Here is a 230,686-nt window from a genome sequence, read left to right as displayed (position 1 = left end):
AAGGCTTCCAACCATTCTACATGACGCCGTCCACTGCCAATTTCAAGCAAGGAGCCGGTAATATTACGCACCATATGGTGTAAGAAGGCATTAGCTTGAATCTCCAGCACCACATAATCCCCAAATCGGTGCAGGGCTACATGCGTAACATTACGAAACGGCGACTTAGACTGGCAGATAGCGGCACGGAAGGCGCTGAAATCATGCTCGCCCAGCAAACATTGTGCGGCGCTATTCATGCGCGCTACATCCAGTTGGCTATGGTAGTGGGTTACACCCTGGCGTAAAATGCCGGAGCGCAATGGATGGTTATAGATAACGTAACGATAACGTCTGGCGGTGGCAGAAAAACGTGCGTGAAAGTCATCCGGTACTTGGGTTGCCCATTTAACCGCAATATCATCTGGCAACGCGGCATTCATTCCCAGCGTCCAGGCACGCATGGCGCGTGGATTATCTACATCAAAATGCACTACCTGTCCGGTCGCATGCACGCCAGCATCAGTGCGGCCGGCACAGGCCAGTTCAATGGGTTGATCAGCAATACGGCTTAAGGCGGTTTCCAGTTCCTGCTGAACGCTATTAACTTCCCGTTGGCGCTGCCAACCGTAGTATTTGGAACCGTCGTATTCAATGCCCAGGGCAATCCGCATGCCGCTACTCCACCATGAAAAGTGGCCGGAGTATATCAGGAATATACCAGGCGGTTAAAACCTCTCAATCATCAAAGGATCAGGCTAATGCCTGCAGAATGTTCTGGGCTTCACGTTGCAGCTCATCGCTGCCTTTATCGATAACCTGTTGCAGCAATTCAATGGCTGAGTCTTTATCATCCATTTCCAAATAGGCGCGGGCTAGGTCAAGCTTGGCACTCATACCGCTGTCTTCGTCCACATCAACCCGGTCTTCATCATCTTTGACACTGGCGTACTGGTCGAGATCCACATCCAGGTTCAGGGCTTTTTCGCTTTGCGGCTCTTCTTCAGCCTCGACACTCTCACTTAGCAGCGCATCGATATCCAGAAAATCGTCTTCGGATTCCGCCAGGGGTTTTGGCGGTTCAGGATCCTGCAGATGCTCATTCAGCAGGGCTTCCAAATCCAGCTCTTGTTCCTCGTCAGCAGCGCTGCTATCTGCAACCTCCTGCTGCTCGGCTTCTTCGGCCGCATCCGCAGACTCAATGGACTCCAGCATTTCATCGAAATCAGAAGACTCCAGCTCATCCAATAACTGCTCATCTTCCTGGACAGGCGCAGCATCCGGGCGCTTTTTACCTTCCAGCCAATCTCCCAGCGCCGGCAACTCATCCAGCTCTTTGGCTAATTCATCAGAAGACAACGACTCATCCGCCATGTCGGCCAGTGCCTGCTCAAGGGCATCATCGTCGAGAATCTCATCTAAACCGGGTTCATCAGCCTGTGTCGTCGGATCATCAATTTCATCTGAATCTTGCGGCTGCGCATCAGCAACACTCTCCGGCTCGACGGGTGAGTCTTCCTGTTCGAAGGCTTCCAGTGCTTGCTCAAATTCTGCCAGTTCATTTTCAAGCGGGTCAGGTTGCTCATGGGCAAAATCTTCGGACAGCATAGCGTCCAGTTCTTCAGCCTGCTCCGAAGACAAGGCTACGTCATCAGTTGTCAGTTCATTTTGCGGTTCAATGTCGTCTGGCTCTGGCTCTGGCTCTGCAACAACAGACAGTAGCTCATCAGCCTCGTCCATCTGCACGTATTGTTCATCGGCTAGCGGCTGCTCGGCTTCCAGTTCATTTAACAGTTCATCTGACAGGTCATCCATTTCCGATGACGGCTGCGCTTGCAGTTCAGGTTCTGCTTCGTCGGGTTCATCGGAGAGTAACTGTTGCTCTCCTTGTTCAAGCTCAGCAAGCAGCTCATCGGCCAAATCATCTTGCAGATTATCGGCTTGCTCCAACTCCATCAGCAGTTCATCGGTTAAATCATCCAGTTGCTTACCCTGACTGGCGATTTCATGATCCAACTGCTCAATTAACTCATCACTCAGTGACTCATTCTTGCTGAACTCATCCAGGTCGAAACCGTCGTCATCCGCCTGTGGCGTTTGCGCCATTGGCTCATCCAGCAGCTCGTCGATGCTTATCTCTGGCTTTTCATCAGTTTTGCTTGAGGCTAATTGTTCTTCTAAGGCGGCGTCCCAGTCATCTTCAACAGATTCAGCGGCCGGCGGCGTTTTCACATCTTCCACTACGGAGAGATCGATGGACTGCCCGTCATCCAGATCACTCACTTCATCGAGCAGCTCCTGCTCCTCACCAAACAAATCATCCAGCTCACTTTGGTCAAGCAGGCCACCACCAACGTCCGGCTCAGGCTGTCTGACTTTTTCTTCAGGTACCAGCATCTCATCCGCGAGCTCCTGGAAGTCATCAAACTCTTCGCCTAAGGCTGCATCCAACGACTCTTCCAACTCGTCGGTAAGCACATCATCAAGCAGCTCTTCACCAAATAGATCTTCGTCATTGTCTTCCTGCTCCAGCTCACCGGACAGTTCATCGGCCAGGGCATCCGACAGGTCGTCCATGGGACTGTCTTCGATAACAGGCTCAGGGGCGGGAGCTTGGGTTACAACAGGTTCGGGTTGGCTGGCTTGATTGCGACGGCGTAACCAAAAGGCTAATCCGCCAAGCAGCAACAGGGCCGGCACCATGGTTGCGCCAATCAAGGTTGCGGGGTTGTTCAACCAGCTTTGCTGACGCTCGGCTTCCTGTTGGGTTTTGATTTCGCGGGAAAAATCCACCAGTTCATTTTGCTGGGCTAGTAATGAAGAAAGCTGTGTTTTGTCCTGCTCCTGGCTTTGACGTAAGGCTTCGATATCTTCATTGACTTTGTCCAGGCGTTTCAGCACCTGATTATTTTCATCCAGCAAGGCCTGCACTGAATCAATAGAGGCGGCAATTTGTTGCCTCAGGCTGTCGAATTGTTGGCGGTTTTCCTGATCGATATTGCTAAGCTTTGCCTCGATGGCCTGACGAGTTTCTGCCAGTTCATCGGTACTGGCAGCATTCTTGGGGGTAACCAGGCTGCTTCCGGGCTGCGGTTCGGAACTACTGCCACTGTTATCGGTGCCTGGCTTCTTCAGTGCCAGTTCATCAAGGTCGGCTTTTTGCTTAGCCAACGCCGCATCAATACGGGCGATATACTGCTCGCTGGGCAAGCGCAGCATGGCACCGTCTACCATTAAATTCAGATTTTGCTTTTCAAAGGCGTTGGGGTTGAGTTCGTAAATGGCCACCATGACCTGATACAAAGTCAGCGATTTATTCTGACGATAACGCTGGGCAATACGCCACAAGGTATCTTCTGAGGTAATAGGACCGTAAACAACACCGGAGTATTCACGGGTAGCGTTCTTTGGGCCTTTAATTTCAACAGACTGAGCGTGGCTGGTCAGCGACAGGGTAACGGAGAAAAAACTTGCTAAACAAAGCATCAGCAACTGTCGTATTCTCATATTTGTCCTTCGCCGCCCCAACAAATCACCCGCACAGCTCGTACTTAGCGCAGATTTAATAGTTATCACTTTTTATAAGTAACCCGCCGGATTACTACCACTCTACAATGCATCAAGAAAAATACAGCAAGTTGCATTCCAACACGAACTATAAACCAGATACTAACCCTGATCCATAAAGCCAACTACTCCATATCGGCCGTATTTAAGCTATTTTAAATACAAAAAAGCCCGGAACAGGGTTCCAGGCCTTTTTTATTCAGACTACCGGCAATTACATGTAATCGCGGATCAGCACTTCAGCAATCTGCACACTGTTAGTCGCGGCACCCTTACGTACATTATCAGATACCACCCACAGGTTCAGACCGTTGGGATGAGTGTAATCTTTACGAATACGTCCGACGAATACCTCGTCTTTACCACTGGCATTGCCAACCTGGGTTGGGAAGTCTTCACGCTCACGCATCAACGTAATACCAGGCGCATCGGCTAACAGCTCTTTGACTGCTTCAGCATCAATAGGCTGGTGAGTTTCTATATGAACGGCTTCACCATGACCATAAAAAACCGGCACACGTACAGCAGTGGCATTCACCATAATGCTGTCATCACCCATGATTTTCTGCGTTTCCCAGTGCATCTTCATTTCTTCTTTGGTGTAGTCATTGTCCATGAATACATCAATCTGCGGAATCACGTTAAAGGCGATTTGGCGGCTGAAGGCTTTTGGCGTTACTTCACGGCCGGACAGCAAGTCTGCGGTTTGTCTGGCCAACTCTTCCATCGCTGATTTACCTGCACCACTGACCGACTGGTAGGTGCAAACATTGATACGACTGATACCAAAAGCATCATGAATGGGCTTCAGGGCCACCAACATCTGAATGGTTGAACAGTTTGGATTGGCAATAATATTACGATTGCGGAAATCTGCCAGCACATGGGCATTCACTTCCGGTACCACCAACGGAATGTCAGGCTCGTAGCGGAACTGTGAGGTATTGTCGATAACCACACAACCGGCCTCTGCGGCAATGGGAGCGAACTTTGCAGACACACTGCCACCGGCTGAGAAGAAACCCAACTGCACCTGTGACCAATCAAAGGTGTCGGCGTCCAGAACTGTCACGTCTTTACCCTTGAAACTCACCGTACCACCAGCAGAGCGAGAGCTGGCCAGTGGGTAAAGTTTGTTAACCGGGAAATCCCGCTGTTCAAGGATTTCGATCATATGCTGGCCTACCAGGCCGGTAGCACCTAAAACGGCAACATCAAAGGCTCGTGACATTTTCTGTTTAATCTCCTTAGTTGAGGTCAAGCCTGACGATCAGCGGTGCTGATCAAAGAGTATCCGGCTTTGGACTAAAGCCGAGCCCGCAGATTGCCTTTTTCACCGCAGAATTTCCAGCACTAACTTGCAATGCAGCAAATTCTCTTCGAATAGCATAGTGCCTGCGGATATATTCAAAGCCGCCCGGCTTGTTTACCAGGGTTCTGAACTGCTGATCATCGCGACGAATGTCGTACACGCTAAGCACCATATTCGCCACATGTTGCTGCTCCAGACTAGCAAGCGATACAGGAGCAAACTCAGATGCAGGCAGAACCGAGTTCAGCGACAGTTCACAAGGTAAATCAAACAGCTCAGCCACCTGTTGATAAAGCATCCAGGTGCCTCTGGCCTTACCTTCCAGGGTATGGCCGGCAATATGGGCGCTGGTCAGCGCGACATAAGGCAATAGCTCGGTCAGAATATCAGGCTCGTTTTCCCACACGTCCAGTACAGTCGTAAATTGTCTGCCTTGTTGATACAAACTAAGTAGCGCCTGATTATCCAGCACTTCACCCCGGCAGGCGTTGATCAGCACTTGCTGGTCAGTCAGCGCATTTAAACGGTGTTTATCAAACAGCAAACGGGTGGGATGCGCTCCATCCTCCACCAGCGGCACATGCAAACTGATAATATCGCAGGCCATAATGGCATCGATATCGACCATCGGCCGCTTATCGCCCTGGGCCTGCAGCGGCGGGTCGCACAACAGGGTGTTAACCCCAATGGCCTTTAGTTTAGCGTCCAACTGGCTGCCTACATGCCCGGCACCCACTATACCCACCTGCTTGTCTTTAAGTTGCCAGCCTTGCTGCTGTGCCAAAACAAACAAGCTACTTATCACATATTCGGCCACCGCAATGGCATTGCAACCTGCAGCAGAACCATAGGCAATACCGCGCGCTTCTAGCGCAGCAAGGTCCATATGATTAGTGCCGGCTGTGGCCGTACCTACGTATTTTAAATTTGGGCAGTGACTAAGCAGCCTCTCATCCACTTTGGTCGTAGAACGCACCAGCAGGATATCGGCATTAGTCAGGCTTTGCGGATCCAGATTACGGCCGCTAAAGAAATGTAACTCTCCCCACCCGGCAAAATACTCGCGGGCGTACAACAGGGAATCTTCACAATAGATATGCATGGGCAAAACAGGCGGACGACAAAGTCCGCTATTTTGCCCACTTATGCTTGAATTACCAGTCCGATCTGAGGGTTCAGGCCGCCTGGGAGGCTGGATTTTTCGGTTTAGTGCGACGACGACGGCGACGATTCGGCTCGCCGCTCGGGCGCTCACTGCCCTGTTGTCTGGGTTTTTCGCCCAAACGACGACGAGGTGGGCGCGCTTGTGGTTTTTCCTTTGGCTCAGGCACAGCGTTAGGATCTGGCTCAAACCCCTGAATTACCACTTTAGGCAGCTCCCGTTTAATCAGTTTTTCAATGTCCCGCAGCAGTTTGTTTTCATCCACGCTCACCAAGGATACCGCTTCGCCAACATTGCCAGCGCGACCAGTACGACCAATGCGATGCACATAATCTTCCGGTACATTAGGCAGCTCGAAGTTAACCACATGTGGCAACTGATCGATATCCAGGCCACGGGCGGCAATGTCAGTGGCCACCAGCACTCTTACCTTACCGGATTTAAAATCAGCCAGCGCCTTAGTACGCGCGCCCTGGCTTTTATTGCCATGAATAGCCGCCGCAGTAAGGCCGTCTTTTTCCAACTGCTGAGCCAGACGGTTAGCACCATGCTTAGTGCGGGTAAACACCAGCACCTGCTTCCAATTATTGGAGCCAATCAGGTAAGAAAGTAACTGGCGTTTCTTATCTTTATCTACCGGGTGGATAGTCTGGGCAACCGCCTCGGATGCGGTATTACGTCTGGCCACTTCCACCAACACAGGTTGGTCTAATAGGCCATCAGCCAGAGCCTTGATCTCATCAGAGAAGGTAGCTGAAAACAGTAGGTTCTGGCGCTTGGCGGGCAGTAATTTCAGTACCCGGCGGATATCGTGAATAAAACCCATATCCAGCATACGGTCCGCTTCATCTAATACCAGAATTTCCAATTTAGACAGATCCACATTGCGTTGATTAGCATGATCCAACAAACGTCCAGGGGTGGCTACCAAGATATCCACACCACGTTTTAGCGCCGCGGTTTGCGGGTTAATGTTCACCCCACCAAAGATCACTGCACTGCTCAGTGGCAGATATTTACCGTAATCAGCGACACTGTCGCCCACCTGTGCCGCCAGTTCACGGGTTGGCGTTAAAACCAATGCGCGCACCGGTTTTGCCCCCTGCGCGGGGCGCAATGCACTTAAACGTTGTAATAAAGGTAAGGTGAAACCGGCGGTCTTCCCCGTACCGGTTTGTGCCGCCCCCATCACATCGCGGCCATCCAGGATCACCGGAATGGCCTGCGCCTGAATAGGGGTTGGCTGGCTGTAACCTTGTTCGGAAACAGCACGAAGCAGTTCGGCCGACAGGCCAAGCTCGTCAAATGAATTCAAAATTGTACTCCGTAACCGGCCTACTCAGTGCAAAGGCACTGACACGGTCTTAGGCGGGAAAAATAATAGCGTCTGGGGAATTTGGGTTGGGATTCGCTAGACAGGCACCGACCGACGGATGCCAAAAAAGAGGTGCAGACTATAACAGCACAGAGGAAAAATGTCCATGCGATGCCACGCAATATAATGTTGAGCTGGAAATAAAAAGGCAGCTAAATGCTGCCTTTTTCTGACTTAATTAGTCTTATTTCTGGTAGCGACGCAGCACCAGCGTGGCATTAGTACCACCAAAACCGAAACTGTTGGACATCACAGTATTCAGTTGTGCCTGACGTGGCTCGGTAACGATATCTAGACCAGCCGCCTTTTCGTCCAGATTCTCAACGTTAACCGATGGCGCGATAAAGCCGTTTTCCAGCATCAGTAAGCTGTAAATGGCTTCATGTACACCTGCCGCACCCAATGCGTGCCCCGTCATGGCCTTAGTCGCGCTGATAGCCGGGGACCTGCCGCCGAACACCTGCTGAATGGCTTCCAGTTCCTTCACATCACCAACCGGCGTGGAGGTACCGTGGGTATTCAGATAGTCAATCTTCTCTTCGATACCGTGCATGGCTTGTTGCATACAACGCACCGCGCCTTCACCCGACGGCGCCACCATGTCGTAGCCATCAGAAGTGGCACCATAACCGATGATTTCAGCGTAGATCTTGGCACCGCGATTCAGCGCATGCTCCAGCTCTTCCACAACAACCATACCGCCACCACCTGAGATAACAAAACCATCACGGTCTGCATCATAGGTACGAGATGCCTTATCCGGCGTTTCGTTATATTTGGTCGATAGCGCGCCCATGGCGTCAAACTGCATGGCCAGTGTCCAATCCACTTCTTCACCGCCGCCAGCAAATACGATGTCCTGCTTGCCTAGCTGAATTTGTTCAAGCGCATGGCCAATACAGTGAGCACTGGTCGCACAGGCTGAAGAAATGGTGTAGTTAATACCTTTAATCTTAAAAGGGGTGGCCAGACAGGCTGACACTGTGCTGCTCATGGTGCGAGGCACCATATAAGGACCTACCCGCTTAACACCTTTCTCGCGCAGGATATCCGCGGCTTCCACCTGATTTTTAGATGATGCACCACCGGAACCGGCCACCAGGCCGGTACGCACATTCGACACCTGCTCTTCGCTCAGGCCGGCATCTTCAATGGCCTGCTGCATAGCGATATAGGCATAGGCGGCCGCTTCGCCCATAAAACGCAAGGCCTTACGATCGATATGCTCGCTGACATCCAGCTCGATATTGCCCCACACCTGGCTGCGCAGGCCCATATCGACGAATTGCTGGGAGTGGCGGATGCCGCTCTTGCCCTGCTGCAGGGATTCCAGTACTTGCTGCTTATTGTTACCTATGCTGGACACCACGCCCAGACCGGTAATCACGGCTCTTCTCATTTTGATACCTTCACTTGAAAAAGTGTCCTTATGGTAATGATTTTCTCGACATAACTGGTCTGCTCTTTGTGACGTACAAACAGCGTATTTGTTCCGTTCCATCGGTGGCCTGTAGACAATAGTCTAAGAACACAAATCAGGCCTGACACCTTTTTACTGCCAACTGGCTATAGCGTAGAATATCGCCCTTAGCGAGCTGATAAAAGACCCTGCATGGCCATCGAAACCGCCCAAATCCATTTTAACCAACAAGGTACCCCGGTTGCCGAGGCCTTTGACGATGTATATTTTTCCAATGCCGATGGCCTGGCCGAAACCCATTACGTATTTTTGCACAACAATCAGTTACCTGCTCGTTGGCATAATGCAATGTCCCGGCACTTTACCATTGCCGAAACCGGTTTTGGCACAGGTCTTAATTTTCTTGCCAGTTTTGCTGCCTTTGCAGATTTTCGCCGCCAGCAACCCCAGTCCCCCCTTAACCGACTGTATTTTATCTCCACCGAAAAGTTTCCTTTAAGCCGAGAAGATTTGGCCCGCGCCCTCGCCCACTGGCCGCAGTTGGACGCGTACAGCCAGCAGTTAATCCAAGCATATCCTTATCTGACCGGTGGCTGTCACCGCCTTTGCTTTGCCGTGCCTGGCGGCGAAGTGGTGCTGGATTTATGGCTCGGCGACTTGCATGACTTGCTACCGCAGTGGCATCGCCCGGAACAAGGCTTAGTCGATGCCTGGTTTCTGGATGGCTTTGCCCCCAGCAAAAACCCTGACATGTGGACAGATGCCCTATTTACTCAGATGGCCAGTCTAGCCCGTCCGGATTGCACTTTTGCGACCTTTACTGCGGCCGGCTTTGTCAAACGCGGCCTGCAACAAGCCGGTTTTCAGGTGGAAAAACGCAAAGGCTTTGGCCATAAGCGCGATATGTTGGCCGGCCACCTGGCAGCCCCGCATCAAGCCGCCACTCAGGCGCCCTGGTTTCAACGACGCGCCAACCCGGCTAAAACTATTGCAATAGTTGGCGGCGGCCTGGCAGCAGCAACCTTGAGTTATGCCCTATGTCGGCGTGGATATGAAGTTAATCTGTACAGCCAAGGGATAGCTGATGGCGCGTCTGGTAATCGCCAGGGCGGTTTCTATCCGCAGCTACACGTGGATGACAATCTAGCCAGCCGCCTGCTCGCACAGGCTTTTGATTTTGCCAGGCGTGAATATCAGCCTTTATTAACACCTCATCAGGTTCCTCATGATTTTTGTGGTGTGCTGCAAATCGCCTTCACACCGGCTTTGCAGGAAAAACAGCAAAAGTTAGCGGCCAAAGGCCATTGGCCAACAGACTTAATCACGTCGCTGGATGCCCAGCAAGCCACCGACCTGGCCGGTATAGCCATTCCTTATCCCGCACTGCATATGGCAGGCGGCGGCTGGATTAACCCTCAGGCACTGACCCAGGCATTATTGGCCGCCTGTGGAAAAGCGCTGAATGTACAAAAAGCTAAGAAACTGCAAGAGCTGCACTATGATGTCGACGCCAAGCGCTGGCAATTAAGATGGCAGGACGGTGGCGAGGATCTTCATCCGGTCGTGGTGATGGCAACAGGGGCTGAGACAGTGAATTTACCACTGTTTGATGCACTGCCCCTTCGCCCAGTGCGAGGCCAGGTAGAACATATTCCCAGTCAAGCTGCCATTGCTTCACTTAAAACCGTGCTTTGTCACAAAGGTTATATGACGCCAGTCTTCGAGGGTCGACATGCGCTGGGGTCCACTTACGTAAAAATGGATATGAGTTGTGAGCATCGTGAAAGCGAAGCCGAACAAAACATCAACACCCATCGTCAGGCCATGAGTGACTGTGATTGGACACAAAACCTAAAGACCGATGGCCAGGGGCGCGCTTCTATCCGTTTAGGTTTGCCGGATCATTTACCTATGATGGGCGCTATGCCCGATGTCGCCAGGCAAAAGCAGGACTATGCCGACCTTTATTTGGGTAAAAAGGATATCACCTACCCGCAGGCATGCGATTTGCCGGGTTTATATCTCTTTGTTGGCCTTGGCTCCCGCGGACTTTGCAGCGCGCCGCTTCTGGCCGAGACCCTTGCCAGTCAGCTTGCCGGCGAGCCGCTGCCGCTGGACAACAGTTTACTGGCCGCACTTAGCCCCAACCGCTTTGTGATTCGCGACCGTCAGCGTAAGCCAGTTACCAACAACCAATAGATTGCCACAACAACTCACCACAAAAAACACAGAGGGCACGAAGGGGTTAGAAAGCTGTAGCGCCAGATCATTTCATTTCTTTGTGGTTTTTCTAACTCGGCGTTGTTCCTGCACCAGGTCATAAAACGACGACTAGCCTTAGCCCCCCACAAATCTAGCCTGCTGTATTTTTTCACTTTTTTGTCGTCTATGACTATCAAGGCCGGATCTTCAACGTTATATTGGTGAAAACGGATGCACAGGAAGTGCAGCGCGTGTTTGTGTTGTCACGTGGCCAATTTGCTATCAATTCAGACCTGCCCAGATGGAGATCCCGATGCTTGACAAGAATCAGCGTTTTATCAGCCGACTCACCCGCGACACCTATGCCTTGATCCTCGCTGGCGGCAAAGGCTCTCGCTTACATGAACTGACCGAATGGCGGGCCAAGCCCTCGGTGTATTTCGGCGGCAAGTTCCGCATTATCGACTTTCCGCTGTCCAACTGCCTGAACTCAGGTATCAAGAAAATCGGCGTAGCCACCCAATACAAAGCCCACTCGCTGATCCAGCATCTGGTGCGCGGCTGGTCAAATCTGAATGTCAATATGGGTGAGTTTGTTGATGTGCTACCAGCCTCTCAGCGCACCTCAGAAGCCTGGTACAAAGGCACCGCCGACGCGATTTTCCAGAATATCGACATCATCCGCTCTGTGGCCCCTAAATACGTGCTAGTGCTATCCGGCGACCATATCTACAAAATGGATTACGGCGAAATGCTCGCCTACCACGTGGAGTCCGGCGCCGATATGACGGTATCCTGCATTGAGGTACCCATTGAGGAAGCAGCCGGTGCTTATGGCGTCATGACGGTAGACGAAGACTGGCGCATTCGTAAATTCGATGAAAAGCCAGCCAACCCCACGCCACTGCCAAGCGATGCAAATCTTACTTTGGCCTCTATGGGCAACTATGTGTTCAACACCGAGTTTCTGTTTGATCAGTTGGTCAAAGACGCCGACAACGACAGCTCCGAGCATGACTTTGGCAAAAATATCATTCCGTCTTTGATCGAAAGTTGTAAGGTCTACGCCTTCCCATTTCGTAATCAGGATACCGGCGAGCGCGCCTACTGGCGTGACGTAGGTACCCTGGATGCATTCTGGGAAGCCAATATGGAGTTAATTTCGGTGGTTCCTGAGCTGAATCTTTACGATGACAGATGGCCGATTATGACCTATCAGGTGCAGCAGCCCCCGGCCAAATTCGTATTGGAAGATGGCGATCGGGTAGGCATGGCCACCAACTCTATGGTTTCCGGCGGCTGCGTGATTTCTGGTGCCCGTATTCGCGGTTCACTGCTGTTTTCCGAAGTAACAGTCAGCGATTATTCGAAAGTGGAAGACTCAGTGATATTGCCCAGCGTGCATATCGGCAAGCACTGCCATATCCGCAAAGCCATTATTGATCGCGGCGTGGATATTCCCGACGGCACACAAATCGGCATCAACAAGGACGACGATCTGGCCCGCGGTTTTCGCGTCACCAGCAAAGGCGTGACGCTGGTCACAGCCGCCATGCTCGGCCAGCAGTTGAAGTGTTCAATCTAAGTGGTTAACTGCCTTGTGTCAGCAATTGCTGCCACAGGGCCAATACTTGCTGCTGGTCGGCAGGGTCGAGTTCGTTGTTGGCAAAGGCATCGTTTAGGCTCTGCTGCATAGCCGTATCAAGGTTTGCCAGACAGTAATTTGCCTGGGTCAGGGCTTTGGCTACCACCAGGGAAAAATGCCCGCTTAAGTAGCTGGAAACAAACAGTTCGTGATCACTGCCCTGCACCACGGCCTGATCAAAAGCATTTTCAGTGGTATCAATAAATTGGTTAAACGCCTGCTCTGACATAACTTCGGTTTCCTCTGGAAATAGGGCTTAATCGGGTGACGCCACGGGGTAAAGCACTTCATCGTGAAAGCCGGTGATCACGGGGATAAGGCCACTTAATTGCTTATCCAGCTCGGCATCGCCGGTATCGGCAACCAGCGGTCTGCCTCCCAGGGCTTTTAACTTGCTCTTGGTGGCCACCAAAAAAATATTGTCGCGGCCAATAGCGCGAATCAGCTTGGGGCTAAGCTGCTGGTTACCGCGGCCGAAAATATGCCCCTGACCACCAATTAAAGTAATCACCAGTTTAACCTCGTGCCCATCAATGGCATCCAGCAGTTGGCTGGCGGTTAAATCGCTGGCCACAAGCTGCTGGTGCTGGACCAGATCCACACCCAGCAAGGTATTGTCCAATCCCAGCTCCGCCATTATCGCAGCGACTGTGGAGCCTGAGCCCATTACAAATAACTGGTCGTCCATTTGTTCAATCACATGGGCGGCAATGTCTTCCAGCACCAGCTCATCAGACTCCTTGCCGCCCATTTTCACCGCCTGCACATAACGCAGTTCACTGGGAATACGCATCTCGCCATAGCGGCGGGCACGCACTGTGCCGTCACGAAAGGCTGACTCATCAATGTCCATCACATCGGCTTCCAGCAAACTGACCAGCTCGCCCTGTACCAGCATTTCCACCAGCCGCCCGGCCGCTTTTGGGGTAACACAATACACCCCGGAGTGAATTTTACAGCCTGCCGGAATACCCAGCACAGGTACTTTGTCTTCCACCGCACTGCAAATATTGCGCGCCGTGCCATCGCCACCGGCAAACAGCAGCAGGTCGACCTGTTCGGTTAGCATGGCTTTGGCGGCATTTTCGGTATCTTCGGCTTCTGACTGAGCAGGACTTTGGTAAATCACCTGGGTGCTAAAGCCCATCTCACGGCACAAGTCTTCGCCCATGGGCCCGGATGCAGTAACTATCTGCAGTTGCTGTTGATAAGGCAGCAGTAGTGTCAGGGCCTGACGGGTGCGCTCAGGGGCAAGTTGCACCGCCCCCATGGCCAGAGCCTGTTCACGAATAGCCTTGCCGTCACTGCCTTTTAATGCCAAGGCACCGCCAATACCGGCGTAAGGGTTGATAATCAGTCCAAGCTTAAAGGACATAGGCGGGCTCCAGGGTAAAATTGGCCGGGCTTAAGATAGGCGTGGCATAAAACTGCTGCAAGCACTGCATAAACTGTCTGGCCCTGGGGGGGAAACCATTGGCCAGATAACTTAAGGCCTGGGCCTGCACGGCGCGGCTAAAGGCGGCGCGATCCGGTTCAACGCCGTTAAGGTTATCCGTACTGACGCGAAAGGCTTTACCTGCCGCTGCGCACAACCCCCATTCAATGGCCTGGGGTTTTATCTCCACTTTTTCAAATTCGGCTTGCTGCACCGCATCCCGGCCATCCGGGCAATACCAGTAACCATAATCTTCCAGCTCGCGGCGCTTGGCGCCGGCCAGACACCAATGGGCAATCTCATGCAGGGCACTGGCATAGTAGCCATGGGCGAAAATTACCTGATGATAAGGGGTCTGTGCATTGGCCGGCAGGTATAAGGGCTCGTGCTCACCGCGCACCAGACGGGTGTTGAAACTGGCGGCAAACTGGCCGTTAAACAGGGTAATTAAATCTTCTACCTGATGCATGTCTGACACAAGTAAGCCCTACAACCACAAAACGGCGCGGATTGTATCATTGCCAAGAGCTGTACCCAAGTTGTCGGCATGGGCAAATCAAGCAATGCAGCCAAGGCGGGGATCACCGCCTTGGCTAACATCTTAAAAGGTCACACTAAAACCTATCGAGGGGCGCATACCAAAGTCGTCTTCATCCTCTTTAAGGATAAGATCTGAAGTGGAATTGATCTTACGGTAGTCCAGATCAATATGGCTGATGTTTTCGGTACCGAGGATATTCATCACTTCCAGCACCAGCTTGGCATCCAGACCGAAGAAATCGGTCTTACGCTCAAAGCGTACATCCAGGCGACTGTATGTATCAAAGCGCTCGGAAAACGGCTCGCCGTAAATGGGCAGGAAACGTCCGTCAAAATCCGGATTTTCACGTACCCCCACAATTGGCGTATAGGCCTGACCGCTGCGGGCGGTGAAATTAAAACCACCATTCCAGCGCTCATTAATCTGATAATTAAAGACCGCATTCACCACCAAAGGCGTATCGGCATAATAATCGCGGGTCACATCAGCGCGTAGGTCGGTACGTTCACTTTTGCCATAGCTTACCGAAAACCAACCATACCAGCGGTCGGTACGATTTTTATTGACCATCAGGTCCACACCGTAGGCTCGGCCCTCTACCTCATTGCTGTAAAGCTTGTCTGCATCACCGTAGCCACTGAGTCCCAACGGCAGCTTGTCCATGGTCTTATAGTAAGTCTCTACTGACCAGCTCCACTCATCAGCTAAGTCCTGTTCATAGCCAATACTGGTATGCATGGCAGTTTGCGAGTTCAGCTCTGGGTTACCAATGTCTTCTACCAGATATTCAATATCCTGCAGACGATTGTAGCGACCCGCCTTGAAGTTAATACGGTTGCTATCATTTAACTGATAGCGCAGAGCCAGGCGAGGGTTGATAAAGTTTTCGTCAGTCAAATCGTTACGGTGCCACTGCACACCAAGCTCCGATTGCAACGCATCGTTGATTTGCCAGATATGTGACGCCGCAAGCATCTGACTGGTGTAATCCACCTTGTGCTTATCGGTGATGCGCTCACCTTTATTCAAGTCGCAGTCCGGGTCAAGCTCAGTACAGTTGTACAGGAACATGTCGTAGTCAAAGACCACCTGGTGGTCAAAATAACCGGCATCAAACAACAGGTGATGTTTTTCATTGAGCCGATAATTCAGGCGTCCCTTGAGAGACAGTTGCTTGTTTTCCACATCCTGGAAAAAGCCGTCTGTGCCGGTAGCCTGTTTACCGTATTCCAGGCGCTCATCCCCCGCTAACGAGCCGATACCCAACTTGAATTGATAATTCTGGGCAAAGTGATCCCAAATCAGGCTTTGGCTGTTAAAGCCGCGTTTAAATTTGGCATCTCCCTGATACTCAGGATTTTTCAGCGAAAATTCAGCCAGTTGACTGAAATTGGCCGCGGCGCTGTCGTTGGCGCCAGTAAAGGAAAAACTAAACTGGTTGTTGCCATTGGGCTCCCACACCAGTTTACCTTGGTAGTCATTGTCATCCGGCGCGTCATTAATGATTACCCCGGTTTTCTCGCCGTCTTCATCCTCAATTTCTTCGCCCTCGGAAAAGAAAAACGGCAACATGCTCTTTCGTGCCGACAGATAAAACGCCAGGTTGTCGGTAATGGCCCCTTCCATAAACACCCCAGCATTAAACAAGCTGAAATCCAGCGTCGTTTTTACGGGTTGGTATTTAGGATTACGTAAGGCCACATCAAACACCGCGCCTGTTACGTTGGCGTAACTGGTACCATAGGCTGCAGAATAAAGCTGAAAATCCTGCAGCAGGTACTTGTTAAAAATAGAGTTGCCAAAGTCATGGAAAATATAACCCGCGGGCATAAAGTCCACTTCAAAGCTGTTATCGCTGGGTGAGGAGCCGCGCACTGCCGGTGACGACATGGAGCCACCCGCGGCCACCACGCCCGGCAAGGCAAATACCGCTTGCAGCGGATCGCCCAAGGCACCAGGCATGGCGACAAGCTTTTCACTACTTTCGGTAATTTCAGACAAGATACTGCTGCGCTTGTGGACAACTTCGATTTTTTCCAGTGGCTCCTGTGCCCCCAAGCCCTGACTGACGAAGACGGTCAGCGCAATGACCGACAGTTTAAAAGGTAAATTCTGCATGGCATGTTCCTGCTAATGAATGTGCAGGTAACAGCATAAGTAGTGCATCGTCAGGAAGCTGTGAGAGGTCTGTGGAGAGTTGTAGGGCTTTGTATAAAACTGTAGTTCAGCGCACTGGCTCGGATGCACATTCCAGGTGGCGTGATGGGATAAGCAGAATAACCACTAGCGACACCCCCACCACCATAGCGGCAGCTAAAAACGCCTGTGTGGCACCCTGCCCTTGCTGCCACAACAAGCCCGCGCCAAAGTTACCCAGCGCACCGCCAAGGCCACCTGCCAGACTGACATACAGAGCCTGCCCGCGACTTTGATAACGACGGCCAAAGTAGCGATGAATAAACTGAATAGCGGTCGCGTGGGTTAAACCAAAGCTGGCGGCATGAATACATTGGGTGGCAATCAGCACCCAGGGCAGATGAGCAAAGTTCGCCAGTAGCGTCCATCTGAGCACTGTTAACGCCAGGCTGATAAGTAGCATCCATTTGATGCCAAAAAGCTGAATTAACCTGCCGGCCTTCAAAAAAATCAGGATTTCGGCTAATACCCCAAGGGACAGCAACAGGCCGGTTTGCATACCGCTGTACCCCAGGTCTTTCATAAACAGGGTAAAGAAGCTGTTATAGGGGCCAAACCCTACCTGCAATAAGCATAACGCCAAAATAAAGCCGAGAAATACCGGGCTTTTTAACTTGCTCCAGATAGAGCCAGTATGCGGCGAGTTATCCGGCAGTTGCTCAGGCTCTCGTAAACGGGTGCTGACCAGTAACAAAGCGGCCAGTAACGCCAGGCAGATGACCAGCAAGACTTCGGTGCCAAACCAGTCAATTAACCGTCCGGCACTGATGGTCAGCAAAATAAAGCCCAGACTGCCCCACAGGCGAATACGGCTGTATTTGTGTGCATCACCCGCCACAGAATTGAGGGTAATAACCTCCATCTGCGGCATAATGGCGGTCCAGAACATCATGATCAGACCAAAACACAAGGTCAGGCCCCAAAAACCGTCAGCAACAAAAATCACAAAGAAGCTGGCCAGCGCCAGGGCCGCACCAATTTGCAAAATACCTAAACTTTTGCCGCTGCGATCGGCCAGATTAGCCCAGAGATTCGGGCCGAGAATACGGGTCAGGGTGATAAGCGCCAACAACTGGCCGATCTCTACCGAGTTGAGGCCGCGTCCATCCAGAAACATAGCCAGATACGGGGTTAATACCCCCAACTGGCCGAAATATAAAAGGTAAGCCAGGGCCAGCCAAATCAGCGGGCCACGGCCAATAGGGCTGGGATTACTCAGACAGATTTCCCGGCAGTACAGGTGTTTGTGAGCAAACGTCGGCGTTTTGCCCGCGGTGACGCAGGAAATGATCCATCAGCACCAACGCCAGCATGGCTTCGGCAATAGGCACCGCACGAATACCCACACAAGGGTCGTGACGGCCCTTAGTGATAATCTCGGCGGACTGCCCGTTAATATCCACGGTTTCGCCCGGCACACTGATACTGGAGGTAGGCTTAAGGGCCAGATGCACCAGAATATCCTGGCCACTGGAAATTCCGCCCAGAATGCCGCCGGCACTATTGCTGGTAAAGCCTTGAGGTGTCATGGCATCGCGATGCTCAGAGCCTTTTTGCTCAACCACAGCGAAACCATCACCAATTTCCACGCCTTTGACTGCATTGATGCCCATCATGGCGTGAGCAATGTCGGCGTCCAAACGGTCAAATACCGGCTCGCCCAGGCCAACCGGCACATGGCGGGCCACCACCGAGACTTTAGCGCCAATGGAATCCCCTGATTTTTTCAGGTCGCGCATATATTCATCCAGCGCATCCAGCTTGGCGGCATCGGCACAGAAAAACGGGTTGTCATTGGTAATAGATAGATCTACCGGCGCCAGTTCAATGGGCCCGAGTTGCGACAGATAGCCGGTAATCTCAATGCCCAATTTATCTTTCAGATATTTTTTGGCGATGGCACCGGCTGCCACACGAATAGCCGTTTCACGAGCACTGGAACGGCCACCACCGCGGTAATCGCGCAGGCCGTATTTTTGCTGGTAGGTATAATCTGCATGGCCGGGACGGAAGATATCTTTAATATTGGAATAGTCTTTGGACCGCTGATCGGTGTTTTCAATCAACAAGCCGATGGACGTACCTGTGGTTTTGCCTTCAAACACGCCAGATAAAATCTTCACCACATCGTCTTCCCGACGGGCCGTGGTATAGCGAGAGGTACCGGGTTTGCGTCTGTCCAGATCGATTTGCAGATCCGCTTCGCTTAGTTCCAGTCCGGGGGGACAACCGTCTACCACACCGCCAAGGGCAATACCGTGGCTCTCGCCAAAAGTGGTAACGGTAAAGAGTCTTCCAAAATGATTTCCAGCCATAGTGTTGCTTTATTCTCTATTCTGCTTGTTGATTCCAATAGGCGACCAGATCGGCACGGCTGATGGCAAATACGCCCAGACCACCCTGCTCAAAGTCCAGCCAGCTTAACGGCAACTCGGGGTATTGTTGTTCCATGTGCACCATGGAATTACCCACTTCCACAAACAACCAGCCGCGCTCGGTCAGATGTCGGGGTGCCTCTTTTAGTAATGTGTGTACCAGATCCAGGCCGTCTTCACCGGCGGCCAGACCCAGCTCGGGTTCATGATGAAACTCGTCGGGCAGATCCGCCATATCTTCTGCATCCACATAAGGGGGATTGGCAATAATCAGGTCGTAACGTTGCCCGCCGAGATTGGTATAAAGATCAGACTGGATAGGGAAAACCCGCTCACCCAGGCCATGCTCCTGAATGTTTATGTCAGCGACCTGCAGCGCATCCGGGCTGATATCCACCGCATCCACCTGAGCGTCGGGCCAGGTGTACGCCGCCGCAATGGCAATACAGGCGCTGCCGGTGCACATATCCAGTACAGTATCAGGTTCATAATCCAGCCAGGGGGTGAAATGGTTCACCAGCATTTCGGCAAAGGGCGAGCGCGGCACTAATACCCGCTCGTCCACATAAAAGGGAAGCCCACAAAACCAGGCCTGATTAGTCAGATAAGCCAGCGGAATACGCTCTTCAACACGGCGCTGCACCAGTTCGACGATCTGCTGCTTCTCGCTTTGGGTAAGACGCGCATTGTACAAGGCGGCAGGATCCTGCTGAGGTAAATGCAACACCTGCAATACCAGGCACACCGCTTCATCCCAGGCATTGTCGGTACCATGGCCGAAATACAGGCCAGCTTCATTGAAGCGGCTCATGGCCCAGCGCATCATATCCAGCAGACTGTGGAGGTCGGTAACGGCATCTGGCCATTTGAGCTTATCTGTCATGAATTAATATCCGAATAAAAACCGCGGCTATTATGCCAGTTGCCAGCCCTTGTGCCGACTGTAAATCGGCCACCAGGCAAAAAAACCTGCCTATCCGGCGCTATGCCGATTTAGGCGAGCTTGTTATTATGCCGACTGAATTGACCGAGCACTGACCCCATGAGTAAGAAAAACGACCTGAATGATGAGGAATTGTCACTGTTTCACAGTGAAATCAAGGGCGTCAGACGTATTCAGCAAGACAAAATACCCCCCCAGCCCCCCGCCAGCAAGTTTAAAACCGCAGAGCTTAGATCAAAGCGAACTAACCAGCAGGAGCAACGAGAAGCCCGTCAGGCTGCAGCCAGTTTTGCTTTTTCTGATGGCTTTGAAGCCTGGTTTGACCCAAACCAGCCGCTGAAATACGTAAAGCCCGGCAGCGACAGCCATGAAGTGAAACGACTAAGACGCGGCGATTATCCGCCAGATTTGATTCTGGATCTGCATGGCTTGAAACGAGACGATGCCAAACTGGAAATTGCCGCACTGCTGCATACCGCTATCAGGCAGCATTGTTCCTGCGTGTGTATAGTGCATGGCATAGGTGAGCATATCTTGAAAAAATCTGTGCCAAACTGGCTGGTACAACACCCCGACGTATTGGCCTTTCATCAGGCACCACTGGAATGGGGCGGCAATGGTGCACTGTTGGTTCTACTTAACATTGGCTGATCTTTGTATGTAAGCTTCGCAACTAATATCACCTTTGCCTGCATCAACTTAGCTAACGTACCAATATCTTTAATAAAACTCAGACAGCTGGCTAATCAGAATCATATACTTCCCCCGCTCCGCCGTTAAGTCATAGCATTAGTCATGCACCACTTGTGTTGTTTATTGCTCAGCCTGTTGAATTGGCGGGATGGCTATATCCACTTCAAATGGCGAAGCGGGTAGGCCCTCCTGGTTGTATAAGTTCGCATCTTGAGGGTTGTCCTGCCACCCGTAGCGCACTTTTGCGGGGTCTTTTACCTGCTTTGACCATACTCTTACACGGTGCCCTTCAATCCTGGCCTGAGCAACAGCGAATTTGCCATCCTTGCCGGCCAAGGTGAAACCCGTCAAACTCTCCCCAAACGCCGTCAACCCACTACCGACTTCGGTAAAGGATATTAAGACACTGCTATCATCAGTGCTAAGCTTGTCGAAAAGCGGACCGGAATATACGAGATTTCGTTCACCATAAGCCAGATATCTGGCCGCCAGCGCCATACGCTGTCCAAGGCGCTTTTTTTCCAGGGGATGAATGTCGTTCCATTCCCCCAAATCAAAGCTCACCGCCATGGCGATATTTTTCAGCTTCAAGCTTTCCAATTGTTGCTGACGTAATGCAGCCCAGTTACTTTGCACTGGTTCTCCATGGTAGGGATTCAAGGCAGACAATTGCACAAATATGATCGGCAGTTCTGGCTGTTGCCATTGTTGCCTCCAGTCCCTGACCATTGCATTAAACATCTTTGAATAGTTTTCAGGAGCGTCCGTATTAGACTCACCCTGATACCAAATCACACCTTTTATAGAGAACCTGGTTGCAGGAGCCAACATCCCATTGAACAAACCAAGTGGTTTCCAAGCAATAAACTCGGAATGCGCCAAGGCTGGCATAGCAGTGCCTATCCGGTAATGCCACTCGCCACTTAAATCAATATTCTCTCCAGCCAACCTCAATTCGTAAGGTTTATCCGGCACAAATCCGCCGTGTCCCCGATGGCTGAGCACTCTCACAACCAGACTATTCTCACCCGACCTGAGGACTTCCTCTGGAACCCTGTAAATTCTCGGGGGGTATTGGTAAGTGGTATTGCCAACCAATTCACCATTGATATAGGTTTGGTCCGCATCCGTGATGCTGCCCAGTCTCAAAATCGCAGTCTGTGCGGCCTGGTTATCATTTAGGTAGAAACGTTTTCGCAACCACAAAACACCATTTTGAAAAGGCTCGCCCTGCTCATACCAATAACCAGGCATATAAATAGGTTGCCAGTCTTCATCCTTGCCATCTTTTACGTACCAAGGAGGGACGCTTTGCATACCTTTGTCCTGTGCATCAGCATCCTTGTGCCACTGCTGCTCACGCTTTTTATTGCGCAATTCCACCTCCTTTATACTTTCCGGATGGCGGAAATGATGAGCAATAGACAAGTGTTCGGGGAAACTAGCTAAGGCCTGTTCACTCATCCAACTTTGAACAGGTGAACCACCATAACTACTGTTTATGATGCCAATTGGCACATCTAACTTATCTAAGAGAGCTTCTGCAAAAAAATATGCCACCGCCGAGAAATTTTGAATATTCTCTGGGTTTGCTGCTTGCCAAGCTACCTGAGAATAATCTTCATGAGGGCGATGAAAATCGTAGGCTTTCGGCACCAGAAATTGACGTATTAGGGGGAATTTTTTGCGCGTTCCCAGCTCCGGATACTTTTCCAGCACGCGCCGGATAGGCAATTCCATATTTGATTGACCTGATGCAAGCCATACATCGCCGAAGTAAATGTCCTGAACACGAAGACGCTCAGAGCGACCATGAATCTGCAACTCATGAGGCCCACCGGCTCCGTTAGCCGGTATTTGAATGGACCATTGCCCCTGAGCATTCGCTTGCCCTTTAAAGTGCTTATGATTAAGTGTCACTGTGATTATTTCGTTGGGGGCAGCCCACCCCCAGAGAGTTAACGGCTTATCACGTTGAAGTACCGCTCCGTCAGACAGTAGCATGGGTAATTTCAGCGTGGCGTAGGAAATTGGACTCCAGAATAAAAGTGTCAAAATGACAAAGAAATGCCTTTTGCTCAATGTTATCTCCCTGTTTAGCAAAGTTATTTACCCAGATGATTTGCCAGTAAGGAAATAATGCGAGAGCGTTGAGGATGCAGCAACCCTAGGCTACAGGATTGGCAGATTTCATTAGTTTGATAAGTGATTCCATAATCATCACGCAGCAGAAACACAGCCTAGAAACAACAAAGAGTGTCGTATTTCAACCGAAAATCATTCGCCACAACCAGCTTTTATCCAAATCTTCCTGACAGCTTTTCAACTGCCCGGCATAGCGCAGGGAGCGCTCCTTCACCCGGCTTGCGACTTTCTTTAACCAGGCTTTTTGATTGTAGGATTTACGCTTATAGCCGCCCCACCCTTCGTGGTAATTCAGGTACTGGGCATAGGCATCCCACTTGGATACCCCGTTGATTTTATGACTTTTACTGATAAACCAGCCCATAAAGTCCATGGCATCATCAAAATCTTCACGGGATGCCCAGCCATTACCGGTTTCCCGTACATAATCCTGCCAAGTGGGAGTTTTGGCCTGAGAGTAACCATAAGCCGAGCTCACACGGCCCCAAGGGATCAAGCCAAAAAACACATAATCACGGGGTGGCAGGGCATCATGGCGAAACGAGCTTTCCTGATACATCATGGCCATTGGCACATGAATAGGTACACCCCACTTTTCCTTCATATCGCTGGCGGCGTCATACCAATCGCGTTTTTCATAAAAAATTTCACAGAGGTTGCTACTGTCTTTAGGCGGACTGGTAGCGCAGCCCCCTAACAGCAAGGGTAGACAGCAACAAACAGGCAGTAAAAATTTTTTTTGCATCAGGCTGAACTTCTTTGCACTAATCGACTCTGAATGTATGTGTGTTTGAGTGTGTCCCTAGAAATTAGTTGCCTGGCCTTAGCGCCAGGCTTTTTTTTACCACAACCTTGCTCAAGCACAACTTTTGTCGGCCTGAGCAAAGTAGTCACGTAGAAACTCATCAAAAGACTGGATGTCGGCCTGCTCAGCGTCTTGCTGAGCTTTTAATGACGCCAGCGCCATTTGTTCCAGTTCCTGCTCGGTATGGTAACTGTACTGATGTTGCAACAAACGCTGCTTGTACTGTTCGGCCATTTGTAAGGCGTAAGCCCCTGTGCCCTCACCTGTACTCTGCAAGTGATGAAGAATACGCGCCGATGGGGTCAGTTCAGGATGATGAATCTTCTCCAGTTCATGCGCTACTGAGCTTTGATAAGCACTCCCGCCGTGAACCTGATCCAAAATTTTGGCCACCTCAGTTATGCCGGCAAGCAGCTCAGTTGCCCACTGCTGAAGTGCCACAGACTGGCCTTCTTTTTGTAGTTGCAGTCCAGGCTTGCGCCCTTCAATTACCACGGCACGCAAATTCTTCTCGGTTTCGCTGAAGTCTGCCGCGTTCATTTCGGCACTTGGGAAAATTGCGCAATAGACCAAGAAGGCTTCCAGGAAATAAAACTGCTCCAGTGAAATTCCCACTTCACTGAAGGGGTTCACATCCAGCGCCCGCACTTCGATATAGCTGACGCCTCGCGCCGCCAGTGCATCGGTTGGCTTTTCCAGTTTCTGGGTTGGCTGCTTGGGCCGGATGGGTGAATAGAGTTCGTTCTCAATTTGCAGCACATTGGCATTCAATTGCTGGTACTGACCATCCTTTTTACCGGCAAACTTGGCAAATTCAGCCGAGGGTGTATTAATCGCTTGGCGTAGTGAACGCACATAGTTGTCCAGCTCGTTGTAACACACATTCAGACCAGACTGCGCTTTGTTGGTATAGCCCAGATCACTCATACGCAAAGAGGTAGCGTATGGCAAAAAATAAGCTCCACTTGGTAAGCGCTCAAAAGGCAGGCTGGACTGTTTGCCTTGGATAAAGGAACCACAAAGGGCCGGAGACGCGCCATACAAATAGGGGATTAGCCAACAAAAGCGGCGATAATTTCTAATCTGCGCGAAATATGCAGCCGATACCGCATTTTGATCTGCACTCCCTGCATTCGTTGCGGGTAGCCACTTATCCCAGAATGCCTGCGGCAGTGAAAAATTAAAATGCACACCAGCAATTGCCTGCATCATGCTGCCATAGCGATTTTTCAAACCCACCCGATACAAGGTTTTCATCTTGCCGACATTAGAGGTGCCGTACTGGGCAATAGGAATGCTGTCTTCACTTTCAATGTAGCAAGGCATGCTCATCGGCCACAGGCGCTCGTCACCCATTTTGGCCAGCACAAACTTATGAATGTCACGCAATTGCGCCAGTGCCTGACGAGGATCCTGATGAGGTATAGTGATGAACTCAAGCAAAGCTTCGGAAAAATCCGTGGTAATGTGTTCATGGCAAAGCGCTGAGCCCAAGGGTTTTGGGTGAGCGGTTTGCGCAATGCTGCCGTTACCATTAATTCTCAGCGTTTCCCGCTCAATTCCACGCATTACACCTTTGAGGGTGTTGGCTACCTCAGGGGCGGCCAAAGTAGAAAGTCGCTGGACAAAAGTCGATGTAGTCTGCTGCAAAATCGATCCTAATCTGGATACAAGACCCCATAGATGGGTAGTATTAAACTAATTTCAAGCGTTGCCAACCGAGCATTTTTGCAAAGCCGTTGCCTAACACCAAAAACACAGGTTACAACCCGACCGGTCTGTCATAACAAATATTTCATTTTCGTCAGGAAATTCTACAGTAATTACGCCATTTATCTTATCCATCAGAAATTTCCTGTTACCATTAGTTTTACGCAAGCCTTGCCTGCTGGCATCTAAGCACTTTAACTGAAGTTGGCTTGCAAGAAACACACAGGAGACCCCATGACGCCGTATCTGGATACGGACTTTGCGTTAAAACAAGTAGGTGGTGATCAGGCATTGTTGGAAAACATGTTTAAGCGTTTTATCCAGCAATACGGGCAGGCGCATACCGACACCCAAGCGTTAATGGCCAGTCATAATTGGCAGGATGCCAGACAACTGGTGCACAGCATTAAAGGGGTAGCAGGAAATCTCGGTATGACCCCTTTGTATCTGGCAGCAACCGATCTGGAACAGCTACTCAAGCAGGGCGATCCAGGTGCTGAACGCTATTTGCCCGCCTTTGTGCAAGCCTTGGATAATACGCTCATTCAACTTGCTGGGTTAAACTCAACGCCCAGCCCAAATACGCAGTCACAACCTAATCAGTTGCAGGACGCCAACGCCTATGAGGCCTTGTTGGCTAGTTTAAAACGCAATGAGTTTGTGTCTCCCAGCCATCTTGAACAGTGGCTGAATGCCTTGGCGCTTGACTCAGAATCCCATAGCAAACTGCGCGATCTTATTTGTGATCTGGAGTACGCTCAGGCCATCCAGTTGTTAGAACAAGCTCGGGACGCTTCCTGACCATTACCTTACGCCATTTTATGATCTCTGAAGTACTGTATGAACACGACGATTTTCTGGTAATCGACAAACCAGCCGGTATTGGTATGCACCAGGAAGCTGAACAACCAGGTATAGTTACCCTGCTCAGCCAGCAGCTAGGCGGTCAGCCACTGTGGCCGGTACATAGACTGGACAAGGTTACATCTGGCGCGTTGTTGCTGGCGAAAAATGCCGAAGCAGCGGCCCTCTTATCTGGCCAGTTTGCCGAGCGCCAGGTAGAGAAATTTTACCTGGCGCTGTCTGATAAAAAGCCCAACAAAAAACAAGGGGCGGTGATTGGCGATATGCAAAAAGCCCGCCGCGGGCAATGGAAACTCCTGCCCAGCACACTGTCACCCGCCATCAGCCAGTTTTTCAGTAGTGGGCTGGGTAATGGCCTGCGACTTTTTATTATCAAGCCCCGCACGGGTAAAACCCATCAAATCAGAGTGATGCTAAAAAGCCTGGGCAGCGCCAACTTGGGTGACTCGTTGTATGCTGGCACGCCGTCAGACCGAACCTATCTTCACGCCTTTGCTTTGCAGTTTGAGTATCGAGGTCAGCAACATCAGATAGTCAGTGTCCCCCGATACGGCCAGTATTTTACTGAGGCAAGATGTCAGCAGGCACTGCAGGACTTACTATCCCCCTGGCAATTGCCCTGGCCGCACTTAAACCTAAAACGGACAGCCTTATGAGCAAACCACGTTACCGCTGGCAACGCCGTGTTCGCCACCCTTGGGTATTTGCCCTGATGCTGGCGTCACTGGTGATTTTTTGCGTCATGCTGTGGTTGCCCACCCAATACCTGCTGGTCGACGGCAGCAATGACAAGCAGCATCATATCGGCTTCTTTTTTGGACTGACCTTACTTTGTTGGTTCAGTCTTCGCTATCATCCCGCCTGGCAACTATGCATGCTGCTATTGTTCGCCGTCCTGTCTGAACTATCCCAGCACTGGGTGCCCCATCGTCATAGCAGTTGGGACGATTTACAGGCAAACCTATCGGGCATTGCACTAGGCTATGTGCTGCTGATACTAATTAAGTTGGGCAAAAAATTTCTGAGTAAGGGCTCATGAATATTGTTATTGTCGGCCAAGGCGCCATAGGTAGTGCACTGGCAGCCCGCTGCGAAATCCAAGGCCTGGCATACAAGGTAATGGGTAGAACATCGACCTTACAGTGTATTGAATGGATTGCATATCAGGGTGAGCGGTTGGCATTTTTGCCAGAATCCCTTGAGCCTCATGAGCTTAAAGGGAATGAACTTATTATTCTGCCTCTTAAGGCCTATCAGATTCTGCCAGCCGTAACAGCCCTTAAGCCATATCTGACTGAGCAGACAATGCTGCTATTGCATAACGGTATGGGCACACAAAGTGAGGTCGAAGCTCTGCTCCCGGATCTACCGCTGGCCCTTGGCATCACCAGAATGGCCGTGCTTAAACAAGACACTCAGGTCACCGAAACCGGATTAGGGGGTTCGGACTTAGGCTGGGCATTAGCGCCTGCCAACAAGGCTAATCGTGAGCAGGCAGAACATCTGCTTTCAAGCATATTGGCCCCTTGCCAGTGGCATACCCAAATTGCTCCGCTACAGTGGGCCAAGCTTGCCGTGAATGCCGTAATAAACCCGCTTACCGCACTGCACAATATTTCCAACGGAGAGCTGGCCCAGCCGCAGTATCAGGCACAAATCCAAGCCCTGAATGAGGAAATAGCGACACTAATGCAAGGCCTTAACATTCCTGGTGCACAAGATATTCCATCGCGACTCGCTCAGGTGATCAACGCTACCGCGGCCAATTTCTCGTCCATGCATCAGGATGTTCTCCACGGCCGTCCGACAGAAATTGACTATATCAATGGCTATCTGCTCAAAGAAGCTGAGCGACTGGGCTTAGCACTTCCCCATCATTTGGCCCTGTGGCAGAAGATTCACGCACGTCAGGCCTGACGTTGTTGCAACGCAAACTGCCGGCGATATCGGCTTGGCGTTACCCCCAGGCTTTTTTCAAAGTGCAAACGCAGCGACAAGGCGGTGGCAAAACCGCACTGTTGGGCGATAAGTTCAATCGCCAGTTCAGAGCATTCTAACCAGTAACGGGCGCGCTCCAACTGTGCGTTTAACAGCCATTGCTTGGCCGTTAAGCCAAAACTCTGGGTAAATTTTCTATCGAAAGTTCGCCTGCTCATATGACAGTGTTCGGCCAGCCTATCCACCGTCAGCCCATCAGCCAGGTGCTGAATGGCCCATTCCAAGGTTTTACCCAACTCATCGCGACGCTTTGGCACGGGTAACTCAATAAACTGCTGCTGGTCGCCATCTCTATGCCCAGGTACCACTAAACGTCGGGCGGTGCGGTTGGCCTGCTCAACGCCAAAGTCTTCCCGAATCAGCTGAATGGATAAATCCAGACAGGCCGCGCTACCGGCCGAGGTATGGATATTTCCGTCCTGTACGTATAGTCGGTTAATTTGCAAATTAACCTTGGGAAAACGTCTGGCAAAGGCATCCGCATATTTCCAGTGTGTGGTTGCCACTTTTCCGTCCAGCACACCAGCCGCCGCCAATACAAAAGCACCTGAGCAAAATGACACCAGACGTCGGTTCAGGCTTGCCGCTTCGCGCAAAGCACTCAGCAATGGCGCTGGAGCTTGGGCATCAATATGTCTCCAGCCCGGCATCAAAATGGTGTCATAACCGGGTAAGTCATCAACCCGGCCATCCACTTCCAACCTACCTCCGCCTTGCAATTGAATTACCGGGGTGTCGGTGGCCACCACTTGAGTGTGGTACCAATCACTGCGCCCCCGCCCATGAGAGGCGAAAATCTCGACCGCCGCGCCATACTCAAGCATGGAGAGACCGTCGTAGACACAAATGGCAACACGATGTGGCTTTTTATTAGTCATGGCTGAAAAATAACTATTTTTGTTAAACAGGCCAATGTTAGCAGTATAAGCAATCTGATGAAATGTTCCCGTCCTCGACAGGCAGGACTTTTAACAGGAGATAAGGATGAAAACATCAGAAGTTATGCGTGTTGAACCCGCCAAACCCGAAGCTGCACAGCAACATTTCGCCGCCAAGCTTAGCTTTGAAACCGATTGTGCCGACGTGTTTGAAGCCTTAGAGCAAGGTCATCATGATTTTGTGCTGCTGGATGTCAGAGGGCCGAATGCCTATGCGAAAGCCCATGTACCTGGCGCACTCAATCTGCCCCGCGCACAGATCACCGCAAGTGTGCTGCAAAGCCTCGGCCAAGGTAAGGCCTTTGTGGTGTATTGCGCGGGCCCGCACTGCAATGGAGCCGATAAGGCTGCTGAGTTTATCGCCAGGTTGGGATTCAAAGTCAAAATCATGATTGGCGGTATCGAAGGCTGGCGGGATGAAAAGCTTGCATTCGCTAGCTTGTAAGGTGGTGAATGTTCGGCCCCCCACCCTAACAGAGCTGCCAGCACTGCTTAATCTGATGCGGCAGCTGGCCGACTTTGAAGACTATCTGGATGACTTCAGCGTCACTGTTGATGACCTGCGAGAGCGTATGCTAAGCGAAAATCCGCAGTGTTATTGTCTTGTGGTCAGTGGCAGTGAAGGGGATTTACTAGGGTATGCGGTGTGGTTACTGGTGCCTTTTACCTATGATTTAACCCCCAATGCCATGCTAAAAGAACTGTATCTGGTGCCACAAGCCAGAGGTCAGGGACTAGGTAGACACTTATTCAAGGCCGTTCAGGAACAGGTCTATCAACAAGGTTGCCGACGGTTACTGTGGAATGTGCTAAACGGCAATCAGGCTGCCCAAGGCTTTTATCAACGCTTGGGTGGACATCCAGAGGAGAAATGGCAAGCCTGGCAAAAAATATTGTCAGCCTGAAAGGCAACAGGCGGCCAACTGGCCGCCTGCTTTAATCCGGACTAAAGGTTGGTTACCTGCTAAGCGGCCGATACACTTTAACGTTCTGATAGCCCTGTTCATGTAATAGCATCGCCTGCATACGGCTCATCACACCGCGGGCACAGTACAGGTAATATTCCTGATTTTGGTCCAGGTCGCCAAATTGACTGGCAAGGCGGAAAAATGGCAGGGTCTTAACCTCATGGCCTTCTACCGTCAGAGGGCTGTCTTCTTCTTCCTCGGGGCTGCGGATATCCAATACTACGGCGCCACTTGGCAAGGCATCACTGGCATCAATTTGCGGAACTTCCTGCTCTGCTTCCTGTGCCATGCGGCGAATATCCAGCACATGGGACGCTCTTACCACATTGGCAATCAAATCGGCATCCAGCTTAGCTTCCTGCTCCTCCACTTCGCTGAGTATGGCTCTAACCGTGGGCTTTTTAGAAATCACCCCGCAATACTCGGGCATACTTTTAGCGAAATCCTCGGTACCAATCTGGCGCGCCTGGTTGATGATGTCTGACTTGTCCCAGCAAATAAGCGGACGCAACACCAGCTTTTCGGTGGCCCGGTCAATCACTGCCAGATTCGACAGAGTCTGGCTGGATACCTGGCCTAGGGCTTCGCCGGTTACCAGGGTGGAGATATCCAAATTGTCGGCCACAATACTGGCAGCGCGCAGCATCATACGTTTGAGCACCACGCCCATCAGGCCGTTATCTACCCGCTCCAGAATTTGCGCCACCACTGGCTCAAAGTCCACGCCGATAAACTTAACCCTATGCGACGAGCTATATTGCTTCCACAAATAACAAGCGACCTGCTTAACACCAATCTCATGCTGGCGTCCGCCCAGATTAAAAAAGCAGTAATGGGTGCGGGCGCCGCGTCGAATCATCTGATAGCTGGCCACGCCAGAGTCAAAACCACCAGAGATCAAAGACACCACATCTTCCTGGGTTGGCAGCGGCATGCCGCCCAAGCATTTAAATCTGTCATCAATAATCAGTAGATGCTCTTTATCGATTTCCAGCTCCACTATTACATCAGGCTTGGTCAGGTTAACCCCGCCGGTGTCACAGTGCTGGTTAAGACCGCCGCCCACATAACGGGCCACATCCACCGAGCTGAACTCGTGTTTGCCACGACGTTTTACTCGCACCGCGAAACTCTTGCCCGCCAGTTTGTCATGCCAGACGGCTTTGACTTGCTGATAAATGTCATCGAGATCCTGATATTCGCTGTGGCGTACCTGCAAACACTGCTCAATACCGGGAATACGCTTGAGCTGATCCACCACTTGCGCTTCTTGCTCCGGGGTTTCAGTTCTGGCTTCCATCACCAGTTTGTCCCATTTATTCCATACCGCCACCTTGAACTCATAGGGCTTAAAAATATTACGCACATTGGATTCAAGGATCTTGGTAAAGCGGCGGCGCACCGAGTCACTCTTAATCGAGATTTCCGGGTGCAGCTTGAGAATAAATTTCATCGCGGGGTACAACCTAGGGCAAAAGTGCGCGGAGTATAGCAAAGAAGGGGCGGAATTTATAAGCGTGAAGATTTACATTGAGCAGACAGGTTATCAGTATCCCAGCCAATCATCAGGCGTCTTTGAGCGCTCTTGCCAAAGTTCTCTGTACCAGTTCGTGTAAAGGCGGTTGCTGATCAATTTCCACGGCCTCGAACAATTCGATGCCCAGATGTTTTGCTAGCATGGTGCGGAACTGCCAATAGCTTTGTGGCCTTTCCTGGTCTTTATGCAACCTCAATGCATGCACATATTCCTGGCGACACAAGCTTTCCCGAACCTGTTTGATGGAGGCAAAAAGATCAACCGCGTGTCTGTCACCTGTCTCGTCATATACCACAATGACACTTTCTGACGTGGCCAAAAAATCTGCCTCTTTACTGCCAAATACCTGATTGAACAGGCCGACTAGCAAGCCACAGCGAAATGAGCAGGCTGGCTGCCATACTTGTGCGGTGTACCCTTGATGACGCAAAGTTTGCAGAATCAGGGCTTCAAGTCTGGTCAACTCTGCTTGGGTGATGGATGTCAAAATGGCGAGCTTGCGAGGCTCTGACCCGAAGCCTAACGCCTTGCCTGGCAAAATCTTTTTTTGCTGTTCGCTACTTTGCGCCTTCATCACACAACACCTTGCGGTATTCGTTCCCTTGTCCTTCCAGCATAGCTCGCCAATGTGAAACTAGTTGTCTTGCGGCTCCACTATGGATATGGGTTTCGACTCTTTGGGTGAGCCCTGGTTAATGGCAATTTCCACCCGACGGTTACGGCTGCGTCCTTCAGCGGTATTATTGGCTGCCAGCGGTCGATTATCTGCCATACCTACCACTGTCATGCGAGATTCATCGAAACCTTCTGCGCCACGCATGGCTTCGGCCACGGCCACAGCGCGCTGTGCAGACAGATCCCAGTTAGACCGATACAGTTCATTGGATATATTCTGATTGTCTGAGTGACCGGATACTTCAATCTTTCCGGGGATATCTACCAGCAAGCTACCAATTTTACGCAGCACAGGGACAAACTGCGGCTGCAGGAAGGCCGAACCTGCGGAAAACGCCCCGTTTTCACGAATTCGGATGGTAATTTGCTGACCAAGAGACTCCATTTCTATTGCGCCATCAAGGATTTGGCGTTCCATTTGCTGGGCAATCTTTTTCACCAACTCGTTGGTTTGCTCCTGGCTGGCGGCCTGCGAGGAACTGCTGGCCGTTTCCTGAGCCGTCTGCTGAGACTTACCGCCACGCTGGGTGCCCCGCTGCTTCTGTCGACCACCGGCGGAATCTTCATCACCGGCCTGGAACTCCAGCATTTGCTGCGTCATTTCTATGGTCTGCTGTTGAATGTTCTCAATCGGCGTTGGGTCAGGTCGTCCAGGCCTGAACTCCATAGCAATTACGCTTGTCCCTTTGGGAATATCTTTCACTTCGATTTTGTTTTGCACACCAAAAGCAAACTTCATGGAGCCGGCAATCTGCTTAAATTTCAGCACATCCATTTCGGAAAACGCCAACAACAAAACAAAGAAGCACATCAACAGAGACATAAGGTCGGCAAAAGTGGCCATCCATGCCGGCAGGCCGGATGGGCATTTGGGACATTCCTGCTCGTCAGACATCAAGCCTACTCCTCGGTATCGCCGGTGGCTCGCTTGTTGGCAGCCAGATAATTTTTCAGTAAGGCTTCAATCACTCTGGGGTTTTGACCATCAGCAATACCCAAAATTCCATCCAGCACCAAGCTTTGGTTAAGCTTTTCCTGACCGGAACGGTTACCCAGCTTCTGGGCAATAGGCAAGGCAATAACGTTGGCAAAAAATGCGCCGTACAAGGTGGTTAACAAGGCAACCGCCATAGCCGGACCGATAGCTTTAGGGTCATCCATGTTGGACAACATGGCCACCAGGCCGATCAGCGTACCGATCATGCCCATGGCTGGGGCGATATCCCCAATGCTTTTAAATATAGATGCGCCGAACTCATGGCGTTCGGTTGTCAGACTGATATCTTTAGCTAGCGTGGCACGCACAACATCGACATCGTGACCGTCCACCAGCATATCCACGCCTTTTTGCATAAAGGAATTGCTGATTTCTGCCTCTTCTAGAGCCAGGAATCCACCTTTACGTGCCGCGTCGGCCATCTCGACGATTTTCTCGATCAACTCTTCCGGTGCCTCAATTTTGAACATAAAGGCTTTAACCGCGATTTTACCGGCGCTGAAAAACTGCCCCATGGTATAGGCACTCATCACCACAAACAGTGAGCCACCGAATACAATCAGGATAGATGGCACGTTGACGAACATCATAATATCGCCACCCATCACCATGGACATGACGATAAAACCAATGGCACCCAACATACCTATCAGGGTTGCTAAATCCACACCATTCTCCCCAAATGTACTAACACCACCAGGCTTGCCCCGGATTCTAATCAAGCTGACCGGCAAAGTTTGCCGCAACTTTGCTTGTCCGACAATCTTAGCATTACCAATGATATCGGATAAGCATGACTTAACTTATTGACTTGGCTCACCAATTTATCGACGTTTATACACCTTTCTAAAGCGCCTTTTTACCCGGGGTAAAAGTGATTGACCACAAATGGCCCCTCGGGTAAGGTGCGAAGCCGGTTTCCCACCCGGCTGACACCCTGTTCGGACGGGCATTCAACAGTCAGTAGAGAGCCATGACAAGCCGCAAGAAAACTGAAAATCTTTCGTTCGAACAATCGCTTGCCGAGCTGGAGAGCATAGTCAAACAAATGGAAGGCGGCGACCTTCCCCTGGACGAGGCTTTAGCCCAATTCGAACGTGGTATCGAGTTAACTCGTCACAGCCAGGCAAAATTAAGCCAGGCTCAGCAGAAAGTCAGTATTCTGATGGAAAAGCAGGGGCAATCTGAATTGCTTCCATTCGAACAACCCGGCGAATAAATCATGTCTCAAGAATGGTTAGCAGCACTTAGCCAGCATCAGGCCAGAATCACACAGCTGTTGAAAAGTCAGATCGAAAACCTCCCCGCTCTGGCACCGGTATTACGTGATGCCATGGGCTATGCTCTGCTCATGGGGGGGAAACGTGTACGTCCCGCCATGTTGTACACCACAGGGCAAATGCTGGGTGTCAAGTTGGAAGACTTAGATGCTGCAGCCATGGCACTGGAATGTATCCACTGTTACTCATTGGTCCACGATGACTTGCCTGCCATGGACGACGATGATTTACGTCGTGGTCAGCCTACCTGTCATATCGCTTTTGACGAAGCTAGCGCCATATTGGCCGGCGATGCCCTGCAAACCCTGGCTTTTTCGCTGCTTTGTGACTACCCCATAAGTGCAGAATGCGAGCCACAGCGCGTCAAATTGGTCAGCGTTCTGGCCAGTGCTTCAGGTTATCTGGGTATGTGTGGCGGGCAGGCCCTGGATATGGCCGCTACCGATAAACTGATAGATATCCAGCAACTGGAACAGTTGCATCAATGTAAAACCGGCGCGCTGTTACAAGCGTCAGTCAAAATGGCATGCATTCTGGCCGACATTCCAGTCAGCGAGCAGCAACAGTTAGCCATATTCGCTGAAAAAATCGGCCTGGCATTCCAGGTACAGGACGATATTCTGGATGTCACCGGCGATACCCAAACCCTAGGAAAACCGCAGGGTTCAGATCAGTCGCTCAACAAAAGTACCTACCCGGCACTACTCGGACTGGACGGCGCCAAGGCCTTGGCACAACAACTTTACCAACAAGCACTTCAAGCCTTGCAGCCTTTACCTTACAATACGGATCTTTTGCGGTCATTTGCCGGATATATCGTCGACCGTAACCACTAAAACAATAAGTGCACATGACTCTGGATTTAGCTCACTACCCAACTTTGGCCTTAGCCGACACACCGCAGCAACTTCGCGAGCTGCCTCAGGATAAATTACGTCAACTGGCCAAGGAACTGCGCCAATACCTGTTGACCTGCGTCAGCCAAAGCAGCGGGCACTTTGCCTCGGGCTTGGGTACGGTAGAGCTTACCGTGGCGTTGCACTATGTCTATAACACGCCCTTTGACCGACTCATCTGGGACGTTGGTCATCAAGCCTACCCGCACAAAATTCTGACCGGCCGACGTGAACGTATGCCCAGCATTCGTCAGAAAAACGGCTTGCATCCCTTCCCCTGGCCGCCGGAAAGCGAGTTCGATACCTTTGCCGTGGGGCATTCATCTACCTCAATCAGTGCCGCCTTAGGCATGGCGGTTGCTGCCGAAAAAGAAGCACTGGGGCGCAAAGTGGTTGCCGTGATTGGCGATGGTGCCATGACAGCAGGTATGGCATTTGAAGCCATGAATCATGCCGGTGACATTAAGAAAGATTTACTGGTGGTATTAAACGACAACGAAATGTCGATTTCAGAGAATGTTGGGGCGTTGAACAGTCACCTGGCACGCCTTCTCACAGGCCGCTTCTTTAATTCCATCCGTGACGGCGGCAAGAAGCTGCTGTCCAACGTACCACCTATCAAAGAATTTGCCAGCCGTGCCGAAGAACATATTAAGGGCATGGTGGTTCCCGGCACCATTTTTGAGGAATTGGGCTTTAACTATATTGGTCCCATCGACGGCCATGATGTCAATGGCATGGTCGATACCCTGCGCAACATGCGACAAATGAGCGGCCCGCATATTCTGCATGTAGTGACGAAAAAGGGTAAAGGCTACGAAGAAGCCGAAAAAGACCCGATTAAGTTTCATGCGGTACCCAAGTTTAATCCCAGCGAAAACAGCCTGCCCAAAGCGAAAAGCACTGGCCCTAGTTTTTCCGGCATTTTTGGCGACTGGCTGTGTGATATGGCAGCCCAAGACAGCAAGCTAATGGCGGTAACGCCAGCCATGCGCGAAGGCTCGGGTATGGTGAAGTTTTCCCAGCAATTCCCCGAGCAGTATTTTGATGTAGCGATTGCCGAGCAACACGCGGTGACCTTTGCCGCAGGTTTGGCTAAAGAAGGCTACAACGCCGTGGTGGCCATTTACTCCACCTTCCTGCAGCGCGCTTATGATCAGCTTATTCACGATGTGGCCCTGCAAAACCTACCGGTGCTGTTTGCCATTGATCGCGCCGGTGTGGTGGGTGCTGATGGCCCTACCCACCAGGGCGTGTTTGACATTCCCTTTATGCGCTGCATTCCCAATATGGTGATAATGACGCCTTCTGATGAAAACCAATGTCGTCAGATGCTTTACACCGGTCACTTGCACAATGGCCCGGCTGCGGTGCGCTACCCTCGTGGTCAGGGCATGGGAACCGCACTTGAATCCGACATGACGGCCCTGCCTCTAGGTAAAGGGCATGTGCTGCGCAAAGGCGCCAATATTGCTATTTTGAACTTCGGTACGCTGTTGCCAGGCGCGCTACAAGCGGCCGAACAAATAAATGCCACTGTTGCCGATATGCGCTTTGTTAAACCCCTGGATGAGGCCTTGCTGGCTGAACTTGCTAAAGATCACGAGTTACTGGTCACCTTGGAAGACGGTGCCGTGATGGGCGGTGCCGGTAGCGCAGTGGGTGAATGCCTGCATCGCCAGCAGCTAGCTTGCCGCTTACTGACGTTGGGCTTGCCTGATAGCTTTATCATGCAAGGCACTCAGGAACAAATGTATGCCGAACATCAAATTGATGGTCCCGGCATTGTGGCGCAAATTCAGGCCTTTAACGAAAAAGTCTGAGCAGCAGTAAAAAGGTGAAGTCGTCACTTCACCTTTTTTATCCCACCAATACACCACAGCATCCGCGCTAGTCGGCAGATAAAGTAAAGAGTCAAGAAGAGAAAGCAGAGCGCAGCTGCTAGCTTATGCTAAGCAGATTTAGGGTTTATATGACACCGAGAGTCATCAGGGCATGCAAGCCCACACAGGCCAAAATACCTGCCAGAATATCATCCAGCATAATGCCTAGTCCGCCATGAATGTGCTTATCCAGATAGCTGATGGGCCAGGGCTTAAGAATGTCGAACAGGCGAAACAACACAAAGCCCGCCAGCAGAGTAACCGGGGTTAACGGCACCAAGATAAAGGTCAGTAGCATCCCGGCCACTTCATCCCAGACAATGGCGCTATGGTCGTGCACCCCCATGTCGTCGGCGGTTTTGCCGCAGATCCAAACACCGGCGACACAGGCCAGTAAGGTAAGTAATAAATAAAACAGGTTACCGGATAAGGCTACCAGTAATACCAAGGGAATAGCCGCCAGACTGCCAAAGGTACCAGGGGCTTTTGGGGCCAGTCCTGAGCCAAATCCCAGCGCCAGAAAATGCGCTGGATTTTTGAGGCTAAGCAGGCGAACCGGATTCGGCTCAGCTGAAGTGTTGATAGCCTTTTCCTTCAAAGGCATAGCGCTCTTTGCCGTCGCGCAACTCCAGCTTACCTTGCACGCCATTTAGCTGACCGATACAGGTAACAGATACGCTGGCGGTAGCCATAGCCAGATCCAAATTGCCTTTTTGCTCTTCCGACACACTAAACAGCAATTCGTAATCGTCCCCGGCGCTCAGGGCATAACGAATCCCTTGCTCCAGGGAAACACTGTCCCGCATCGCCTCAGACAGAGGTAGCTTATCCACTTGCAGCACAGCACCGCAGTGGGATGCATTTAGCACATGCTGCAAATCAGCAATTAAACCATCAGAGACATCAATGCAGCTGCTGGCAATACGGCGTAACACCGTACCGACCAGAACTCTGGGAGTGGGATAATTCAAACGGTTGGCAACAAAGTTACGGTGTTTGGGCGGCACATCCATACGCCCCTGCAGCATATCCAGCCCCAGCCCGGCATCACCTAAGGTGCCGGTCACATACAGCCAATCGCCAGGCTTGGCTTTAGCTCTGGTCAGAGCCTGCTCCTTAGGCACGAAACCTTGTGCAGTGAGCGTGATACTTAAAGGTCCTTGAACCGTATCCCCACCGATAAGCTGCACAGAGTAATACTCGGTAAGCTCCTGTAAGCCCAATGAGAATTCGTCCAACCAATACTCGTCAACATCAGGCATGGATAGTGACAAACTGATCCAGGCAGGTTCAGCGCCCATAGCGGCTAGATCGCTGAGATTGACCGCCACGGCCTTGTGAGCAATGGCGCGTGGCGATGTGTCATTAGGAAAATGTACGCCGCCAACCAAAGTATCAGTGGTGACCGCTAAGGATTGATTTTGTGGCACATTAACCACCGCACAGTCGTCGCCAATACCTAGCTGTACGTCACGACGAAGGTGACTGCGTTCCTTAAAATAGCGGGCAATGATATCGAATTCTTTCACAGGGATCAGGCTTGCTCGTGTTTACGCAGAGTGCGAACGGCTTTGTCCAGCACCCCATTAACGAATTTATGACTCTCTTCGGCACCAAAAGCCTTAGCAAGTTCAATCGCTTCGTTAATAACGACCTTGTAAGGAACATCCACTCGTTTGACCAACTCGTAAGTGGCCAAGCGCAGAATGGCCTTCTCAACTGGATCCAGCTCTTCTGGCAGACGACCAAGATAAGGACGAATCTTGGTATCCAGTTCGTCATAATCGTTGATCACAGCGCGCAGCAACTCCTGGAAGAATGCCAGGTCTACTTTGGTCATATCATTGGTTGTGGCCAGGTGCAGCTCAATATGGTGCGCCGGGTTTTTAGACATCTGCCAGGAGTAAACACCTTGCAATGCCAGTTCACGTGCCTTACGGCGAGCTGAGGGTTTCACCGGTCAGACTCCTTCGATCTGGTCGATGACATTGACCATTTCCAGGGCACCCATGGCCGCTTCTGCACCTTTGTTACCGGCTTTGGTACCAGAGCGCTCTATCGCTTGCTCAATGCTGTCGGTAGTAATAACACCGAAGGCAACAGGAATGCCGAACTCCAGTGAAACTTGGGCCAGACCCTTATTACATTCACCGGCAACGAAATCAAAATGGGGAGTGCCACCACGAATCACCGCACCCAGGGCGATAATGGCATCAAATTTCTGCTTTTCAGCCAACTTTTTTGCAACAACCGGCAGCTCGTAGGCACCAGGTACACGTACCAGGGTAATATCCTGATCATTGACCTCACCGACCCGCTCCAGCGTATCCAGTGCGCCGTCTACCAGGCTCTCTACAACGAAACTGTTGAATCTGGACACAACGATAGCAAATTTCTTGCCCGTAGCGCGCAGGTTACCTTCAATGATATTCATGCTCTATCCCCATAGTCAAAACGGCGCGTATGATACCACAGCCGGCAGTGAGGTGAACGGCTAAAATGCAAGGTCAATTGGGTTGCGGGTAGTTTGAGGAAAATAAGGCTGGCTTGATAACCCGACAGGCCTTAACAATCCTCAGGAAAAGCTTAGCAAAACATAAAACAAAGGGCGCATTGCGCCCTTATTTAACTGACGTACTCCACCACTTCCAGGCCAAAACCAGACAGGGCATGATACTTCTTAGGTTTGCTGAGCAAACGCATTTTGCGCACCCCCAATGAGGCTAAAATCTGACAGCCCACGCCTACCGTGCGCGAGGTCCCCTGCCAGTTGGGTGCGGGGGCCTGTTCGCCCTTGTCTTCTGCTTCAAACTGCTGCACCTTGGCAATCAAATCCTGATTAGATTCGGCCTTGCCGAGCAGCAACAAAACCCCACCTTCATCGGCAATCCGGGCCATGGCCTGGGGCAGTCCCATACTGCGGTCCAACGAACGCTGTGAGGCCAGCAAGTCACCAAAGGTATCCTGCAAATGCACTCGCACCAAAGCTGGCGTATCAGCGCTTATCTCACCCTTACGCAAGGCAAAATGCAGTTGGTCATCAATTTCGTCTTTGAAGGTGATTAAATCAAATTCACCATATTCGGTTGGCAAACGACACTCTGCCACCTTACTGATGGTCGTCTCATTGAGATTACGATACTCAATCAGGTCTGCGATGGTGCCGATTTTCAAGCCATGCTTTTCAGCAAATTGCTCAAGCTCAGGACGACGCGCCATGGTGCCGTCTTCATTGAGGATCTCGACAATCACGGCCGCAGGCTCAGCACCGGCCAAACGCGCCAGGTCGACGCCAGCTTCGGTGTGACCGGCACGATTAAGCACCCCACCATTTTTAGCGATCAGTGGAAATATATGACCGGGCTGAACGATATCTGCCGCTTTGGCTTCCGGCGCCACGGCCGCCAGGATAGTCCTGGCTCTGTCGGCGGCGGAAATCCCGGTTGTCACCCCAGTGGCCGCTTCAATAGACACGGTAAAATTGGTCGAAAACTGGGCACCGTTATTGTTCACCATTAACGGCAGGTTCAAGCGCATACAACGCTCAGCCGTCATCGGCAAACATACCAAGCCGCGCGCGTGGGTCACCATAAAGTTAATCGCCTGAGGCGTGACAAATTCGGCGGCCATAATCAGGTCGCCTTCGTTCTCTCTGTCCTCATCATCCATCAGGATCACCATCTTGCCCTGACGAATATCCTCAATCAGTTCCTGGGTGGTGTTCAATGCCATATTCTTCACTCAATCTTGTAGGGTAAACGGCACAGGGCCGGTGAATAAAAATTCGCTCAACGCCTAACGACGCCCATTATTTAAATAGCCATGCTCGGCCAGAAACGCCAAGCTGATATCTTTGCCAGGACCTGGCTCTGCGGCTTTCTCGCCCAGCAACAAGCGCTCAAGATAACGAGCAACCACATCCACTTCCAAGTTCACTTTAGTGCCACTTTGGTAATCGCCGATATTTGTCTCTTTGAGGGTGTGCGGTACTAAGGTCAGTTTAAATCGCGCCCCATCCACGTCATTGACGGTCAGGCTAACGCCATCAACGGTAATAGAGCCTTTCTCGGCAATATACTTAGCCAACTCATTCGGCGCCTGGATCCAGATTTCCACCGCTCTGGCAGTGCTTTGCACCGATAACACCTGCCCTACCCCATCAACGTGGCCACTGACAATATGGCCACCAAATCGGGTGGACGCCAACATGGCTTTTTCCAGATTCACCCTATGGCCCACCTGATAACTAGCAAACCCAGAACGCTTCAAGGTTTCTGACGAAAGGTCAGCAACATAATGGCTGTCGGAAAACTCCACGACGGTCAGGCAGACTCCATTAGTAGCAATACTGTCACCCAGCGCTACATCGCGCATATCCAATTTACCGGTTGCCACGGTCAGACGAACATCGCCCTCCACCGGTTGTATTGCGTTGATCTTGCCAACGGCTTGAATAATACCTGTAAACACTTTTTACCCCGTCACTTATGATTCAGGTTCAGTTCTTTGCATATTGCAGGCTGGCCGTCAGCCTGAGGTCTTCCCCAACCATCCGGATATCCTGCCATGTCAGACCTATGGCTTGTTCCATATGGCTAAGGCTTGGCAATAAGGCCAGCCCTTTGGCTTTATCCCCCATAAGTTTGGGCGCCTGATACAAAATCAATGTATCCACCAACTGATATTGCAACAATGCGCCAGCCAGAGCGGCGCCCGCCTCCACCCAGAGGTTGTTGACACCAGATTCGGCCAAATGCGCCATCAGCGCGGGCAAACTGACACGGTTGCCCTTCTCAGCACACTGCCATTGGCGCACCTGCTCGCCGTAACGATGCGGACTGACAGATTTGTTCGCTAATAAAATAGGTCCAGGGGTTTGAAACAAACGGTACTCTGGCGTCAATTGATTGCGGCTGTCGACTATCACCCTAAGTGGTTGTCTTACCGCCAGATTACCTATACCTAACTGATCGGCACTAACACGCAAATTCAACTGCGGATTATCAATCATCACGGTACCGGAACCAGTCAAAATAGCACAGCTCATGGCACGTTGCTTTTGTACATCCAAGCGCGCTTTTTCGCTGGTGATCCATTGACTGTGGCCATTCTCCATGGCGGTTTTGCCATCCAGGCTGGCGGCCAGTTTAAGGGTTACCTTAGGACGACCCTGGCGCATGCGTTGGATAAAGCCTTGGTTCAAATCTGCAGCTTGCCCTTGCAACAACCCGACTTGTACCTCTATACCCGCATCACGCAGCATTTGCAGACCATTTCCAGCGACCAGAGGATTAGGATCTTGCATGGCAGCCACCACTCGGGTGACCCCGGCATGAATAAGCCCTTCGGCGCAAGGTGGTGTTCGACCATGATGGCTGCAAGGTTCCAAAGTGACATAGGCTGTGGCACCGCGAGCCTGGCTGCCAGCCTGACGCAGGGCAAAAACTTCAGCATGAGGGCCACCAGCCTGTTGATGCCAGCCCTCACCAACTAACTCACCACTAGCAGAGACAATCACGCAACCAACATTAGGATTTGGAGAGGTGGTGAAACGGCCGCGTGCAGCAAGCTGTATGGCCCTGGCCATCCACTGGTGGTCAGCCTGGCTGAATACCGACATATCAGTCTCCCAACCTGGCAATTTCTTCACCGAATTCACGGATATCTTCAAATGAACGGTACACCGAGGCAAAGCGCACGTAGGCAACCTTATCCAGCTCTTTAAGCTCGTCCATAATCACGTTACCAATCAGTTTACTGCTGACTTCCCGTTCACCGGTGGCACGCAATGTTGACATTACGCGGTTCACACATTTTTCGACTTGCTCAGTGCTCACGGGGCGCTTCTCCAATGCCCGCTGTAGACCTGCCCGCAATTTTTCCTCATTAAAGGGTTCACGGGAGCCATCCCGCTTAACCACTTTAGGCATAACCAACTCAGCCGTTTCGAAGGTGGTAAAACGCTCATGACATTTAAGGCATTCACGGCGACGGCGGATCTGATGGCCTTCGGCCACCAAACGCGAATCTATAACTTTGGTTTCCTGTTCAGAACAAAAGGGACAATACATGGTCACTCCAGGAAGGAAAACGAACTGCGGTAGAGGCTTGCATAACTTGTAGAATAAGGCAGCCGCCGCTAAGCTATCAAAAAATCGCCTTAGTTAACAGAGATAGCTATGTATTGGCTGGTTAGGGCCTTGCTGATTAGCCTGCTAATGGCTCTCAGTCCATCCCTGTATGCCACTCCCTGTCACCAACTTGAGCAGCTAAACTGGTTGCTTGGCGACTGGCAAGCACAGAAAGATGACAAGCGTTATTGGGAAAATTGGCAAAAAGTCAGCGAACACAGCTTCGAAGGCCAGGCAGGCAGCACCCACAATAAAGAGCAATCACAAGAAGCACTGCGTTTGGTGCAGATGCAAGGGCAGATATTTTATCTGGCCAAGGTCAGCGAAAATCACCTTCCAATTGCTTTTGTGCTGGAAAATTGCAGTGCTTCTGAGGCGGTATTTGTAAATCCTGCCCATGACTTTCCGCAGCGCTTACATTATCAAAGACAGCAGAACAAACTTGTCGTCAGGGTTGAATCCATGCAGGGTGAGGGCTTCACCCTGCACTTTTTACGCGAGTAAATACTGAAAAATTGGGATTAAAACGCCACGCTGAGCTTATGTTCAACGCCCAGCGCCAGATAACGCCTGTCAGGGTTATCTTGTTGTTCAATGTTCGCCCCCCAAACATACACTTTGGTTTGCTTGCCCAGTCGATAATCCATCCCCAGATTGTAGCTACGATCATCTTCCATACTTTGCGCCTGCGCCCTTAACTCCCAGTCACCCCATCGGTGGCTGTAACTCACCAGGCCACCACTGCGGCTCTCACCACCTTCAGCAGGCTCTTGCCTTTGTAGCATCAGACCCAACTTGCCATTCCCCAACTTGTATTGGAATGAAGCCCTGGTTACATCGAAGCCAGCGACATCAATATCTTGTGCCAGAGCGGCAAATATCTCTGCCTTTTTTAATTCTGCATCGCCATAGAAAATACCTGCTGATAAGGCATCTTCGCCATCCGCAGACTTTTCAGCCTGATAACTGACAACACCATAAAAGCCGCCAAATACAGGAGATGTATAGGTGGCCAGGTCCGATAGACGATTCTCGCCTTTCCAAATAGCAGCAATATCGCCTTCGTAATGGTTGTAAAGGTCAATCTTACCCTGTGCCATCCACAGTGCAGTAAAGTTGCGTCCGAGCGTTAATTCGCCGAAACCGCCACGCAGACCAACATATTGAGGACGTTCAGTCAGGTTATCCACGCCCTTCTCACCGGTTATATCAACCTTCCATTCCAGTCGGTAGACAACCTGTATATCATTTTCCAGCGCCACATCGCCTTTGACCCCAATCCAGGAGTTGTTACTGCGAATTTCAGTAAAGTTGTCCTGCCCTTCATCGGCCAGTTGTCCATTCACATTTAACTTGGCGTAAAACTGCCCCTGATGATTCAAATCTGTTGCAAACGCGCTGTTGAACAAGGTGACTGTTGTTAAGACTGCGATGGTTTTTATCTGCACTTTGGGTCTCTCCCAGTGTTTCGGCGCATATCAGGCGCCAGATAGCTTAAAATGACTTAAAGCATAGCCTATCACCTTGTTTACAAATACTTTATGGTCATACTAAGGTGTAAATATATATGCTTTTTTACCCTGGTAGTATTGCGCTACTGTTACAAGTGCATATACAGCGGCTGGCATGTGCAAGCGTTATTTTAAGAAGGATTTACCATCATGGTTGACGTTAACAACCTTACCATTCGGGTTAAATTTTCCATTCCGTTACTAATTGTTGGTCTGCTGGCAGTACTTGTCAGTGTACTGGGCATTAACAGTGCGCGCAGTCTTTCCAGCGATGCCGACCTGCTTTCCTCCACCTTTATGAACGCTATCGACACAGGTTTAAATGCAGACAGAGATTTGTATCAGGCTCTAACAGCCAGCCAAAGCTATGTCACCAAGCGGCATTTACAATTGTCTGGAGTAGAGCAGGATAGAAAAGACTTTGAAGAAAATGCCAAACAGGCACTGGATCGCATGAATCAGGTACGCGAACTGGTCAAAGACTACCCGCAAATAGGCACGGCCATGGGTAATTTTGATCAGGACTATCAGACCTGGCTGGATGAGGCAAACAAGGTTTTCAGCCTGTCCGACGCAGGAAAGACCCAAGAAGCGGCAAAACACAACAGCACCCAGGTAATGACGAAATTCGCACAGCTCAGGGAGCACTATGACGTGATGGGTGCCATGGTCAAAACGCTGGCGGATGATATTGCCTCTGATGCCCAACAAAAGAATGCCACGCAACGTAACATTATGTTGCTGGCCATTTTATTGGTTATCGTCGCCAGCACCGCAAGTATTCTGTTTGGCCCGAAGCTGGTCACAAACCGGATAGCAGAGCTTGATCGCATGATTGCCACCATTAGCGAGGGCGAAGGTGATTTAAGAGGGCGACTGGACAGCTCCGGCAAAGATGAATTATCGCAATTGGCGGGTACTTTTAACGGCCTGATGCAGAAACTGCAAGATCTGATCAGAATGATTAAAGGTGATGCAGAAACACTGGATATTGCCGTCAATAAACTGAACCAGTCAGCAGATGAGGGCCATAATATTTCCAGCGAGCAAAACTCTAACCTGGATCAGATAGCGACAGCTGTCAACGAACTCAGTCATGCAGTACATGAGGTGGCCAGTAATTCACAAACCGCGCTGGCAGAAACGCGAGAAGCAAAAGAAAAAACCAGTCAGTCAGGGCGTGTTGTAGATGAGTCCGTGGCCAGTATTAGTAAATTGTCCGGTTCGGTTAGTCATGCTAGCAGCGTCATTAGCAAACTGGCTGAAGAATCCAAAAATATAGCCCAAGTATTAGACGTTATCCGTGGGATTGCTGAGCAGACTAACCTGTTGGCCCTGAATGCCGCCATAGAGGCTGCGCGCGCCGGTGAGCAAGGCCGGGGATTTGCCGTAGTGGCTGACGAGGTGAGAACCCTCGCGAGCCGCACGCAACAGTCAACCGCTGATATTCAGCGTATGATCGCGGGTCTGGAAAACGGTGTCAGTGAGGCGGTCAGCGCCATGAACGCCGGCACCAGCGAAGTTGACGGTGTAGTTGAAATGTCACAACGCATTCAAACCTCGTTGAATACGGTGGAGCATGCTGTAAACCAAACCAACGATATGATCTACCAGATTGCCACTGCCACCGAAGAGCAGAGCAAAGTTGTCGATGAGATAAATCGAAACATCAGCATGCTCAACAGCCTATCCCAGAAAAACATGGCGGTAGTGGGTAATACTAAAGGGGTGGCAGATGAAATTGCCTCTATGGCAGAGGGATTAAATGACAATGTAGGCCGCTTTAAGGTCTAAATTCAGACATAAAAAAACGCAGCCAATTGGCTGCGTTTTTTATATCAAGCAGATATCCTGATTACGCGTAAACCGGGAAGGCTTCACACAGGGTGACCACTTCACCTTTAATACGCTCAACCACGGACTCATCGCCCATGTTGTCCAGCACATCACAAATCCAGCTAGCCACTTGCTTGGCCTGCTCTTCTTTAAAACCGCGACGCGTAATGGCAGGTGTGCCGATACGCAGACCACTGGTAACAAAAGGAGAACGAGGATCATTAGGTACGGAGTTCTTGTTTACCGTGATGTTGGCACGACCAAGGGCAGCATCGGCATCTTTACCTGTGATGTCCTTGTCAATCAGATCCAACAGGAACAAATGGTTTTCAGTACCGTTTGAAACCACCTTGTAACCACGGTCCTGCATAACAGATACCATGGCTTTGGCATTTACAATCACTTGCTGCTGGTAAGCTCTAAACTCTGGTTGCAGGGCTTCTTTGAAGGCCACCGCTTTCGCTGCGATCACGTGGCACAGAGGGCCACCTTGATTGCCCGGGAATACCGAGCTGTTCAGCTTCTTGTAGATATCTTCATCACCACAGGCAGACAGAATCAGACCACCACGAGGACCTGCCAGAGTTTTGTGCGTAGTCGTCGTTACTACATGCGCGTGAGGCAATGGGTTAGGATACAGACCTGCAGCAACTAAACCTGCAACGTGCGCCATATCCACCAGCAGGTAAGCACCTACTTTGTCTGCGATAGCACGGAAGCGAGACCAGTCCATAATACCTGAGTAGGCAGAGAAACCGGCGATAATCATGCGCGGCTTGTGCTCTAGCGCAAGGGCTTCTACCTGAGCGTAATCCACTTCACCTGTCTCTTCGTTTAAACCATACTGAACCGAGTGGTAGGTTTTACCTGAGAAGCTAACTTTTGCACCGTGAGTCAGGTGACCACCGTGTGCCAGGCTCATACCCAATACCACGTCATTAGCTTCCAATAAGGCCATAAATACCGCACTGTTGGCCTGTGAACCAGAGTGAGGCTGAACGTTTGCATAATCAGCGCCGAACAGCTGCTTGGCGCGTTCAATAGCCAAGTCTTCTGCTACATCTACATACTCACAACCACCGTAGTAACGCTTATGGGGATAACCTTCAGCGTATTTGTTGGTCAGTTGAGAACCCTGTGCTTCCAGTACTCTGGGGCTACAATAGTTTTCTGAGGCGATGAGCTCAATATGATGCTCCTGACGCTGAGTCTCATTCTGAATGGCCTGATACAGTTCAGGGTCGAAATCTTGGATATTCATGGCGCGTGAAAGCATCGTTTCTCCTCAGGGAATGGGGGCCGTCGTCGGCCAAATCGGTCTGCGAAAAAAGAGGCCATATTCTAGCCATTTTGCCCAGGATGTACATAGGCTTGCGCCGATTGCCACAGGTCCAAATGTGATAACAATAAATTAACTGCTATAAAGGCTTGATAGACTGGCTTTAAACCGCCTGTTGATCTGTTTAGAATACCCCCCATCAACCACCAGCAGAGCCTTGAATTTCATGTCTCAATACGTCTATACCATGCATCGGGTCGGTAAAGTTGTGCCACCTAAGCGTGAAATCCTAAAAAATATCTCCTTGAGTTTTTTCCCTGGCGCCAAAATTGGTGTGTTGGGTTTAAACGGTGCGGGTAAATCAACCCTACTGCGCATTATGGCCGGCATTGACAAGGATATCGAGGGCGAGGCCCGTCCACAGCCTGGGATAAAGATCGGCTATCTGCCGCAAGAACCGCGCTTGGATGAAAGCAAAGATGTACGCGGTAATATCGAAGAGGCCGTATCCGATGTGGTGTACGCCCTGAAGCGTCTGGATGAAGTCTACGCCGCCTATGCCGATGAAAATGCTGACTTTGACGCGCTAGCCAAAGAACAAGGCGAGCTGGAAGCGGTGATCCAGGCTAAAGACGGCCACAATCTTGACCACGCATTAGAGCGCGCTGCAGATGCCTTACGCCTGCCCCCTTGGGATGCAGATGTCAGCAAACTCTCTGGTGGTGAACGTCGCCGTGTCGCACTGTGCCGCCTACTGTTAGAAAAGCCTGACATGCTGCTTTTAGACGAACCAACCAACCACTTGGATGCGGAATCCGTTGCCTGGCTGGAGCGCTTCCTGCACGATTATGAAGGCACAGTAGTGGCCATTACCCACGACCGTTATTTCCTGGATAACGTCGCAGGTTGGATCCTGGAACTTGACCGTGGCTACGGTATTCCATGGGAAGGTAACTACTCGTCCTGGTTGGAGCAGAAAGATAAACGTCTTGAGCAGGAAGAAAAAGGTGAGCAGGCCCGCCAGCGCTCGATTAAACAGGAACTGGAATGGGTACGCAGTAATGCCAAAGGCCGTCAGGCCAAGAGCAAGGCGCGTATGGCTCGCTTCGAAGAACTTTCCAGCGGTGACTACCAGAAACGTAATGAAACCAACGAGCTGTTTATTCCGCCTGGTGAACGTTTAGGCGACAAAGTCATCGAGGTGAAAAACCTGCGTAAGTCTTATGGCGACAGGGTACTGATCGATGATTTGAGCTTTACTATGCCCAAAGGCGCCATCGTTGGTATTATCGGCCCTAACGGTGCGGGTAAATCCACCCTGTTCCGTATGCTAAGCGGTATTGAGCAGCCCGACAGTGGCGAAATTGTTGTAGGTGAAACAGTCAAACTAACCAGTGTAGATCAGTTCCGTGATCACTTAGACGGTGACAAGACGGTATGGCAACAAGTGTCTAACGGTCAGGATATTCTGCGTATCGGTAGCTTTGAAATTAACAGCCGCGCCTATGTCAGCCGCTTTAACTTCAAAGGCAATGATCAGCAGAAGTTTGTTAAAGATCTTTCTGGTGGTGAACGTAATCGTCTGCACTTAGCCGAGCTGTTAAAAGCTGGCGGTAACGTCTTACTGCTTGACGAACCGACCAACGATTTGGACGTAGAAACCCTGCGTGCTCTGGAAAATGCTCTGTTGGAATTCCCTGGCTGTGCCATGGTGATCTCGCACGACCGTTGGTTCCTTGACCGTGTTGCCACCCATATTCTGGACTATCGCGATGAAGGTCAAGTTAACTTCTACGAAGGTAACTACACCGACTACGAAGCCTGGCTAAAAGAAAACTTTGGTAAGGACGTAGTCGAACCACATAGACTGAAGTATAAAAAGATCAGTAAGTAAAGCTCGACTACCTGCGACAGGATGTGGCAGCTTTCCCTTAGGAAAGTAAGCGATGCCAGGTTCCCCCTGGTATCGCGCCCTTAAGCCGCGCAGCAGGACGCGCTGCGGCTGATCAAAGAGTCCGAGCCACATAGGTTGAAGTACAAGAAAATTTCAAAGTAAGGTTCTACGAATAGCGACAGGAGGTCGCAACATTTAGTGAAGTGTAGATAAAATTCAAGCCGGGCATTTGCCTGGCTTTTGTTTGTCCATCAAAAACACCACCTGCAGGGCCTTGCGCCGCTTGGGCTGGCACATACTGGATTAAAATTTTTCGCCCTTACTCTTGGTTTTTTCACTATGAATCATACAATTAGCCAGTAGTACAATGTGTATTTTTAAGCATCTATGACTATGCTTAAAACATTATGGCAAGGCCAAATACGATGACAGCAGAAAACCGCCGCAAGTTTACCCGCATAATATTTTCTGCACCCTGCGAATTGCGCCAGGGTCAACGCCAATGGCAATGTGGATTATTGGATATCTCCCTAAAAGGTGTATTGATCGAATGCCCCCAAGCCTTTGACGCGGATTTAAGTCAGTCGGTGTTACTAGTCGTTAGCCTTCCAGGTATGGCTAGCAGCATTATGCTCGATGGCATGATTAAACATGCAGACGACAAACAGGTTGGCATCAAAATCAATATGATTGATATCGACAGTGCATCAAATCTCCGCCGCCTGATTGAACTGAACGTAGGTGACGACTCTTTGCTGAAAAGGGAGTTGGAGGCACTCGCTTCCCCCAACTCAGGTGCTTAAAGAGCCTCCAGGGCCTCAGATAAACGCTTCACCCCTGTTACTTTCATGCCCTGAATAGGCTGTTTAGGCATATTGGCAGCCGGCACTATGGCACGCCTAAAGCCGTGTTTAGCCGCTTCAGCCAAACGCTCTGCGCCATTGGGCACGGGGCGAATCTCACCCGCCAAGCCAACTTCGCCAAATACAATCAACTCTCTAGGTAAAGCCTGATTGCGAAAACTGGAAATCATCGCCATCAACAAAGCCAGATCAGCACTGGTTTCAGCAACTTTTACCCCGCCCACCACATTCACAAATACATCCTGGTCATTCATCTGAATATTGCCGTGGCGATGTAAAACGGCCAGCAACATACCCAGCCTGTTTTGATCCAAACCCACAGCCAAACGGCGGGGATTGGCCATCTGTGAGTAGTCAACCAAGGCTTGGATTTCCACCAGTAAGGGCCGGGTACCTTCCCAGATCACCATAACCAGCGAACCGGGTGAGGCTTCCTCTTCACGACTTAAAAAGATTGCCGAAGGGTTACTGACTTCCTTCAGCCCCTTATCCGTCATGGCAAACACACCTAATTCGTTGACCGCCCCAAAGCGGTTTTTATGGCCGCGCAATGTGCGAAAACGGCTATCACCATCCCCTTCCAGCATCATTGAGCAATCGATACAATGTTCCAGCACTTTAGGGCCAGCCAAACTACCATCTTTGGTCACATGCCCCACCATCAACATGGCGATATGGTGCTGTTTGGCAAAGCGGGTCAGATAGGCGGCACTTTCTCTGACTTGCGAAACACTACCTGGTGCTGATTGCACATCGGCAACATGCATCACCTGTATGGAGTCAATCACCATCAATTGCGGTTTATGGGCAAGCGCCACATCGCAAATAGTCTCAATACTGGTCTCGGCTAACAGCTTAAGCTTATCTGTGGGTAAACCCAGACGGTGGGCGCGCAGCGCTACTTGCTGCAAAGACTCTTCGCCTGTGACATACAAGGCTTCGCGCTCTTTGGCCAGATTGCACATGGTTTGCAGCAGCAAGGTACTTTTACCCGCCCCTGGAGAGCCGCCAATAAGTATGGCAGAGCCAGGCACCACCCCACCGCCGAGCACACGATCCAACTCTTTAAAACCCGAGGAGAAACGCGGCAGCGCCTGCAAATCAATATTATTCAGGGTCTGGACCTGAGCGGACGTTTGACCAGCATAACCATGGCGGCGGGCATCTGGACCTGACTTTGCGGTTGACACAACAAATTCAGAGATGGTATTCCAGGCACCGCAATCATTACATTGCCCCTGCCACCGGGGAAATTCCGCACCACAATCGGAACAAACAAACGCGGTTTTTCGTTTAGCCATACCGGCCCTCTCCAATCCATAATGGCGCCAAGCATATCAGTTTTACCGGAATTTCGAAGTTTGAAGGCAATCGTCTGCACAAAAAAGGCACGCCAGTCGACATGCGCCAGGCCTGCCAGACAAGAGCAAGTTAGAAGATGCTCAAGAATCCCCCGACGAAACACTTAAATAAGTAGAAACCTTGACTTTTTTTGCCCGGATAGCACATGGTTACACAAGTAAATGGATTATTTACCGATAAGATAAACAGGATATTTCGAGCTCGGCACAGGCATGACAACAGGAATAGAACAATATCAGGAACTTATTGAGCAGCTAAAACCGGTTGTTAAAGAGCCAGCCTTCAATCAAATACTGTCTCAGGTTGCTGCCAACGTTCCTCGCCCCAAGCGTTTTCTGATAAAGATGGAATTAAAACGACAGGCTAAACCCTGTCAGCGACGCATTGATCTGCGCGGCTCGGTAGACGGCGAATGCCATCCCTACGAGCATGAGGGCATCACACACTATCTGGATGACATAGCGCAGGAAATGTTTGAACGCCAGGTACGCTGCTTTGGCGGCTATACCATTGGCGTTTATGAGGCTGTGTGCAATACCGAAAACAATTTTCGCGTCATGCACAGCAAGGATCAGCCAGACACCGACGTGCTCAGTACAGAAGGTGACAGCCCACAAAGTCTGCCTTTAGAAGTGCGTTATCTGGCACCTGTGGTGGATTTTTCCGGCGTGCGTCAGCGCCGGGAAGAGCGCATGAACTTTGTGGTGTCGGTAGAACTATTCACCGAGCTGAAAGAGTCCGTGCACGCAACCAGTATCGACATTTCTGTTAGTGGCCTTAAGGTAAAAGCCCCTAAACGTTATTTGTTCAAACCCGGCGAGCGCATTACCGTGCACTTTCGTGGGTTGGAGCTGGACTACGGTTTAAATCGGGGGGAAGGGGTACATTACCTGCTTACCGATATTGACCGCAGCCGTGAAGAGCAGCGTCTGTCCCTTAAGCGCTTATATGATCAAGAACAAAAGGCCTTCGATGAGTTTCTGGAAAAATTCATTCAAGGTAATAAGCGTCGCTACAAAGTGAATATGGATAACACCATTGATGCTATTGTCGCCAAGGGTTACGAACAATATTACATCCCCCACTTTACCTCTTTGCCGGTATACATCAGTCAACACGAGGACGACCTGCAGCCACAATACCTGCTGTTTAATGACTGCAACCGGGATATTTATCAGTATTGGCTGGATGAAGACAACAACTTACGCTTAGGCTATCTGTTTGGCCACCAACGCCTGCAAAAGCTGCGAGAGCTAGCCCCTGGGCAGCGCGAGATGACAGTTTTTGTGTTCTCTCACGTCACTCAAGGTCGCTGTTATTTTTATTCGGCCAGCAGCCATGAACTGGATGCCCAGCCTCAACTCAAAAGTGCTTTTCTGGCCTATGGCTCTCGAAAACTGAGCTGGCGGGTATTTAAATTACAGCTTACCGATATGCATCCTGAGCAATGCCATATTCCGCTGTCTCTGCCCGACACGGTGAGTGAAATGGTACGGCGGCAAAACCAGCCACCTTCACCACGTCTGCAATCCAAACTGAAAAGTCTTCGTTACATTGCCCTGGTAACCGATATCAGCAGTGAATGGGCAACGCAGGCTTATCAGAAACGCAAACTGCAAAAGGAGCTGTTAACCAAATTGCAGGTGTTTTGCCACCCACGAAACCGCCCTCCGGTGTCCATCGCTCCGTTCAGATTCAAGTATCAGGAGCTTAGGCGGGAAACACGCTTTTTACTGCGTACTCCGGTCAATCTGCTCAATGACGATCTGAAACTTACCGGCGTTACTGAGGACTTTTCTGCCGGTGGACTGCGTGTGGAACTGCAAAATCTGTTTCCTTTGGAAGTCGGCGCACAACTGGCAATCAGTTTGCCAAAGCTGCAAAAACTCACGCAAAAGCACCATCTTACCGAAATAGCTTATAAGGTGGTGCATGTCAGTGCGGACCGCAATATCGTGCATCTGATGCTGGGCGACAGTAGCCGTGAGATGCATGCTAAAGAGTTTTTTCAGGAGTTGATTAAGAATAACAGGCGTAGCCTTAAACCTGTGCATGAACAGCAGGATATGGCTGGGATTGGAGAATCGCTACGAAATATTTATGCCGCCAATCCTCTGAACATTGCAGTATTTATCCGCAAAGACGGTATTCAACTGCTACCCGACAGTATTGCGCATGTCCCCTCTGAACACAGCCTCAAGCCTTTACTGGCGTATCGAGGTGATGAGCAGAATCTGAATCTGTATGCCTTGTATGCGGCAAGAGTAGACAGTCGCAGCTTTATTGAGCAAACATTGAAAAACATGCGCACCCATAATGTGCCCGCTGCTTTTGAACTTTTTATCGCCTTTAATCCAACCTTAGGCAGTATTCAGCAAGCCATTCAGGTTAAGTTGGTAGAGCAGTTTAACAATGACGCTCAACGCAGAGAATTTATCAGCTTGGCCATGGGCAAAGGGCGTTTTTATGCTCTGAAACTATTCCTCACCAAAACCGGCAGACCGGATATTAGCCTGTTACATTCAGAGCTCAGTTACGTGGGTGGCTACGCCGTGCATAAAGCCAAGATGCTGGAAGAGCAGTTATGGAATGTGGCTGCCGTGGCAGACATGCTGGATGTCACGGCCGAGATCATGTATCGCTATGGCTTTAACCAGCATCATATCGACGCTAATGTGGGTAAGGTGGAAGATACAGACAACCAGGTACAAGGTAAAAACGAGAAGATGCTCAATAGCTCTTTAACAGACAGCCAATAAAAAAGGCGTAATCTTTTGAATTACGCCCCTTTCTGGAGTAGGAACCTTTGCCCTTTTTGGCTTTTACAACCCTGGTGGTAAAGAGTTTGCTGGTGACCAGCGCTTTTAGCGCGTTGTCGGTAATAGTGCCGCGCTCATGCTGATGCGGCGTATCAGTGCTTCTTTTCATACTCGCTCCGGTTATCTATCAGCTTTGATCTATACAGGCATTGTACCTGTGTCGGAACAATAGACAAACGACGCAGCCATTGGTTCCCTTGCCACGAATTGTCAATTCAGGCGAATAGTCGTCAGTCGCTATCCAATCTGTCACTGCCGGTTTTCAACCAGTGACTGACCTTAGGGAAATGATCATCCTGACAGGCGGCATGGGTAAGAATATTGATATGGTCATAGTCATGCAGATTGCCGTTTTGCTTTCCAAGCAAGGCCTGAGGGGCATCCGCCATGCCAAGTTCAGCCATAAAACGTCGCATATCTCTTACATGTCCAAGGGAATAATCTTTCTGCCCGGTGATAAACCAAGTAGCGGGGAGGCGCAACGTCTTCGCCGCGGCCTGATAATCGAAGCCATCAGTGGCATCAATCCAGCGACGCTGCCTGACCCATTTAGTCACATCCCGCCAATTAGCAAAAGTTTCATTGTCAGCACCTAAACCTAGCTTCTTCGCCGGTAAATAGCCGTGAAATCCTGCCACCAAAGGCGACACCAGGCCCCATACCAAATCAACCTTAAACCATCGTTCGGGATTATGTACTCTGATACTGCGCTTACTGCCAAAGAACACCTGACGCTCCACCTGATTAATGAGATGGGGATGACGCAGCAGGCAGGCCATCATTAATACGCCGCCCCAGGAGTGCGCTACCGTACTAAATTTGCCCTGATGTTGTTTCCCCACCCATTGCATGGCATGGGGTAAGTCTTCATTCAGATAATGCCACTGGGTATGTTCATCTCCACGCCCAATGGCAGGGCTGCTTTGTCCGCGTCCGCGCAGATCCAATACATAAACATTGAATCCCTGCCTGGCCAGGTAGCTGCCAAGCCCTCGGCCTTTGTCATTGTAAAAAATCCGACCGTTCTCAATAGAGCCATGCACCATTAACACAGCCGGACCCTGCGGGTGGTCGCTATGCTGAATATGGCGAATATGCAGCTTATGGTCGCCGCCATCCAGATATCTTGATTGATGTATCAGCTCACCGCTCATAATTGTCTACTTCAGTAAATGCAGCAGTTCGTCGAGCCCACCAAAGCGAATAGCCGCATCAGCCCTCTCCAGCACCACAGGTTTGGCTTTGTACGCCACCCCCAGGCCTGCGGCGGCCATCATCACCAGGTCATTGGCCCCATCACCCATGGCAACGGTTTGCTCTGGTGCAATGCCATATTGTTCAGCCAGTCCCTTTAGGGTTTGCGCTTTAACCTTGGCATCGACAATGTCCCCTTCTACCAGGCCGGTCAACTTGCCTTCTTCGATGCCGAGTTGATTAGATACCGCGGCATCTAAACCTAACCGCTCTTTTAAATAATCGGCAAAATAGGTAAAACCACCGGAGGCGATAGCAATCTTCCAACCGTGAGCCTTTAGTTCACGTACCAAACGCTCCAACCCCGGCATTAACGGCAAGCAATCTCTGACCTGGCGAAGAATCTGTTCATCGGCACCTTTTAAACAACCCACCCGCTGCGTCAGACTCTGGGCAAAATCCAGCTTGCCTTGCATGGCCAGTTCTGTCACTTCAGACACCGCAGGCCCCACTCCCGCCAACTGGGCAATTTCATCAATACATTCCATTTGAATAACGGTGCTGTCCATATCCATGACCAATAATCCGGGCACATCCAAACGCGGCTGAGCACGCAATAGATTCAGCTCTAACTGCTGGGCAACAGCCAGAGCCTGCAGCGTGCCTGGGGGTAGCCCTTGTGGGCACACCTTCACCTGCATGGTGACAGCCAGGCTTTCTTGGCCAATCTGATGAGTCTGACTAAAGCGGCCAATTTGCAGCCAGGGCTTAAGCCCATCCTGCACGGCGAGCAGCTTTTCCAATGTCAGCGCCTGGGCATTGACGATCATGGTCGCCACCTGCCAGTCCGCAGCGGCCTCGGGCTGCACCACATCCCCCATTGAACAGGCCATACCGCCTAGCTGGTCTGCAGTTAAGTTTGTACAAACACTGGCCGGTGCCAGATGAAAAAGCTGCAATTCTGGGATGGCAAACAACTTAGAAAGAAACGCACTGGACGTTAGCTGCTGGGGAGTCAGTTGTAATTCGGTCACTCTGCTACCTTGGCGGGACTGGCGAAATAAAGCTCAGGATTCTTGCAGGCTTGTTCGCACAATTCAATAGTTAAAAGCACCGCTGACGTTGTAGCATAATGCCTCAATCTGCAGGACGGAGGGTATATGCAGCAAAATCAGGTCTCAGCATTGGCAGGCATCAAGGTATTGGATCTCAGTCGCGTCCTGGCCGGTCCCTGGGCAACTCAGATGCTGGCAGACTTTGGTGCCGACGTTGTGAAGATTGAACCACCGCTCAAAGGCGATGATACCCGGGGCTGGGGACCGCCGTTCATTCAAAGTGAGCAAAGCAGTGATGCCGCTTACTTTCATACCGCGAACCGCAACAAGCAATCCGTAGCCATTGATTTTAGCAAAGCAGAAGGACAAGCGCTGATCCACCGCCTGGCTGCCGAGTCGGATGTGCTAGTGGAAAACTTCAAGGTGGGCGGTCTGGCTAAGTATGGTCTTGATTATGCCAGCCTGCAGGCACTTAATCCGCGCCTTATTTATTGCTCTATTACCGGTTTTGGCCAAAGCGGGCCGCTTGCCTCTCAACCCGGCTACGATTTTATGATCCAGGCCATGGGGGGCCTGATGAGTATTACCGGTGAGCCAAACGGCGCGCCTATGAAGGTAGGGGTGGCATTGGCTGACATTCTTACTGGTTTGTATGCCTGTAACGCTATCCAGGCGGCGTTGCTTTATCGTCATGCTACCGGCCTTGGTCAGCACATTGACCTGGCTTTGCTGGACGTGCAAATAGCCAGTTTGGCCAATCAAGCCATGAATTATCTGGTTAGCGGCGAGTCACCAACCAGACTAGGTAACGCCCACCCGAATATTGTCCCCTATCAAAGCTTTGCCACCGCCGATGGGCATATCATTTTGGCGATTGGAAATGACCAGCAGTTTGCCCGCTTTTGCACCCTACCCGGCTGCGAATCCTTGCTGCACCGTCCTGAGTTCAGTACCAATGCCCAACGCGTAAAATACCGTGACCAGCTAGTTCCCCTGCTAGCGCAAATTTTACTTACCCAACCCAGTGATTGGTGGCTAACACAGTTGGAAGCACAGTCTGTTCCCTGTGGCCCCATCAATACATTGGCAGGGGCTTTTGCTAATCCACAGGTACAGCATAGACAGATGCAACGCCAGTTCACAGGCAAGAATGGGCAAGCACAACCTTTTGTCGGCAATCCGATTCAATTTAGCCAATCGCCGGTGCAATACAACAGTCCGCCGCCAGCTCTGGGACAACACACTGAATTCGTGCTGCAGCAGCGCCTTGGATTATCTGAACAGGACATTGCCCATTTGGCAAAGCTTGGCGTGATAAACCCACAGACACAGGATTAACCAGCGGACTTGCATTTAAACGGCAATGCCCTATTGTAGCGGCTATGAACACCAAGCATCTTTTTCATATAGAGTGGGAGCTACCTAGCACTTACTCCATCTATAAACGTCTGGCTAACTTTGGTCTTGCGGTTATTGCTGCCATTATCGGTATCAACATCTGGCTTTCCAGTGTTGATCAGGACCAGCATATACTCGCAGCACAAGCCGATCTGTTGGGTAACAGTTTGGTTTCCCACAGCGCCAAGCTGGCCGCCACCTTGATGCAGGATGAAGACATAAGCGCGGTGCAGCGCACCTTGCAGCAACTGGTAGAGGACAATCACGTACTGAATGCCACCATGCATAATGAAAAAGGTGAGCTGATGTATGAAGCCGGTGAAGCTCTTGATCTGGTGTCACAGTTTAAAACCGACGTACAGCACCAACCTATGGTGTACGTTAAAGAGGTATTCGAAGGTAATCAGCTGATTGGTTACATTCGCCTGATCATGGACAGACAGGCTATTATGCAATACCAGACACAGGTGCAGGATCATCGCCGCCAGCAAACTTATGCCTTATTGCTGTTGGCCTTTGCTATTGGTGTGTTAGTCACCAGAGCCTTTTACAAGGTTCGCTATCGCAAACTCTCGGTAGATATTGAATCAAGCCGCACTGGACCCGAGTTTAAATAGCGCCCGGGTATTGCGGTCGGTGTGCGTTTCAATGGCCTTGCGATCAAGGTTCAGCAATTCTGCCAGACTATCCAGCACCCTTGCCAGATTCGCTGGGCTGTTACGTTGTCCCTGATACCCTAGCATCGGCATATCCGGGCTATCCGTCTCCAGCACTATGGCATCCAGCGGTAATTGGCGCACGGTTTCACGGGTTTTTGCTGCTCTTGGGTAAGTGATAGTGCCACCAATGCCAAGTTTGAAGCCCATATCCAGATAACGCTCAGCCTGTTGCAGACTGCCTGAAAAAGCGTGGACCACCCCGCCTTGTTTAAAGCCGCAGGCCTTAAGGCAATGCATTATACGGTGATGGGATTTTCGGTGGTGAACAATAACCGGCAAACGGTGCTGCTGCGCGAGTTCAAGCTGTGTACAAAACAGTGACTCCTGAAAGCGCCCATCCACCTCAATTGCCAGATCGATGCCAATCTCTCCAACTGCGACCACGTGTCCATGCTGTTCACTAAGCAGAGCCTCTAATAACGCCAAATGCTGAGGCTCATAGTCGCTCAGAAAGTAAGGGTGCAGCCCCAGGGCAAAATGCAAAGAAGGTAATGTCTGGCATAAGCGAATCAGACCAGGCCACTGACTTGCCTGCACACCAGGTAAAATAAAATCTGTTACGCCCTGGCGGGTAGCGAGCGCGATCTGCTGTTCACGATCCTGGTCAAATGCAGCGAAATCCAAGTGGCAGTGACTGTCGATCATACCCTGTCCTGAAGAGCCGGTGAAATCAGCCTTAAGCTTAAGGCATCAACCGTTCAATAGCCCAGCGCTGATCAGACTGCAGGCGATAAACAAACCTGTCGTGCAAACGATGTTCGCCGCCCTGCCAGAATTCAATCTCATGAGGTATCACCCGGTAACCGCCCCAGAAACTGGGTAGTGGCACTTCGCCCTTGGCAAACTTGTTTTTTACTTCAGCAAATTTACTCATTAATAGCTGACGGGTAGAAATAGGTCGGCTTTGCTCTGATGCCCAGGCTGCCAACTGACTTTCACGAGGACGGGACAAGAAATACTTACTGACTTCCAGGGTTGATAGGGGTTCAACCACGCCACAAACCTTAACCTGGCGCTCAATCAGATGCCAGGGGAAGTGCAGCGAAATACGGGGATTAGCCTTAAGCTCTGCGGCCTTGCGACTACCAAGGTTGGTGTAGAATACAAAGCCCTTGGGGCTGACATCTTTTAGCAGCACGATGCGCTGAGATGGCTGTCCATCCGCATTAACCGTCGCCACTGTCATGGCGGTCGGATCAGGCAGGCCCGTCGCAATGATGTCTTTCAACCAGTGCTCAAACTGTACAAAGGGGTCTTCACTCAGGTCTTTCCTGTCCAACCCGCCTCGGCTGTATTCACGGCGAATATCGGCTAATTTGTCCAGCATCTGCTTCCCCCATCTGACACAGGTTATACCGCGCCCCAGGAACAGGCCCACCGGGCGCGGGCCTTATTTAGCGACTATAAATTAGTCATTCTCTCCATAGCCTAGACTGCGCAGTGCTCTTTCATCATCTGCCCAGCCAGACTTGACCTTCACCCACAGTTCCAAAAACACTTTGTTATCAAACAAACGCTCCATATCCTGACGAGCTTCCTGGCCAATAGTTTTCAAACGTTGCCCGCCTTTACCTATCACCATGGCTTTTTGGCTGTCCCGCTCTACTAAAATCAAACCGTTGATCTGATAAATGCCGTTATCGGACAGCTTAAATTGCTCAATTTCCACGGTGACCGAGTAAGGCAGCTCGTCACCAGTGAAACGCATGAGTTTTTCGCGAATGATCTCAGCCGCCATAAAACGCGATGAGCGGTCTGTGACATATTCTTCCGGGAAATAAAAATCTGACTCGGGCAGGCTTTGGTGGACCAACTCACGCAGTCTGTCCAAGTTACTGCCTTGCTTGGCTGAAACAGGAATCACATGCTCAAACTTATGCTGATTACCTAGCCATTGCAGGTGGGGTAGCAGAGCGTCGCGATCTTTAATCTGGTCAATTTTATTAACCAGTAGCCAACATTCCAATCCGGATTCCTGGATTTTAGTCAGTACCATCTGATCATCTTCAGTCCAGCGTGTGCCTTCAACGACAAACAACACCAGGCCGACATCCGCCAAAGAACTGGAGGCTGCACGATTCATAAGACGGTTAATGGCACGCTTTTCTTCGCGATGTAGCCCCGGTGTATCCACATACACAGCCTGATAGTCCCCTTCGGTATCTATGCCCAGAATACGATGACGGGTGGTTTGCGGTTTACGTGAGGTAATACTGACCTTCTGCCCCAGCAATTTGTTGAGCAATGTAGACTTACCCACATTGGGGCGTCCAACAATGGCCACCATGCCACAATAGGTGTTATGTTCAGAGTGCATGGTTCAGCTTCTCCAGTACCAGCTTGGCGGCTTGTTGTTCGGCGCGGCGACGGCTGTTACCGCGGGCCCGAACAGGTTCAACTAATTCAACGATCCGGCATTCCACCTCAAAGGTCTGATCATGGGATTTGCCTTTTACATCCACAACTTCGTACTCGGGCAGTGGTTGTTTACGGCCCTGCAGGTATTCCTGCAGGCGGGTCTTATGATCTTTAGGGTGAACATTAGGATCCAGTTGTTCAATACGACTGGCGTACCAGGCCAGAATCAGGCTGTTAACGGTGTCCAGGCCTGCCTCAAGGAATATCGCACCGATAATGGCTTCCATGGCGTCCGACAGAATGGAATCACGACGATAACCACCGCTTTTTAATTCACCGGGCCCCAGTTTGAGTAGTTCACCTAGTTCAAACTCTCGCGCCAGTTCAGCCAGCGTATCGCCTTTAACCAGTGTTGCCCGCATACGGGTCAACTTACCTTCCGGTTGCTCCGGGAAACGCAGATACAAGGCTCTGGCAATAACCATACCCAACACCGAATCACCCAGATATTCCAGCCGCTCGTTATGTTGCTTAGCCGCGCTACGGTGTGTCAGTGCCAGTTCAAGCGCATTCACGTCCTTAAATTGATAACCCAGTTTCCTACTCAGGCTCTTATAAGGATCAAGCATCTAGTGAATACCGCCAATACGAGAGAAACGCACACCGGTTGGCACCCAACCAGGCACCCAACTGCTTGGCTCACGATCAAACTCAAAGCTTATCCAGATAGCCACAGCCTTACCGACCAGGTTCTCATCCGGTACGAATCCCCAATAACGGCTGTCACGACTGTTATCCCTGTTGTCACCTAACACCAAATACTGGCCTTCGGGAACCAGAAACTCATCAGCAGCAGTACCGGGTTGCTGGTAATACATCTGAGGATGAGGTGGCACGGCGGGGTTACGCAGAATCTCGTGACTTACCTCACCCAGTTTCTCCGTAAAGCGTTCCAGCGGCACCAGATCCTGGAAGAACTCACCGCGTTGTTCAAAGGTCAGTTCCACCGGCTTTAATTGAGGACACTCTGGCGTGGTCGTTACATCACAAGCGGGCTTAATAAACACCTGCTTATTTTTGTACACCACAGTATCACCGGGCAGTCCGACTACCCGCTTAATAAAGTCGATATTTGGGTCTTCGGGATATTTGAATACCACAATGTCACCGCGCTGTGGCTCGCCGACTTCAATAAACTTATTGCGTGCTACCGGGTCTTTCAAACCATAGGTAAATTTCTCCACCAGAATAAAGTCACCGACCAATAAGGTTGGCATCATCGACCCGGAAGGAATCTGAAAAGGCTCGTATAAAAATGAACGTAACACCAACACGAACGCAATGACCGGGAAGATCTGCTTAGCGGTATCCACCAGATACGGCTCCGGTGCTATCTTTTGCAGGGTTTCATCATCCAGGTTGGCACTGTTACTGGCCTTAGCCAAGGCCACCTTCTCTTTGCGCTTTGGCGCCCACAATAGTGCGTCAGCCAACCAAATCAAACCTGATGCCAGGGTGATAAACACCAATCCAATGGAGAAATAATTTGCCATTTACTTTCCTACTTTCAGTACGGCCAAGAAGGCGTCTTGCGGCAGTTCCACGTTGCCAACCTGCTTCATCCGTTTCTTACCTTCTTTCTGCTTCTGAAGCAGTTTCTTCTTACGACTCACGTCACCACCGTAACACTTGGCGATAACGTTTTTACGCAACTGTTTAACTGTGCTACGCGCAATAACATGGTTACCAATAGCCGCCTGAATAGCAATGTCAAACATCTGCCTTGGGATCAGCTCACGCAGCTTCTCTACCAATTCCCGTCCACGGTATTGAGAATTGTCACGGTGGGTAATCACTGCCAACGCATCGACACGCTCACCGTTAACCAGAATATCCAATCGCACCATGTCAGCCGTCTGGAAACGTTTAAAGTTATAATCCAAAGACGCAAAGCCGCGACTGGTTGACTTGAGTCGGTCAAAGAAATCCATCACCACTTCGGCCATAGGTAACTCATAGGTCACCGCCACTTGATTTCCGTGGTAGGTCATATTGGTTTGCATACCGCGCTTCTCGATACACAAGGTAATGACGTTACCCAGATAATCTTTGGGTACTAATATATTCGCTTCAACGATAGGCTCTCTAATCTCGGCAATATCGTTGACGGCAGGCAACTTGGACGGGTTATCAACCTGAACGGTCTGCCCTTTGGTGGTCAATACTTCATAGACTACGGTTGGGGCGGTTGTTATCAGATCCAGGTCATATTCGCGCTCCAGACGCTCCTGTACAATTTCCATGTGCAACATGCCAAGGAAACCGATCCGGAAACCAAAGCCCAGTGCGCTGGAGTTCTCTGGTTCAAAGAACAAAGACGCATCATTCAGGCTTAACTTGGACAGCGCATCACGAAAATCTTCGTAATCGTCAGAACTGATCGGGAACATACCGGCGTAAACCTGCGGCTTCACTTTCTTAAAGCCTGGTAATGCTTTATCCGCCGGCTGCTTCGCCAGCGTGATGGTGTCCCCCACTGGCGCGCCATGGATTTCTTTAATACCGGCAATCAGAAAACCTACTTCGCCGGTACGTAATACACCGGTGTCCGTGGCTTTAGGAGTGAAGATCCCAATCTTATCGACCTGGTGTACCTGGCCATTAGACATGATCTTAATCTTATCACCGGCTTTCAGCTCGCCATGCATCACGCGCACTAACGAGACAACGCCCTGATAGTTGTCAAACCAGGAATCAACAATCAATGCTTGTAATGGACCATCACTGTTACCAACCGGCGGCGGTACTTGCTTAACGATAACTTCCAGTACGTCCTCAATACCAACACCTGTCTTAGCTGAGCAGCGCACCGCACTCATGGCATCAATTCCAACAATATCTTCAATCTCAGCAGCGACACGATCCGGCTCGGCCTGAGGCAGGTCAATCTTGTTAAGTATTGGAACAACTTCCAGATCCATCTCAATTGCGGTGTAACAGTTGGCCAGAGTCTGAGCTTCTACGCCCTGACCGGCGTCAACCACCAGCAATGCCCCTTCACAGGCGGCCAGTGAACGAGACACTTCATAGGAAAAGTCGACGTGCCCAGGGGTGTCGATAAAGTTCAGCTGATAAGTTTCGCCGTCTTTGGCCTTATAGTTAAGGGTAACGCTCTGCGCTTTAATGGTGATCCCACGCTCACGCTCGAGATCCATCGAGTCGAGAACCTGAGCAGCCATTTCCCGGTCGGTCAGGCCGCCGCAATGCTGAATCAGGCGATCGGACAAGGTGGATTTACCGTGGTCTATGTGGGCAATGATACTGAAATTGCGGATATGCTTGAGCTGCATGGTAATGTCTGACATTCCTACTTAAGGCCAAAAAACTGAACTATTGCAATAAGGCGGCGATTTTACCGTTTTATTGCGCGCTTTGCGATCTTGTTGTGGTATGGGGTTGAACTAGTGAAAAGACGAGACTTAAAGTAGGGGAACCTGGCTACTGGCCGCTTACCTGAACCACATCCAGAGATTGGCCACGGTAGGGAAGCAATTCCAGTAAACGAGGTTGATACTGGGAACGTTTGGCACTTTGCAAATAGCGGCGAATTTGCCAAAAGCCTACCCCGGTAAACATACCTGCGAACAATGCGCTCCAGAGTTCATGCTCAAGGCCTACCTGAGGGAGCAATGCACTGCCCAAAGCAACACTAACGAGCAAAATCACTAAGGGTAGTAAATACATCAAGGCTGAGGCACCAAGCAAGTCTTCCTCAGGTATTCCCAGCTTTACCTGCTGACCAATTCTCGCAGGTTTGTCGCAGCGGAAAATCAATAACTGGCTCTTCGAAGATAGCCCTCTGGCTACCACACCAGTTCCGCAATCCTGATTGACACTGCAGCCCCCACAGGTGGTTTTTATTTGGGTTTCAACCCAGATATGATCCTGATCAACCGCCTTAATCACGCCAAGCTCTTCAATCACTGCGGTGCCTCAATATACTGAACTGAGTTAGCAATGGCATTCGCCGTTTGAGGTGGCAGTTTACCGACTACAGTGATTTCAAGTGGCCCTTTCTGTAAAGACAACAAGGTATTGGCCCCGTACTTCAACCAGCCATTCTCAGATGCCCCAGGTTCAACCGCCTGCAAATACAACGACACGTCAATCAAACCATCGCTGAGCATAATGTAATCCACCATCTTTCCGGTCAATGGCAGTCTGTGCATATCCCTGCGAACTTCGACCATGCCGGCAGGTAGCCAATTAACCTTCCAACGACCAGGTACAGGTTCGGCCTCATTCAACAACACAACATCAGGCATCTTCTCAGCTTCGATACGTGAGAAATACTCGTCCGGTTCAGGGGTAACATGCAAAGACGTCACCTGCACCTGCTCTAGCGGTTCGCCCTGAAGATTCATCATATCTAATTTGAGCAACAGCCCGGTATCTTGATCTAACCAAAGATTGTAGCCATAACGACTGCGGTCTTTACTGACAATACGAATTTGCTGGGCAGAGCGCCCTGCTACTCGACTACGTCCCACCACCACGAAGTCATAACTGTTATTTAGAAGTTCGGGCTGACGAAACAAGGTGACCGGCAAGGGACCGTTTATTGACGTGGAACGAATAGAATAAGCAGGAACGTTAGGTTCAAAATAGCTGACCAGGTCACCGATTCGCACAATCTCCCGACCGGGGCCATTTTGCAAACTCAAATGCTCAACTTCAACGCCATCCTCTATAGCATGACGCCATAGATAAGGCTCGAAACCGCCATTAGGTTGAACCAATACAAAGGAAATTTGATAATTGAGCTGTTTAAGCGCCGCAGCCATTTTATCCATCCAGGCTTGAGCGCTATCGTCAGGTTGGGCTACGACCGAAAAACAACTAAAAACTACGCACCACAACCATCGCCGCATATTACTTCTGCTGCGACTCTGGTTGGGATGTCTGCTGGTGTTCTTTACCTTGCTGAATAGCCTTCAAACGCATTTGTCTCTCATGGTCAGTCAGGTAAGCATTGATGCGACGTTTCTGCTCCAGCGCATCAGTTTGGGGCAAAGGGCGGGTCTGTTCCAAACTAACAGGGGACAGTCCACCTTGTTGCATGCCCGGAATAGCTAATGCAGGTGCAGAGCTAAACGGCTGTTCAGGCTTAGGCTGATTAAACTGCTGCACACCTAAAATCATGGCAACGGCTACAGACGCAGCTAAGGCAAACTGCCCGCCCTGGCGAACCAGAGGGATAACATGGCCGATGACAGGCAGGTCATGCAAACGCTTGCGTGGTGACAATATAGTGGGCTCGTTTTCCAACGCTGCGGATACTTTACTACTGATATCAAAGTTCAACTCGGGAGGCAGTTCTTTTCGCAAACCATCACGAATCAAGTGATAGCTACGCCATTTTTCGACCAGTTCCCCCTCTGCATGGGCATCAAGCTGCAGTTCTTCAAGAGACTGCTCACCGTCTACCATGGCTGAAAGGTTTTCTAGTTTTTGCTGCTTCATCAAACAAAGTTCCTGATTAACGTGGCACTCAACTTCAGTGTCAGCTATTTCTGTAACAGGGGTTGAATCACTTTATCGATAGCTTCCCGGGCTCTGAAAATTCGCGACCGCACAGTGCCAACGGGGCAATCCATTACGGTTGCAATCTCTTCATAGCTTAGCCCTTCTAATTCACGCAAGGTGATAGCCATACGCAAATCTTCAGGCAGCTTATCAACAGTGTCAAACAACAATTTTTCCATTTGCTCCGACATCAGCTTGCGCTCTGGAGACGCATTCTCTTTAAGCGCATCACTGCCGTCGTAAAAATCGGCTTCCTCTGCATCCACATCGTTAGCCGGTGGCTTCCTACCTTGAGCCACCAAATAATTCTTCGCGCTGTTTACCGCGATCCGATACAACCAAGTGTAAAAAGCACTTTCACCGCGAAAGCTAGGTAACGCTCTATAGGCCTTAATAAAGGCTTCCTGCGTCACATCGGCTATATCTCCGGTGTTCTTGACGTATCGGGACACCAAATGGGCCACTTTATGTTGGTACTTGATGACCAAGAAATTAAACGCGTTTTTGTCGCCCTGTTGTACTTTCTCAACCAATTGTTGATCTGTAAATTGCTCGCTCATCCGAGCCACATCCCCTATTGAACCGCTTTTCTGATGCCTTGGCTCTCGCAAGCACCTAAATAGACTGTCAGTCTGAAAAAAAGTTCGAAATTATTTCAAGCTTATGACAAGTTTTTTCAAAATATGCGCTAAATCACACTTTTCAAGCCCATCCTAAGCACCGGAAAACAGTCTGCTCCATACAGGAATTCATACCAAACCAATAAGATAGTATCATGCCCAAACGAAATAGAACCTGAACAGTTTACTCCATGCATCAAGCGGTTGAACATCAATGTGATCTTTTAATCATCGGCAGCGGCGCAGCAGGGCTCAGCCTGGCACTTAAAATGGCCCAGAAATGTCGCATCATTGTACTCAGTAAAAGCAGTATCGGTGAGGGTTCGACCATGTATGCCCAAGGTGGCATAGCAGCTGTTTTCGATGAAACCGACTCTATCGACTCACACGTGGAAGATACCATGATAGCCGGTGCCGGCCTATGTGATCGTGCTGCGGTAGAGTTTACGGCAGGTAATGCCAAGCAAGCCATGGAGTGGTTGATTAACTTTGGCGTGCCCTTTGATCAGGAAACCGACGCTCAAGGAGAGGCACGCTTCCATTTAACTCGTGAGGGTGGTCATAGCCATCGGCGAATTTTGCACGCGGCAGATGCAACAGGTAAAGCGGTGCAAACCACGCTGATTGATGCTGTGCGTAACCATCCCAACATTGAAGTGTTTGAGCGCTACAACGCGGTGGACCTGATTCGAAGTCGCCTAGCTCCCAATAAAGTGCTGGGAGCCTACACCTGGAATCGAAATCTAGAGCGCGTAGAAGTGGTAAGAAGCCGCTTTGTAGCACTTGCCACTGGCGGCGCCAGCAAGGTTTATCAATATACATCTAATCCTGATGTGTCTAGTGGTGATGGCATTGCCATGGCCTGGCGGGCGGGATGCCGGGTGGCGAATATGGAATTTAACCAGTTCCACCCCACTTGCTTGTACCATCCCCAGGCAAGAAACTTCCTGATCACCGAAGCCCTGCGCGGCGAAGGCGCTTATCTGACGCATGCCGATGGAACACGCTTTATGCATAAGTTTCATGAACTCGCTGAGCTTGCCCCCAGAGATGTAGTAGCAAGAGCCATAGATTACGAAATGAAACGCCTGGGTGCAGACTGTATGTATCTGGATATCAGACATAAGCCTGCAGACTTTATCATTAAGCATTTCCCCACGATCTATCGCAAGTGCCGCTCACTGGGAATAGATATTACTCGCGAGCCTATCCCCATCGTACCTGCTGCCCATTACAGCTGTGGAGGGGTAATGACAGATTTCGATGCCCGCACTGATTTAGATAATTTGTATGCCATCGGCGAAGTGGCTTACACAGGTCTGCATGGTGCTAACCGTATGGCCAGTAACTCCCTGCTTGAATGTGTTGTGTTTGCCAGAGCGGCTGCCACCCATATTATGCAAAGACTGGATCAGGCCGACGAAAAGGAAGATGTTTTACCTTGGGATGAAAGCAAGGTGAGTAACTCAGACGAAGAAGTGGTTATTCAGCATAACTGGCATGAGCTACGACTTTTTATGTGGGACTACGTGGGCATAGTACGCACTAACAAACGACTAGAACGAGCTTTAAGGCGCATTGAATTACTAAAACAGGAAGTTGATGAGTATTACAGTAATTTCCGGGTTAGTAACAACCTTTTGGAGCTGCGAAACTTGCTTACCGTATCCGAGTTGATTGTCAGATGTGCCATGCAAAGGAAAGAAAGCAGAGGGTTACATTACAACCTGGATTATCCAGATTTACAGGACACCCCACAGCCTTCGGTTTTGTTTCCTCAACGCTATCAAAAAAGATAGCGCTGAGGCCAGCTCTCTAGTTCAGTGGAGCCAATGGGTGGCTTTGATATTTACCGCTTAAGTGTAAATCTTTGCCATCCATTGAGCCCAAAGTAAAAGTGCCTGCATCCACATCGTTCTGCTGATGAAAGCTCACGTCGCAGGGCAAAAATACCGGCTTACGAAAACTCACGCCCAATTCAAATGCGCCGCCCAACACTGGTGCCAACGCGGTGATGCAGCGAGCCTTGCTCCACATGCCATGAATAATCTGGGATTTAAAACCAAAGAACCTTGCCGACCAGGGATATAAATGGATAGGGTTATAGTCCCCAGACACCTTGGCATATTGCCTACCAAGGTTGGCATCTAAATGCCAATGTTCGCCATCGGGCAAGTTTGCGGAGGTGGAGGGCAAATTACGCCTAGGTAAATCCCCCTGGCGAACCAGACTGACACTTCGTCCTTGCCAAACTAATTCAGTGCCAACCTGCACATCCGTTAATAAAGAGAATTGCCACCCCAAACGGTGACGCCTGAGTTTATCGAACCTGCAACTAATAGAGAGTTTTTCATGACGGCTAACCGGTCTAAACTGGCGAATATGGTTCTCCATATGCACCAATCCCATTACCTTGAAAGGAAACCCTTTATCCAGCAACAACCCAAGATGCAGCGGTAATGCAAGACAATGTAACCAGGCAGGATGAACATCGTCTCGATGCCAGGCTAACAGGTCATGGTATTCGTCCAGCTTTTCGGAGTCAGCGGTTAAGCCATCACAGCGCAATACCAATTGCGGCAGCTGTGGTGCTGGGGCCTGTTGGCCTGACTTCACCGCGGCACGCAGCAACATAGCCGGCACTTTAGGTAAAGATTCTGGGGTGAACTCTATGATATTCATCAACGACTCTCCGTACGCTATGAGATACCCTGACTGAGTATACGACACAAACGTCGATAATCAGCCTCAGACACAGCATCGCGAAATATACATAGGTATCGGTGCTGCTTACTATCCAATACATCCTGCAGACAAATAAAAAGTAACCAAGACGTTGCACGGCTGTCGGAGGTGATTTGCATAGGCACACTGTGGTTGTTTAACCACTGCCACTCCCCCTGCTCCGAAACATTAGCCACGCCCCACTCGGGACGCATTTGTACCTGTCGGTAGAATAACCCAAGCAGTACCAGACTAACCAATATCTGCCACACCGTCTGCCAAGGCAGCACATTAGGCTGCCACAACCATACAGATGCAATCAGCAGACAATAAAGCACCAACAATAAAACAATGCGTAAATTTGAACGGCTAATCTCTATTCTATACTTTGACACGGCTCACAATGGTCTCCACCATGGCCGCCAGCATAGGATCTTCACATTGCTGATGGCCCATTACCCAGGCAAACAAGTCAGGATCATCACAAGTCAGCAGACGCTCAAAGGTTTCCTTGTCGTCATCCGTCAAATCACTAAAGGCCTCATCGAAGAAAGGTTGGAACAACACATCCAACTCCAACATACCGCGCCGGCACGCCCAGCGGATACGGTTAACTCTTTGCATGGTAAACATCCTGCCCTCTCTAAGACAACTTGAGTAGGCCGCTATATTAACCCAATTCACTGACTTGATCTTGTTTCAGTTTAGCTTAATCCCCATGATCAGAGACCAGACAAACAAGGCAGGATCACTATGTCAGCGATGCCCCTCTCTTTACCTAATGCGGGTGTGTTTCCCGACACCTACCTGGTGGAGTTACCTCAGCTTAGCGAAATTCAAGTAAGCGGGGAGGAACGGCTTAAGTACTTACAAGGTCAGCTTACCAACGATCTGGGTAAGCAAACACCAGGCAAAGTAATGCGTGCCTGCCATTGTGATGCCAAAGGCAAGGCCTGGGCGATTTATCAAACTATTGCATTACCCGATTCGTTAATTTTACTGGGAGATAGCGAGGCAATTGAAAAGTCGCTACCAGAGTTAAAGAAGTACGCAGTCTTTTCTAAAGTAAATTGGCAAGCAAATGAACTACGCTGGTTTGGTGGTGCAGGCGACGTATTTGAGTCATCACTGCAAGCCATATCAAACCAATTGCCGCAGGCACATCTGGATTATACACAAACCGAGGGTTTGCTGGTTATACGCTATGATTTCCCATCAGTTCGTTATTTGGTAGGCGCAAATGAATCGAATGCAACACATTTAACAGACGCTATGCAAGGACATCATCATTCATCCACATTATGGCAAGCCTTGGATATTCAGGCTGGCTTACCCAGCCTTGCCAGTGCCACCAGCAATGAATATGTGCCACAAATGCTGAATATGCAGGCACTGGACGCTATCAGTTTTACCAAAGGCTGCTACATAGGCCAGGAAACCGTGGCGCGTACTCGTTATTTAGGAAAAAATAAGCGAGCGGCCTATATTCTGAGATGCTCTCATAGCATCCAATTGGAGGCCGGAGAGACATTGGAAGTCCAGTTAGAGGAAAACTGGCGTCGAGGAGGGACTGTGTTAAGCTGTGCCACCTTAAGCGAGGAAACCTGGTTGATGGCCGTGTTGCCCAATGACACACAGCAAGGTGCTCTGCTGCGCAGTAAAGCACACCCGGACGCCATCTTCGAGGTTCAGCCCCTACCCTATTCACTTGAAAATTAAGGCTATCTATCCATGCAAATTGCTCCAAATAAAGTCGTGACCATGCACTACACCGTCAGCACTAAAGAGGATGTTCAAATCGACTCCTCTCGCGATGGTAAGCCCATGAGTTTTCTGCACGGACAGCATTTTTTGATAAAAGGCCTGGAAGATGCCCTGGTAGGTAAAGTAGCAGGTGATAAGTTTGTCACAGAAGTCGCCCCGGCGGATGCGTACGGTGAGCGCCACGATGAACTGATCCAGTTGGTCCCCAAGAATATGTTCGATGGCATGGATGTGGAAGTTGGTATGCAGTTTCGCGCCACCACAGATGATGGTGAGCAGTCCGTGATGATTATTGATATTACTGATGATGAAGTTGTTGTAGATGGCAACCACCCATTGTCCGGCGTTACCCTGAAATTCGATGTGGAAGTCCTTGCTGTACGTGACGCCTCAGAACAGGAACTGGCCCATGGCCACGTGCATGGTGAAGGCGGCTGCGGCCACGACCATTAATACACAAATTTAACGCCCTAAGATTAGGGCAAAAGAAAAGCCGGGCGATGCCCGGCTTTTTTGTTTTATTCTGCGGCTTGCGGACGCATATGCGGGAACAGTATTACGTCTTTAATACTGGGGCTGTCGGTAAACAGCATCACCAAACGGTCAATACCGATTCCCTCGCCTGCCGTTGGTGGTAAACCATATTCCAATGCACGGATATAGTCATCATCATAGTGCATGGCTTCATCGTCACCGGCTTCTTTCTCTTCCACCTGCTTGCGGAAACGCGCTGCCTGATCTTCGGCATCATTCAGCTCAGAGAAACCGTTGGCCAGTTCACGGCCGCCAACAAAGAACTCAAAGCGGTCGGTAATGAATGGATTATTGTCATTACGACGCGCCAGCGGCGACACTTCCCAAGGATACTCGGTAATAAAGGTCGGTTGATCCAACTGCTCTTCTGCGGTGGCTTCAAAAATCTCGCACAGGTATTTACCGGCCCCCCAGATACCATCTACTTCCGGCTCTTTAATATGCAGCTTTTTCGCCATGGCCTTCATTGCTTCCAGGTTGTTTTCCGGATCGCGAATTGCCGCTTCATCGGCTTCGGGCCAATATTTAAGAATGGCATCACCCATGCTCAGACGGGTAAAGGGCTGGGCGAAATCATAACGTTTCTCCTGCAGCACATTACCATCGGTATCACGCACCGTATTGATCACTTCGGTGGTGCCCAGCACGTCCTGCGCCAGGGTGCGCAGCATATCTTCGGTCAGATCCATCAGGTCATGGTAATCCGCATAAGCCTGGTAGAACTCGATCATGGTGAATTCCGGATTGTGACGGGTCGACAAACCTTCGTTACGGAAATTACGGTTTATCTCGAACACACGCTCAAAACCGCCCACCACCAAGCGCTTCAGATAAAGCTCCGGAGCGATACGCAGATACATTTCGATATCCAACGCATTGTGGTGAGTTACAAAAGGTTTAGCCGATGCACCACCTGGAATAACCTGCAGCATGGGTGTTTCCACTTCCATAAAGTCCCTTTCGGTCAGGAATTTACGGATGCCGTTGATAATCTTGCTACGTACTTTGAAAGTATCACGGGTTTGCTGACTCATGATCAGGTCAACATAACGCTGGCGGTACTTGGTTTCCTGATCGGCCAAACCATGAAATTTCTCAGGCAACGGACGCAGTGATTTGGTCAGCAACTGATAATCGGCCATATCCACATACAAGTCACCTTTGCCGGATTTATGCAGCGCGCCTTTTACCCCGATGATGTCACCGATATCCAGCGTACCGTAGCGCTGTTTGATATCCTGCTGGGTTTCTTTGCTGGCATAAGCCTGGATACGGCCTTTCATATCCTGCAGGAGCAGGAAGGGGCCACGTTTAGCCAATATACGACCAGCAACACTAACCTGATGATTCAGGCTCTCCAGTTCTTCTTTGTCCTTGTCGCCAAAGGCATCCTCAAGATCCTGGCTATAATGTTCACGGCGGAATTCATTAGGATGGCCGTTAGCCGGACAATTGCTGCGAATCTCTGCCAGCTTGCTCCGGCGTTCCGCAATCAATTTGTTCTCGTCTTGTTGAATGTCTGTCATCTGCGTTGTTCCTGATTACTGATTGCGTTTACAGACCAGATTTAAGGCTGGCCTGGATAAATTTGTCTAAACCACCGTCCAGTACAGCCTGGGTATTGCGCGTTTCCACACCGGTACGAAGGTCTTTAATGCGAGAGTCATCCAACACATAGGAACGAATTTGACTCCCCCAGCCGATATCTGACTTACCGTCTTCCATGGCTTGTTTCTGCTCGTTCTGCTTCATCAGTTCCATTTCATACAGTTTGGCTTTTAACTGCTTAAAGGCCTGATCTTTATTCTTATGCTGAGAACGGTCATTTTGACACTGCACCACGATACCGCTGGGAATGTGGGTAATACGTACCGCAGAGTCGGTTCGGTTAACGTGCTGCCCACCGGCACCTGAGGCGCGATAAGTATCAATGCGCAAGTCGGCCGGATTCAATTCAATTTCAATATCGTCATCAATTTCCGGATACACGAAGGCGGAGGCGAAAGACGTGTGGCGGCGGTTGCCAGAGTCAAAGGGCGACTTTCGCACTAAACGGTGTACGCCAGTTTCTGTGCGTAGCCAACCAAAAGCGTACTCCCCCTGAAAACGAATAGTGGCACTTTTTATACCAGCCACTTCACCTTCAGACACTTCAATAAGTTCGGTCTTGAAGCCATGCTCTTCACCCCAACGCAGGTACATACGCAGCATGATGTTGGCCCAATCCTGCGCTTCTGTACCGCCGGAACCTGACTGAATATCCAGATAACAGTCGTTGGCATCATTAGGGCCAGAGAACATGCGGCGGAATTCAAGATCTTCTAACTTTGCGATCAGTTGCTCAAGCTCAGCCTGAGCTTCGTCAAAGGTTTCCTGGTCTTCGGCTTCTACCGCCAGTTCCAGCAGACCATCCACATCTTCGGCCCCGTTATCCAAAGCCAGAATGGTCTCGACGACTTTTTCCAGAGCAACCTTTTCTTTGCCTAAGGCTTGTGCCCGCTCGGGTTCATTCCAGACATCTGGACTTTCGAGCTCACGATTGACTTCTTCTAAGCGTTCTTGCTTGCTATCGAAGTCAAAGATACCCCCTGAGCGCGTTAGTGCGCTCCCGGACATCCGCCAAGGCGTTTTTTACCGGATTGATTTCAAACATAAATCAGCTAATAAATCTTGCTTACAAAGGAGCCGGATTTTAGCCGATTACGCAAGGGATTGACAGGCCCAGAGGGCCTTGGGTTAAGAGGAATTTCAGCAGGCGCGGGGTTCGCCTGCTGACTCTCGGTGTAGGACGTAAATCAGACTAGCTCACTGTGCTCATGCAACACGTTAAAGATATCTCTGAAACTACTCGCCTTGAGGCTGATATCCAGCGGAATATGCAGTGCACGGGCAATATCACTGGAAGAAATTAGCCCTCTCAAGCGGCTCTGTTCATCAGTCAACAATATATGCTGCTCCCCCAAGCTGCGTAGCGTATCTATCAGGTCAGCAATGGTGGCATTTTTGAGTTGTTCGTAGCGAATACCATGCAACTCACTACGCGGTACCATCACATCTTCCACTGTCAGTTCATTTCTGTCCTGCTGGCGTTGATTGGCAATCATCAAGATTTTACGGCTGTTAAGATCCGCAAAGCTGACAATACCCAAAAACTGCTGCTCAGCATCCACGACCAACTTCGACTTCACATGGCCTTTTTTCATCATAAACAAAGCCTGATCCACAGAAACGTCTTTGTCGATTAACTGCGGACTGCGGCGGGTAAAATCGGTCACCACTTTAGTTGCGGCACTATCCAGGCTTAAGGGTTCAACACTTTCGGTGGTACAAAACTGGGTTACTTGGCCTAACGCCAATGTTTTCAACATTTTATTTGTCATTTGGATTCTCCAACAAACTGAACATAGCTAGCCCGCTCGCAAAGAAACCGAGGTTATAAGTATAGGCGATGCGGGACGGTTTTTAGGGGTCAGCTTGCCTGAGGAGGCGCTCTGGGTTGTGGTAACCCAACAGTATCGACGTAAAAGTCAGAAACTCTGGAAGGAACAAACAGATAGGCCTGATTGATCACCTTACCTGCAGACAAAGCCCCAACCAGGCTGGGCTCGTCTTTGTCCAGTTCGGTTTGCAAATACTGACTATCAGTGTACTGATTAGCCGTAACAAGAGAAGAATCGGATATAGGCTGCGCAATGCTTGCTGCACTGCCTAACCAACATGCCAGCAAGCAGAATGCGGTCGCAAGGAGACTGAAATAAGGAGGCCGGTAAACAGCTTGACGCACGTGGCGGTACCGAAAAATGCTCATAACCTTAATATGGAGCAAAGGGCTAAAAACTCAATAGTCCTGTAGATAAATTGTTAAAATTTTGCGTCTACAACCAGCCTTTACGCTTAAACCAAACAACCTGCAGAGCACAGACCAGAATCAACAGGCCAATAAATACGCCAAAGCCCAACGGATTCTCGGCACCTGGTATTCCCCCCACATTAATGCCAAGCAAACCGGTAAGAAAACCCAAGGGCAGGAAAAATGCGGCAACAATAGACAGCACATACATTCTGCTGTTCATCTGCTCTGCCAGTTGATTACCAATCTCTTCTTGGGTAACCGCCGCCCTTTCGCGCACTGCATCCAAATCTTCCACATGACGCATTAAGCTATCCAAGGTCTCCTGAAAGCTCAGGCGAACATCACGGCCAATCCACTCAAACCTATCTAACAACAGTTGTGAAATGGCCTCTCTTTGCGGGGCCAGGTAGCGGCGCAGGGAAATGATCTGCCGACGCACACGACCAAGGTCTGCGCGCATTTGGGCATTTTGTTGCTCCAGCGCCTGCTCTTCAAAATCAGCGACCTGCTCTTCAAAATAATCAACCGTGTCTGACATTCGAACTACCAGTCTCGACAGAATACTCGCCAGTACTTCATCAGCACTGGCAGGCCCTTCTCCAGCCTTTAGCGCGTTAGCCACATCGGTAACTGACAATAAGCGACGCTTTCTGGTACTAATAATTCGTCCCTGCTCCACCCATAGCCGCACCGAAACCATATCATCAGGGTCGGCGCCAGGATTCAAATTCACCCCACGCAAAGCGAGCAGTAATCCATTTTCAACCCGGATAGTTCTTGGTCGGGTTTCCCCCGTGAGCAAAGCATCACACACAATGGGATTTACCCCGGAATCTTGTTCCAGATACTGAATAGTCTCGGGCAGACTGTAATCCAGATGCACCCAGAGAATGCCATCTTCAGGTTGCCACTGTTTAACGGCTTGCCAGTCAAGTTCGCTAGCGCCCCCCTGCCCATCCAGCAACAACGCATGAATCAACGACTGCTCTTGCATTTCATTCTCCCAATGCTCACCAGTTAAGGACTGACAAGCTTATCCGTTATCTGTACTAATTCTTCAGCCAGACGTGTAATTGCCTTGTGCTGCTCAGCATCCTTCAACTGACCATGCTCATCAAAGGCAGAGCCCGCCAGCCCTATAGCACGCTGATTAGGCACAACCATTACGCCAATGTTTTGTAGCAACATACGCAAAAAGCCCAGCCCGCGCAGGCCACCAAGGGCCCCAGGCGCACAAGACATAATCGCGGCGGTTTTACCGCGATAAGCACTTAATGGAGCTTCATTAGGCTCGCTGGCACGAGATGCCCAATCAATGGCATTTTTAAGAAGGGGACTGAATGCACTGTTGTATTCGGGAGAGGCTATTAGCAGCCCGTCATGCTCTAGTAATAGCTGTTTAAACGCCAACGCCGATGTTGGAAACCCCTGCTCATTCTGCAAATCCTGATTGTAAATAGGCATAGGGAAATCGCCGAGATTAATCAGGGTAACTTGCGCCCCCGCTTGTTCTGCAGCCTTTGCAGCAATACCAACAAGTTTTTGATTATAGGAATCTTTGCGACTACTGCCGGAGAAGGCCAGGATTCGTGCCATGTTGTTGCCTCGCTTAATATTAACAAAGCCAACAGCTTAGCCTGTGCAAAAGCAAGCGCCAAGCTTGATAGCGGCTCGCTGCAGATGAAAACTCAGAACCTCATTATTGAAGGTGAAACCTTCACTCGTCGCCTTTGTTCATCCCGTACTTGCGCATTTTTTCCACTAAAGTCGTACGACGCATGCCAAGCACTTCGGCGGCCCGAGCGACAACCCATTCTTGCTGCTCCAAGGCTTGAGTAATCAGGCTAACCTCCAACTCGGCCAGATATTCTTTCAGGTTTAACCCTTGCTCAGGTAATGCCTGAGATTGTCCATTGAGCTCGCAATCCGGTGCAGACGTACTGGCAAACTCATTATTGTCAGCCTCTTCATCGTCCTCTTCGACGTAACCGCCGAACAATTCGTTAATAGCCTCACGTTCCAACAATTCTTCGGGATAATCAGGCTCATAACCGTCGGCTTGAAGATGCTGATACTTATGCGGTAGATCTCCGACATCCACAACTTTATCGGGAAACAGGATCAGCAATCGTTCTACTAAATTCGACAACTCACGGACATTCCCTGCCCAGTGGTGTTCCATCAGTGATTTTAAAGCCCCTTCGGTAAAGCGAATGGAGCGTCCAGACTCACTTAACGCCCGGGAAACTAATTCCTGTAGCAGTAAGGGGATGTCTTCTTTGCGTTCCCTGAGCGGCGGGCTGTCGATAGGAAACACATTCAATCGGTAATACAAATCCTCGCGGAACTTACCTTCAGTGATCATACCTTCCAAATCACGGTGTGTGGCTGCAATCACTCGAACATCGCATTGAATGGGCTTGGTACCACCAACTCGTTCATAACTGCGTTCTTGAAGAACCCGCAATAGCTTAACCTGCATTTGCAGTGGCATATCGCCGATCTCATCCAAAAACAATGTACCGCCTTCGGCCAGCTCAAACCGACCTTTTCTGGCACTTACCGCGCCGGTGAACGCACCTTTTTCATGGCCAAAAAGTTCACTTTCCAGCAATTCGCCAGGTATGGCACCACAGTTGACGGGGATAAATGGTCCATCACGACGGTTTGACAAATAATGGACGTTACGCGCCACCACTTCCTTACCAGTACCGGACTCTCCCAACACCAGCACATTAGCGTCAGTTGGCGCGACCTGTTCAATCATATGACGCACTAACTGAACACCGGCACTCTTACCAATGAGGCTACGAAACAACTTGGTTTTGTTCTGTACGGAGCCGCCAGGCGCAGGGCGTCTTTGCAAATACTCCTGGCAACGATGCAGCATTTGCGTCAGTTGTGGATAAGTTACGGGCTCTGGCAATATACCAACCAGGTTACCTTGATGATCATGGCCGTCGCTGCCGACCATCACAAATGGCTGAGCGGGAAACTGCCGTAATAACGTATCGTTAAGCTCGCCACAATCAGCGTCCAACAATACGCAGGCGTAAGGCCCATCTTTGGCTAGGTAGTCAACACTCTGTTCAGGCAATGAACAATCACAATGTTCGCCCATAAAGGTGAGTACCGTCTGAAGACTTATCCGGCGAGCCTCTAGCCCACTGATAATCAGAATTTTACTCATACCTTAGCGACCTCAAAGTTGCGGACAACCCACGCGAAACATTAAACCTGGCTAACGAACTCATAGCCAAACGAGAGTGTACAGAACGGCAAATTAATCAGCCTAGATTCTGTCAGCTATCTATGGATTTTAACCATTACCCAATCAATGGCAACCTGAGAGATTCAGGTTTACGATCAAGCGCTTAAGAAGCGCACAATAATTCACCTGGAATGGTTGTTTCGGGGCCATGAATCTAATGTTCAACAGTGCCACCTGCAGCAAATGCTAGCTGATATGGCTTTAGCTATAACCAGAATAGCAACGGCAAAGCGGGTAGCCAACACCAGAGTGCATCACACAATGTAACCGCGACACAGAATCTTTGTGAACGCCGCTCATTTGGCCGCCGCTAGTATATTCGACAAGCCGCTAAGCTTTCGTCAAAATAACGCCCATCAGCCAGCGGTTTGCCCAAACAGGATCCCTGCATTGAATTACTTAGAAATTGCCAAAGACGTATTTGATATTGAAGCCCAGGCTGTAAGCCAGCTCTCCACGCGCCTAGACGCACAATTCAACCTAGCGGTTGAAACCATTTTGCAAGCCAAAGGACGTGTAGTGGTTTGCGGTATGGGTAAATCAGGGCAAATTGGTAGAAAGATAGCCGCAACTTTGGCCAGTACAGGCACGCCAAGCTTTTTTATGCACCCAGGCGAAGCCTATCACGGCGACCTGGGTATGATTGCCAAGGAAGATATTTTTATTGCTATCTCCAACTCTGGTGAAACGGAAGAAGTGTTGAAACTACTGTCTTTTCTGAAAGAGAACGGTAATTTCCTTATTGGTATGACAGGCGGAATCACCTCTAGTCTGGCCAAAGCCTCAAATGCTGTGTTGAATGTCAGCGTAGAAAAAGAAGCCTGTCCTTTACAACTCGCCCCCACAGCCTCAACCACAGCGACACTGGCGATGGGAGACGCATTGGCCGTCACCTTAATGAAAGCCAGGGATTTTAAACCCGAAGAATTTGCCCGATTCCACCCAGGGGGCAGCCTTGGGCGACGCCTGCTTTCCAGAGTACAGGATGAAATGGTTAGCACTCCGTTACCTTTAGTTAGCCTATCTGCCAGTTTTGCTGAAGTAGTAGACGCAATCAGCAGTGGCCAACTCGGTATTGCCATTGTCGAGGCAGAACAAGGCTATGGGATTATTACCGATGGCGATATACGCCGTGGTTTTACCCGCCATAAGAAGGACGTTTTCGACCTAAATGCCGCGCAAATGATGACACTCAACCCGAAGAGCATAGATATCGGCGCCAAGATGGCAGACGCCTTTATGCTAATGGAACAGAATAACATCACTGCATTGTTGGTGTTAAATGAAGGAAAGCTAGCGGGTATAGTGAAGAAGTAAAAAGCGATATGCTTGACAAAAAACGCCGCAATTGCGGCGTTTTTTATTACCAAAGCTTTCAGCCTAACAGTGCTAAAACCTGGCCTTTTTGCTGATTAGCCTGTGACTGCACAGCAATAGATGCCTGACTCAATATATCGTTGGCCGCTTTATCAGCCGTGCCCTGTGCATAATCTAAATCCTGCAACCGGCTTTTAGCCGCCTGCACATTCACTTCGGTGTTAGCCAGATTGCGTGCAGCGCTTTCAAACTGATTCTGGGTTGCGCCCAAATCAGCCCGCGCAGCACCGACATAATCCACAGCACTATCCGCGGTTTCCAGCGCGTCAGCAGCACCTTGGGCAGTGCTAATATCAATATTCAGCACATCACTTAAACCACCAGCAATATCTTTAGTACCGACACTGATAGATTGGCCAGCATTCGCCCCGACCAGAAAATCCACATTACCTTCACCAGACAACAGTGGTTTACCAGCGAATTCGGTTTGCTCAATGGTTTGTTTAATATTGTCCTGCAGCTGAGACACTTCTTTTTGCAGGGCTTTACGATCAGCATCCGTCAGAATGCCGCTACCAGCCTGCACCGACAGTTCTCTGATACGATTTACATCATTGCTGATACCTGACAAACCGCCTTCAGCAACCTGTGCTAAAGACACGCCGTCATAAGCATTGTTATAAGCCTGACGAACACCGGATGTTTGTGACGTCAAACGATCAATAATCTGCTGGGCCGCTGCATCATCAGCCGCGCTGTTTACCCGCTTACCCGAAGCTAGTTTTTCAAACAGCGAATTCTGCTTCTGCTGAACCTGTTGCAGCAAAGACGCATTGGATTTGGTACTGTTAATCTCTAACATAAGCCCCCCTCAAACCTCAGCACTAAGAATAGCAGAGGGGTGGTGGGAAAGTAAGCATTCAAATAAAGCGAAGATATATCAAACCATACCTTTATCGACAAATTTCATACGTAAAGTCTATTGGCTTTGAGCTGCGCTGTATCCGATAAACAGGATGACAAGCAATAACAAAAAACGGAACAGGAATTTTATGCGCGTACTCTTTATCACTGGGCAGAACCAATATGGTGTTGTCAGTCATTTTCTGGCAGGCATGCGCGAAGACTTGCAGGCAGCAGGCGTTGACAGCGATACATTATCTGTTGAATCAGAACAAAGTGTGCAAAGAGACTTCCCACAACTTTTACCGCTAGAAGAGTATGATCAGGTCATTAGTTTCAATGGCATGGGGCTGCACCTGGAATACGCAGGATTATCCGTTCCTGATTACCTAAAACGTCAGCCAGCCTATGTCTTCTGTGTTGACCATCCTTTGCATCTGCTAAAACGTTTTATTGGTTTGAATGTCGTTGTTTTATGCGTTGATGAGGAACATGTCGCATTTTCACAGCTATGTGGATTTAACGCCGTCTACTTCCCTCATGCCATTGGCAAACAGCAATTTTTACGGCTTCCAGTAACCCCTGTATCCAATAAAAATGACGATATTGTGTTTCCAATTTCCTTTATGGACTCAGTTCGGCACCGGCAGGCACTCGAGCCTTACTGGCAACAAATTGGAAAATGGGTGGAACAAAGTCAGTCAGTCACCCGATTTATGCAAATGCTAGGGGTACTCCCTCTTACCACCCGAAAAGCAACCTTGCCATTGAATGAGGAAGTACTGAGAGTGTGCGTAACTGTTGACAGTTACCTTCGCGCCAAACAGCGCGAGACCTGTTTACAGCAATGCCAGAAGCAAGGTCTGGTGTTGCAGGTTATTGGCAGAGACTCGCATCAATATCAAGCAATTGCGCCAGCACACCAATACCTACCCGCGATGGATTTCACCGCTTTACTAGAAACTATGGCTAAAGCCCGCTACGTGCTACACAACTCTCCAGGTTTTGACCGTGGACTACATGAGCGGGTAATTTATCCTCTTTCGTTAGGCACCTTGGTACTCACCTTCAATACGCCCTACGTGAATCAAACATTCCCTCAAGGTTGTATCGATGTCTCATCTGTATCCATAGAGATAGATGACGACACTTATGCAGAGCAGCGTGCCGCCGCGCAACAAATAATCGCGGCTCAACACTGTTGGCAACAACAACTGGCTACGCTGTTTAAGTTACCGCCAACCTTTGCCAAAGGGATGACTTAAGGTGTCAGTGAGGTTTTATTGTGCAAGGCCGATAAGCTATAACATGGCTAATCCGTTACCTAGGCATTACCCGGCAGGATATATGTAATGAATATTGTTGTAATTCCGGCCCGAGGAGGCAGCAAGCGCATTCCTCGTAAAAACATTAAAAATTTCTGCGGTAAGCCTATGCTTGCCCATTCTATTACCTCGGCCCTTGAAAGCGGCGTGGTGGACAAAGTTGTCGTTTCCACAGATGATCAGGAAATCGCCGACGTTGCAATACGCTATGGTGCCGAGGTTCCTTTTTTACGTCCCCCACAGTTAGCAGATGATTATGTAGGAACCAGCCCAGTTGTCAGACACTGCATAGAGGAACTCCTGAAGCTTAACTGGCCGCTCAACTATGTTGCTTGTGTCTATGCAACAGCACCGCTGCTATCTCAGCGTCTCATCGCACAAGCATACCAGCAGCTAGTATCAGGCAATGCCGATTATGTGTTTGCTGCAGCGCGTTTTTCCTTTCCAATCCAACGGGCTATTATGCAAACTGAATCTGGCGGTGTGACGCCCTTTGACCCGGTTAGCATAGGTAAGCGCTCTCAGGACCTTCCTCCTGCCTTTCATGACGCGGGGCAACTTTACTGGGGCCACTTCAGCACGTGGTTGGATCTGAATAAACGCATCTTTAGCCCGAGTTCACAAATGATCGTTCTACCCGACTATCTGGTTCAGGATATTGATACATTGGACGATTGGAAGAGAGCCGAGCTGCTTTACAAACTGCTGAAACAAGAGGGCTATCTTTGAAGATCCTGTTCAGGGTTGATAGTTCTGTCGATATAGGCAGTGGACATGTAATGCGCTGTCTGGCCTTGGCGGCGCGCTTAAGTTCCTCTGCCGATATCACTTTTATTTGTCGCGCTGAAACAGGCCATCTGGGAGAAATGATTACCGCCCGGGGGTTTGAACTGCGGATGTTGCCTGCCACTACACCATTTAACGAGCAGCAAGACGCCTCTGCCAGTCTGCAAGGTCTTGATAAGCACTACGACTTATTGATCCTTGACCATTACAAGCTAGGAGCCAATTACTGTCGGGTCATGCGCAGCCAATGCCGCTATATCATGGTGATTGACGATCTGGCTAACCGCTTGCACGATTGCGATATCTTGCTTGATCAAAATCTGCTACCTGATGCGCAATCTCGCTACACGAAGCTCGTATCTTCGAAATGCCAGTTTTTGCTTGGGCCACGTTTTGCGCTGCTGCGCGAAGAATTTTATCTGCCGGCACCAGCAAGACAAGATAACAGGATACTGATTAGCTTTGGTGGCAGTGATGCACAGAACCTGACCGGCATGGCAATTGATGCCTTATTGCAACTAAAGCTCTTTAGTATTCGCGCCGATATTGTAATTGGTGCCAGCAATCCATGGCGAGAGCAGATAGCATTGCAGTTGGTCCAACAAACCAATATCGCACTGCATGTGCAGTGCGATTACATGGCTAACTTAATGCACCAGGCAAGCCTAATGCTGGGTAGCGGCGGGACCAGTCACTGGGAAAGGTGCATCTGTGCACTACCCGGCCTGGTAGTTACCGTAGCCGACAATCAGGTCGCCACCACCCGTTATCTTGCAGAACAAGGGGCATGTGTCTGGTTGGGTAGTGCTGAAGAGATGAGTGTTAACTACTTGGCGTCACAGTTGGAGAAGTATCTTACTCTGCCTGACCAGTTAGAGATGATGTCACGGGCCGCCAATAAAATAGTGCCAGCCAATGCTGGCACCCAATATGCGGTAGCAGAAATCGAGAGAACCATCAGAGGTATGAATGGCTAGTATTACTATAGGTCACCGTCAGGTTGGTTCAGACCACCCGCCTTTTATCATTGCTGAAATGTCAGGCAATCACGGCCAGTCTATCGAAAAAGCCAAAGCGCTCATTGATGCCGCTGCAAAAGCCGGGGCTCATGCACTCAAATTGCAAACCTATACACCGGATACCATCACTCTGGATGTGCATGAACGCGAGTTTTTCATCGCTGACCCCAATAGTCTCTGGCAGGGGAATTCGCTCTATAACTTGTATCAGGAAGCCATGACGCCTTGGGAATGGCATCAGGAATTGTTTAATTATGCCAGCAGTAAAGGGTTAGTTGCGTTTAGCACGCCATTTGATCTGACTGCGGTTGATTTTCTGGAAAGTCTCAACGTCCCCTGTTACAAGATTGCCTCGTTTGAAAACATCGACCATGCACTGTTAGCCGCCGTGGCAAAAACCGGCAAACCAGTGATCATGTCAACTGGCATGGCCAGTCAGGCAGAATTAGCCGAGTCAGTGGATGTATTGCGAGCCGCCGGCTGTAAAGATCTTATCCTGCTAAAATGCACCAGTAATTATCCCGCCCGGCCTGTAGATGCCAACCTTCGCACCATTCCTCATCTGGCTGAGCTATTTAACTGCCAGGTAGGCTTATCTGATCACACCCCTGGGGTGGGCGTGGCCGTGGCTGCCGTTGCGCTAGGCGCAACCGTAGTGGAAAAGCACTTCGTACTGGATAGAAACGGCGGAGAAGTCGACGCTGAGTTTTCCCTGGAACCCCATGAAATCAAAATGTTAGTAGAGGAAACCGAGCGCGCCTGGACAGCACTTGGCAAAGTCTATTACGGCTGTACGGACAAGGAACTGGCATCCCGAGTCCATCGTCGCTCCTTGTATATTGCCGAAGACGTCAAAGCCGGGGATATCTTAACAGAGAAGAATCTGCGTTCTGTGCGACCGGGACTGGGCCTTGCCCCCAAATATCTTCCGCTGCTGCTGGGTAAAGTGGTGAAAGTCGATGCGCCAAAAGGCACCCCGATGAGTTGGGAGTTAATCTAACCATGCCCGTACTGCTGTTTGGGGCCAGCAAGGCTGGAGAATGCTTCTTAAACCAACATCCAGAATTGGAGGTTGTAGGTTTTGTAGACAATGATCCCACCCGTCAGGGCTCCACATATCTGGGTAAAACTGTTTTTTCGCCCCAAGCAATAAGTACGCTGACATTTGATAGAGTGATAATTACCAGCCAATGGGCCGATGCTATCCGTACCCAATTAGTTGAAGAAATAGGCATTGCAGACAATCTGATAGAGGTACCCGCCAAACAGCAGGTCAAAGCAGCTTTGCCCTTCCAACATCCGCCGACGCTGGCCCTGGGACATAAATTGTTAACTCGCCTGAACGGCTTTCTCAAAACCCAAGGGATCTCCGCCTGTCTGGATTCCGGCACATTACTTGGTGCCATCCGTCATCAAGATTTTATCCCTTGGGATGATGATATTGATTTAGCTGTAGATGAGACTGAATTTGTCAAACTGACCCGCTGTATCCCCGCCTTCTTTGCCCAGCTCCCCGAGCAAACCCAGCTCGACTGGCAAATACTCATGCTCAAGGTAAATGGTGAAGACTGCTGTATTAACATCGAATTCAGCCCCAGACCGGGAGCTGACTTTGTGCCTTTTGACTTAAGCCTGCAAATGCGTCGACAGCAAGGCCGTCACTCCGAATTAGTATCCTCTTCAGGTTTGTTCTTCGGCCCCGCCGAACACTTCGCCCACTATGATGAGGTTCTCTTTCTAGGCCAGTTATTTTACATTCCTGCCAACGCTGAGAACTTTCTAACCTTTATGTATGGCAACTGGAAAGAGCCCAAGCAAGGTACCAAGATTACTGAATATCAAAACCGTCGTGCACAGTTACCAGTGGAAGACATGAAAGCACAAGTCTGCAAGCACCTATTAGCGGGCTACGCAACATGAGTTTACGTGTACTGCTCTGCAGTGCCGGAGCCAAGGTGCCTCTGCTCAAGGCTCTGGATACGGCGGTAAAGAAGCTGGATCCCGCAGGTGCTGTAGTCGCAGCGGATCGATCCGAGCAGGTTATTTGCCGATACCTTGCGGATGAATTTTGGGCCATGCCGGCAACCGAAGAATCGCAACTCGATAATATTTTGCGCGGCTGTCAAAGACTCAATATCAGCCACATTCTGCCAAGCAGAGATGGTGAGCTACTATTCTGGGCTAAACATAATGCGTATTTTCACCAGTATGGCATTGAAATACTCACAGCCCCTACTGAGGCCATTTCGCTGTGCCTGGACAAGCTCACCTTTGCACAACTCACCGCAGACTTTGACGGACTGATCATTCCGGCCAGTCGCAGAGCGGATGACCTATCAGCCAAACGGTTAGTCGTGAAAGAGCGTTTTGGCGCAGGCAGTCAGTCTTTAGGCCTGGACTTAAGCCACAGCCAAGCACTACATCATGCGCAGCAGCTAAACCACCCGATATTTCAACCCTTCGTAAAAGGGCAGGAAATCAGTATTGATGCTTGGCTTAGCCGAGACCATCAATTGAAAGGCCATATTTGCCGCTACCGCGAAAAGGTCGTGCATGGCGAATCGCAGATTAGCTGCACCGTAACTTTGCCCCAGTTCGATAGCTCCATTCGCGCTCTGCTGGAACAACTCAAGCTAAGTGGACCTGTGGTATTACAAGCCATTATAGATAACGACGGCGGGCTAAATGTCATTGAGTGTAACAGCCGTTTTGGCGGCGCCTCCACCTTAGGGATCCGCGCGGGGGTAGACAGCCTTTACTGGAGTCTGGCCGAAAGCCTTGGCTATGACCTGACTGCGTTCCCCTTTACCCCAGCCTCACAGCCCATCCGCCAGGTGCGCCATGCGAGCGACCATTATCTATGATTTATATTTTTGATTTAGACGATACGCTGTACGACGAACGCCAATATGTTGAAAGCGGTTTTAGGGCCGTGGCAAACATGGCACAGCAGCGCTGGGGTCTGGATAGTACACAAAGCCTTACCAGACTGATTGACCTACTTGACAGCCAAGGACGTGGGCGCATTTTTGATGACTGGCTGGCGGCACATTCATTGGCAAACAAAGGCAATATTCAGGCCTGCGTGCGCAGCTATCGGCTGCATAAACCCAGTCTAAAGATGCCCGAAGCGCATCTTGCTCTGCTAAACGAACTCCCTAAGCCACTCTACCTGGTCACTGACGGGCATAAAATCGTTCAGCAGAACAAAGTTGATGCCCTTGGCATCGGCCCGCTATTCAAACGAGTATTTATCACTCACCGCTTCGGCCTACAGCATGCTAAACCATCAACGCATTGTTTTGAGCTGATAAAAAAGGCCGAGGGCTGCGACTGGCAAGATATGCTGTACATTGGTGACAACCCGGCCAAGGATTTTGTCAACCTCAATAAGCTGGGTATGCAGACCGTCAGGGTAAGGACAGGAGTGCATAGGCACATCATTGCGAATCCTGGTTACGATGCCACCCGTCACGTTGTCAGGCTGTTAGATATCATTGATGAAGGGTAATAGTTAACCAAGAAAACTCGTCAGCAGAATCAAATAACTGCTACACCGAGCCGAGCAAAAAAACAAGCATTAAGAATATAAATACCGTGGGAATAATGATGCGAAGAATTGCCGTATTTACAGGTACCAGGGCAGAGTATGGCCTTTTGCAATGGGTGATCCGAGGGTTACATGAGCATCATGAGGCTCAGTTACAATTGATTGTCGGAGGGATGCACCTTTCTCCGGAATTCGGATACACGGCAGCATTAATTGAGCAAGATGGATTTCCCATAACGGAGAAAATCGAGTTCTTACTATCCTCAGATACGCCTGTGGGCATAGCAAAATCCATGGGATTAGCGACAATTAGCGGGGCTGAAGCTTTCGAGCGTCATAAACCAGACTTACTGGTCTTGCTCGGAGATAGATTCGAAGCTCTTGCAATGGCCCAAGCCGCGATGGTCGCACGCATCCCAATAGCGCACATTCATGGCGGTGAAAGAACTGAAGGTCTGATTGACGAAGCCATACGCCATTCAATAACTAAAATGTCCCATTTGCACTTCACATCAACAGAAGAATACAGGACAAGAGTAATTCAGTTGGGAGAACATCCCGAACGAGTTTTTCATGTAGGCGCACCGGGACTAGATAGCATCCGTCGTTTAAACCCAATTCCTCTGAAAGTACTATCGAAAATTGTAGGAATAAACCTCACAGACTCTCCATATTTTGTTGTTACTTATCATCCGGAGACGTTAAGTCCTGACGGCGCTATTGAGCAGTTTAGAGCATTGCTTTCAGTACTATCAGCCACCCAATCTCATAAATTAGTTATTACTTACCCCAATGCGGACACGCACGGCAGGAGCTTAATAGCGCTTCTTAATGAATTTAAGCATAAGAATAAAGACACCGTAGCAGTTGTAAAATCCGTTGGGCAACAGAACTATCTGAGCCTGCTCAAATACTGTGACGCAGTGATTGGAAACTCATCCAGCGGAATATTAGAAGCCCCAAGCTTCCATGTCCCGACCATCAATATTGGCAGCAGACAAAGGGGGAGAATTACCGATGATACTGTCATACATTGTGATGAGGATGAGGATTCTATTCATGCGGCAGTAAGAAAGGCGTTAAGCAAAGACTTTAAAGAAAAGTGCACAACCTCCAAGAGTGTTTACGGAGATGGTCTCGCTTCGGAAAGAATATTAGAAACCCTGATGAACACCGAGCTAAAAGAGATCATCCGCAAACACTTTTACGACCTACCAGGTAGCACATAATGAAGATCGCATTTATTGGCTGTGTAGAGTCTAGTTACGTTTTCCTACGTACTTTGTTAGCAATGAAAGATATCACCGTTGTTGCTGTAGTTACCAAGGCTGAATCTGCAATTAATTCAGACTTTTGTGACCTTTCCGAGATTAGTAATCGATACTCGGTCCCACTTCACTATGAAGATACAGCAAACCGAGAAGCAACCTACGAATTCTTAAATTCTTTCGATATTGATCTCATTTACTGTTTGGGATGGAGTTACTTACTCCCCAAACGAGTGATAGCACTAGGGAAAGTTGGTGCAATTGGCTTTCATCCTGCAAAGTTGCCAGAGAATCGTGGCAGGCACCCTTTAATTTGGGCACTAGTGCTGGGCCTTCAAGAAACTGCATCAACATTTTTTTTGCTGGATGAAGGAATGGACTCGGGTCCAATCATCAGTCAGGAACCAATACCTATCTTGGCGGCCGATAATGCCAGAACGCTATATAGCAAAGTCATGGATACTGCAGTGAAACAATTAAAATCTCTGACGAGAAAGATCAAACAAGAAGGTCAAGTGTTAAGCATTCCACAAGACCATGACAAGGCAACGTACTGGAGAAAGCGCACCCGAATTGATGGATTAATTGACTGGAGAATGAACGCCGCTAGTATTCACAACCTCATTCGTGCACTAGCCCCACCTTATCCTGGCGCAGAATTTCTATACAAAGGTCGATACATCAAAGTGATTAGCAGCGAGATTGCATACCATGCTGCCAATCTCAACATCGAACCAGGCAAAGTGATAAACAAAAGACCCGGAGCTGTATTAGTTAAATGCAACGGCCAAGACGCAATCTGGTTATGTAATTTGGATACCGACGAGATAGAGACGGGAGATTATCTATGAGTTGTGTGCTTATTGTTGCCCCCCACGCCGATGATGAAACATTAGGGTGTGGCGGCAGCATCCTGCGCTATATTGCTGAAGGACACAGCGTCCATTGGTTACTAATTACGCATCCAACCGAATCCGCAGGGTTTTGTCTGCAACAAATTCAAAATCGTGAACAAGAAATAGAAAAAGTAAGTGCCTTATATGGGTTTCATGGTGTGCATCAATTAAGGCTGCCGCCAGCCCAACTAGATATTCAGCCCAAAGAGCAGCTCATCAAAAAAATAGCGAGCGTAATAAATACGGTTAAGCCAGAGCAAGTTTTTACCGCTTATAGAAACGATGCTCATAGTGATCATTGTGAGGTATATGATGCGGTCATGGCAGCAACTAAAACCTTTCGTTCCCCCTTTATTAAACGTGTATTGAGTTACGAGACAATGTCGGAAACCGACTTTGGGCTAAAACCAGAAGATGGCGGATTCCGACCTAATGTTTTTGTCAATATAGCCCCCTATCTCGAACAAAAATTAGACATACTGGAAGTTTACCAATCTGAACTAGGTGAGTTTCCTTTCCCTCGCTCAAGAAAAGCCGTGGAATCGTTATCATATGTACGTGGAGCTCAATGCAACGCAATGGCTGCAGAGGCTTTTATGTTGATTAAGGAGGTTGTATGACGTTAATTATTGCAGAGGCCGGTGTTAATCATAATGGTGATGAAGCATTAGCCTATAAATTGATTGATGTGGCCAAAGAATCAGGTGCCGATATCGTAAAGTTTCAAACATTCAAAGCAAAAAATTTAGTAACACGGCATGCACAACAAGCCAAATATCAAGCCATCAATATAGGGAAAGCAGAGTCACAGTTTGAAATGCTAGCAAGACTTGAACTTCCCCTTGACGCTCATTTTCGATTGATGGATTACTGCAAAAGTCTCAATATTGAGTTTCTATCAACTGCATTTGATTCTGAGAGTTTGGACTTTCTGGTCAATCAGCTCAACCTGACACGTCTGAAAATACCTTCAGGGGAAATCACCAATGCCCCATTTTTGCTACAGCACGCCAGAACCAATTGCAATGTTATTTTATCAACAGGGATGGCCACCTTAGCAGAAGTTGAGCAGGCTCTGGGCGTCTTGGCATTTGGCTATACTGCGCCCCAGGATGCGATTCCTAGCATTAGCGCTTTTCAAGAAGCCTATTGTTCAGAAGCCGGCCAGCTAGCGCTAAAAAAACAAGTAACCTTGTTGCATTGCACGTCAGAATATCCGGCTCCGTTGGAAGATATCAATCTTTCTGCAATGAACACTCTCGCTGATGCTTTCGGTGTAAAAGCCGGGTACTCAGATCATAGTGAAGGGATTATTGTTCCAATCGCCGCCGTGGCAAGAGGTGCTGTGGTAATAGAAAAACACTTTACTCTGGATAAAGACATGGAAGGACCAGATCATAAAGCGTCATTGAATCCCGATGAACTGAAGGCCATGGTAAAGGGGATAAGGTCAATAGAAATGGCGTTGGGAAATGGGATCAAAGAACCACGCCCTTCGGAATTGAAAAACAGAGACATTATCCGTAAAAGCCTAGTTGCAGCAAGAGATATTAGCGCTGGCGAATGCCTCAGCCCTGAATGTCTGAGCATCAAAAGACCCGGTAATGGCACAAGTCCATTCAAGTATTGGGAAATTTTGTCGACACAATCATCAAGGAGTTACAAAACTGACGACGAACTCTACGAGTAGATCATGAATTCGCCGTTATACAAACATGTTATAAAACCAAGTATCGCACGAAATGAAAGAGGCAGTCATCGCCATCAGCACAGGCGATATATGCAGAGAGAGTACTAATGAGCTACGACTGGAAGAATATTTTGGTCAGCCCGGAGCAGCCAATCCGCGATGTATTGCAGGTCATAGACAATGAGGCACTACGTATTGCCCTCGTGGTAGATACTAAGGAAATGTTATTGGGTGTTGTTACTGACGGTGATATTCGTCGAGGTCTGCTGAAAAACATCAGTATCCAGGATAAGGTTGAATTAGTAATGAACACTCGACCATTAACTGGCAACAAGACAATGTCCCGTAATGAGCTCGTGCAACTCATGGAGTATCACAAACTGCTAGCCATTCCTCTATTAGAAGACAACGCGAGGGTTGTGGGCTTAGAAACACTGCACAGGGTAGGACGGGCTGCGACCTATCAGAATCCAGTGCTACTGATGGCCGGAGGCTATGGCTCAAGGCTAAGACCTCTTACAAATAATTGTCCTAAGCCTATGCTCAGAGTAGGAAACAAACCTATCCTTGAAATATTGCTCAAAAATTTCATCAAGGCCGGATTTGTCAACTTTTTCATTTCAACTCATTATTTGTCCGAAGTCATAGAGGAATATTTTGGCAACGGCGAAAAGTGGGGAGTCAGTATCAAGTATGTCTATGAAGATACCCCCTTAGGTACAGCAGGAGCGCTCAGTTTACTGCCCAAGGAGCTGCCGGATCTTCCTGTATTAATTATCAACGGAGACATCCTGACTAATGTTGATTTTGATAGATTGTTAAAGTTTCACAACAAAAATAATGCTGATGCGACAATGTGTGTCAGAGACTATGAGTATCAGGTTCCCTTTGGCGTAATAAAGGGGAATGGCATAACAATTACCGAGTTAGAAGAGAAACCTATCCAGAGATTTTTCGTAAATGCAGGTATATATGCAATAAACCCTGAAATAATAAACACAATAAGCAAGCAAGAGAAACTAGATATGACAGACTTACTTGACTCCATCATCAACAAGTCAGGGAAGGTAATCATGTTTCCGATACATGAATATTGGATGGACATTGGTCGACTTGATGATTTCCATCGAGCACAGCTTGATGTTGCAAATATTTTATTTTAGTCAGCAAAAGCACACACATGTACAATGATAAATCCATCATGGCACTTGTACCGGCCAGAGGTGGCAGTAAAAGGCTTCCGAATAAGAATATACTAGACTTCAATGGCTGCCCACTCATAGCCAGAAGCATATATGCGGCGCAAAAAAGTAAGTACATAGATTCTATTGTAGTAAGCACTGATGACCTAGCAATAGCTAAAATTGCCTCAGAATGCGGTGCTGACGTACCATTTTCTAGACCAGAACAACTGGCTACCGATAGCTCAACATCAAATGATGTAATTTTGCATGCGTTAGCTTCTGTTGATCAAAAGCACGATATTCTCATACTGTTACAGCCGACATCCCCGCTACGAAGAACAATTGATATCGACAAATGCATAGAATTGTTGTTCGAAAAATCAGCAGACGGCATTGTATCGGTTACGGAATGCGAGCACCCTCCTATATGGACAAATTTTCTTCCAGATGATGGCTGTATGGAAAATTTTGTTAGGCAAGAGCAGCTAAAAGCCAGTCAAAAATTCCCCACCTACTACCGATTAAACGGTGCCATCTATTGCTTTAAGAGTGATTATTTATTGGAAAACAAAGGAATACATTACGGAAAAAAGGTTTATGCCTATTTGATGGACAGGGAGCACTCCGTCGACATTGATGTACAGCATGACTTTGATTACGCCTTGTATCTAGATAGAAAGACATGCGGTTCAAAGTCTTGAACCAAATTGTCTGTTTTCACTAAACATTGCAGTTATGGAGATGGGCTTGAGAAGAAAAATTTTAATTCTTGGCGGCGGTGGATTTATCGGAACTCACCTCCATCAAAAACTAAAGTCTGAAGGATATCAGGTGCAGATCACTGTCAGATCTAATCAGTGCAAAGACATTGAGCCTATCAATACAATTATCGGCGATATTGATACAGGACTGTTGGATAGCTGCGATGAACCAGATTATATTTTTCATCTTGCAGGTGGTTCCTCTGTACTAGAATCACAAACCAGCCCTCACTCCGATTTTCTGAAAACCCTTCCCAATATTAGCTCATTGATGAACAAAATGTATCGGGACTGGAAAAGCAGCAAACTGCTGTTTATCTCCAGTGCGGCTGTCTACGGGAAGTACGCGACAGCGAAAACGTCAACGAAATGCCAACTTTCCCCAATATCTGTTTATGGGCTACACAAAAAAATAGCGGAAGAAATAATCCTCTATTACGTGAAAACCTTTGGCGTAAGAGCAAAAATCATTCGCCCATTCTCCATATTCGGGGAAGGACTAAAAAAACAGCTTCCCTGGGACGTATTAATAAAAGCCAGAAACGGTGACTTTACTTTTTTTGGCTCAGGTGAACAACAGAGAGACTGGGTGTACATAGAGGACTTTATACAGTTTCTTACCCAGCAAATTGACGCGAACATTCCTTATACCGGCGAAATAGTTAATGCAGGTAATGGCCAAGCAGTGAAAATAAGCCATGTTATCTCTCGCCTTCTTTGCCTCTCAGGTTATACAGATCCCCCCATATTTTCCGGAAAGGATAAAATCGGAGATCCCGATTGCCTCGTTGCCGATCCCCACGAGCAAGCACAAAATACATTTTTATCCTTAAGAAAAACACCTCTCGATACAGGGTTATCGAGATATATAAGTTGGTTCAATGAGTCTCAAATATGATTAGAGTTGGCATACCAGTTGTTATTCATGATAACGCTTGGATGGGAGGTTTAAACTACTTCTTAAGCCTGCTCTCGGTAATCAATGAGTATAATGAAAGAGAACTTGAAGTTTTTGTTTTGACCAACAGAAGCGACATATTTAACAATATTTACAGAAAGCACATTAAAATAATACAAGCTGACTTTTTACTTAACAGATCTGAAAGAGTAAGAAATCTATGCAGACACTTTGAAACTGATATCAGGCTCGCATACTACTCAAAAATTTATAAACTTGATGTCATTACTCATGCTTTGCCAGGTAAACGTTTCACTGCTAATACATTGTATTGGATGCCAGATTTTCAACATTGCCATTTACCCCAGTTATTCAGTGATATAGAGATTGAAAACAGAAACAAAAACATTGAATTAGTTGGAAATCGTTGCAGCAACATTTTGCTCAGCAGTCATGCAGCCGAATCTGACTTCAGAAAATTTTATCCACATCTAGGACATGTAAAATCACATGTTATGAATTTCACACCAAACATTGAAATTGAATCAATAAAAAAACACAAAAACAAACCAAATAATATTAGCGAAAATTTTTATTATGTGCCTAATCAGTTTTGGGTTCACAAGAACCATGATGTAATTATAGATGCACTAAGTCTTCTTCCACCAGAAATAAAAGTGTATTGCACTGGAAACACTAGTGACATTAGAAATCCAGAACACTTTAAAAACATTGAGAGAAAAATAATTAATTCTGGATTGAAGGACAGGTTTGTCGTACTTGGCTTGGTAGACAGAAACGAAATGATCAGTTTACTACTTAACTGTCTCGCAGTAATTAATCCATCCTACTTCGAGGGATGGAGCTCAACCGTTGAAGAAGCCAAATGTTTAGGCAAGAAACTTATTCTTTCAGATATCCCTGTCCACCGAGAACAAGCACCAATCGATGCACTTTATTTTCCAGCGGAAGATCCCATTTCACTTGCAAACCATCTCCAAAACGTATGGCAGAATAGAGATGAAGAAAAACAAAGAGAGAAAGCTAGATATATTGAGTCAATTAAACAATATCAACTTTCTAGAGAAATTTTTGCAAAAAAATACAAGTCTATAGTGCATGCAATGCTCACAGCCAAAAATTGAGGTGAAAATGCAAAAAGATATTGAGAACTTAATCATTGAGCATGTCGAAATAGCAGTAAGAAATGGACTTTCAAAACTAAACAAAAGAATTAGCGAGCTTATGCTCCTGCAAGGTAAACAACTTTGCATAGAAAATGAAAAAAGATTGGAGGTAAACTCTATTCATGATGTCGAGTTTAGAGTTTTCTCTCAGTTTGGTGAAGATGGAATAATACAATACCTCATTAAGAAAACTAATATTAAGGTTGGGGAAAGGATATTTATTGAGTTCGGAGTTGAGAATTATTTAGAGTCGAACACTAGATTCCTGCTTATGAATAATAACTGGAGGGGTTTGGTATTTGATGGCTCACCCAAAAATATAGAGTCAATTAAAAGCCAAGATTATTATTGGCGACATGACTTGACAGCCAAATGCGCATGGATAACCAGAGATAATATCAATGAATTATTGACAGAAAATGGATTTGGGGGAGATATTGGGATTCTGAGCATAGATATTGACGGCAATGACTATTGGGTTTGGGAAAAAATAAGTTGCGTCAACCCTGTTATTGTCATCACTGAATGGAATAGCGTTTTTGGTGCAGAAAAGTGCATTTCTATCCCATACGATGCCGAATTCAATAGAAGCACTGCACACCATAGTAACCTTTTCTATGGTGCATCAATATCAGCCTTGTCTTTCCTCGCTAAGAAGAAAGGCTACGCTCTTGTTGGCTCAAATAGCGCAGGAAATAATTTATTTTTTGTTCGAAATGATAGATTGAACGGTTTGAAAGAGATGAGTATTGAGGAAGCATACATTGAATCCAAGATAAGAGAGTCAAGAGACAAAGAGGGAAAACTGAGTTACTTATCAGGAAAGAGCAGAATTGAAGAAATAAGGGGAATGGTAGTTACAGATGTCATTAGCCTTGAAGAATTAGTATTGTGAGAAGTAACAACTAAATGAAAAAAATATTTATTGAGTTTTTTAGTTGCACACCTCACGTTGGTCAGTCTTTTGATATAGCTCAAAATTATGTAGATAGAAACTTTGAGGTCGAATATTATTTTCTTGGTGAATCTGTTCCTTATAAAGAATTCTTACACGATACTTTACACCCATTATTGAAGGCATTTGGTTTTGATGGTCGAACAAAGAAAATGTCAAAACTAATTAATGGTGGAAAATTTAAATATTTAGAACCCAAAATAAGGCTTGAAAAAAGCGAAAATATTACAGTATCAGATCTGGACTCACTCAAATCCCTCCACTATAAAAGCTTTAATGTCGGACTGGGGATTACATCCTCATTAATTTCTTACTTGAAAGATCCATCACCAAACCTAGAGCCATATCAAGATATCATAAATGACATGTACATTAGCTCTATATCTGTCTATGAGTTCACCAAATCGCTTTTAGAGAAGGAAGACAAAGAGAACATTGAAGTAATATTCATGAACGGCCGATTTTGTTGTTATCGTGCAGTTTATGAGGTCATAACAGAACTCAATATTCCTTTTAAAATTCATGAGGGTGGTTGCGATAGCTCACACTATACAGAATATCCAAGTCGACCACACGACTTAGTCAGAAATCAACAATACATGGTTAGCGAGTGGGATAATTTACCATGTAAGGAAGAAGCCAAAAGTATTGCTAGTGATTTTTTCTCTAAAAACCGAAAGGGAATAGGTGAAATTGGTTACATTGAGCGATTTTCAAAAGGTCAAATCGAAGGTCAACTGCCCCCTCTTCCGAATAAAAAAATAATATCTTTCTTTACATCTACAGAAGATGAATATGAAGGACTTTTTGATATCGTAGATAAACGGATTTGGAAAACTCAGTTCTCTCTCATCGATGATCTTCTCTACTTTACCGATAATAATCCAGCATACCATTTGGTAGTTAGAATCCATCCACATATGAAGAAAAGCTCACCAAAACTTCTTGCTACCTGGCATGAGGACTTGGAAAAGCTAGCATCAACACATAACCTGACCATAATAGATGAGAGTTCTAAATGCAGTTCTTATTCGCTAATAGATGTGTCACACAAAGTTGTTACCTATGGCTCACAAACTGGCATTGAAGCTGTGTTTTATGGAAAGCCCTCAATAATGGCAGGGCCAATAGCTTGGTATTCGGAGTTGGACTGTGTATACAAACCAGCCTCTAGTGATGAACTTTTCTCATTGTTATCAAGTGAAGAATTGGTTGTTGAACCAGAAAAAACACTGCCATACGGATATTACATGGCAACAAGAGGAAAGCGACTGACGCATTACCAGCATAAATCTGAACATGGCCCATTATTCAAGGGTAAAATTATTGCTGAGAAGTCAATCCTTCTTTCCAAGGTAAATAGATTTGCCTTCAGCGTATTTTCTCGCAGAAAGAATAAAAAGAAGAATATATTCGTCTTTGGGTCTGGGAAAAATGGTGAGGATTTTTCCTTACTCAATTTATCCAAATTTAATATTAAGGGTTTTTTGGATAACAACAGTTCAAAGCATGGAAAATCTTTGAATGGCATAACTATTTTTTCTCCAGATACCATTTTAACATCCGAATTTGACGCTATTTATGTAGTAAGTGAACATGCTGCAGACATTTACAGGCAACTTATTGATTTAGGGGTTAACCCTGACAAAATTCTATTTCACAACTCGCTCGTTACCTTATATTAAGGCGATCTTCGATGTTAAAGAATATTAAATTTAAATTCTTCAAATGGATGCTTAGAGAGTTAGAAAATACCAGAAGAGAAATCAATCACACTAGAGAGTGCACGATAGGAAATTCAACAACACTTGCTGCAGAGGCAAAAGTTGAGAATTTAGCAAGAGGAAAAGAACGAGTTGTTATTGGTAATAATACTTATATTCGTGGTCACTTGTTAACCTACGGGCATGGGGGAAAAATTAATATTGGTGATTGGTGTTATGTAGGGGAAGGGACAAAAATTTGGTCAATGGATAGCATTAGTATAGGTAATAGAGTCCTAATTTCTCATAATGTAAATATCCATGACGGTACAGCCCACTCTCCCATTCCTGACGAAAGGCATGCTCAGTTCAAAGCAATAATAACATCGGGACACCCCAAGAACGTTGATGCATTGCCTGGCATTAAAAGTAAAGCCATTATCATCGAAGATGATGTATGGATTAACTTTGGCGTTACAGTACTGAGAGGTGTAAGGATTGGCAAGGGATCTATTATCGCTGCGGGTGCCATAGTCACCCAAGACATCCCACCAGGCACAATATTTATGAACAAAGTAACCCCCGTCATTTATGAGGTTTAATGCATATATACTAGTTCATTTACAGTAAAATTAGCCTGCCTTAGTATGATTTTCAGTAAAAAAGTGGGAGAGAAATATTTTGGAAAGAACAGAGCTTAAAATACTATTTCTTGGTAAGGCTAATGATACTTGGACATCTAAAGCATCAAAGTTTATTAAGCAGTATACTAATGATTTAGAGGAATACTATGGAGAATGGGGCACCCCCTATCCCGAGTCCTTAAAGAACTGGTCAGGAGATCTAGTAATATCTTACCTTTCCAGGTGGATACTTCCTGAAAGCCTACTTAAGTCAGCAAAACTTGCAGCCATTAATTTCCATCCAGCCCCTCCAGAATACCCAGGAATAGGTTGCTGTAATTTCGCGCTTTATAACAATGCAGCAGTGTACGGTGCAACCTGCCATCTGATGGAGGCTGAAGTAGATACTGGTGCCATAATACGCGTTAAGCGATTTCCAATTTTAGAATGCGATAACGTATCGACATTGCTGACCAAAACTTATGACATACAACTGAGTTTATTTTATGAAGTCATGGGTGAAGTACTTACTAACAACTCAATCTCATTAACCGATGAAAAATGGTCTGAGAAGAAATATACAAGAGCAGAGCTCAACGCGCTTAGCGAGATTAAGTGCAACATGTCACCGAATGAAGTTAGAAAAAGGATTAGAGCTACAAGCTTCAAAAATTTTCAACCATCTATTGAAGTAGGTGGCTACAAGTTTTACTTTAGAAGTGAGCAGAGTTGATGCCTGCATGTCGTATGTAAAAGACTGGATATCTAATTCCCGCGGACAGAACTGGGCAGATTAACTAAACGTTTAGCATAGTAGTCCGTCTTTTCAAGATTACCTTTTATGCATCCTTTGTATATTTCCAGTTGATGCATGGGTTTCCAGACGGCTCTGAGCATCACTTTCGCTTCAACAGATTCGTTTAGTAGCTTATTTCGGGCAGACTCTGAAGGACATAGAACTGCGTTGAGCCAATAATTAGAACGCGAGTAGTCAGGTTCACGAATAAACTTAAAGTCCGAGCCGTCAAAATACTCTTGGTAACTAGATGCTATAACTCTTTTATCCACAATAAAGTTCTCTAATTGCTCGAACTGCGCGCAACCTAATGCAGCATTCAAATTTGGCATACGAAAATTAAATCCATACTCATCATGCTCAAACTCAAAGCTATGTGGGATTTTAGCGGTTGTAGTTATATGCTTGAGGTAGCGAGCTGCGCTTTTTTCTTTGCATAGCACCATGCCCCCTCCACCTGTAGTCAGAATCTTATTGCCGTTGAAGCTCAAAGCCGCATATTTTGTTCCCAAGCTACCACAACATTTCCCTTTGTATAATGAACCCAAGCTCTCTGCGGCGTCTTCAATAATTGCGATGTCCCACTGCTCGCACACTGCTATCAGTTCATCCATTTGCACAGGGTGCCCAAATGTGTGCATTGGGACAACAGCTTTAACCATCTTCCCGCTCTGCTTATGCATGCACCCACGTGCAGTCACAACACAGTTTTCATCCAGAAAAGTTTTGAGTGCATCAGGGCATAGCCCAAGGCTGATACTGGATATGTCGACAAATACAGGAGATGCACCAAGCCAATGTATGGCATTGCAGGTAGCCACAAAGGTCATAGACTGGGTGATAACCAGGTCGCCATATCCTACCCCAGAAGCGTAAAGGGCTACCTGTAGCGCTGATGTACCGTTTACCACCGCAACCGCACCTGCCACTCCACAGTAGTTAGCCAAACTATCTTCAAGTTGATCAACATAGGCGCCAACGCTAGAAACATAAGTTGATTCAATCGTATGCTGAACATAGAGTGATTCGTTGCCAGTAAAAATGGGAGCGTGCAGCGGAATAAAATCACTTGTGTTATATAAATCGCGGATAAATCTAAATAACGGATTTTGCATTGTTCAGCTACTTGTTGTACACGGATGTGTTGTAACGCGACAAATTTTCAGCTTTGCAAAACCAATCTATAGTCTGTCTAAGTCCGATTTCTAGCGTCGTTTCAGGAATATAGCCAGTAAGGGATTTAAGCTTGGTATTATCCCCCCAAAGCCTGAATACTTCTGAGCCCTTTGGCCTTAAGCGCTCTTCATCAAGTTCAAAGGACACATCGCTGTTCATCAGGCGTTTAATCATGTTCAATGTGTCAGCTACAGAAACTTCATAGTTTGAAGCGATATTAATCACTTCACCAACGGCCGCTTCAGACATGCTAATTGCCTCGAAGCCTTTGCAGATGTCTGTTACGTAGTTAAAATCCCTTGTTGGATTCGTGTCACCTAACTTAATCAGTTTGGCACCATCTGCAATCTGACCAATGATAGTTGGAATCACCGCTCTGGCAGACTGTCTAGGTCCATAGGTATTGAATGGTCTGGCAATGCTCACAGCTAAACCAAAAGAGTGGTAGAAGCTCATTGCCACTGCATCAGACGCAATTTTTGAAGCGCTATAGGGTGACTGGGCCTGTAAAGCATGTTTTTCATCAATTGGCACATACAACGCCGTTCCGTAGACTTCACTCGTTGAGGTTTGAATAAAACGTTTTACCCCCGTTTCCACTGCGGCCTGCAACATGTTCAATGTGCCGCTCACGTTGGTATCAATGTAACTTTGTGGCGCTTGATAAGAATATGGAATCGCAATTAACGCAGCCAAGTGGAAAACGACATCAATCTCTCGGCACAGCTCTACACAGAAGCTCTTGTCGCGAACATCACCAAAGACTATTTTCAAACTCGCATGTTTTATTTCGTTTAACCATCCTGCCGAGTTAAATGAATTGTACTGAACCAGCGCACGCACCTGATAACCATTAGCTAACAAATGCTCAACTAAATGAGAACCGATAAATCCATCAGCCCCAGTAACTAAAACGTGACGCATATCGCCCTACTCAACTTATTAATCGCTGCAATAAACTTGCAGTCAAACACTTGATCTGAATGCTCAGATGAGCAACTCGCCATTCTTCACCGCCCATTGCCAAACATTTTGCAGACCATTCGACAATGAAGTGCTTGCCTGCCAACCTAATTCAGATAAAGAACTAATATCCAGTCTCTTGACAGGAGTACCTTCAGGTTGGCTACAATCAAATGCTAATTCTCCCCGAAAGCCGCTTATAGCTTGCAGTAGTTCGGCCAACTCACGAATTGAACAGTCTGTACCCGTACCTAAATTGATATGCGAGCACATAGGATCTAATTTCCGCCAATACTGAGTTTGCGGGATAGCCATTAGGTACAAACAAGCGGCAGCCAGATCATCAACATGCATAAATTCGCGCCTGGCTTTGCCGCTTCCCCATATATCCACATGAGGCTCATTGTTTTGTATGGCCCTGTAGAATTTCCTTATCAACGCGGGAATAACATGACTGTTCTTTGGATGAAAGTTGTCATAGGGGCCATACAGATTAGTCGGCATTGCACTGCGATAATCTCTGCCATACTGCCGGTTGTAACTTTCACACAGCTTAATACCGGCAATTTTGGCTATTGCATAAGCTTCATTGGTGGGTTCCAGTGGCCCGGTTAACAACGCCTTTTCAGATATTGGCTGAGGAGCGAACTTGGGATAGATACAACTGGAACCTAAAAACAGAACTTTCTGCACATCGGCTAAATGGGCAGCATGAATAAGGTTGCTCTGTATCATCATATTTTGATAGATAAACTCAGCCGGGAAAGTGTTGTTGGCGTAAATCCCTCCCACTTTAGCCGCTGCCAAATACACCTCATCGATTCTATGCTGCTGAAAAAAAGCATGTACAGCTCGCTGGTCGGTGAGATCCAGTTCAGTGCGGGGCGCCGAGATTAGCTCTACATCGGCATCCAGAGCAAGCTGCCGGCACAAGGCACGCCCAACCATACCGAGATGTCCGGCGACATATACCCGTCGCTTATTCATGAAGTCCCCCTGCCATTTATCCTTCACCACTTAAAGCACAATCAAAGCCATTGCGCTTTAAAAAGGCCACCCTTTGCGCTTCGACCAAATCATGACGAGTCATTTCTTCGCAAAGTGAACGCACATCAATCTTAGGCTGCCATCCCAGTTTTTCTTTCGCCTTACTGGCATCTCCCAGTAAGGTCTCCACCTCAGCAGGACGAAAATACTTGGGATCGATACGCACAACAATGTCGCCAGGCTTTAATGCTGGCGCACAGGCTCCTGTAACGCTCTCAACAACGGCAATCTCTTCTATGCCTTGCCCTTCAAAGCGCAATTGCACCCCCAATTCAGCCGCCGCCCACAGAATAAACTGTCGCACCGAATATTGCTGACCAGTTGCTATCACAAAGTCCTCTGGCAGAGATTGTTGCAGCATCAGCCATTGCATATAGACGTAGTCTTTGGCGTGCCCCCAATCTCGCAACGCATCAATATTGCCCATATACAAGCAATGCTCCAGACCCTGAGCAATATTCGCCAAACCACGAGTAATTTTTCGGGTTACAAAAGTTTCACCACGACGTGGCGACTCATGATTAAACAAAATGCCGTTGCATGCGTAAATACCATAAGACTCGCGATAATTGACCGTGATCCAATAGGCATAAAGTTTGGCGGCAGCATAAGGGGAACGGGGATAAAAAGGTGTGCTCTCTCGTTGTGGGGTTTCCTGCACCAGACCATACAGCTCCGACGTGGATGCCTGATAGAAACGTGTCTTATCCTGCAGCCCCAGCAATCGGATTGCTTCAAGTAAGCGCAGCGTACCAAGCCCATCAACATCAGCCGTATACTCTGGCTCTTCAAAACTCACGGCTACATGGCTCTGTGCACCCAAGTTGTATATTTCATCGGGTTGAATCTGCTGTACCAAGCGAGTCAGGTTCGATGTGTCGGTTAAGTCACCGTAATGCAATATAAAGTTACGATTATCTACATGCGGATCCTGGTAGAGGTGGTCAACTCGTTGAGTATTAAAGGAAGATGAGCGGCGCTTAATACCATGCACCTCATATCCTTTTTCCAGTAAGAGCTCTGCCAGGTAGGAGCCATCCTGTCCCGTAACACCAGTTATCAGCGCAACTTTTTTACTACTCATAAATATCAAACCATCTCAATACCGTTATACCTGGATTTTGCGCCACTATCATGTCCTCAATCTGTTTGTAATGTTCACCTTCAATGGCATTAATGACAACGTCGACAGGTAAATTTTCCGCTAATGCAATCACATCTCGTCCCAGACAAGGAGATTGTCCGCCGGTTGTTGTCACAAAGCACACCAGCTCTGCGTCATTAGCAGCAAGTATTTGCGCAATAAGTACCGACATCTGCCCGGTGCCAAAAATGGCAATACGCTGGTGATTCAAAGTCGCAGTTAAGGGCTGTTTGTTAAGCACACTCGCCAGCAACGATTTACACTGACTAAACTGAGCTTTGCAGGCTTCCACCGATAAAGTCCCAGCGCCCTCAATACTCAGCATCTGATAGATATCCTTTAGCTCGGCTTGTAATTTATCCGCGTGCTTAAGGTCACTGCTAAAGCCACCGCGTTCAAAGCACGCGACGGGTTCATTTAAAAAGCATCCCGAAACAGACGTAATCGCTTTGAGCATAATGTAAGAATCCGCCGCAATATCAAAGTAACGGGGAAATCCCCCAGCTTGACGCAGCCAGTCCCTGCGGACGAAGAAACCTTGATGGCAAGGATGTTGAAAGGATGTATCTTTGAATTTCAAAAGCCTGGAGTTCTGAAGCCACATTGCCTGGGTAGTGGGATCTTTCAACATGACTTTAGCACTTACGTATTCCAGACCATCACTAAAGCTATCGAGTACCTGTCGAATGGCTCCCGCATGCAACAATACGTCATCTGAATTCAGGTAGTAGATAATGTCGCCCGTTGCCCACTCCAGCCCTTTATTAAAGGCATCATAAATCCCTTCATCAGGCTCGGAATATACCTGCTTGATATGCGGAAAATCATTAACAATGGCCAGTGTAGAATCACTTGATTGACCATCAACAATGATATGCTCAATTTGTTCGAGGCAGTCTTGCACGGCAACACTTTGCAAGCATGCACGCAAGGTTTTGGCGCTGTTGTAAGTTGCCGTAATAATTGACACTTTCATCAAGCAATCACCATAAAATCAGACCACTCCACCCAACCCGCGTTGATAAAGAAGCTGCAGATCTCATCCCGCACAGGCTGAGCTGCAATCACAACACCTTTAGGCAGAGTTTCATTGAGTGCCAGTACCGGGTATCGGCCCAGCTCTGGTGCATAAAAATCGGCAGCGTTTCGGTCGATAAAGCCGCTGGCACTGAGCCCTATTTCAGGTAGGCTCTGCATCATTCCCTTGGCCAGCGCGCCGGTTCCATATATCCAAAGCTCACCATGTCGCTGATGTAAAGCCCGCAATTCGTCTTGCTTCAGCTCAACCAGGGTTTTAGCGAAATGTAGGGCAGAATCGGCTTTGGTTGTCACGGATGATTGGCTCAATCGCATTTTAACCAGGCATTCAGGCACACAGCCAATACCTACCCCACTTTTCACGGCCCGATAAAATAAACTGTAATCTTCACCGATTCGGGTATCAGGATAACCAATGTCTTTGACCACATCAGTTCTGGCAAAGTAGCTGGTATGGACCACACAATTCCAACGCATTAGTTGTAAAGCTAAAGCCTGAGGTGTGTCGATGCTGTTGTGCTGAGGCTCTTTTACCTGTCGAAACTGACGGTAGCGCTCACTACCGGCTACCACAGGATCGTCAGTAAAATACTCAAAATAGCTTTTCACCATGCCAAGTTCAGGATGCGCCAACAAATAATCCCTTTGTTTTTCAAAGCGCTGAGGCATACAGATATCATCAGCGTCCACTTTGGCAATAAATGCGGAATTAACCCATTGTAGCGCTTGATTGAGACGATACCCTACTCCCGCATTATCAGCTTGTGGATAGAGGCGGATTCGTGGGTCGCAAAGAGACCTAATTTTCTCCACCGTACCATCTGTGGAACCATCATCAACAATCAACAGCTCAAAGTCTGCGAGGGTCTGTGCCAATATACTTTGGATGGTCTCCCCCACCTCATCAGCGCAATTGTAGGTGGTCATCAACGCGGTCACACTAGGTGCGGACATATCAACGTAGTTCCCGTTCAACCTGGGCGATTACTGCCATGGCCTGCTTAATGGCGGTTGAGGAAATATCCCGGGTTCTGGGCAGATATACCACCTCACAGTGCTGTTTAAGCTCGTCAAACTTGCCCTGCCAATCATCTCCCATGACAAAGACATCAACTTGATATTTTTCGATATCGTCGATTTTTTGCAGCCAGTCGTGTTCGGAAATCACTTGATCAACATAGCGACAGCTTTCCACTACGGCATGGCGATGTTCATAAGGAACCAGGGTTGTTTTACCTTTCTGACGATTAAAGTCATCGGTAGACACAGCGACAATCAGCCGCTCTCCCAGGCTTTTCGCCCGCTTGAGTAAATTCACATGACCAATATGGAACAGATCAAAGGTGCCGTAAGTGATGACAGTTTTCATGCTGATACTTCCTCCCGCATCCCTATACATCGGCAGTAACCGCCAATTTCTTTACCCTTTGCTTTATAGCCGGTCAGCTATCTGCAGATTCGGAAAATATTGAATGGATACTTTGCGCTAAGCTATCTGCCGGGATCGGGCCGATATGTGGATCTGTGGCATAGTCAGGAATTAATCTACGTGGATCCATATCACCACAAATCACCAAACTAGCGCAGTTCACCGCTGTGGCTTGCCACTGTGCACCAAAGGGTACCGTGACCAGCAAATCCGACGCTTTTAATCGCATCAAGGTATTGCGCACTGAAGCATCCTGCTTAGGAATACTCCATACCTGATAACCAAGCACCATCAGTTCTGACTTTAATTGGTCTGCAAAAGGATAGTCATAGGCACTATTTTCACTAAAGGGGGCCAATGCCACAACTTTCCTTTCTCCTTTTTGGTCGGAAGACGTTGCAGACTCAGGCAAGTTAACCGACATATCCATTTCAATCTGGTCAAAACCACAACAATGACGCAAGTAAAATTCTGGGTAGCCATAATCCAATTGCGGCGATGATTGCCACCACGGTGTATGCCAGCGAGCCATGGCGAAAAAATCGCTGCGTAAATAGTTTGCCGCATCATTCACATATTCAGGTCTGAGTTGTTGGCACTGAAATTGGTCAATCAGCTCTTGTACCGACAAACTTATGTAATTCCCCACCACAGGTTCACCGGCATCTTTAAGAAAACGGGATAAAAAACAAGGCATAAATGCAGTATCCAGACAGACTATCTGGCTATATCCTTCGGCTATGATCTGCTCGGCGAGCCCTAAAAAGGTTTCCATAGCTGGAATGATATGCTCCGGCCATTGATGCTGCTCCAATCCACTAACCGCTGCATCAGGCTCTGCTGCTTTAACCAATTCTTTACCTTGGGCAAAACCCATAAAATGCAGGCTGGCTTCGGGAAAGCGTTGGCGAAAATAACGTAGCGCCGGTACACCGATACACAGCGCATCGCCTTTATCCAACATCCTGATTAAGAGAATTTTATTAGTCTTTTTGATTGTCACTTTGTATTTCGCTCTGAATAAATGAAAGCGTGCGATTGCACTTAGGCCAGGCTGCCGATCAATGTGTTCACCACCTGCAACTGCTGCGACTCATCGAGCGCGGGGTATAATGGCAAGGTAATGGCGCGTTGATAAAAGGCTTCGGCATGGGGGAAATCTCCTGGCCTGAATCTCAGTTGACGATAATAAGGCTGCAAATGGATAGGGATATAATGCACATTCACACCAATGCCTTGCTGCTGCAGTTTGACAAATATATCGGCCCGCTCGTGCTCTAACAACTCGATGCTGTACAGGTGCCAGGCACTGCACGCGCCTTCACTGCAGACAGGTAGATTCAGCGGCAAATCAGCCAATAAATCATTATAGCGCTGAGCAATAGCTGCTCTGGCCTTGATGAAATCATCCAATTTAGTTAACTGTGATATGCCCAGGGCGGCGTGCAAATCGCTTAAACGGTAGTTGTAGCCCAATGCGACCTGTTGGTAGAACCAAGGACCTTCGCTTTTCTCCTCCATCAATCCTGGGTCACGGGTAATACCATGACTGGAGAATAATCGCAGCGTTTTGGCAAGCTCGGCATTGTTGGTCAACACTGCCCCACCTTCGGCGGTGGTAATGGACTTCACTGGATGAAAACTAAGCACACATGCATCAGAATACTGACAACTGCCAACCGGTCTATTTTCATAGTGACCGCCCAGGGCATGACTAGCATCTTCGATCAGCGCAATCCCCAAAGGTTGGGTTATCGCCCTGATTTCCTGCATATTGCAGCTCAAACCTGCATAGTGAACAGGAATAATAACCTTGGGGAGCTTATTACTTATCTTGGCTTGTTTAAGCTTATCTTCCAGAGCCGCCACACTCATATTGCGGGTAACCGGGTCTATATCGACGAAATCGACATCTGCACCACAATAGCGGGCACAGTTTGCCGACGCGACAAAAGAAATAGGCGATGTCCAGACAATGTCGCCCGGCCCAACGCCAAGGGCCAAACAAGCAATATGTAATGCCGAGGTACCGCTGTTCACTGCTACAGCATGGGTTGCCTGGCAGTAGGCCGTAAGCGCATTCTCAAATCTAGGTACTTGTTGTCCCTGAGTCAGGAACTGATTCTCCAAGACGTCCACCACGGCTGCCACATCGATAGGGTCAATGTGATGGCGACCATAGGGAATCATAATGCCGTCTCGTTTAATTGCCGTAACTCTTCAACCGTCAAAAAATGAGGGTTCTTACCTGAGTGATATTCAAAACCATCAGCCACATCACGGCCCTCTTCCCCCAGCTTGTTTTTATGGTAATTAATGTTCTTTTCAAAGAAGGTGATGGGAGGACGAATTACGAAGTGATCGTCAAATTCCACACTATGGTGAGCGGTTTCCTCCGGCACCATCATCTCGTGGATCTTTTCTCCGGGACGAATACCAACGACCTCGTATTCCCGACGACCACTGACGGCTTCAACTAAATCAAGAATATGTACTGATGGGATCTTAGGCACAAAGATCTCACCGCCTTGCATACGTTGAAAACTATTGATTACAAATTCAACGCCTTGATCCAGCGTAATCCAAAAACGTGTCATCTGCTCGTGGGTAACAGGGAGTTTACTCTCTCCTTGGTTGACCAACTTTTGGAAAAAAGGCACCACAGAGCCTCTCGACCCGACCACGTTACCATAACGAACAACGGCGAAACGCGTGCCTTTTGCCCCTGAAATATTGTTAGCAGCCACAAACAACTTATCTGATGCCAGTTTTGTTGCACCATACAAATTAACCGGGTTTGCCGCTTTGTCTGTAGAAAGTGCAATGACCTTTTTAACATCAGATTCTATCGCCGCTTCCAAGACATTCTGCCCACCCATGATATTGGTTTTAATGCATTCCATGGGGTTATATTCCGCGGCAGGAACTTGCTTAAGTGCAGCGGCATGCACAACAAAATCCACGCCACGCATAGCGGTCTTTAATCTATGCTTGTCCCGAACATCACCTAGAAAATAACGCATACTAGGGTGATAAAAGCTTTGCTGCATTTCCGACTGTTTTAGCTCATCACGGCTATAAACAATCAAACGTGTAGGAGAGTAGTCTTTTAAAATCCTGGCGATAAAACGTTGGCCAAAGGAACCTGTGCCTCCGGTAATAAGAACTGTCTTATTATTAAACATACAAACTATCCTCGCCCACTAAATAAGGGAAATGTTCAGAGACTCTAGTCTTCTTCTCTGCAATTAAGCCTCTTTCTTCTTCTCTAGAGGCCAAGTTATCTCTAGACCATCCTAACCCCAAATAAGCCCCCCGATTACCTGAGTTAACGATCAGCTTTTGGATACTTTGAGGTTTAGAATAAAAACACACTGAGTCAACAAAATCATATGCATAAAGCGATGAAACCAGCCTTTTGGCCGCCTCACTCAACTGGACAGGATGACCAGTTTCACAAATGAGTTTAGCAGCGATAAAACGGCAGTCTTTAAATATGTCAAAGTACCCATTAAACAACATGTATCGATGAGGATCATTCGCTTGAGGGGATACACCTTCTTTTCTGTAGTCTCCTGTCAGATATAAGAATGTTACATTCTCTGGTATGTAATCTATATCTGACAACTGGCCTTCATTACCGATAAATATTACAAAGTGCTTATTTTTAGATAGCGAATTTATTTTTCCAAAATCAAAGAAAGTCGGAAGTTCAGTATTTTCCCACACAACGACAATATCACCTTCGGCTTCATCATATGGCGTAGAAAAATTTTGTATCTGCTTTTTTATTGACCAACTATAAATTTGATTGACATGCTCTACTGTTTCAATACAACGATGAGAGTTAGTTCGCAAGGTAAATACCTTTCCGGAATTGTTTCTCCTAATTTGAAAAACACCGCGTTGCTCCGCATGAGATGTAGATAAATCAAAATTCATTTCTTCATGGCTAAGTATTTCTTCAACCTGCTGCAGGCTATTTCGCCATTCAAACAAAACTCGATTAAATCCCTCAATTACTTTACTTTCATCAGTACTTGCATAAAGCACTTTAGTCAATACTGAGTTAGCGTAATTCACCGTTCCATAGAGGAAATAAAAGAGTAGCGAAGTACCTTGTTGATAGGACAAGAACAAGAGCTTCTTCTGTTGTTCAATTACCCCTTCCGCTTCGCCAATGGTGGTAATATCTTGGCTGGAGAGTTGTCTGAAAACCTTTAGTTCTTTAAGCAATGTCTGTTGGCTATACTTCTCGGCATAACGCTTAGCGAAGCCATCGCTAGAGACAAAGGCCGACGACAAAATCGCATTCAAGGCTGATTGTTTGTCTGATTTGCTGGTAATGATTAACAGATCCTCAATCTTAAGCGGTCTGCTACCCACGATTGCGGCACCGTCCGCACAGTTGTAACAATCAATCTTAGTTCCCGCCAGCATTTGTTCCAACATGACTTTGGAAACTTTGAATTCATACTTGGTAAAAACGCTGGAGCGAAAGTTACCAGGCACAACTAACGCTGTATTATGCAATTTTGCGTATTCGTATAACTCATCTTTACCATCACGATAGTAGCCAGAATGTTTTGAATGATGGTGTTTGTTATCCACAAATCCCAAATCTACACCCAACAAATACAACTGATGCATTCCCAACCTGGTAAACAGATTCAGAGCAAAATTGGTCACAGTAGGAAAAGAAAATCGCAGCACTTCAAACTGCGCCTCGTCTAGCGCTTGCAGAGACGACACGGTAGACGACTCTCCTTCCTTGAAGGCCAGATAGACATTCTTATATAACGCGGCCGTATCAGGATGAATACCGTTACAGGAAAGGAGAGTGATCTGCTTTAAATAGTCGAAATCATTAATTCTGCTGGCCCAATCAAAGGTCGCCCGATTCTGCTCAATCTCAGCATGAAAATCAGGCACAATACCATGTCGATGCAACACCTGCAGAGAGGTTCCACAGGATACGACAATTGCCTGCTCACGCCACTCTTTTATGGCATCAATAGAGAAGTCTAACGAGGGCCCATTGCCGACAAGGAACACTGGTACTTCTTTGTGGCCAGCAGATAACAGCGCTGGCGTTTGCTTACGCAATTGCGGATAACCTCTGGCAAAGCCTTCTTGCGTATGCGCAATACCATAATATGCATGGTCAAAGTACTCCCCCATGGAAATCACCACCTGCAACTGCTCTCTTAGTTGGGCGATGGCATGATTCAATGCGCCATTGTGATAGCTCTGGTAAAAGTACGTATTGTTAAGAATGTAAGGGCCGACAGCGTAAAATTGCTTCAGTAAGTCTCGGAATAAGTGGCTACCATCATCACCGATGTTAATGTAAAGCCGTCCGTCATGGTCATCTAGCTGTCGTAAGATGGCAGCCCAATCTATGGCAAATAGTGAAGCGTAGAAAAAGTCACGATTGGGTTCACACAAGAACAACTTCTCAACCTGATGCTCCTGAAGCAACCTCTCCAATTGATAGCCTGCTCCCAAGCCAAACAAGATTAGCGACTTTACCGTCTGAGGCAGACTCCCCTGCTCGTCCTCCAGTTCAACCAGCATATCTTGTGTCTTAGCGACAAACTTGTAATGTAGATAGTGTTTAAGTTTTACCCCGTGATAACCCAGAACCAGCCCGTCTTTATGAGGGTGATTCGAAAAACCTTGATAACTTAGCTCGCTCTCTTGTTTGGGGTGTTCGCCATACCAACTGACCAATCGGTGACGCTCAACCAGATTAACATCACCATCAGGCATACGTACCGGCCACCAATACATTGGCTGATAACTCTTAAACTCTTGGTAAATGTCAGGAAAATATTGTGCAAAGGCCGACAGGTTTTGCCGTAACACCTCATCATCCGCCGCTAAAGAACGCCAATTTTCTGGCGTCGACGCCATTAACCAAGCAGGGCAATACTCCTCGGGCTTTTCTTGCTGGGCAAAGCTCAGCCCCTGTTTCATCAACTCTGACCAGGACTTAGTAAGTAACTGACGATAGAGGATGTTGAAAATAGGATGATTATAATGCTGATAAAGATAGGCACCTTTAACGGGTACGTGAGCCTGCAGTTCATTCAAATTGGCGACAATATCCCGTCCATCCTTGCCAATCTGAAAATACAATGCAGTACCTTTTTGCTTGGCAATTTCCAAGACTTCCTTCCAGCTTTCTGCACTTAATGAGCACTTAAAATACTGTGGCTCAGGCTCATAAATGATGAGGTGCTTGATAGCATAGTGTTCAATCAGATAACGAAGATGTCTCCCAAGCCCAAGTCCCAATACAATAACCAGCTCAGGGGCATCAGGAAGGCAAGGGCTGGCTAAAAGACGCGCATAGTTGTGCAGCGATGCCAGCTCATCTCCTACGCACTCTTGTACAGGTTGGGCTGCATGGTCAGCCGAAAAATCCACATAGACAGGATGCTGGCAAAACTGCTCGACATGGCTAATGATTTCCTGCTCTGGATACAGTCCGTACAAGGTACGACCGCTGCCATAGTCAACTACATTCAGTTCACCAAACTTGTTACAAAACAAAGAGATATTCGGATTTGTTTCGTGAAAATAGTCAACCAGCGAAGGGATATGGCGCTGGAAAGCATTGAGATTTTCATTACTGGTTTTGGCAATATGCGTGGCCAATTTAGCTTCCAGCTCTGCTTGGCGAGTCTCATCCTTCTCGATGTGTAGCCTGATGTTCTTTAACATGTTACTTCTTGTATTTTTTTACGGCCTTTTTACCTCTCACCAACTGCGATAGCGCCATTTCTGCTTCTAAACGCATTGGTTCGATAACATCATTCAGATGCTGGTTACATGCCAACTCTGCTTGAAGAAAGGCTTTTTTTTCCTCGCCAGTCAGTTCTTCCTGGTGAGAAAAAATCAACGATTCACGGCGTTCGATAAGGCGGAGCAAGTCATCAATATCGGGGGATTCATGCAAAAGAAGCCCTATCAGGGCTTCACTATTTTCACGTAGAGCGGGAAACGAATAAGGATGATCTAAATTGATCTTTTTCACACTGCCGCTTGCTCTTTCTGCCGCCGGGTCTCATAGGCCTGCTGTTTAGCCGCCTCTGGTATTTCAGCCCAGGCAGTCTTAATGGGTAGCATCAGACTAATGACTTCATCCATAATCTTCAAGTTATTCTGCACGTTAGCATCGACTAAGCGCTGCAAAATATAGTCATATAGCGCGAAAAGGTTGTCAGAAATCTCGGATTGAATAGACAAGTCTAACGTATCACGCAAGTTCATCACGATAGCCCCAGCGCGCGACAAATGCTCGGCTTTGGCTTCGAATTCACGACGTTCGATACAACCTTTAGCGAAAGCCATTCTATCCAACGCCCCTTGCATCAACATCAAGGTTAATTTGTGTGGATCAGCCTGGGCAATTTCCTGCTTCAGGTTGCCTTTTTTATACGCATTAATGCCTTTTAACGACATCATCATCCTCCCATCGAGCTCAGGGATGCGATCATAGCATTTCTGGTTTGATTTAATCGGGCCACGGTCATATCAAGACCTAGATATTTTTTACGCAAGTTTTGCTCAAAATCCATCATCTGTAAGTCAAGACGCTCCCGTTCAGTATAGATTTCTTCTCTTTGATCTTTGTAAGAATCTTCACGAGATCTCAGTAAACCACCAAATGTCGTGTACTCGTGCAAATAATCATAAATCCGGCTGGCAATACCACTCTCTTCGTCAGTAAACAACTTGCCTACTTCATCAAAATGATCATCAAGGGCGCCCTTTAGTAAGTCTTCACCTGAACCAATACCATACTCGTCATTGGCAGTAATCTGTAACTTACCTTCACGGTCAAATGATACGCCTAACTGAAATAGACTGCCCAATTCAGAGCCAGGAACACTGGACGCCACAATATTAGCAAGACCAGTACGGATATCTCTGGCCATAAAATCCCCCGCCAGCGGGCCATCTTCTTCTAGCTCTGAGGCACCGTATTTTGTCAGGGTTTTCATCTCATCGATCAAAGCGTTGTAATTATCAACAAAATCACGAACGAGTTTCTCAACCCCATCGGAGTCATAACCAATTTTAAGGGTAGATTCCTCGAAATCGCCGTTCCCATCTTTGCTTGATAAAGCTTTGGCGTCGAAGCTGACATTTTCGATTACGTTCTCAAATTTATTGGTAGTGCTCTCTACTTCGATACCATCTATGGTCGCTTTTGCATTCTTTGCTTCATTGCCGACTGCGGGGGCGAGATAGGTAGCGGTTTCAGATGAGTCTGTAGTAGACACACGCTGCAGGTCGGCGATGTCGTCGTTATTAACGATGACCAAATCGTTGCCTGCACCGGTTTTTTCTGAACTAAATACCAGTTTGGCACCACCGTCAGCGGTACCTGTATTAATAATGCTGGCTGTTACACCAAAGTTTTCTGAAGCGTTGTTGACGGCATTACGTAACTGCTGAAGTGTCATCCCCGCAGTAACATTGATATCAAAGCTGTCACTGCCAACCCTAAAGGTCATGGATCCCGCGGTATTACTCACCACATCACTACTGGAAGTGAAGCCACCACTGGCAGCACTGGCCGTTTCCAAACGACTGCCGCTGGCAAGCTGGGTGATTGCAATCTTGTAGGAGCCGGTTACCGCAGAATTGGACGCCTCAGCACTGAACGCTCCCGTGTTTGCGCCATCTTCATCGTCACTGCTGGAACCGCCGGGATGATAGGCCGTAGCAGAACGCTGACCTAGCTGACTTTCTTTACGAAGGGCATTAACCGTATCTTTGAAGTCATCCATTTTTGACTTCAACGCACCTAAGCCGGATATCACGGCCTCAAGCTTTTCTTCTCTTTGATCGAGTCGGTCATATTTTGGCTTACGCTCCGATTCAAGCAACTGCTTGACCAGATCGTCAAGTGCCAGCCCCGATCCTACACCTAAAGATTGAATAGCCATGATAAACCTCTTAATTAAACGGCCTTGTTAAACAGCACCCCCACAGCTGCGCCTACATCAGATTGCAATTCGCGAATCCGCTCGGCTAGCTTTAATACCTCCTCAGAAGGTATCTGCCTGATAACAGTTCCAGACTCAGGGTCCGTTACTTTGATAACAGAGCGCCGACTATCTTCATCTACTGAAAAACTTAACTGCCGGTTGTGTGAAAAGACAAATTCCCTTACCTGTTCGACCGCCAACTCAACATCAGCTTCTTTGATATCGGCCACAACATCACTTCCTTGAGTGATTTCCTGCTGTGATTGACGTTCCTGCTCACCAAGCTTTGTAGCCTCTTTACCATTCTGATCTTGCTTATCCACGAGGTTAGCCCGCGGTTGCAGCAAGGTATCAGATCTAGCAAGACTCTGGCCACCTTGTGAAAAATCAACGTCCATTTTTCACCTCCACATGCTGAAATAGTGGCCGCCGACACCCATAGTGTAGCGGCCTTTACTAATTATCCCAACAGTGACAATGCCGACTGAGGACGCTGATTCGCCTGGCTCAGTACCGACAATGATGCCTGCTGAACAATCTGATTACGCGTCAGCTCAGCCGTTTCAGTTGCAAAGTCAGTATCACGAATTCGTGAACGTGCACCGGCAATATTCTCAGAGATATTGCTCAGGTTACGAATCGTTGACTGGAAACGGTTTTGCAGCGCACCCAAGTCAGCACGAACGCCACCGATGGCGGAGATTGCGTCGTCAATGGTGCCCAATGCTTTAGATGCATCACCTACAGTTTTGACAGAAGTACTCGCCAAACCCAGACCTGTTGCACTAAAACCATTCACACCTAGATTGGTAGACGACAAGTTAACAGAAATTGTCTGACCACCGTTTGCACCTACCAGGAAGGCTGCAGAATAGTTGCCCTGCAGCAAATCCACACCAGCAAACTGGGTAGTAGTAGCGATACGTGAAATTTCAGCTTTAAGCGCTGATACTTCTTTTTGCAGAGCAGCACGGTCAGCAGAGCCGTTGATACCATTCTGTGATTGAACCGCCAACTGACGAATACGCTGCAGTGATGTAGTGATCTCTGAAAGTGCACCTTCTGCAGTTTGGGTCAGAGAAATGGCATCGTTTGCATTTCTAACCGCCTGATTCAGGCCCTGTACCTGTGCAGTCATACGATCTGATATTTGCAGACCAGCCGCATCGTCAGCAGCCCTATTGATTCTGAAGCCAGAAGAGAGTCGCTCAAAAGACACTGAAAGTGCATTACCTGAATTAAACAACTGCCTCTGGGCGTTCAATGATGACACATTGGTGTTTACATATAGAGTCATATAGATACCTCCTGAGAATCTATCCTGGTACCCTCATACCAGAGTAGATTCGCCTCATTTCAACCCATTTCTGGGCTGCCTCATGATTGAACATTGACGCCAGGTCAAAATTCAAAACTTAAATTACCCCTCAACTATAGGTATCGGCCGACTTTTGAGAGCCTTTAGGATTTTTTTTATTTTTTTTAAAAAAAGTTTCAACACTTTGATTTAAAAAGATTAAAACCACTAAAAGTAGTCACTACATGTGAGGTTTTGGGAATAACCTTTTTGACTTGGGAGCAGGAGTAATATAGAAAACGCGTCAAATCCCCATGGTGAACATGGCTCTTTTTCGCAAAAAGCTAAGCAGCTAGAAATTGTGGCATGGATGGTGCTTGCTATATGCGTGGTTCTTTTATGGCTTGTCTGTTTTTTGACGGCCATAAAAAAGCCGGGTCAGATGACCCGGCTAACTTGCTCAAGTTAGGAGAACGAGCAAATTCGGTTTCGGTCCGACTGCGGGTTAGAGAATGCAAACTGGCCTCTCAACCAAAACTACACTCTCAGTCCGTCAGTCGGCGTTTTCTTCCTTCCCTTACCCCAGCGCGCTGGGGTGAGGGAGCTTATACAGAATAATCCGTATAAGCTTTCAAGTTGGCAACCGCTTGGGTTACCTGGGTCGGCCTCTCATTTCCTACCCTCTCAAACACCATTACTACCTTTATTAGACTTAGCCTTGCAACAATTGCAATGCTGATTGTGGCCTTTGGTTTGCCTGTCCCAACACCGTTGTACTAGCTTGCTGAATGATCTGCCAGCGGGTGAGTTCTGCCGTCTCGACGGCAAAGTCTGTGTCACGGATGCGCGATCTTGCCGCCGATACGTTTTCTGAAATATTACTCAGGTTGCGAATCGTTGACTGGAAACGGTTTTGAATCGCACCCAAATCTGCGCGCTCACCACCAATAATAGATATAGCCAAGTCTACAGAGCCCAATGCCCTCGATGCATCTGCGGCCGTGGCAACCGAAACATCATTACCCGCTCCGAACAGCCCGGTGGGGGTAAATCCTCCAGGACGGGAAATATTTACACTAATGGTTTGACCTGCGTTGGCACCAACCAGGAATACCGCTGAATAGGTTCCATCCAGTATATTCACGCCACCAAACTGGGATGTGACCGCAATTCGGCTGATTTCTTGCTTCAAAGCAGAAACTTCTTTTTGCAGCGCTAAACGATCTGATGAGCTATTAATACCGTTTTGCGACTGTACCGCCAGTACTCGGATACGCTGTAGTGCTGTGGTAATTTCCTGCATGGCCCCTTCAGCTGTCTGCGCCAGGGATATACCATCATTAGCATTACGCACGGCCATATTCAGCCCCATGATCTGCGATGTCATTCGGTCAGAAATCTGCAGACCTGCCGCATCATCTTTGGCGCTATTGATCCTAAACCCCGAAGACAGACGCTCAAAGGCAGTGTTTAAATTGCTACTGGAAGTAAACAACTGCCTCGTAGCATTTAATGACGATACGTTAGTACTTACATACAAGCTCATGATTTTCTCCTAACTTTGCGCCTGATATTGTTTTTTTTATATTTGGCTATGTACTTAAAAATTTTTGGCACGACATGTGCAATTATTTCTATGTAGTCAGGAAACTGACTCATGGCTTGCAGGTCCCTCAACCTGTAAATCATGTGAGTGAGCGAAAGCTCTGGCCGTTCTGACAGGTTTGATGGCCTACCTCAAACCTCTCACTACCTCCTGGCATCGAGCCTGTCAGTCGGCCACTATCCAATCCATCTATTATCCCTGCAGTAACTGTAAAGCCGACTGAGGTCTTTGATTGGCTTGGCCTAAGACTGTGGTACTGGCCTGTTGAATAATCTGCCAGCGGGTAAGTTCTGCCGTCTCAACGGCAAAGTCTGTGTCACGAATACGCGATCTTGCCGCCGATACGTTTTCAGAGATATTACTCAGGTTGCGTATGGTTGACTGAAAGCGGTTCTGAATGGCACCTAAGTCAGCCCGTTCACCACCGATAGTGGAAATCGCCAGATCTACCAGGCCCAATGCGCGTGACGCCTCTGCTGCACTGGCTACAGATACATCATTTCCAGCACCGAACAGACCTGTAGGTGTAAAACCACCTGGACGTGAGATATTTACGCTGATGGTTTGACCGGCGTTGGCGCCTACCAAAAACACCGCGGAATAGGTGCCATCAAGGATATTCACGCCACCAAATTGTGAGGTGATGGCGATCCGGCTGATCTCTTGTTTAAGGGCTGAGACTTCTTTTTGCAGTGCCAGTCGGTCAGCAGAGCTGTTAATGCCGTTTTGAGACTGAACAGCCAACACCCGGATACGCTGCAGTGCTGTGGTAATCTCCTGCATTGCACCTTCCGCAGTTTGTGCCAGAGATATACCATCGTTGGCATTTCGTACTGCCATGTTCAATCCCATGACCTGAGAAGTCATACGGTCTGAGATCTGTAGACCTGCCGCGTCATCTTTGGCGCTGTTAATCCTAAATCCCGAAGACAAGCGCTCAAAAGCGGTGTTCAGATTCATATTTGACGTGAATAACTGTCTAGTCGCGTTCAACGACGAGACGTTGGTGCTTACATATAGACTCATGTTTTTTCTCCTAACTTGATAAATATTCAAGCCAGACTTGTTATTTTTATTAGTTATCTGACTTTAGATAAGCCTATCTTTTTGTTTTTATTGGCTTATCCTGCATCTGAGCTGTTTTTATTTTTGTTACTCAGTGCTTATGCTTAGGTTATCGAGCAAATCGGATGAAAACTTTAGGAAAAAATTTAGAAACGCATAAAATCCCGAAAAACACTTGATTTTTCAGGATGTTACTCTTACTACCGGAAGGGAAACAGACCGGGGTTTCCCCCGGTCAAATCGCTCTACGTTAGGAGAGATTGAGCGAAATCATGCATTGAACCAAGACCCATCGACACTACCTCCTGGCATCGGCTCAATGCTTATCTGCTTATCCCAGCAACTGCAAGGCTGCCTGAGGACGCTGATTAGCCTGCGATAGCACCGTGGTGCTGGCTTGCTGGATAATCTGGTTGCGCGTCAGTTCAGCTGTTTCTGTTGCAAAGTCAGTATCACGAATCCGTGAACGGGCTCCCGATACGTTCTCAGAGATGTTGCTGAGGTTACGAATGGTTGACTGGAAGCGGTTCTGTAAGGCACCCAGGTCAGCACGAATGCCTCCAATCGCAGAAATTGCGTCATCTATAGTGCCTAAGGCAGTAGAAGCACCGCCAATAGTTGCCACGCTGGTCGCAGCCAGACCCAAGCCTGTCGCGCTGAATCCGCCGATACCGAGCTTATTCGCTGACAGGTTAACAGAGATAGTCTGTCCAGCATTTGCACCGACCAGGAATGCCGCTGAGTAGCCGCCTTTCAGCAAATCAACACCAGCAAACTGAGTGGTTGTGGCAATACGTGAAATCTCAGATTTCAGCGCAGATACTTCTTTTTGCAGTGCAGCACGGTCAGCTGAGCTGTTGATACCATTTTGTGACTGTACCGCTAGCACACGGATACGCTGCAAAGAAGTAGTAATTTCTTGCAAAGCACCTTCAGCAGTTTGGGTCAGTGAAATTGCATCGTTAGCGTTACGCACAGCCTGATTCAACCCCTGGACTTGCGAGGTCATACGATCAGTGATCTGCAAGCCCGCGGCATCATCAGCAGCACGGTTAATACGGAAACCAGAAGACAGACGCTCGAATGAGACATTCAATGCTGATCCGGAGTTGAACAATTGACGTTGCGCATTGATAGACGAAACGTTGGTGTTAACGTATAAGGACATAAACCTCTCCTACACTCTCAGTCCAGCAGTCGCTGGCATCCGGCTCACGCCGAAGGTTAAAAACACTTTAAGAACAATAACTTTGGTTAAAAAGTTAGTGTTACTGGCTCTCTCGCTTAAGGTTATCGACGCCCCGGCAAACTCCTTTAGAAAAATTTTGCCACCCCGGCAAAAAAGCGGAAAAAACTTGCCGCCTTTGCATTCCGAAACAACTTGCGTTTCAATAACTTTCTAGAAAATTGGGTTGGAAAAGAAAAATGCGTGAACAGTGGCAATCTTGTATATGGCAGCGAGCCCAACACAATGCATTTACCGATTTATGCGAATTCAATGGCATGTTGGTGTGTAGTTTCCGGGAAGCGACCAACCATATCAGTCCAGATGGCGTAATTAGGCTGTTGTATTTGGATTTGCAGGGGAAGCTGATTCGTCATCAACAGGTAAACATGCCAGGGGCTGATCTTCGCGATCCAAAATTATCCCTGACACCAGATGGAAAGCTGCTTTTGCTCGCCTATGCCAAGGTATACAACGGCCAACCAGAGCCTATGTATAGACAGGCCTACAGTTGGCAAACACAAGATGGAAAGAGTTGGTCAACAGCCAAGCCATTAGGCGACAAAAACTGGTGGTTGTGGCGTATACGATGGCACCAAGACAAGGCTTATGGCGTGGGTTACAACCGAGAAGCGCAGAACACCAGGTTGTACGCAGGCTTTCCACGCAGAACTTTTCAATGTATCGAACCGCACCTGTTCAGCCAGCGAAAACAACGAAAGGGTTATCCCAACGAGAGTGATATGTACTTTAGTGATGATGGTACAGCCCATGTTTTGCTGCGCCGAGACGCCGACAGCTGTACCGCCCAGTTTGGGGTATCCAAACCGCCGTATCGGCGCTGGACCTGGCACGATTTGGGTTTTTATCTGGGCGGACCAACCATGTTGAAACTGTCTAAAAACTACGTAATTCTGGCTGGACGAATCTGGCAACAACCTGGCCCAAAGACTGCACTGGTATTATTAGAGATAGCAACAATGAAACCCTCTTTGTTGCATGTTTTTCCCTCTGGTGGCGACACCAGCTACCCAGGTCTCGTCAAACGTGGCAAAGATTTGTATGTGAGTTACTACTCCAGCCACCAACAGAACAAAACCTGTATCTACCTTACTAAACTCACGCTAGATGACCTATTACTCAGCTGAGTCATGCGCCCTCCAGGGCGACATTATCGAACGTAATCAAACAGAGACAGGCTGGTAACCCGTGAAAATGTCGCCTGGGCTGCCTGCAGCGCCGTCTCCTGGCGACTAAGATCGGATACCGCCTTGGCATAGTCGACATCCTGAACCACAGATCGCGCTTCCTTGGTCGCAATTTCCAAATCCAGATTGGATTCATAAACCGCGCTCGACACATTTAATCGCCCCCCCACGCCGGAGGTAGCTGCACCTAGGGCATTTAAACCATTGTCCATACCGATAATGGCATCATCTAAGGCAACCAGAAAATCCTGCTGAGGAATATCGGGATCATCCAGGGCAACAAAAAAATCATCTAATGTTTGCGCGAGATTTTTCTTTTCAGGCGGGTTCAATGAAAAGTCCAGGGTATCACCAGGCGCGCCATCTATGGTGAACTGCAGTCCATTGAAGGTAAAAGGTTGCCCAGGGGTAAAATTAAAAGTGCCTAGATTGGCTCCTGTACCAACATTTGTCACCGTAACCTGATCGCCAGCCGGGTTCACTTGGATCTGATAATCATTATTGGCGGGCGTAACCGCATCGTAGTTCTGCTTGTGAAAGCGGTCCAAATCGTTTTGCTCACTGATTGTCATAGAAGCATCAGCAGCGGTAGTGGCGGTAACAGATGCCTTAAATCGGGCAAAGACATCTTCAAACACGGATTTGCCTGAGTCATTTCCCTGAATTTGCACCGACGGAGACAATTGATAATTGGTTGTTCCTTCGTCGCCCTGAAAATAGTATTTATTGCCCGTCGCACTGGGGTCATACACAAAGGCCGGGGACTTAGATTGATAGCCGGCGAAAATATATTCACCTGCGGCATTTTTCGAATTCATCAGGTCAAACACCTGGTCACGAATTTCCGCAATTTCTACACCAATAGCAGCCCGGCTTTCCGGCGTCATCGCTCCACTACCCGCCTGGATAGCCAATGTTCTCGCCTTAGTCACGGCTTCATTGATGTTGCGCATCACCGCTTCCTGCTCTTTCAAGGAGCCGGTTAATAATTCGTTGTTGCGCTGAAACTGTGTGATCTGATCGAGCTCTTCGGTCAGGCGTATTACCTTTGAAGCGCCCACCGGATCATCGGAGGGTCTGAGTAACTTTTTACCAGAAGACAAGCGCTGCTGAGTATCTGAGAGCTCTCCCTGCCCATTGAGAATATTGTTGATACCGCGGTCGAACAATTGACTGGTTGAAATTCTCATCCTGTTACCTCACTACCTTGCTGCACTTAGGATAGTATCGAATAGACTCTGTGCCGTACTTAATATTCTTGCAGAAGCGGCATAAGCTTGTTGGAAACGAATCAAATTAGCTGCTTCTTCATCCAGACTGACTCCCGACACCGACTGAAACCAATCGGTAGATTGCTGAACCATCGCCTTAGCGGCTTTTAACTCAATATTGGCAGATGCTGCTTTTTCACCTACCGAACTGACGGTATCCGCATAAGCTCCATGAAAGGTTGTAGCATTCTGATCACTATAGGGTTTACTGGCGTCTCGACGCACCGTATTGACATCCTGCAAGCCCGCCAGAGCCAGACCGTTGCGGTTATCATCCACACCGTCGGTATTGTAACCTATGGAGAAAGTATCGCCGGCTTTAGGTACCCCTTCCAAACTAATGTCATAACCTGGGTAATCCGCCTGAGCCGGCGGGCTAAACGCCGCAGGCCAACCTGGCGTTCCCTTGGCTTGTTCAAGCAGATTGCGTAGATCCGCGGCACCAGTGACCGTAGTGATGACAGTACCGGCGCTATCCAATACTTCAAAAGTATCAGCGGCGGTAAAACGAATTTGCGTAGGAGCCCCCACACCACCACCAGGCGCTGCTCCTGGGCCATGTAATCCACCTGCGCCGTCAAATGCAGATGTATTGGGATCAAAGGGCGCCGTATTATCTACATGGGTATTGGTCACCGCCGTTGATACCACTACAGCCGATCCCAGGTTGTTGATACTACCTTCAGCTTTAATGGGAGAAGCAAAGGCCAAATCTTCGCCACGCAGCACATCCACATCAATTTGCGACGCGGCATTGCGCGTGGGTTGCAGTAAAAATCTGTCATCAACAGCATAAGCGCCACTGGGGAACTCTATCTCCAGACCATCGCCAATTTTGTTCCAGTTACCCGCCCCCGTCACCAACGCATTGGCGCCAGAGAAGTTGTAAACAATAGGGTTGCCATTGGTATCCAGGGTGGGTGAACCGTCGGCATTAAATAGCTCGACCGTGGCATCCAAAGTCGGTGGCGCGCCAGCATTAACCGCGTTAATCGTAACTCGGTAGTCAGAGGTGGTGAGATGCTCAGCCTGGTTTTCTTCAACCCTGCCGTTCATCAACAAGTTAGAGGACGAGTTATCCTGATAGCCCAAAGCTTGAAACTCTGGCAGTTCAAACAACTTGGCACCCAGCTGGCCGTCATAGTCCATACCCAACTGATTTTGTTCATTCATGGCATCAGCAAAGGCCAGTGCCAATTGACCAAGCTCACGTTGCTTAGGACCAAGCACCTCATCACGATAGGAAAACAGGCCGCCCATTTTCCCGCCCATATCGGTCTCGTCCACGCCAAGCGTCACGGGGGCACTGGATGCCACCAAAGTCAATTTGCGGCGCTGCGCATCGGGATCGCCGCTAATTTGAAACAGGTTAAAAACTCCCGCTTCCATCACCAGTGCTTCGCCGTTCTTGAGATGTACTAAAGTTGAGCCATCATCCATAGTGCGAGTTTCAATTGATACGATCTCAGACAGCTTTTGAATCGCCAAGTCCCGTTCATTTCGCAGTACCCCGGCTTCTTGTTGGGTTGAAGCACTCTCCACATAACGGATTTGATCATTAAGGGTAGAGATGGTCTTTATCAGATCATTGGCTTCCAAGGTCACACTTGCCAGTTCCTGATTGACGTCTTTTTCCGTCTGTCGCATGTACTTAGCCAGGCTGGACATACGTTCCATCAAGGAATTTGCTTCCCCCAATACCAAATCACGGGAAGCCAGATTGCCTGGTTCATCTATGGCTGTCTGCATAGAGGCAAAGAAACGACTGAGGCTGCCGGAAATGCTGTTTGCTTCGCTGGCCAGCATGTTGTCCAGTTGCGATATTTTGTCGTAGAACGCCTGAGCTTCACCCAATGTTGAAGTATCTCTACGCAATTGGTTCTGTGCGAAAGTATTGAGTATGCGCTCTGTTGTGCCGCGCCCCACCCCTCCGGTTAACTCAGCAACATAGGTGGTACGTTCACGTACAAAGCCTTCGGTATTCACGTTGGCAATGTTATTACCTGTGGTACGCAACATGTTGTTATGCGCATTGATTGCCGACGAGGCAATATTCAAAAGATCAGCGCTACGAATCAGGGTCATCGACGTTCCCAATAAAGCTTGTGCGGAATCGACAACTTGGCAAGTGTCAATTCCTGATACCTTGGCAAATTAAAAGCAAAAATTACGCCAACATGAGATTTCAGGGTGGGCCGCCGCCATGAGAATCAAGGCAGACGATTCAGGACTTGTAAAATTTTATCGCTGTAGTTGGGGTCTGTGGCATAGCCGGCTTGTTGCAACGCATTGAAGTAATTGCGACTATCCGCTGCTTGCTCAACGGCCTTGCTGTAGCGAGGGTTATCACGGACAAACTGCACATAATCCTGCATTGCATCCGCAAAAGATTCATATGCTCTGAACGCTGCTTTTTGAGGTTTAGCCACTCCCTGCTGATACTCCAAGGTACCCACCACAGCCTTATCCCCCTGCCAGCGGCTATCCGCTTTGATGCCGAAGAGGTTGTGACTGTTCTGGCCTGAGGACATATGGATCATCTGCTGACCCCAGCCAGTCTCCACGGCGGCTTGAGCCACTAATGCTTTGGGATCTAAGCCCAACTGACTGGCCACCTTTTCAGCATGTGGCAGCAAAGCGGCAACAAATTCCTCTGCATTAGCAAAAGCTGGCTGTTTATTGCCGGGCAAGCTAACCGGTCCTAATACGTTCTGCTGAATGTTCTCCAGCGCTTTTATCTGCTCACGGTTAATACTGGATAAGTTACCGTCATCACGTAGCATGCTGGCAGGGGTATAGCCTTCAACATTTTGACCAAGCTGCTTTACGATAATATCGGCCAAACCCAGACTGCCGTTAGTGGCAAGGTCGGTAGCAAGCTGCTGGTCGTGCATATCCCGGTAAAACTTGACCTGCTGCGAGTTGAACGGACTATCTTCGTCAGCCAGCACATCCTGAGCATCGCGCATAGATTTCAGCATCATACGCACAAAGATCGCTTCAAACTGCTTAGCAGCCTCGTCCAGAGCTTTGTCGTCTCCAGCCTGAGCCGCGCGGCGCAAATCATCCAAGCCCTTCAGGTCATGGACATTGCGCGATTGCTCGAGCTGTTTGATGGAAAAGTTCTGATCCATAACTAGATAATAATCAGTTGACCTTGCAGGGCACCGGCCTGACGAAGCGCTTCAAGAATTGCCATTAAATCACCAGGAGCAGCCCCCACTTCGTTGACGGCCCTGACCAGTTGATCCAGTGTGACACCAGGGTCAAATTTGAACATACGACTGTCATCCAGATTCACGTCCACCACAGATTGCGGGGTAACCACGGTTTGCCCATCGGCTAGAGCGTTGGGCTGTGAGACCTGTTGATTCTCTGTAATAGTTACGGTTAACCCACCGTGTGTCACGGCAGCGGGCAGTAAACGCACGTCCTTACCTATCACGATAGTGCCGGTACGACTATTTATGATGACCTTGGCAGGCGCATCCGCGGGCTCAAATTCAAAGTTTTCCAATGTAGCCAAAAAGCCCACACGTTGCCCCACATCGCGGGGAGCCGACACTCTGACAGAGGCAGCGTCAATAGGCGTGGCAATGGCATAACCATTAGCAGGATCAGCTCCCAAACGCTTGTTAATAGCATCAGCCAGACTGCGTACAGTAGAAAAATCCGGGTAGTGTAAGTTCAAGGTGAGATAGTCGTTTTGCATCAGGCCACTGGGTACCGCGCGCTCTACGATAGCGCCATTGACAATACTGCCGACTGTCGGGGTATTCGCCACGATTCTCGAACCATCCGCGCCTTCTGCGCCAAAACCACTGACCACCAAACTTCCCTGTGCAACGGCATACACGTTACCGTCCAAGCCTTTTAAGAAAGTTTGCAATAAGGTACCGCCACGCAGGCTGCCCGCTTCACCGATAGAAGATACAGTGACATCAATAGTTTGACCGGGTTTGATAAAGGCAGGTAATTCAGCGTGTACAGCAACCGCTGCCACATTCTTGATTTTTGGCTTTAAGTTGCTAGGCATCATAATGCCGAAGTTAGACAACATAGTGCGAAAGCTTTGCTCGGTAAAAGGACTTTGCTCCCCCGTGCCCGGCAAGCCCACTACCAGGCCATAGCCTACCAATTGGTTGTTACGCACCCCTTGAATGGATACTAAGTCTTTGATTCGCTGAGCCGCCTGCAATGGGGCACTCAGCAATAAACCCACAATCAGAACATAGCTGAACTTAACCATATTGCCTCCTAGAAGGGCCACCATTCGGATGAGAAAAATCGCGTCAGCCAACCTTGTTGCTGAGCCTGAGAAAAGGTGCCGGTGCCACTGTATTGGATACGGGCATTAGCAATTTTGGTTGAGTTCACCTCATTTTCAGGACTGATATCTGCCGCACGCACAATGCCGGTTAAGCGAATGTATTCGTCACCATTGTTGAGTGTCAGCCACTTTTCGCCTCGTACCACCAAATTCTGATTAGGCAGGACCTGCAATACAGTCACCGAAATGTTGCCCACCAAGTTATTGCTTTGATTGGCAGTGGCGGAACCTGTGAAATCATTACTCGATGTTACTCCGAGCTGAACGGATTCACCGCCAATGGCTAGTGGGTTGCCAGCAAGTCCCGTAATAGGATCCAGTGCCATTTCAGATGCGCGATTGGTGTTTGTTCCAGCAGATTTTCTGGCCGTGGTATTTTCCCGCAGTACTACAGTGATGATGTCGCCAATACGGCGGGCTTTTACATCCGAATACAGACTGCTGGAGAAGTTATCCTGAAAGATAGAGCCGTCATCATTGACCTTTTGCTCAGGAATATCAGGCATGATAGGCGCAAAAAACGGGTCATTGGGCGCCGGCTGTACCGGATGGGTGCTGGCGCATCCCGCCACCAGCAATAACAACATAGACGACATCAGGACTTTCATGACACTACCCTTCATCAAAGCTGCTGAATAACCTGACCAAGCATCTGATCCACTGATGAGATCACTTTAGAGTTCATCTCATACAAGCGCTGACTTTCAATCAGATTAACCAGTTCTTCGGTTACGTTAACGTTGGAGGTTTCCAATGCCCCTTGGATCACCGTGCCAAATCCAGCCAAGCCGGGTACTCCTTGCAGAGGAGCGCCACTGACCGCCGTCTCTACATACAAGTTCTGGCCAATAGGTTGCAGACCGGTAGGATTGATAAAATCCGAAATAGTGATCTGCCCCAGCACCACGGGATCTGCCTGGCCGCGAATTGTCGCTGATACTTGGCCATCCTGAGATACGGTGATCTGCTGTGCATCTTCCGGCACTGCAATAACAGGTTGTAATTGAAAGCCGGCACCCGGCGTGACAATTTCACCATTCTCATTCAAGGTGAACTGGCCATTGCGGGTATAAGCTATAGTGCCGTCGGGTTGTAGGATCTCAAAGAAACCACGACCCTGAATCATCATATCCAGCGCATTGTCGGTGGTTTGCATGTTGCCTTGGGTAAAGGCTTTTTGCGTCGCCACAACCTTGGAGCCTGCACCTAACATCAGGCCAGACGGCAGTTCAGTATCTGCCGATGAACGACCGCCGGGCTGATTGATATTTTGGTAAAGCAAGTCTTCAAATATCGCCCTACCTTTTTTAAAGCCCACAGTACTGGCGTTAGCCAGGTTATTGGATACCACCGAAACATCGGTTTGGGCCGCATCCAGGCCGGTTTTGCTGATCCATAATGCCGGGTGCATAGGTCACCTCCGCCTTGTCTTTTAATTACAAAATTTGCAGCAGTCGATTGGCTCGCATGTCCAAATCAGCCGCTTCTTTCATCATTTTCACTTGCATTTCGTACTGACGTTGCAAAGTAATCATGCTGACCATTTCTTCAACGGGATTGACGTTACTGGCTTCCAAGGTGCCATTCGCCAGCCGGACATTCAGGTCGCCATCGGCTTGTTGACCGTTCTTCAACCTGAACAAGCCATCTGCGCCCCGTTCCATTTCCGCCACATTGGGATTCACCAGCTTTAACCGGTCAATCTCTTCGAGCACTTCAATAGGTGCGCCTTGAGGGCGGATAGATAAGGTTCCATCATTGGCAATGTCTATCTTGGACAGAGGTAACGGCAATGCGATAGGGCCGCCGTCACCAATCACCAGATTGCCATGACCATCCTGAAGTAAGCCATCCGGCCCCACTTGCAGGTTGCCAGCCCTGGTGTAGGCTTCATTACCTTGCCGGTCCTGCACGCTTAACCAACCAGCTCCCTGAATAGCCACATCCAGATCGCGGTCAGTACGAATCATGGCACCGCCCTCATAGTCGTTGGTTGGACTTTCTGTCATAGAGAAAACCCGGGTTGGTAACCCTTCACCGAACGCAGGCATAGCCCTGGCCTGCTCCAGCTGGGCTTTAAAACCATTGGTCTGGGCATTTGCCAGGTTATTGGCGCGTACGGCAGTAGCCAGCAAATCCTGCTTGGCACCACTGGCAGCTATGTAGAGCAATTTATCCATGACGGTTTATTGACTCAAAGACAGACTTAATCTGAATTGAGCAATTTTGGTGCCAGAATGGTTAGGTGTTAGGTGTTAGGTGTTAGGTGTTAGGTGTTAGGTGTTAGGTGTTAGGTAATTTTATGATGAATCCGCTATTTTGATGCCAGATAAGATTCCCCTCTTTTAATAGGCTAAAAAGAAGGGGTAAGACGATTGCTCATCTTACCCCTTTCGCTTCTCTCCTAACTATCTATCTCTAGCGGATATTCAGTACCGTCTGGTTCAGCTGGTTGTTCACTTCCAGCGCACGGGAGTTCGCCTGGAAGTTACGCTGTGCCACAATCATATCAATCAGCTCGGTGGTCAGGTTGACGTTAGCCGCCTCCAGGGCCTGAGAGTTGATATCACCATAAGTGCCGGTAGTGGCTTCACCCGCCAAGGCTTCACCGGAAAGGATACTTTCTTTCCACTGGGTATTGCTTTGCTGGGTCAAACCTTGTTCATTGGGAAAACGAATCAGACCAATACGGGCAACCGGGTCAAAGGTACCGTTTGAGTACTTAGCCAAAACCAACCCGTCTTTATTGATCTCAATGCCGGTTAAGCGGCCAACCGGTAAACCGTCTTGCGACAAGGTGGTTGCCACAAAGGGGTCAGCGTACTGAGTCGGCTCCTCCGGGGTTTGTGGCCCAGTAGAGAAGTTGAAATCGATTTTCAGTGTCTGAGTGGTATCAGCACCATTGGTGAGAATAGTCCCCAGTTGTGCCGTCTCCAGTTTATAGTCTGAAGTGGACACACCATCAGCTGCAAAAATGCCAATAAACTCACCACCACTGTTGAATTCCAAACGTGCAGCGGTCACAGGATTCCCCGTCGCATTACCGGCATAGTTAACCGCATCGCCTGGCGCCGGGGCTGCCGGAGGGGGCGCTGGCACAGGTGGTACGACGCCGGTGGAGTCATTAATATTGACTAGTTGATCATCAACCGCCGTAACCATTACCCACTGATTAGGGTTCGCGGGTGCAGGACCAACTGTACCATCTTTAATAAAATAGAAGGTCTGCACATGGCTATCACCCAATGAGTCATAAACTGTAATCGAGGTCTTGGCGTGATAACTTAACTGATCGGCAGGATCAAACTGCGCAGGATCCAAACCCACAGCGCTGGCGGGCAGGTTCATTTTCATATCCACTTCGGTGGTAGCCTGAGGGGCACCGGATGAATCTGGTACACGAATAGGCACCATAGTACTGGTAGCCACCGACGCAGAAGTGCCGTCCGCATTAACCGGAAAACCTAACAAGTGTTGGCCTCCAGAGTTAACAATATAGTTATCGGAATTAAGCTTGAACATACCAGCACGGGTATAGGAGAAATCCCGTGAAGAAAGATCCGGCGCCATGGCAAAGAAACCATTTCCGCTGATAGCTAAATCCAGCGCACTCTCGGTAAACTGCAGCGCCCCTTGAGTAAACTGCTGAGCCACTTCCTGGGTCAGTACACCGTCGCCCACTTTAGTACGCGAGCCAGCCAGTAGTGAAGTGGCATACACGTCACCAAACTCCGCGCGAGACTGCTTAAAGCCCACCGTATTTACGTTAGCTATGTTGTTCGCCGTGGTATCCAGGTCGCGCTGAGCAGCGTTCACTCCACTTAATGCTATATTGAAGGACATCTTGGTTCTCTCCTATCAACTGCCAATCTGCAGCACATCAGAAAGCTTGACGCTCTCTTCGCCGGCCAGATTGAGAATGACACCCTGGGTACTGGACGCCAGGCTGACGCTATTTACATGACGGTTAATGGCAGTAGGTAAATCAATACGCTGCTCCCCCACCTTAGCGGTAGCGGTAATCGTATAGTTGCCGGGTGGCAATGGATTGCCGCTGTTGTCTGTACCGTCCCAATTAAACTCTATGTTGCCTGCCGCGTTAGATCCGAGGCTCATGGTTCTGACAGTCTGGCCACTTTTATCTTCGATGGTGATCTTCATTTCATGAGCGGCTTCTTCATTGATGATGACCCCAGAGAGTTCTGCACCCTCGGCATCTGTCAACGTGCCTTTATCGCCAATCACCAAGACCTGCTGCCCAATCAAACCTGACGCTGCTAGCGCCTGACTGGAGTTCATGTTGGCGGCAAACCCTTCAAAACTGCTTTGCAACTTACTTAAGCTGTCGGCCATAGTGAAACTGGTCATCTGCGCGATCATTTGATCGTTGTCTACTGGCTTCGTTGGGTCCTGCTGGGCAAGCTGCTCGGTCAGCAAAGCAAAGAAATCTTCCTGCTTTAACTGCCCATTGGTGTTTTCTGGCGCTTTAGTTTCCTGAGGCCAATAAAGGTCACGAATATCACTATTGTTAACTGAATCTGTCATCTGTTAATCCTCAGCCCTTATTGCCCTTGACCAAGCTGCAGTACCCTGCGGAAAATACGCTTAGTGGTATCAGCAACTTGAACATTGGTTTCATAAGCCTTAGAAGCGGACATCATGTCAGCCATTTCTTCCACCACATTGACATTTGGCTTATAGATGTAGCCATCCTTGTCAGCCATTGGATGGCCTGGGTTGTATTCCATTTGCAATGGTCGGTCGCTCTCTACAATACCGAGAACTTTAACGCCGGTACCAGCGGTTTGGTCATCAATGGCTCTTTGCATTTCTGCGGCAAACACGGGCTTTCTGGCCCGATAAGTTTCATCAATGCTGCTGCTGACACTGTTGGCATTGGCAATGTTGCTGGCGGTCGTATTTAAACGTACTGACTCTGCACTCATGCCAGTGGTAGCAATGTTCATGACATTAAACAGACTCATCAGCCTTGTCCTCCACTAAGGGCTTTCTTCATCCCTTTAAATTTACCGTTAAGAAACTCGATGCCAGCCTGATAACGCATGCCGGTATCTAAGAAGCTATTACGCTCAACCTGCACATCAACGGTATTGCCGTCGCCGGTATCTGGTTGATTTGGTACCCTGAACATTTGTTCGCCGGGATTTCTGATTTCCACAGCAAAATGTTTCTCGTGAGTACGGGATAGACTGGATGAACGCTCGGCCTGAGCCGTTTGCATAGCCGATTTAAAATCAATATCGCGGGCTTTGTAACCGGGCGTGTTGGCATTAGCCAGGTTTCCGGAAATAACTTCCATGCGTTCATCTCGCACTTGCAAAGCGCGATGATGCAAACCGACTAATCTATCTAAGCTGATTGCCACCTGTTTCTCCTAAGCACGAAGCTTGTGTTAGGAAAAACTTAGCAATACACGTGCCAGTTCAATGGTGTCATCAAACCGGCAGTGTTGAATCTTGCAGAAAGGTTATTGTTTTTTAAGGTAATACAGGCCTGGATTACAACGCACCATGCTGAACGCATCGGACAATCCAGACATAGATTCGGAGGCACCGAGGAACAAAATTCCTTCTTTGTTCAGGCCTGCGGCAATTTGTTGCAGTATCTGTGTTTTGATCTGTGCTGAAAAGTAAATCAGCACGTTGCGGCAAAACACAATATCGAACTTGCCTAACGAGCTGTAAGATTCCAACAGATTAATCGGCCGAAACGAAACCATATTCGTGACTTGCGACCGTAAGCGCATCGTACCGTTTGCCGTGGGTTCGAAAAACTGACGTTTACGCTCATCAGATAAACCTCGGGACAATGACAGATTGTCATACTCAGCAGTTTTACAGCGGTTAAGCATATCTGACGAGATATCCGTTCCTACAATCTGCACACCGCCGGGGAAAGCACCGGGACTACGTTGCAGAAACTCCAGAATGCTCATCGCTATGGAATAAGGCTCCTGGCCGGATGAACAGGCCGCAGACCATATACGCAGAGGACCCGCTTTACCTTTAAACTTCTGTAACAACTCATTTTTCAGTAATTCAAAGGGGTAAGTATCGCGGAACCATAAAGTTTCATTGGTGGTCATGGCGTCGATTACCGCTTCACGCAGTGTTCGGTCGCGACCATTCACAACATTACCAATCAACTGAGGAAGATTCGCAATATTGAAACGACGTAACAAGGGCGACAATCTGCTACGCACTAAATACTGTTTATTGTCGCCTAAAACGATGCCACATTGGCGCTCCAGATAATCCCGGAACATGGCATAGTCTTGGATTCCTATCTCTTTATCAGGCACAAATTAATCTCTAATTATTCAAGACCTAACCATTTCTTGACCGAGTTGGCCAATTCGTCTGGATGGAACTTAGCGATAAAATCGTCTGCTCCAACCTTCTTTACCATTGCCTGATTAAATACCCCACTCAGTGAGGTATGCAGAATCACATGAAGGTCTTTCAGCTCGGGGGAGTTTTTGATTTCTGCAGTCAAAGTGTAGCCATCCATTTCTGGCATCTCAATATCTGACACCAAGACGCCTACACGATCAGTCACGTTGCCAGTATCTTCGGCCAGCTCACGCAAACGAATCAAAGCCTCCATGCCATTTTTGGCCGTTTCAATTTTCAGCCCTAAGCTTGTCAATGCTTTTACTACCTGATTACGTGCGACAGAGGAGTCGTCGGCAACAAAAATAAGCTTATCCTGAACCGCGGATACATCCAATCCGGCAATCACCTCCGCGCTAACATCGGTTTTCAGCGGCGAAATTTCGTTGAGTATTTTCTCAACATCCAGAATTTCAACCAGCTCGTTGTCAACTTCGGTGACTGCCGTCAAATAACTGGCGCGCCCCGCCCCTTTGGGCGGCGGCAAAATAGAATCCCAGTTGATATTGATGATCCGCTCAACGGAATTCACCAGGAATCCCTGCACCGACCTGTTGTATTCAGCAATGATAATAAAGCACTTGCTAATGTCTTCGATAGGTTTACCGCCGGTGGCTAAGCTTAAGTCAATCACTGAAATAGTTTGCCCACGAATGTGCGCAACACCACGCACAAACTTGTTAAGCTTTGGCATAGCCGTCAAGGGAGGACACTGCAAAACTTCCCGTACCTTGAACACATTGATACCAAATCGCTGTCGCCCACGTAACTTAAATAGCAGCAGCTCCAGCCTGTTTTGCCCAACCAGTTGTGTACGCTGGTTTACCGAATCTAAGATTCCCGCCATAAAACACCTCAGTGATGAATCAATTCAGGCACAATACTTGCGATAAGTCATTCAATTGCGCATAGGTTGCCTTACAAGGCTCGAATTAGGCCTTTAGCCGACTGATTTTTGACATGCCGAGGTGTTTTCATCCCCAGCAAGTTGTCATCAACCCTTCGGCTTAAAAACCTGCGTATATATTGCTTCCGTCAATAAGCTTAACGGGTAGCGGACACACATACGGTTTCAATGCCCAGACCCTATGTTACTAGAATTTGTCTTTAAGCATAGCCAAAGTGGCCTGAAGTAAACATGATTAATTCAGCTAGAGTTATGAGAATATTGATTTTTTTGCTACTAACCCTAAAAAGTGTCGGCGTTTTAGCCGAAGCGCCGACTATTGCATCACCACATCAGCAAGTCAGCGACACGGCCAGACAATATGTTCTGGAACGTCTTACTCTGTTAAGTCCTGATGCCAGTCAATTGGATGTGGAAGCTGCGACTGTAGATGAACGCTTACAAATCCCTCAGTGTGATGAACCTTTTATAGCTCAGGCTAGCGAAAATAGTCTGTCTCAGTCTAATGTCACAGTCCGCGTAAGTTGTGTCTCATCTAACTGGTTTTTATATGTGATGGTTAAAGTTCGCCAAACCCAAGCTGTTGTGGTGACCAAAGTGCCGGTTTCCCCCGGCACATTGCTGGACGAATCTCAGCTTGAAGTCATTCAGATGGAACTTGGCCAGTTGCACAGCAGTACGTTTGCCAATATTAGTGATCTCGCAGGTGCCCGAAGCAAACGCCGCTTGCGCGCTGGACAGCCACTTGAACCCTCGCAGCTATGCTATGTCTGTAAGGGAGATAGCATAGTGATCAGAGCCAATGCCGCAGGGTTGCAGATTAAAACCTCGGGTATAGCTCTACAGGATGGTAACGTCGGCGATACCATACTAATTAAAAATCGCGCCTCCGAGAAACAAATTAACGCCCGCGTTCTTAGTGCGGGGGAAGTTGCAGTGGGAATTTAGTCATGTATCATGCTGTTTGGCTCAAATTTTCAGCAACTGTGTCGATAAACAATTGGCAACTGTTCCCAACAGGTGAGCCGGTTGAAATAATTTGCTAAAGTAACCCTAGCATCTGCCGATAACGTAAGCAGAGGTTTATCAGGTAGTGGATGTGAGCATGTCGATTAACAATATCAATGGTAATTTGAACAAGCCGCAGGTAGACAGCCAAAAGCTCAATCAACAGCAGCAGGCGCAAAACCAAGCGGCCGCCCAGGCGAGTGAAGCCAAGGCACAAACAACGGCTCCCAGGCAGGATTCCGTGTCTTTGACACAATCTGCTCAGCAGTTGGCACAGGTGCAGAAGAAAGGTAATGACGCGCCGGTTAATCAGGAAAAAGTGGATCGCCTGAAGCGTGCCATTCAGTCTGGTGAGTACAAAGTGAATCCTGAAGTATTGGCACAAAAAATTGCCAAGTTGGAATCCGAGCTGTTTGGGATCAAGTCCTAAGTGTCTACGCAGAGAAGTCTTGAGCTATTAAATCAGCAAAAGGACGCTCTGGCGCGCCTACTGCTTTTATTAGACACAGAGTTACAACAGATCAGCAGCCGCGATGCTGAAGCCTTAATTAGCTTAGTTAAAGAAAAAGAAGTTTTGTTGGAGCAAATTCAACAGCAGGATGAGCAACTTTCAACCCTACTACCAAGCGAACTAACCGAACAGCAAACCACCCTCAAAGAACAGATTATTGACCTGGTCAAAGACTGCCAATACCGAACGCAAATTAACGCTACCGCCGTGGAACAAGGTCAACTTCGCCTTGAACACTTGCGTAATCTGATAGTTGAATCTCGCGCTAAAGAAAGCCTGACCTATGACAAAGCAGGCAAAAAGCATTCAGGCAGTCGGGGCAGCGGTATTAGCGCCTAGGCAAATTACTTGGCGACTTAACCAGCGCGTCATTTAACCCCAACAAGCCTCAGTAATATTTCACCTCTTTAATACGCTTTGGTTTAGCCACACTAAGATAGATATCATGCACCTTGCGCATATCAAGTTCTAACTCAGTGGCATAGGTATCTTCATCCACCGCGTAGCTTTTAATTACTCTGGCGCCACGAATTACTCCATCCACCGAAGAGCGCAACTGTGCGTTTTCCAATACCAGATTAGACAAATTCTGCTGACCGGACAAACGCTGACCATAGACCTGCTCCGCCAATTCACGATAGGCATCGAGCTTAGACGCTTTGATGGCCTGCAACATTTTGACGGTGTCTGAACTACCTTGTTGCGCGGCAATGGGCGCGTAGCCAACTGCTTTTAACAGGGGATAACTTTCGGGCTCAATATACTCCCATTCAACTTGCTTATCATAAAATGTAGAACACCCCGTCAACATCCCCAGCAACAGGCAATATCCCAGAACTCGCATATAGTCACCTCTAACGAAAAAGCAGTGAAGGGCTGCTCCCTATATATGTGCAATAGATAAAGCAAAATACGTACCGCATTCTAGGCGTCAAAGTTTTGCTGTAATAAAACGGTACGTTTTGTGCTTAACCACTTGGCATTTAGCTTATAAGGGTAGTCCTGTGAAACGGTTTTTCGTGCTGATATCAATATTGCTAAGCCCTGCTAGTCAGGCGATTTGGTTTGAAGCCACTGGTCAGGCTGTGATTGTGCAGGGCGATAAGCAGCAGGCCAGACAATTGGCCACTCAGGAAGCAATCAAGCAAGCCTTGATGTTCGCTGGCGCCAGAGTGAGTTCAGTACAAAAGCTGGCCAATGGTTTGTTGCAAGATGACCGTTTCGAAATCCGTGCTGGTGGAGAGGTGGATAGGGTTGAGCTTGTCAACGAGGTTTATCAGGACGATATCGTCACCGTATCGATTCGCGCCGATATTTTCCCAGAAGAAGCGCAATGTTCAGGTGCCGACTATCGTAAAAGTCTGGTGACCAGTTGGTTCCCTATCAAAGATAAGCGCCAAGCCACCTTAGGTGAGGTATTTGACTTAGGCAAAGCCTTACCTAAACAGCTGAGTCGTGCCTTTTCATTATCGAGCCGACATGTACAAGTCGATGCCATACAGAATTTTTATCTGACACCAGATCTCCATCCAGCGGCTCAGGCCATGGGACTGACCAAGCGCAGTGGCGGACAATTGGCACTTCTGGCAGAAATCACCGATCTTAGCCATCAGCAGAACACGCCAGGCGCACTCACGTTTTGGCGTGACACGACCATTGAGCGGCAATTTGCTCTACAGGTAACCTTGGTGGAAGGGATGACAGGGGAAGTATTAATGCAAGAGCAATTCCATACCAGCGCCCCCTGGCAATTTAGTCTTCACGACAGCATTCAACCTGAGAGTCAGCAATTTTGGCAGTCCAGCTATGGTATGGCAGTAAGTGACCTGCTTACGTCAGTCGCCCAACGTGTAGATGAGGAAGTATCTTGCCTGCCAGCCAACGGCAGAGTGCTGAAAGTCAGCAATGAACAACTCACCATTAATATGGGTCAGCATCAAGGCGTGAACCGCGGAGATAAGCTACGTGTATTTAAGCTCAATCAATTTATGGACCCCCTTGGCCACCCACACTATCAATATTTTCTGCATCCGGTGGAAGTGATAGTCACACAAGTACAGCAAGATTACGCCTTACTGGAGTCGGCTAATGGCGCACCACTGGCCAATATTCAGCCAAACGATTTTGTATCCAAGCGCTAAGGGTTTTCTTCACCGCAACCATAGGTAATAATGCCCAGCCTGAGCGTTGCGGTTTCCTACGCTTTAGTCCCCATAGTTTAATGGATAAAACGAGCCCCTCCTAAGGGCTAGATCTAGGTTCGATTCCTGGTGGGGACGCCACATTTCACTGCACTTCAAACACTTAGCAAGGCATTACTGCAACATCGCAGGTCCTGGCATGCATTAGTCAAAACTATAGATTGAGTAAAAAGTCAACAGTTTTACCTATAACAATCCTTTCGCCCACAAGAATCATTTATTCATTGAAATATTTCTGTCAAAAATAAAATATTTTACAAATCTGTTAACAATAGGATTTGTATAAATGAAACAGTTTTCGACGTCTCCCCTACCCCTTTATCTGGCCATCAGTGCCATTTTGTCAGCGTCACCAGCAGCTTACGCATCAGAAGAGCCAGCGAAGAGCATTGAGCGGATAGCCGTAACTGGTTCATTGATCAAGCGAGCTGACCTGGAAGAAAGCATGCCGGTCACGGTCTTTGACAAAACGCTGATTGAGAATTCTGGCGCACAAAACATGATTGATGTTGCCAACAATCTCACCATTAACTCGGGCTCTTTGTTTACCAACGAAAACGCGCAACTTGCCGGTACTTCGCAATTTAATATTCGCGGCTTGGGCCCAGGCTCCACCCTAACCCTGATAAACGGTCGTCGCGCTGGCATTGCGCCGGTGGCAACTACTTTAGGTAACCAGTTTTTTGATATTAACCAGTTGCCTCTGGCGATGATTGAGCGCATCGAATTTCTAACCGACGGCGCCTCTTCCACTTATGGCTCCCAAGCTGTTGCTGGCGTTGCCAACATTATTACCCGTCAAGGCTTTGAGGGTTTGGAAGTGTCAGGTCGCTACCAGGATGCCGTTAACGATGCCTATGACATCAACCTGGTCACAGGGGCTGCTAATGAGCGCGGCCAATTTAATCTGTATGCCACACTAACAGGACAGACTCGCAGCTATCGCTCCGATTTCGATTTCATCAATGAACGGGTTGGCGGTAATGGCAATATTTATGATTCCAAATTTTTGTCGTCAACCGGTTCTCCGGGGTCTTACCAGCTAGCACAAACCGATGCAAACGGCGTAATTACTCCCACCGGATCAGTGATTGCCGATCCCGACTGTGAGGCCGCAGGTGGGGTATTGCAGGGTGGCGTATGTAAAACCAGCTTTATTGATCAATTGGCAATATTACCCGCCGAAAACCGCTTTCAGGTTTTCAGTGAGTTTGCTTACGACGTGACCGACTCTGTTAAGGCTTATGGTGAATTCAGTTTCTCCCGCAATAAAGTCAAAGCCATATTAGGCGCTCCGTTTTACTCAAACGGCCTGGTCAAAGGCGGCAGTACTTTTGTGCCAGCTGACCACCCCTTTAACTTCTTTGTGTTGAACGAAGCCGGTGACGGTCTGACCTACATTGATCCGGCCAACTGGGACAATAATGTCCATCAGGCCATCGATGTTGTCGCTAAGTCTCGTCCTTTCGGCGTCTATACCACAGGGGATTCTTCAAGTGGCATCAACAATGCGCTGGATATCGACTTCGATTACTATCGTGCGGTAGCCGGTTTTGAAGCCGATATCAGCGAAACCTGGACGTTGAACACCTCCTACGTGTATGCCGTAGGCAAACGCACCGAGACCACTCATCTGGGAGTATCCAGCACGACCTTTAACGATGCGGTATTGGATGGTCTGTTTAATCCTTTTGGTACTGCCATTTCCAATCCAGGTTTAGTTTCACCTAAGGATGGTACTTCTGTGGCCGGCAACAGCGAAGAAGAACTGGCAGCCGTGCTACATTCATTTGTTGACGAGACCTACAGTGAACAGCAAGTCGTTGAAGCTATTGCCAGTGGCGACTTGTTCGAAATGGATGCAGGCACTGTTGGCTTGGCCATCGGTACTCAGTACCGTTATGAAGACTACCAGTACACGCCGGATAGCTTGTCTGCAAAAGGGCTGGGCTTTGGCTCCACCCCATCAGCCTCCATCGCCGGTGACACTAACGTATTTGCCGTATTTGCCGAATTGTTTGTCCCTGTACATGAAGATGTAGAAGTACAAACCGCACTGCGCTACGAAGATTATGATACGGCGGGCTCTACACTGGATCCTAAGATAGCGGTGAAGTGGAATATCAACGACCAATGGACCTTACGTAGCTCATTCGGTACCTCCTTCCAGGCACCAACTAACCTGCAAACCGGCGAAACATTAGGTGGCGCCTATATTGATGATCCTGTGTCTGTACAAAATGGCGTGCCGGTTTGTCATCCAACGGGTGTCAGCAACTACGTGTATATCACAACCAAGGGCAGCGACGCCCTTGAGCCAAGCAAAGCCAAGAGCTGGAATCTGGGGTTAGTTTATCAGCCGACCAAGAATCTGATGATGAAGGCCGACTTCTGGTCTTTTGATTACAGTGACCTGGTTGCTCAGGATTCCAGTGCCACGGGCATAGTAAATGCACAATGTGCAGGCGTTCCTCAAGGCGGCAAACCTAAAGATGATCCACGCATCAATCGTTCGGCGGAAGGTCAACTACGCGAGATTACCCTGAACTACATCAATACAGGCTCGGTTGAAACCAACGGCTTTGATTTCAGCGCCAACTACGACATGGATTTGGCGGAATATGGTGGATTAAACTTAGGATTTGATAGCACCTATGTGGCTACTTTTGATGTTGTCGCTATCGACGGTCAGCCAGCAATTGACGGCGCAGGCAGTTATAATAGCTCCAACGCCTTCAGCGCGATGCCACAAATAAGAGCTAACACTAGGGCCAGTTGGAAACTGAACAATCACGCGGTCAATGTATCAGTGCGCTACATTAGCAACTACGACAATGATCTGACCGCTGAGGAAAACGATAAAATTGGCGCTTTCACTTCAGTAGATCTCAAGTATTCCTACACCTTCGAGTCCAGCGCTGGTAGTACTTTGCTGAATTTAGGAGTGAATAACTTGTTTGATAAAGCACCTCCCAGCCTGGGCGATGGCGTACGTCCTGGATACGATGCGACAACTCATGACGTGCGAGGTCGCGTTCTGTATGCGGGCTTTACCCATACTTTTTAATTGAGACCTTCCGATAATCAAGGCGCATATTGGCAACAATATGCGCCTGTCTTATTGTGAATCCCGCTACGTCTCGCTTCTGGGGCAACAAGGACTTAATGTGTGTCCCACATCAGGAGAAATATATGAGAAAGTTACTACTTAGTTTGTGCGCAATCAGTTTGACAGCGTGCGTGCCACAAAAGCACGCCACAGACATCGAGATTGTGCAAAAGCCGATTATTTTTGATCAGCAACGTAAAGCGCTGACTTTGCAGTATATGCAAGAACGTTATGGTATCGAACAAGACGAACCGACCATTAATCCCACTATGGTGGTAGTACATTGGACGGTCATTCCAACGCTGGAAAAAACCTTCGACGCATTCAACCCAGCCGTATTGCCTTCACACCGGGACGGCATCAAAGCCGGGGGAGCCCTGAATGTATCCAGTCAATTTGTTATCGACAGAGACGGCACTATCTACCAATTTCTGCCAGAAACTACCATGGCACGCCACGTCATAGGCCTTAACTATACGGCGATTGGCATTGAAAATATTGCCGATGGCAAAACCTTGCCGATGACAGATGCCCAGTTAGACGCCAATGCTAAGCTTATCCAATACCTGGCGGCCAAATACCCTATCGACTATGTGATAGGACACAGCGAATATCAGCAGTTTAAAGGCACGGCATTGTGGAAAGAGAAGGACGATAACTACCTGACTCATAAGACAGATCCTGATCTTGCCTTTATGCATAAGCTGCGAGACAGACTGTCAGGTTTGAATCTCAAACCATTGCCACAAAGTAAATAAACCAGCCGGGACGAGAGGGCCAGTCCCGGCCGGTTTGACCTATCGTAAATTCATTCAAAGATGGAAAGTAGCACTGGAGGAACTTCCCCAGTGCCGACAAGCCTTAGCTACAAGGCCCGATGACTTTCCAGGGGTCGCCCGCGGTTGGCAGATTATTCTGCGACCACCACTTGGCCTCGTATATCACGCCGTTATAGGTAGCTTGCATTCCACCGGTATAAACAGCGCCCGGATCCCATGCAGCCGGACAAGTTGGCCCGGTGGTACCAACCTTGAACGTTACCACCAAGGAATGGGCGGCATTCAGGTTATTGAAGGTATAGCTTGAGGCTGCGGCAACAGCGACGCCATCCACGGTGATGGTATCGACGGTATAACCACTATCAGGCACAAAGGTCAGAGTGAAATTCTGCCCACCCTGTGCACTGATAACGCCGCCGACCGGAGCCGGGCTGATGCTACCGTTTCCCCCAGAAACACTGGCTGAAATATCAAAGTACACCGGATTATCTATGGTGATATCGCTGAAATTGCCAGATACACCGGAGAAGTTGGCAGCACTTAGATCTGAGACTAGGGTATTCTTGAGTATCAACTGCTTATTATTGCCGCCAGCCGCCGCAGGCGTCAGTGATAACACCGTGTCTGCGCCACTTTGTGTCAACTGCAATTGGCTGAAGCTATATTGGAATACGCCCAGGCTGATTTCCGTTTTGGCCGGGAAGAAGGTATCCACAGTAACCACCATATTCCATCCCCAGGTTTGCCACCCAAGCGATACAACGTAGCCCAGCCGATCAAAGCTGCCGGTCATATTGTCAAACATGCCAACATTTAAGTCAGCCAGACCCAATCCTGGCATCTCTACATAGCTGTAAATGCCTCCGTCTGCGGCCTGCACACCAACGAATAAGGAACCGTTGCTCTCATAGGCTTTAAGATGCTTAAAGCCTATGCCCGCCGTACCACGGATCTTATCTACTGCTGGATTGAAATTGTTTGCGACCTGTGTGCCGCTCCACGCCATGGTGTAAACCTTGGACTGCACAATGACGGCGGAGGTATTGGCATTCACTTGAGCCGCCGCAGCGCCTTTGAGCAACACAGATTGAGAAGAGAAGGACAGTAGCGCTCCGTCGGTGGTATCTGATACCACCAGATTTGATAAAGGTGCAGGATCAGCCCAATCACGCAAGACGATCAAATCTTCTCCCAGGGTAAAGTCATTCACCGTTACCGCCGAGCCAGACTGTTCATTAAGTAGCAGCGTATCCACGCCACCACCGGTAATCACTGTGTCATTACCCCAACCAGCTGACAGGGTTTCATCGTAGCTGGAACCTTGGATGGTTTCGGTAGCGGGTGTATCGAATAAGGTATTGAAACCACCAAACTTATGCACGTACTTGGTGATACAAGTACCCAATTCATCACAGGTAATCTGGTCGTTAGTCAGCAGCGCACCGGTTCCCCAGGCACCGCGTAGGTGAGCTGCTGCCAGTAAACCCGACATAGTGGCCTGCACTTGTATCGGATTACCGTTATCATCGGTATCCGGCCAGCTTTTCGCTAGCGCCTGGGCCCAGGTCATGTTGGCGTCTTCGAGTAGCTGGGACATAACGTTGTAATTAAAACGCATGGCATCGCGCATCACCAATTCCTGCTTCTCAGGAATACGTAAATCAGCAAAGGAGTTAATACCGTTTTTACCAATAAAAGTGCCTTCCCAGTTATTCAGGGAAGTAGCCACCACCTTGTTACCACCAGAGCCCACCACCTCGACCAAGGCTTCGGTCTGGCAACCAATCCAGTTGCTGTCATCCACGAAGATATAGAAACTGTCGTACTCAACACCATTAACCACTTTGGTCACCGGGCTGTAGTAACCGGTGTCAATAAGTAGCGCTTCACCTAACTGATAGCCCACAAAGCCCCAGGCATTTAGCGAGTTGTACTGCATATTGCGGTACATTTGTGCGTCATAAGGCGTTTGCGAATTGTAGTAGCCATCTACTCCTAATTTGGTGAAAAACTCACTGATAGTGGTTGGCTCCGGGATCATACTGCCTGTGGTACAGTCTCGCACCATCTTGCCCGGCGCTGATACTTGCGCGTAGGTATAAACAGGATTATTCAAATTCTGCAGATAGAAATCTGCCAGATTGGGGTTAATGCCTGATTCAAAGTTACGTAATGCATCCAGGAAGTCCTGAATGCCACCATTGTTGGCTTGTGCGCTGACAGATACCGCACAACAGGCGGCCAGCAAAGACAATCTCAATTTCATATCCGATCCTCTGGTTAGTGATGGTATGAGACCGACAGCTACTGCACCTCATCTCTTAAAACTGGGTGGGAACTCACCCGGCATTTTCAGGCCAGGAAACTCCCTGGCCACTACGAAATATGTGAAAGTAAAAATGGGTAATTCCATTAATTTCTTAGACTCTTTTCAGTGAGTCTTTTAAAAATAAAACCAAAGCTATTTCATCAAGCTTAATTAAAGTATGCGCTACCACTGCAATACCAAAGCCAGGGGAACATCCCATCAGCGCGACAGATAGGGCCGGTATACTGCACACTCCCTGAAACCATTGACGGGTATGACGCTCTGGCTTACGCTTCCCCGACTCCCATACTCTGGATATTGCGCCACTCTGCTGCTGTTGTGCTCATAGCATAAGCAGCCGAAAGAGATAACAATAAAGCCGATAAATAATTTCCGTATCTTTTCATCTTTAACCTCGTAAAACCGATTTTTTAAGAATAAGCACAATTAAATTCATGCATGCCAAAATTAAAAAGCACAGTCTGACAAGACTGTGCTTTTATTTATTTACATTTTATAGCTAGCGCCAATAAAGTAACGCGCACCAAATTGGTCAACTGAATGCATATATCCATAATCCGGACGGTATATTTGTCTTACTTCGTTAAACAAATTCACACCTTCCAGAGAAATATCAATCTGGTCTGTCACATGCCAGACTACGGATGCATCGACTGAATTAAAGGGTTCAGCAGTGCCAACTTGACCATTATAGTTTTGACGCCATTCATCGCGTGCGTTATAAGCTATTCGAGCACTTATGATGTCGTTTTCATAATAAGCTGAAAGGTTATAAGAATTCTCAGAAACGCCGTACAAAGGCCCTTTTCCTGTGTTGACGCTATTCAGCTCACTGTCTGTGTAGGTGTAGTTAGCAACGAAGCCAAATCCGTTGCCAAAATCCTGTTGATATTGCAATTCAATACCATTAACTTTGGCATCGCCTGCATTCCTATAGCGCGTTACCAGACATCCTTCACACCCTTGAATTGATTCTAGCTCTTCGGTCGTCTCAATATAATCACTAATATCTTTCTTAAAATATGTTGCACTAATAATTGATGACTCATTGAAATACCATTCCAATCCCAAGTCATATTGATTAGATTTGTATGGTTCAATATCAGGGTTACCAATGCTTGCGGTCTTTTGATGCACTTCAATCTTGCTGGCCATTTTCATTTGTTCATACTGTGGCCTTGAAACAGATTTACTGGCAGCAAAACGCAATAGCAAATCATCCTGAAGATCATAAACAAGGTTCAAACTTGGCAGAAAGTTCGTATAACTTGTATCTTGACTCAGGGTTAAATTATTGGAACTTACTTCAGTATCAACCCAACGAAAGCCGATATTCCCACGGTAGTTTTCACCTTCGAAATTACCCTTTACGTAAGCTGAAGTAATGTCTTCGTTAATAACAAAGTACTTATCAATTGACATGGCGCTTTTATTCGCTTCGCCATAAGCAAGTACCCTATCATCAATTACGGCAAAATCTGTCAGGGTGTCAGCACCTGATACTTCACTTAAAATGCCGGTAACCTTACCACCATTGAAATCATCCATATTGATTCCATCGGCCTCAGCTTTGGCAAGCAGCCCGTCGTGCATATTTTCTTGCCACGCACTGAATTTTTGTTCCTGGTATTTCACTCCAGATTCAATGCTGGTTAAACCGAAGGCATCTAAATGATATTTATGGTCCAGTTGATAGTAATCAATTTTATGGTCTCTCACGTTGTTCAGATAAGTGAACTCCATAAAGAGATTCATGGCATTGTGATCCAATAATACTTCGGGATGATCAGGTTTGAACTTATGCACATCCCGAATATCCCAACTGACACCAGCCCTATCTTTATTTACCGTGTCAGCGAACCATACACTGGATTGTTTACCTCGGGATTTGGCTTTTGAACGCCCGATCACACCGGACAGCTCCCAATTTTCAGCCTCATAGTCCATGGTCAGGTTAATTACATCCGACACCATATTCGGCGTTCTAACAACGGTATTGTTGAATAAAGGCACAGAATAACCATCAAGATCTCGGGTTCTGCTGTGGGCAGCAACCAATACCCCCTGGTCGTTATAAACTTCGCTATCCGCATCAATAATGCCGTTAACGTGCATAAAATTGAAAATAGCGGTATTGACGTGTGGGTTATCTAGTTCAAATCGGTTGTAGTCAGCGGAGAAAAGTAATTTGTCTGTTGCCTGAAACTGCAGGGACACTTGTGAGCTGGTTCTTTCGCGCTTCTCATCAAACAGAATGCTGGCAAAACCAAGTGGTACGGTTGGATGATCCCCTTCGGTATTTGGGACTTCAGGAAGATTGCCGCCAGTCCATGGTATGGCACCACCAAAAGTACTCTGGGTTTCCCTTGCTACATTGTTTTTCTCAATAGAATGCGCAACCAGGACGCCAAATCGCTCATCGTCATCTTTCCAACTAATCAGACCGGAAAGGCTGGGTTCCCAACCATCTGTGTTGGTATTGTGACTGGCTTCTACTGAACCAAACACAGTAAACGCATTCATCTCTAAAGGCTTGCGGGTCTTCAGATTGATAGTGCCGCCCATCGCGCCTTCGTTAACCTGCGCTTCAGTTGACTTATATACATCCATTCCTGAAATTTGCTCGGCTGAAACCATTTCAAAGTTAAAACTACGGGTGAAAGGATCGTTATCAAACCAACCGACGGTCGCCACATTTTGCCCATTAAGCAGCAATAAACTGTGTTCGGGCGCTGTACCACGGATATTAACGCCGTCGACTTCTCCATAAGTTCTTGAAACCGTGACACCTGGAATACGTTGCAAGGCATCACCGATATTTTTGTCAGGGAAATCGCCGATGTCTTCAGCCGACACGCTGTCCAAAACAGAATCGGACATACGTTTGGTAGCTAGCGCCTGGGTAAGGCTTCCGCGAATTCCGCGGACTTGAATAACTTCGGTATTGTCAGCCCCCTGAGCGCCAGCAGCGGCAGTTTCCTGGGCGGTAACGGGTAAGGCGCAACAGCCGGCCAGAATGGCCAGAGTCAAGCGGCTAAGTGATCTGTTCATGTTCCCTTTCCTCTCGTAGTAATTGCTATCTGGTGTTGAAAGATATGTCATTCAATTTTACTTATTATTTATCCATCATTTAGACTAATGTCAACTCTTTGTTAAAAAAGTTAATGATGGGTTATTAAAAACTCAGCCAGGGCCTGGGCTGACACCCAGCGACTTGAGTAAGTGCAGATACAACTTTGCACATCAGAGAAATGGCGGAGCGGGTAATCCGGACCTAACAACAACAAATGCAGGTTGTCCGGATACAGCGTGATTAACTGAGTCAGTCTCTGTCTTTGCTCAGGGTCAAAATCTTCACCTGGTAAGGGGTAATCTTCCCAAACGGCAAAAATAGGCTTGTCGGCGAAGCGTCCGTCAGGGGCATGCAAAAATGCCTGAAACTGCGTGAAACTCACCGGAATCAACTGATTTGGTCGTTTAGCTTGCAGCGCACTATACAACTCAGTGCTGGCTGCACGGGGATCATTGGGACCAATCCCACGGCTGTTCACCAACAGCTCCTGGTTGGCAGGGTCTGCCAATGGAATAAAGTAGCAAGGCTGGTGCGGCGGTGGCAGTGGGGTTTGGGCACGAAGCTGCCTGATGGCCTTCTGTGCGGCCAGCAAAGACAAGGCTGCGTCCTGTTCTTGCCCAATAGCAGCAGGAGGTTTTTGCAGCTTCTGATAGCGCAATGTCAGTGCGTCACCCAGGCGGCTGTTTAGTACAGACTCGCTCAGTCGGCCCGTTTTAAACGCTGCAACCACCCCATCCAAAGTCGCTTGCTGTATGGCCTTATAGTCAGTTGTCTGATTCTCGTAGTGCTCTTCTGACAACATAATTAGGTGTGCTCCAGCCTCCAGAGCCATCAGAACCGCTTCCACCGGATCGTATTGGCGACGCATCGCCCACATATTCATACTGTCGGTAATAATGATGCCATTGAAGCCCATTTGCTGTTTTAGCAAATCCGTGAGAATAGCACTCGACAAGGTAGCAGGCTTAGCCGCATCCAGCTGGGGGAAGCGGATATGGCTGGTCATGACCAAATCGACACCGCTGTCCACTGCGGCCTGAAAAGGCGCGAGATCCTCATTTATTAAGTGTTCTAGCGGCTTATCCACCACTGGTAAGGTTTGATGGCTGTCTTCGGCGGTATCACCGTGACCGGGAAAATGTTTGGCACAGGCCAGTACACCGCCTTGATGCAGCCCCTTAACCGCCGCTTTGACCTGAAGGCTTACGGCCTCAGGCCGCTCACCAAAGCTGCGCTGACCAATAATAGGATTATCCGGGTTAGCATTAACGTCTGCGCAAGGACCCAGAATACAGTTATAGCCGAGGGCCCCTATTTGCCGGGCGAACATCTGATAGACCTCACGGGTCAGGGTGTCGTCATCAGCTTTGCCCAAAGCCAGATTACCTGGTCCAAGATCCAGGTACTTAGTCAAAATACCCCAGGCACCTTCCTGATCCACTGCCAGCAATAAGGGCGCATCACAAGTACGAAGACTGGCCACATGTTGCAGATGACTGGCTAATGCGCTTGCCTGCTCCAGCGTGGCAGCATTATCGTCGGTGAGATAGAAGCCCCCCACATGGCGCTCTCTGACCAGATAGCTGGCATAGTCTTTATCCTGGCCGGCGAAAGCCAGTACAAAGAGTTGCCCGACTTTTTCCTCCAAGCTCATGGCGTCGATAAGCTGTTTGATATTACGCTGCATATCCTTTGCTCCTTTTATGCCGACTCAGCCAATTGCAATCCAGAGGCACCGGTAATCAGCGACACCAAATCGTTCTTGTCCACATCGGCAATGGCCACGTCTGCACTGCAGCGGCCTTGATAAAGCACTACGGCCCGGTCACAGGTATCCATCACATGCTGCATATTGTGGCTAATCAGTACCACAGCCACCCCCTGTGAACTGATTAACTTAATCAGTTCATTAACCTGAGCACTTTGCTCAACGCCCAAGGCGGCGGTCGGTTCATCCATAATCACTACTTCCGCACCCCAGCTGACCGCCCGGGCAATAGCCACAGCCTGGCGCTGCCCACCGGAAAGATTAATGATCTTTTCACTCAGGCTTGGGATCCGGCTATTCAGACGATTCAGGGATTTCTGACTACGTTTGGTCATGGCCTTGGTATCCAGCCAGCCAATCCAGCGCAGCAGCGGATTAGATGAACGGATCTCACGATTCAGATAAAGGTTCTGCACCACATCAAATTCGGGCACGATGGCCAGGTCCTGAAACACGGTTTCCACCCCCGCGTTTCTGGCGTCCATGGGTGAGTTAAACCTGACTGGTTTATCGGCAATCAGAATGTCCCCTTCATCGGGTGGATGAATCCCGGATATACACCTGACCAAGGTGGATTTGCCGGCACCGTTGTCGCCCAACAGACCAACCACTTCACCTTTATTGACTTTAAAGCTCACTCCACGCAGGGCTTCAACTCCGCCAAAACGTTTGGTGATACCTTTAACTTCCAGAATAGTCTGGCTTAATGCATTTCTAACCATTTCTTGCCTCCCTGGCACCAATGGCCACAGCGGTGATTAAAATCAGACCACGGGTGATCATTTGTTCGTCAGTAGAAAAACCGGAAAGGATCAAGCCGTTGTTTATCATGCCCATCAGCCAGGAACCGATGACCGCGCCAATAATGCTGACCCGTCCTCCAAACAGGCTGGCACCACCAATGGCCACGGCGGCAATCACGGTCAGCAAGTCAGCTTCCCCTAAGGTATAACGGGCACCAGCCAAGCGACCGGCGTACAGCAGACCGGCGATAGCGGCACATAAGGAGCACACCACCAGCGCTTTGATACGCACATTTTCGATACGAATACCCATGGCTCTTGCTGCATCAGGGCTACCGCCCACCGCCAGCAGATGTCGACCAAACACTAATTTGTTCATCACCAGATAGCCGATAAGGGCGAAGATTATCGTCCACCACAGTAAGCCGGGAATACCCAGAAACTCACCATTACCAAACAGGGCCCTGAACATAGGATCGATAACAGGAATGGATTCAAGGTTACTGACCTGGCGGGTAATGCCGGTGATCACCCCCATAGTGCCCAAAGTGATAAGTAATGAAGAAACACGCAGCCGCTCAATCAGTAAGCCGTTAATCAGGCCAACCAATACGCCGGTTAGCAAAGCACCGGCCACGGCCAAAGGCATGCCCACATACTGCAACAAAATCGCCCCGACTATGGCACTCAGCGCCACCACCGAGCCGATAGATAAATCAATATGCCCCACCGCCAGCGCAAAACTCAGGCCCACGGCCATAATGGTTATAGGTGCCGTCTGGCGGATAATATTCATAAAATTGCTGGGGCTTAAAAAGCCCGTGTCATTTAAGAACAGGGCAAAGCCCGCCAGCACCAGAATGAACATGTAATAAATAAAGTACTGGCGCTTTAGCAGCCTGGCACTCCAGTCATGGCGCCCCAGTACAGAGGAAGTGGTGGACATCTTAGTCTCCAAGAGCAAGGTTAATAATTCGCGGAACATCGGCCTGATAAGCTTGCTGCCAGACGTCCTTAATATTGTCACGGGTTACCAGGTCAAAAGGCACCAAGGTGAAAAGCGGAGCCTGTTCACCTAACTTTGCCAGCATGGCGATTCTGGCCATAGTAGCGCCTATTTCGTAAGGCCTATCAGAGACTGAGGCGAGCATATTGCCGCGCTGTGCCATATCCAGCAGGTTATTAACGCCCAAATCGTGAGACACTACTTTAACTTGTGTAAAGCCATCTCCTCTGAGGGCCTCTACCACACCTTCGGCGGCTGCATCCCAGGCCACATAAATCACATCAATGTCCGGGTGCCTAAGCATCATGGCTGAGGCGATGGCACTGGTATCTTGCTCTTTGACAAAGCCTTTGCGTGCCACAATGTCGATACCAGGGTAAGCTTCCAATGCCCGTAAAAAGGCATTATCTCTGGTGTTGGTTACAAAGTAGTTCACATCATGGAAAATCACGCCCACCTTGCCTTTACCCTGCAAATACTGATTCACCGCCTCGGCCGCCATGTTGCCCATCCCCTGCATATCGTCAGATACGATACCGGCGTACTCTTTACCATGTACAAAACCAGGAATAGGGTTACTGAGCAGTACAAGCCCGCTGCCATTATCTACGGCTTTTTGCAGCCCGACTTTGGCACTGACACCGTCGATCACTAAAGACAGCAGCATGTCAGGCTTAAGTGCCTGGATATTTTCAATATCAGCCACCTGTTTGGCCGGGTCATATTGCGCATCTGTGGTCACCAGCACTTTTACACCATGGCGCTCGAATGTCTCCTTAGCGCCACGGTTAACCGCACTGATCCAAGGGCTAGCGCCATGCCAAGCCATTGCTGCAGTCAATCCCATGCCTTTTAGTTTATCCTGCTGAAGTTCATTAATGATGACCTCATTAGCATTGGCAGCCTGTGCCAACGCCGCAACGAAATCCGTATCGCTGTTGGTCTGGGCGATGGCCGGTGCCGCCAGCATCATCAGACCACTCAGTAGTGGTAACAACCGCTTTCGCATTCACAACCCTATTACGTTAACTTTACATTTTCAGTTAGTGTAGAGACCAAGAAATATATGTCAATCATTTTTACTTAACTATAAAAACGCGAAATAGTGCTGGCAGGGGTTGGCATATTACGTACAATGATCGCGCTAATTTGTACCCAGAGATCCTTAGTTGCAGGCTTCAAATTCCAAACAAAACAAAGCGTTAAATCTTAGGCTGGTGTTGTCGCATATCGCCACCCTTAGTCCCATTTCACGGGCTGAGATTGCCAAGATTACCGGACTGACCAAGCAAACCATTACCAATATGGTGGATGAACTGTTGGCGGCAGAACTGGTTGCTGAGTTAGGAATAAAGAAAGAAGGCGCAGTCGGCAAACCGTCAAAAATGCTGGCATTATCTGCCAAAGGCACATACAGCCTGGGCTTTCGGGTTTTCAGTGGTCACTGCCAGGTTGCCCTGTATAACCTCACTAACAACAAGTTAGGCGAAATGCAGATTGAGCGCACAACGCCGTTAGAGCAAGGTTTGCAGCACGCTGCGAAAAGCTTGTTGAATGAGCATAAAGTTGGCAATGAAGCTTTGCTTGGAGCGGGCCTCAGCTTTGTTGATCAGTTCGATCAGAACTATGCCAGCCATCAAGCCAGGCAAGAATTTGCCCAATTACTGGCTGACAAGCTCAGTCTGCCAACGGTATTGGAAACCACCGCCGCTGCCTGTGCAGCCTGCCATATGCTGCATGGCGAAGCCAAGGGGTTGAACAGCTTTGTTTATATTCACCTGGGTTTACAAATTGACGCCGCGGTGGTGCATAGCCGCAGAATTATGCTCGGTCATAATCAGCTGACCGGCGCCCTGGGTGAGATTTTTGTCACACCAGAGACCAGCGGTAAAGATGCAGAGTTGGGCAGATTAAATGATTTTGCCTCTCTGGATGCCCTGCGCCAACAAAGCCGTCAACCCAATATGGATTTGGCCGCCATGTCGTCTTTGCTGGATGAACAGCCTCAGTTAGTTGAGCGCTGGCTGGAACTGGCGGCAGAACCCATGCGCATTGCCATTCATATGCTGGAATCTGTACTCAATAGTCAGACCATTATATTTGGTGGAGATATCACTCCCGAATTACTGGACTTGCTGATAGCTCGGTTACGCCCACTGATCCCTTCCATTGCCCAGTATGGTGAACGGGATGTGCCAAGGATGATCAAAACCCCCAATGTGCAAGATATTGCCATCAGTGGTGTCGCCACCCTGCCCTTGCACAGTGCGCTGGATATGACCCAGCCCTATGCCGCGTATTTGCCACAGATGTCTGAACTGTCGACAAAGCAGGCATTACTCTTTGTTGGCCCGCAGTAGGCATCTCTCAGCCCGTATTTCCGCATTCTGCCACTCCACTTTAGCCAGCGTCGTTCCCATCGTTTATACCTAAGGCCATAGATAACAGGAGTTTGGCATGTTAAAACCCGTCAACGTAACAATTGCGATCTTATTAAGCCTGTCTATTCAGTCTGTCCAAGCCTCAGACAAGGCCAATGAGCAGGTTTGGCAAGCGGAAACCGCGTTTGCGCAAAGCATGGCCGATAGAGACTTTGCACGTTTCACGACTTTTGTCTCAGAGTACGCCGTCTTTTTTAATGGGGAGTCCGTATCCAGGGGAAAACCCCAGGTACTAGCACAGTGGCAAGGCTACTTTAATAGCGAAGCCGCGCCATTTTCCTGGCAACCAGAACAGGTGGAAGTATTAGCATCCGGGCACCTGGCGCACAGCAGTGGACCGGTGTTCAATGCGGCCGGGCAACAGGTTGCCACCTTTAATTCGGTGTGGCAAAAAGAAGCGGATGGGGTATGGCGAGTGGTGTTTGATAAGGGCACCCCGCAGTGCCCTTCAAAAGAGCGCTAGATGCGCTCTGCTCTTCGCTCCTTAGTGGTTTTGCGTTTTTTTATAACGTTCAAACCACGCCAGGGTATGCTCAATTTTCGCTATCATTCTGGACGGCTTGCCCGCAATACCATGGGGAGCACCAGGCACTCTTACCAGCACAGTGTCCACTTTTTGTAGCTTAAGCGCCTGATAGTACTGCTCTGATTCAGATATTGGCGTGCGTCTGTCGGCTTCGCCAGTCAGAATCAGGGCTGGCGTCTTCACATTAGCGACCAAGGATAAAGGCGAACGCTGCCAGTAATGCGCCAGATTATCCCAAGGCATACCGGGAAACTGGTTGCGGATCTGGCCAAGGTAGCTGTCGGCAGTTAATACCTTACTCACCCAGTTAATCACCGGCTTGGTAATTGCCGCGGCATTGAACCTGTCGGTTAATCCAATAGCATAAGCCGTAGCAATACCTCCCGCGGAGCCCCCCGCAATAAACAGATTGTCCTGGTCGATAAAGCCCTTGGCAATCATGGCATCCACCCCTGAATTATGATCGGCAAAGTCTTCCTTGGAGCTGTATTTGCCATCCAGCAACATAGCAAATCGCTCTCCGTAAGAGGTGCTGCCGCGATGATTGTCGTAGAAAACTACATAACCTTCTGCGGCATAGCGCTGTAGCTCAGCGGCAAAATGCGGACCATAGGCCAGATGTGGACCACCATGGATCTCCAGTAGCAAAGGATACTTTTTGGTCGGGTCAAAATCAGGCGGTGTGATATACCAGCCCTGAATTTTCTCGCCGTCAAAGGAAGAGGCATACTCAATTTCATGTACCTGCCCCAACGCTTTGTGGGCAAGCAAGTCTTCATTCAGTGCCGTCAATTGACGCGATTTACCTTTGTACAGATAACCAACGTCTGCAGGGCGCTGCGCATTACCACTGGTAAAAGCAATGGCGCCGTTATCTGCCAGGCTGAACTGGCCGCTAATGTAAGGGCGCCCTAAACTGGTTCCGGACAGGGTGTCGGTCAATTCTTTGAGTTTTCCTGACAAGCTCAGCTCGGCAAGCTTACGTTTACCCTTGTCGTCATACTGGATCACTAAATTACGGCTGGCCTGCCACGCCAGGGCATCCACTGAGCGGTCCAGCTTTTCGGTTAACACTTTCGTGTCTTTACTGTCCCATTTCATCAGTGCCACTCGGCTGGTGTGATATGGCACGGGCTCATTTCCCTCTTGCAGGTAAGCCAGGTATTTACCGTCCGCACTAAAGCTTGGCTGACTTTCGCTGCCGGGCTGTTCCGTCAAGGTGGTTAGCTGGCCACTTTGCACATCCACCTGGTGCAGGTCAGACTCACCAGTCTGGTATTCCCACTCTGGGTGGAAGTTAGCGGAAAATACAATGGACTTGCCATCAGGATGCCAGGCTAGCGGCCCTTGGTGCTGAAAATCGCCGTGAGTTATCTGCCTAGGTGTACCGCCGGTGGCAGGCAGTACAAAAATTTGTTTAAACACCGGCTCAAGCAGACCTCGGCCATCAGCCTGGTAGCGCACCTTATCGACAATAATAGGTTCCTCCGCCCACTTCGCTCCTTTAGGTTTAGTCAGGCGTTTCACCGATTTAGCATAATCAGATTTCCCTTGCGGAACATCCATGGTAAAGGCCAGCCACTGACCATCAGGCGACCAGCTTAAGTTGCTCACACCGCGTTGCAATTGTGTCAGTACGGCACTCTTGCCCTGTGCCAACCAATAAAGGTGAAGTTGCCGACTACCGCTTGCATCCGAGATATAGGCCAATTTAGTACCGTCAGGCGACCAGCGAGGCTGGCTGTAGTTGTGCCCATCGGCCAGCAGAGGCAAGTCGAGTTGCTTATCCAGATTGTACAGCCACAGACTATGACGATTACCATCAGTCATAATGTCGTAGCCACTGCGCACATAAGCAATTTGCTCACCATCACGGCTTATTTGTACATCACTGGCATATTCCAAAGCGAAGATGTCTTCGGCGTTAAACTTGCTGTCCTGCGCTATGGCGTTGCCTGCCAATAACACTGACCCGACTAGCAAGGTGGTTTTTATTGTCATGTTAGTTATTCCACTGATTGGGTTTTGGCTACCTTAAGAATAAAAGCCGCGGGGAACAAGTCTGGGAAGGATTAACCCCAGACATTTCACGCCCGGCAACCTGTCCAAGCTGGGCGACAAATCTAAACAATTCTTGGGCTTGCAGATCTTAAGGTGGGATGATTACACTGGGTCTATGTCCGCAAAGGAACCGTCGATTTTCCGATGTCTGCCACCCAGCATATCCGCTGCCACGAATGTGATCTCAAGGTTCAGATCCCGCTTCTGGCACATCGCCAGAAGGCGGTCTGTCCGCGATGTGGTTGCCTGCTCAGCCAGTACCGATACCTGGCGCTGGATAAGATCCTGGCATTCAGCCTGGCTGGCTTGTTCTTTTTAGTCGCCTCCCTGCCATTCGATTTTATGATCTTCGATGTACGTGGCCAGTTTCAAACCATGAGTATGCCGCTGAGCATAACAACCCTGGTCGAGCAGGATTATCTGATGCTGGCAGTACTGCAAATTCTGGCCATCTATGTGATTCCTGCCTGTATTCTGTGTGGCCTGGCATACCTGACTGTGTTTATCCGAAACGGCCAATATCCGCCGCGCGGAGCCTGGGTAAAAAAGCTGGTGTTTACCCTGCTGCCTTGGAGCATGGCCGAAATCTTTTTAATTGGAGCCCTGATCAGCCTGATAAAAATGCAGTCAATTGCGGTGATTGAGCTAGGTATGTCGTTCTACGCCTACCTGCTATTTACCTTGTGCCTGGTCACTGTGGTGCTGTATCTGGATGAATTTCAACTGACCGACCGCCTGAGAGAATTGGGGGAAGACCGCTGGCAATCTGCCAAACGCATTCCCCCCTCTCGCCGCAAGACAGTGCAACGTACCTGGGCCCTGCTGATAGCCTCGGTTATTTTATATATTCCTGCCAACTTGTTTCCTATTATGACCACCATGTTGCTTGGCGTTGAAGAGCCCAATACCATATTGGGTGGTGTAATTACCTTGTGGCGGGGCGGCTCTTACCCTATTGCCTTGATAATTTTTGTCGCCAGCCTGTTTATTCCCATCGCTAAATTGCTGGTGCTGGCGTGGCTGAATTACAGCATCCAGACCAACAGCCCGAGCTTGCGCCTATGGCGAACCCGGCTCTACCGAATCACCGATTTTATCGGTCGCTGGTCAATGATTGATGTCTTTGTCGTAGCCATACTGGTCAGTCTGGTACAACTGGGTAATACCATGGCAGTGTATCCGGGACCGGCAGCCCTGGCTTTTTCCGCGGTTGTGCTGCTCACCATGCTGGCGGCGAACAGTTTTGATGCACGATTGATTTGGAACCATAAACAAGATGACAAATAACTCCGAACTACAGCAAGCCCGTGTCGAACCGGTCACCAGTTGGTCCAAGGTTTGGCTGATCCCGCTGCTCGCTTTAGGGGTCGGGGTATGGATGGTTTATCATCAACTAAGCCAGCAAGGACCAATGATTCAAATCGAGTTTCGTTCAGCAGAAGGGTTGGAACCAGGAAAAACCAAAATTCGCGCACGGGATGTAGAAGTAGGATTGGTCAAAGAGATTAGGCTTGGAAAGGATCTCAGCAGCGTTTTGGTGACCGCCAGGATGACAGCAGATGCCGCCCCTTTGCTGACACAAGATGCTAACTTTTGGGTGGTCAGACCTAAGGTTAGCCTAAGCGGCATCAGCGGTTTATCGACATTACTTTCGGGCGCTTATATCAAGCTTGAACCAGGCAACAGTAGCGAGCAAGCCTTGCAATTTAATGGCCTGGATACGCCACCGCTCACCCCTGCCGGTGCGCCGGGCTTACATCTGACATTATCCAGTGGGCAGGACTTTGCCTATGCGGCCGGTGACCCGATTTTGTACAAAGGCATGGAAGTGGGCAAAATTGACCATGTACATTTCAACGTGGCCGAGCGCACGGTTTACTACAATGCCTTTATTCAGGCACCTTACGATAAGCTGATTACTACCCATACCCGCTTCTGGAATATCAGCGGCGTCAAAATGGATCTAAGCGCAGAAGGGGTTAGCGTACAATCCGGCACCTTCCAAACTTTACTGACCAACGGCGTCACCTTTGGCGTACCTGAGCATCTGCCCCAGGGTGAGATTGTCAAAGAGCGCACCTATTTCAAAGTGTACCCAGACAATGAGCAAGCCACTGCTCCGGATTACAAGTTCAGTAAAGAGTTCTTATTGCTGTTCAATGATTCAGTGAAGGGCCTATATGCCGGCGCCCCCGTTACCTATAGGGGCCTGAACATAGGTAAAGTCCTTTCTGTGAATCTTCCCTTGGGACTGCCTAAGGCCTATTTGGACACCCACTATCAGATCCCGGTACTTATAGCGCTTTACCCTGGACTGGTCGGAATGAGTGATGATGTCGCCGGTCGTCAGTTGTTGGTTGAGCAAATGGATGATTGGCTGCAAAACGGCCTGCGAGCCTCTCTTGGTAACGGCAATCTGCTAACCGGCAAGCAACTGATTGAGCTGTCTTATGCCCCAACCCAGGAAAATGATATTCAACTCGCCAAAGTACAAGATTACCGGCTTATTCCCACAGTTTCTGGTGAGCTATCCCAACTTACCGAGAAGTTCTCAGCATTGCTGGATAAGTTCAATGCCCTACCACTGCAAGACTTAAGCAACAACGTTAATGACATGCTGACCAGCAGCGCTCAAACCATGCAGGAGCTGCAGATCACCTTGCAGGATATGCAATCCATGCTGGGCGATGTTAAGGAACAAAAGTTAATCAGCCAGTTAAGTGCCACTTTGAGCAGCGTAGAGAAATTGGCGCAAGACTTCTCCCAAGGTTCGAGCACCCAAGGGGACATTCAGCAAACCTTGCAGCAAATCCAACGCACCTTGCAACAAAGCCAGCCACTGCTGCAACAATTAAACCAGTCACCTAATCGCCTGATTTTCTCAGGTCAGGGCGAAGAGCCCACACCTAAGGCCAAAGGAGCGCAATAATGCGAATAATCATCACGCTATTCACCCTCTACGTGCTGGCGGCCTGCAGCAGTGCGCCGCCGCCTTTGCAGTACTATTTGCTTGACTCCCCGGCCAAGGTCTCAGCGCCACACACCCAGACCAAAAGGCAAATACGTCTTGAGTTACTGCCCCTACCCGAATATCTACAACAAGATGGTCTGGTCATGCGTTTGTCAGACAGCTCACTGCATGTATCCCGTCAACATTTGTGGGCACAGGCACTGCAACAAAGCGTGCCACAGGTGTTAGTGGATGCGCTGAACAATCACCAACAAGTACGCTTTGTAACCCAAAGCGAGCCTGGCGCCCTACAAGCCGCAGAGCGTCTGGTAATACAGATTCGTCACTTACTTATCGACCAGCAGCAAGGTGCGATACTAAGTGCGCAATACTGGTTGCTCGACCAACAAGGAAGCATCCATTTTCAGGGCAGCTTTAACCAATCCCAGCAGATGGCACAGGACGGTTATCCACATGCGGTGGAAAACTTGCAGTTGTTACTTAAAAACCTGGCTGCACAGATCCAAACCGAGCTGTAAGGCGTAATCCCTTAGGCATAATGGCAGGCAAGAGGAAGGGTGATATGCAAGACAACCAGCAATCCGACGATTTTCTGCAAGCAATGAGTGATGTCACGCCTATCGCGCAGGACAACAGGGTTATCAATCTTGCTCCCAACACTATCACCCTGGCGCAGCACTTAAAGCGTCAGGCCCTGGAAAAACAGCAACAGCAAGACGGCAATTATCTGAGTGTGGAAAAGGTCGATCCCATCGATCCCCATGATTTTCTCGATTATAAAAAAGACGGAGTACAAGAAGGGGTACATAAGAAACTTCGTCTTGGCCAATATCAGATTGACGAAATCCTAAATCTGCAAATGCAGCCCATCGAAACTGCGCGACATAATTTGTTTGAAACCCTTATGCAGTCGCACCGGCGGGGAATTCGGACTCTGTTGATCCAACATGGCCTGGGGTTACACAGCAAACCTTTTCCCGCCTTACTGAAAAGCTATGTAAATCAGTGGCTAAAGCAAATTCCACAGGTGTTGGCCTTTCATACGGCGCAAAAACACCATGGCGGCCTGGCAGCCACCTATGTACTGTTAAAGAAAAGCGAGCAACAGCGTCTGATTAATCGTGAACGTCACCAGAAACGCTAAACTCTTGCTGCGTCATGGCCGCAGCGTCGGCCCTGGCACCAAAGAACGCGGTGATAACCATAATGATCACCACAAATACCACGCCTGCCAGGCCAAAACCTCTCGATGAGCGATTCATAAACTGTCTCTGTTATTATTTTTTACTGTCTACAAATCCATGCTCGGCTCCCTCTCCCTCCGGTATTTCCGCATCTGCCAAACCGACAGCTGAAAGAGCCTGGTTTCGAAACCAGCAACAAGTCATCACACTTAGTTACGAAACGGTACAAATACTAAACACAGTTTATTTATTTAACAACAGCTTAGCAAAAAAAATGTCAATTTTTTGGCGAAAAAGACGGTTACACCCACAGAATTCTCAAGTTCAGCCCCATTTCTGCATCTTTTCCTGAAAGATCAAAGCCTGTTCACCTCGCCTCAGCAAATCTTGCGGGAACTAGGACCGAATAGGTCGCGAAAATCATGGAAAGGGTGAAAGCAAAGAAACGAAGGTGGGCGCTAACCCCGCTTAGGTAGATGGAACGCAGATCAGTAACACTGCCTATTGGTTGCAGATTCACAAGCGGCATTAGGCATATCAAAGAGGGGTAGGCAGACTGGGAGCAAGTACTAAGCCTTAGTCCTGAACATCGCTGCTTCTTGGCATCCATGCCACCGCAGCATACGCGCTCCAGGGATGGAGTTAGTGGCGAAAATGCAGGAGCAATTTTCGGCCCGTTCATCCTGAACATAAAAGCGGACCTGATGGTCCGCTTTTTCTATAGTTTATTGCTTATCCAACAAACACTCTGGCGTTGCGGAAGATGCGCATCCATGGACTGTCTTCTTGCCACTCATCCGGGTGCCAGGAGTTAGCCACAGTACGGAAGACCCGCTCAGGGTGCGGCATCATTATAGTGGCACGACCATCGGCACTGGTCAGCCCCGTGATACCCAGCGGCGAACCATTGGGGTTAGCCGGATATTGCTCAGTGACTTTGCCATAGTTATCCACATAACGCAGGGCCGCCGACTGATTATCCATCACCGACTGAGGGCCAGATTGCAGAGCAAACTCGGCACGTCCCTCGCCATGAGAAACGGCAACCGGCATTCTTGAACCTGCCATACCTTGTAGCAGCACAGAGTTAGACTCCATCACTTCCACCATGGCAAAGCGCGCTTCAAAACGCTCGCTGCGGTTGGTAACAAAGTGAGGCCACAAATCGGCGCCAGGGATCAGGCTCTTCAGATTAGACATCATCTGACAACCGTTACACACCCCCAACGAGAAGGTCTCATTGCGATGGAAGAAACGGCTGAACTGCTCGCGGGCCATCTCATTAAACAGAATAGACTTGGCCCAGCCTTCGCCAGCACCCAGTACGTCACCGTAAGAAAAACCACCACAAGCCACCAGGCCCTGGAACTGCTCAAGGGTAATACGACCAGCCAGAATGTCGCTCATATGCACGTCAATGGCATTGAAACCAGCACGGCTGAATGCAGCGGCCATTTCAACATGGGAGTTAACACCCTGCTCACGCAGAATAGCCACCTTAGGCTGAATACCTTTAGCAATATAAGGTGCCGCTACATCCTGATTTAAGTCGAAACTTAAACTGGCGTGCAAGCCGGGGTTCGCTGCATCAGTTTTAATGGCCAACTCTTGGGCTACACAGTCTGGGTTATCACGCATAGATTGGATTTGATGCGTGGTTTGCGCCCACAGTGCACGGTAATGACTGCGGGTTTCAGACAGCACACTCTGACCAGCTAAGGTGAACTGCAATCGATCATCGCTAACCGGCTCACCAATCACATGTACTAACGCCGCCAGACCATTGTCAGCAAATACCTGCTTAATGTCATCCAGCTTGGCCGCGGGCACTTGCAATACCGCACCCAGCTCTTCGTTGTAAAGCGCGGCCAGGGCATCCCCCAAACCATCCAACTGAACATTTGCACCACAGTTGCCGGCAAACGCCATCTCAGCGATGGTGGTAAACAAACCACCGTCTGATCTGTCGTGATAAGCCCATACCAGCCCCTGACGGTTCAGGGTCTGCACGGCATTAAACATATCACGCAGCAATTCAGGGTTATCCAGATCCGGCGCTTGGTCGCCCAACTGGTCATAAACCTGCGCCAAACAGGAAGCACCCAGACGGTTCTGGCCGGCACCCAGGTCAATTAGCACCAGCTTAGAGTCACCTTTATCCAGTCGCAGTTGCGGGGTCAGGGTACGGCGTACATCTTCAACCCGGGCAAAGGCAGTAATGACCAATGAGAGCGGCGCAGTGACGGCCTTTTCGGCACCATTATCCTGCCAGCGCATCTTCATAGACATGCTGTCTTTACCCACAGGAATAGTTAAATCCAGTGCCGGACAAAGCTCTTCGCCCACGGCTTTCACCGCTTCATACAATCCAGCATCTTCACCAGGGTGACCGGCGGCGGCCATCCAGTTAGCGGAAAGTTTGATGCGTTTTAGCTCACCAATATCGGCGGCAGCAATGTTGGTAATGGCTTCGGCAACTGCCATTCGTGCTGAGGCACCGTGGCTAAGCAGTGCCACCGGGGTGCGCTCACCCATGGCCATGGCTTCACCGTGGTAAGTATCATAACCGGCGGCGGTAACTGCTACGTCGGCCACAGGGATCTGCCAGGGTCCCACCATCTGGTCGCGATTAACCAAGCCTGTTACCGTGCGATCGCCTATGGTGATCAGGAAGGTCTTTTCAGCAATAGTCGGCAATTGCAGCAAACGCTCAGCCGCCTCGGCCAGACTAATCTGCTCGGTTACCAGTGCTGAGCCTGCCACTTGCAGCGACTGTACATCGCGATGCATTTTGGGTGGCTTGCCCAGCAATACATCCAGCGGCAAATCCACCGGCTTATTGTCAAAATAGCTGTCGGCCAGCGTCAGATGAGGCTCTTCTGTGGCTTCGCCAACCACAGCGAAAGGCGCGCGCTCCCGCTCACAGATTGCCGCAAAACGCTCTAGGTTATGTGGCGAAACGGCCAGTACATAACGTTCCTGAGACTCGTTACACCAGACCTGCAAAGGTGACATACCCGGTTCATCGTTAGGGACATTGCGCAGTTGGAAATTACCGCCACGACCACCGTCGTTAACCAGCTCAGGGAAGGCATTAGACAAACCACCCGCCCCCACATCGTGGATAAACTGAATAGGGTTGTCTTCGCCAAGCTGCCAGCAGCGGTCAATCACTTCCTGACAACGACGCTCGATTTCAGGGTTGTCACGCTGTACCGAGGCAAAATCCAAATCTTCATTGGACTGGCCGGCCGCCATGGAAGAGGCTGCACCGCCGCCCAGACCGATATTCATCGCCGGGCCACCCAGTACAATCAGCTTAGCACCCACCGGGATATCGGCTTTTTGTGTATGCTGAGCACGAATGTTGCCCATTCCACCGGCCAGCATAATCGGCTTGTGATAACCACGCACTTCTTCGCCGTTAAAGCTATTAACTTGCTGTTCGTAAGTACGGAAGTAACCCAAGATGTTCGGACGACCAAATTCGTTATTAAAGGCAGCGCCGCCGAGCGGACCTTCAATCATAATATCCAGGGCGCTGGCAATATGTCCGGGTTTACCGAAATCCTGTTCCCAGGGTTGCTGGTTGCCAGGCAAACGCAGGTTAGACACGGAAAAGCCCACCAAACCTGCTTTAGGTTTAGCGCCACGGCCGGTAGCCCCTTCGTCACGGATCTCACCACCGGAGCCCGTCGCGGCACCAGGGAAAGGAGAAATAGCCGTTGGATGGTTATGGGTTTCCACCTTCATGAGAATATCAATATTCTCATGGTGGTATTGATACGAGCCGGAATCCGGAGATGGGAAAAAACGTCCGGCATAGGAGCCTTCCATCACCGCGGCATTGTCTTTGTAAGCGGAATGCACATAGTCAGGGCAATGTTCAAAGGTGTTTTTAATCATTTTGAACAGCGACTTTGGCTGCTGCACACCGTCTATGGTCCAATCGGCGTTAAAAATCTTATGGCGACAATGCTCTGAGTTGGCCTGCGCAAACATGTAAAGCTCGACGTCATTGGGGTTACGTCCCAGACGCTGGAAACTGCTGACCAGGTAGTCAATTTCATCTTCGGCGAGGGCCAAACCTAATTCCTGGTTGGCCTTTTCCAGGGCCGAGCGGCCCTCTCCCAGCACGTTAACATTGCTCATGGGTGCCGGCTGCTGTTCAACAAACAATGCCTGAGCCTGCTCCAGGCTACTGAAAGTGGCTTCTGTCATACGGTCGTGCAACAGCGCGCTAACTTCGCTTAGCTTACCTGCTGGTACACCCTGCAGATAAAAAGCGATACCACGCTCTAAACGTTTCACCTTACTTAAACCACAGTTGTGGGCAATATCAGTTGCTTTGGATGACCAAGGCGAAATGGTACCAGGACGAGGCACAACCAGAACCAGTTCTCCGTCGTTACTGTGAGCCCCGGCTTTGGGACCATACACCAGCAGGCTGTTTAACAGCTCGGCTTCACGGTCAGTCAATTCACCACTCACCTGGGCGAAGTGGACGTACTCGGCGTACAGACCGTTTACCTCCAGTTGCTGTTCGGCCAACTGCGTCAGCAGTTTTTGAATTCGAAAATCGGAAAGGGCTGGCGCACCGCGGAGGATTAGCATGTTTTAGTCATCCAAGTTGGTAGTTTAAGATTCATCCGCGCAGCTGCTATGGCGGATGATTCGCTCGTCAGGATTTTGCGCGGCGGATTATAGTCGAAAATGCCTCGTCTGATAAGCTTTGCGCTGCTCCGACCTTGAATCAGCTATTTATGCAAAAATCCCTTACATTATTGGTGCTTGCCACAGGGCATGAATCAACTCCGGGACTGGCACCAGCGTCTATTTTTCGTCACAATGGCGTCCTTAGGACTTTAGACAGGCAACCGATGGCCGTACTGCTGCCCCCCCAAACAATACGTAAACTCAAGGTTTTGCTGGTCGTTGCAACAGCCGTGTTGTTGGCATCCTGCGATCGCATACCGCCGCAAAGCAGTCTGGGTTTGGTGTTAGAACGAGGCGTTTTAAAAGTCGGTACATTATATGGTTTAACGACTTACTATACCGGTGCAAGCGGTCCCGAAGGTTTTGAATATGAGCTTGCCAAAGGCTTTGCCGACTATCTGGGCGTTAAACTGGAAATATTTCCTTACTACAGCCTAAGTCAGTCTTTTTATCATTTAGAAGAGCAAAATCTGGATCTCTTAGCAGCGGAGCTCACCGTTACCGACCAGCGGGCCGAACAATTCCGCTTCGGTCCCCCCTACCAGCAAGTCAGCCAGAAATTGGTGTTTAAACAAGGCAAAGAGCGGCCCCGGGAAGTCAGTGATTTAACCGGCAGCCTGGTCGTTGTAGCAGACTCCAGTCATACCGATACCTTGGAGCACTTAAAACAGCAGTATCCAGGCTTAAACTGGCAGGAAAGCAACGATATGGACTCCGAAGAACTGATGGAGGCCGTGATTGCTGAACAATTTGATTACACCATCACCGACTCTAATATTCTGGCTTTGATGCGTCGCCGCCATCCTGAGCTTGCTATTGGCTTTACCCTGCAAGAACCTCAGCGGGTTGCCTGGGCCATGAATAAGCAGCTTGATGACTCGTTATTTTCTGCCCTGCTGGACTACTTTGGCACGCTGCACCAATCCGGTCGACTGGCAGCGTTAGAAGATAAGTACTTTGGTCATGTCAGGCAGTTCAATTACGTCGATACCCGCCTGTTCATCCAGGCGGTGGATAATATTCTACCTAAATTCAGAAAATGGTTTGAAGGGCACGCGGGCGGCCTCGACTGGCGATTGCTGGCTGCCATGAGTTATCAGGAAAGCCATTGGGATCCCAAAGCGAAATCCCCCACCGGCGTGCGCGGTATGATGATGCTGACCTTACCTACTGCCAAGGATTTAGGTGTCACCTCCAGATTAGATGCCGAACAAAGTATTAGAGGCGGCTCCCAGTATCTGCAGGAATTGCTGCGGCGCGTACCCGATCGTATACGCGATCCCGATAGAGTCTGGTTTGCCCTGGCGGCCTATAACGTAGGCATGGGGCATCTGGAAGATGCCAGAGTATTAACCGAGCGTCAGGGTGCCAACCCCGATCTGTGGGTGGACGTTAAACTGCGCCTACCCATGTTACGTCAGAAAAAACACTACAAAACCACCAAGTACGGCTACGCACGTGGAGACGAGGCCGTAACCTATGTATCTAACATTCGTCGCTATTACGACACTCTGGTATGGCTAGAAGAACAGCGAGAGAAACAACTGCCACAAACGGAACCTGAGTCGCAAAACGGAGAAGAAAAGTTACAAACTACCGATTGAAAGGGAATTAATTGCCATCATATCCTGTCTAACAAACAGCCTATGAAGAAAGCTTCAAAAAACTGTCACACAGATATGTAACAGTAAGGCTGTGATTAAGAGATGGAGATAGATATGCGTAAAAGAAGTTTGTTTAAGGCACGTAAACCTGTTGCTTCAGGTCAGCGTCGCCGTCAAGTGTTGAAGAAAGTACTGAAAAAAGTCCAGCTACGTCGTCAAACCTTCCAAGCCACCGACCTACCTGAGGGGATGGCGCAAGCCTGCTAATCCTGCTCTTGCTGCTTTAGGGCTTTTTTCTGTGCCCGGCGCCACCTGAAAAAATCAGACAACAATTCACCGCAAGGCTCGGCCAGTACACCGCCAGTGACTTCTAACTGATGGTTAAGCTGAGGATGACGCACTAAGTCCATTACCGAGCCACAGGCCCCGGTTTTCAGGTCTGATGCACCGTAAACCACACGTTGAATACGGCTGTGCACCAACAAGCCAGCACACATTGAGCACGGTTCAAGGGTCACGTACAAGGTCGTATCAAGCAGACGATAATTGCCAATCTTCTGCCCCGCATCGCGAATTGCCAGCATTTCTGCATGGGCAGAAGGATCATGACTGCTAATGGGTCTGTTCCAGCCTTGGCCAATGATTTGCTCATCTTTGACCAATATAGCCCCGACCGGAATCTCGCCTTCTTGCCAGGCTTGCTTAGCCAGTTCAATGGCTTTTGCCATCCACATCTCATCGTTCACAGTCAATCATCCGGTTTACTTGGCGAAATTGGCTATCTGTTAGCTTGATTCACTAACTTTATGCAAAGACGCTTTCTGCATATAATTTTAATTGCATGAATTATATAGCATTTTTGATTGGCTAACTATTTGCAAAAAGAGTTAGGATACTAATCAAACAAGCTTAAGGATAAACCATGAATTTGACTGCCGTTGCCATTGTAGCCATCGTTTGTTGGGCACTCGTTGAGCTGGTCAATTCCAGACATAAAAAAGCACCAAAGCTTAACGAAACAGAGCTAAATAATCTCAAACAGGAACTAAGTACTTTAAAGGAAAGAGTGCAAACCTTGGAAAAAATCGTTACCGACGAAAACTACGATCTTAAACGTCAGTTCGATAACCTGAAATAACCACCGAATGAAAAGAAAAGGCGCTATGCGCCTTTTCAAATCAATACAGTTGAGATTCTATTATTCCCACTCGATAGTGGCTGGCGGCTTACCAGAAATGTCGTAAACCACGCGTGAAATACCGTCGATTTCATTGATAATACGATTGGACACCTTACCCAGGAAGTCATAAGGCAGATGGGCCCAATGGGCGGTCATAAAGTCGATGGTTTCCACCGCTCGCAGTGACACTACCCAGTCGTACTTGCGCGCATCGCCCATTACCCCAACCGAACGAACCGGCAGAAATACAGTAAAGGCCTGGCTGACTTTGTTGTACAAGTCAGCTTTATGCAGCTCTTCAATGAAAATGGCGTCTGCACGGCGCAGCAGATCGCAGTATTCTTTTTTCACTTCGCCCAGTACACGTACACCTAAGCCCGGTCCAGGGAAGGGGTGGCGATAGAGCATATCGTAAGGCAGGCCCAATTCCAGACCGACTTTGCGTACTTCATCTTTAAACAGTTCGCGCAGTGGTTCAACCAAGCCCAGTTCCATATCTTCCGGCAAACCACCGACGTTGTGGTGAGACTTAATCACATGTGCTTTGCCAGTGGCAGAGCCAGCAGATTCAATCACATCCGGGTAGATAGTGCCTTGTGCCAGCCATTTAGCATTAACGCACTTACCCGCTTCTTCATCGAAGATCTCCACGAATACACGGCCGATAACCTTGCGCTTGGCTTCAGGATCTTCAACCCCAGCCAGTTCACTTAAAAAGCGCTGCTCAGCATCGACCTTAACAATATTCAGACCGAAATGATCACCGAACATGTCCATGACCTGCTGGCCTTCGTTCAGACGCAACAAACCGTTGTCGACAAATACGCAGGTTAGCTTCGGACCTATGGCGCGGTGCAGCAACATAGCGGTTACCGACGAATCGACCCCGCCGGAAAGACCAAGAATCACTTCATCATCGCCCACCTGAGCGCGAATACGCTCTACCGCATCTTCGATAATAGACGCCGGGGTCCAGAGCTTTTCACAACCACAAATGTCCAGTACAAAATGCTCCAGCAAACGCTGCCCCTGGCGGGTGTGGGTTACTTCCGGGTGGAACTGCACGCCATAAAAGCGCTTATCTTCGTTCGCCATCGCCGCGAAAGGACAGCTATCAGTGCTGGCCAGGGTGCTGAACCCTTCAGGAATTGCACAAACCTTATCACCGTGGCTCATCCACACGTCCAGCAAGGCATTGCCGTTGCTGCCGATATGGTCTTCAATTTTGTCCAGCAGTGGGGAGCTTCGCAGCACTTCTACTTGAGCATAGCCAAACTCACGGATATCGGAGCCTTGTACTTTGCCACCTAACTGCTCAGCCATGGTTTGCATGCCGTAGCAGATACCAAACACTGGAACCCCAGCATTAAATACATAATCAGGCGCGCGCGGCGAATCTGCTTCGGTAACCGACTCGGGGCTACCTGACAGGATAATCCCCTGCGGATTGAACTCGCGAATTTGCGCTTCAGTCACATCCCAGGCCCATAGTTCGCAATATACGCCGATTTCACGAATGCGGCGTGCGATAAGCTGAGTGTACTGGGAGCCGAAGTCCAGAATCAGTATGCGGTGATCATGAATATTTGCAGTCATGGAGTTCCCATTTTGAGTTAATCTGCGGCCAGGCCGCCGGAAATAATTACTACCTATTCCACTAAGCTTTTCAGTCTTATGAGTCCTAAAAGCCTAACGGAATAAGTAAGGGGGCGAAACCGCCCCCTTGGCAAAGACAGCGTGCTTAGCCTAAACGGTAGTTAGGCGCTTCTTTGGTAATAGTCACATCATGCACGTGTGACTCGCCCATGCCTGCCGAGGTTACCCGCACAAACTTCGCCTTGGTGCGAAGCTCGTCGATAGTGCCGCAGCCGGTTAAGCCCATGGCACTGCGCAGGCCGCCCATTTGCTGATGCACGATATTGGCGATAGGCCCTTTATACGCAACCCGCCCTTCAATTCCCTCAGGTACCAGCTTTTCGGCGTTCTTGCTGTCCTGGAAGTAACGGTCAGATGAACCATGGCTTTGATTCATAGCGCCCAGTGAGCCCATACCACGGTAAGACTTGTAGTAACGACCTTGATACAGTTCCACTTCCCCTGGCGCTTCTTCGGTGCCGGCCAGCATACTGCCCACCATCACGCAGCTAGCACCAGCGGCAAGGGCTTTAGCAATATCGCCAGAGAAACGAATACCGCCGTCGGCAATGACAGGTACATCAGTCCCCTTAAGGCCTTCGACTGCATCAGCAATCGCGGTAATTTGCGGAACACCACAACCTGTTACAATACGAGTAGTACAGATAGAGCCAGGGCCGATGCCCACTTTCACTGCATCCACTCCTGCATCTGCCAAGGCTTTGGCACCCTCTGCCGTAGCGACGTTTCCGGCAATCAATTGTAGCTGAGGGTAATCAGCGCGCACTTTTTTCACGCGGTCAATTACGCCCTGCGAATGACCGTGAGAGGTATCAATCAACAACACATCAACGCCGGCTTCCACCAGCAGCTTGATACGCTCGTCAGTACCCGCACCAACGCTTACCGCGGCACCAACACGCAAGCGGCCTAGCGCGTCTTTACAGGCGTTGGGTTTACTTTCGGCTTTTTGGAAATCTTTAACCGTGATCAGACCTTTTAGTTTAAAGGCACTGTCGACCACCAGAATCTTTTCAATACGGTGCTCATGCATCAAACTCAATACTTCCTCCGAGCTGGCACCTTCTTTCACCGTCACCAGGCGCTCTTTTGGCGTCATCACATTGGAAATAGACAGGCTGAGGTTGTTCTCAAAACGCAGGTCGCGGCCGGTCACAATACCCACCAGGTTGTTGTCTTTGTCGACGACCGGGAAACCAGAGTAACCGTGTTGCTTGCTTAGGGTATTGATTTCACCTATGGTGGCGTCCGGTGTGACGGTCATAGGATCGGAAACCACACCACTTTCGTACTTCTTAACCTGACGTACATGGCTGGCTTGCTCTTCAGCAGTCATGTTTTTGTGAATAAAGCCGATGCCACCTTCCTGGGCCAATGCGATAGCCAAACGGGCTTCACTGACAGTGTCCATTGCGGCAGAAATCATCGGAATATTCAACTCAACGCCACGAGTTAAACGTGTCTTGAGATTAGCGGTATGAGGAAGGACGGTAGAATGACCTGGAACTAACAAAACATCATCGAAAGTCAGGGCTTCTTTTTCGATTCTGAGCATCGCAACAACACCTATAGAAAGAGGATTTAGTTGCGGCGCAATTGTAGCTGTTTTGCCCTTTAGGGTAAACTTGTTTTCTCTTCGTTGGATAAGTTTTTTATGTCGTCCCCCAACCAGCATATTTACACCATCAGCCATTTGAATCGTCACGCACGTCAAGTACTGGAGTCGGAGATCGGCCAGGTTTGGGTCAGGGCCGAAATATCCAACTTTGTCGCGGCCAGTTCAGGCCATTGGTATTTCACCCTCAAAGACGAGCGAGCCCAGGTACGTTCGGCCATGTTCAAAAATGCCAACCGCCGTGTTCAGCAACTCCCCAAAGAGGGAGACAAAGTACTTGCACGGGCATCTATCAGCTTGTATGAGCCCAGAGGCGACTACCAGTTGATTGTCGAACATATGGAGCCCGAGGGCGAAGGCTTTCTCAAGCAGCAGTTCGAACAGCTCAAACGCAAACTGCTGACAGAAGGGTTATTTGATCAAAGTCACAAGCGCCCGCTTCCCCACCCAATTTTAAAAGTAGGGGTCGTCACCTCGCCGACCGGCGCGGCCATGCACGACATCCTAACGGTACTCAAACGACGCAACCCGGCCATTGAGGTCATACTCTATCCCAGCCAGGTACAAGGCGAACAGGCGCCGTATCAGTTAATTCATGCCATCGAAAACGCCAACCAGCGCAACGAGGTCGATGTACTGATTGTTGGACGGGGCGGCGGCTCACTGGAAGATCTCTGGTGTTTTAATGATGAACGGCTGGCCCGCTGCATTTTTCACTCCAATTTGCCAGTAATCAGTGCCGTAGGCCACGAAGTGGATGTCAGCATTGCGGATTTTGTTGCCGACCTGCGCGCGCCAACCCCATCGGCGGCGGCCGAGCTGGTCAGTCAGGACAAAGATGAGCTGCAAAACCGTATTCAGCAGTTGGCCATTCGCTTGCGCCAACGTCTGCAGGCATTGCTGGAAGCCAAATCATACAATGCCCAGTTGCTGGAAAGCCGCCTGACCCGCCACCATCCGCAAACCCGCTTACATCAGCAGGCTCAGCAACTGGACAGACTAGCAGAAAACCTTGGCTTTTATATGCAGCGAAAGCTGGCTATTTTGCAAGAGCATCAGCAGGCCTTGGATACACGTCTGAGTAAGCAATCTCCAGCAGAGCGTATCAAAGGGGAAAGCCAACGTTTGGGTTTTATGCATCAGTCACTGCTTCGCAGCATTCAGCAGTTACTTAGCGAGCGCAGGCAAATGCTGGCCAGTACCGCACACTTACTGGATACCGTCAGCCCTCTGGCTACGTTATCGCGTGGCTACAGTATCAGCCTTAAGCAAGGCAAGGTGGTGAAAAGCGTAGACGATGTAAAGGATGGCGATATGCTGACCACTAAGCTGGCAGACGGTGAAATTGTCAGCCAGGTTATAAAGCCTTCGCCGTGAACAGGCCCTAAAGCGCCGGAATACGTAAAGGGATAAGCCTGACGTTATCGCCTTTAATATTGAGCTGGTACAGATCGCCATAATTGGACTCATCCATCTGCATATCGCCCGCACCAAGCAGCTTTAGCAATAGTGGGGTGGTATTGCTGTGTCCCACCACCAGCGCATCCTTTCCCTGCGCAGTAAGCTTAGCAGCCAGTGCCGCTAACTCGTCAGGGGCATACAATTCCACCGTCAAATGACGAACCTCGGCAAGTGGGGCAACAGTTTGCTTGGTACGCTGATAGTCAGTGCTGTAAATATGCCTAAGCGGCACATTGGCCAGTAGCTGCCCCAAGGCCTTTGCTCGCTGCAGCCCCGGCTCAGATAAGCCAGGGTCCTTGCCTTGTGCGGAGTGCTTTTCGGCATGTCTGAGTAAGTACAAGCTATACTCTTCAGCCAGCGTAAACTGGCTGCACAGTAAGCTCAACATGACCAGCATCCAACGCATTTCAAACACCTACTTTTTCTTGTGGAAAGACATCAAACGCTTACGTTTACGCTGCTGCGCCAAGGTGAGCTGATTTTTCTTGCCTTCAAAGGGGTTGGCCCCTTCACGGAACTCAATTCGGATGGGTGTACCCATAACCTTCAGCGACTTTCTGAAATAATTCATCAGGAAACGTTTGTAGGAGTCGGGCAAATCCTGCACCTGGTTACCGTGTATAACAATAACCGGTGGGTTGTAACCACCCGCATGGGCATATTTCATTTTCACCCGACGACCACGCACCAAAGGCGGCAGGTGATCTTCCTGGGCCATTTCCATAATGCGGGTCAGCATGGAGGTATTAATACGGCGGGTGGCCGACTCATAGGCCTCCTGAACAGATTCGAACAGGTTACCCACCCCAGTACCATGGCGAGCAGAAATAAAATGCAGGCGGGCAAAATCAATAAAGCCCAGCCTTCTGTCCAGCTCGCGTTTTATCTCATCTTTAACTGAGGTATCCAGACCGTCCCACTTATTTACCGCCAACACCAGTGAACGACCAGAATTCAGCACAAAGCCAAGCAGGCTTAAGTCCTGGTCGGTAATGCCTTCACGGGCATCTACTACCACCAATACCACGTTAGCTTCTTCGATGGCCTGCAAGGTCTTTACGATGGAGAACTTCTCCACCATATCCGAGACTTTCTTACGTCTGCGTACCCCAGCCGTATCAATAAGCACATATTCGCGCCCGTCTCGCTGCATAGGGATAAAAATACTGTCTCTGGTGGTACCAGGCTGGTCAAACACCACCACCCGCTCTTCGCCCAAAATGCGGTTAGTCAGGGTCGACTTACCCACATTGGGTTTCCCCACTATGGCCAGTTTAATTGGCAGATTTAGCAGCTTTTCCAACTGTGCTTCAGCGTCCTGCTCTTCCTGCTCGGGGTCCGCTTCGGGTATCAGCATATCGGGGAACTGCTCGGACAACGGCTGAACAAGAGTGTCCAGCAACATGCCGATACCACGCCCATGAGCCGCCGCAATCTGATGAACCTCACCCAGCGCCAGGCGGTAAAACTCAGCCACTTCGCTGTCACCGTCGATACCGTCAACCTTGTTGGCCACCAGATGCACGGGTTTATTTTGCATACGCAAATGATGGGCAATGGCCTCATCGGCAACTGTCAGCCCGGCCCTGGCGTCGAGTAGAAACAACACCACATCGGCTTCCTCGATAGCTAACAGTGATTGTTGTGCCATCTCGGCATCAATACCGTTTTCATCGCCGCTGATACCGCCGGTATCCACCACAATAAATTGCAGCCCTTCATATTTGGCCTGACCATACTTTCGATCACGGGTTAAGCCAGGGAAATCCGCCACCAAGGCGTCCCGGCTGCGGGTCAAACGGTTAAACAAGGTAGACTTGCCCACATTGGGCCGTCCCACCAGAGCAACAACTGGTAGCATATAAATTCCTACTTGCCGACCACCTACAGGGTGGCACTTGGCTTAAAGTTTACCGTATCAACACAAAATTGCTGGCACGGCCTAACGATTGTTTTCAAATTCCCATTCGATTAACCCGTCACCAAAGGAAATACGGCAACACACTTAATCGAATGAGCGAAATATGATGCAAATGCAGATCACGCAGGAGCACTATCTGCACAGCCTCCCCTGGACATCGTCGCTCCTGCACATCCATGTGACCGCGACATACCGTCCATCCCTGGACATCGTCGCTCCTGCACATCCATGCGACCGCGACATACCGTCCATCCCTGGACATAAAAAAGCGGCCCTGGATGGGCCGCTATTCTATCAGCTTTCAATCCACTTGGATCAGGGGGTTTGAATAGCCCTTAACTGACCATCTCGGGTTAAGGTGTAAAGTACCTTACCTTCCACTACCGGCGCGGCAAAAATAGCTTCGTCTTCATCATTATTGCCGACTTCCAAACGAGCAACCAACTCGCCCCCAGTTTGGCTGAGCCAGTGTAAATAACCAAACTTATCACCCACTACCAGGTAATCTCCAACAGGTTCTGCGGCGGTTAACTGACGACCACGCAAGCTGGTTTGGCTCCATAACTCAACGCCATTGCGGCGGTCTAATCCGTAAACAACGCTATCGGCATCGACCACATACAGATTATTGGCATCCATAGTCACACGGCGATAAGAGCGATATTCACGTTTCCAAATCACTCGGCCACTGCGCAGCTCAACTGCCGCCAGGGTACCGTCGAATGACACCACATAAATTACGCCGCCCAGAATAAGGGGCTCAACATCGATATCCACCATACGGTCGAGTTCGGTGGCACCGGTTGGCGCGGTTACAGCCTGCTCCCAGGCAACCTGACCATTTTCCATAATCACAACAGCAAGCTTACCCGATGCCGTTCCTACCATGGCACCACCAGAAGCTACCGTTGGGGCTGAAATACCGCGCAAGGACAAAGGCGGTACCTCTGACTCATACAACCACTTCTGCTCACCGCTTTCTGCGTCCAAAGCAAACATAATCCCGGCACCGGTATTCACTACGACCAGACCTTCAGATACAGCAGGTTTAGCCAGCACTTCACCTTTTACCTTAGTGTGCCATTTGGTTTCGCCAGTATTGGCATCAAGTGCCACAACATCACCATTCTCGGTACCAAAGAAAACTTTCTCATATGAAGCGGCCATGCCACCTGCAATACGGGCGGATTCGCCCGATTGCCAAATGCGCGAAACACCTGAATACCAGTCGCTATCATCAAACTGTGCGAAGTTACGCTGCCAGACCTGCTTACCTGTTGTCTTGTCAAAGGCAACGACTTCACCATGACGATCTGCGGCAAAAACCTTGTCATAGGCAACGGCAGGCTTTAATCGGGAAAAGTGGCTGCCGACACCATCACCGACTTCTTCTTCCCACAAGGTTACCGGCACAAATTGCGCATTGATGGGTTTAAGCTCTTTGATCTTCAGCTCTTCCTCATCAGCAAACCACGTCGTCGGATCCATCCACTGTGGCAGAATAGAACACCCTGACAGGCCCAGCACTGACAGTAGGCACAGCGCCCTGATTGGCTTTATCACTGCAGCACTCCTTATACGCTGGCAACAGCTGGCAAATTATCCAACTTCATTTTTATCAAATTGTTGCCACTATGGATTTCCATTGCAGCACTGTAGGCTGCCCGAGCCTTATCCAGATTACCTTGCTTGACGAACACATCGCCACGCAATTCCTGCACTTGCCCCTGATAGTTATCAGCGCCGATAGCATCCAGCACAGCCAGAGCTTCAGGATATTGTTCTAACTGCACATGCACACGGGCCAAACGCAGATTGGCGATGGCAGTAATAGCCGGCACACTGGATTTTTCCGCGGCAAACTTCAGTTGCTTGGCAGCTTCACTTAGATCATCACGAGTAACTGCTTTATTAGCCAGCTGCATGGCTGTTAACAACGCATAGTTATTGTCGGAATGGGTATTCACATAGTCCAGCGCTTTACTGAACCCCTGGTCATCGCTTTCCAATCCCTGCATCACCTGCTGATATTGGCCAGAAGCCTGATCCATGCCAGCAATGCGTTGCTCATTGTAATAACGCCAGCCCCACAGACCACCTAATCCAATCACCGCCCCCAGAATGATGGCGGTACCGTTGTCTTTCCAGAATTTTTTGATGGCTTCAACTTGTTGTTCTTCGGTAGTGTAGATTTCCATCCCATTCCCCTATTAATGATTCTGCTTCAGCTCATCGCTCAACAGCGACGGCAACTGCTCAATACTGACCTGTAATTGCGGTTTGTCCTCGCGCAGGTACTTTACCCCCGCCACACCCGCATCAACTTCTTGCTCGCCAATAACAAGGGCAATACCTGCCCCGCTTTTATCCGCGCGCTTCATTTGCTTTTTCAAGTTGCCGCCACCGCAATGGGTCTGCAGCTTAATTCCTGGCACGGCATCACGCAGTGACTCGGCTAATGTCAAACCAAAGGCTTCGGCTTTTTCGCCCAGCAAACTCAAATACACATGGACTTCAGGTGGCAACTGCACCAGTTGCAGAGATTCCAGCAACAGCACCAGGCGTTCCAGGCCCATGGCAAACCCAACTGCTGGCGTACCTTTGCCACCCAGTTGCTCGACCAAACCGTCATAACGGCCACCGGCACACACTGTACCTTGGGCCCCCAAGGCGTCGGTTACCCATTCAAAAACGGTGCGGTTGTAGTAATCCAGTCCTCGAACCAGGCGCGAATTAACCCGGTATTGGATACCCGCCTGAGTTAAACGTTCACATAACAGCTCAAAATGTTGTTTGGACTCCTCATCCAGATAGTCCAGTAGGTCTGGAGCATCCTTCAACAGAACCTGCACTTCCGGATTTTTACTATCCAGTACCCGAAGCGGGTTAGTTGTCATGCGACGTTTACTGTCTTCATCCAGTTGTTCTGCATGTTGAGACAAAAATGCGACCAAAGCATCACGGTAGTTGGCGCGCGCTTCACTGGACCCCAAAGAGTTGATTTCCAGACTGACTTTGTCGGCCATACCAAATTTTTGCCATAACCTGGCAGTCATCAAGATCACTTCAACATCTATATCTGGTCCGGGCAAACCGAAGGTTTCCACCCCAAACTGATGGAACTGGCGATAGCGGCCTTTTTGCGGTCGTTCATGGCGGAACATTGGCCCCATGTACCATAGGCGCTGCTGTTGATTGTATAGCAAGCCATGCTCGTTACCGGCACGCACACAGCTAGCCGTCCCTTCTGGACGCAAGGTCAGACTGTCGCCATTACGATCCTCAAAGGTATACATTTCTTTTTCAACGATATCGGTCACTTCACCGATAGAGCGCTTAAACAGCTCGGTGCTCTCGACAATTGGAGTGCGGATTTCCTGATAACCGTAACTTTTTACGACTTCACGAATAGTCTGTTCTACCCACTGCCAAAGACCGGATTGTTCCGGAAGGCAATCGTTCATTCCGCGAATGGCCTGGATTTGCTTACTCACCTGTGCAATGTCTCAATTCGTTTCGGCGTTTCTGAATTAAACGCTGGTTAAAAATAAAAGCCGCGATTATAGGGGCTTGTTGGCTAAAGGTCAGGCATTTTTCACGTCAATGCGGTTCTTCTCGTCAAGCACCGCAGCTTTAGCACGAATACGCTTTTCCAGCTGTTCAACAAGATCATCATTAGCCAAGCGTTCTTTCTGACGCACGCCGTCAAGATAATAACCACTCATATTGCGTGCTCCAGTCAGGCCCAAATCAGACACTTCAGCTTCCCCTGGTCCATTAACGACGCAGCCAATAATAGACACATCCATTGGCGTCAAGATGTCTTCCAGGCGCTGCTCAAGAGCATTGACCGTGCCGATGACATCAAACTCCTGACGGGAACAACTTGGACAGGCGATAAAATTAATACCGCGAGAACGTATGCGCAGAGACTTAAGAATATCAAAACCAACCTTGATTTCTTCAACAGGATCCGCGGCTAGCGATATGCGAATGGTATCGCCGATCCCCTCTGCCAGCAGCATACCTAACCCTACCGAACTTTTTACTGCGCCGGCCCGCTGCCCACCCGCCTCGGTAATGCCCAGGTGCAGTGGCTGATCAATCTTCTGCGCCAGCAACCGGTAGGCCCCGACAGCCAGGAAAACATCCGAGGCTTTGACACTGACTTTAAACTGGTCAAAGTTGAGTCTGTCGAGTATATCCACATGGCGCATCGCTGATTCCACCAACGCCTCAGGGGTTGGTTCACCATATTTCTCCTGCAAATCCTTTTCCAGTGAGCCACCATTTACACCTATGCGAATAGGGATGTTCTTATCGCGAGCACAATCCACCACCGAGCGGATACGTTCCTCATTGCCGATATTGCCAGGGTTTATGCGCAGACAATCCACCCCATACTCGGCTACCTTCAGGGCAATGCGATAGTCAAAATGAATATCTGCAACGAGAGGAATATCCACCTGAGCGCGAATATGTTTAAAGGCTTCCGCAGCATCCATAGTAGGAATAGAAACCCGCACAATTTCCCCCCCAACGGCCTGAATACGCTTAATTTGTGCCACTGTTGCCTCTACATCAGTGGTCGGCGTATTGGTCATAGACTGCACCGCAATAGGCGCTCCGTCTCCGATGGGTACATTCCCTACATAAATACGGGTGGATTTGCGACGAATAATAGGCGATTCAGCAAACATGGTAATGGGAGTCCAATAAAGGTCTAGGAAAACGAATTAGTTAAGCGGCAAATTAAATTTTGCTGTACGTCCTTTAGGGAAACCTGTCATATCCACAGCTTCGCCGTCATATTGGATTTGTACGACATCGGGTGCGCCCAGCGTAATCTCAAAAGGAGGAACGCCGCTTACCGGCATAGTGCGTCCGGCCTTTTTAACGCCAAAAGCAATGGCTTCGCCGGTTGCATCCATAATATTCACCCAGCAATCCGCACTGAACTGAAACACTAACTCAACCTGGGCAGGTAGCTCACCAATCAACTCTGGCAAGCTAGCCTCGGCAGCCAGAGCTGTCGTATCGTCAACCAATTGGGGCTCAACGGCTGATGTATCTTCAGACCTCACCACATCTAATGAGGGTTGCTCAACCACTTGCTGTTCTTCTACAGGCATATCTGGCTGAACAGGTTGCTCGGATTGCTCGGACGCTTTGGTTTGCGGAGCAGAAGTAAAAGTTGAGCTTGCCGGTACAGTCTCTGTGGCGCTGGTGTTGCTTTGCTGAAGCCACCAAATCACAACCAAAGCAAGAATAATGGCCAGAATAACGTAAGACACCATCATCAGCCGATCATCACTGGCTTGTTTGGCGACCTTGCGGGAAAAACTCTGTAACTTGGCGGGTTCCTTCTGTGCAGCATTCAGAGCATCAAAGGCTTGCTGTACGTCAGCTTGTGGAACATCGAGTAATTTAGCGTAGTTTTTATAGTATCCGCGGATAAAGGTAACAGAGATGCGTTCATCAAACTTCTCGGCTTCCAGATCCTGGACATTACTGGATTTCAGGTTAAGCCTGTTTGCCACATCTTCAACCGTCAGGCCTTTAGCAACACGTGCTTCCCTGAGCATTTGTCCCGGTCCCATGGCTTGTGTCTGCTCGGCTACCTGTTCATCTGTCATAATACTGCTGATACCTGCTTGCTAAAAATGTTCGCTCTGCGTGCTATGGCTGAGCGACCAGAAGTTTCATCCCAACATAAATGGACGATGGATCCTGCATTTGGTTCCATTCCATCAGTGTTTTCATTTTTATATTGTACTTGAGTGATATCCGATACAGGTTTTCACCTTCAGCCACTATATGATATTGGGGCTGCACATCTTCGGCGACGTCAACATTCTCACTGACTTCAACGTCCTTAGTGACGACCTTCGGCTCAGGCTCCGACTCTGCCAAAACAGGCTTAGAAGCTGGTCTCTGGGGAGCCACAGGTGTCGATACAAGTTGCTGATATTGGGTCGTGGCCGAATGCTGAGGATACAGCTCTTTGAGCATATTACCGTATCCCTGCGCACTTTGCAGATTTCCTTGGCCTGCTTCAATTTTGTAGCCAAGTAAAAGCATTTCGGGAGACACACGTCCAAGGCGTTCTAACTTAGTCAGACTGGCTTTCGCCTCGGCCCAATTTTGTTGTTGCACCAACACTTCGGTCAACAACAACAAACTCTTACCTCTTGATGGCTGATGATTAAGGGCCGCCTGCAGATACTGGCGGGCGTCATCCAGATGATGCTGATTCTGAGCGCACAAGGCCATATTTTCATAAGTCTCTGCACTGCGAATATAAGTTTGGTTATCTAAAGCTTGCTGGAAGTACTGTTTGGCATCGTTGTAACGGCCTTGCTGGCAAAGAAAGGCACCGTAACTATTCACGATGTCAGGGTTGTTCTTACCCAGGCGCATCGCTTGCTTGTATGCGTCTTCCGCGTGTTTATTCTCTTCGACTAGCTGATAGTAGTAAGCAAGGCTGTAATGAGCATCCGCCATACTCGGCGCATACTCCAAGGCTTTATCCAGATTAAATTTAGCCTGGGTATAGTTGCCGTTTTTAAGGTAGGTCAAACCCAATGAAATACGCGTTCTGGCTGCATCTTCTGCATTAAAATCCGTATCCGTCACACGCCCATTAACCTGAGTTTGGCTAGCGCAGGCAGTCAGCAGGAACAATAAACAAAAGAATAACTTGCGCATCAGAACCCCAATATTTAGGTGAATCAGGCCATTTTTACTGAAATTGGCTCACCCTTCATCTGTTTTTTTAACATTCGTTTGGTTCGGTCAACCACATCGCCTACTAATTGGCCACAGGCGGCATCAATATCATCGCCGCGAGTCTTACGCACCACGACGGTAAAACCATATTCCATCAGTACCTTAGAGAAACGGTCAATACGAGAATTACTGGAACAGGTGTAAGGTGAGCCAGGATAGGGATTAAAGGGAATCAGGTTAATCTTGCTGGGCGTGTCTTTCAGCACTTTTGCTAGTTGGTGAGCCTGGTCCGTGCTGTCATTAATACCGTTGAGCATGACATATTCAATGGTCACCCGCCCCTGGTTGGCATTAGATTTAGTCAGATAACGACGCACACCAGCCAGCAGCTCTTCAATAGGATACTTTTTATTGACCGGTACAATCTCATCGCGCAGTTCATCAGTAGGTGCATGTAAAGAGATGGCCAATGCCACATCAATCTGGTCGCCCAGCATATCTAAGGCTGGCACCACACCGGAAGTACTGAGTGTGACCCTGCGCTTGGACAAGCCAAAACCAAAATCGTCCAGCATGATGTCCATGGCTGGTACCACGTTTTTGAGGTTCAACAGCGGCTCGCCCATGCCCATCATTACAACGTTGGTAATAGGGCGCTTTGATGTATCCTTGGACAACCCAATGGTTTTAGCAACCCGCCACACCTGGCCAATAATCTCGCCCACCGACAAATTGCGGTTAAAGCCCTGTTGAGCCGTTGAACAAAATGTACATTCCAGCGCACAACCTACCTGAGATGAAACACAAAGGGTCGCTCGATCGGTCTCCGGGATCCATACCGCCTCAACTTCCTGGCCACCTTGTAACAGCAACGCAAACTTAATAGTACCGTCAGAGGCATTCTGCTGACGGGAAATGACCGGCGCCTCGATAACGCAACTTTCCATCAACTTGGCCCGCAGCACCTTGTTAAGGTTGGTCATCTGCTCAAAATCATCAACGCCCGCCTGGTAGATCCATTTCATGACCTGATCGGCACGGAACGGCTTCTCACCTATACTGGCAAAAAAGTCACGCAATCCCTGACGGTTAAGATCCAACAGATTGATTTTAGCTTGGGCCATGAATGATCACCTCTTCAAGGGGCGGAATTGTACATTTTTCAGGCGCGATTGAAAACCAACCGCTACTGGCAAAAAAGGGAGCCGCAGCTCCCTTTTTCCACTCGTCAACGAATTAACGCGTACGAGGACAAATTTCTTCGTCAGCGAAGAAATAAGCAATTTCACGCGCTGCCGATTCAGGCGCATCAGAACCGTGAACTGCGTTCTCATCGATAGATACAGCATAGTCTGCACGCAAGGTACCGGCCAGTGCATCAGCAGGGTTAGTTGCCCCCATGATTTCGCGGTTCTTGCGAACAGCATCTTCACCTTCCAGAACCTGAACCATAACAGGACCAGAAGTCATGAAAGCAACCAAAGCGCCGAAGAAAGGACGCTCTTTGTGTTCTGCGTAGAAACCTTCCGCTTGCTCTTTGCTCATGTGCAGCATTTTAGAAGCAACAATGCGCAGGCCAGCAGACTCGAAACGGTTGTAGATAGCGCCAATTACGTTTTTCGCAACGGCATCAGGCTTAATAATGGAAAAAGTACGTTCCAGAGCCATGTAAAAGTCTCCAAATAAAGGGGTTAAAATTTTTGAGGGCGGATTATATGCAAATTTATAGCGCTTGACTATTCACCACGATGAATTCTTATCAAAAGCTAAATTAACGGTGTCAAATTGAAAGATATTTTTACAGCTAAGTAAGTTTGGCTACTATTGACGAATAGTCCTCTGCGACGTGAACAGATGTCTGTCTGCAAGATCTTAAAGTACCTGATATTAGCGTTCTATTGCCAGATGAGCTGGGCGAAACCCGCAGATAGTATTGTGGTGGCGACGGCGCTTTGGTCACCTCACTTTGTCAATGGCCAAGAGAATGGCATATATCAGTTGCTGCTTAGCCAAGTTTATCCTGATAAGCATATCCGATATATCTACACCAGTTATGCGCGTTCAAAGCATTTAGTCTCGACAGGTAAGGCAGATTTGTGGCTGGGTTCCTATGAGCAGGAAGAATCCTGGGCGCTGTACCCACATCATGCCCATGATGCTGATTTGGTTGCAGCAATTCACCTCAAGGATACCCCATGGGCGGGTTCATCAAGTCTGTCGCAGCAGACCGTTTCCTGGATTAGTGATTACGGATTTGAAAAGTATCTGGCCAAATGGCAAATGACATTTTACGAGGCCTCAGATCTCGATACCGCACTTAAGCTCCTGCACGGAAAGCGTGTCCGCTATGTGTTGGATGACATAGGGGAAATCAATACGTATCTGAATGAGTATCCGGCTATGCGAGACGAGCTGCAAATCACGCCCTTTGCCATCATCAAGATCTACCCAGCCTTTAAAAATAACGAGAAAGGTCGTGGTTTGGCCAATCAATGGGACAAAGCCATGAAGCGCTTATCACAAGGAAAGTTACAAGCAATCTTTGCCGAAAAGGACAAAGCGTTTTTGCTGGCCGCTTGCAACCAACCCGCAGCAACCCCGCTGCAGTATGAATGCCTGGAAGCACCGGGCTCTCACTGAGGTTCTATTCGACTTACCAATATCAATGACATGATGGTATAGTGCGCGCCCTGTTCATACAGGGCGGTTTTGGCCGAGTTAATACTTGAGTAAAATGCTCAGGTAATATAGAATCCGCCCTGTAGTGAGCTCTTATTTGTTTCGTGCCTGGGCACAATCATAACAGGCCAATTGCCTGACAATTCTATAAAATACCGGTACGGCAGGCTTAACTAGTAGTAAGGCGTGGACGCTTTCCTCGCCACCAAGGTCAGATTGCGTTAATTAACGACGTCACAGGCCAAAACCGATGATAGAGACCAGATCCTATGAGTGAACAAATCGAACAGGCGCTTTCGCGTAAATATGAGGCGGGTTTTGTCTCTGATATTGAGTCAGAAACCTTCGCAGCCGGCCTGGACGAAGAGGTAATCCGTAAGATTTCCGCCATGAAGAACGAGCCCCAGTGGCTGCTTGAATGGCGGCTCAAGGCTTTCGAATCCTGGCAGAAAATGGAAGAGCCTGAGTGGGCACATCTGCACTATGCCAAAATAGATTATCAGGCGATATCCTACTACTCCGCGCCCAAGAGCATGAAAGACAAGCCAAAGTCGCTGGATGAAGTTGATCCAGAATTGCTGCGCACATATGAAAAGCTTGGTATTCCCTTATATGAGCAACAAATGCTGGCCGGTGTAGCGGTAGACGCGGTATTCGACTCAGTATCCGTTGTCACCACATTCAGAGAAAAGCTCGAAGAGGCCGGAGTAATATTCTGTCCTATCTCCGAAGCTGTGCATCGCTTCCCAGATTTAGTGAAAAAGTACCTGGGTACAGTAGTTCCCCGCTCTGACAATTACTTCGCCGCACTAAATAGCGCCGTGTTCACCGACGGGTCCTTTGTTTACATTCCCAAAGGTGTGCGCAGCCCCATGGAGCTGTCTACCTATTTTCGTATCAACGAACAAAATACCGGTCAGTTCGAGCGCACCTTAATCATTGCCGATGAAGGCAGCTATGTAAGCTATCTGGAAGGTTGTACTGCACCGCAGCGTGATGAAAACCAATTGCATGCGGCGGTGGTTGAGTTGGTCGCACTGGACAATGCCAAGATTAAATATTCTACGGTCCAAAACTGGTACCCAGGGGATGAAAACGGCAAAGGCGGGATCTACAACTTTGTCACCAAGCGTGGTATCTGCCATACCAATGCCCATATCAGTTGGACCCAGGTGGAAACCGGTTCGGCCATCACTTGGAAATACCCAAGCTGTATCCTCAAAGGTGACAACAGTGTCGGTGAATTTTACTCAGTAGCACTGGCGCGTGGTAAACAGCAGGCAGACACTGGCACTAAGATGATTCATCTGGGTAAAAACACTAAGTCCACTATCATCTCCAAGGGCATCAGTGCCGGCGACGCCAACAATGCTTATCGTGGTCTGGTGCAAATGGGCCCGAATGCCGATGGCGCACGTAACTTTACTCAATGTGATTCGCTATTGATCGGCGATCAATGTGGTGCACACACCTTCCCTTATATCGAAAGCCGTAATCCAAGCGCTATTGTTGAGCATGAGGCGACCACGTCCAAGGTCAGCGACGAACAACTGTTTTTATGTCAGCAACGTGGCCTGAATGCCGAGAAGGCGGTGTCGATGATAGTGAACGGTTTCTGTAAAGAAGTATTTAAAGAATTACCGATGGAGTTTGCCGTGGAAGCCGGCAAATTGCTGGAGATAAGCCTCGAAGGCTCGGTAGGCTAAACCGAATTAAGTTTAATCCGGCGCTTGGCGCCATCAGGCCGGAATCGGCCAGCAGCCAGCCTGAGAGCAATGGCTACGACAAACGTATTATTGGGGTATTTCATGCTAAAGATTCATAACCTGCACGCCAAGGTGGAAGACAAAACCATTCTCAAAGGCCTGAGCCTGGAGATTAAACCCGGTGAAGTTCACGCCATTATGGGCCCCAATGGTGCGGGTAAAAGTACCCTGGGCTATGTGTTATCCGGGCGTGACGGTTATGAAGTTATAGATGGACAAGTTGAGCTGGGCGGTAAAGATTTACTTGAACTGGAAACCGAAGAGCGCGCTCGCGAAGGCTTGTTTTTAGCCTTCCAATACCCGGTAGAAATTCCCGGCGTCAGCAATATGGAATTTATGAAAGAGTCGGTTAACGCCATGCGTGAGGCCCGTGGTGAAGAACCACTGAGCGCCGCCGAATTTTTGAAAAAAGCCAAGGAAGCCTGTAAGCAAGTGCATCTGCCGCTGGATTTTTTGAAGCGCGGCGTCAATGAAGGTTTTTCCGGCGGTGAGAAAAAGCGTAATGAAATTATGCAAATGATTTTGCTGGAGCCCAAGTTGTGCATCCTGGATGAATCAGATTCAGGCTTGGATATCGACGCCCTGCAGGTGGTTGCCGATGGCGTAAACAGTCAGCGCAGCCCAGAGCGCAGCTTTATTGTCGTCACTCACTATCAGCGTTTGCTTGACTACATCAAGCCCGATTTTGTGCATATTCTGGCCGACGGCAAAATTGTTAAAAGTGGTGATGCCTCCCTTGCCCTTGAAGTTGAGAAAGAAGGCTACGCCTGGCTGGGTGGTAAAGCCCAGGAGGCAGACGCATGAGCCAATGGCTTGAGCAAGTAATTGCCCGTGGCGAGCAGGCCAACCTCACCGGCCCACGCTTACAAGCATTAACCGCCTTGAAACAGCAGCGCTGGCCGACCCGTAAATCGGAAGCCTGGCGCTATACCTCGGTGACGCCCGTTGAACAGCTTGAGCTGTCTACAGAGTCAGCCGCACCTGCCAGCCCCACAAAGATCGCCGGGCTGGATAGCCTGGATCTGGTGTTTATCGACGGCGTATTGCAACAGCAGTTGAACACCCTGTCTTTGCCTGAGGGCCTGACCATTCAAGCGCTGACCACGCTCAACACCGAAGAGCATTCCGCAACTGCACTTTTTGCCCAAATAAAACCCGCCCATCATTTGTTTGGTCTGGTTAATGATGTGCTGGCCGAGCAAGGGCTGATTATTAATGTGGCGCCCGGCGCTGATATCACACTACCGGTACGTATTATCAATCTATCCAGTCAGGGTAAAGAGTCTCACGTGCGGGTTGTCGTTCGCTTGGGTGAGCAAGCCAGGCTTTGTGTGATTGAGCAAGGTGAAGGACAAGATCCCTGCCTGCATACCTACTTTGCGGAATACCAGATTGGCGCCCAAGCGCATCTTGAACATTATCGTCTGGCGCTGCACACCGGCAAAGCCTTGCAAGTGGGCGGTAACCATTTCCGCCTTTTAGAGAAGGCTCAGCTCAGCAGCACTTTGGTGGCTTTTGGCAGCGATTTATCCCGACTGGACGTGGATATCGAACACGCTGGTGAACACGCCAAGGCAAAATTCAATGCCATTTACCTGTTAGGTACTGGCGAGACCTTCGATCTGCATAGCTGTATTGAGCATGCGGTGCCAAACGGTACCACAGAAGAAAATGCCCGCGGCATTGTCGGAGACCGCGCTAAAGCCGTATTTAACGGACGCATCCATATTCATCGTCATGCACAAAAGACCCTGGCAGAGCTGAATAACCGTAACCTGCTGCTGTCCCGCCGTGGCCAGATCAATACTAAGCCTGAGCTGGAAATTTACGCCGACGACGTAAAATGTGCTCATGGCGCCACGGTTGCTGAAATTGAAGAAAAGGCTCTGTATTACCTGTTGTCGCGCGGTATCTCACGCTCTCAGGCATTGATCATGCTTAACTTTGGTTTTATCCAGGAGCTGATCAACGAAATCCCGAATGCGCCGCTGGCGAACTGGTTGCATGACAAACTCCGGCATAAGTTCAGCCAGATGGAGGTCAAGTGAGTCTGGATCTTGCTGCGCTGCGCGCACAATTCCCTATTCTGTCCCGTCAGGTTGACGGTAAGCCACTGGTTTATCTGGACAACGCCGCCACCACGCAAAAGCCCCAGGCGGTGATCGATGCGCTGGTAAGTTACTACACTGAATGTAACGCTAATGTGCACCGCGGTGCCCATGCACTGGCCGATGAAGCCACCCGTCGTTATGAACAAGCCAGAGACACAGTTGCGCACTTCATCCACGCAGCAAGTCGTCAGGAAGTCATCTGGACTAGCGGCACGACTGAGGCCATCAATATTGTCGCCAACGGTATGGCCCAGCGTCTTAAGGCTGGGGATCAAGTGCTGGTCACCGAAATGGAACACCACGCCAATCTGGTCACCTGGCAACAAGCCTGTCTGCGTAGCGGCGCTGAGCTGCATATTGCTCCTATACACGACAATGGCGAGTTGGATGTAGAGGCTTTTGCCAGACTGCTTAACCAGCAAACCCGTTTTGTTTCCCTACCCCATGTGTCCAATGCCTTAGGCACAGTCAATCCCATCAAGGATTTGACCGCCATGGCGAAAGCCGTGGGTGCGCTTGTCTTGATCGACGGCGCTCAGGGTATAGCGCACGGACAGGTAGACGTGCAGGATATTGGCTGTGATTTTTATGCTTTTTCCGGTCACAAGCTTTTTGGTCCTACTGGTATAGGGGTTTTGTGGGGGCGCGAGGCGCTGTTAGAAAACTGGCCGGTGTGGCAGACCGGTGGTGAGATGATTGCCAAGGTCACTTACGAGTGCTCGACCTGGGGCAGCTTACCCAACCGTTTAGAAGCCGGCACACCCAATATTGCTGGTGCCATTGGTATGGCCGCCGCTATTACCTGGTTTATGCAGCTGGATCTCAATGCCGTTCAAGCCCACGAATATGCTTTGATCCAAGCCGCCACTGAACAGGCTGAAGCTTTTAACGGTCTGACAATTATCGGTAACGCCAAAAACAAGGTTGGCGTGCTTAGCTTTATATTGGATGGCAGCCACCCTGCTGATGTGGGTTTTATCTTGGACAGACAGGGTATTGCGATTCGTACCGGCGATCATTGTGCTCAGCCTTTGATGCGCCGTTTAGGGGTGCCTGGTACCGCCAGGGCGTCGTTTTCAATCTATAACAGCCTGGACGAAGTCAACGCACTCTTTACCGCGTTGAAAAAAGCTCAGTCCATGCTGGCCTAGGAGTGTGTTATGACGGTTGAGACCTTTGTACCCAGTACGACAGTGATCAGTCTCACTGACGCTGCAGTCAAACATTTTGAAGCCAGCCTGGCGAATCAGCCAGGTAAACTGGTGCGCTTGTCCACTAAAGTCAGTGGCTGCACAGGTTATGCTTATGTGCTGGATTTAGTAGACAGTGCCAAAGCAGACGACCTGCTGATAGAAGCCAGTGACAAGCTGACTGTGGCGGTAGCTGCAGATGCGGCAGATCTACTGCGTAACACCGAGATCGACTACGTCAGGGAAGGCATCAACGGTATGATCAAGTACAACAATCCCAACGTAGTCAATGAATGCGGCTGCGGTGAGAGCTTCAGCGTTAGCTGAGAGGCAGTCTGATGCAGAGAATGGTTGTCACCCAGCGTGACTGTAAAGCCAGACGTGTACCGTCCGGGCAGATCCAGGTTATTCCGGAAGGTGAATTTGTTAACCTCACCCAGGATCTCGGCGGCAATTACACCGTCACCTGGCAAGGCAACATGCTGCGCATAGATGGCACCGATGCCGACGCGTTAGGGCGTAAACCTCAGGTGCTGGAATTTGAGCCGCCAAAAGATGATCAGATCATTGAGGCTCAGGTTTGGCAAGCGCTGGAAACTATCTTCGATCCCGAAATTCCGATTAACCTGGTATCACTGGGTTTGATTTACCAGGTTGCCATTGAGCAAAGCAGTAAAACTGTCACCATCCAAATGACCCTGACTGCACCAGGTTGTGGAATGGGCCCGGTTTTGGTTGGCGATGTAGAGTATCGGGTCGCTATGGTACCGAACGTTGAACAGGTTAAGGTAGACTTAGTCTTCGATCCGCCCTGGTCACGGGAAAGAATGAGTGAAGAAGCGCTGCTTGAAGCAGGCTTGTTTTTCTAATCCGGTCAATTGGAAAATACAAACAGGACAGCATTATCAGTATGAGCTTACCGACAACCGAGGAAATCATTGACGATCTGGCGTTTTTTGACGATTGGGAACAGCGTTACCAGTATATTATCGACTTGGGTAAGGCGCTGCCCGCCATGTCAGAGACGGATAAAACCGAGGAGCGTCTGGTGCGGGGTTGTCAGAGCAGTGTATGGCTGAAAAGCCAGAGCCAGGGTGAACAACTGCATTTTGAGGTGGCCAGCGACGCCATTATTGTTAATGGCTTGCTGGCGCTGGTGATGGCCGCCTATCAGGACAAAAGCGCCGCCCAAATTCTGGCCTTTGATATTGATGGATATTTTCATTCACTGGATCTGGAGCGTCATATCTCGCCTACCCGCGGCAACGGCTTAAGGGCGATTGTAGCCAAGATCCGCGCGCTGGCGGAACAGCATTAGGCCTGCATTTCGCAGGCTACCATCCAAAATTCATACTACGCAGGGCATGCAGACTCTCGCGGATATGCGTGATAGCAAAGTCCACGTCCTCATCACTGGTAAAACGTCCCAGGGATAAGCGAATGGCACTGTGCGCCAGCGCATCCGACACGCCCAGTGCTTTTAGCACATAAGAAGGTTCGACACTTACCGAATTGCAGGCAGAGCCGGACGACACCGCCAGGTCTTTTAGCGACATCATCAGCGCTTCCCCTTCCACATCGGCAAAGCTGATGTTGAGGTTACCCGCCACACGCAAAGTGGCATGGCCGTTTAACACTATCCCCTGAATATCCTGGATACCCGCCCATAGTTTCTTGCGCAGCGCTAACAGGCGAACGCCCTCCTCGGCCATTTCCTGGCGGGCTAAGGCAAAGGCTTCCCCCATGCCGACAATTTGATGGGTAGCCAGGGTCCCGGAACGCATTCCGCGCTCATGGCCGCCACCGTGAATTAACGCATGTAATTGGACTTTAGGTTTGCGCCTTACGTAGAGTGCACCTATGCCCTTTGGCCCATATACCTTATGGGCAGAAAATGACATCAGATCAACGGGTAAGCTCTGCAGGTCAATAGGCTCTTTGCCGGCACTTTGGGCGGCGTCAACGTGAAACAAAATACCGCGCTCTCGGCAGATTTCTCCAAGTGCCTGAATATCCTGACACACACCAATTTCATTATTAACGTGCATCACTGACGCCAAAATAGTGTCGTCCCTTAGTGCGGCTGCAAACTGATGGGCATCCACCAGCCCGTCTTTATCCGGGCTTAAGTAGGTTAACTCGAATCCCTGCTCTTCCAGCTCCGCACACACATCCAATACCGCTTTATGCTCAGTGGTGATGGTGACTATATGTCTGCCCTTTTCGCCATACTGATGTGCCACGCCTTTGATGGCCAGGTTATTTGACTCAGTAGCCCCCGAGGTAAAAATAATTTCCCGGGCATCCGCGTTGACCAATTCAGCAATCTGATTACGCGCCACATCTACCGCTTCTTCGGCTTGCCAACCATATTTGTGCGAACGAGAGGCTGGGTTGCCAAAGATACCGTCCATTGTCAGGTGCTTCATCATCACGTCCGCCACACGCGGATCAACTGGGGTGGTGGCGGCGTAATCCAGGTATACAGGCTTTCTCATGGAAACAGTTACACTTGCAGAGTTATTTTCAGATCGGGGTGAGATTTATGTTTGTCCTGGCGCTGTGAGACTTGCTGAACATCATGTTTGGCCATCAATTCACCCAGGGTGATACTGTCCAGAAACAGCGCAATACGTTCGCTTAAATCACTCCACAGGCTGTGCGTCAGGCAGCGTTCACCACCCTGGCAATCGGATTTGCCACTGCAGCGGGTCGCATCCACCGACTCATCTACCGCGTGGATCACTTCACCTACCGAGATATTGCTCGCGTCACGGCCTAACTTATAGCCACCGCCAGGTCCGCGCACACTGGAGACCAATTTATGGCGACGCAGACGGGAAAACAGCTGTTCAAGATAGGACAGGGAAATCTCCTGGCGTTCAGAGATATCTGCCAGCGGCACGGGGCCGCGTTGGGAATGCAATGCTACGTCCAGCATGGCAGTAACAGCATAACGTCCTTTGGATGTCAGTTTCATGCCAAAACCCTAAGTTTTTCAGGGTTCAAAGCATGCCATACCTGACTAATTTAGTAAAGTATAAGTCCCTACATTCCACTCAAGTATTCATCTAGATCTTAGGATCAAAGTCATCCAACTTAGCATTGCTTTCAGTGCTGTTAGCTAAGCCATCAAATTCGTCCAGATCAATGCTGGGAAGTGCATCGGTGCAGACATTGCCGCCTACCTCATTAACCGCTTTACACAGCTCTTCGACTTTAGTGTCGAGCAAATGCACATGGTCCAGCATCCGGCCAATGGCATTGGCGACCGGGTCAGGATTGTCGGGAGAAACGGCATAGGCATCAAAGCCATATTTTTTGGCAATTTTATCTCTGTGGCTGCTTTCGGCGTCGGCTGTTTTGACCGTGACAATACGGCCAGGGATCCCCACCACGGTGGCCTCGGGCGGCACATCCTTGACCACCACCGAATTGGAGCCGACCTTGGCACCTTTGCCAATGCGGATGGGCCCCAGCACTTTTGCGCCAGCGCCCACTACCACACCGTCTTCCAAGGTGGGGTGGCGTTTGCCCGAATGCCAACTGGTCCCCCCAAGTGTCACGCCGTGATACAACGTCACGTCATCGCCAATCTCGGCGGTTTCGCCTATCACCACGCCCATACCATGATCGATAAAGAAGCGGCGCCCCAAAGTGGCGCCGGGGTGAATTTCCACACCGGTTAACCAGCGAGCCAGTGTCGATAAGGTCCGGGCCAGCCATTTCCAGTTTGCTTTCCATAGCGTGTGACTAATACGATGCCACCAGATGGCCTGCAAGCCAGGATAATTCGTCAGTACTTCAAAGGTAGTGCGGGCCGCCGGATCACGGTGAAAGACACTTTGGATATCCTCTTTAATACGTTCGAACATAGCAGGCTTCCAATAATTAAGATGATTACTTCTTATCTATCGAGGCCAGGATGCCGCGCAGAATATTCAACTCCTGCGCTTCCGGGCGGGCCCGGTTAAACAATCTGCGCAATTTGGTCATCACCTGGCCCGGGTGGTTTGCGACGATAAAATTCGTGTCAGTCAGGGTTTGTTCAAGATGAGTATAAAAGCGTTCCAAATCTTCAACCAGCGGGTATTCACTTTCCGTGGCTGGCAGTGCTTCCCGATTCAGATGCGCCATGCGCACTTCGTAGCAAAGGGTTTGCACCGCTGCCGCCAGATTCAGTGAACTGTACTCGGGATTAGCGGGAATGCAGACATGGAAATGACATTGCTGTAGCTCTTCATTGGCCAGGCCATTGTTTTCCCGTCCGAACACCAGTGCCACCGGATAATTGTCAGCCTCCACTACCAATTTCTCACCGCATTCCCGGGGATCCAGCATCGGCCAGGGTAAGGTACGGGAGCGCGCGCTGGTGCCCACCACCAAGCCACAGCCGGCAATCGCGTCTTCTAAGGTGGGGACTATTGTACAGTTGGCCAGAATATCGGTAGCCCCTGCCGCTAATGCACTGGCCTGGCCGTCAGGCGCCTTTACCGGGTCAACCAGATAAAGCTCCTTCAGCCCCATAGTTTTCATCGCGCGGGCGGTCGAGCCAATGTTGCCGGTATGGGAAGTGTTGACCAGTACAATTCGGATATTCTGCATTCAGGGGTTCTCTTCATTCAAAACTGCCGCGCATCATAACATAGCCTTTGCAATTTTCTGTTGGTCTGGTAGACTGCGCGCCGCTTTTGACGCTGGTGATTTTTCCATCAAGCCGCTTAGGCCTGACAGAAACCAGCACAACTCTGTTCTTTCAAAATTGGTGGTGACTCTCTATGCATGCAATGCTGAATATTGCCGTGCGCGCAGCTCGCGCAGCCGGAAACGTTATTGTCCGTGGTTATGAAAACCGCGCCGACCTGATGACTGAAGCCAAAGGTAACAATGATTTCGTTACACGCATAGATAAAGAAGCCGAACAAACCATTATCCACAAAATCAAACAGTCCTATCCTGAGCACAGCTTCATCGGCGAAGAAGGTGGTATAGTGGATGGCGACGAGAACTTCAAATGGGTTATTGACCCGTTAGACGGCACCACTAATTTTATCAAAGGCATTCCCCACTTCGCGGTTTCTATTGCATTGCTGCATAAAGGCAAGCTAGACCAGGCCGTGGTATTTGATCCGCTGCGTGGTGAGCTGTTTACCGCCTCTAAAGGTGCCGGTGCCCAATTAAACGGCTACCGCGTACGTTGCACTAAGCCTCGTGACCTGAGCGGCACCGTGCTGGCTACCGCCTTCCCCTTTAAGCGCAAAGAAAACCTCGGCCAATACCTGAACAGCTTTAACCAGATCTTTGATCAGTGTGGCGATGTTCGCCGCAGCGGTTCAGCGGCACTGGATATGGCCTATGTGGCCGCCGGTCGTTACGACGGCTTCTGGGAAAAGGGCCTGAAGCCATGGGATATGGCCGCCGGTATGCTGCTGGTGCAAGAAGCGGGCGGTCTGGTTACCGACTTTGACGGCGGCCACGAGTCAATGCGTACCGGCAATGTCGTATGCGGCGGCCCGAAAGTCGTGCAGTCCATAGTAAAAAGCCTGAAAGCGTAAAACACACAAATATAAAAAAGGGGACTTAAGTCCCCTTTTTCTTACCAACTCAAGGTCAATCCCAGATTCGCTCGGAGGCCACTGCGCATAGGGTGACTGTTTATCGTACGACCGGCTATCTCGGGCTGATATACCTCTTCGTCCAGTAAGTTACTGACCGTCAGTGCCAATTCAGCGTCGTGTTGCCACCAGTAAAGGTGATGTGAAAGCTTAAAACTGACTAAGTGATACGGACTAGGTTCCGGATTGTAGAATTTGGTATTGGAATTTCGAATTTGATTGGAATGAAAAGCACTAAACCAACTGTGCTGTAAACCGAGATGCCAGTCCTGACCCAGGGCATAAATCAGACTCCATTTGAGCATATGATTCGGCATTAGGGTGTAGTCTTGTTTCCCTTCAGATTCATTGCGCTGATAGCTATAGGAGTAATTCAACTGTCCCGCATCAAACAGCCACCTGCCTTCCAGCTCCAGCCCTTTGCTATGCAGTTTGCCCATATTGACAAAATCCAGAACCTTATCACTGGCACGTAAGCGCGAAACTAAATTAGACAAATCACTGTGAAACAAGGTCAGCGCATGGCGACTGTTTTCTGTAGTGCGGTAGTACTGTAGGTTAATGGTCGCGATTCGTTCGGGTTCTAACTGAGGATTACCCCGCAATCCTCCCGTGTTGTTACCCTGCTGGTCGCAACAAACAATGAGGTTAAAGTGGGTTTCCACCCCATAGGCCGCGCGAAAGGCACCACCGTAATCTAACTTAACGCCACTGCGTTCATTCAGTCGATAAACCACGCCGGCACGCAATTCATAATTGGCATCGACATCGGGCACTTTGTTGTACTGGGCGCCAAAACTCCAGTTCAGGGCGTCATCCGATGCGGTCTGATACTGGCTGTACAAGCTATACCAGGTACGTGAAAAACGCGGAATAGGCGCGGCAGCTAAACCCGGCTCTGTGCTGACTTTTTGCCGCCAGGCTGTACCGCCCAGCAGCCATCGCCCCTGCTCCAGCAGGTCATAATCAAGCAGCGCTTCGAATAACAGATTATCTGAGTTGGCATTGTAGTTGTAATGACTAAAACGCGATGCATTGTAACTAAGGTCAGTATCCAGACGTAATTGCGCGGTTACATCCCAACTGCGCCCCAGTTCAAGCAGTGAACGTCTGGAGCGAACCTGGCGGAAATCCTGCGCCGGCCCTTGCCAGTTGGACACACTGCCCCAGAAACCTTGCTCACTAACCAGATTCATCGCGCTCAAACGCCAGTGTTGCCATTCGCCCTGCAACATCAAGGCATGATTTTGCTGGCGGGCCTCAAAGTGTCCGGGGTTACCGTTATTATCACGCGCTTCAAAACGCCAACCATTGTCCTGATAAAAACGCGCAGACCACTGCAAAAATCCGTCATGCCCCATTACTGCATCGTGAACTTGTAGCTCCTGGCTACCCAGGTTGCCTGCTGCCGCTTTAACCCCACCTAGTGATTCCGGCGCTTGAGTGACCAGATTAATAACACCAGCAAAGGCATTGCTACCATACAACACCGACCCCGGCCCCCGGACAATTTCAATGCGCTCCAAGCTGTTTACCGGAAAGGCAGTATAAAAAGCGAAATTCTCACCGCCGGTAAAACTGTCGCGAACTGGTCGCCCGTTTATCAGAAGTAACACTTCGTTATTTGAATGGGTTAGCTGTAAGCCTCGGATAATCGCCAGGTTATTCGGGTAAAAGAATGATCCCATCATCAACAAGCCAGGAACCCGCTCCAGCACGTCCGACAATGATGTCCCTCCCAGTGCCTGAATTTCCTCACGGGTGATAACTGTCGTGACGCCAGGAGCGCTATCTAACGGCTGGCTAAACTTACCGGGTGTTTGAACCTCAACATTGAGAAGCTGCTCAAAAGACAACGCGAACAGTTCTTCCTGATTGCCCTGCTGGGCGGCCAGATTTGCAGAAAAGCCTAATCCAATAAGCAAATAAGGTATTTTCATGAATTCGCCATTCTTGGCAAAAAATAACGACTTGTAATAAGAAGCTAACGCAAGGAAGGCTATTTCACAACCGTGAAATAGCCCGGCCCGTGCTGGGCCGGGTCACTTAGATTAAGGCAGAGGATCGAGATCTGCGCCTTCTTTCTCTACTTCTGTGGGCATCAGGTCTTCTTTACTGATACCTAACATCAGGGCTACCGAACTGGCGATATAGATTGATGAATAGGTACCGACAAAAATACCGAACAGTAATGCCGTAGCAAAGCCATGGATCAGCGCACCGCCTTTAAAGAACAAGGCCAGCAGCACCAATAATGTCGTACCTGAGGTAATGATGGTACGGCTCATGGTCTGAGTCAGAGAAATATTGATAACTTCCTCAGGCTCGCCCTTTCTCAGCTTACGGAAGTTTTCACGGATTCGGTCCATCACAACAATGGTATCGTTAAGCGAGTAACCTATTACCGCCAACACCGCCGCCAGTACCGTCAGGTCGAATTCCAGCTGTAATACTGAGAACAGGCCTAAGGTAATGATTACGTCGTGCGCTAACGCCGCAACGGAGCCCAGACCAAAACGCCATTCAAAGCGCATCGCCACGTACATCAGGATACAGACCAATGCCACCAGCATGGCCAGGCCACCCTGCTCGGTCAATTCTTCCCCCACCTGCGGACCAACAAACTCAATACGGCGCATATCCACTTGCTCGCCGCTTGCGCGTAAGGCAGCCATCACCTGATCGCCCAAGGTATCTGACTTAACGCCTTCACGGGGTGCCAAGCGAATCAAAACGTCTTCAGAGCTGCCGAAGTGCTGTACCACGGCATCGCCAAAACCGACTTCGTTCAATTGCTTACGCACCTGTTCCAGTTTTGCTGGCTGCTGGTAACCCACCTCAATGACTGTACCACCGGTAAAATCCAGGCCCCAGTTCAACTGATTCACCGCCAGTGACACAATAGAGCCAAGGATCAACAGGGTGGAAAAAATCATCGCTGGCCAGCGTAGGGACATAAAGCGGACTTCTTTATCGAAATCAAAAATTCTCATCTTTATCTCCCTTAAATGGACAGGTTGTTGAGACGCTTGCCGCCCCAAACCGCGTTAACGATGGCTCGCGTGCCCACAATCGCCGTGAACATGGACGTCAGAATACCGATAGCCAAGGTGATAGAGAAACCTTTCACTGGACCAGTACCCACAGCGAACAGTATTACCGCGGCAATCAGCGTAGTAATGTTGGCATCAGCAATGGTTGACAAGGCACTGTCATAACCATGATGAATCGCCTGCTGCGGGCTACGGCCATCACGAAGCTCTTCACGAATACGCTCGAAGATCAGAACATTTGCATCTACCGCCATACCAACGGTCAGTACGATACCCGCCATGCCAGGCAACGTCAGGGTAGCGCCAGGGATCATAGACATCACACCAATGATCATCACCAGGTTAGCCAGCAGTGCGGTATTGGCCACTAAACCGAATTTACGATAGTAGATAGGCATAAAGGCCAGAATTAGCACCAACCCCCAGAAAATCGCCTGCATACCCAATTCGATATTTTCCTGTCCCAGGCTTGGCCCTACTGTGCGCTCTTCAACAATAGAAATGGGCGCAACCAAAGCCCCTGCACGCAACAACAGTGACAGATTTTGCGCTTCAGCAGGTGAATCAATGCCGGTAATACGGAAGCTATTACCCAAGCGCGCCTGAATAGTAGCAACGTTGATCACTTCCTCATGCTTCTCAAATACGATCTTGCCGTCTTTGTCTTTTTCGCTGGTAGGTTTGTACTCAATAAATACCGTCGCCATCGGCTTACCGATATTGTCCTTCGTACCACGCGACATCTTATTGCCGCCCTCTGAATCCAGCTTGATATTTACTTGCGGACGCCCGTACTCGTCAAAGCTGCTGCTGGCATCAACGATATGATCACCGGTCAGCATAATACGCTTATCCAGCAATTGTGGTTGCCCCTTACGATCCATCAACAATTGAGCACCGGGCGGCACACGACCTTCTACCGCATCCCGAACATCATGTTCGATATCTACCATACGGAACTGCAAGGTAGCCGTAGCGTTAAGGATTTCTTTAGCACGCGCAGTGTCTTGAATACCAGGTAATTGCACCACAATACGATCAGAACCCTGACGCTGGATAACTGGCTCAGCCACACCAAGTTGGTTAACCCGGTTGCGCATGATGGTGATGTTCTGTTTCAGCGCGTACTCGCGAATTTCCTTCAGCCGCAGCTCAGATAACGTAGCGGTCATCAACAGATCGCCTTCATCTTTAAACAGCACACCCGGATTGCTCTTTTCCAGGAAGGTAATCGCCTGGTCCAGGGTTTCCTGATCGCGGAATTGTACGTCTACGCGGTCGGATTTTTGTTCAACACGGCGGTAGCGCAGCTTTTCTTCACGCAAGCTGTTACGAAAATCATCTTCCATCTGTTCGATGGAGCGGGTGATAGCCGCTTTCATATCCACTTCCATCAGGAAGTGTACGCCACCACGCAAATCCAAGCCCAACTTCATGGGGCTGGCACCTAAGCCTTCTAACCACTCCGGTGTCGCTGGTGCAAGGTTAAGAGCCACAACATAATTGTTGCCCAGGCTGGCTTCCAGTTTCTCTTTCACCACTAACTGGTCGTCACCGCTTTTCAGGCGAACCAAAAGGTGTGACTCTTCCAGCGCAATACTTTTAATGTCGATACCGTCTTGCTGCAGCTGTTCTTTTACCTGCTCAAACAGTCGGGTATCCACTTCGGCATTGCGGCTGGCGGAAACCTGTACCGCATAATCTTCGCCGTATAAATTGGGCGAGGCGTAAAGTGCACAAACAGCGATCACTATGATCACCATCAGGTACTTCCACATCGGGTATTTGTTTAACACGAACTTATCCTTCAATACTCAGCAAAAATTAAAGAGGCGAACTGGTCGCCTCTTCATTATTGTCAGATGTTTTTCATCGTACCTTTGGGAAGTACCGCCGATACCGACGCCTTCTGTACCACAATATTAGTGGTATCGTTCAGGGCGATTTCGATGAAGTCTTTGTCGTCGCCCACTTTAGTGATACGACCAACCAGACCACCTTGGGTCAGCACTTCATCCCCTTTACCCAGCGAGGAAATCAGGTTTTTGTGCTCTTTAACACGCTTGGCCTGCGGACGATACAGCATGAAATAGAAGATCAAGCCGAACACACCCAACATGATCAGCATCTCAAAGCCACCGCCTTGCTGACCTGCTGGTGCTGCCTGGGCGTACGCGTTAGAAATAAACAAGCTCATAAACTTCCCCTAATTTTGTTTTTATATTTACCTTTTGGCGTCCTGCCTTAAGGCAACATTGCTTTAAAAAGCGTGGTCTTCTTTGCGACATCGTTAATCAGGAATTAACGATGGTGGAGCATCCTACCCCACTGGCCAACTAACTTAACTCTGGTACCGGCATGCCTTTTTGGGCATAAAACTCGGCGACAAATTCATCCAGTGTACCTGCCTCAATGGCAGCTCGCAGCCCTTCCATCACGCGCTGATAATACCGCAAATTGTGAATAGTATTCAGCTGTGCACCGAGGATCTCATTGCACTTATCGAGATGGTGTAGATATGACCGCGAATAGTTTTTACAAGTGTAACAATCACATTTTTCGTCCAGCGGCCCCGTGTCGGTTTTATGCCTGGAATTGCGGATCTTAATCACGCCGTCCGTCACAAACAGATGACCATTTCGGGCATTACGGGTTGGCATAACACAGTCGAACATGTCGATGCCGCGGCGTACCGCCTCTACGATATCTTCAGGTTTGCCCACCCCCATCAAATAACGGGGCTTGTCGACCGGGATTTTATGTGCGGTGGAGTCCAGGATGCGGATCATGTCTTCCTTGGGCTCACCCACCGACAATCCACCAATGGCATAGCCGTCAAAACCTATACGCTCCAAACCCTTGAGGGACACTTCACGCAGATCTTCGTACATCCCGCCTTGCACAATACCAAACAGCGCTGACGGATTATCGCCATGCTCCTGCTTGCTGCGCTCTGCCCAGCGAAGCGACAATTCCATTGAGGTGCGTGCCTGCTCATAGGTAGCAGGATAAGGCGTACACTCATCAAATATCATGACAATGTCTGAGCCTAAATCGCGCTGCACTTGCATAGATTTTTCCGGCGTCAGCAAAATTTTCTCACCGTTTATGGGTGAACGGAATGTCACCCCTTCCTCACTGATTTTACGCAGGTCGCCCAGGCTGAAAACCTGGAAACCGCCTGAGTCGGTCAGAATAGGTTTTTGCCAATGCATAAAGTCATGCAGGTCGCCGTGCAACTTCATGATCTCGGTGCCGGGACGTAGCATCAGGTGAAAGGTATTTCCCAAACAAATTTGCGCACCGGTGGCCTCCAGCTCTTCAGGGGTCATGCCTTTAACGGTGCCATAAGTGCCTACCGGCATAAAGGCGGGCGTTTCTACCACACCACGGTCAAACACCAGGCGGCCACGACGGGCTTTGCCGTCGGTCGTCATCAATTCAAATTTCATCGTTATCCTCTACGGCGAATCGGAAAACAGTCCGAAGCCGATAAATTACGTTTTTACACGCGAGCAAACTCAACCGGCGATTATAAGGGATCTGACCAGGCGCGTAACCCTTTTCTGCCATGTCCATTCAACAGGCAGTATTACCCCGCCTTGTTGATAAACATTGCATCACCATAGCTAAAGAAGCGATAGCCCTGTTCGATGGCCTGCTGATAGGCGTTCATCACATGGGTCTTACCGGCAAAAGCACTGACCAACATAATCAGTGTCGACTCAGGTAAATGGAAGTTGGTTACCATGGCATCCACCAGCTCAAAACGGTAGCCAGGGTAAATAAAAATATCGGTGTCACTGAAAAAGGGTTGTAGCTCAGTCCCGGCGTCCAGCGATGCCTTAGCAGCAGATTCGAGGGAGCGCACTGACGTGGTACCTACCGCCACGACGCGTTTACCGGCCGCCTTGGTTGCCAACACAGCATCCACCACGTCCTGAGGAACCTCAGCATATTCAGAATGCATCTTATGATCGAGAATATTGTCCACCCGCACCGGCTGAAAGGTTCCGGCCCCCACATGCAAGGTTACAAATGCCGTATTCACACCTTTTACCGCCAAAGCCTGCAAAAGGTTGTCATCAAAATGCAGTCCCGCCGTAGGGGCAGCCACGGCACCAGGTTTTTGGTTATACACCGTTTGATAACGTTCTTTATCAGAATCCTCATCCGGTCTGTCGATATAAGGCGGAAGGGGCATATGGCCATAACGTTCCAGTAAGGTAAGTACAGGTTCGTCATGCAGGAAAGTGAGCTCAAACAAAGCATCATGGCGGGCCGTCATTTCGGCGCGTACTTTCTCTTCAAGCACCAATACATTGCCTGGCTTGGGGGACTTATTGGCGCGCACATGGGCTAGCACACGGTGTTCATCCAAAATGCGCTCCACCAGCACTTCCACTTTGCCGCCACTTTCCTTTTGGCCCAACAACCGAGCCGGAATCACCCGGGTATTGTTAAATACCAACAGGTCCCCTGCTTCCAGCAGAGATAAAACATCTGGAAACTGTAAATGCTGAATATGTCCGTCCTGGCCGTTTAAATGCAACAAACGACTGGCCGTACGCTGTGCCTTTGGGTAACGGGCAATAAGTTCATCGGGCAGGTCAAAATGGAAATCAGATACTTTCATGCAATCGGCCTTTCAATCAGGGCCGCATATTTTAGGGGTAAGCCAGGTAAAATCCCACCTTTTCCGGGCTAAAAGCGATACTCTGGTTCGTCCCGAGTAAATATAAACACATCACATATTTACATTTTGGATCATAACGATAACCTTTTGTTCTCAAGTTAAGCTGAATAATAATTCTAACGTCGCACCAAGCGGCAGAGGTGTAAATGCTACCTGCACAATTAAAAAAACTACGCTCTAAGATTATCGGACTGTTGGGCTTTGGCATCTTACTGGTTGGTTTACTGGCGGAATACGGTATCTCCCTGTTGGCGTCAGAAATTGAGCGTTACGATCAATTGATTCAGCAGGAAGTCAGAGCCACTAATCTGGCCGATAAGATTAATCTGAATTTCAAGCGCCAGGTGCAGGAATGGAAAAATGTTCTGCTTAGAGGCGAAGATCAGGCCAAGCGTGACAAATACTGGAGCAGCTTTCAGACCTATCACAAACAGATTCAGCAGGATGTGGACGCTTATCTGGCACTCCCCGTAGACAATAATCTGAAACAGACCATGCAGGACTTTAAGCATACGCACCAACAGTTGCTAAAGAGTTACCAGAATGGATTTCAGCTTTATCAACAAGCGGGTTTTAACCATATCGCGGGTGATAAGGCAGTAGCAGGAATAGACCGTGAGCCCACCGCGCAATTAGAACAATTGAGTGAGCAGTTACATAACTACATTATCACGCGCAGTAAAGAAACCAGCGAGGCATCACAATCTGCCAAGCAGATAAGCGCACTAGGACTTTTGATTGCCATTGTTGTAGTAACATCGCTGACGGCCTGGTTTATGAATGCCAAAGTAGTAAAACCGCTCACCACGCTGATAAACCATTTGCGTGATGTCAGCACCGGCAAGCTCGATAAACAAGTACTGGTGTACAGCGAGGATGAAATTGGCCAGATGTCCAAGGCCATTGAAATTTTGCGCCAGAACACCCTCAATATCTGCGAAGGCTTAGACAGCACGCAGAAAGATCTGGATAAGGTCTGCTACAGCTTGGTGGACAGCGCAAATGCTATCAGCCAGGGGGTAATGGAGCAAAACCATGGCACCAACAGTGTACAGATTTCCGTTCAGGGTATGGTAGACACAGGCCAAACCATTGCAGCGGATGCCCACAAAGCGGCCGATTCAGCCAGACAGGCAAACCAGGCGGCTGATGACAGTATTCAGGCCATGCAACATACCATTGAAGCCATTACCGCCTCTTCGAATCAAATTCAGGATACTGCCGACGTCATTACTAAGCTTGATGAAGACGCGCGTAAGATTGGCTCGGTGCTGGACGTGATACAGGATATCGCAGAGCAAACCAACCTGCTGGCGCTGAATGCGGCTATTGAAGCTGCCCGGGCGGGCGAGCAAGGCCGGGGCTTTGCTGTGGTGGCAGACGAAGTCCGCACTCTGGCTGCCCGCACTCAGAAATCGACAGAAGAGATTCAGCAAATGATTGCTAATGTGCAACGTGGCGCTAACAGTGCCGTCAGCGCTATTCAGCAAGGGCAAGAACGGACCAGCCAAAGTGTTGACAAAGTGCATGCGGCCAATAGCCAACTGCAGGATGTTACCAGTGTCGTCAACTTGATTGCCCAGTTAAACGATCAAATAGTCCAATCCGCGGGGCAGCAGGCTGTGATCAGTGAACGTGCATTGGCCAATCTGTCGGAATTGCTGGATATCGCCAAACTTAACGGGGTACACGCCGACTCCTGCGCCGAGGACAACAAAACCTTATTGGAAGTGAAGAACCGTATGGCGGTGGTTATTGCCAAACTATCCAATCAAGCTGCCAGTTCATAACTTAAAAACACCGTTGTGTCTGAGGATTTCCGCCATCAGGTCAGGTTACTCGGGTAACCTGACCCCCATATCCGCGAAGATATCGAGCAGATCATCCCTTTCAATACGACGCACATTCAGCACCGTAATAATTTGTAACAACAAGTCGGCCCCCAGAATGCCCTTGTTAACTTTATTTCGCAGGTTATCTGCGCTTTGATTAATCCCAATGCGCGCCAGTCTGTCACTCAGATCCTGATACTTGACGCCACGCTTGGACATTTCAGCTTTAATCAGTCTTTGCACCAGTTGTCGCCAATCGGCACTTTGATTTTGCATCTTCACCTCCACTAAACGTGACGTATAATTTACAACAAGAACTCATTTTATACAAAAAGAGAAAAAAATAATTTGACGAATAAGAAATTGCCTGACTAAGATTAGCGGCAATTAACGACCGCCTTTGTGGCAGTTATCACAACTACCTTAATCTGAAGGAGTGAACCATGAGCTGGGATCTTGATCAGCTTGACAGTCTGCTGACACAGCACAATGACCTGGTAGTAACCAGACAGGAAGATTGCCTGTTGATTGCCAATTCAGACGGCATCGATGCCTGGCTGGCTATCAGCGGCGAGCAGATTATTGTGGAAACCTTACTGTTCTGTTCGTCAGAGGTCCGCGACCGCGCTGCACTGAACGACGAAATTCTCAAGACCCATATGCTGTTCCCACTCACTACCGTTGGCATTTCTCAAGTGGCCGGTGAAGAGTATTACACCGCCTTTGGTGCGCTTAGCTCGCAATCAAAAGCGGAAAGCATAGTGATTGAAGTCGAAACACTGTTCCAAAACGTAGCGTCATTCCTGGATGCCTACCAGGATCATTTGAAGTAACGAGGAGCCTATTATGTCTGTTTGGAAAAAATTAATTACTGCGGTTAAAGGCGGCGTCACAGAAGCAGCCGAGGCGGTTGCCGACAGTCAGGCTATCCGTATCCTTGAACAGGAAATCCGTGAAGCCAAAGAAGAATTACGCAAGTCAGATCATGCTCGCACGCAAATCCTGGCTAAGTGCAAATTGTCGCAACAGAAAGTAGAGAGCTTGCAGCAATCCATTGCCACTTATGAACAGCACGCTCGTCAGGCGGCGGATTCTGATCGCCAATTGGCGCTGGACTGTGCCCAGAAAGTAGTTGAGCTGCGTGGTGACATGGACACCGAGCAAAGCTATCTGGATCAGTTTAAAGCGTCCGAGCAAAAACTGGCGGCCAATATCAATCAAGCCAAGGCGAATCTACGTCGTCTTGAGCAGCAGGTAGATATGGTAAAGGCCACTGAGTCGGTACAAAAAGCCCAGGTCGCCGTTTCTTCGCGTCACCTTGGTGCCAACAGTAAGATGAAAACGGCCACCGAGTCACTGGATCGCATTCAAAAGCGCCAGACTATGCGTAGCGCCGAGTTGGAAGCCGCTGAAGAGCTGGCCAGTAGCGAGTCCAATGATGATCTGGAAGCGCGCTTGGCGGCAGCGGGCATCAAAGGCGGAAAAAGCAGTGCCGATGATGAGCTGAGCCGTATACTCGGCAAGTAATTCAGGGAGATACAAGCTTGACGTTTTATAAACTACGCAAGCTGGTTGCCCGCTATTTCCAGGATATGCGCTGGTACAGTATTGTACTGGCGTTTTTTTTGTATGGTCTGAGCTGCTGGTTATTGCTGGCCTGGGCCGACGAGCAGGCCCTGACCCAGTGGCCCGATTTTCTGTATTTCCTGGTGGTTACCAGCTCTACCGTGGGCTACGGCGACCTGTCTCCGGCCAGTGAAGCCGGACGCTATGTCGTTTCCCTGTTTGTTATCCCCGTTGGCCTCAGCCTGTTTGCCCTGATATTAGGGCGAGCCGCTGCCTGGGTATCCAGCCAATGGTTTAAAGGAGTAAAAGGTTTGAAACAACTGCATGTAGATAACCATATTCTGGTCATGGGCTGGAACGGCCAGCGCACTTTGCATTTGCTTAATCTGTTGCTGCGTGAACGCCAGCATACCGCAGAGCAGCAAAGTATTGTGCTGTGCGTGAAGGCAGAAATAGACAATCCCATGCCGGACCACATTGAGTTTGTGCGCGTGGAATCATTCAATCAGGATGGCGACATGAATAAGGCCTGCATCAGCCAGGCATCGGTGATTATTATTGATAACGAACATGACGATATCACCATGACCACCGCGCTATACGCCAACCAGCGCAATCCACATGGCCATATCCTGGCCTATTTTCATGACGAGAGCCTGGCACGCCTGCTGCAAACCCATTGTCCGAATGTAGAATGCACACCCAGCGTGGCGGTAGAGATGCTGGCCAAATCGGCCTTTGATCCCGGTTCAAGTGCCTTGCATCATGATTTGTTAAGCGTGCAGGAGGGCCAGGCGCAGTATTCGGTCACCCTGCCAGAGCTTGGCAAAAAGCTAACTGTTGGCCAGGTTTTTCGTGCCCTCAAAGAGAAGCACGATGCTACCTTAATAGGCCTGGCAGACCAGCAAAAGCGCATAGAACTTAATCCGCCGCTGGATAAATCGCTCAGTGCCGGTGACAAACTTTATTACATTGCCGTCAACCGTATTCGTCAGATTGACTGGGAGAGTATGCATGTTCAGTAAATGGTTCGGCCAAAAAGAGCCGGTTAAGGGTCCCAAGGCACCAGAAATTATGGGCTTGTATCTGGGCGGCTCATTTCAACTGGATGATCTGCGCTTGCGTTTGCTCGAACCAGAGCTGACCATTGAAGGCGCCGCCCGTACGCATCTGATTCAGGCGGTGGGCGAAGTAAACTTGGATACCGGCGGTAAAATCCTGCGTTTCTACACAGATGATGACGCCTTTTTGCAAGTGGTGTTGGATGGTGGCGACACCGAACAACATATCACCGATGTAAAGCTCTGGTACTTTTATGAAACCAAGACAGTGGGCTCAGACAGCCAATGGCAGCAACTGATTAACAGCGAAATTTCGCAGCCGTCTTATGGCTTGGAAGAGAATAGCTTCAATCGTGTCTGGGATGCGGTTGGCGAGCAATCGCCCCCGGTTGCGATGACCGAGAAAACCTATGAAGAAGACGGTGATATCAGCGAGACCGACCAGTTTGTGATGCTTTATGAGCGCCCGATTGGCCATGATGATGTAGAAGCCTTGCTGGTGTGTGGCGAGGAAAAAATTATCGATAACCGCGCCGACCGTTGCCTGGTCATCAGTACCGGCTTTAATCTGCAGCCGGCCGATATTCGCATAAATGGCTAACGGCCTGGAACCATACCGCAGTGTATCAATCAAACAGTCCATGCTTTAGCATGACAACAGAGATAATAAAGAAGGAATAAAAATGGACGTAATTAGCCAATCACTGGCCGGACTGGGCAACTTCGCCTTGTATTTCGCCGTATCTATTTTGTTGTTGTTTGTATTTAAGATCCTCTATGCCTTTGTTACCCCGCACGATGAGTGGAAGCTGGTTAAGGAAGAAAAAAGCGTAGCCGCAGCAGTCGGTTTTGGCGGCGCTATGGTGGGATTCAGCCTGGCCCTGGCCGGTGCAGCCACCAATGCCGTTTCACTAATAGATTTCGCCATCTGGGGCGCGGTAGCCTTGGTTGCGCAGCTATTAGCCTTTGCCTTGCTACGTTTTACCTTTATGCCCAAGATTGTTGAGCGGATTAACAATAACGAAATTTCAGCCGGTGTGATGCTGGCAGCCATGTCGGTAGCCGTAGGCCTGCTTAATGCGGCCTGCATGTCATACTAGGAGCCGGCCATGACCCAAACCAACAGAAAACGCTCGTCAGGTATTAACCTGGCCAGTATGCGTAAAGGATTTGCGCCCAAGCCTCTGGCCGTTGGTGTCGCGGCGGTATTTTTAAGCGCCTGTGGCGGCAATCGTCAGGACGCTGAGGTGTATACCTCGGCCAATGATTGCATCGACAAGAATCCAGAGTTTACCGAGCAGTGCACAACGGCGTATCAGGATGCGCTGACAGAAGCGTCACGCACCGCTCCAAAGTACACTAGTGCAGCAGACTGTGAGTACGACTTTGGCCAGCAACAATGCCACCAGGTGCAAAGTTCTGGCGGCTCGTTCTTTATGCCCATGATGGCGGGCTTTATGCTCGGAAATCTGATGTCACCACGCGGCTATTACTCACAGCCCTTGTTTACGTCCTATTCGCCTTACTCTCCCTATCGTTACCGCTGGACCACCTCCGATGGCTATGATTACGGCTACTACAAGGACCGCCGTTTAAAAGTGGATAAAGACGCCTTTAAACCCAAGCCTGAGGTAAACCGCACGATAAAACGCGGTGGTTTCGGCAGTACCGTCAGGGCGAAATCCAGTTGGGGCAAATCCAGCAGTAAGAGTTGGGGAGGCTAAAAGTCTCAAACACTCATGGGGTTTAATGTAAAGGCTAACGGCGGCTTAGTTCGCCGTTGGCGGCGTTACTCTACAAAATAGCAATTCGATGGTTTTGCGCTTGACTACACAGGACGTCGCATGAAAAAACTATTCCTTCTCTGCCTGCTGGCTTTTCCGGTTTTGGCCGGCCAAATCCAATCCCTACCTACCATCCGGGTTAATCCAGCGAATAACAGCGAGTACCAAGTGACCGCCAAAGTACATATTGTCTGGGAGCAGACTTATGTGGACACCCTGGACAGCCTGGAGGCTGAGGAGATTGTGGTAGCAACCCTTAAAACCCTCCGTGCCAACGAGTTGGCCAAAGACAACAGTGTTGATGTGCTAAAAGTGAAGCTGTTACAACAATTAAGTGGCCGGGGCAAAAATAACAAAGTGCAGGACGTGTTTGTAACCCAGGTGCTGGTTGAATTTATCGGCCAGGAAAAAACTATTGTCGAGCTGGGCAGAGACAGACCCAGCAAAGAAAAGCATTAATCTATGCTGAGAATGCCCATTTCCCCCCGCCCGCATTGGCAGAAAACCGCCGCCGAGTTCGGTTTTTATTTTCATACTATGTACGGCGAGCCTTATTGGGATGAGAGCGCTTACTACCAGTTTACCCTCAAGCAAATTGAAGAGGATTTAGAAGGCCCCACCGAAACGCTACACCAAATGTGCCTGGAGGTGGTAGATGTGGTGGTGCGGGATGCGCGCTGGTTGCAAAAATTCGCGATTCCTGAGCCCTTCTGGCAGCAAATTGCTGACTCCTGGCAACGCCGTGACCCTAGCCTCTATTCACGATTGGATCTGGCTTATCAGGGCAAAGGGCCGGCCAAGTTGTATGAGAACAATGCCGATACCCCGACCTCTTTGTATGAGTCAGGATTCTGGCAATGGCTATGGCTGGAAGACAGGGTTAATCAGGGCCATATCAGTAAAGGGGCAGACCAATTCAATTCCCTGCAGGAAAAGCTGGTCAGACGCTTTAGCGACATCGCCCAGCATTACCAGATAAAGCAAATGCATTTTGCCTGCTGTGAAGACACAGTGGAAGACCGTGGCACCGTACAATATTTGCAGGACTGCGCACGCGAAGCCGGCCTTGCGGATGATTTTGTCTTTATTGAGCAGATAGGTCTGAGCGACACGGGCTTATTTACCGATATGCAAGACCGGGCTATCAGCACCTTGTTTAAACTCTACCCTTGGGAGTTTATGCAGCGCGAAGACTTTGCCGAGCATATTCCTGGCGCTCAGGTAAATTGGATAGAGCCGATGTGGAAGAGCATCTTGTCTAACAAGGCCCTGCTCCCCATGCTGTGGCAATTATTCCCCAACCATCCCAACTTATTACCGGCTTGGTTTGAAGATAACCTACCAGGCAACTGCAGCGGCAAACTGGTGAAAAAGCCGCTTTATTCAAGGGAAGGCGCCAATATCAGTGTGCTGGAAAATAGCCAGCCCATTTTGGCAAGCGACGGCCCTTATGGTGAGGAAGGCTTTATCTATCAGGCCTGGCATCCCCTGCCCCGCTTTGCTGACAACCATACCTTGATTGGCTCCTGGCTGGTTAACGATCAGGCCGCCGGTATTTCGGTGCGCGAAGACACCCAGGCCATTACCCAGGACATGTCGCGCTATCTGCCTCATATTATATTGTGAGGCGTGAGGCGTGAGGCGTGAGGCGTGAGGCGTGAGGCGTGAGGCGTGAGGAAAAGAATATATGCTTAAAAATCAGTTAAAAGTCTTGTTGTGGTTATTGGCCTCCTTTGCCGCAGTAGAGCTTATCAACCTGCTAAGCGGTCGTATGCTAAATCAATTTGGCATATTACCCAGAGAAGTTACCTCACTGCCCGGCATTTTGTTTATGCCTTGGTTACATGGCAGCCTGGGACACTTTCTGTCGAATATAGTGCCTCTGGCTATTTTCTGGCTGCTTATGCTGGAATACGGGTTGAAACGCACACTTTGGATCAGCCTCTGGATTGTGCTCTGCACCGGTTTGCTGGTGTGGCTATTCGGCCGTTTTTCCTATCATATCGGGGCCAGTGGTCTGGTTTACGGCCAGTTCGGCTTTCTGATACTGGCCGGATTTTACAGCCGCCAGGTCACTAAACTACTGATATCTCTGGCTGTGGGATTTTTATACGGCGGAATGGTGTTTGGCGTGTTACCCAGTCAGCCCTTTATCTCCTGGGAGGCGCATTTATTTGGTTTTATCAGTGGGCTTTTGGCCGCCCGTTTCTGGCATGGCCGCCCCAAGACCGCAGCTAGCGGTTCGTAATTGCCAAGGCGCTTTATAAGGCACCTAGCAAAAACTGGTCAAAACGCCCCGTATAGCGTTAAAATCCCAGCCCTTCGATGCCCATTCGATTGGTTATCCAGATTCCAGGTAGCTAATGGAATGGGGTTATCCCACGAATTAAACAATTGAGAGAGCATTCCCATGGGTAGAGCGTTTGAAGTCCGCAAGGTAGCGATGGCCAAAACCCAGGCCGCCAAAAGCAAAGTATATTCAAAGTACGGTAAAGAAATTTACGTCGCAGCTAAGAACGGTGGCCCGGATCCTGATACCAACGTTGCCCTGAAGCGACTGATGGAAAAAGCCAAGAAAGATCAGGTACCTGCTCACGTAGTAGAAAAGGCCATTGAAAAAGCCAAAGGTGCCGGCGGTGAAGACTATACCCCAGCGCGCTATGAAGGCTACGGTCCAGGTAACTGCATGGTGATCGTTGACTGTCTGACCGACAACAACAACCGCACTATTACGGATGTACGTAACTGTTTCACCAAAACCAATTCCAAAATTGGGGCACCGGGCGCAGTTATGCACATGTTTGATCATCAGGCGATTTTTTCCTTTAAAGGCGACGACGACGAGCCAGTACTGGAAGCCCTGATGATGGCCGATGCCGATGTGACGGATGTGGAAGTAGAAGACGGCATGGTCACGGTATTTGCACCGCATACCGAGTTCTACAAAGTCAAAACCGCTTTGAGCGAAGCCTTTGACGGTATCGAATTTGAAACCGAAGAAATTACCTTCGTACCGCAAACCACCACTAAGGTAAGCGGCGACGACGTGGCCATGTTTGAAAAATTTATGACCATGCTCAACGATTGTGATGATGTACAAGACATCTACCATAACGCCGAAGTCGACGAGTAAATCGCGCTCTGCCGCCGGGTCCTCCGGCGGCAATTTCCCCAGCCAGCCCCCTTATTGCATCCTGTCTATAAATAGCGCAAGATTGAACAACGCTTCCAATTGCCTTGGATGGGCCGAACCAAAGTTGTCTGCCTGAATGAGTCAACCCCAAGTTCTATGTGACCAACAGCTTACCTTACGAACAGGTAATGGCGGCTGGTTGCGGCTGGCATGGAGCAAAACAAAGTTATGGTATGGCCGCCTGCTGCTTAGCACTTTACTTATTTCAGCGCCAAGTCAGGCTGAGCCGCCAACCTGGCAACTGGTTACCGAGCATTTCCCCCCCTTTAATTATCAGCAGCAAGGCAATCTGACCGGCTTTTCTACCGAACTGCTGAAAAGGATGATGGAAGACAATCAGCTCGCCTATCAGATTGCTCTTTATCCCTGGGCCAGAGCCTACCAGATAGTGTTAGACAGCCCCCACACCCTGATTTATTCCATTGGCCGAACCAAAGAGCGCGAAGACGCCTTTTACTGGGTTGGTCCTTTAGCGAATGTGGATGTGTATCTTTGGCAATCAGTTGATGCACCGCCACTGGATCTGAAAGATCCGATGCAGTTTAAAAGAGCACGTCTGGCCTTTATTCGTAAAAGCGCTATTGAAAAGCGTCTGCTATCAGACAAGCGTTTTAACAAAGAAAACAATTATCCGGTCACGGAAATCGAAGACGCCCTGATGATGCTTGCCCATCGGCGCGTTGACGGTGTGTTGATGGCAATCAACATGGAGGAAGAAAAAGCCCAGCTACTAAAACATCTTGCCGATAAAATTGAGCGACGCCAAAAAGTATTGACCTTGCCCTTATACGCAGCGCTGAATAAAGCCAGCGGCAGACAAACCGCCGAGCTACTGCAACAGTCTTTGTACCAACTCCGTGCTAAGGGCGACTACCAGCAGTTGTTAGATGAATATGGGCTGGGTGACGAATTGGTTAATTTGCCAGTTCCTGCACTTACCGAGCAATAGGGTTACGACCAATACTGTCCGGGCCGGTAATTACCGAAATACCACATATGCCCCTGAGGATCTTTAACCATATATCCCCTCGCGCCATATTCCTCGTCTTGTAGCTCCCTGATCACCTCTGCACCAGCCGCCACAGCCCTTTGAAAATGGCTGTCTGGATCAGCCACATACAAACTCAACATCATGGACAAACCACCGGCCGTCTGAGAGCTAATCCAATTAAACTCCGCTTTGGGTGAACTGAGCATAATCACAGTGCTGCCAAGTGACAGCTCGCTGTGAATGACCTCCCCACTCTCTCCTGGCACCACAAAACGACAGGTAAAACCAAATGCCTCACATAACCAATTAATAGCTGATTGGGCATCGGCATAGATTAAACATGGGTAAATATCTGAGCATGGAGTGTCTTGGCTCATGTTATTCCTTAACGGGTAAAAGATGCGTCTCTGAGGGTAGTCGGCCAGCATAAAAAAAGCCACCGACTAGCGGTGGCCTGTAACTGTAGCTCAATTAAGTAAGCAAGGTTATATTCAGCTAACCGGAGCGGAAAACGGATAGGTGCCACCTTGGCAACTATGTTTATCCGCGTCTTGCAAACTCTGCCAGTTCTGTTGATGTTTCATTAACTACCGTCAGATTACGGTTTATTTCCTCGCAAGTCTTGCTTTGCTCTTCGACAGCAGTCGCCACATGTATCATATGGTCACTGATAGCGTTGACTTTAAAGGTTACGGAATTAAGCAAATCAAATGCGGCTTCAGTCGACTCAACACTGCTCTGCGTTCTCTGCTGACCTTCATTGACTAACTTCACTGCATTGGCCACATTGGCGCGCAATTCATTGATCAAACTACTGATTTCATCGGTAGAGGTGCGAGTTCTGCCAGCCAGCGTTCTAACCTCATCAGCCACCACGGCAAAGCCTCGCCCCTGTTCCCCCGCCCGAGCTGCCTCAATAGCGGCATTCAAAGCCAGTAAATTGGTTTGCTCCGCAATCATATTAATGACATCGATAATACTATTTATGTTCCCTGTACTCTCAGACACTACAGTCACCGCTGAGCTAATATCACCAATATCCTGAGACACCTGCTTAACCTGGTCCACAGCTCCCGAAAGGGTTTTCTGCACGCCACCGACTGACTCCACCACGTCTCTGGCATCCTCCGCAGAACCGGACGCCAAGCGCGAAATTTCACCTACAGTTTGTGTCATCTCGTCCATCGCGACGGCGACACTCTCAATTTCGCGCCCCTGCGTGGTGGTGGTATCCAAGATTTTTTTGGTTCGCTCATGTAACGCATCTTCCATCTCTTTACGCTTTGCCGACATCTCGTTTAGCGCAATAGCAACCACATCGTTAGCAGAGCGCTGAGGCATAGAAACACTTAAATCTCCATCCGCGACAGCTTTACATACCCGGCTTATCTCCTGGTAAGAATCAACCACGTCATACAATCGCATGGTCAGCAGATCAATCTCGTCTCGCTCGCTGCTGCGCTTGGTCTTAAGCGCACTGACATTCCCCTGTGCCACGTTGTCAGCAATTTTGACCGCAGATTCCACCTTGATGCTGATGCGTCGGGCAAACCAAAAGGCAATTACCACAATCAACAGCAAGCCAACGGCCGCCAACACTGCGCCTTTTATAGTGAGGGTCACAATCGGCCCTTTCACAGTCTCTTCGCTTTCACGCAGAATCAACACCCAATCCCCGGTTGCAACCGGATAAGATGCGTAATAATACTGCCCCTCATCAAACGGATCCGCCAGTAAGTCGATATATCCTTTGTCACGATTGCTCAGCATACCGGCCAAAGTCTTAGCATAGGGCGTGTCACTTACCAACTTAGTTTTAAGCTGACTGGCTCTAGTCGTGGAAGCAATGAATGTATTCTGTCGGCTGACCAGAAACATCTCATAACCTGACTGCTGTTTAAGCGACATTAACATCTGTTCAATTTTATCCAGTGCCATGTCAACGCCAGCCACACCAACAAATTTACCATTTATAACAATGGGATAACTCTGCTCTACCAACATTACCCCTTCATACTCATAGGGCTCAGTAACAAGGCCGGTGGGATTGCCATTACGGTTGAATAACTGACGTACGCCGTCGTAATACAAACTGGTTTCCATATCTAACAGCGCTGAAACCGCCAAGCTGTCTCCCTGTCGGTACCAATATGGAAGAAAACGCCCTGTCGTGTTCACAGCATTCTTTAGGCCAGGCTGAATTGTCTGAGAGTCCTGACCGTCCGCATTAGGCTCGTAACCAAAATAGGCCCCATTTAATTCTGGGCTGGTTGCCAAAACTTGTCTGGCATATTGGCTCGATTCCAGTCTGCGTCCAAACAACCCTTCCTGCTGGGCCAATGCCATTATTTTGGCTGTTTGCAACGCTTTTTGATTAGCTTGCTCAATTAACAGAGCGGTACTTTTTACGTCGCTGACCAACGAAGATTCAGCCTGTAAAGCGGCATTTTCGAAAGTATTGTATGCATTCAATGAAATCAGACTGACAATTATCACCAACACTGGTAACACGAGGAACATAATCAGCTGTCCTCGAATACTGTCCTTAAAAGGCATGCTACTAGACGCCATAGATTACTCTCTGTAGTTTCTTCGCAAAGGATGCCACACAGGGCCATCCAACCTATTTACTTAATCCGCAATGAAGTTAAAGCAATACAGACTATAAGCTGCAGCGTCTTCAGCGCTCGTAAGTGGTGCCAGGCTGTAACCAACCATACGCATTTCAAAACTAACATAACCTATTGATTGAGTTTAAAAAATAAAAATATAGGGTTAGCTGAAAACATTCTAATAAGCATACAAAAAAGCGCGAGCCAACCAGCCCGCGCTTTTTATATTTATATTCGACTTAACCAAATTGATTCATGGTGTTGTCTTTACCTGAGGCTTTAAGCGCTGCATCACCAGAGAAGTACTCTTTGTGATCGTCGCCCATATCCGAACCCGCCATATTCTGGTGTTTCACGCAGGCAATACCTTCGCGGATTTCCTTACGCTGTACCCCTTGAACATAAGCCAGCATACCTTCATCACCGAAATAGCCCTTGGCCAGATTGTCGGTAGACAAGGCCGCCGTGTGGTAAGTAGGCAGCGTAATCAGGTGGTGGAAGATACCGGCTTCACGGGCCGCATCGGCCTGGAAGCTACGGATCTTGGCATCGGCTTCCTGCGCCAGTTCAGTGCTGTCGTACTCTGCGCTCATCAGGCTGGCACGATCAAAACCGCTCAGGTCTTTACCTTCTGCCTGCCAGGCATCAAACACCTGCTGACGGAAGTTAAGCGTCCAGTTGAACGATGGGCTGTTGTTGTACACCAACTTGGCATTAGGCACAGCTTCACGGATGCGTTTTACCATACCGGCGATCTGGCCGATATGTGGCTTCTCGGTTTCAATCCACAGCAGGTCAGCACCATTTTGCAAGCTGGTGATACAGTCCAGCACCACGCGATCCTCACCGGAGCCTTTCTTAAACTGGAACAAACCGGATTGCAGACGCTTAGGCTTTAACAACTTGCCATTAGCCTTAACCACTACATCACCGTTTTGAATATCCGCAGCGCTTTCAATGTAATCGCCATCCAGGAAGCTGTTGTATTTGTCACCCAAGTCGCCCGGCTCATTGGTCACGGCAATTTGCTTGGTTAAGCCAGCGCCCAGTGAGTCGGTACGGGCCACAATCACCCCGTCTTCCACACCCAGCTCCAGGAAGGCATAACGAACGGCATTGATCTTGGCCAGGAAGTCGGCGTGAGGTACGGTAACTTTACCGTCCTGGTGACCACATTGCTTCTCGTCAGATACCTGGTTTTCAATCTGAATGGCACAAGCACCGGCTTCAATCATTTTCTTGGCCAGCAGGTAGGTGGCTTCTTCGTTACCAAACCCAGCGTCGATATCAGCAATAATAGGTACTACGTGGGTCTCAAAGTTATCAATCTGGTTTTCCAGGCTGGCAGCTTTGGCGGTGTCACCACTGGCACGGGCATTATCTAACTGACGATACAGTCCACCCAATTCACGGGCATCGGCCTGACGCAGGAAGGTATACAGCTCTTCAATTAACGCTGGCACTGAGGTTTTCTCGTGCATGGACTGGTCAGGCAGTGGGCCAAATTCACTGCGCAGCGCAGCAATCATCCAGCCGGACAGGTACAAGTAGCGCTTGGCGGTGGTGCCATGATGTTTCTTAATGGAGATCAGCTTTTGCTGACCGATAAACCCATGCCAGCAACCTAATGACTGGGTGTAGGCACTGCTGTCTGCATCATATTCTTGCATATCACGGCGCATGATGGCGGCCGTGTAACGCGCAATATCCAAACCGGTTTTAAACTGGTTCTGTGACTTCATACGCGCTGCGTATTCGGGATTAATAGCACCCCAGGTGTGGCGGCTTTTGAGCAACTGTGTGAAATGTTCAATATCCTGTAAATAGGCTGACATAAGCGTTCTCCGGTTATCGCTGGCCTTGCCCGACCAGCCGCTTCAACTTTGCTGTGTACAGATAGTGAAAGTGCCTCTAATGGGCGAATCTGCTAATGACAAGCATAGACATCCGGGGTAGGATTCAACCAATTTATAAATCTCATACCGGCCATTAGTTTTATGAATATAGCCAAGGTTGACCTGAATCTGCTGGTGTATTTTGATGTGTTAATGCGTGAGCGCAGTGTCACCCGGGCAGCCGCGCAATTGTCTATTACCCAACCGGCCATGAGTAACGGCTTAAAGCGCTTACGGGAGTTGTTCAACGACCCGATTCTGGTACGCACCAGTGACGGTATGACCCCCACCCAGCGGGCCTTACAGTTACAACCTGTGGTGCGCGACGCCATCTCCCGTCTGGAAGCGGCCATACAACCCAAAAGTGATTTTGATCCCCTCACCAGTGAGCGGACCTTTCGCATTATGGCCAGCGATTATGCCGAATCGACCCTGTTGCTTGAGGTAATTCGCCAGTTAAATCAGCAGGCCCCGAATATTACCCTGGATGTGATTACCCCGTCGGATGTGACCTTTCATGATGTGGAACACGGCAAGGTGGATATGGCCATTAACCGCTTTGAAGAGTTGCCACTGTCTTTCCACCAGAAGGTGATCTGGTACGACAGTTTTTCCTGCGTGGTGAATAAGCAAAACCCGGTGGTGAAGCATTTCACCTTAGACAAATACCTTAAAGGCCAGCATATCTGGGTGAGCAAAACCGGCTTTGGGGTAGGCGTGGGTATCGACCCCAATGAAGTGCAAAAACTCGGCTGGGTGGATCTGGAACTGGCCAAGCTAGGCAGAAAGCGGCATATCCGGGTATTTACCCGCCACTATCATGTGGCGCTGCAATTGGCCCGCGAACAAAACCTGATTGCCACGCTGCCAAGCCGCGCCGCCAAGATCTACAAAGACGACAGCAATATGGTGATCCTTGAGCCGCCCTTTGATATTCCGCCTATCGCCCTGAAAATGGCCTGGAGTGCCCTACTCCAGCACGATGCCGGGCATATCTGGCTTAGGCGCTTAATCATTGATATTGCTAAAGAATTATCCTGATTTTTGGATAAGGTAAAAGGAGACTTTTAGCGCATCCCCGGTTTTAGGCGGGGTGCTGCTGGAACTGAATGTCAGTTGCAGTGGGAAGCGCTCAGCCACATCATGGGAATAGTCTTTGAGCAGTGAATTCAGGTAAAAATCCTTTTGCTGGGTGGTAAGCAACATACATTGCGCTGATGAGCAAATAACCGCATAGCTTTTGACTCCCCAGGTTACCGCCACCTGCGCAATATACTCGAAGATTTGTTGCTCCAACGCCTTATTGCGGCCCGCCTCATTTTCAAGCAACTGATTGATTTGTTTAGCATTGGCAAAGCGATAGCGAGTCTGGGCAAATGCCCCGGCAAGCGGCTCCGGCAAATGACGGCGCGCCGCTTTCATATTAATGTCACCCCTTTCCGAGTCGCGATGCCGGTCATCCGTGCTCTCCACCGTCAAGGTAGGCGCTTGATCGGTTATCGCCTCACGAACAGATAAACCTGTGCTGGTTTCAATAGTGCCAGGCTGATTGCCATTTGCCCGATGCGAGTCTATCGCCTTAATGTGCTGCTCAGCACTGTCCTGCTGCCCTGCTATAACGAAGGGGTTAGGTGCAGGGGTTTCGGTGTTAGAAGGGTTTGAGCCCTTCTCTAGCGTGGCATTCCCCCCCACAAAAGTAGTCTCTGCGGGTGACTGAGGCCCTAGATACTCATAGGCCAGCCAGCCAAGCAGTAATAATCCTATTCCCAGCCACAGATTCCCTTTCATAGCATCCTCAAGCGATTGTTTAAATCCTAAGCAACCTTATCACCTATGCACAACACCCTGTCAATCATGCTGCCAGGCACCTGAAAGGCCTTCATAGCATGCATTCGCACAACACTATAAACAGGGTGAATACCGAAAATACAGTCCATAAACTCTACAAACACAGCTGACCTGTCTAGACTGGCCAAACCAAGATTCTTCGCTGCCAGTTATTGGCGCACACATAAATATAGAGCCACTATTGGCTCAGCCCTACACAAAGGAGCCCAGCATGGCGGAAACAATCAACAAGGGCCGCTTGGCCATTTATCCCGGTCTGTATGAGTTTATACAGCAGCAGGCCTTGCCCGGCTCACAAGTAGACGCTGATGCATTCTGGTCTGGTTTTGAAGCACTGCTTGCCGATCTTATCCCCGTTAACCAAACCCTGCTGGCCAAACGTGATGTGCTACAAGCGCAGATTGACGACTATCATCGCCAGCATCCTCAGCTTGACCCGGCCCACTACAAAGCCTTTTTGCAAGACATCGGCTACTTGCAACCCGTACCGCAAAGCAGCCAAATCAGTACCACTCAAGTGGATGCAGAAATCGCCACCATGGCTGGCCCGCAGTTAGTGGTGCCAATTAACAACGCCCGCTACGCCCTAAATGCCGCCAATGCCCGTTGGGGCAGCTTGTATGATGCCGCCTACGGCACAGACGTGATTGATGAAAGTGACGGCGCTGAAAAAGGCAAAGGCTATAACCCGGTACGCGGACAAAAAGTAGTGGCCTGGGCCAGAACCTGGCTGGATAGCATCGCGCCTTTGGCACAAGGTTCGCATCAACAAGCCGTAAGCTACCGCCTGGAAAATGGCAGTTTGCTGATTGATCTTAAAGACGGCAGCACCACAACCCTGCAAGATCCTGCCAGCTATGTGGGTTATCAGGGCAGCACCGAGCAGCCTGATGCCATATTGCTTAAACACCATGCCCTGCATGCTGAGCTGCAATTTGATCGCAATCATCCGGTGGGCAAAAACGACCCGGCGGGTATTAAAGATATTCTGCTGGAGTCTGCGCTTACCACTATTATGGACTGCGAAGATTCGGTGGCCGCGGTAGACGGCGAAGATAAAACCCTGGTCTATCAAAACTGGTTAGGACTAATGCAAGGCAGCCTGAGTGCCGACCTGGAAAAAGGTGGCAAAATTCAGCGCCGTACCATGCATGAGGATCGCAGCTATCTATCTCCAGAAGGGCAGCCATTTAGCCTGAAAGGCCGCAGCCTGATGCTGGTAAGAAACGTCGGCCATCTGATGACCAATCCGGCCATCTTGTTTGACGGCGAGGAGATTCCCGAAGGTATTATGGATGCAGTGATCACCTCACTAATTGCCAAACACGATCTGCTTGGGCTGGGTAAGTTTAAAAACTCACAAAGCGGCAGCGTATATATTGTTAAGCCGAAAATGCACGGCCCGGAAGAAGTGGCCTTTACCAACCAGTTGTTTGGTCGGGTAGAAGCCTTGCTGGGCTTGACTGCCAATACCTTAAAGATGGGCATTATGGACGAGGAGCGTCGCACCAGCGTGAATCTGCGCGCTTGTATTGCCGCCGCCCCTGAGCGGGTGATCTTTATCAACACCGGCTTTTTAGACAGAACCGGCGATGAAATTCATACCAGTATGCTGGCCGGTGTCTTTGCCCCCAAAGGCGAACTGAAAACCCTGCCCTGGATCCATGCCTATGAGCGCGCCAATGTGGCCGCCGGTCTGGTATCAGGTTTATCCGGTAAGGCCCAGATAGGTAAAGGCATGTGGCCGATTCCGGATCAAATGGCCAATATGATGCAAGCCAAGCTGGGGCATCCACAAGCCGGGGCCAATACCGCCTGGGTTCCCTCACCGACTGCCGCTACTTTGCATGCCTTGCATTACCACCAGGTGGATGTGTTTGCCATTCAGCAGCAATTAGCCAGTGAGGACTTTGACGGCCTGGATACCATCTTGCAGATCCCACTGATGGCGAAAGACAGACAGCTTAGAGCCGATGAGTTGCAACGAGAGCTGGATAACAACGTGCAGGGTATTTTGGGCTACGTGGTACGTTGGGTGCATCAGGGGGTGGGCTGTTCTAAAGTGCCGGATATCAATAACGTCGGTTTGATGGAAGACCGCGCCACCTTAAGGATTTCCAGCCAGCATATTGCCAACTGGCTAAAACACGGTTTATTGGATGCCCAGCAAGTGCAGGCGTCACTGGCGAAAATGGCGGTGTTGGTGGATAAGCAAAATGCCGACGATCCGGAGTATATCCCCATGGCGCCGGACCTGGATAACGCCATTGCCTTCCAGGCTGCTTCTGAACTGATTTTCGCGGGCGCAGAACAGCCAAGCGGCTATACTGAGCCGGTGCTACATAAAAAGCGCCGCGAAATGAAAGCACGCTTGCAGCAAGGCTAAGGTTTCAGCTTGACGGGTAACGCTTCGATCCCAACCCGAAGCGTTACTCGAAGAGCTTTTTAAACTCTGACCAAATCCCCAACGAGAAATCGTCAAATAAGTTAATCCCCAGTGCCGATTTAATCAGGTACAGCACCAGCAAGCCCAGCAATACGCAGAACACAATAAACGCACTCAACAGCGCTGCTGACGCCAGGGCAGACAGGGCTTTTTCCCGCTCGGATAATTCCCGGCGGTTCTTCCCCATCAAAAACACCAGATAGTAACGCCAGCGGGTAAAAGGAACCGGCAAGGTGGCACGAATATCCACCGCATGGCGTCCCCAACTGCGGGCGCCCAGTGCCAGTTTCAGGTGGTTAAGCTGCTCGTCATTAAAGCTGTCGGCCACCGCCTTGGGCATACGGCCAAGCAAATTCTGCATAGCCGGTTCCTGGCGGACATCGCCGCCAGTGTTCGATTTTTGCGTCATCCCTGAAGCTCGCTTAACGTTTACGTACAACCAGACTACCGATGGAATACCCGGCGCCAAAAGAGCACAGCACCCCCACATCGCCGGATTGCATATCCTGATGATGCAGATTAAAGGCAATCATTGAACCGGCAGAGGCGGTATTGGCATAGCGATCCAGCACTATTGGTGCTTCATCAGCGCTGGCATCCCGCCCCAGCAGCTTTTTGGCAATCAGCAGGTTCATATTGATATTGGCCTGGTGTAACCACCAGCGGCGCACATCCGTAGCGCCCAAACCATGCTGTGCCACATGGCTTTCCAGGTGCGTGGCAGCCATAGGGCAAACCTCTTTAAATACGCTGCGGCCATTTTGGTGAAAGAGCTTATCCACGGCAAAAGGATCGGTGTCCTGAGCGCGGCTCATAAAACCAAAATTAGAGCGGATATTGTTGGAAAACTTAGTTACCGCTTTGGTGCTTAAGATCTCAAACTGGTGGTCGCTGCTGGCCGTGGCGGCAGACTCCACCACCTTAGCGGTGGCCACATCACCGAAGATAAAATGGCTGTCACGGTCGGTGTAATTAATCTGCGGCGACACCAACTCGGGGTTAATCACCAATACCGCTCTGGCAGTGCCGGCCTTAACCATTTCATAGGCGCGGTGCAAACCAAAAGTCGCCGCCGAACAGGCCACCAGCATGTCAAAGCCAAAGCCTTCAATGCCCAGCGCTTCCTGCACTTCAATGGCAATGGCCGGATAGGCGCGCTGGGTATAAGCGCATGACACAATCACCGCATCGATATCCTGCGGCTGCTTATTGGCCGCTTTTAATGCGGCCTTGGCCGCTTCTATGGCAATTTCAGCCTGCTGTGAAACCTGTTCATCACTGCGCTCGGCAAAGTGCGGATACATACGATCAATATCCAGCACGCCGTCTTTACAGTAGATAAACCGGCTCTTTATGCCAGAGGCTTTTTCAATAAACTCCGCACTGGAATGCGGCTTGGCTTCCAGTGTCCCGGCCTCAATGGCGGCCTGGTTGGTTTGGTTATATTTATCGGCCCAGGCATTGTAAGCGCTGACCAATTCTTCATTGCTAATGCTGTGAGAGGGGGTCCAAAGACCGCTACCGCTGATAACGACGGCTTGAGAGGCTGCTTGCGACATGGAAAATTCCCGCTGTAATTCAGCCCATAGAATACTGAAAAGCCGCCATCTTGTCATGCAATGGCCAGACCTGTGACCTGTTAGTGACACTAAACACGCACAGGCCCAGTAAAACAGGTAGATAAAGACACGCTGTGAATCAATTAGTTAGCCTTATCCGTAGGCATTAAGCTGTAAGAACGGCGATCAATTAGCGCCATAAGAAAGCGGTGAATCACATAAAAAGTAGTAACAATCCGTATAACAGCAATAGTACGGAACACATCCGCCTTTCCCCGGCACCAAATTGGTGCGGCTTCCAAACTCTTGCTAGGCAGTGGGTTATAAGCATGCTAAAAAATGACCAGGTAAAAGAAAAGTACGGCGTTAATTCAACACTTTCTGAAGAGACAAGAGGCCTCTTTTAATAGCCAAAGACAAGATCTAGAAAAAAGATGTCGCGTTATTATTCTGCTGATGTATGCGGCTCATGATTTTGAGACTAACAAGTCGTCCTTGCGTATTAATCGGCCTGATCTATCTACCAAGGAAGACGTTCTCGAAGAATTGAAGACTGAATGGTTCAACATGCTTTTATTCGCATCAGAAAATACACAAAATTCGTTGCATGCATTTGTTCATAATCCAGATGTGACTAACCTAAAAAATGCAGCATTATCAATGCGTAAAGATTTAGGTCGTGGCAAATTGGGGCAGTCAGTTTATGATTTGCGGTTCTAGCCCTAACAATCACCAGCAATGCCCCAGGATAAAAAAGGAACTTTCGATGTTTAAAATCGAGACTAAGCGTTTGATTATCAGGGATATGACGCCGAGCGATGAAAGTGCCTTTGTTGCTATGTCTCAGGATACTAAATATCAGCGTTTCTACGACGAAAGTGATTGTGACCCTAATAAATACAAAGCGTTAACAGGCTTATTTATAGCTCAGGCTGCTGAACAACCAAGAACGTCATATCAACTCGCTGTTGAATCTAAGGACTCAGGACAGTTTATTGGGACTGTTTGTTTGCGCTTAGAAGACAATCATCAAGCTTCAATGGGCTGTGCGTTTGCAAGAGCAGCGCAAGGCCGTAAGTTAAGCCAGGAAGCGGCTTTAGCGCTGGCAGATTTTGGTTTTGCGGAGTTGGGTGTTCATCGCATCTATGCGGAGACTATTAGCAAAAACTTACCTGCCATTAAGCTCTGTAAGTCTTTAGGTATGCGACAGGAAGCTCATTTCAGAGAGCATCGATTTTTCAAACAACAGTGGTGGGATACCGTGGTTATGGCAATGCTTCGAACCGAATGGGGCAAGGCATAATCGGGTAACCGGGGGTCTCTAGTCCCCAGTCTCCACAACACCCTGCATGCGGCTGTGCACAAGTCTGCTGGGATGTAAAAGGCAGGGCGACGCAGAAACCAGAGCCGAGGAAGTAGCTTTTGGGCCAAAGTTGTTGCTGCTTATGCTAGGTCAGTTTTTAGTTGTTACGTTCGTTGTAGCAATATTTACCAGCATCAAAAAAAGGTGGCTAAGTGTTGGCAGCCCTGAACAAACGCATTAACTCGCTCGCAGGCTCGCTGATATATAACAGTGAGACTGTGACATTGGTTAAATTATCTCGCAGTTGGTTCCCAGTTGATTGTTTGGGTAACGTCAAGGCTCGGTCGCAGTGCTGAATAAAATGGCTTCTGTAGAGATGCCCGTATGCAAAATGATCCGCTAAGCCAAATGGGATAAAGGGAAGTCGGGCCTTGACGATGATCTGCTCAAAAGGCCCTGGATATATATTGACCAATATAAAAAACTAGGTTCAACTCAAATAGTTACTCGGTTGGAAAAAGAGCCACTTAATGTCAGCTAAATTTCATTTTATTTCCGGGCTCCCCCGTTCCGGCTCCACATTATTGTCATCAATTTTGCGACAAAACCCGGCTTTTACTGCCAACATTTCCAGCCCTGTCGCGCCGATGTTAACCAGCATATTGCAACAATTCAGCGCTGGCAGCGAGCATGCGTCACAAGTATCCACTATGCAGCGCCAGGCCCTATGCAAAGGATTATTTGAGAACTACTACACTGAGCAACAAGATAAACAGGTCATTTTTGATACCAACCGTTTGTGGTGCGCGCGCTTGCCATTGTTACAACAACTGTTTCCACAAAGCAAAGTGATTGCCTGCGTGCGCAACGTGGCCTGGATCATGGACAGTATTGAGCGCCTTTATAATAAGGACCCACTGGAAAACAGTCGGCTGTTTAATGACGACGCTGAGCGCAACACCGTATACAGCCGCACTGAGGCGCTCGCCAACACTAACCGCATGGTGGGGTTTGCCTGGACAGCGTTAAAAGAAGCCTATTACAGCCCTCACGCTAAATCGGTATTACTGGTTGATTACCAGCTACTAACCGAAGCGCCGGATAAAGTAATGCGGCTTATTTACCAATTTATTGATGAGCCCTGGTTTGAGCATGACTTTAATAATCTGTCATTTGATACACCGCAATTCGACCAGAACCTTGGCTTAAGCGGTTTGCACAGTATTCGCCCGAAACTAGCGGTAACAGCTCGGCAAACCGTCTTACCACCCGATGTATTTGAACGCTTTAACACGATGAATTTCTGGGATACCGATACCAGCAGTGCTGCCAACGTGATCAGAATTAAACAGCCTTAAATTATGCAGGAAAGCACTATGCCTTCAACGCAATCGCGCCATCTCACCACAGCCGGTAAAACACTGTTTGTCACTACTTTGTTAGCCAATTCTATCCAACTGGCACTGGCCTTACCGGCACAGCCATCTATTCAGGCCGAACTGCCGGTGATTAGTGCGCCGCAATCAACTACAGTTAAACTGCTGATTGTCGATAGCCGGGTGCCTGCTGCGCAATCGCTGTTAAGCAATTTGGCAGCTGGCACTTTGGTGTATCACCTTACCCCGTCACGGCATGGTTTAGAGCAGCTGGCATTTATTTTGGCGCAGCACGCACAGGTGGCATCAGTGCAAATTGTCGCCCACGGTGAAGCCGGTAAATTACTGCTGGGTAACAGCTGGCTGACGGCCAATGAGCTGGAGCAACAACACGCACTGCTACAAGGTTTAAGCACCTATCTTACCGCTGATGCCGATATTCAGTTACTGGCCTGTAATACCGGCCAGGGCCAGGCCGGCCGCCAGTTTGTTGATACGCTGGCAGGTTTAACCGGCCGCACAGTTGCTGCATCGGATGATATTACCGGTAGCAGTGGCGATTGGGAGCTGGAAATCAGCAGCAGTAGCCGCCAAACCACAGCCGCACTGTCACCCCAGGCGATGCAAAATTACCCCTATGATTTAGCTACGTTTTCAGTAAATACCGTAGCGCAACTAAAAACCGCCTTAACAACAGCGTCGTCTAACAATGAAGCTGACACTATAACCATCACCGGAAACATTGCAGCCAGTGGCAGCGGGGATTTCACCGCAAGCCCTTCAGATAGCATGCGTACTTTAATCGTCGCCAATATCACTGATGGACAGCCCGTTGCAATTAGTGGTGGCAACTTTAGTTTGGATGCTAACTACTATGGCCGGGTATTAGAAGTACAGGCCGGTACACTTAATATCAGCAACCTGACCATTCGCGAGGGTGTAGTGTCTGGCAATGGCGGCAATTCAGGCAGTAGCGGGGCTAGCGCAATGGGTGCAGGTATCCGCAATGCCGGTACGCTAACCTTAACCGGCTCCAGCATAACCGCCAATGGCGCAGCGGGCGGTGGTGGCGGTGCTGGTAACCAAGACTACAGCGGTGGCGGTGGCGGTGGTGCTGGCTTAAATGGCATTGGCGGTGGCAATGGCGGTAACGGCAGCAGCTACGGCAGCCCAGAAACCGGCTCACCAGGCAGCAATGGCAACGGCGGGCGTGGCGGCGCCTCTAGCTTCTTTAACCAAATGGGCGGCTTCGGCGGCACCACAGCTGGCGGCCTCGGTGGTAGTACATCCGGCCGCACCGGTGGGAATGGAGGCACAGCAAATAATGGCACCCTGTCTATCGGCGGCGGCGGCGGCGGCGCTGGTTATAAGGGCGACGGAGCTATGGGGGGCAATGCCGCCGGCGCCGTCTTTAACAGCGGTACCTTAACGCTTTTTAGTTCAACAGTTAGCAATAATGTGGCCGCCGGCGGCGGTGGCGGCAGTGGCTCGATTACCGTTGGCAGTCCGGGAAACGGCGGCAATGGCGGTCGCGGCGTGGGCGGTTTTTGGAATACCGGTACCTTAAACTTTGATGCCACCAGCTATGCTAACGTTAGCAATAATAAGGGTGCCGGCGGCAGCGGCGGCATTACACCTGTAGCCGGAAGCACCAACGGCTCTGCGGGCGGTAGCGATGATAGTTTGTATAACAATGGCGGCACTGTTGACACCAATGTTGCCCCGCCGGATGCCATTGCCCCCACTGTTACGTTTGTTAATGCCAGCACTGCCAATGGTACTTACAAAGTAGGAGATGTCATTAGTATTCAGGTCAACTTTGATGAAACTGTGACAGTGACTGGCACGCCCCAATTGACACTAGAAACCGGTGCTATTGACCGGGTCGCTAATTGCGCGAGTGGTACCGGCACTAGCATGACCTGTACCTATACGGTGCAGGCGGGCGATACAAGTGCTGATCTGGACTACGTGGCTACCAACTCACTTGCGCTTAATGGTGGCACTATTAGAGATGCGGCAAGTAATAATGCAATCTTAACGCTGGCTTCGCCCGGCGCGGCCAACTCGCTGGGGGCGAATCAAGCGTTAGTCATTGATGGTGTTGTACCCACTGTAACCTCGGTTAATTCCAGCACAGCCAATGGCAGCTACAAAATCGGCGATGCCATCAGTATTCAGGTTAACTTTAGTGACGTTGTGACGGTTAACACCGGCGGTGGCATACCGCAGTTGACGCTGGAGACAGGAACGACTGATCGTACAATCAATTACACCGGCGGCACAGGTACAAGCACCCTGACATTTGGCTATACCATACAAGCGGGTGATACAACAGCCGATCTGGATTACGTCGCTACCAACTCACTCGCGCTGAATGGCGGCACTATTCAGGATGCAGCGGGTAACAACGCTACTTTGACCTTAGCTTCACCTGGTGCAGCCAATTCCCTTGGGGCGAACAAAGCCCTGGTGGTAGATGGTATGGTGCCCACGGTAACCTCCGTGAACTCCAGCACTGCGGATGGCGTCTATAAAGCAGGTGATGTCATTAGCATTCAGGTCAATTTCAGTGAATCTGTAATGGTTAACACTGGCGGGGGTATTCCGCAATTGACGCTGGAAACAGGGGCTACAGATCGAATAGCAGGCTACGCCAGTGGCACCGGTTCCAATCAGCTGACTTTTAGCTATACCGTGCAGGCGGGTGATAATTCTGCCGATCTGGACTACGTGACTACCAATTCACTCGCGCTGAATGGCGGCACTATTCAGGATACAGTCGGCAATAACGCCACCTTAACCTTGGCGACACCCGGCGCAGCTAATTCCCTCGGCGCAAACAAAGCCTTGGTGGTGGATAGCGTTGCCCCCAGCGTCACCAGTATCGCCCCTACAGGTTCACCGGCAGCCAATGCAGCAAGCATGGATTTTGCGGTGGCCTTTGATGAGTCGGTCAGCAATATTTCCACCGATGACTTTACTTTGGTCACCACAGGAACAGCGTCAGGTTCAGTTGCCAGTGTCTCTGCGGCTTCTGGTTCCACTGTCAATGTGACGGTTAATACCATCACAGGTACCGGCTCGCTCAGGTTAGATCTCAATGGTGGGTCGAATATAGTAGATGCAGCAGGTAATGGCGTAGCGGCCTATAGCAGTGGCACCACCCACAGCGTCGATCGCGATACGCCTGCCGCGCCATCAACACCGGATTTAGATGC

The 230,686-nt window shown here is 49.2% G+C and carries 213 protein-coding genes and 1 tRNA gene (2 of these 214 only partly in view); 86 read left to right on the top strand and 128 right to left on the bottom strand.

What is annotated here, in order from left to right; translation table 11 throughout:
* The 6 genes from truA to fabB all read right to left on the bottom strand — a co-directional run.
* A protein-coding gene (gene truA / locus J0A65_RS03745) for a tRNA pseudouridine(38-40) synthase TruA (RefSeq protein WP_206592783.1) crosses the window boundary here: on the bottom strand, nucleotides 1-653 show its 5' portion. The gene continues 142 nt to the left of window position 1, outside the view; 653 of the gene's 795 nt are visible here — the first part of the coding sequence; it begins with the start codon at nucleotides 651-653; its stop codon lies beyond the left edge, outside the window.
* A 79-nt stretch (nucleotides 654-732) separates the two neighbouring features.
* Nucleotides 733-3,486, bottom strand: a complete 2,754-nt coding sequence (locus J0A65_RS03740; RefSeq protein WP_206592782.1) for a FimV/HubP family polar landmark protein — start codon at nucleotides 3,484-3,486, stop codon at nucleotides 733-735.
* A 274-nt stretch (nucleotides 3,487-3,760) separates the two neighbouring features.
* Nucleotides 3,761-4,777 carry an aspartate-semialdehyde dehydrogenase gene (locus tag J0A65_RS03735; RefSeq protein WP_206592781.1) on the bottom strand — a complete coding sequence of 339 codons (1,017 nt, stop codon included), beginning with the start codon at nucleotides 4,775-4,777 and terminating at the stop codon, nucleotides 3,761-3,763.
* A 52-nt stretch (nucleotides 4,778-4,829) separates the two neighbouring features.
* Nucleotides 4,830-5,960, bottom strand: coding sequence for a 4-phosphoerythronate dehydrogenase (locus J0A65_RS03730; protein WP_206592780.1), 1,131 nt, complete (start codon nucleotides 5,958-5,960; stop codon nucleotides 4,830-4,832).
* 73 nt (nucleotides 5,961-6,033) lie between these two features.
* Nucleotides 6,034-7,335 carry a DEAD/DEAH box helicase gene (locus tag J0A65_RS03725; protein ID WP_206592779.1) on the bottom strand — a complete coding sequence of 434 codons (1,302 nt, stop codon included), beginning with the start codon at nucleotides 7,333-7,335 and terminating at the stop codon, nucleotides 6,034-6,036.
* A gap of 244 nt (nucleotides 7,336-7,579) precedes the next feature.
* A complete protein-coding gene (gene fabB / locus J0A65_RS03720; RefSeq protein ID WP_206592778.1) occupies nucleotides 7,580-8,794 on the bottom strand; it encodes a beta-ketoacyl-ACP synthase I in 1,215 nt (404 codons plus the stop codon).
* Nucleotides 8,795-9,007: 213 nt separating this feature from the next.
* On the opposite strand from fabB, the gene mnmC reads away from it, so the two are divergent.
* Nucleotides 9,008-11,014 (top strand): bifunctional tRNA (5-methylaminomethyl-2-thiouridine)(34)-methyltransferase MnmC2/FAD-dependent 5-carboxymethylaminomethyl-2-thiouridine(34) oxidoreductase MnmC1, encoded by a 2,007-nt coding sequence (gene mnmC / locus J0A65_RS03715; RefSeq protein WP_206592777.1) that lies wholly within the window; start codon nucleotides 9,008-9,010, stop codon nucleotides 11,012-11,014.
* Between the two features lie 316 nt (nucleotides 11,015-11,330).
* Complete coding sequence (gene glgC, locus J0A65_RS03710; RefSeq protein WP_206592776.1) at nucleotides 11,331-12,602, top strand: glucose-1-phosphate adenylyltransferase; 1,272 nt, start codon at nucleotides 11,331-11,333, stop codon at nucleotides 12,600-12,602.
* Between the two features lie 4 nt (nucleotides 12,603-12,606).
* Here the strand turns inward: glgC and J0A65_RS03705 are convergent, their stop codons facing one another.
* The 7 genes from J0A65_RS03705 to prmB form a co-directional block, all read right to left on the bottom strand.
* The gene (locus tag J0A65_RS03705; RefSeq protein ID WP_206592775.1) at nucleotides 12,607-12,891 is read right to left on the bottom strand and encodes a YfcL family protein; all 285 of its coding nucleotides are present in this window, start codon (nucleotides 12,889-12,891) and stop codon (nucleotides 12,607-12,609) included.
* 27 nt (nucleotides 12,892-12,918) lie between these two features.
* Complete coding sequence (locus J0A65_RS03700; RefSeq protein WP_206592774.1) at nucleotides 12,919-14,037, bottom strand: ATP-NAD kinase family protein; 1,119 nt, start codon at nucleotides 14,035-14,037, stop codon at nucleotides 12,919-12,921.
* On the bottom strand, nucleotides 14,027-14,566 hold the full coding sequence (locus tag J0A65_RS03695) for an elongation factor P hydroxylase (RefSeq protein ID WP_206592921.1): 540 nt from the start codon (nucleotides 14,564-14,566) through the stop codon (nucleotides 14,027-14,029). The genes J0A65_RS03700 and J0A65_RS03695 overlap by 11 nt, the downstream gene beginning before the upstream one ends.
* A 132-nt stretch (nucleotides 14,567-14,698) precedes the next feature.
* Nucleotides 14,699-16,756 carry a TonB-dependent receptor plug domain-containing protein gene (locus tag J0A65_RS03690; RefSeq protein ID WP_206592773.1) on the bottom strand — a complete coding sequence of 686 codons (2,058 nt, stop codon included), beginning with the start codon at nucleotides 16,754-16,756 and terminating at the stop codon, nucleotides 14,699-14,701.
* A 106-nt stretch (nucleotides 16,757-16,862) separates the two neighbouring features.
* On the bottom strand, nucleotides 16,863-18,011 hold the full coding sequence (locus J0A65_RS03685) for an MFS transporter (RefSeq protein ID WP_332874293.1): 1,149 nt from the start codon (nucleotides 18,009-18,011) through the stop codon (nucleotides 16,863-16,865).
* A 34-nt stretch (nucleotides 18,012-18,045) separates the two neighbouring features.
* Nucleotides 18,046-19,149, bottom strand: coding sequence for a chorismate synthase (gene aroC / locus J0A65_RS03680; protein ID WP_206592772.1), 1,104 nt, complete (start codon nucleotides 19,147-19,149; stop codon nucleotides 18,046-18,048).
* 16 nt (nucleotides 19,150-19,165) lie between these two features.
* Entirely contained in the window at nucleotides 19,166-20,092 is a 927-nt protein-coding gene (gene prmB, locus J0A65_RS03675) for a 50S ribosomal protein L3 N(5)-glutamine methyltransferase (RefSeq protein WP_206592771.1), read from the bottom strand.
* Between the two features lie 159 nt (nucleotides 20,093-20,251).
* Between prmB and smrB the strand changes: the two genes are divergently transcribed.
* Nucleotides 20,252-20,803 carry an endonuclease SmrB gene (gene smrB, locus J0A65_RS03670; protein WP_206592770.1) on the top strand — a complete coding sequence of 184 codons (552 nt, stop codon included), beginning with the start codon at nucleotides 20,252-20,254 and terminating at the stop codon, nucleotides 20,801-20,803.
* A 162-nt stretch (nucleotides 20,804-20,965) separates the two neighbouring features.
* Here smrB and J0A65_RS03665 read toward each other — a convergent pair whose 3' ends face one another.
* The 3 genes from J0A65_RS03665 to gshA form a co-directional block, all read right to left on the bottom strand.
* The gene (locus J0A65_RS03665) at nucleotides 20,966-22,927 is read right to left on the bottom strand and encodes a sialate O-acetylesterase (RefSeq protein WP_206592769.1); all 1,962 of its coding nucleotides are present in this window, start codon (nucleotides 22,925-22,927) and stop codon (nucleotides 20,966-20,968) included.
* 184 nt (nucleotides 22,928-23,111) lie between these two features.
* Entirely contained in the window at nucleotides 23,112-23,735 is a 624-nt protein-coding gene (locus J0A65_RS03660; protein WP_206592768.1) for a transglycosylase SLT domain-containing protein, read from the bottom strand.
* Nucleotides 23,736-23,846: 111 nt separating this feature from the next.
* Nucleotides 23,847-25,445, bottom strand: coding sequence for a glutamate--cysteine ligase (gshA, locus tag J0A65_RS03655; protein ID WP_206592767.1), 1,599 nt, complete (start codon nucleotides 25,443-25,445; stop codon nucleotides 23,847-23,849).
* A 294-nt stretch (nucleotides 25,446-25,739) separates the two neighbouring features.
* Here gshA and J0A65_RS03650 point away from each other — a divergent pair, with 294 nt between their 5' ends.
* The 4 genes from J0A65_RS03650 to J0A65_RS03635 are packed head-to-tail and all read left to right on the top strand — an operon-like array spanning nucleotide 25,740 to nucleotide 28,286.
* Nucleotides 25,740-26,306 (top strand): Hpt domain-containing protein, encoded by a 567-nt coding sequence (locus J0A65_RS03650; protein WP_206592766.1) that lies wholly within the window; start codon nucleotides 25,740-25,742, stop codon nucleotides 26,304-26,306.
* 20 nt (nucleotides 26,307-26,326) lie between these two features.
* Nucleotides 26,327-27,025 carry a TIGR01621 family pseudouridine synthase gene (locus tag J0A65_RS03645; RefSeq protein WP_206592765.1) on the top strand — a complete coding sequence of 233 codons (699 nt, stop codon included), beginning with the start codon at nucleotides 26,327-26,329 and terminating at the stop codon, nucleotides 27,023-27,025.
* Nucleotides 27,022-27,408 (top strand): VanZ family protein, encoded by a 387-nt coding sequence (locus tag J0A65_RS03640; protein ID WP_206592764.1) that lies wholly within the window; start codon nucleotides 27,022-27,024, stop codon nucleotides 27,406-27,408. The genes J0A65_RS03645 and J0A65_RS03640 overlap by 4 nt, the downstream gene beginning before the upstream one ends.
* Complete coding sequence (locus tag J0A65_RS03635; protein WP_206592763.1) at nucleotides 27,405-28,286, top strand: ketopantoate reductase family protein; 882 nt, start codon at nucleotides 27,405-27,407, stop codon at nucleotides 28,284-28,286. Before J0A65_RS03640 ends, J0A65_RS03635 begins: the two co-directional genes overlap by 4 nt.
* On the opposite strand, the gene J0A65_RS03630 is transcribed toward J0A65_RS03635, so the two are convergent.
* On the bottom strand, nucleotides 28,277-29,245 hold the full coding sequence (locus J0A65_RS03630; protein ID WP_206592762.1) for a helix-turn-helix domain-containing protein: 969 nt from the start codon (nucleotides 29,243-29,245) through the stop codon (nucleotides 28,277-28,279). The two genes, J0A65_RS03635 and J0A65_RS03630, sit on opposite strands and share 10 nt — an antisense overlap.
* A gap of 106 nt (nucleotides 29,246-29,351) precedes the next feature.
* Between J0A65_RS03630 and J0A65_RS03625 the strand changes: the two genes are divergently transcribed.
* Together J0A65_RS03625 and J0A65_RS03620 are read left to right on the top strand one after the other, a co-directional pair.
* Entirely contained in the window at nucleotides 29,352-29,750 is a 399-nt protein-coding gene (locus tag J0A65_RS03625; protein ID WP_206592761.1) for a rhodanese-like domain-containing protein, read from the top strand.
* The gene (locus J0A65_RS03620) at nucleotides 29,722-30,210 is read left to right on the top strand and encodes a GNAT family N-acetyltransferase (RefSeq protein ID WP_206592760.1); all 489 of its coding nucleotides are present in this window, start codon (nucleotides 29,722-29,724) and stop codon (nucleotides 30,208-30,210) included. Before J0A65_RS03625 ends, J0A65_RS03620 begins: the two co-directional genes overlap by 29 nt.
* A gap of 52 nt (nucleotides 30,211-30,262) precedes the next feature.
* Here the strand turns inward: J0A65_RS03620 and thiI are convergent, their stop codons facing one another.
* The 4 genes from thiI to pomA all read right to left on the bottom strand — a co-directional run bounded on the left by thiI (nucleotide 30,263) and on the right by pomA (nucleotide 34,150).
* Nucleotides 30,263-31,726 (bottom strand): tRNA uracil 4-sulfurtransferase ThiI, encoded by a 1,464-nt coding sequence (gene thiI / locus J0A65_RS03615; RefSeq protein WP_206592759.1) that lies wholly within the window; start codon nucleotides 31,724-31,726, stop codon nucleotides 30,263-30,265.
* Nucleotides 31,727-31,838: 112 nt separating this feature from the next.
* Complete coding sequence (locus tag J0A65_RS03610) at nucleotides 31,839-32,384, bottom strand: hypothetical protein (protein ID WP_206592758.1); 546 nt, start codon at nucleotides 32,382-32,384, stop codon at nucleotides 31,839-31,841.
* A 60-nt stretch (nucleotides 32,385-32,444) separates the two neighbouring features.
* Nucleotides 32,445-33,380: a flagellar motor protein MotB gene (locus tag J0A65_RS03605; RefSeq protein ID WP_206592757.1), complete on the bottom strand. Its 936-nt coding sequence runs from the start codon at nucleotides 33,378-33,380 to the stop codon at nucleotides 32,445-32,447.
* 5 nt (nucleotides 33,381-33,385) lie between these two features.
* Nucleotides 33,386-34,150, bottom strand: a complete 765-nt coding sequence (pomA, locus tag J0A65_RS03600) for a flagellar motor protein PomA (RefSeq protein ID WP_206592756.1) — start codon at nucleotides 34,148-34,150, stop codon at nucleotides 33,386-33,388.
* Between the two features lie 305 nt (nucleotides 34,151-34,455).
* On the opposite strand from pomA, the gene xseB reads away from it, so the two are divergent.
* Genes xseB through dxs form a run of 3 tightly spaced genes read left to right on the top strand, consistent with a single transcriptional unit; the run spans nucleotide 34,456 to nucleotide 37,481 of the window.
* Complete coding sequence (gene xseB / locus J0A65_RS03595) at nucleotides 34,456-34,701, top strand: exodeoxyribonuclease VII small subunit (protein ID WP_206592755.1); 246 nt, start codon at nucleotides 34,456-34,458, stop codon at nucleotides 34,699-34,701.
* Between the two features lie 3 nt (nucleotides 34,702-34,704).
* Nucleotides 34,705-35,598: a (2E,6E)-farnesyl diphosphate synthase gene (gene ispA, locus J0A65_RS03590; protein WP_206592754.1), complete on the top strand. Its 894-nt coding sequence runs from the start codon at nucleotides 34,705-34,707 to the stop codon at nucleotides 35,596-35,598.
* A gap of 14 nt (nucleotides 35,599-35,612) precedes the next feature.
* The gene (dxs, locus tag J0A65_RS03585) at nucleotides 35,613-37,481 is read left to right on the top strand and encodes a 1-deoxy-D-xylulose-5-phosphate synthase (RefSeq protein ID WP_206592753.1); all 1,869 of its coding nucleotides are present in this window, start codon (nucleotides 35,613-35,615) and stop codon (nucleotides 37,479-37,481) included.
* A 145-nt stretch (nucleotides 37,482-37,626) separates the two neighbouring features.
* Here the strand turns inward: dxs and J0A65_RS03580 are convergent, their stop codons facing one another.
* From J0A65_RS03580 to nrdR, 8 genes are all read right to left on the bottom strand, one after another.
* Nucleotides 37,627-38,145: a phosphatidylglycerophosphatase A family protein gene (locus tag J0A65_RS03580; protein WP_206592752.1), complete on the bottom strand. Its 519-nt coding sequence runs from the start codon at nucleotides 38,143-38,145 to the stop codon at nucleotides 37,627-37,629.
* Nucleotides 38,108-39,070, bottom strand: a complete 963-nt coding sequence (thiL, locus tag J0A65_RS03575; RefSeq protein ID WP_206592751.1) for a thiamine-phosphate kinase — start codon at nucleotides 39,068-39,070, stop codon at nucleotides 38,108-38,110. The genes J0A65_RS03580 and thiL overlap by 38 nt, the downstream gene beginning before the upstream one ends.
* Before the next feature lie 5 nt (nucleotides 39,071-39,075).
* The gene (gene nusB / locus J0A65_RS03570) at nucleotides 39,076-39,498 is read right to left on the bottom strand and encodes a transcription antitermination factor NusB (RefSeq protein ID WP_206592750.1); all 423 of its coding nucleotides are present in this window, start codon (nucleotides 39,496-39,498) and stop codon (nucleotides 39,076-39,078) included.
* 3 nt (nucleotides 39,499-39,501) lie between these two features.
* Complete coding sequence (gene ribH / locus J0A65_RS03565; RefSeq protein ID WP_188698200.1) at nucleotides 39,502-39,975, bottom strand: 6,7-dimethyl-8-ribityllumazine synthase; 474 nt, start codon at nucleotides 39,973-39,975, stop codon at nucleotides 39,502-39,504.
* A 191-nt stretch (nucleotides 39,976-40,166) separates the two neighbouring features.
* On the bottom strand, nucleotides 40,167-41,273 hold the full coding sequence (gene ribBA, locus J0A65_RS03560; RefSeq protein ID WP_206592749.1) for a bifunctional 3,4-dihydroxy-2-butanone-4-phosphate synthase/GTP cyclohydrolase II: 1,107 nt from the start codon (nucleotides 41,271-41,273) through the stop codon (nucleotides 40,167-40,169).
* A gap of 63 nt (nucleotides 41,274-41,336) precedes the next feature.
* A complete protein-coding gene (locus J0A65_RS03555) occupies nucleotides 41,337-42,011 on the bottom strand; it encodes a riboflavin synthase (protein WP_206592748.1) in 675 nt (224 codons plus the stop codon).
* Between the two features lie 28 nt (nucleotides 42,012-42,039).
* Nucleotides 42,040-43,161, bottom strand: coding sequence for a bifunctional diaminohydroxyphosphoribosylaminopyrimidine deaminase/5-amino-6-(5-phosphoribosylamino)uracil reductase RibD (gene ribD, locus J0A65_RS03550; protein WP_206592747.1), 1,122 nt, complete (start codon nucleotides 43,159-43,161; stop codon nucleotides 42,040-42,042).
* A 1-nt stretch (nucleotide 43,162) separates the two neighbouring features.
* On the bottom strand, nucleotides 43,163-43,612 hold the full coding sequence (nrdR, locus tag J0A65_RS03545) for a transcriptional regulator NrdR (RefSeq protein WP_206592746.1): 450 nt from the start codon (nucleotides 43,610-43,612) through the stop codon (nucleotides 43,163-43,165).
* Nucleotides 43,613-43,720: 108 nt separating this feature from the next.
* Between nrdR and J0A65_RS03540 the strand changes: the two genes are divergently transcribed.
* Nucleotides 43,721-44,176 (top strand): DUF6265 family protein, encoded by a 456-nt coding sequence (locus tag J0A65_RS03540; RefSeq protein WP_206592745.1) that lies wholly within the window; start codon nucleotides 43,721-43,723, stop codon nucleotides 44,174-44,176.
* Nucleotides 44,177-44,193: 17 nt separating this feature from the next.
* Here J0A65_RS03540 and J0A65_RS03535 read toward each other — a convergent pair whose 3' ends face one another.
* Nucleotides 44,194-45,120 carry a porin gene (locus J0A65_RS03535; protein ID WP_206592744.1) on the bottom strand — a complete coding sequence of 309 codons (927 nt, stop codon included), beginning with the start codon at nucleotides 45,118-45,120 and terminating at the stop codon, nucleotides 44,194-44,196.
* A 213-nt stretch (nucleotides 45,121-45,333) separates the two neighbouring features.
* Here J0A65_RS03535 and J0A65_RS03530 point away from each other — a divergent pair, with 213 nt between their 5' ends.
* A complete protein-coding gene (locus J0A65_RS03530; RefSeq protein ID WP_206592743.1) occupies nucleotides 45,334-46,977 on the top strand; it encodes a methyl-accepting chemotaxis protein in 1,644 nt (547 codons plus the stop codon).
* Between the two features lie 61 nt (nucleotides 46,978-47,038).
* Here J0A65_RS03530 and glyA read toward each other — a convergent pair whose 3' ends face one another.
* A complete protein-coding gene (glyA, locus tag J0A65_RS03525; RefSeq protein ID WP_206592742.1) occupies nucleotides 47,039-48,295 on the bottom strand; it encodes a serine hydroxymethyltransferase in 1,257 nt (418 codons plus the stop codon).
* A 229-nt stretch (nucleotides 48,296-48,524) separates the two neighbouring features.
* On the opposite strand from glyA, the gene ettA reads away from it, so the two are divergent.
* Together ettA and J0A65_RS03515 are read left to right on the top strand one after the other, a co-directional pair.
* On the top strand, nucleotides 48,525-50,192 hold the full coding sequence (gene ettA, locus J0A65_RS03520) for an energy-dependent translational throttle protein EttA (RefSeq protein ID WP_206592741.1): 1,668 nt from the start codon (nucleotides 48,525-48,527) through the stop codon (nucleotides 50,190-50,192).
* 425 nt (nucleotides 50,193-50,617) lie between these two features.
* Nucleotides 50,618-50,995, top strand: coding sequence for a PilZ domain-containing protein (locus tag J0A65_RS03515; protein WP_206592740.1), 378 nt, complete (start codon nucleotides 50,618-50,620; stop codon nucleotides 50,993-50,995).
* On the opposite strand, the gene radA is transcribed toward J0A65_RS03515, so the two are convergent.
* Nucleotides 50,992-52,356 (bottom strand): DNA repair protein RadA, encoded by a 1,365-nt coding sequence (radA, locus tag J0A65_RS03510; protein WP_206592739.1) that lies wholly within the window; start codon nucleotides 52,354-52,356, stop codon nucleotides 50,992-50,994. The two genes, J0A65_RS03515 and radA, sit on opposite strands and share 4 nt — an antisense overlap.
* Nucleotides 52,357-52,629: 273 nt before the next feature.
* Here radA and J0A65_RS03505 point away from each other — a divergent pair, with 273 nt between their 5' ends.
* Nucleotides 52,630-55,176: a PilZ domain-containing protein gene (locus J0A65_RS03505; protein WP_206592738.1), complete on the top strand. Its 2,547-nt coding sequence runs from the start codon at nucleotides 52,630-52,632 to the stop codon at nucleotides 55,174-55,176.
* Here J0A65_RS03505 and J0A65_RS03500 read toward each other — a convergent pair.
* The 3 genes from J0A65_RS03500 to serB all read right to left on the bottom strand — a co-directional run bounded on the left by J0A65_RS03500 (nucleotide 55,148) and on the right by serB (nucleotide 57,464).
* The gene (locus J0A65_RS03500) at nucleotides 55,148-55,345 is read right to left on the bottom strand and encodes a ribosome alternative rescue factor ArfA (protein WP_206592737.1); all 198 of its coding nucleotides are present in this window, start codon (nucleotides 55,343-55,345) and stop codon (nucleotides 55,148-55,150) included. The two genes, J0A65_RS03505 and J0A65_RS03500, sit on opposite strands and share 29 nt — an antisense overlap.
* Before the next feature lie 121 nt (nucleotides 55,346-55,466).
* Nucleotides 55,467-56,390 (bottom strand): alpha/beta fold hydrolase, encoded by a 924-nt coding sequence (locus J0A65_RS03495; RefSeq protein ID WP_206592736.1) that lies wholly within the window; start codon nucleotides 56,388-56,390, stop codon nucleotides 55,467-55,469.
* A gap of 6 nt (nucleotides 56,391-56,396) precedes the next feature.
* Complete coding sequence (serB, locus tag J0A65_RS03490) at nucleotides 56,397-57,464, bottom strand: phosphoserine phosphatase SerB (protein WP_206592735.1); 1,068 nt, start codon at nucleotides 57,462-57,464, stop codon at nucleotides 56,397-56,399.
* Between the two features lie 126 nt (nucleotides 57,465-57,590).
* On the opposite strand from serB, the gene J0A65_RS03485 reads away from it, so the two are divergent.
* Nucleotides 57,591-58,823, top strand: coding sequence for a CaiB/BaiF CoA transferase family protein (locus J0A65_RS03485; protein ID WP_206592734.1), 1,233 nt, complete (start codon nucleotides 57,591-57,593; stop codon nucleotides 58,821-58,823).
* Between the two features lie 44 nt (nucleotides 58,824-58,867).
* Nucleotides 58,868-59,500: an AhpA/YtjB family protein gene (locus J0A65_RS03480; protein ID WP_206592733.1), complete on the top strand. Its 633-nt coding sequence runs from the start codon at nucleotides 58,868-58,870 to the stop codon at nucleotides 59,498-59,500.
* Here J0A65_RS03480 and J0A65_RS03475 read toward each other — a convergent pair.
* The 10 genes from J0A65_RS03475 to rpoE all read right to left on the bottom strand — a co-directional run bounded on the left by J0A65_RS03475 (nucleotide 59,471) and on the right by rpoE (nucleotide 68,106).
* Nucleotides 59,471-60,247: a TatD family hydrolase gene (locus J0A65_RS03475; protein ID WP_206592732.1), complete on the bottom strand. Its 777-nt coding sequence runs from the start codon at nucleotides 60,245-60,247 to the stop codon at nucleotides 59,471-59,473. The two genes, J0A65_RS03480 and J0A65_RS03475, sit on opposite strands and share 30 nt — an antisense overlap.
* Nucleotides 60,248-60,284: 37 nt before the next feature.
* Nucleotides 60,285-60,929 carry a pyridoxamine 5'-phosphate oxidase gene (gene pdxH, locus J0A65_RS03470; RefSeq protein ID WP_206592731.1) on the bottom strand — a complete coding sequence of 215 codons (645 nt, stop codon included), beginning with the start codon at nucleotides 60,927-60,929 and terminating at the stop codon, nucleotides 60,285-60,287.
* 81 nt (nucleotides 60,930-61,010) lie between these two features.
* On the bottom strand, nucleotides 61,011-61,919 hold the full coding sequence (gene era / locus J0A65_RS03465) for a GTPase Era (RefSeq protein WP_232849712.1): 909 nt from the start codon (nucleotides 61,917-61,919) through the stop codon (nucleotides 61,011-61,013).
* Nucleotides 61,909-62,589: a ribonuclease III gene (gene rnc, locus J0A65_RS03460; protein ID WP_206592730.1), complete on the bottom strand. Its 681-nt coding sequence runs from the start codon at nucleotides 62,587-62,589 to the stop codon at nucleotides 61,909-61,911. Before rnc ends, era begins: the two co-directional genes overlap by 11 nt.
* The gene (gene lepB / locus J0A65_RS03455) at nucleotides 62,590-63,513 is read right to left on the bottom strand and encodes a signal peptidase I (protein ID WP_206592729.1); all 924 of its coding nucleotides are present in this window, start codon (nucleotides 63,511-63,513) and stop codon (nucleotides 62,590-62,592) included.
* Entirely contained in the window at nucleotides 63,514-65,310 is a 1,797-nt protein-coding gene (gene lepA / locus J0A65_RS03450) for a translation elongation factor 4 (protein WP_206592918.1), read from the bottom strand.
* A gap of 148 nt (nucleotides 65,311-65,458) precedes the next feature.
* Nucleotides 65,459-65,944, bottom strand: coding sequence for a SoxR reducing system RseC family protein (locus J0A65_RS03445; RefSeq protein WP_206592728.1), 486 nt, complete (start codon nucleotides 65,942-65,944; stop codon nucleotides 65,459-65,461).
* Nucleotides 65,941-66,891, bottom strand: a complete 951-nt coding sequence (locus tag J0A65_RS03440) for a MucB/RseB C-terminal domain-containing protein (RefSeq protein WP_269814626.1) — start codon at nucleotides 66,889-66,891, stop codon at nucleotides 65,941-65,943. The genes J0A65_RS03445 and J0A65_RS03440 overlap by 4 nt, the downstream gene beginning before the upstream one ends.
* Nucleotide 66,892: 1 nt before the next feature.
* Nucleotides 66,893-67,483, bottom strand: coding sequence for a sigma-E factor negative regulatory protein (locus J0A65_RS03435; RefSeq protein WP_206592726.1), 591 nt, complete (start codon nucleotides 67,481-67,483; stop codon nucleotides 66,893-66,895).
* Between the two features lie 44 nt (nucleotides 67,484-67,527).
* Entirely contained in the window at nucleotides 67,528-68,106 is a 579-nt protein-coding gene (rpoE, locus tag J0A65_RS03430) for an RNA polymerase sigma factor RpoE (protein WP_206592725.1), read from the bottom strand.
* 251 nt (nucleotides 68,107-68,357) lie between these two features.
* Between rpoE and nadB the strand changes: the two genes are divergently transcribed.
* Entirely contained in the window at nucleotides 68,358-69,965 is a 1,608-nt protein-coding gene (nadB, locus tag J0A65_RS03425; RefSeq protein ID WP_206592724.1) for an L-aspartate oxidase, read from the top strand.
* A gap of 16 nt (nucleotides 69,966-69,981) precedes the next feature.
* Here the strand turns inward: nadB and J0A65_RS03420 are convergent, their stop codons facing one another.
* Genes J0A65_RS03420 through J0A65_RS03410 form a run of 3 tightly spaced genes read right to left on the bottom strand, consistent with a single transcriptional unit; the run spans nucleotide 69,982 to nucleotide 71,523 of the window.
* On the bottom strand, nucleotides 69,982-70,848 hold the full coding sequence (locus tag J0A65_RS03420; protein ID WP_206592723.1) for a MaoC family dehydratase: 867 nt from the start codon (nucleotides 70,846-70,848) through the stop codon (nucleotides 69,982-69,984).
* Between the two features lie 17 nt (nucleotides 70,849-70,865).
* Nucleotides 70,866-71,285, bottom strand: a complete 420-nt coding sequence (locus tag J0A65_RS03415) for a protein YgfX (RefSeq protein WP_206592722.1) — start codon at nucleotides 71,283-71,285, stop codon at nucleotides 70,866-70,868.
* Entirely contained in the window at nucleotides 71,272-71,523 is a 252-nt protein-coding gene (locus tag J0A65_RS03410; protein ID WP_206592721.1) for an FAD assembly factor SdhE, read from the bottom strand. Before J0A65_RS03410 ends, J0A65_RS03415 begins: the two co-directional genes overlap by 14 nt.
* Before the next feature lie 120 nt (nucleotides 71,524-71,643).
* Between J0A65_RS03410 and ygfZ the strand changes: the two genes are divergently transcribed.
* Both ygfZ and J0A65_RS03400 read left to right on the top strand, forming a co-directional pair.
* On the top strand, nucleotides 71,644-72,609 hold the full coding sequence (gene ygfZ, locus J0A65_RS03405; protein ID WP_206592720.1) for a tRNA-modifying protein YgfZ: 966 nt from the start codon (nucleotides 71,644-71,646) through the stop codon (nucleotides 72,607-72,609).
* A 12-nt stretch (nucleotides 72,610-72,621) separates the two neighbouring features.
* Nucleotides 72,622-73,107: an FKBP-type peptidyl-prolyl cis-trans isomerase gene (locus tag J0A65_RS03400; RefSeq protein WP_206592719.1), complete on the top strand. Its 486-nt coding sequence runs from the start codon at nucleotides 72,622-72,624 to the stop codon at nucleotides 73,105-73,107.
* A gap of 65 nt (nucleotides 73,108-73,172) precedes the next feature.
* Here the strand turns inward: J0A65_RS03400 and lysS are convergent, their stop codons facing one another.
* The 7 genes from lysS to J0A65_RS03365 form a co-directional block, all read right to left on the bottom strand.
* Nucleotides 73,173-74,714: a lysine--tRNA ligase gene (lysS, locus tag J0A65_RS03395; protein WP_206592718.1), complete on the bottom strand. Its 1,542-nt coding sequence runs from the start codon at nucleotides 74,712-74,714 to the stop codon at nucleotides 73,173-73,175.
* Nucleotides 74,715-74,742: 28 nt separating this feature from the next.
* Nucleotides 74,743-75,841, bottom strand: a protein-coding gene (prfB, locus tag J0A65_RS03390; RefSeq protein ID WP_206592717.1) for a peptide chain release factor 2 whose coding sequence is annotated in 2 segments (ribosomal slippage) — nucleotides 74,743-75,765 and nucleotides 75,767-75,841 — 1,098 coding nt in all. Because the reading frame shifts where the segments join, the coding sequence is not laid out codon by codon here.
* A 142-nt stretch (nucleotides 75,842-75,983) separates the two neighbouring features.
* Entirely contained in the window at nucleotides 75,984-76,568 is a 585-nt protein-coding gene (locus tag J0A65_RS03385; protein WP_206592716.1) for a CBS domain-containing protein, read from the bottom strand.
* 89 nt (nucleotides 76,569-76,657) lie between these two features.
* Nucleotides 76,658-76,915, bottom strand: coding sequence for a hypothetical protein (locus tag J0A65_RS03380; protein ID WP_206592715.1), 258 nt, complete (start codon nucleotides 76,913-76,915; stop codon nucleotides 76,658-76,660).
* 148 nt (nucleotides 76,916-77,063) lie between these two features.
* Nucleotides 77,064-78,035, bottom strand: a complete 972-nt coding sequence (locus J0A65_RS03375) for a zinc transporter ZntB (protein ID WP_206592714.1) — start codon at nucleotides 78,033-78,035, stop codon at nucleotides 77,064-77,066.
* A gap of 23 nt (nucleotides 78,036-78,058) precedes the next feature.
* Complete coding sequence (locus J0A65_RS03370) at nucleotides 78,059-78,637, bottom strand: NADPH-dependent FMN reductase (protein ID WP_206592713.1); 579 nt, start codon at nucleotides 78,635-78,637, stop codon at nucleotides 78,059-78,061.
* Between the two features lie 121 nt (nucleotides 78,638-78,758).
* Nucleotides 78,759-80,231: a sigma-54 dependent transcriptional regulator gene (locus J0A65_RS03365; RefSeq protein ID WP_206592712.1), complete on the bottom strand. Its 1,473-nt coding sequence runs from the start codon at nucleotides 80,229-80,231 to the stop codon at nucleotides 78,759-78,761.
* Nucleotides 80,232-80,702: 471 nt separating this feature from the next.
* On the opposite strand from J0A65_RS03365, the gene J0A65_RS03360 reads away from it, so the two are divergent.
* The gene (locus J0A65_RS03360; RefSeq protein WP_206592711.1) at nucleotides 80,703-81,629 is read left to right on the top strand and encodes a KpsF/GutQ family sugar-phosphate isomerase; all 927 of its coding nucleotides are present in this window, start codon (nucleotides 80,703-80,705) and stop codon (nucleotides 81,627-81,629) included.
* Between the two features lie 58 nt (nucleotides 81,630-81,687).
* On the opposite strand, the gene J0A65_RS03355 is transcribed toward J0A65_RS03360, so the two are convergent.
* Entirely contained in the window at nucleotides 81,688-82,491 is an 804-nt protein-coding gene (locus J0A65_RS03355) for a flagellin N-terminal helical domain-containing protein (protein WP_206592710.1), read from the bottom strand.
* 190 nt (nucleotides 82,492-82,681) lie between these two features.
* Between J0A65_RS03355 and J0A65_RS03350 the strand changes: the two genes are divergently transcribed.
* The 19 genes from J0A65_RS03350 (at nucleotide 82,682) to J0A65_RS03260 (ending at nucleotide 101,110) form a co-directional block, all read left to right on the top strand.
* On the top strand, nucleotides 82,682-83,797 hold the full coding sequence (locus J0A65_RS03350) for a hypothetical protein (protein ID WP_206592709.1): 1,116 nt from the start codon (nucleotides 82,682-82,684) through the stop codon (nucleotides 83,795-83,797).
* An 87-nt stretch (nucleotides 83,798-83,884) separates the two neighbouring features.
* The gene (pseF, locus tag J0A65_RS03345; protein ID WP_206592708.1) at nucleotides 83,885-84,586 is read left to right on the top strand and encodes a pseudaminic acid cytidylyltransferase; all 702 of its coding nucleotides are present in this window, start codon (nucleotides 83,885-83,887) and stop codon (nucleotides 84,584-84,586) included.
* Nucleotides 84,532-85,620, top strand: coding sequence for a UDP-2,4-diacetamido-2,4,6-trideoxy-beta-L-altropyranose hydrolase (gene pseG / locus J0A65_RS03340; protein ID WP_332874290.1), 1,089 nt, complete (start codon nucleotides 84,532-84,534; stop codon nucleotides 85,618-85,620). The genes pseF and pseG overlap by 55 nt, the downstream gene beginning before the upstream one ends.
* Nucleotides 85,613-86,662 (top strand): pseudaminic acid synthase, encoded by a 1,050-nt coding sequence (gene pseI / locus J0A65_RS03335; RefSeq protein WP_206592706.1) that lies wholly within the window; start codon nucleotides 85,613-85,615, stop codon nucleotides 86,660-86,662. The genes pseG and pseI overlap by 8 nt, the downstream gene beginning before the upstream one ends.
* A gap of 2 nt (nucleotides 86,663-86,664) precedes the next feature.
* The gene (locus J0A65_RS03330) at nucleotides 86,665-87,582 is read left to right on the top strand and encodes a LicD family protein (protein WP_206592705.1); all 918 of its coding nucleotides are present in this window, start codon (nucleotides 86,665-86,667) and stop codon (nucleotides 87,580-87,582) included.
* Entirely contained in the window at nucleotides 87,579-88,526 is a 948-nt protein-coding gene (locus J0A65_RS03325; RefSeq protein ID WP_206592704.1) for an ATP-grasp domain-containing protein, read from the top strand. Before J0A65_RS03330 ends, J0A65_RS03325 begins: the two co-directional genes overlap by 4 nt.
* Entirely contained in the window at nucleotides 88,523-89,173 is a 651-nt protein-coding gene (locus J0A65_RS03320; protein ID WP_206592703.1) for an HAD family hydrolase, read from the top strand. The genes J0A65_RS03325 and J0A65_RS03320 overlap by 4 nt, the downstream gene beginning before the upstream one ends.
* A gap of 98 nt (nucleotides 89,174-89,271) precedes the next feature.
* Nucleotides 89,272-90,441, top strand: coding sequence for a UDP-N-acetylglucosamine 2-epimerase (neuC, locus tag J0A65_RS03315; RefSeq protein WP_232849709.1), 1,170 nt, complete (start codon nucleotides 89,272-89,274; stop codon nucleotides 90,439-90,441).
* Nucleotides 90,441-91,331, top strand: a complete 891-nt coding sequence (locus tag J0A65_RS03310) for a methionyl-tRNA formyltransferase (RefSeq protein ID WP_206592701.1) — start codon at nucleotides 90,441-90,443, stop codon at nucleotides 91,329-91,331. Before neuC ends, J0A65_RS03310 begins: the two co-directional genes overlap by 1 nt.
* Nucleotides 91,328-91,996 carry a PIG-L deacetylase family protein gene (locus J0A65_RS03305; RefSeq protein ID WP_206592700.1) on the top strand — a complete coding sequence of 223 codons (669 nt, stop codon included), beginning with the start codon at nucleotides 91,328-91,330 and terminating at the stop codon, nucleotides 91,994-91,996. The genes J0A65_RS03310 and J0A65_RS03305 overlap by 4 nt, the downstream gene beginning before the upstream one ends.
* Nucleotides 91,993-93,066, top strand: coding sequence for an N-acetylneuraminate synthase (gene neuB, locus J0A65_RS03300; RefSeq protein ID WP_206592699.1), 1,074 nt, complete (start codon nucleotides 91,993-91,995; stop codon nucleotides 93,064-93,066). The genes J0A65_RS03305 and neuB overlap by 4 nt, the downstream gene beginning before the upstream one ends.
* Nucleotides 93,067-93,173: 107 nt before the next feature.
* Entirely contained in the window at nucleotides 93,174-94,229 is a 1,056-nt protein-coding gene (locus J0A65_RS03295) for a nucleotidyltransferase family protein (RefSeq protein WP_206592698.1), read from the top strand.
* A 17-nt stretch (nucleotides 94,230-94,246) separates the two neighbouring features.
* Complete coding sequence (locus tag J0A65_RS03290; protein ID WP_206592697.1) at nucleotides 94,247-94,951, top strand: acylneuraminate cytidylyltransferase family protein; 705 nt, start codon at nucleotides 94,247-94,249, stop codon at nucleotides 94,949-94,951.
* A 46-nt stretch (nucleotides 94,952-94,997) separates the two neighbouring features.
* Nucleotides 94,998-95,909 carry an NAD-dependent epimerase/dehydratase family protein gene (locus J0A65_RS03285; protein ID WP_206592696.1) on the top strand — a complete coding sequence of 304 codons (912 nt, stop codon included), beginning with the start codon at nucleotides 94,998-95,000 and terminating at the stop codon, nucleotides 95,907-95,909.
* Complete coding sequence (locus tag J0A65_RS03280) at nucleotides 95,906-97,054, top strand: glycosyltransferase family 4 protein (RefSeq protein WP_206592695.1); 1,149 nt, start codon at nucleotides 95,906-95,908, stop codon at nucleotides 97,052-97,054. The genes J0A65_RS03285 and J0A65_RS03280 overlap by 4 nt, the downstream gene beginning before the upstream one ends.
* A gap of 7 nt (nucleotides 97,055-97,061) precedes the next feature.
* Nucleotides 97,062-97,991: a hypothetical protein gene (locus J0A65_RS03275; protein ID WP_206592694.1), complete on the top strand. Its 930-nt coding sequence runs from the start codon at nucleotides 97,062-97,064 to the stop codon at nucleotides 97,989-97,991.
* Between the two features lie 14 nt (nucleotides 97,992-98,005).
* On the top strand, nucleotides 98,006-99,736 hold the full coding sequence (locus J0A65_RS03270) for a capsular polysaccharide export protein, LipB/KpsS family (protein WP_206592693.1): 1,731 nt from the start codon (nucleotides 98,006-98,008) through the stop codon (nucleotides 99,734-99,736).
* Between the two features lie 11 nt (nucleotides 99,737-99,747).
* Nucleotides 99,748-100,356, top strand: coding sequence for an acyltransferase (locus J0A65_RS03265; protein ID WP_206592692.1), 609 nt, complete (start codon nucleotides 99,748-99,750; stop codon nucleotides 100,354-100,356).
* 79 nt (nucleotides 100,357-100,435) lie between these two features.
* Nucleotides 100,436-101,110, top strand: a complete 675-nt coding sequence (locus J0A65_RS03260; RefSeq protein WP_206592691.1) for a formyltransferase family protein — start codon at nucleotides 100,436-100,438, stop codon at nucleotides 101,108-101,110.
* 32 nt (nucleotides 101,111-101,142) lie between these two features.
* On the opposite strand, the gene J0A65_RS03255 is transcribed toward J0A65_RS03260, so the two are convergent.
* The 19 genes from J0A65_RS03255 to J0A65_RS03165 all read right to left on the bottom strand — a co-directional run bounded on the left by J0A65_RS03255 (nucleotide 101,143) and on the right by J0A65_RS03165 (nucleotide 122,111).
* Nucleotides 101,143-102,288: a LegC family aminotransferase gene (locus J0A65_RS03255; protein ID WP_206592690.1), complete on the bottom strand. Its 1,146-nt coding sequence runs from the start codon at nucleotides 102,286-102,288 to the stop codon at nucleotides 101,143-101,145.
* A 7-nt stretch (nucleotides 102,289-102,295) separates the two neighbouring features.
* A complete protein-coding gene (locus tag J0A65_RS03250) occupies nucleotides 102,296-103,273 on the bottom strand; it encodes an NAD-dependent 4,6-dehydratase LegB (protein WP_206592689.1) in 978 nt (325 codons plus the stop codon).
* Between the two features lie 63 nt (nucleotides 103,274-103,336).
* Nucleotides 103,337-104,299, bottom strand: a complete 963-nt coding sequence (locus J0A65_RS03245) for a GDP-L-fucose synthase family protein (RefSeq protein ID WP_206592688.1) — start codon at nucleotides 104,297-104,299, stop codon at nucleotides 103,337-103,339.
* Between the two features lie 16 nt (nucleotides 104,300-104,315).
* Nucleotides 104,316-105,443: a GDP-mannose 4,6-dehydratase gene (gene gmd, locus J0A65_RS03240; protein WP_206592687.1), complete on the bottom strand. Its 1,128-nt coding sequence runs from the start codon at nucleotides 105,441-105,443 to the stop codon at nucleotides 104,316-104,318.
* A complete protein-coding gene (locus tag J0A65_RS03235; RefSeq protein ID WP_206592686.1) occupies nucleotides 105,436-106,479 on the bottom strand; it encodes a glycosyltransferase family 2 protein in 1,044 nt (347 codons plus the stop codon). Before J0A65_RS03235 ends, gmd begins: the two co-directional genes overlap by 8 nt.
* Nucleotides 106,479-107,495, bottom strand: coding sequence for a glycosyltransferase family 2 protein (locus J0A65_RS03230; protein WP_206592685.1), 1,017 nt, complete (start codon nucleotides 107,493-107,495; stop codon nucleotides 106,479-106,481). The genes J0A65_RS03235 and J0A65_RS03230 overlap by 1 nt, the downstream gene beginning before the upstream one ends.
* 1 nt (nucleotide 107,496) lies before the next feature.
* The gene (tagD, locus tag J0A65_RS03225) at nucleotides 107,497-107,910 is read right to left on the bottom strand and encodes a glycerol-3-phosphate cytidylyltransferase (protein ID WP_206592684.1); all 414 of its coding nucleotides are present in this window, start codon (nucleotides 107,908-107,910) and stop codon (nucleotides 107,497-107,499) included.
* A 73-nt stretch (nucleotides 107,911-107,983) separates the two neighbouring features.
* Nucleotides 107,984-108,973, bottom strand: a complete 990-nt coding sequence (locus tag J0A65_RS03220) for a glycosyltransferase family 9 protein (RefSeq protein WP_332874289.1) — start codon at nucleotides 108,971-108,973, stop codon at nucleotides 107,984-107,986.
* A 41-nt stretch (nucleotides 108,974-109,014) separates the two neighbouring features.
* The gene (gene pseC, locus J0A65_RS03215) at nucleotides 109,015-110,160 is read right to left on the bottom strand and encodes a UDP-4-amino-4,6-dideoxy-N-acetyl-beta-L-altrosamine transaminase (protein WP_206592683.1); all 1,146 of its coding nucleotides are present in this window, start codon (nucleotides 110,158-110,160) and stop codon (nucleotides 109,015-109,017) included.
* Entirely contained in the window at nucleotides 110,157-111,155 is a 999-nt protein-coding gene (gene pseB / locus J0A65_RS03210; RefSeq protein WP_206592682.1) for a UDP-N-acetylglucosamine 4,6-dehydratase (inverting), read from the bottom strand. The genes pseC and pseB overlap by 4 nt, the downstream gene beginning before the upstream one ends.
* Nucleotides 111,148-114,699 carry a 6-hydroxymethylpterin diphosphokinase MptE-like protein gene (locus J0A65_RS03205; protein WP_206592681.1) on the bottom strand — a complete coding sequence of 1,184 codons (3,552 nt, stop codon included), beginning with the start codon at nucleotides 114,697-114,699 and terminating at the stop codon, nucleotides 111,148-111,150. The genes pseB and J0A65_RS03205 overlap by 8 nt, the downstream gene beginning before the upstream one ends.
* A 1-nt stretch (nucleotide 114,700) precedes the next feature.
* On the bottom strand, nucleotides 114,701-115,012 hold the full coding sequence (locus J0A65_RS03200; protein WP_206592680.1) for a hypothetical protein: 312 nt from the start codon (nucleotides 115,010-115,012) through the stop codon (nucleotides 114,701-114,703).
* Nucleotides 115,009-115,440: a flagellar export chaperone FliS gene (gene fliS, locus J0A65_RS03195; protein ID WP_206592679.1), complete on the bottom strand. Its 432-nt coding sequence runs from the start codon at nucleotides 115,438-115,440 to the stop codon at nucleotides 115,009-115,011. Before fliS ends, J0A65_RS03200 begins: the two co-directional genes overlap by 4 nt.
* Before the next feature lie 2 nt (nucleotides 115,441-115,442).
* A complete protein-coding gene (fliD, locus tag J0A65_RS03190) occupies nucleotides 115,443-116,933 on the bottom strand; it encodes a flagellar filament capping protein FliD (protein WP_206592678.1) in 1,491 nt (496 codons plus the stop codon).
* 14 nt (nucleotides 116,934-116,947) lie between these two features.
* Nucleotides 116,948-117,373: a flagellar protein FlaG gene (locus J0A65_RS03185; protein ID WP_206592677.1), complete on the bottom strand. Its 426-nt coding sequence runs from the start codon at nucleotides 117,371-117,373 to the stop codon at nucleotides 116,948-116,950.
* 62 nt (nucleotides 117,374-117,435) lie between these two features.
* Complete coding sequence (locus tag J0A65_RS03180; protein WP_206592676.1) at nucleotides 117,436-118,272, bottom strand: flagellin N-terminal helical domain-containing protein; 837 nt, start codon at nucleotides 118,270-118,272, stop codon at nucleotides 117,436-117,438.
* 712 nt (nucleotides 118,273-118,984) lie between these two features.
* On the bottom strand, nucleotides 118,985-119,818 hold the full coding sequence (locus J0A65_RS03175) for a flagellin N-terminal helical domain-containing protein (RefSeq protein WP_206592675.1): 834 nt from the start codon (nucleotides 119,816-119,818) through the stop codon (nucleotides 118,985-118,987).
* Nucleotides 119,819-120,070: 252 nt separating this feature from the next.
* Nucleotides 120,071-120,904: a flagellin N-terminal helical domain-containing protein gene (locus tag J0A65_RS03170; RefSeq protein WP_206592674.1), complete on the bottom strand. Its 834-nt coding sequence runs from the start codon at nucleotides 120,902-120,904 to the stop codon at nucleotides 120,071-120,073.
* 370 nt (nucleotides 120,905-121,274) lie between these two features.
* Nucleotides 121,275-122,111 (bottom strand): flagellin N-terminal helical domain-containing protein, encoded by an 837-nt coding sequence (locus tag J0A65_RS03165; protein WP_206592673.1) that lies wholly within the window; start codon nucleotides 122,109-122,111, stop codon nucleotides 121,275-121,277.
* Between the two features lie 257 nt (nucleotides 122,112-122,368).
* Here J0A65_RS03165 and J0A65_RS03160 point away from each other — a divergent pair, with 257 nt between their 5' ends.
* Nucleotides 122,369-123,316, top strand: coding sequence for a hypothetical protein (locus J0A65_RS03160; RefSeq protein WP_206592672.1), 948 nt, complete (start codon nucleotides 122,369-122,371; stop codon nucleotides 123,314-123,316).
* Between the two features lie 23 nt (nucleotides 123,317-123,339).
* Here the strand turns inward: J0A65_RS03160 and flgL are convergent, their stop codons facing one another.
* The 13 genes from flgL to J0A65_RS03095 all read right to left on the bottom strand — a co-directional run bounded on the left by flgL (nucleotide 123,340) and on the right by J0A65_RS03095 (nucleotide 136,237).
* On the bottom strand, nucleotides 123,340-124,566 hold the full coding sequence (gene flgL, locus J0A65_RS03155) for a flagellar hook-associated protein FlgL (protein WP_206592671.1): 1,227 nt from the start codon (nucleotides 124,564-124,566) through the stop codon (nucleotides 123,340-123,342).
* A gap of 12 nt (nucleotides 124,567-124,578) precedes the next feature.
* Nucleotides 124,579-126,732, bottom strand: a complete 2,154-nt coding sequence (gene flgK, locus J0A65_RS03150) for a flagellar hook-associated protein FlgK (RefSeq protein ID WP_232849708.1) — start codon at nucleotides 126,730-126,732, stop codon at nucleotides 124,579-124,581.
* 125 nt (nucleotides 126,733-126,857) lie between these two features.
* Nucleotides 126,858-127,781: a flagellar assembly peptidoglycan hydrolase FlgJ gene (gene flgJ, locus J0A65_RS03145; protein WP_206592670.1), complete on the bottom strand. Its 924-nt coding sequence runs from the start codon at nucleotides 127,779-127,781 to the stop codon at nucleotides 126,858-126,860.
* A 2-nt stretch (nucleotides 127,782-127,783) separates the two neighbouring features.
* Nucleotides 127,784-128,896: a flagellar basal body P-ring protein FlgI gene (locus J0A65_RS03140; RefSeq protein WP_206592669.1), complete on the bottom strand. Its 1,113-nt coding sequence runs from the start codon at nucleotides 128,894-128,896 to the stop codon at nucleotides 127,784-127,786.
* Between the two features lie 8 nt (nucleotides 128,897-128,904).
* Nucleotides 128,905-129,585 carry a flagellar basal body L-ring protein FlgH gene (gene flgH / locus J0A65_RS03135; protein ID WP_206592668.1) on the bottom strand — a complete coding sequence of 227 codons (681 nt, stop codon included), beginning with the start codon at nucleotides 129,583-129,585 and terminating at the stop codon, nucleotides 128,905-128,907.
* A 14-nt stretch (nucleotides 129,586-129,599) separates the two neighbouring features.
* Nucleotides 129,600-130,388: a flagellar basal-body rod protein FlgG gene (gene flgG / locus J0A65_RS03130; protein ID WP_206592667.1), complete on the bottom strand. Its 789-nt coding sequence runs from the start codon at nucleotides 130,386-130,388 to the stop codon at nucleotides 129,600-129,602.
* 25 nt (nucleotides 130,389-130,413) lie between these two features.
* Nucleotides 130,414-131,157 (bottom strand): flagellar basal body rod protein FlgF, encoded by a 744-nt coding sequence (locus tag J0A65_RS03125; RefSeq protein WP_206592666.1) that lies wholly within the window; start codon nucleotides 131,155-131,157, stop codon nucleotides 130,414-130,416.
* Between the two features lie 238 nt (nucleotides 131,158-131,395).
* Nucleotides 131,396-132,820: a flagellar hook protein FlgE gene (gene flgE, locus J0A65_RS03120; RefSeq protein ID WP_206592665.1), complete on the bottom strand. Its 1,425-nt coding sequence runs from the start codon at nucleotides 132,818-132,820 to the stop codon at nucleotides 131,396-131,398.
* 15 nt (nucleotides 132,821-132,835) lie between these two features.
* On the bottom strand, nucleotides 132,836-133,522 hold the full coding sequence (locus tag J0A65_RS03115) for a flagellar hook assembly protein FlgD (protein WP_206592664.1): 687 nt from the start codon (nucleotides 133,520-133,522) through the stop codon (nucleotides 132,836-132,838).
* Between the two features lie 17 nt (nucleotides 133,523-133,539).
* Nucleotides 133,540-133,962 (bottom strand): flagellar basal body rod protein FlgC, encoded by a 423-nt coding sequence (gene flgC, locus J0A65_RS03110; protein WP_206592663.1) that lies wholly within the window; start codon nucleotides 133,960-133,962, stop codon nucleotides 133,540-133,542.
* Entirely contained in the window at nucleotides 133,962-134,363 is a 402-nt protein-coding gene (flgB, locus tag J0A65_RS03105) for a flagellar basal body rod protein FlgB (RefSeq protein WP_206592662.1), read from the bottom strand. Before flgB ends, flgC begins: the two co-directional genes overlap by 1 nt.
* A 102-nt stretch (nucleotides 134,364-134,465) precedes the next feature.
* Nucleotides 134,466-135,299, bottom strand: a complete 834-nt coding sequence (locus J0A65_RS03100; protein ID WP_416135293.1) for a CheR family methyltransferase — start codon at nucleotides 135,297-135,299, stop codon at nucleotides 134,466-134,468.
* Between the two features lie 14 nt (nucleotides 135,300-135,313).
* Nucleotides 135,314-136,237 carry a chemotaxis protein CheV gene (locus J0A65_RS03095; protein ID WP_206592661.1) on the bottom strand — a complete coding sequence of 308 codons (924 nt, stop codon included), beginning with the start codon at nucleotides 136,235-136,237 and terminating at the stop codon, nucleotides 135,314-135,316.
* A gap of 312 nt (nucleotides 136,238-136,549) precedes the next feature.
* Between J0A65_RS03095 and flgA the strand changes: the two genes are divergently transcribed.
* The 3 genes from flgA (at nucleotide 136,550) to flgN (ending at nucleotide 138,155) form a co-directional block, all read left to right on the top strand.
* The gene (gene flgA / locus J0A65_RS03090; protein WP_206592660.1) at nucleotides 136,550-137,245 is read left to right on the top strand and encodes a flagellar basal body P-ring formation chaperone FlgA; all 696 of its coding nucleotides are present in this window, start codon (nucleotides 136,550-136,552) and stop codon (nucleotides 137,243-137,245) included.
* A 157-nt stretch (nucleotides 137,246-137,402) separates the two neighbouring features.
* Nucleotides 137,403-137,735: a flagellar biosynthesis anti-sigma factor FlgM gene (gene flgM / locus J0A65_RS03085; RefSeq protein WP_206592659.1), complete on the top strand. Its 333-nt coding sequence runs from the start codon at nucleotides 137,403-137,405 to the stop codon at nucleotides 137,733-137,735.
* Nucleotides 137,736-138,155, top strand: coding sequence for a flagellar export chaperone FlgN (gene flgN, locus J0A65_RS03080; protein ID WP_206592658.1), 420 nt, complete (start codon nucleotides 137,736-137,738; stop codon nucleotides 138,153-138,155).
* A 49-nt stretch (nucleotides 138,156-138,204) separates the two neighbouring features.
* Here flgN and J0A65_RS03075 read toward each other — a convergent pair whose 3' ends face one another.
* On the bottom strand, nucleotides 138,205-138,660 hold the full coding sequence (locus J0A65_RS03075; protein WP_206592657.1) for an LPP20 family lipoprotein: 456 nt from the start codon (nucleotides 138,658-138,660) through the stop codon (nucleotides 138,205-138,207).
* 160 nt (nucleotides 138,661-138,820) lie between these two features.
* Here J0A65_RS03075 and J0A65_RS03070 point away from each other — a divergent pair, with 160 nt between their 5' ends.
* The 4 genes from J0A65_RS03070 (at nucleotide 138,821) to J0A65_RS03055 (ending at nucleotide 143,884) form a co-directional block, all read left to right on the top strand.
* Nucleotides 138,821-139,957, top strand: a complete 1,137-nt coding sequence (locus tag J0A65_RS03070; RefSeq protein WP_206592656.1) for a flagella assembly protein FlgT — start codon at nucleotides 138,821-138,823, stop codon at nucleotides 139,955-139,957.
* A gap of 66 nt (nucleotides 139,958-140,023) precedes the next feature.
* Nucleotides 140,024-140,098, top strand: a tRNA-Arg gene (locus J0A65_RS03065).
* A gap of 205 nt (nucleotides 140,099-140,303) precedes the next feature.
* Complete coding sequence (locus J0A65_RS03060) at nucleotides 140,304-143,084, top strand: TonB-dependent receptor domain-containing protein (RefSeq protein ID WP_206592655.1); 2,781 nt, start codon at nucleotides 140,304-140,306, stop codon at nucleotides 143,082-143,084.
* A 125-nt stretch (nucleotides 143,085-143,209) separates the two neighbouring features.
* The gene (locus J0A65_RS03055; protein ID WP_206592654.1) at nucleotides 143,210-143,884 is read left to right on the top strand and encodes an N-acetylmuramoyl-L-alanine amidase; all 675 of its coding nucleotides are present in this window, start codon (nucleotides 143,210-143,212) and stop codon (nucleotides 143,882-143,884) included.
* Nucleotides 143,885-143,987: 103 nt separating this feature from the next.
* Here J0A65_RS03055 and J0A65_RS03050 read toward each other — a convergent pair whose 3' ends face one another.
* The 6 genes from J0A65_RS03050 to J0A65_RS03025 all read right to left on the bottom strand — a co-directional run bounded on the left by J0A65_RS03050 (nucleotide 143,988) and on the right by J0A65_RS03025 (nucleotide 153,833).
* A complete protein-coding gene (locus J0A65_RS03050; protein ID WP_206592653.1) occupies nucleotides 143,988-146,171 on the bottom strand; it encodes a carbohydrate-binding protein in 2,184 nt (727 codons plus the stop codon).
* Between the two features lie 549 nt (nucleotides 146,172-146,720).
* The gene (locus J0A65_RS03045) at nucleotides 146,721-149,285 is read right to left on the bottom strand and encodes a TonB-dependent receptor (RefSeq protein WP_206592652.1); all 2,565 of its coding nucleotides are present in this window, start codon (nucleotides 149,283-149,285) and stop codon (nucleotides 146,721-146,723) included.
* A 110-nt stretch (nucleotides 149,286-149,395) separates the two neighbouring features.
* Nucleotides 149,396-150,994, bottom strand: coding sequence for a glycoside hydrolase family 3 protein (locus J0A65_RS03040; RefSeq protein ID WP_206592651.1), 1,599 nt, complete (start codon nucleotides 150,992-150,994; stop codon nucleotides 149,396-149,398).
* Between the two features lie 14 nt (nucleotides 150,995-151,008).
* A complete protein-coding gene (locus J0A65_RS03035) occupies nucleotides 151,009-151,797 on the bottom strand; it encodes an ATP-binding cassette domain-containing protein (RefSeq protein ID WP_206592650.1) in 789 nt (262 codons plus the stop codon).
* Nucleotides 151,790-152,764 carry an ABC transporter permease gene (locus J0A65_RS03030; RefSeq protein WP_206592649.1) on the bottom strand — a complete coding sequence of 325 codons (975 nt, stop codon included), beginning with the start codon at nucleotides 152,762-152,764 and terminating at the stop codon, nucleotides 151,790-151,792. The genes J0A65_RS03035 and J0A65_RS03030 overlap by 8 nt, the downstream gene beginning before the upstream one ends.
* Before the next feature lies 1 nt (nucleotide 152,765).
* Nucleotides 152,766-153,833 carry a substrate-binding domain-containing protein gene (locus J0A65_RS03025; RefSeq protein WP_206592648.1) on the bottom strand — a complete coding sequence of 356 codons (1,068 nt, stop codon included), beginning with the start codon at nucleotides 153,831-153,833 and terminating at the stop codon, nucleotides 152,766-152,768.
* Between the two features lie 160 nt (nucleotides 153,834-153,993).
* Here J0A65_RS03025 and J0A65_RS03020 point away from each other — a divergent pair, with 160 nt between their 5' ends.
* Together J0A65_RS03020 and J0A65_RS03015 are read left to right on the top strand one after the other, a co-directional pair.
* Nucleotides 153,994-155,184 carry an ROK family transcriptional regulator gene (locus tag J0A65_RS03020; protein ID WP_206592647.1) on the top strand — a complete coding sequence of 397 codons (1,191 nt, stop codon included), beginning with the start codon at nucleotides 153,994-153,996 and terminating at the stop codon, nucleotides 155,182-155,184.
* A 97-nt stretch (nucleotides 155,185-155,281) separates the two neighbouring features.
* Nucleotides 155,282-155,728: a YybH family protein gene (locus J0A65_RS03015; RefSeq protein WP_206592646.1), complete on the top strand. Its 447-nt coding sequence runs from the start codon at nucleotides 155,282-155,284 to the stop codon at nucleotides 155,726-155,728.
* 21 nt (nucleotides 155,729-155,749) lie between these two features.
* On the opposite strand, the gene J0A65_RS03010 is transcribed toward J0A65_RS03015, so the two are convergent.
* Nucleotides 155,750-157,792: a S9 family peptidase gene (locus J0A65_RS03010; protein ID WP_206592645.1), complete on the bottom strand. Its 2,043-nt coding sequence runs from the start codon at nucleotides 157,790-157,792 to the stop codon at nucleotides 155,750-155,752.
* A 204-nt stretch (nucleotides 157,793-157,996) separates the two neighbouring features.
* Here J0A65_RS03010 and J0A65_RS03005 point away from each other — a divergent pair, with 204 nt between their 5' ends.
* Genes J0A65_RS03005 through smrA form a run of 4 tightly spaced genes read left to right on the top strand, consistent with a single transcriptional unit; the run spans nucleotide 157,997 to nucleotide 161,967 of the window.
* A complete protein-coding gene (locus J0A65_RS03005; RefSeq protein WP_206592644.1) occupies nucleotides 157,997-159,139 on the top strand; it encodes a paraquat-inducible protein A in 1,143 nt (380 codons plus the stop codon).
* Nucleotides 159,129-160,781 (top strand): intermembrane transport protein PqiB, encoded by a 1,653-nt coding sequence (gene pqiB / locus J0A65_RS03000; protein WP_206592643.1) that lies wholly within the window; start codon nucleotides 159,129-159,131, stop codon nucleotides 160,779-160,781. The genes J0A65_RS03005 and pqiB overlap by 11 nt, the downstream gene beginning before the upstream one ends.
* Nucleotides 160,781-161,341 carry a PqiC family protein gene (locus J0A65_RS02995; RefSeq protein WP_206592642.1) on the top strand — a complete coding sequence of 187 codons (561 nt, stop codon included), beginning with the start codon at nucleotides 160,781-160,783 and terminating at the stop codon, nucleotides 161,339-161,341. Before pqiB ends, J0A65_RS02995 begins: the two co-directional genes overlap by 1 nt.
* A 44-nt stretch (nucleotides 161,342-161,385) precedes the next feature.
* The gene (smrA, locus tag J0A65_RS02990; protein WP_206592641.1) at nucleotides 161,386-161,967 is read left to right on the top strand and encodes a DNA endonuclease SmrA; all 582 of its coding nucleotides are present in this window, start codon (nucleotides 161,386-161,388) and stop codon (nucleotides 161,965-161,967) included.
* Here smrA and J0A65_RS02985 read toward each other — a convergent pair.
* Nucleotides 161,939-162,085 (bottom strand): hypothetical protein, encoded by a 147-nt coding sequence (locus J0A65_RS02985; RefSeq protein ID WP_206592640.1) that lies wholly within the window; start codon nucleotides 162,083-162,085, stop codon nucleotides 161,939-161,941. The genes smrA and J0A65_RS02985 overlap by 29 nt on opposite strands.
* Nucleotides 162,086-162,739: 654 nt before the next feature.
* Nucleotides 162,740-166,621, bottom strand: a complete 3,882-nt coding sequence (gene purL / locus J0A65_RS02980) for a phosphoribosylformylglycinamidine synthase (RefSeq protein ID WP_206592639.1) — start codon at nucleotides 166,619-166,621, stop codon at nucleotides 162,740-162,742.
* A gap of 266 nt (nucleotides 166,622-166,887) precedes the next feature.
* Between purL and mltF the strand changes: the two genes are divergently transcribed.
* Both mltF and J0A65_RS02970 read left to right on the top strand, forming a co-directional pair.
* Entirely contained in the window at nucleotides 166,888-168,327 is a 1,440-nt protein-coding gene (mltF, locus tag J0A65_RS02975; RefSeq protein WP_206592638.1) for a membrane-bound lytic murein transglycosylase MltF, read from the top strand.
* Between the two features lie 114 nt (nucleotides 168,328-168,441).
* Entirely contained in the window at nucleotides 168,442-168,594 is a 153-nt protein-coding gene (locus J0A65_RS02970; protein ID WP_206592637.1) for a hypothetical protein, read from the top strand.
* Here the strand turns inward: J0A65_RS02970 and tadA are convergent.
* Nucleotides 168,591-169,061, bottom strand: a complete 471-nt coding sequence (gene tadA / locus J0A65_RS02965; protein WP_206592914.1) for a tRNA adenosine(34) deaminase TadA — start codon at nucleotides 169,059-169,061, stop codon at nucleotides 168,591-168,593. The two genes, J0A65_RS02970 and tadA, sit on opposite strands and share 4 nt — an antisense overlap.
* Before the next feature lie 194 nt (nucleotides 169,062-169,255).
* Between tadA and J0A65_RS02960 the strand changes: the two genes are divergently transcribed.
* Nucleotides 169,256-169,465: a hypothetical protein gene (locus tag J0A65_RS02960; protein WP_373284977.1), complete on the top strand. Its 210-nt coding sequence runs from the start codon at nucleotides 169,256-169,258 to the stop codon at nucleotides 169,463-169,465.
* A gap of 60 nt (nucleotides 169,466-169,525) precedes the next feature.
* Here J0A65_RS02960 and guaA read toward each other — a convergent pair whose 3' ends face one another.
* Nucleotides 169,526-171,103 carry a glutamine-hydrolyzing GMP synthase gene (guaA, locus tag J0A65_RS02955; RefSeq protein ID WP_206592636.1) on the bottom strand — a complete coding sequence of 526 codons (1,578 nt, stop codon included), beginning with the start codon at nucleotides 171,101-171,103 and terminating at the stop codon, nucleotides 169,526-169,528.
* Nucleotides 171,104-171,248: 145 nt separating this feature from the next.
* Nucleotides 171,249-172,718, bottom strand: a complete 1,470-nt coding sequence (guaB, locus tag J0A65_RS02950) for an IMP dehydrogenase (RefSeq protein ID WP_206592635.1) — start codon at nucleotides 172,716-172,718, stop codon at nucleotides 171,249-171,251.
* Between the two features lie 99 nt (nucleotides 172,719-172,817).
* Here guaB and xseA point away from each other — a divergent pair, with 99 nt between their 5' ends.
* Entirely contained in the window at nucleotides 172,818-174,155 is a 1,338-nt protein-coding gene (gene xseA, locus J0A65_RS02945; protein WP_206592634.1) for an exodeoxyribonuclease VII large subunit, read from the top strand.
* Nucleotides 174,156-174,162: 7 nt separating this feature from the next.
* On the opposite strand, the gene J0A65_RS02940 is transcribed toward xseA, so the two are convergent.
* From J0A65_RS02940 to ndk, 10 genes are all read right to left on the bottom strand, one after another.
* Nucleotides 174,163-174,645, bottom strand: a complete 483-nt coding sequence (locus J0A65_RS02940; protein WP_206592633.1) for a histidine phosphatase family protein — start codon at nucleotides 174,643-174,645, stop codon at nucleotides 174,163-174,165.
* A 9-nt stretch (nucleotides 174,646-174,654) separates the two neighbouring features.
* A complete protein-coding gene (gene der, locus J0A65_RS02935) occupies nucleotides 174,655-176,100 on the bottom strand; it encodes a ribosome biogenesis GTPase Der (protein WP_206592632.1) in 1,446 nt (481 codons plus the stop codon).
* 375 nt (nucleotides 176,101-176,475) lie between these two features.
* Nucleotides 176,476-177,723, bottom strand: a complete 1,248-nt coding sequence (bamB, locus tag J0A65_RS02930) for an outer membrane protein assembly factor BamB (RefSeq protein WP_206592631.1) — start codon at nucleotides 177,721-177,723, stop codon at nucleotides 176,476-176,478.
* An 11-nt stretch (nucleotides 177,724-177,734) separates the two neighbouring features.
* Nucleotides 177,735-178,358, bottom strand: coding sequence for a YfgM family protein (locus tag J0A65_RS02925; RefSeq protein ID WP_206592630.1), 624 nt, complete (start codon nucleotides 178,356-178,358; stop codon nucleotides 177,735-177,737).
* Between the two features lie 12 nt (nucleotides 178,359-178,370).
* Nucleotides 178,371-179,654, bottom strand: coding sequence for a histidine--tRNA ligase (gene hisS / locus J0A65_RS02920; RefSeq protein WP_206592629.1), 1,284 nt, complete (start codon nucleotides 179,652-179,654; stop codon nucleotides 178,371-178,373).
* Nucleotides 179,655-179,744: 90 nt separating this feature from the next.
* A complete protein-coding gene (ispG, locus tag J0A65_RS02915; protein WP_206592628.1) occupies nucleotides 179,745-180,860 on the bottom strand; it encodes a flavodoxin-dependent (E)-4-hydroxy-3-methylbut-2-enyl-diphosphate synthase in 1,116 nt (371 codons plus the stop codon).
* Between the two features lie 36 nt (nucleotides 180,861-180,896).
* Entirely contained in the window at nucleotides 180,897-181,796 is a 900-nt protein-coding gene (locus J0A65_RS02910) for a RodZ domain-containing protein (RefSeq protein WP_206592627.1), read from the bottom strand.
* Nucleotides 181,797-181,839: 43 nt separating this feature from the next.
* Entirely contained in the window at nucleotides 181,840-182,868 is a 1,029-nt protein-coding gene (gene pilW / locus J0A65_RS02905; protein ID WP_206592626.1) for a type IV pilus biogenesis/stability protein PilW, read from the bottom strand.
* Nucleotides 182,869-182,891: 23 nt separating this feature from the next.
* Complete coding sequence (gene rlmN, locus J0A65_RS02900; protein ID WP_206592625.1) at nucleotides 182,892-184,013, bottom strand: dual-specificity RNA methyltransferase RlmN; 1,122 nt, start codon at nucleotides 184,011-184,013, stop codon at nucleotides 182,892-182,894.
* Nucleotides 184,014-184,125: 112 nt separating this feature from the next.
* Nucleotides 184,126-184,557: a nucleoside-diphosphate kinase gene (ndk, locus tag J0A65_RS02895; RefSeq protein ID WP_206592624.1), complete on the bottom strand. Its 432-nt coding sequence runs from the start codon at nucleotides 184,555-184,557 to the stop codon at nucleotides 184,126-184,128.
* 186 nt (nucleotides 184,558-184,743) lie between these two features.
* On the opposite strand from ndk, the gene J0A65_RS02890 reads away from it, so the two are divergent.
* The 8 genes from J0A65_RS02890 (at nucleotide 184,744) to J0A65_RS02855 (ending at nucleotide 191,953) form a co-directional block, all read left to right on the top strand.
* Nucleotides 184,744-185,529, top strand: coding sequence for a hypothetical protein (locus tag J0A65_RS02890; protein WP_206592623.1), 786 nt, complete (start codon nucleotides 184,744-184,746; stop codon nucleotides 185,527-185,529).
* Nucleotides 185,530-185,837: 308 nt separating this feature from the next.
* Entirely contained in the window at nucleotides 185,838-187,274 is a 1,437-nt protein-coding gene (gene sufB, locus J0A65_RS02885) for a Fe-S cluster assembly protein SufB (protein WP_206592622.1), read from the top strand.
* Nucleotides 187,275-187,376: 102 nt separating this feature from the next.
* Nucleotides 187,377-188,138 carry a Fe-S cluster assembly ATPase SufC gene (gene sufC / locus J0A65_RS02880; RefSeq protein ID WP_206592621.1) on the top strand — a complete coding sequence of 254 codons (762 nt, stop codon included), beginning with the start codon at nucleotides 187,377-187,379 and terminating at the stop codon, nucleotides 188,136-188,138.
* Nucleotides 188,135-189,382, top strand: a complete 1,248-nt coding sequence (sufD, locus tag J0A65_RS02875; protein ID WP_206592620.1) for a Fe-S cluster assembly protein SufD — start codon at nucleotides 188,135-188,137, stop codon at nucleotides 189,380-189,382. The genes sufC and sufD overlap by 4 nt, the downstream gene beginning before the upstream one ends.
* Nucleotides 189,379-190,596, top strand: a complete 1,218-nt coding sequence (locus tag J0A65_RS02870) for an aminotransferase class V-fold PLP-dependent enzyme (RefSeq protein WP_206592619.1) — start codon at nucleotides 189,379-189,381, stop codon at nucleotides 190,594-190,596. Before sufD ends, J0A65_RS02870 begins: the two co-directional genes overlap by 4 nt.
* Nucleotides 190,597-190,605: 9 nt before the next feature.
* A complete protein-coding gene (locus J0A65_RS02865; RefSeq protein ID WP_206592618.1) occupies nucleotides 190,606-190,962 on the top strand; it encodes a HesB/IscA family protein in 357 nt (118 codons plus the stop codon).
* Between the two features lie 8 nt (nucleotides 190,963-190,970).
* Nucleotides 190,971-191,504, top strand: coding sequence for a putative Fe-S cluster assembly protein SufT (gene sufT / locus J0A65_RS02860; protein WP_206592913.1), 534 nt, complete (start codon nucleotides 190,971-190,973; stop codon nucleotides 191,502-191,504).
* A 41-nt stretch (nucleotides 191,505-191,545) separates the two neighbouring features.
* Complete coding sequence (locus J0A65_RS02855; protein ID WP_206592617.1) at nucleotides 191,546-191,953, top strand: SufE family protein; 408 nt, start codon at nucleotides 191,546-191,548, stop codon at nucleotides 191,951-191,953.
* 16 nt (nucleotides 191,954-191,969) lie between these two features.
* On the opposite strand, the gene J0A65_RS02850 is transcribed toward J0A65_RS02855, so the two are convergent.
* From J0A65_RS02850 to trmJ, 4 genes are all read right to left on the bottom strand, one after another.
* Nucleotides 191,970-193,133: an IscS subfamily cysteine desulfurase gene (locus J0A65_RS02850; RefSeq protein WP_206592616.1), complete on the bottom strand. Its 1,164-nt coding sequence runs from the start codon at nucleotides 193,131-193,133 to the stop codon at nucleotides 191,970-191,972.
* 8 nt (nucleotides 193,134-193,141) lie between these two features.
* On the bottom strand, nucleotides 193,142-193,615 hold the full coding sequence (gene iscR, locus J0A65_RS02845; RefSeq protein WP_206592615.1) for a Fe-S cluster assembly transcriptional regulator IscR: 474 nt from the start codon (nucleotides 193,613-193,615) through the stop codon (nucleotides 193,142-193,144).
* Nucleotides 193,616-193,706: 91 nt separating this feature from the next.
* Nucleotides 193,707-194,510: a serine O-acetyltransferase gene (gene cysE, locus J0A65_RS02840; RefSeq protein ID WP_206592614.1), complete on the bottom strand. Its 804-nt coding sequence runs from the start codon at nucleotides 194,508-194,510 to the stop codon at nucleotides 193,707-193,709.
* Between the two features lie 25 nt (nucleotides 194,511-194,535).
* Complete coding sequence (trmJ, locus tag J0A65_RS02835) at nucleotides 194,536-195,240, bottom strand: tRNA (cytosine(32)/uridine(32)-2'-O)-methyltransferase TrmJ (RefSeq protein ID WP_206592613.1); 705 nt, start codon at nucleotides 195,238-195,240, stop codon at nucleotides 194,536-194,538.
* Between the two features lie 173 nt (nucleotides 195,241-195,413).
* On the opposite strand from trmJ, the gene suhB reads away from it, so the two are divergent.
* The gene (gene suhB, locus J0A65_RS02830; RefSeq protein WP_206592612.1) at nucleotides 195,414-196,190 is read left to right on the top strand and encodes an inositol-1-monophosphatase; all 777 of its coding nucleotides are present in this window, start codon (nucleotides 195,414-195,416) and stop codon (nucleotides 196,188-196,190) included.
* A 41-nt stretch (nucleotides 196,191-196,231) separates the two neighbouring features.
* Here suhB and J0A65_RS02825 read toward each other — a convergent pair whose 3' ends face one another.
* The 6 genes from J0A65_RS02825 to queA form a co-directional block, all read right to left on the bottom strand.
* Nucleotides 196,232-198,190 carry a TonB-dependent receptor plug domain-containing protein gene (locus tag J0A65_RS02825; RefSeq protein ID WP_206592611.1) on the bottom strand — a complete coding sequence of 653 codons (1,959 nt, stop codon included), beginning with the start codon at nucleotides 198,188-198,190 and terminating at the stop codon, nucleotides 196,232-196,234.
* Between the two features lie 111 nt (nucleotides 198,191-198,301).
* Entirely contained in the window at nucleotides 198,302-199,243 is a 942-nt protein-coding gene (secF, locus tag J0A65_RS02820; protein WP_206592610.1) for a protein translocase subunit SecF, read from the bottom strand.
* 11 nt (nucleotides 199,244-199,254) lie between these two features.
* A complete protein-coding gene (gene secD, locus J0A65_RS02815) occupies nucleotides 199,255-201,099 on the bottom strand; it encodes a protein translocase subunit SecD (protein ID WP_206592609.1) in 1,845 nt (614 codons plus the stop codon).
* 62 nt (nucleotides 201,100-201,161) lie between these two features.
* Nucleotides 201,162-201,500: a preprotein translocase subunit YajC gene (yajC, locus tag J0A65_RS02810; protein ID WP_206592608.1), complete on the bottom strand. Its 339-nt coding sequence runs from the start codon at nucleotides 201,498-201,500 to the stop codon at nucleotides 201,162-201,164.
* A 139-nt stretch (nucleotides 201,501-201,639) separates the two neighbouring features.
* Entirely contained in the window at nucleotides 201,640-202,755 is a 1,116-nt protein-coding gene (gene tgt / locus J0A65_RS02805; RefSeq protein WP_206592607.1) for a tRNA guanosine(34) transglycosylase Tgt, read from the bottom strand.
* A 140-nt stretch (nucleotides 202,756-202,895) separates the two neighbouring features.
* Complete coding sequence (queA, locus tag J0A65_RS02800) at nucleotides 202,896-203,939, bottom strand: tRNA preQ1(34) S-adenosylmethionine ribosyltransferase-isomerase QueA (RefSeq protein ID WP_206592606.1); 1,044 nt, start codon at nucleotides 203,937-203,939, stop codon at nucleotides 202,896-202,898.
* Nucleotides 203,940-204,145: 206 nt separating this feature from the next.
* On the opposite strand from queA, the gene J0A65_RS02795 reads away from it, so the two are divergent.
* Nucleotides 204,146-205,789: a methyl-accepting chemotaxis protein gene (locus J0A65_RS02795; RefSeq protein ID WP_206592605.1), complete on the top strand. Its 1,644-nt coding sequence runs from the start codon at nucleotides 204,146-204,148 to the stop codon at nucleotides 205,787-205,789.
* 45 nt (nucleotides 205,790-205,834) lie between these two features.
* Here J0A65_RS02795 and J0A65_RS02790 read toward each other — a convergent pair whose 3' ends face one another.
* Complete coding sequence (locus tag J0A65_RS02790; RefSeq protein WP_206592604.1) at nucleotides 205,835-206,107, bottom strand: DUF6471 domain-containing protein; 273 nt, start codon at nucleotides 206,105-206,107, stop codon at nucleotides 205,835-205,837.
* Nucleotides 206,108-206,274: 167 nt separating this feature from the next.
* Between J0A65_RS02790 and J0A65_RS02785 the strand changes: the two genes are divergently transcribed.
* The 11 genes from J0A65_RS02785 to J0A65_RS02735 all read left to right on the top strand — a co-directional run bounded on the left by J0A65_RS02785 (nucleotide 206,275) and on the right by J0A65_RS02735 (nucleotide 214,384).
* Nucleotides 206,275-206,664 (top strand): YjfI family protein, encoded by a 390-nt coding sequence (locus J0A65_RS02785; protein WP_206592603.1) that lies wholly within the window; start codon nucleotides 206,275-206,277, stop codon nucleotides 206,662-206,664.
* A gap of 13 nt (nucleotides 206,665-206,677) precedes the next feature.
* Nucleotides 206,678-207,358 carry a PspA/IM30 family protein gene (locus J0A65_RS02780; RefSeq protein ID WP_206592602.1) on the top strand — a complete coding sequence of 227 codons (681 nt, stop codon included), beginning with the start codon at nucleotides 206,678-206,680 and terminating at the stop codon, nucleotides 207,356-207,358.
* 65 nt (nucleotides 207,359-207,423) lie between these two features.
* Nucleotides 207,424-208,422, top strand: a complete 999-nt coding sequence (locus J0A65_RS02775) for a potassium channel family protein (protein WP_206592912.1) — start codon at nucleotides 207,424-207,426, stop codon at nucleotides 208,420-208,422.
* Entirely contained in the window at nucleotides 208,412-209,059 is a 648-nt protein-coding gene (locus J0A65_RS02770; protein WP_206592601.1) for a YjfK family protein, read from the top strand. Before J0A65_RS02775 ends, J0A65_RS02770 begins: the two co-directional genes overlap by 11 nt.
* Before the next feature lie 82 nt (nucleotides 209,060-209,141).
* Nucleotides 209,142-209,558: a DUF350 domain-containing protein gene (locus J0A65_RS02765; RefSeq protein WP_206592600.1), complete on the top strand. Its 417-nt coding sequence runs from the start codon at nucleotides 209,142-209,144 to the stop codon at nucleotides 209,556-209,558.
* 9 nt (nucleotides 209,559-209,567) lie between these two features.
* Nucleotides 209,568-210,182: a DUF1190 family protein gene (locus J0A65_RS02760; protein WP_206592599.1), complete on the top strand. Its 615-nt coding sequence runs from the start codon at nucleotides 209,568-209,570 to the stop codon at nucleotides 210,180-210,182.
* 120 nt (nucleotides 210,183-210,302) lie between these two features.
* Entirely contained in the window at nucleotides 210,303-210,701 is a 399-nt protein-coding gene (locus tag J0A65_RS02755; RefSeq protein WP_206592598.1) for a hypothetical protein, read from the top strand.
* 3 nt (nucleotides 210,702-210,704) lie between these two features.
* Nucleotides 210,705-211,868 carry a glutathionylspermidine synthase family protein gene (locus J0A65_RS02750; protein WP_206592597.1) on the top strand — a complete coding sequence of 388 codons (1,164 nt, stop codon included), beginning with the start codon at nucleotides 210,705-210,707 and terminating at the stop codon, nucleotides 211,866-211,868.
* 61 nt (nucleotides 211,869-211,929) lie between these two features.
* Entirely contained in the window at nucleotides 211,930-212,490 is a 561-nt protein-coding gene (locus tag J0A65_RS02745; protein ID WP_206592596.1) for a rhomboid family intramembrane serine protease, read from the top strand.
* Between the two features lie 162 nt (nucleotides 212,491-212,652).
* The gene (locus J0A65_RS02740) at nucleotides 212,653-213,375 is read left to right on the top strand and encodes a YebC/PmpR family DNA-binding transcriptional regulator (RefSeq protein WP_206592595.1); all 723 of its coding nucleotides are present in this window, start codon (nucleotides 212,653-212,655) and stop codon (nucleotides 213,373-213,375) included.
* 136 nt (nucleotides 213,376-213,511) lie between these two features.
* The gene (locus J0A65_RS02735; RefSeq protein ID WP_206592594.1) at nucleotides 213,512-214,384 is read left to right on the top strand and encodes a substrate-binding periplasmic protein; all 873 of its coding nucleotides are present in this window, start codon (nucleotides 213,512-213,514) and stop codon (nucleotides 214,382-214,384) included.
* A gap of 2 nt (nucleotides 214,385-214,386) precedes the next feature.
* Here J0A65_RS02735 and J0A65_RS02730 read toward each other — a convergent pair whose 3' ends face one another.
* The 3 genes from J0A65_RS02730 to J0A65_RS02720 form a co-directional block, all read right to left on the bottom strand.
* Nucleotides 214,387-214,803, bottom strand: coding sequence for a VOC family protein (locus tag J0A65_RS02730; RefSeq protein WP_206592593.1), 417 nt, complete (start codon nucleotides 214,801-214,803; stop codon nucleotides 214,387-214,389).
* Nucleotides 214,804-214,966: 163 nt separating this feature from the next.
* On the bottom strand, nucleotides 214,967-216,997 hold the full coding sequence (locus J0A65_RS02725; protein ID WP_206592592.1) for a methyl-accepting chemotaxis protein: 2,031 nt from the start codon (nucleotides 216,995-216,997) through the stop codon (nucleotides 214,967-214,969).
* A 280-nt stretch (nucleotides 216,998-217,277) separates the two neighbouring features.
* Entirely contained in the window at nucleotides 217,278-218,873 is a 1,596-nt protein-coding gene (locus tag J0A65_RS02720; protein WP_206592591.1) for an isocitrate lyase, read from the bottom strand.
* Between the two features lie 162 nt (nucleotides 218,874-219,035).
* On the opposite strand from J0A65_RS02720, the gene J0A65_RS02715 reads away from it, so the two are divergent.
* Complete coding sequence (locus tag J0A65_RS02715; RefSeq protein ID WP_206592590.1) at nucleotides 219,036-219,974, top strand: LysR family transcriptional regulator; 939 nt, start codon at nucleotides 219,036-219,038, stop codon at nucleotides 219,972-219,974.
* Here the strand turns inward: J0A65_RS02715 and J0A65_RS02710 are convergent.
* The gene (locus J0A65_RS02710; protein WP_206592589.1) at nucleotides 219,966-220,721 is read right to left on the bottom strand and encodes a hypothetical protein; all 756 of its coding nucleotides are present in this window, start codon (nucleotides 220,719-220,721) and stop codon (nucleotides 219,966-219,968) included. The genes J0A65_RS02715 and J0A65_RS02710 overlap by 9 nt on opposite strands.
* 271 nt (nucleotides 220,722-220,992) lie before the next feature.
* On the opposite strand from J0A65_RS02710, the gene J0A65_RS02705 reads away from it, so the two are divergent.
* Nucleotides 220,993-223,167 (top strand): malate synthase G, encoded by a 2,175-nt coding sequence (locus tag J0A65_RS02705; protein WP_206592588.1) that lies wholly within the window; start codon nucleotides 220,993-220,995, stop codon nucleotides 223,165-223,167.
* A 43-nt stretch (nucleotides 223,168-223,210) separates the two neighbouring features.
* Here the strand turns inward: J0A65_RS02705 and J0A65_RS02700 are convergent, their stop codons facing one another.
* Together J0A65_RS02700 and J0A65_RS02695 are read right to left on the bottom strand one after the other, a co-directional pair.
* Entirely contained in the window at nucleotides 223,211-223,588 is a 378-nt protein-coding gene (locus J0A65_RS02700; protein ID WP_232849706.1) for a 3-phosphoshikimate 1-carboxyvinyltransferase, read from the bottom strand.
* A 61-nt stretch (nucleotides 223,589-223,649) separates the two neighbouring features.
* Entirely contained in the window at nucleotides 223,650-224,786 is a 1,137-nt protein-coding gene (locus tag J0A65_RS02695) for a beta-ketoacyl-ACP synthase III (protein ID WP_206592586.1), read from the bottom strand.
* 766 nt (nucleotides 224,787-225,552) lie between these two features.
* Between J0A65_RS02695 and J0A65_RS02690 the strand changes: the two genes are divergently transcribed.
* From J0A65_RS02690 to J0A65_RS02680, 3 genes are all read left to right on the top strand, one after another.
* A complete protein-coding gene (locus tag J0A65_RS02690; protein WP_206592585.1) occupies nucleotides 225,553-226,089 on the top strand; it encodes a GNAT family N-acetyltransferase in 537 nt (178 codons plus the stop codon).
* Nucleotides 226,090-226,619: 530 nt separating this feature from the next.
* Entirely contained in the window at nucleotides 226,620-227,447 is an 828-nt protein-coding gene (locus tag J0A65_RS02685; protein WP_206592584.1) for a sulfotransferase family protein, read from the top strand.
* A gap of 18 nt (nucleotides 227,448-227,465) precedes the next feature.
* Nucleotides 227,466-230,686: the 5' portion of an Ig-like domain-containing protein gene (locus tag J0A65_RS02680; RefSeq protein ID WP_206592583.1), read on the top strand. 5,221 nt of this gene lie beyond the right edge of the window; 3,221 of the gene's 8,442 nt are visible here — the first part of the coding sequence; the start codon lies at nucleotides 227,466-227,468; its stop codon lies off the right edge, out of view.

Origin of the sequence: Bowmanella yangjiangensis (genome assembly GCF_017255015.1) — a bacterium.
Classification (GTDB): Bacteria; Pseudomonadota; Gammaproteobacteria; order Enterobacterales; family Alteromonadaceae; genus Bowmanella; species Bowmanella yangjiangensis.
This window is presented reverse-complemented; position numbering and strand designations above follow the sequence as displayed.

Excerpts from the sequence above, each read along its gene's own strand:
- J0A65_RS03740 (WP_206592782.1), bottom strand. The coding sequence starts at position 3,486 with ATGAGAATACGACAGTTGCTGATGCTTTGTTTAGCAAGTTTTTTCTCC.
- J0A65_RS03735 (WP_206592781.1), bottom strand. The coding sequence starts at position 4,777 with ATGTCACGAGCCTTTGATGTTGCCGTTTTAGGTGCTACCGGCCTGGTA.
- J0A65_RS03730 (WP_206592780.1), bottom strand. The coding sequence starts at position 5,960 with ATGCATATCTATTGTGAAGATTCCCTGTTGTACGCCCGCGAGTATTTT.
- fabB (WP_206592778.1), bottom strand. The coding sequence starts at position 8,794 with ATGAGAAGAGCCGTGATTACCGGTCTGGGCGTGGTGTCCAGCATAGGT.
- mnmC (WP_206592777.1), top strand. The coding sequence starts at position 9,008 with ATGGCCATCGAAACCGCCCAAATCCATTTTAACCAACAAGGTACCCCG.
- glgC (WP_206592776.1), top strand. The coding sequence starts at position 11,331 with ATGCTTGACAAGAATCAGCGTTTTATCAGCCGACTCACCCGCGACACC.
- J0A65_RS03705 (WP_206592775.1), bottom strand. The coding sequence starts at position 12,891 with ATGTCAGAGCAGGCGTTTAACCAATTTATTGATACCACTGAAAATGCT.
- J0A65_RS03700 (WP_206592774.1), bottom strand. The coding sequence starts at position 14,037 with ATGTCCTTTAAGCTTGGACTGATTATCAACCCTTACGCCGGTATTGGC.
- J0A65_RS03695 (WP_206592921.1), bottom strand. The coding sequence starts at position 14,566 with ATGCATCAGGTAGAAGATTTAATTACCCTGTTTAACGGCCAGTTTGCC.
- J0A65_RS03690 (WP_206592773.1), bottom strand. The coding sequence starts at position 16,756 with ATGCAGAATTTACCTTTTAAACTGTCGGTCATTGCGCTGACCGTCTTC.
- aroC (WP_206592772.1), bottom strand. The coding sequence starts at position 19,149 with ATGGCTGGAAATCATTTTGGAAGACTCTTTACCGTTACCACTTTTGGC.
- prmB (WP_206592771.1), bottom strand. The coding sequence starts at position 20,092 with ATGACAGATAAGCTCAAATGGCCAGATGCCGTTACCGACCTCCACAGT.
- smrB (WP_206592770.1), top strand. The coding sequence starts at position 20,252 with ATGAGTAAGAAAAACGACCTGAATGATGAGGAATTGTCACTGTTTCAC.
- J0A65_RS03660 (WP_206592768.1), bottom strand. The coding sequence starts at position 23,735 with ATGCAAAAAAAATTTTTACTGCCTGTTTGTTGCTGTCTACCCTTGCTG.
- J0A65_RS03650 (WP_206592766.1), top strand. The coding sequence starts at position 25,740 with ATGACGCCGTATCTGGATACGGACTTTGCGTTAAAACAAGTAGGTGGT.
- J0A65_RS03645 (WP_206592765.1), top strand. The coding sequence starts at position 26,327 with ATGATCTCTGAAGTACTGTATGAACACGACGATTTTCTGGTAATCGAC.
- J0A65_RS03640 (WP_206592764.1), top strand. The coding sequence starts at position 27,022 with ATGAGCAAACCACGTTACCGCTGGCAACGCCGTGTTCGCCACCCTTGG.
- J0A65_RS03635 (WP_206592763.1), top strand. The coding sequence starts at position 27,405 with ATGAATATTGTTATTGTCGGCCAAGGCGCCATAGGTAGTGCACTGGCA.
- J0A65_RS03630 (WP_206592762.1), bottom strand. The coding sequence starts at position 29,245 with ATGACTAATAAAAAGCCACATCGTGTTGCCATTTGTGTCTACGACGGT.
- J0A65_RS03625 (WP_206592761.1), top strand. The coding sequence starts at position 29,352 with ATGAAAACATCAGAAGTTATGCGTGTTGAACCCGCCAAACCCGAAGCT.
- J0A65_RS03620 (WP_206592760.1), top strand. The coding sequence starts at position 29,722 with ATGAAAAGCTTGCATTCGCTAGCTTGTAAGGTGGTGAATGTTCGGCCC.
- thiI (WP_206592759.1), bottom strand. The coding sequence starts at position 31,726 with ATGAAATTTATTCTCAAGCTGCACCCGGAAATCTCGATTAAGAGTGAC.
- J0A65_RS03610 (WP_206592758.1), bottom strand. The coding sequence starts at position 32,384 with ATGAAGGCGCAAAGTAGCGAACAGCAAAAAAAGATTTTGCCAGGCAAG.
- J0A65_RS03605 (WP_206592757.1), bottom strand. The coding sequence starts at position 33,380 with ATGTCTGACGAGCAGGAATGTCCCAAATGCCCATCCGGCCTGCCGGCA.
- xseB (WP_206592755.1), top strand. The coding sequence starts at position 34,456 with ATGACAAGCCGCAAGAAAACTGAAAATCTTTCGTTCGAACAATCGCTT.
- ispA (WP_206592754.1), top strand. The coding sequence starts at position 34,705 with ATGTCTCAAGAATGGTTAGCAGCACTTAGCCAGCATCAGGCCAGAATC.
- dxs (WP_206592753.1), top strand. The coding sequence starts at position 35,613 with ATGACTCTGGATTTAGCTCACTACCCAACTTTGGCCTTAGCCGACACA.
- J0A65_RS03580 (WP_206592752.1), bottom strand. The coding sequence starts at position 38,145 with ATGCCTTTGAAGGAAAAGGCTATCAACACTTCAGCTGAGCCGAATCCG.
- ribH (WP_188698200.1), bottom strand. The coding sequence starts at position 39,975 with ATGAATATCATTGAAGGTAACCTGCGCGCTACGGGCAAGAAATTTGCT.
- ribBA (WP_206592749.1), bottom strand. The coding sequence starts at position 41,273 with ATGGCATTGAACACCACCCAGGAACTGATTGAGGATATTCGTCAGGGC.
- ribD (WP_206592747.1), bottom strand. The coding sequence starts at position 43,161 with ATGTCGGTATTCAGCCAGGCTGACCACCAGTGGATGGCCAGGGCCATA.
- nrdR (WP_206592746.1), bottom strand. The coding sequence starts at position 43,612 with ATGTATTGTCCCTTTTGTTCTGAACAGGAAACCAAAGTTATAGATTCG.
- J0A65_RS03540 (WP_206592745.1), top strand. The coding sequence starts at position 43,721 with ATGTATTGGCTGGTTAGGGCCTTGCTGATTAGCCTGCTAATGGCTCTC.
- J0A65_RS03530 (WP_206592743.1), top strand. The coding sequence starts at position 45,334 with ATGGTTGACGTTAACAACCTTACCATTCGGGTTAAATTTTCCATTCCG.
- glyA (WP_206592742.1), bottom strand. The coding sequence starts at position 48,295 with ATGCTTTCACGCGCCATGAATATCCAAGATTTCGACCCTGAACTGTAT.
- ettA (WP_206592741.1), top strand. The coding sequence starts at position 48,525 with ATGTCTCAATACGTCTATACCATGCATCGGGTCGGTAAAGTTGTGCCA.
- J0A65_RS03515 (WP_206592740.1), top strand. The coding sequence starts at position 50,618 with ATGACAGCAGAAAACCGCCGCAAGTTTACCCGCATAATATTTTCTGCA.
- radA (WP_206592739.1), bottom strand. The coding sequence starts at position 52,356 with ATGGCTAAACGAAAAACCGCGTTTGTTTGTTCCGATTGTGGTGCGGAA.
- J0A65_RS03505 (WP_206592738.1), top strand. The coding sequence starts at position 52,630 with ATGACAACAGGAATAGAACAATATCAGGAACTTATTGAGCAGCTAAAA.
- J0A65_RS03500 (WP_206592737.1), bottom strand. The coding sequence starts at position 55,345 with ATGAAAAGAAGCACTGATACGCCGCATCAGCATGAGCGCGGCACTATT.
- J0A65_RS03495 (WP_206592736.1), bottom strand. The coding sequence starts at position 56,390 with ATGAGCGGTGAGCTGATACATCAATCAAGATATCTGGATGGCGGCGAC.
- J0A65_RS03485 (WP_206592734.1), top strand. The coding sequence starts at position 57,591 with ATGCAGCAAAATCAGGTCTCAGCATTGGCAGGCATCAAGGTATTGGAT.
- J0A65_RS03480 (WP_206592733.1), top strand. The coding sequence starts at position 58,868 with ATGAACACCAAGCATCTTTTTCATATAGAGTGGGAGCTACCTAGCACT.
- J0A65_RS03475 (WP_206592732.1), bottom strand. The coding sequence starts at position 60,247 with ATGATCGACAGTCACTGCCACTTGGATTTCGCTGCATTTGACCAGGAT.
- pdxH (WP_206592731.1), bottom strand. The coding sequence starts at position 60,929 with ATGCTGGACAAATTAGCCGATATTCGCCGTGAATACAGCCGAGGCGGG.
- era (WP_232849712.1), bottom strand. The coding sequence starts at position 61,919 with ATGCACTCTGAACATAACACCTATTGTGGCATGGTGGCCATTGTTGGA.
- rnc (WP_206592730.1), bottom strand. The coding sequence starts at position 62,589 with ATGCTTGATCCTTATAAGAGCCTGAGTAGGAAACTGGGTTATCAATTT.
- lepB (WP_206592729.1), bottom strand. The coding sequence starts at position 63,513 with ATGGCAAATTATTTCTCCATTGGATTGGTGTTTATCACCCTGGCATCA.
- lepA (WP_206592918.1), bottom strand. The coding sequence starts at position 65,310 with ATGCAGCTCAAGCATATCCGCAATTTCAGTATCATTGCCCACATAGAC.
- J0A65_RS03440 (WP_269814626.1), bottom strand. The coding sequence starts at position 66,891 with ATGCGGCGATGGTTGTGGTGCGTAGTTTTTAGTTGTTTTTCGGTCGTA.
- J0A65_RS03435 (WP_206592726.1), bottom strand. The coding sequence starts at position 67,483 with ATGAAGCAGCAAAAACTAGAAAACCTTTCAGCCATGGTAGACGGTGAG.
- rpoE (WP_206592725.1), bottom strand. The coding sequence starts at position 68,106 with ATGAGCGAGCAATTTACAGATCAACAATTGGTTGAGAAAGTACAACAG.
- nadB (WP_206592724.1), top strand. The coding sequence starts at position 68,358 with ATGCATCAAGCGGTTGAACATCAATGTGATCTTTTAATCATCGGCAGC.
- J0A65_RS03420 (WP_206592723.1), bottom strand. The coding sequence starts at position 70,848 with ATGAATATCATAGAGTTCACCCCAGAATCTTTACCTAAAGTGCCGGCT.
- J0A65_RS03410 (WP_206592721.1), bottom strand. The coding sequence starts at position 71,523 with ATGTTTACCATGCAAAGAGTTAACCGTATCCGCTGGGCGTGCCGGCGC.
- ygfZ (WP_206592720.1), top strand. The coding sequence starts at position 71,644 with ATGTCAGCGATGCCCCTCTCTTTACCTAATGCGGGTGTGTTTCCCGAC.
- J0A65_RS03400 (WP_206592719.1), top strand. The coding sequence starts at position 72,622 with ATGCAAATTGCTCCAAATAAAGTCGTGACCATGCACTACACCGTCAGC.
- lysS (WP_206592718.1), bottom strand. The coding sequence starts at position 74,714 with ATGACAGACATTCAACAAGACGAGAACAAATTGATTGCGGAACGCCGG.
- J0A65_RS03385 (WP_206592716.1), bottom strand. The coding sequence starts at position 76,568 with ATGACAAATAAAATGTTGAAAACATTGGCGTTAGGCCAAGTAACCCAG.
- J0A65_RS03375 (WP_206592714.1), bottom strand. The coding sequence starts at position 78,035 with ATGCAAGAGCAGTCGTTGATTCATGCGTTGTTGCTGGATGGGCAGGGG.
- J0A65_RS03370 (WP_206592713.1), bottom strand. The coding sequence starts at position 78,637 with ATGGCACGAATCCTGGCCTTCTCCGGCAGTAGTCGCAAAGATTCCTAT.
- J0A65_RS03365 (WP_206592712.1), bottom strand. The coding sequence starts at position 80,231 with ATGAGTAAAATTCTGATTATCAGTGGGCTAGAGGCTCGCCGGATAAGT.
- J0A65_RS03355 (WP_206592710.1), bottom strand. The coding sequence starts at position 82,491 with ATGTTAGAGATTAACAGTACCAAATCCAATGCGTCTTTGCTGCAACAG.
- J0A65_RS03350 (WP_206592709.1), top strand. The coding sequence starts at position 82,682 with ATGCGCGTACTCTTTATCACTGGGCAGAACCAATATGGTGTTGTCAGT.
- pseF (WP_206592708.1), top strand. The coding sequence starts at position 83,885 with ATGAATATTGTTGTAATTCCGGCCCGAGGAGGCAGCAAGCGCATTCCT.
- pseI (WP_206592706.1), top strand. The coding sequence starts at position 85,613 with ATGGCTAGTATTACTATAGGTCACCGTCAGGTTGGTTCAGACCACCCG.
- J0A65_RS03330 (WP_206592705.1), top strand. The coding sequence starts at position 86,665 with ATGCCCGTACTGCTGTTTGGGGCCAGCAAGGCTGGAGAATGCTTCTTA.
- J0A65_RS03325 (WP_206592704.1), top strand. The coding sequence starts at position 87,579 with ATGAGTTTACGTGTACTGCTCTGCAGTGCCGGAGCCAAGGTGCCTCTG.
- J0A65_RS03320 (WP_206592703.1), top strand. The coding sequence starts at position 88,523 with ATGATTTATATTTTTGATTTAGACGATACGCTGTACGACGAACGCCAA.
- neuC (WP_232849709.1), top strand. The coding sequence starts at position 89,272 with ATGCGAAGAATTGCCGTATTTACAGGTACCAGGGCAGAGTATGGCCTT.
- J0A65_RS03310 (WP_206592701.1), top strand. The coding sequence starts at position 90,441 with ATGAAGATCGCATTTATTGGCTGTGTAGAGTCTAGTTACGTTTTCCTA.
- J0A65_RS03305 (WP_206592700.1), top strand. The coding sequence starts at position 91,328 with ATGAGTTGTGTGCTTATTGTTGCCCCCCACGCCGATGATGAAACATTA.
- neuB (WP_206592699.1), top strand. The coding sequence starts at position 91,993 with ATGACGTTAATTATTGCAGAGGCCGGTGTTAATCATAATGGTGATGAA.
- J0A65_RS03295 (WP_206592698.1), top strand. The coding sequence starts at position 93,174 with ATGAGCTACGACTGGAAGAATATTTTGGTCAGCCCGGAGCAGCCAATC.
- J0A65_RS03290 (WP_206592697.1), top strand. The coding sequence starts at position 94,247 with ATGTACAATGATAAATCCATCATGGCACTTGTACCGGCCAGAGGTGGC.
- J0A65_RS03280 (WP_206592695.1), top strand. The coding sequence starts at position 95,906 with ATGATTAGAGTTGGCATACCAGTTGTTATTCATGATAACGCTTGGATG.
- J0A65_RS03275 (WP_206592694.1), top strand. The coding sequence starts at position 97,062 with ATGCAAAAAGATATTGAGAACTTAATCATTGAGCATGTCGAAATAGCA.
- J0A65_RS03270 (WP_206592693.1), top strand. The coding sequence starts at position 98,006 with ATGAAAAAAATATTTATTGAGTTTTTTAGTTGCACACCTCACGTTGGT.
- J0A65_RS03265 (WP_206592692.1), top strand. The coding sequence starts at position 99,748 with ATGTTAAAGAATATTAAATTTAAATTCTTCAAATGGATGCTTAGAGAG.
- J0A65_RS03255 (WP_206592690.1), bottom strand. The coding sequence starts at position 102,288 with ATGCAAAATCCGTTATTTAGATTTATCCGCGATTTATATAACACAAGT.
- J0A65_RS03250 (WP_206592689.1), bottom strand. The coding sequence starts at position 103,273 with ATGCGTCACGTTTTAGTTACTGGGGCTGATGGATTTATCGGTTCTCAT.
- J0A65_RS03245 (WP_206592688.1), bottom strand. The coding sequence starts at position 104,299 with ATGAATAAGCGACGGGTATATGTCGCCGGACATCTCGGTATGGTTGGG.
- gmd (WP_206592687.1), bottom strand. The coding sequence starts at position 105,443 with ATGAGTAGTAAAAAAGTTGCGCTGATAACTGGTGTTACGGGACAGGAT.
- J0A65_RS03235 (WP_206592686.1), bottom strand. The coding sequence starts at position 106,479 with ATGAAAGTGTCAATTATTACGGCAACTTACAACAGCGCCAAAACCTTG.
- J0A65_RS03230 (WP_206592685.1), bottom strand. The coding sequence starts at position 107,495 with ATGTCCGCACCTAGTGTGACCGCGTTGATGACCACCTACAATTGCGCT.
- tagD (WP_206592684.1), bottom strand. The coding sequence starts at position 107,910 with ATGAAAACTGTCATCACTTACGGCACCTTTGATCTGTTCCATATTGGT.
- pseC (WP_206592683.1), bottom strand. The coding sequence starts at position 110,160 with ATGATTCCCTATGGTCGCCATCACATTGACCCTATCGATGTGGCAGCC.
- pseB (WP_206592682.1), bottom strand. The coding sequence starts at position 111,155 with ATGTTTAATAATAAGACAGTTCTTATTACCGGAGGCACAGGTTCCTTT.
- J0A65_RS03205 (WP_206592681.1), bottom strand. The coding sequence starts at position 114,699 with ATGTTAAAGAACATCAGGCTACACATCGAGAAGGATGAGACTCGCCAA.
- fliS (WP_206592679.1), bottom strand. The coding sequence starts at position 115,440 with ATGTCGTTAAAAGGCATTAATGCGTATAAAAAAGGCAACCTGAAGCAG.
- fliD (WP_206592678.1), bottom strand. The coding sequence starts at position 116,933 with ATGGCTATTCAATCTTTAGGTGTAGGATCGGGGCTGGCACTTGACGAT.
- J0A65_RS03185 (WP_206592677.1), bottom strand. The coding sequence starts at position 117,373 with ATGGACGTTGATTTTTCACAAGGTGGCCAGAGTCTTGCTAGATCTGAT.
- J0A65_RS03180 (WP_206592676.1), bottom strand. The coding sequence starts at position 118,272 with ATGACTCTATATGTAAACACCAATGTGTCATCATTGAACGCCCAGAGG.
- J0A65_RS03175 (WP_206592675.1), bottom strand. The coding sequence starts at position 119,818 with ATGAGCTTGTATGTAAGTACTAACGTATCGTCATTAAATGCTACGAGG.
- J0A65_RS03170 (WP_206592674.1), bottom strand. The coding sequence starts at position 120,904 with ATGAGTCTATATGTAAGCACCAACGTCTCGTCGTTGAACGCGACTAGA.
- J0A65_RS03165 (WP_206592673.1), bottom strand. The coding sequence starts at position 122,111 with ATGTCCTTATACGTTAACACCAACGTTTCGTCTATCAATGCGCAACGT.
- J0A65_RS03160 (WP_206592672.1), top strand. The coding sequence starts at position 122,369 with ATGCGTGAACAGTGGCAATCTTGTATATGGCAGCGAGCCCAACACAAT.
- flgL (WP_206592671.1), bottom strand. The coding sequence starts at position 124,566 with ATGAGAATTTCAACCAGTCAATTGTTCGACCGCGGTATCAACAATATT.
- flgK (WP_232849708.1), bottom strand. The coding sequence starts at position 126,732 with ATGACCCTGATTCGTAGCGCTGATCTTTTGAATATTGCCTCGTCGGCA.
- flgJ (WP_206592670.1), bottom strand. The coding sequence starts at position 127,781 with ATGGATCAGAACTTTTCCATCAAACAGCTCGAGCAATCGCGCAATGTC.
- J0A65_RS03140 (WP_206592669.1), bottom strand. The coding sequence starts at position 128,896 with ATGGTTAAGTTCAGCTATGTTCTGATTGTGGGTTTATTGCTGAGTGCC.
- flgH (WP_206592668.1), bottom strand. The coding sequence starts at position 129,585 with ATGAAAGTCCTGATGTCGTCTATGTTGTTATTGCTGGTGGCGGGATGC.
- flgG (WP_206592667.1), bottom strand. The coding sequence starts at position 130,388 with ATGCACCCGGCATTATGGATCAGCAAAACCGGCCTGGATGCGGCCCAA.
- J0A65_RS03125 (WP_206592666.1), bottom strand. The coding sequence starts at position 131,157 with ATGGATAAATTGCTCTACATAGCTGCCAGTGGTGCCAAGCAGGATTTG.
- flgE (WP_206592665.1), bottom strand. The coding sequence starts at position 132,820 with ATGTCCTTCAATATAGCATTAAGTGGAGTGAACGCTGCTCAGCGCGAC.
- J0A65_RS03115 (WP_206592664.1), bottom strand. The coding sequence starts at position 133,522 with ATGACAGATTCAGTTAACAATAGTGATATTCGTGACCTTTATTGGCCT.
- flgC (WP_206592663.1), bottom strand. The coding sequence starts at position 133,962 with ATGAGTCTGTTTAATGTCATGAACATTGCTACCACTGGCATGAGTGCA.
- J0A65_RS03095 (WP_206592661.1), bottom strand. The coding sequence starts at position 136,237 with ATGGCGGGAATCTTAGATTCGGTAAACCAGCGTACACAACTGGTTGGG.
- flgA (WP_206592660.1), top strand. The coding sequence starts at position 136,550 with ATGAGAATATTGATTTTTTTGCTACTAACCCTAAAAAGTGTCGGCGTT.
- flgM (WP_206592659.1), top strand. The coding sequence starts at position 137,403 with ATGTCGATTAACAATATCAATGGTAATTTGAACAAGCCGCAGGTAGAC.
- J0A65_RS03075 (WP_206592657.1), bottom strand. The coding sequence starts at position 138,660 with ATGCGAGTTCTGGGATATTGCCTGTTGCTGGGGATGTTGACGGGGTGT.
- J0A65_RS03060 (WP_206592655.1), top strand. The coding sequence starts at position 140,304 with ATGAAACAGTTTTCGACGTCTCCCCTACCCCTTTATCTGGCCATCAGT.
- J0A65_RS03055 (WP_206592654.1), top strand. The coding sequence starts at position 143,210 with ATGAGAAAGTTACTACTTAGTTTGTGCGCAATCAGTTTGACAGCGTGC.
- J0A65_RS03050 (WP_206592653.1), bottom strand. The coding sequence starts at position 146,171 with ATGAAATTGAGATTGTCTTTGCTGGCCGCCTGTTGTGCGGTATCTGTC.
- J0A65_RS03045 (WP_206592652.1), bottom strand. The coding sequence starts at position 149,285 with ATGAACAGATCACTTAGCCGCTTGACTCTGGCCATTCTGGCCGGCTGT.
- J0A65_RS03040 (WP_206592651.1), bottom strand. The coding sequence starts at position 150,994 with ATGCAGCGTAATATCAAACAGCTTATCGACGCCATGAGCTTGGAGGAA.
- J0A65_RS03035 (WP_206592650.1), bottom strand. The coding sequence starts at position 151,797 with ATGGTTAGAAATGCATTAAGCCAGACTATTCTGGAAGTTAAAGGTATC.
- J0A65_RS03030 (WP_206592649.1), bottom strand. The coding sequence starts at position 152,764 with ATGTCCACCACTTCCTCTGTACTGGGGCGCCATGACTGGAGTGCCAGG.
- J0A65_RS03025 (WP_206592648.1), bottom strand. The coding sequence starts at position 153,833 with ATGCGAAAGCGGTTGTTACCACTACTGAGTGGTCTGATGATGCTGGCG.
- J0A65_RS03015 (WP_206592646.1), top strand. The coding sequence starts at position 155,282 with ATGTTAAAACCCGTCAACGTAACAATTGCGATCTTATTAAGCCTGTCT.
- J0A65_RS03010 (WP_206592645.1), bottom strand. The coding sequence starts at position 157,792 with ATGACAATAAAAACCACCTTGCTAGTCGGGTCAGTGTTATTGGCAGGC.
- J0A65_RS03005 (WP_206592644.1), top strand. The coding sequence starts at position 157,997 with ATGTCTGCCACCCAGCATATCCGCTGCCACGAATGTGATCTCAAGGTT.
- pqiB (WP_206592643.1), top strand. The coding sequence starts at position 159,129 with ATGACAAATAACTCCGAACTACAGCAAGCCCGTGTCGAACCGGTCACC.
- J0A65_RS02995 (WP_206592642.1), top strand. The coding sequence starts at position 160,781 with ATGCGAATAATCATCACGCTATTCACCCTCTACGTGCTGGCGGCCTGC.
- smrA (WP_206592641.1), top strand. The coding sequence starts at position 161,386 with ATGCAAGACAACCAGCAATCCGACGATTTTCTGCAAGCAATGAGTGAT.
- J0A65_RS02985 (WP_206592640.1), bottom strand. The coding sequence starts at position 162,085 with ATGAATCGCTCATCGAGAGGTTTTGGCCTGGCAGGCGTGGTATTTGTG.
- purL (WP_206592639.1), bottom strand. The coding sequence starts at position 166,621 with ATGCTAATCCTCCGCGGTGCGCCAGCCCTTTCCGATTTTCGAATTCAA.
- mltF (WP_206592638.1), top strand. The coding sequence starts at position 166,888 with ATGGCCGTACTGCTGCCCCCCCAAACAATACGTAAACTCAAGGTTTTG.
- J0A65_RS02970 (WP_206592637.1), top strand. The coding sequence starts at position 168,442 with ATGCGTAAAAGAAGTTTGTTTAAGGCACGTAAACCTGTTGCTTCAGGT.
- tadA (WP_206592914.1), bottom strand. The coding sequence starts at position 169,061 with ATGTGGATGGCAAAAGCCATTGAACTGGCTAAGCAAGCCTGGCAAGAA.
- guaA (WP_206592636.1), bottom strand. The coding sequence starts at position 171,103 with ATGACTGCAAATATTCATGATCACCGCATACTGATTCTGGACTTCGGC.
- guaB (WP_206592635.1), bottom strand. The coding sequence starts at position 172,718 with ATGCTCAGAATCGAAAAAGAAGCCCTGACTTTCGATGATGTTTTGTTA.
- xseA (WP_206592634.1), top strand. The coding sequence starts at position 172,818 with ATGTCGTCCCCCAACCAGCATATTTACACCATCAGCCATTTGAATCGT.
- J0A65_RS02940 (WP_206592633.1), bottom strand. The coding sequence starts at position 174,645 with ATGCGTTGGATGCTGGTCATGTTGAGCTTACTGTGCAGCCAGTTTACG.
- der (WP_206592632.1), bottom strand. The coding sequence starts at position 176,100 with ATGCTACCAGTTGTTGCTCTGGTGGGACGGCCCAATGTGGGCAAGTCT.
- J0A65_RS02925 (WP_206592630.1), bottom strand. The coding sequence starts at position 178,358 with ATGGAAATCTACACTACCGAAGAACAACAAGTTGAAGCCATCAAAAAA.
- ispG (WP_206592628.1), bottom strand. The coding sequence starts at position 180,860 with ATGTTTGCTGAATCGCCTATTATTCGTCGCAAATCCACCCGTATTTAT.
- J0A65_RS02910 (WP_206592627.1), bottom strand. The coding sequence starts at position 181,796 with ATGACAGATGAACAGGTAGCCGAGCAGACACAAGCCATGGGACCGGGA.
- pilW (WP_206592626.1), bottom strand. The coding sequence starts at position 182,868 with ATGCGCAAGTTATTCTTTTGTTTATTGTTCCTGCTGACTGCCTGCGCT.
- rlmN (WP_206592625.1), bottom strand. The coding sequence starts at position 184,013 with ATGGCCCAAGCTAAAATCAATCTGTTGGATCTTAACCGTCAGGGATTG.
- ndk (WP_206592624.1), bottom strand. The coding sequence starts at position 184,557 with ATGGCTCTGGAACGTACTTTTTCCATTATTAAGCCTGATGCCGTTGCG.
- J0A65_RS02890 (WP_206592623.1), top strand. The coding sequence starts at position 184,744 with ATGTCTGTCTGCAAGATCTTAAAGTACCTGATATTAGCGTTCTATTGC.
- sufB (WP_206592622.1), top strand. The coding sequence starts at position 185,838 with ATGAGTGAACAAATCGAACAGGCGCTTTCGCGTAAATATGAGGCGGGT.
- sufC (WP_206592621.1), top strand. The coding sequence starts at position 187,377 with ATGCTAAAGATTCATAACCTGCACGCCAAGGTGGAAGACAAAACCATT.
- sufD (WP_206592620.1), top strand. The coding sequence starts at position 188,135 with ATGAGCCAATGGCTTGAGCAAGTAATTGCCCGTGGCGAGCAGGCCAAC.
- J0A65_RS02865 (WP_206592618.1), top strand. The coding sequence starts at position 190,606 with ATGACGGTTGAGACCTTTGTACCCAGTACGACAGTGATCAGTCTCACT.
- J0A65_RS02855 (WP_206592617.1), top strand. The coding sequence starts at position 191,546 with ATGAGCTTACCGACAACCGAGGAAATCATTGACGATCTGGCGTTTTTT.
- J0A65_RS02850 (WP_206592616.1), bottom strand. The coding sequence starts at position 193,133 with ATGAGAAAGCCTGTATACCTGGATTACGCCGCCACCACCCCAGTTGAT.
- iscR (WP_206592615.1), bottom strand. The coding sequence starts at position 193,615 with ATGAAACTGACATCCAAAGGACGTTATGCTGTTACTGCCATGCTGGAC.
- cysE (WP_206592614.1), bottom strand. The coding sequence starts at position 194,510 with ATGTTCGAACGTATTAAAGAGGATATCCAAAGTGTCTTTCACCGTGAT.
- trmJ (WP_206592613.1), bottom strand. The coding sequence starts at position 195,240 with ATGCAGAATATCCGAATTGTACTGGTCAACACTTCCCATACCGGCAAC.
- suhB (WP_206592612.1), top strand. The coding sequence starts at position 195,414 with ATGCATGCAATGCTGAATATTGCCGTGCGCGCAGCTCGCGCAGCCGGA.
- J0A65_RS02825 (WP_206592611.1), bottom strand. The coding sequence starts at position 198,190 with ATGAAAATACCTTATTTGCTTATTGGATTAGGCTTTTCTGCAAATCTG.
- secF (WP_206592610.1), bottom strand. The coding sequence starts at position 199,243 with ATGAGAATTTTTGATTTCGATAAAGAAGTCCGCTTTATGTCCCTACGC.
- yajC (WP_206592608.1), bottom strand. The coding sequence starts at position 201,500 with ATGAGCTTGTTTATTTCTAACGCGTACGCCCAGGCAGCACCAGCAGGT.
- tgt (WP_206592607.1), bottom strand. The coding sequence starts at position 202,755 with ATGAAATTTGAATTGATGACGACCGACGGCAAAGCCCGTCGTGGCCGC.
- queA (WP_206592606.1), bottom strand. The coding sequence starts at position 203,939 with ATGAAAGTATCTGATTTCCATTTTGACCTGCCCGATGAACTTATTGCC.
- J0A65_RS02795 (WP_206592605.1), top strand. The coding sequence starts at position 204,146 with ATGCTACCTGCACAATTAAAAAAACTACGCTCTAAGATTATCGGACTG.
- J0A65_RS02790 (WP_206592604.1), bottom strand. The coding sequence starts at position 206,107 with ATGCAAAATCAAAGTGCCGATTGGCGACAACTGGTGCAAAGACTGATT.
- J0A65_RS02785 (WP_206592603.1), top strand. The coding sequence starts at position 206,275 with ATGAGCTGGGATCTTGATCAGCTTGACAGTCTGCTGACACAGCACAAT.
- J0A65_RS02780 (WP_206592602.1), top strand. The coding sequence starts at position 206,678 with ATGTCTGTTTGGAAAAAATTAATTACTGCGGTTAAAGGCGGCGTCACA.
- J0A65_RS02775 (WP_206592912.1), top strand. The coding sequence starts at position 207,424 with ATGCGCTGGTACAGTATTGTACTGGCGTTTTTTTTGTATGGTCTGAGC.
- J0A65_RS02770 (WP_206592601.1), top strand. The coding sequence starts at position 208,412 with ATGTTCAGTAAATGGTTCGGCCAAAAAGAGCCGGTTAAGGGTCCCAAG.
- J0A65_RS02765 (WP_206592600.1), top strand. The coding sequence starts at position 209,142 with ATGGACGTAATTAGCCAATCACTGGCCGGACTGGGCAACTTCGCCTTG.
- J0A65_RS02760 (WP_206592599.1), top strand. The coding sequence starts at position 209,568 with ATGACCCAAACCAACAGAAAACGCTCGTCAGGTATTAACCTGGCCAGT.
- J0A65_RS02755 (WP_206592598.1), top strand. The coding sequence starts at position 210,303 with ATGAAAAAACTATTCCTTCTCTGCCTGCTGGCTTTTCCGGTTTTGGCC.
- J0A65_RS02750 (WP_206592597.1), top strand. The coding sequence starts at position 210,705 with ATGCTGAGAATGCCCATTTCCCCCCGCCCGCATTGGCAGAAAACCGCC.
- J0A65_RS02745 (WP_206592596.1), top strand. The coding sequence starts at position 211,930 with ATGCTTAAAAATCAGTTAAAAGTCTTGTTGTGGTTATTGGCCTCCTTT.
- J0A65_RS02740 (WP_206592595.1), top strand. The coding sequence starts at position 212,653 with ATGGGTAGAGCGTTTGAAGTCCGCAAGGTAGCGATGGCCAAAACCCAG.
- J0A65_RS02735 (WP_206592594.1), top strand. The coding sequence starts at position 213,512 with ATGAGTCAACCCCAAGTTCTATGTGACCAACAGCTTACCTTACGAACA.
- J0A65_RS02730 (WP_206592593.1), bottom strand. The coding sequence starts at position 214,803 with ATGAGCCAAGACACTCCATGCTCAGATATTTACCCATGTTTAATCTAT.
- J0A65_RS02725 (WP_206592592.1), bottom strand. The coding sequence starts at position 216,997 with ATGGCGTCTAGTAGCATGCCTTTTAAGGACAGTATTCGAGGACAGCTG.
- J0A65_RS02720 (WP_206592591.1), bottom strand. The coding sequence starts at position 218,873 with ATGTCAGCCTATTTACAGGATATTGAACATTTCACACAGTTGCTCAAA.
- J0A65_RS02715 (WP_206592590.1), top strand. The coding sequence starts at position 219,036 with ATGAATATAGCCAAGGTTGACCTGAATCTGCTGGTGTATTTTGATGTG.
- J0A65_RS02710 (WP_206592589.1), bottom strand. The coding sequence starts at position 220,721 with ATGAAAGGGAATCTGTGGCTGGGAATAGGATTATTACTGCTTGGCTGG.
- J0A65_RS02705 (WP_206592588.1), top strand. The coding sequence starts at position 220,993 with ATGGCGGAAACAATCAACAAGGGCCGCTTGGCCATTTATCCCGGTCTG.
- J0A65_RS02700 (WP_232849706.1), bottom strand. The coding sequence starts at position 223,588 with ATGCAGAATTTGCTTGGCCGTATGCCCAAGGCGGTGGCCGACAGCTTT.
- J0A65_RS02695 (WP_206592586.1), bottom strand. The coding sequence starts at position 224,786 with ATGTCGCAAGCAGCCTCTCAAGCCGTCGTTATCAGCGGTAGCGGTCTT.
- J0A65_RS02690 (WP_206592585.1), top strand. The coding sequence starts at position 225,553 with ATGTTTAAAATCGAGACTAAGCGTTTGATTATCAGGGATATGACGCCG.
- J0A65_RS02685 (WP_206592584.1), top strand. The coding sequence starts at position 226,620 with ATGTCAGCTAAATTTCATTTTATTTCCGGGCTCCCCCGTTCCGGCTCC.